The 228,296-nt window shown below is 69.6% G+C and carries 210 protein-coding genes, 1 tRNA gene, 3 pseudogenes and 1 riboswitch (2 of these 215 running past the window's edge); of the genes and pseudogenes, 98 read left to right on the forward strand and 116 right to left on the reverse strand.

The genetic code is table 11. The features are described from left to right. Positions 1-3, reverse strand: the 5' portion of a protein-coding gene (thpR, locus tag OHA11_RS19800; protein WP_266498170.1) for an RNA 2',3'-cyclic phosphodiesterase. 573 nt of this gene lie to the left of the window's left edge; the window shows 3 of its 576 coding nt (coding positions 1-3); it begins with the start codon at positions 1-3; its stop codon lies beyond the left edge, outside the window. 113 nt (positions 4-116) lie between these two features. Here thpR and OHA11_RS19805 point away from each other — a divergent pair, with 113 nt between their 5' ends. Continuing rightward, positions 117-704 (forward strand): Uma2 family endonuclease, encoded by a 588-nt coding sequence (locus tag OHA11_RS19805; RefSeq protein ID WP_266498173.1) that lies wholly within the window; start codon positions 117-119, stop codon positions 702-704. A 48-nt stretch (positions 705-752) separates the two neighbouring features. On the opposite strand, the gene OHA11_RS19810 is transcribed toward OHA11_RS19805, so the two are convergent. Together OHA11_RS19810 and OHA11_RS19815 are read right to left on the reverse strand one after the other, a co-directional pair. Further along, complete coding sequence (locus OHA11_RS19810) at positions 753-2,102, reverse strand: MFS transporter (protein WP_323186594.1); 1,350 nt, start codon at positions 2,100-2,102, stop codon at positions 753-755. Between the two features lie 101 nt (positions 2,103-2,203). Then, positions 2,204-2,641 (reverse strand): MarR family winged helix-turn-helix transcriptional regulator, encoded by a 438-nt coding sequence (locus OHA11_RS19815; protein WP_266498174.1) that lies wholly within the window; start codon positions 2,639-2,641, stop codon positions 2,204-2,206. Positions 2,642-2,796: 155 nt separating this feature from the next. Between OHA11_RS19815 and OHA11_RS19820 the strand changes: the two genes are divergently transcribed. Next, positions 2,797-2,979, forward strand: coding sequence for a hypothetical protein (locus OHA11_RS19820; protein ID WP_055616674.1), 183 nt, complete (start codon positions 2,797-2,799; stop codon positions 2,977-2,979). A 94-nt stretch (positions 2,980-3,073) separates the two neighbouring features. Here the strand turns inward: OHA11_RS19820 and OHA11_RS19825 are convergent, their stop codons facing one another. After that, positions 3,074-3,868 (reverse strand): SDR family NAD(P)-dependent oxidoreductase, encoded by a 795-nt coding sequence (locus tag OHA11_RS19825; protein WP_266498177.1) that lies wholly within the window; start codon positions 3,866-3,868, stop codon positions 3,074-3,076. Between the two features lie 338 nt (positions 3,869-4,206). Here OHA11_RS19825 and OHA11_RS19830 point away from each other — a divergent pair, with 338 nt between their 5' ends. Together OHA11_RS19830 and OHA11_RS19835 are read left to right on the forward strand one after the other, a co-directional pair. Beyond that, positions 4,207-4,455: a DUF2530 domain-containing protein gene (locus OHA11_RS19830; RefSeq protein WP_266498178.1), complete on the forward strand. Its 249-nt coding sequence runs from the start codon at positions 4,207-4,209 to the stop codon at positions 4,453-4,455. A 174-nt stretch (positions 4,456-4,629) separates the two neighbouring features. After that, positions 4,630-7,038 carry a cation-translocating P-type ATPase gene (locus OHA11_RS19835; protein WP_266498180.1) on the forward strand — a complete coding sequence of 803 codons (2,409 nt, stop codon included), beginning with the start codon at positions 4,630-4,632 and terminating at the stop codon, positions 7,036-7,038. A gap of 164 nt (positions 7,039-7,202) precedes the next feature. Here OHA11_RS19835 and OHA11_RS19840 read toward each other — a convergent pair whose 3' ends face one another. The 3 genes from OHA11_RS19840 to OHA11_RS19850 form a co-directional block, all read right to left on the reverse strand. Further along, positions 7,203-7,982, reverse strand: a complete 780-nt coding sequence (locus OHA11_RS19840) for a DUF5707 domain-containing protein (RefSeq protein WP_266498182.1) — start codon at positions 7,980-7,982, stop codon at positions 7,203-7,205. A 222-nt stretch (positions 7,983-8,204) separates the two neighbouring features. After that, positions 8,205-11,372: a sacsin N-terminal ATP-binding-like domain-containing protein gene (locus OHA11_RS19845; RefSeq protein WP_266498184.1), complete on the reverse strand. Its 3,168-nt coding sequence runs from the start codon at positions 11,370-11,372 to the stop codon at positions 8,205-8,207. Positions 11,373-11,748: 376 nt separating this feature from the next. Next, positions 11,749-12,672: a DUF3027 domain-containing protein gene (locus OHA11_RS19850; RefSeq protein WP_266498186.1), complete on the reverse strand. Its 924-nt coding sequence runs from the start codon at positions 12,670-12,672 to the stop codon at positions 11,749-11,751. A 377-nt stretch (positions 12,673-13,049) separates the two neighbouring features. Here OHA11_RS19850 and OHA11_RS19855 point away from each other — a divergent pair, with 377 nt between their 5' ends. The 4 genes from OHA11_RS19855 to OHA11_RS19870 all read left to right on the forward strand — a co-directional run bounded on the left by OHA11_RS19855 (position 13,050) and on the right by OHA11_RS19870 (position 16,865). Further along, positions 13,050-14,471 carry an MFS transporter gene (locus tag OHA11_RS19855; protein WP_266498189.1) on the forward strand — a complete coding sequence of 474 codons (1,422 nt, stop codon included), beginning with the start codon at positions 13,050-13,052 and terminating at the stop codon, positions 14,469-14,471. A gap of 208 nt (positions 14,472-14,679) precedes the next feature. Then, positions 14,680-15,168 carry a hypothetical protein gene (locus tag OHA11_RS19860; protein WP_266498191.1) on the forward strand — a complete coding sequence of 163 codons (489 nt, stop codon included), beginning with the start codon at positions 14,680-14,682 and terminating at the stop codon, positions 15,166-15,168. Between the two features lie 19 nt (positions 15,169-15,187). Further along, positions 15,188-15,985, forward strand: coding sequence for a futalosine hydrolase (locus OHA11_RS19865; protein WP_266498193.1), 798 nt, complete (start codon positions 15,188-15,190; stop codon positions 15,983-15,985). After that, positions 15,969-16,865 (forward strand): 1,4-dihydroxy-6-naphthoate synthase, encoded by an 897-nt coding sequence (locus tag OHA11_RS19870; RefSeq protein WP_266498195.1) that lies wholly within the window; start codon positions 15,969-15,971, stop codon positions 16,863-16,865. Before OHA11_RS19865 ends, OHA11_RS19870 begins: the two co-directional genes overlap by 17 nt. A gap of 46 nt (positions 16,866-16,911) precedes the next feature. On the opposite strand, the gene OHA11_RS48365 is transcribed toward OHA11_RS19870, so the two are convergent. Then, positions 16,912-17,295: a cold-shock protein gene (locus OHA11_RS48365; RefSeq protein ID WP_323186595.1), complete on the reverse strand. Its 384-nt coding sequence runs from the start codon at positions 17,293-17,295 to the stop codon at positions 16,912-16,914. Positions 17,296-17,927: 632 nt separating this feature from the next. Between OHA11_RS48365 and OHA11_RS19880 the strand changes: the two genes are divergently transcribed. Both OHA11_RS19880 and OHA11_RS19885 read left to right on the forward strand, forming a co-directional pair. Continuing rightward, the gene (locus OHA11_RS19880; protein ID WP_266498198.1) at positions 17,928-19,751 is read left to right on the forward strand and encodes a zinc ribbon domain-containing protein; all 1,824 of its coding nucleotides are present in this window, start codon (positions 17,928-17,930) and stop codon (positions 19,749-19,751) included. Between the two features lie 79 nt (positions 19,752-19,830). Next, positions 19,831-20,079: a hypothetical protein gene (locus OHA11_RS19885; protein ID WP_266498199.1), complete on the forward strand. Its 249-nt coding sequence runs from the start codon at positions 19,831-19,833 to the stop codon at positions 20,077-20,079. On the opposite strand, the gene OHA11_RS19890 is transcribed toward OHA11_RS19885, so the two are convergent. From OHA11_RS19890 to OHA11_RS19900, 3 genes are all read right to left on the reverse strand, one after another. Further along, on the reverse strand, positions 20,076-20,708 hold the full coding sequence (locus OHA11_RS19890; RefSeq protein WP_266498200.1) for an HAD family hydrolase: 633 nt from the start codon (positions 20,706-20,708) through the stop codon (positions 20,076-20,078). The two genes, OHA11_RS19885 and OHA11_RS19890, sit on opposite strands and share 4 nt — an antisense overlap. 114 nt (positions 20,709-20,822) lie before the next feature. Further along, on the reverse strand, positions 20,823-21,893 hold the full coding sequence (locus tag OHA11_RS19895) for a hypothetical protein (RefSeq protein ID WP_266498202.1): 1,071 nt from the start codon (positions 21,891-21,893) through the stop codon (positions 20,823-20,825). Between the two features lie 171 nt (positions 21,894-22,064). Then, entirely contained in the window at positions 22,065-22,199 is a 135-nt protein-coding gene (locus tag OHA11_RS19900) for a hypothetical protein (RefSeq protein WP_266498203.1), read from the reverse strand. Positions 22,200-22,553: 354 nt separating this feature from the next. Between OHA11_RS19900 and OHA11_RS19905 the strand changes: the two genes are divergently transcribed. Further along, positions 22,554-25,148, forward strand: a complete 2,595-nt coding sequence (locus OHA11_RS19905; protein ID WP_266498204.1) for a helicase-associated domain-containing protein — start codon at positions 22,554-22,556, stop codon at positions 25,146-25,148. A 530-nt stretch (positions 25,149-25,678) separates the two neighbouring features. Continuing rightward, positions 25,679-25,933: a hypothetical protein gene (locus OHA11_RS19910; RefSeq protein ID WP_266498207.1), complete on the forward strand. Its 255-nt coding sequence runs from the start codon at positions 25,679-25,681 to the stop codon at positions 25,931-25,933. A 56-nt stretch (positions 25,934-25,989) separates the two neighbouring features. Here the strand turns inward: OHA11_RS19910 and OHA11_RS19915 are convergent. Then, positions 25,990-27,214 (reverse strand): annotated as a pseudogene (locus tag OHA11_RS19915) (RNA-guided endonuclease InsQ/TnpB family protein). A 204-nt stretch (positions 27,215-27,418) separates the two neighbouring features. After that, positions 27,419-28,780, reverse strand: a complete 1,362-nt coding sequence (gene istB, locus OHA11_RS19920; RefSeq protein WP_266507310.1) for an IS21-like element helper ATPase IstB — start codon at positions 28,778-28,780, stop codon at positions 27,419-27,421. A 318-nt stretch (positions 28,781-29,098) separates the two neighbouring features. Between istB and OHA11_RS19925 the strand changes: the two genes are divergently transcribed. Continuing rightward, positions 29,099-30,742, forward strand: a complete 1,644-nt coding sequence (locus tag OHA11_RS19925) for a DNA repair helicase XPB (protein ID WP_266498209.1) — start codon at positions 29,099-29,101, stop codon at positions 30,740-30,742. Between the two features lie 103 nt (positions 30,743-30,845). Here the strand turns inward: OHA11_RS19925 and OHA11_RS19930 are convergent, their stop codons facing one another. After that, entirely contained in the window at positions 30,846-31,034 is a 189-nt protein-coding gene (locus OHA11_RS19930) for a hypothetical protein (protein ID WP_266498211.1), read from the reverse strand. A gap of 529 nt (positions 31,035-31,563) precedes the next feature. Here OHA11_RS19930 and OHA11_RS19935 point away from each other — a divergent pair. Continuing rightward, positions 31,564-33,549: an AAA family ATPase gene (locus OHA11_RS19935; protein WP_266507312.1), complete on the forward strand. Its 1,986-nt coding sequence runs from the start codon at positions 31,564-31,566 to the stop codon at positions 33,547-33,549. 82 nt (positions 33,550-33,631) lie between these two features. Here OHA11_RS19935 and OHA11_RS19940 read toward each other — a convergent pair whose 3' ends face one another. Then, a complete protein-coding gene (locus tag OHA11_RS19940) occupies positions 33,632-34,321 on the reverse strand; it encodes a copper homeostasis protein CutC (RefSeq protein ID WP_266498213.1) in 690 nt (229 codons plus the stop codon). A 192-nt stretch (positions 34,322-34,513) separates the two neighbouring features. Between OHA11_RS19940 and OHA11_RS19945 the strand changes: the two genes are divergently transcribed. Together OHA11_RS19945 and OHA11_RS19950 are read left to right on the forward strand one after the other, a co-directional pair. Next, complete coding sequence (locus OHA11_RS19945) at positions 34,514-35,377, forward strand: helix-turn-helix transcriptional regulator (protein WP_266498215.1); 864 nt, start codon at positions 34,514-34,516, stop codon at positions 35,375-35,377. After that, entirely contained in the window at positions 35,337-35,621 is a 285-nt protein-coding gene (locus OHA11_RS19950) for a DUF397 domain-containing protein (protein ID WP_266498216.1), read from the forward strand. Before OHA11_RS19945 ends, OHA11_RS19950 begins: the two co-directional genes overlap by 41 nt. Before the next feature lie 28 nt (positions 35,622-35,649). Here OHA11_RS19950 and OHA11_RS19955 read toward each other — a convergent pair whose 3' ends face one another. Beyond that, positions 35,650-36,321, reverse strand: coding sequence for a maleylpyruvate isomerase family mycothiol-dependent enzyme (locus OHA11_RS19955; RefSeq protein WP_266498219.1), 672 nt, complete (start codon positions 36,319-36,321; stop codon positions 35,650-35,652). A 339-nt stretch (positions 36,322-36,660) separates the two neighbouring features. Between OHA11_RS19955 and OHA11_RS19960 the strand changes: the two genes are divergently transcribed. After that, positions 36,661-37,044: a hypothetical protein gene (locus OHA11_RS19960; protein ID WP_266498221.1), complete on the forward strand. Its 384-nt coding sequence runs from the start codon at positions 36,661-36,663 to the stop codon at positions 37,042-37,044. 226 nt (positions 37,045-37,270) lie between these two features. On the opposite strand, the gene OHA11_RS19965 is transcribed toward OHA11_RS19960, so the two are convergent. Continuing rightward, a complete protein-coding gene (locus OHA11_RS19965; RefSeq protein ID WP_266498223.1) occupies positions 37,271-38,383 on the reverse strand; it encodes a substrate-binding domain-containing protein in 1,113 nt (370 codons plus the stop codon). 500 nt (positions 38,384-38,883) lie between these two features. Between OHA11_RS19965 and OHA11_RS19970 the strand changes: the two genes are divergently transcribed. Then, positions 38,884-40,026: an ROK family protein gene (locus tag OHA11_RS19970; protein ID WP_266498224.1), complete on the forward strand. Its 1,143-nt coding sequence runs from the start codon at positions 38,884-38,886 to the stop codon at positions 40,024-40,026. Between the two features lie 60 nt (positions 40,027-40,086). Here OHA11_RS19970 and OHA11_RS19975 read toward each other — a convergent pair whose 3' ends face one another. Beyond that, a complete protein-coding gene (locus OHA11_RS19975) occupies positions 40,087-40,590 on the reverse strand; it encodes a MarR family winged helix-turn-helix transcriptional regulator (protein ID WP_266498225.1) in 504 nt (167 codons plus the stop codon). Positions 40,591-40,942: 352 nt separating this feature from the next. On the opposite strand from OHA11_RS19975, the gene OHA11_RS19980 reads away from it, so the two are divergent. Continuing rightward, positions 40,943-41,290 (forward strand): hypothetical protein, encoded by a 348-nt coding sequence (locus OHA11_RS19980; protein ID WP_266498227.1) that lies wholly within the window; start codon positions 40,943-40,945, stop codon positions 41,288-41,290. Between the two features lie 166 nt (positions 41,291-41,456). Here the strand turns inward: OHA11_RS19980 and OHA11_RS19985 are convergent, their stop codons facing one another. Then, a complete protein-coding gene (locus OHA11_RS19985) occupies positions 41,457-42,680 on the reverse strand; it encodes an ROK family transcriptional regulator (protein ID WP_266498228.1) in 1,224 nt (407 codons plus the stop codon). A 119-nt stretch (positions 42,681-42,799) separates the two neighbouring features. Continuing rightward, positions 42,800-43,789 carry a helix-turn-helix transcriptional regulator gene (locus OHA11_RS19990; protein WP_266498230.1) on the reverse strand — a complete coding sequence of 330 codons (990 nt, stop codon included), beginning with the start codon at positions 43,787-43,789 and terminating at the stop codon, positions 42,800-42,802. Between the two features lie 142 nt (positions 43,790-43,931). Between OHA11_RS19990 and OHA11_RS19995 the strand changes: the two genes are divergently transcribed. The 8 genes from OHA11_RS19995 to OHA11_RS20030 all read left to right on the forward strand — a co-directional run bounded on the left by OHA11_RS19995 (position 43,932) and on the right by OHA11_RS20030 (position 54,351). Then, positions 43,932-44,375 (forward strand): peptidase inhibitor family I36 protein, encoded by a 444-nt coding sequence (locus OHA11_RS19995; RefSeq protein WP_266498231.1) that lies wholly within the window; start codon positions 43,932-43,934, stop codon positions 44,373-44,375. A 243-nt stretch (positions 44,376-44,618) separates the two neighbouring features. Beyond that, complete coding sequence (locus tag OHA11_RS20000) at positions 44,619-45,476, forward strand: hypothetical protein (protein ID WP_266498233.1); 858 nt, start codon at positions 44,619-44,621, stop codon at positions 45,474-45,476. A gap of 142 nt (positions 45,477-45,618) precedes the next feature. Next, positions 45,619-46,551, forward strand: a complete 933-nt coding sequence (locus tag OHA11_RS20005; protein ID WP_266498235.1) for a transporter substrate-binding domain-containing protein — start codon at positions 45,619-45,621, stop codon at positions 46,549-46,551. A 43-nt stretch (positions 46,552-46,594) separates the two neighbouring features. Further along, positions 46,595-47,386: a hypothetical protein gene (locus tag OHA11_RS20010; RefSeq protein WP_266498237.1), complete on the forward strand. Its 792-nt coding sequence runs from the start codon at positions 46,595-46,597 to the stop codon at positions 47,384-47,386. Between the two features lie 162 nt (positions 47,387-47,548). Further along, a complete protein-coding gene (locus OHA11_RS20015; protein ID WP_266498239.1) occupies positions 47,549-47,881 on the forward strand; it encodes a hypothetical protein in 333 nt (110 codons plus the stop codon). 13 nt (positions 47,882-47,894) lie between these two features. Next, the gene (locus OHA11_RS20020) at positions 47,895-52,619 is read left to right on the forward strand and encodes a caspase family protein (protein WP_266498241.1); all 4,725 of its coding nucleotides are present in this window, start codon (positions 47,895-47,897) and stop codon (positions 52,617-52,619) included. 78 nt (positions 52,620-52,697) lie between these two features. Beyond that, positions 52,698-53,786 carry a GNAT family N-acetyltransferase gene (locus tag OHA11_RS20025; RefSeq protein WP_266498243.1) on the forward strand — a complete coding sequence of 363 codons (1,089 nt, stop codon included), beginning with the start codon at positions 52,698-52,700 and terminating at the stop codon, positions 53,784-53,786. Then, positions 53,740-54,351: a caspase family protein gene (locus OHA11_RS20030; RefSeq protein ID WP_266498244.1), complete on the forward strand. Its 612-nt coding sequence runs from the start codon at positions 53,740-53,742 to the stop codon at positions 54,349-54,351. Before OHA11_RS20025 ends, OHA11_RS20030 begins: the two co-directional genes overlap by 47 nt. Here the strand turns inward: OHA11_RS20030 and OHA11_RS20035 are convergent. Beyond that, positions 54,293-54,574, reverse strand: coding sequence for a DUF4031 domain-containing protein (locus OHA11_RS20035; protein WP_266498257.1), 282 nt, complete (start codon positions 54,572-54,574; stop codon positions 54,293-54,295). The two genes, OHA11_RS20030 and OHA11_RS20035, sit on opposite strands and share 59 nt — an antisense overlap. After that, complete coding sequence (locus tag OHA11_RS20040; RefSeq protein WP_266498259.1) at positions 54,571-55,050, reverse strand: hypothetical protein; 480 nt, start codon at positions 55,048-55,050, stop codon at positions 54,571-54,573. The genes OHA11_RS20035 and OHA11_RS20040 overlap by 4 nt, the downstream gene beginning before the upstream one ends. A gap of 178 nt (positions 55,051-55,228) precedes the next feature. Between OHA11_RS20040 and OHA11_RS20045 the strand changes: the two genes are divergently transcribed. From OHA11_RS20045 to OHA11_RS20060, 4 genes are all read left to right on the forward strand, one after another. Continuing rightward, on the forward strand, positions 55,229-56,146 hold the full coding sequence (locus OHA11_RS20045; RefSeq protein WP_266498261.1) for a MurR/RpiR family transcriptional regulator: 918 nt from the start codon (positions 55,229-55,231) through the stop codon (positions 56,144-56,146). Between the two features lie 252 nt (positions 56,147-56,398). Further along, positions 56,399-57,382, forward strand: coding sequence for an N-acetylmuramic acid 6-phosphate etherase (gene murQ, locus OHA11_RS20050; RefSeq protein ID WP_266498262.1), 984 nt, complete (start codon positions 56,399-56,401; stop codon positions 57,380-57,382). Between the two features lie 79 nt (positions 57,383-57,461). Then, entirely contained in the window at positions 57,462-57,953 is a 492-nt protein-coding gene (locus tag OHA11_RS20055) for an HIT family protein (protein ID WP_266498265.1), read from the forward strand. 102 nt (positions 57,954-58,055) lie between these two features. Continuing rightward, a complete protein-coding gene (locus OHA11_RS20060; protein WP_266498267.1) occupies positions 58,056-58,643 on the forward strand; it encodes a hypothetical protein in 588 nt (195 codons plus the stop codon). A 52-nt stretch (positions 58,644-58,695) separates the two neighbouring features. Here OHA11_RS20060 and OHA11_RS20065 read toward each other — a convergent pair whose 3' ends face one another. The 8 genes from OHA11_RS20065 to OHA11_RS20100 form a co-directional block, all read right to left on the reverse strand. After that, positions 58,696-60,213, reverse strand: coding sequence for a subtype B tannase (locus tag OHA11_RS20065; protein WP_266498269.1), 1,518 nt, complete (start codon positions 60,211-60,213; stop codon positions 58,696-58,698). A gap of 305 nt (positions 60,214-60,518) precedes the next feature. After that, complete coding sequence (locus OHA11_RS20070) at positions 60,519-60,896, reverse strand: hypothetical protein (protein WP_266498272.1); 378 nt, start codon at positions 60,894-60,896, stop codon at positions 60,519-60,521. A 31-nt stretch (positions 60,897-60,927) separates the two neighbouring features. Beyond that, complete coding sequence (locus OHA11_RS20075; RefSeq protein WP_266507313.1) at positions 60,928-61,452, reverse strand: SigE family RNA polymerase sigma factor; 525 nt, start codon at positions 61,450-61,452, stop codon at positions 60,928-60,930. A 167-nt stretch (positions 61,453-61,619) separates the two neighbouring features. Then, on the reverse strand, positions 61,620-62,000 hold the full coding sequence (locus OHA11_RS20080; protein WP_266498274.1) for a hypothetical protein: 381 nt from the start codon (positions 61,998-62,000) through the stop codon (positions 61,620-61,622). Between the two features lie 224 nt (positions 62,001-62,224). Beyond that, positions 62,225-62,878: a hypothetical protein gene (locus OHA11_RS20085; protein ID WP_266498275.1), complete on the reverse strand. Its 654-nt coding sequence runs from the start codon at positions 62,876-62,878 to the stop codon at positions 62,225-62,227. Positions 62,879-62,891: 13 nt separating this feature from the next. Then, positions 62,892-64,361, reverse strand: coding sequence for an alpha/beta hydrolase (locus OHA11_RS20090; RefSeq protein ID WP_266507316.1), 1,470 nt, complete (start codon positions 64,359-64,361; stop codon positions 62,892-62,894). Positions 64,362-64,519: 158 nt separating this feature from the next. Then, positions 64,520-64,720: a hypothetical protein gene (locus OHA11_RS20095; RefSeq protein WP_266507885.1), complete on the reverse strand. Its 201-nt coding sequence runs from the start codon at positions 64,718-64,720 to the stop codon at positions 64,520-64,522. Then, positions 64,717-64,938 (reverse strand): hypothetical protein, encoded by a 222-nt coding sequence (locus OHA11_RS20100; protein WP_266498278.1) that lies wholly within the window; start codon positions 64,936-64,938, stop codon positions 64,717-64,719. Before OHA11_RS20100 ends, OHA11_RS20095 begins: the two co-directional genes overlap by 4 nt. Positions 64,939-65,053: 115 nt before the next feature. Here OHA11_RS20100 and OHA11_RS20105 point away from each other — a divergent pair, with 115 nt between their 5' ends. The 4 genes from OHA11_RS20105 to OHA11_RS20120 all read left to right on the forward strand — a co-directional run bounded on the left by OHA11_RS20105 (position 65,054) and on the right by OHA11_RS20120 (position 67,965). Continuing rightward, complete coding sequence (locus tag OHA11_RS20105) at positions 65,054-65,896, forward strand: helix-turn-helix transcriptional regulator (RefSeq protein ID WP_266498279.1); 843 nt, start codon at positions 65,054-65,056, stop codon at positions 65,894-65,896. Then, positions 65,877-66,086, forward strand: a complete 210-nt coding sequence (locus tag OHA11_RS20110; RefSeq protein ID WP_266498282.1) for a DUF397 domain-containing protein — start codon at positions 65,877-65,879, stop codon at positions 66,084-66,086. The genes OHA11_RS20105 and OHA11_RS20110 overlap by 20 nt, the downstream gene beginning before the upstream one ends. 284 nt (positions 66,087-66,370) lie before the next feature. Further along, a complete protein-coding gene (locus OHA11_RS20115; protein ID WP_266507319.1) occupies positions 66,371-67,228 on the forward strand; it encodes a hypothetical protein in 858 nt (285 codons plus the stop codon). A gap of 62 nt (positions 67,229-67,290) precedes the next feature. Further along, positions 67,291-67,965 carry a Uma2 family endonuclease gene (locus tag OHA11_RS20120; protein ID WP_266498284.1) on the forward strand — a complete coding sequence of 225 codons (675 nt, stop codon included), beginning with the start codon at positions 67,291-67,293 and terminating at the stop codon, positions 67,963-67,965. A 382-nt stretch (positions 67,966-68,347) separates the two neighbouring features. Here OHA11_RS20120 and OHA11_RS20125 read toward each other — a convergent pair. The 6 genes and pseudogenes from OHA11_RS20125 to thrC all read right to left on the reverse strand — a co-directional run. Further along, positions 68,348-68,593: pseudogene (locus OHA11_RS20125) on the reverse strand (12-oxophytodienoate reductase); the annotation flags it as partial. A gap of 163 nt (positions 68,594-68,756) precedes the next feature. Next, positions 68,757-69,680 (reverse strand): annotated as a pseudogene (locus OHA11_RS20130) (12-oxophytodienoate reductase); the annotation flags it as partial. A gap of 152 nt (positions 69,681-69,832) precedes the next feature. Further along, on the reverse strand, positions 69,833-71,461 hold the full coding sequence (gene groL, locus OHA11_RS20135; protein WP_266498286.1) for a chaperonin GroEL: 1,629 nt from the start codon (positions 71,459-71,461) through the stop codon (positions 69,833-69,835). Positions 71,462-71,841: 380 nt separating this feature from the next. After that, the gene (locus OHA11_RS20140; RefSeq protein WP_007493268.1) at positions 71,842-72,048 is read right to left on the reverse strand and encodes a cold-shock protein; all 207 of its coding nucleotides are present in this window, start codon (positions 72,046-72,048) and stop codon (positions 71,842-71,844) included. Positions 72,049-72,504: 456 nt separating this feature from the next. Next, the gene (locus OHA11_RS20145) at positions 72,505-72,780 is read right to left on the reverse strand and encodes a MoaD/ThiS family protein (protein WP_266498288.1); all 276 of its coding nucleotides are present in this window, start codon (positions 72,778-72,780) and stop codon (positions 72,505-72,507) included. A 122-nt stretch (positions 72,781-72,902) separates the two neighbouring features. After that, entirely contained in the window at positions 72,903-74,207 is a 1,305-nt protein-coding gene (thrC, locus tag OHA11_RS20150) for a threonine synthase (RefSeq protein WP_200396698.1), read from the reverse strand. A gap of 17 nt (positions 74,208-74,224) precedes the next feature. Then, positions 74,225-74,382: riboswitch (SAM riboswitch) on the reverse strand. A 202-nt stretch (positions 74,383-74,584) separates the two neighbouring features. On the opposite strand from thrC, the gene OHA11_RS20155 reads away from it, so the two are divergent. Both OHA11_RS20155 and OHA11_RS20160 read left to right on the forward strand, forming a co-directional pair. Then, positions 74,585-75,532 carry a glucosyl-3-phosphoglycerate synthase gene (locus OHA11_RS20155; RefSeq protein ID WP_266498293.1) on the forward strand — a complete coding sequence of 316 codons (948 nt, stop codon included), beginning with the start codon at positions 74,585-74,587 and terminating at the stop codon, positions 75,530-75,532. A 146-nt stretch (positions 75,533-75,678) separates the two neighbouring features. Beyond that, positions 75,679-77,088: a trehalose-6-phosphate synthase gene (locus OHA11_RS20160; RefSeq protein ID WP_266498295.1), complete on the forward strand. Its 1,410-nt coding sequence runs from the start codon at positions 75,679-75,681 to the stop codon at positions 77,086-77,088. A gap of 101 nt (positions 77,089-77,189) precedes the next feature. Here OHA11_RS20160 and otsB read toward each other — a convergent pair whose 3' ends face one another. Further along, positions 77,190-78,044, reverse strand: coding sequence for a trehalose-phosphatase (gene otsB, locus OHA11_RS20165; RefSeq protein WP_266498297.1), 855 nt, complete (start codon positions 78,042-78,044; stop codon positions 77,190-77,192). 52 nt (positions 78,045-78,096) lie between these two features. Then, positions 78,097-78,336: a DUF3263 domain-containing protein gene (locus tag OHA11_RS20170; protein ID WP_266498302.1), complete on the reverse strand. Its 240-nt coding sequence runs from the start codon at positions 78,334-78,336 to the stop codon at positions 78,097-78,099. A gap of 287 nt (positions 78,337-78,623) precedes the next feature. Between OHA11_RS20170 and OHA11_RS20175 the strand changes: the two genes are divergently transcribed. Both OHA11_RS20175 and OHA11_RS20180 read left to right on the forward strand, forming a co-directional pair. Beyond that, the gene (locus OHA11_RS20175; protein WP_266498303.1) at positions 78,624-81,113 is read left to right on the forward strand and encodes a tetratricopeptide repeat protein; all 2,490 of its coding nucleotides are present in this window, start codon (positions 78,624-78,626) and stop codon (positions 81,111-81,113) included. Then, entirely contained in the window at positions 81,110-81,634 is a 525-nt protein-coding gene (locus OHA11_RS20180; RefSeq protein WP_266498304.1) for a hypothetical protein, read from the forward strand. Before OHA11_RS20175 ends, OHA11_RS20180 begins: the two co-directional genes overlap by 4 nt. Here the strand turns inward: OHA11_RS20180 and OHA11_RS20185 are convergent. Then, positions 81,542-83,878 (reverse strand): tetratricopeptide repeat protein, encoded by a 2,337-nt coding sequence (locus OHA11_RS20185; RefSeq protein WP_266498305.1) that lies wholly within the window; start codon positions 83,876-83,878, stop codon positions 81,542-81,544. The genes OHA11_RS20180 and OHA11_RS20185 overlap by 93 nt on opposite strands. Before the next feature lie 200 nt (positions 83,879-84,078). Continuing rightward, entirely contained in the window at positions 84,079-85,344 is a 1,266-nt protein-coding gene (locus OHA11_RS20190) for an ABC transporter substrate-binding protein (RefSeq protein WP_266507320.1), read from the reverse strand. A gap of 184 nt (positions 85,345-85,528) precedes the next feature. On the opposite strand from OHA11_RS20190, the gene OHA11_RS20195 reads away from it, so the two are divergent. From OHA11_RS20195 to OHA11_RS20205, 3 genes are all read left to right on the forward strand, one after another. Next, the gene (locus tag OHA11_RS20195; RefSeq protein WP_266498306.1) at positions 85,529-86,521 is read left to right on the forward strand and encodes an ROK family protein; all 993 of its coding nucleotides are present in this window, start codon (positions 85,529-85,531) and stop codon (positions 86,519-86,521) included. Then, positions 86,521-87,759: an N-acetylglucosamine-6-phosphate deacetylase gene (nagA, locus tag OHA11_RS20200; protein WP_266498309.1), complete on the forward strand. Its 1,239-nt coding sequence runs from the start codon at positions 86,521-86,523 to the stop codon at positions 87,757-87,759. Before OHA11_RS20195 ends, nagA begins: the two co-directional genes overlap by 1 nt. A 194-nt stretch (positions 87,760-87,953) precedes the next feature. Beyond that, positions 87,954-88,883 (forward strand): 1-phosphofructokinase family hexose kinase, encoded by a 930-nt coding sequence (locus OHA11_RS20205; protein ID WP_266498310.1) that lies wholly within the window; start codon positions 87,954-87,956, stop codon positions 88,881-88,883. 194 nt (positions 88,884-89,077) lie between these two features. Here OHA11_RS20205 and OHA11_RS20210 read toward each other — a convergent pair whose 3' ends face one another. After that, the gene (locus tag OHA11_RS20210; protein ID WP_266498311.1) at positions 89,078-90,049 is read right to left on the reverse strand and encodes a carbohydrate-binding protein; all 972 of its coding nucleotides are present in this window, start codon (positions 90,047-90,049) and stop codon (positions 89,078-89,080) included. 154 nt (positions 90,050-90,203) lie between these two features. Next, complete coding sequence (gene cdgB / locus OHA11_RS20215) at positions 90,204-91,895, reverse strand: diguanylate cyclase CdgB (RefSeq protein ID WP_266498314.1); 1,692 nt, start codon at positions 91,893-91,895, stop codon at positions 90,204-90,206. Positions 91,896-92,323: 428 nt separating this feature from the next. Here cdgB and OHA11_RS20220 point away from each other — a divergent pair, with 428 nt between their 5' ends. Continuing rightward, positions 92,324-92,887 carry a flavin reductase family protein gene (locus tag OHA11_RS20220; protein ID WP_266498315.1) on the forward strand — a complete coding sequence of 188 codons (564 nt, stop codon included), beginning with the start codon at positions 92,324-92,326 and terminating at the stop codon, positions 92,885-92,887. Positions 92,888-92,965: 78 nt separating this feature from the next. On the opposite strand, the gene OHA11_RS20225 is transcribed toward OHA11_RS20220, so the two are convergent. Both OHA11_RS20225 and arfB read right to left on the reverse strand, forming a co-directional pair. After that, the gene (locus OHA11_RS20225; RefSeq protein ID WP_266498317.1) at positions 92,966-93,886 is read right to left on the reverse strand and encodes a sigma-70 family RNA polymerase sigma factor; all 921 of its coding nucleotides are present in this window, start codon (positions 93,884-93,886) and stop codon (positions 92,966-92,968) included. A 342-nt stretch (positions 93,887-94,228) separates the two neighbouring features. Next, complete coding sequence (gene arfB / locus OHA11_RS20230; RefSeq protein WP_266498319.1) at positions 94,229-94,657, reverse strand: alternative ribosome rescue aminoacyl-tRNA hydrolase ArfB; 429 nt, start codon at positions 94,655-94,657, stop codon at positions 94,229-94,231. A 318-nt stretch (positions 94,658-94,975) separates the two neighbouring features. On the opposite strand from arfB, the gene OHA11_RS20235 reads away from it, so the two are divergent. Further along, positions 94,976-95,551: a TerD family protein gene (locus OHA11_RS20235; protein ID WP_266498322.1), complete on the forward strand. Its 576-nt coding sequence runs from the start codon at positions 94,976-94,978 to the stop codon at positions 95,549-95,551. A gap of 71 nt (positions 95,552-95,622) precedes the next feature. Here the strand turns inward: OHA11_RS20235 and OHA11_RS20240 are convergent, their stop codons facing one another. From OHA11_RS20240 to OHA11_RS20255, 4 genes are all read right to left on the reverse strand, one after another. Further along, entirely contained in the window at positions 95,623-95,955 is a 333-nt protein-coding gene (locus tag OHA11_RS20240) for a hypothetical protein (RefSeq protein ID WP_266498323.1), read from the reverse strand. 109 nt (positions 95,956-96,064) lie between these two features. After that, positions 96,065-96,874 carry a DUF5753 domain-containing protein gene (locus tag OHA11_RS20245; protein WP_266498325.1) on the reverse strand — a complete coding sequence of 270 codons (810 nt, stop codon included), beginning with the start codon at positions 96,872-96,874 and terminating at the stop codon, positions 96,065-96,067. Positions 96,875-96,948: 74 nt separating this feature from the next. Continuing rightward, positions 96,949-97,476 carry a DUF6879 family protein gene (locus tag OHA11_RS20250; protein ID WP_266498327.1) on the reverse strand — a complete coding sequence of 176 codons (528 nt, stop codon included), beginning with the start codon at positions 97,474-97,476 and terminating at the stop codon, positions 96,949-96,951. After that, positions 97,454-97,681 (reverse strand): hypothetical protein, encoded by a 228-nt coding sequence (locus OHA11_RS20255; protein ID WP_266498328.1) that lies wholly within the window; start codon positions 97,679-97,681, stop codon positions 97,454-97,456. The genes OHA11_RS20250 and OHA11_RS20255 overlap by 23 nt, the downstream gene beginning before the upstream one ends. Positions 97,682-97,819: 138 nt before the next feature. On the opposite strand from OHA11_RS20255, the gene OHA11_RS20260 reads away from it, so the two are divergent. After that, on the forward strand, positions 97,820-98,449 hold the full coding sequence (locus OHA11_RS20260; RefSeq protein ID WP_266498330.1) for a DUF5753 domain-containing protein: 630 nt from the start codon (positions 97,820-97,822) through the stop codon (positions 98,447-98,449). Between the two features lie 9 nt (positions 98,450-98,458). Here the strand turns inward: OHA11_RS20260 and OHA11_RS20265 are convergent, their stop codons facing one another. Beyond that, positions 98,459-98,635 (reverse strand): DUF397 domain-containing protein, encoded by a 177-nt coding sequence (locus OHA11_RS20265; protein ID WP_266498335.1) that lies wholly within the window; start codon positions 98,633-98,635, stop codon positions 98,459-98,461. Positions 98,636-98,646: 11 nt separating this feature from the next. Next, positions 98,647-99,498 carry a helix-turn-helix transcriptional regulator gene (locus OHA11_RS20270; protein ID WP_266498336.1) on the reverse strand — a complete coding sequence of 284 codons (852 nt, stop codon included), beginning with the start codon at positions 99,496-99,498 and terminating at the stop codon, positions 98,647-98,649. 227 nt (positions 99,499-99,725) lie between these two features. On the opposite strand from OHA11_RS20270, the gene OHA11_RS20275 reads away from it, so the two are divergent. Together OHA11_RS20275 and OHA11_RS20280 are read left to right on the forward strand one after the other, a co-directional pair. Beyond that, positions 99,726-100,157: an ATP-binding protein gene (locus tag OHA11_RS20275; RefSeq protein ID WP_266498339.1), complete on the forward strand. Its 432-nt coding sequence runs from the start codon at positions 99,726-99,728 to the stop codon at positions 100,155-100,157. A gap of 10 nt (positions 100,158-100,167) precedes the next feature. Continuing rightward, positions 100,168-100,683, forward strand: a complete 516-nt coding sequence (locus tag OHA11_RS20280; RefSeq protein WP_266498341.1) for an N-acetyltransferase — start codon at positions 100,168-100,170, stop codon at positions 100,681-100,683. A gap of 25 nt (positions 100,684-100,708) precedes the next feature. On the opposite strand, the gene OHA11_RS20285 is transcribed toward OHA11_RS20280, so the two are convergent. Next, the gene (locus OHA11_RS20285; protein WP_266498344.1) at positions 100,709-102,130 is read right to left on the reverse strand and encodes a M1 family metallopeptidase; all 1,422 of its coding nucleotides are present in this window, start codon (positions 102,128-102,130) and stop codon (positions 100,709-100,711) included. Between the two features lie 36 nt (positions 102,131-102,166). Here OHA11_RS20285 and OHA11_RS20290 point away from each other — a divergent pair, with 36 nt between their 5' ends. Continuing rightward, entirely contained in the window at positions 102,167-102,667 is a 501-nt protein-coding gene (locus OHA11_RS20290) for a hypothetical protein (RefSeq protein ID WP_266498347.1), read from the forward strand. A 431-nt stretch (positions 102,668-103,098) separates the two neighbouring features. On the opposite strand, the gene OHA11_RS20295 is transcribed toward OHA11_RS20290, so the two are convergent. Continuing rightward, a complete protein-coding gene (locus OHA11_RS20295; RefSeq protein ID WP_266498349.1) occupies positions 103,099-103,806 on the reverse strand; it encodes a pentapeptide repeat-containing protein in 708 nt (235 codons plus the stop codon). Positions 103,807-103,946: 140 nt separating this feature from the next. Here OHA11_RS20295 and OHA11_RS20300 point away from each other — a divergent pair, with 140 nt between their 5' ends. Continuing rightward, the gene (locus OHA11_RS20300; protein ID WP_266498350.1) at positions 103,947-105,176 is read left to right on the forward strand and encodes an FAD-dependent oxidoreductase; all 1,230 of its coding nucleotides are present in this window, start codon (positions 103,947-103,949) and stop codon (positions 105,174-105,176) included. Between the two features lie 320 nt (positions 105,177-105,496). Here OHA11_RS20300 and OHA11_RS20305 read toward each other — a convergent pair whose 3' ends face one another. Both OHA11_RS20305 and OHA11_RS20310 read right to left on the reverse strand, forming a co-directional pair. Beyond that, the gene (locus OHA11_RS20305) at positions 105,497-106,012 is read right to left on the reverse strand and encodes a GNAT family N-acetyltransferase (protein WP_266498353.1); all 516 of its coding nucleotides are present in this window, start codon (positions 106,010-106,012) and stop codon (positions 105,497-105,499) included. 130 nt (positions 106,013-106,142) lie between these two features. Then, a complete protein-coding gene (locus OHA11_RS20310; RefSeq protein ID WP_266498355.1) occupies positions 106,143-106,988 on the reverse strand; it encodes an aminoglycoside phosphotransferase family protein in 846 nt (281 codons plus the stop codon). A gap of 184 nt (positions 106,989-107,172) precedes the next feature. Between OHA11_RS20310 and OHA11_RS20315 the strand changes: the two genes are divergently transcribed. Both OHA11_RS20315 and OHA11_RS20320 read left to right on the forward strand, forming a co-directional pair. Continuing rightward, positions 107,173-108,573, forward strand: coding sequence for an FAD-binding oxidoreductase (locus tag OHA11_RS20315; protein WP_266507321.1), 1,401 nt, complete (start codon positions 107,173-107,175; stop codon positions 108,571-108,573). Between the two features lie 15 nt (positions 108,574-108,588). Continuing rightward, complete coding sequence (locus OHA11_RS20320; protein WP_266498357.1) at positions 108,589-109,317, forward strand: alpha/beta hydrolase; 729 nt, start codon at positions 108,589-108,591, stop codon at positions 109,315-109,317. 256 nt (positions 109,318-109,573) lie between these two features. Here OHA11_RS20320 and OHA11_RS20325 read toward each other — a convergent pair. Next, a tRNA-Thr gene (locus tag OHA11_RS20325) sits at positions 109,574-109,651 on the reverse strand. 358 nt (positions 109,652-110,009) lie between these two features. Between OHA11_RS20325 and OHA11_RS20330 the strand changes: the two genes are divergently transcribed. From OHA11_RS20330 to OHA11_RS20340, 3 genes are all read left to right on the forward strand, one after another. Then, positions 110,010-111,146, forward strand: a complete 1,137-nt coding sequence (locus tag OHA11_RS20330) for an ABC transporter ATP-binding protein (protein ID WP_266498359.1) — start codon at positions 110,010-110,012, stop codon at positions 111,144-111,146. Positions 111,147-111,336: 190 nt separating this feature from the next. After that, a complete protein-coding gene (locus tag OHA11_RS20335; protein WP_266498361.1) occupies positions 111,337-111,819 on the forward strand; it encodes a hypothetical protein in 483 nt (160 codons plus the stop codon). 174 nt (positions 111,820-111,993) lie between these two features. Continuing rightward, positions 111,994-112,725: a nucleotidyltransferase family protein gene (locus OHA11_RS20340; protein ID WP_266498363.1), complete on the forward strand. Its 732-nt coding sequence runs from the start codon at positions 111,994-111,996 to the stop codon at positions 112,723-112,725. A 220-nt stretch (positions 112,726-112,945) separates the two neighbouring features. On the opposite strand, the gene OHA11_RS20345 is transcribed toward OHA11_RS20340, so the two are convergent. From OHA11_RS20345 to OHA11_RS20370, 6 genes are all read right to left on the reverse strand, one after another. Next, positions 112,946-114,628, reverse strand: coding sequence for a DoxX family protein (locus OHA11_RS20345; protein WP_266498364.1), 1,683 nt, complete (start codon positions 114,626-114,628; stop codon positions 112,946-112,948). 148 nt (positions 114,629-114,776) lie between these two features. Beyond that, positions 114,777-115,733, reverse strand: a complete 957-nt coding sequence (rlmB, locus tag OHA11_RS20350; RefSeq protein WP_266498365.1) for a 23S rRNA (guanosine(2251)-2'-O)-methyltransferase RlmB — start codon at positions 115,731-115,733, stop codon at positions 114,777-114,779. Positions 115,734-115,875: 142 nt separating this feature from the next. Beyond that, a complete protein-coding gene (gene cysS, locus OHA11_RS20355) occupies positions 115,876-117,276 on the reverse strand; it encodes a cysteine--tRNA ligase (protein ID WP_266498367.1) in 1,401 nt (466 codons plus the stop codon). 291 nt (positions 117,277-117,567) lie between these two features. Further along, positions 117,568-118,098, reverse strand: a complete 531-nt coding sequence (gene ispF, locus OHA11_RS20360; protein ID WP_266498368.1) for a 2-C-methyl-D-erythritol 2,4-cyclodiphosphate synthase — start codon at positions 118,096-118,098, stop codon at positions 117,568-117,570. Continuing rightward, on the reverse strand, positions 118,088-118,840 hold the full coding sequence (ispD, locus tag OHA11_RS20365; RefSeq protein ID WP_266498371.1) for a 2-C-methyl-D-erythritol 4-phosphate cytidylyltransferase: 753 nt from the start codon (positions 118,838-118,840) through the stop codon (positions 118,088-118,090). The genes ispF and ispD overlap by 11 nt, the downstream gene beginning before the upstream one ends. A 362-nt stretch (positions 118,841-119,202) precedes the next feature. Further along, a complete protein-coding gene (locus OHA11_RS20370; RefSeq protein WP_003953493.1) occupies positions 119,203-119,685 on the reverse strand; it encodes a CarD family transcriptional regulator in 483 nt (160 codons plus the stop codon). 855 nt (positions 119,686-120,540) lie between these two features. Here OHA11_RS20370 and OHA11_RS20375 point away from each other — a divergent pair. Continuing rightward, complete coding sequence (locus OHA11_RS20375) at positions 120,541-121,236, forward strand: DUF461 domain-containing protein (RefSeq protein ID WP_266498372.1); 696 nt, start codon at positions 120,541-120,543, stop codon at positions 121,234-121,236. 143 nt (positions 121,237-121,379) lie between these two features. Here OHA11_RS20375 and OHA11_RS20380 read toward each other — a convergent pair whose 3' ends face one another. Both OHA11_RS20380 and OHA11_RS20385 read right to left on the reverse strand, forming a co-directional pair. Further along, entirely contained in the window at positions 121,380-122,060 is a 681-nt protein-coding gene (locus OHA11_RS20380) for a response regulator transcription factor (RefSeq protein ID WP_033322296.1), read from the reverse strand. Then, the gene (locus tag OHA11_RS20385) at positions 122,057-123,334 is read right to left on the reverse strand and encodes a cell wall metabolism sensor histidine kinase WalK (RefSeq protein WP_266498375.1); all 1,278 of its coding nucleotides are present in this window, start codon (positions 123,332-123,334) and stop codon (positions 122,057-122,059) included. Before OHA11_RS20385 ends, OHA11_RS20380 begins: the two co-directional genes overlap by 4 nt. A 288-nt stretch (positions 123,335-123,622) precedes the next feature. Between OHA11_RS20385 and phoU the strand changes: the two genes are divergently transcribed. Then, complete coding sequence (phoU, locus tag OHA11_RS20390) at positions 123,623-124,300, forward strand: phosphate signaling complex protein PhoU (protein ID WP_266498377.1); 678 nt, start codon at positions 123,623-123,625, stop codon at positions 124,298-124,300. A 310-nt stretch (positions 124,301-124,610) separates the two neighbouring features. Further along, positions 124,611-124,763, forward strand: coding sequence for a hypothetical protein (locus OHA11_RS20395; RefSeq protein WP_266498378.1), 153 nt, complete (start codon positions 124,611-124,613; stop codon positions 124,761-124,763). 474 nt (positions 124,764-125,237) lie between these two features. On the opposite strand, the gene OHA11_RS20400 is transcribed toward OHA11_RS20395, so the two are convergent. Further along, on the reverse strand, positions 125,238-125,999 hold the full coding sequence (locus tag OHA11_RS20400; RefSeq protein WP_266498380.1) for a phosphoglyceromutase: 762 nt from the start codon (positions 125,997-125,999) through the stop codon (positions 125,238-125,240). 244 nt (positions 126,000-126,243) lie between these two features. On the opposite strand from OHA11_RS20400, the gene OHA11_RS20405 reads away from it, so the two are divergent. After that, positions 126,244-127,614 carry an MFS transporter gene (locus OHA11_RS20405; protein ID WP_266498382.1) on the forward strand — a complete coding sequence of 457 codons (1,371 nt, stop codon included), beginning with the start codon at positions 126,244-126,246 and terminating at the stop codon, positions 127,612-127,614. On the opposite strand, the gene OHA11_RS20410 is transcribed toward OHA11_RS20405, so the two are convergent. Next, positions 127,589-128,044 carry a DUF2000 domain-containing protein gene (locus tag OHA11_RS20410; protein WP_266498385.1) on the reverse strand — a complete coding sequence of 152 codons (456 nt, stop codon included), beginning with the start codon at positions 128,042-128,044 and terminating at the stop codon, positions 127,589-127,591. The genes OHA11_RS20405 and OHA11_RS20410 overlap by 26 nt on opposite strands. A gap of 49 nt (positions 128,045-128,093) precedes the next feature. Between OHA11_RS20410 and OHA11_RS20415 the strand changes: the two genes are divergently transcribed. The 3 genes from OHA11_RS20415 (at position 128,094) to OHA11_RS20425 (ending at position 131,634) form a co-directional block, all read left to right on the forward strand. Next, a complete protein-coding gene (locus tag OHA11_RS20415) occupies positions 128,094-129,002 on the forward strand; it encodes an AraC family transcriptional regulator (protein ID WP_266498386.1) in 909 nt (302 codons plus the stop codon). Between the two features lie 91 nt (positions 129,003-129,093). After that, complete coding sequence (locus OHA11_RS20420) at positions 129,094-130,215, forward strand: IS630 family transposase (protein ID WP_266498388.1); 1,122 nt, start codon at positions 129,094-129,096, stop codon at positions 130,213-130,215. Positions 130,216-130,401: 186 nt separating this feature from the next. After that, positions 130,402-131,634, forward strand: a complete 1,233-nt coding sequence (locus OHA11_RS20425) for a GNAT family N-acetyltransferase (protein WP_266498389.1) — start codon at positions 130,402-130,404, stop codon at positions 131,632-131,634. Positions 131,635-131,965: 331 nt separating this feature from the next. On the opposite strand, the gene OHA11_RS20430 is transcribed toward OHA11_RS20425, so the two are convergent. Both OHA11_RS20430 and mshA read right to left on the reverse strand, forming a co-directional pair. After that, a complete protein-coding gene (locus OHA11_RS20430) occupies positions 131,966-132,469 on the reverse strand; it encodes a YbjN domain-containing protein (RefSeq protein WP_266498390.1) in 504 nt (167 codons plus the stop codon). Next, complete coding sequence (gene mshA, locus OHA11_RS20435; RefSeq protein WP_266498391.1) at positions 132,462-133,799, reverse strand: D-inositol-3-phosphate glycosyltransferase; 1,338 nt, start codon at positions 133,797-133,799, stop codon at positions 132,462-132,464. The genes OHA11_RS20430 and mshA overlap by 8 nt, the downstream gene beginning before the upstream one ends. Before the next feature lie 618 nt (positions 133,800-134,417). On the opposite strand from mshA, the gene OHA11_RS20440 reads away from it, so the two are divergent. From OHA11_RS20440 to OHA11_RS20450, 3 genes are all read left to right on the forward strand, one after another. Further along, a complete protein-coding gene (locus OHA11_RS20440) occupies positions 134,418-135,227 on the forward strand; it encodes a class I SAM-dependent methyltransferase (protein ID WP_266498393.1) in 810 nt (269 codons plus the stop codon). A gap of 259 nt (positions 135,228-135,486) precedes the next feature. Beyond that, positions 135,487-136,566, forward strand: a complete 1,080-nt coding sequence (locus OHA11_RS20445; RefSeq protein ID WP_266498394.1) for an NlpC/P60 family protein — start codon at positions 135,487-135,489, stop codon at positions 136,564-136,566. Positions 136,567-136,860: 294 nt separating this feature from the next. Beyond that, positions 136,861-138,393, forward strand: coding sequence for a PP2C family protein-serine/threonine phosphatase (locus tag OHA11_RS20450; protein WP_266498396.1), 1,533 nt, complete (start codon positions 136,861-136,863; stop codon positions 138,391-138,393). A gap of 148 nt (positions 138,394-138,541) precedes the next feature. On the opposite strand, the gene OHA11_RS20455 is transcribed toward OHA11_RS20450, so the two are convergent. From OHA11_RS20455 to OHA11_RS20470, 4 genes are all read right to left on the reverse strand, one after another. Further along, complete coding sequence (locus OHA11_RS20455) at positions 138,542-138,883, reverse strand: DUF2516 family protein (protein WP_266498402.1); 342 nt, start codon at positions 138,881-138,883, stop codon at positions 138,542-138,544. 156 nt (positions 138,884-139,039) lie between these two features. Continuing rightward, on the reverse strand, positions 139,040-139,642 hold the full coding sequence (locus OHA11_RS20460; RefSeq protein ID WP_266498403.1) for a hypothetical protein: 603 nt from the start codon (positions 139,640-139,642) through the stop codon (positions 139,040-139,042). Positions 139,643-139,743: 101 nt separating this feature from the next. Next, positions 139,744-140,298, reverse strand: coding sequence for a helix-turn-helix domain-containing protein (locus tag OHA11_RS20465; RefSeq protein ID WP_266498406.1), 555 nt, complete (start codon positions 140,296-140,298; stop codon positions 139,744-139,746). Positions 140,299-140,436: 138 nt separating this feature from the next. Further along, positions 140,437-140,679: an Lrp/AsnC ligand binding domain-containing protein gene (locus OHA11_RS20470; protein WP_323186772.1), complete on the reverse strand. Its 243-nt coding sequence runs from the start codon at positions 140,677-140,679 to the stop codon at positions 140,437-140,439. 734 nt (positions 140,680-141,413) lie between these two features. Between OHA11_RS20470 and OHA11_RS20475 the strand changes: the two genes are divergently transcribed. Next, on the forward strand, positions 141,414-142,532 hold the full coding sequence (locus OHA11_RS20475; RefSeq protein WP_266493617.1) for an IS630 family transposase: 1,119 nt from the start codon (positions 141,414-141,416) through the stop codon (positions 142,530-142,532). A 146-nt stretch (positions 142,533-142,678) separates the two neighbouring features. On the opposite strand, the gene OHA11_RS20480 is transcribed toward OHA11_RS20475, so the two are convergent. Together OHA11_RS20480 and OHA11_RS20485 are read right to left on the reverse strand one after the other, a co-directional pair. Beyond that, entirely contained in the window at positions 142,679-143,944 is a 1,266-nt protein-coding gene (locus tag OHA11_RS20480) for an IS701 family transposase (protein WP_266493618.1), read from the reverse strand. Positions 143,945-144,044: 100 nt separating this feature from the next. Continuing rightward, positions 144,045-145,163, reverse strand: coding sequence for an IS630 family transposase (locus OHA11_RS20485; protein ID WP_266493617.1), 1,119 nt, complete (start codon positions 145,161-145,163; stop codon positions 144,045-144,047). Positions 145,164-145,454: 291 nt separating this feature from the next. Between OHA11_RS20485 and OHA11_RS20490 the strand changes: the two genes are divergently transcribed. Together OHA11_RS20490 and OHA11_RS20495 are read left to right on the forward strand one after the other, a co-directional pair. Beyond that, complete coding sequence (locus tag OHA11_RS20490; RefSeq protein WP_266491913.1) at positions 145,455-146,369, forward strand: IS982 family transposase; 915 nt, start codon at positions 145,455-145,457, stop codon at positions 146,367-146,369. Then, positions 146,279-147,586 (forward strand): TniQ family protein, encoded by a 1,308-nt coding sequence (locus OHA11_RS20495; protein ID WP_266498408.1) that lies wholly within the window; start codon positions 146,279-146,281, stop codon positions 147,584-147,586. Before OHA11_RS20490 ends, OHA11_RS20495 begins: the two co-directional genes overlap by 91 nt. Before the next feature lie 284 nt (positions 147,587-147,870). Here OHA11_RS20495 and OHA11_RS20500 read toward each other — a convergent pair whose 3' ends face one another. Beyond that, a complete protein-coding gene (locus tag OHA11_RS20500) occupies positions 147,871-148,170 on the reverse strand; it encodes a hypothetical protein (RefSeq protein ID WP_266498410.1) in 300 nt (99 codons plus the stop codon). Here OHA11_RS20500 and OHA11_RS20505 point away from each other — a divergent pair. From OHA11_RS20505 to OHA11_RS20525, 5 genes are read left to right on the forward strand one after another with little or no spacing between them, the layout of a single operon-like run. Next, positions 148,159-150,867, forward strand: a complete 2,709-nt coding sequence (locus OHA11_RS20505; protein ID WP_266498411.1) for a DEAD/DEAH box helicase family protein — start codon at positions 148,159-148,161, stop codon at positions 150,865-150,867. The two genes, OHA11_RS20500 and OHA11_RS20505, sit on opposite strands and share 12 nt — an antisense overlap. Further along, positions 150,867-152,216, forward strand: a complete 1,350-nt coding sequence (locus tag OHA11_RS20510) for a hypothetical protein (RefSeq protein ID WP_266498413.1) — start codon at positions 150,867-150,869, stop codon at positions 152,214-152,216. The genes OHA11_RS20505 and OHA11_RS20510 overlap by 1 nt, the downstream gene beginning before the upstream one ends. Continuing rightward, positions 152,213-153,712 (forward strand): class I SAM-dependent DNA methyltransferase, encoded by a 1,500-nt coding sequence (locus OHA11_RS20515; RefSeq protein WP_266498415.1) that lies wholly within the window; start codon positions 152,213-152,215, stop codon positions 153,710-153,712. Before OHA11_RS20510 ends, OHA11_RS20515 begins: the two co-directional genes overlap by 4 nt. Beyond that, positions 153,696-155,387: an AAA family ATPase gene (locus OHA11_RS20520; RefSeq protein ID WP_266498416.1), complete on the forward strand. Its 1,692-nt coding sequence runs from the start codon at positions 153,696-153,698 to the stop codon at positions 155,385-155,387. The genes OHA11_RS20515 and OHA11_RS20520 overlap by 17 nt, the downstream gene beginning before the upstream one ends. Positions 155,388-155,392: 5 nt before the next feature. After that, entirely contained in the window at positions 155,393-156,517 is a 1,125-nt protein-coding gene (locus OHA11_RS20525; RefSeq protein WP_266498419.1) for an HNH endonuclease, read from the forward strand. A gap of 102 nt (positions 156,518-156,619) precedes the next feature. Here the strand turns inward: OHA11_RS20525 and OHA11_RS20530 are convergent, their stop codons facing one another. Together OHA11_RS20530 and OHA11_RS20535 are read right to left on the reverse strand one after the other, a co-directional pair. Continuing rightward, positions 156,620-160,219, reverse strand: a complete 3,600-nt coding sequence (locus tag OHA11_RS20530; protein WP_266498421.1) for a hypothetical protein — start codon at positions 160,217-160,219, stop codon at positions 156,620-156,622. Between the two features lie 290 nt (positions 160,220-160,509). After that, the gene (locus OHA11_RS20535) at positions 160,510-160,956 is read right to left on the reverse strand and encodes a hypothetical protein (RefSeq protein ID WP_266498423.1); all 447 of its coding nucleotides are present in this window, start codon (positions 160,954-160,956) and stop codon (positions 160,510-160,512) included. A gap of 163 nt (positions 160,957-161,119) precedes the next feature. Here OHA11_RS20535 and OHA11_RS20540 point away from each other — a divergent pair, with 163 nt between their 5' ends. Then, on the forward strand, positions 161,120-161,383 hold the full coding sequence (locus OHA11_RS20540; protein WP_266498424.1) for a helix-turn-helix transcriptional regulator: 264 nt from the start codon (positions 161,120-161,122) through the stop codon (positions 161,381-161,383). 218 nt (positions 161,384-161,601) lie between these two features. On the opposite strand, the gene OHA11_RS20545 is transcribed toward OHA11_RS20540, so the two are convergent. The 5 genes from OHA11_RS20545 to OHA11_RS20565 form a co-directional block, all read right to left on the reverse strand. Continuing rightward, a complete protein-coding gene (locus tag OHA11_RS20545) occupies positions 161,602-164,277 on the reverse strand; it encodes a serine protease (protein WP_266498425.1) in 2,676 nt (891 codons plus the stop codon). Between the two features lie 5 nt (positions 164,278-164,282). After that, positions 164,283-164,618, reverse strand: coding sequence for a trypco2 family protein (locus tag OHA11_RS20550; RefSeq protein WP_266498427.1), 336 nt, complete (start codon positions 164,616-164,618; stop codon positions 164,283-164,285). A 207-nt stretch (positions 164,619-164,825) separates the two neighbouring features. Beyond that, complete coding sequence (locus OHA11_RS20555; RefSeq protein ID WP_266498430.1) at positions 164,826-166,256, reverse strand: hypothetical protein; 1,431 nt, start codon at positions 166,254-166,256, stop codon at positions 164,826-164,828. Between the two features lie 640 nt (positions 166,257-166,896). Then, on the reverse strand, positions 166,897-168,231 hold the full coding sequence (locus OHA11_RS20560; RefSeq protein WP_266498432.1) for a cyclic GMP-AMP synthase DncV-like nucleotidyltransferase: 1,335 nt from the start codon (positions 168,229-168,231) through the stop codon (positions 166,897-166,899). Then, positions 168,228-169,379, reverse strand: a complete 1,152-nt coding sequence (locus OHA11_RS20565) for an HNH endonuclease (protein WP_266498433.1) — start codon at positions 169,377-169,379, stop codon at positions 168,228-168,230. The genes OHA11_RS20560 and OHA11_RS20565 overlap by 4 nt, the downstream gene beginning before the upstream one ends. Positions 169,380-169,570: 191 nt before the next feature. Between OHA11_RS20565 and OHA11_RS20570 the strand changes: the two genes are divergently transcribed. Further along, the gene (locus OHA11_RS20570; protein ID WP_266493618.1) at positions 169,571-170,836 is read left to right on the forward strand and encodes an IS701 family transposase; all 1,266 of its coding nucleotides are present in this window, start codon (positions 169,571-169,573) and stop codon (positions 170,834-170,836) included. 195 nt (positions 170,837-171,031) lie between these two features. Here the strand turns inward: OHA11_RS20570 and OHA11_RS20575 are convergent, their stop codons facing one another. Genes OHA11_RS20575 through OHA11_RS20590 form a run of 4 tightly spaced genes read right to left on the reverse strand, consistent with a single transcriptional unit; the run spans position 171,032 to position 176,769 of the window. Continuing rightward, positions 171,032-172,198 carry a TniQ family protein gene (locus OHA11_RS20575; protein ID WP_266498435.1) on the reverse strand — a complete coding sequence of 389 codons (1,167 nt, stop codon included), beginning with the start codon at positions 172,196-172,198 and terminating at the stop codon, positions 171,032-171,034. 50 nt (positions 172,199-172,248) lie between these two features. Next, positions 172,249-173,562, reverse strand: a complete 1,314-nt coding sequence (locus tag OHA11_RS20580; protein ID WP_266498436.1) for a TniB family NTP-binding protein — start codon at positions 173,560-173,562, stop codon at positions 172,249-172,251. Next, complete coding sequence (locus OHA11_RS20585) at positions 173,555-175,906, reverse strand: transposase (protein WP_266498438.1); 2,352 nt, start codon at positions 175,904-175,906, stop codon at positions 173,555-173,557. Before OHA11_RS20585 ends, OHA11_RS20580 begins: the two co-directional genes overlap by 8 nt. Beyond that, complete coding sequence (locus OHA11_RS20590) at positions 175,903-176,769, reverse strand: TnsA-like heteromeric transposase endonuclease subunit (RefSeq protein ID WP_323186597.1); 867 nt, start codon at positions 176,767-176,769, stop codon at positions 175,903-175,905. The genes OHA11_RS20585 and OHA11_RS20590 overlap by 4 nt, the downstream gene beginning before the upstream one ends. A 384-nt stretch (positions 176,770-177,153) precedes the next feature. On the opposite strand from OHA11_RS20590, the gene OHA11_RS20595 reads away from it, so the two are divergent. The 3 genes from OHA11_RS20595 (at position 177,154) to OHA11_RS20605 (ending at position 179,410) form a co-directional block, all read left to right on the forward strand. Beyond that, entirely contained in the window at positions 177,154-178,014 is an 861-nt protein-coding gene (locus OHA11_RS20595; protein WP_266498439.1) for a TnsA-like heteromeric transposase endonuclease subunit, read from the forward strand. A gap of 31 nt (positions 178,015-178,045) precedes the next feature. Next, on the forward strand, positions 178,046-178,744 hold the full coding sequence (locus tag OHA11_RS20600; RefSeq protein ID WP_266498441.1) for a Clp protease N-terminal domain-containing protein: 699 nt from the start codon (positions 178,046-178,048) through the stop codon (positions 178,742-178,744). Positions 178,745-179,059: 315 nt separating this feature from the next. Continuing rightward, a complete protein-coding gene (locus OHA11_RS20605) occupies positions 179,060-179,410 on the forward strand; it encodes a hypothetical protein (RefSeq protein ID WP_266498443.1) in 351 nt (116 codons plus the stop codon). Positions 179,411-179,872: 462 nt separating this feature from the next. Here OHA11_RS20605 and OHA11_RS20610 read toward each other — a convergent pair whose 3' ends face one another. Next, a complete protein-coding gene (locus tag OHA11_RS20610) occupies positions 179,873-180,520 on the reverse strand; it encodes a TetR/AcrR family transcriptional regulator (protein WP_266498444.1) in 648 nt (215 codons plus the stop codon). Positions 180,521-180,750: 230 nt separating this feature from the next. Here OHA11_RS20610 and OHA11_RS20615 point away from each other — a divergent pair, with 230 nt between their 5' ends. The 5 genes from OHA11_RS20615 (at position 180,751) to OHA11_RS20635 (ending at position 186,145) form a co-directional block, all read left to right on the forward strand. After that, a complete protein-coding gene (locus tag OHA11_RS20615) occupies positions 180,751-182,151 on the forward strand; it encodes an MFS transporter (RefSeq protein WP_266498446.1) in 1,401 nt (466 codons plus the stop codon). Positions 182,152-182,195: 44 nt separating this feature from the next. Next, positions 182,196-183,494 carry an FAD-dependent monooxygenase gene (locus OHA11_RS20620; RefSeq protein ID WP_266507326.1) on the forward strand — a complete coding sequence of 433 codons (1,299 nt, stop codon included), beginning with the start codon at positions 182,196-182,198 and terminating at the stop codon, positions 183,492-183,494. A gap of 323 nt (positions 183,495-183,817) precedes the next feature. Further along, positions 183,818-184,582, forward strand: a complete 765-nt coding sequence (locus tag OHA11_RS20625; protein ID WP_266498447.1) for a VOC family protein — start codon at positions 183,818-183,820, stop codon at positions 184,580-184,582. 154 nt (positions 184,583-184,736) lie between these two features. Beyond that, entirely contained in the window at positions 184,737-185,687 is a 951-nt protein-coding gene (locus tag OHA11_RS20630) for a GNAT family N-acetyltransferase (RefSeq protein ID WP_266498449.1), read from the forward strand. A 41-nt stretch (positions 185,688-185,728) separates the two neighbouring features. Continuing rightward, positions 185,729-186,145 (forward strand): VOC family protein, encoded by a 417-nt coding sequence (locus OHA11_RS20635; protein ID WP_266498450.1) that lies wholly within the window; start codon positions 185,729-185,731, stop codon positions 186,143-186,145. 107 nt (positions 186,146-186,252) lie between these two features. On the opposite strand, the gene OHA11_RS20640 is transcribed toward OHA11_RS20635, so the two are convergent. Next, entirely contained in the window at positions 186,253-186,678 is a 426-nt protein-coding gene (locus OHA11_RS20640) for a hypothetical protein (RefSeq protein ID WP_266498451.1), read from the reverse strand. A gap of 647 nt (positions 186,679-187,325) precedes the next feature. Here OHA11_RS20640 and OHA11_RS20645 point away from each other — a divergent pair. After that, positions 187,326-188,180 (forward strand): nitroreductase/quinone reductase family protein, encoded by an 855-nt coding sequence (locus OHA11_RS20645; protein ID WP_266498453.1) that lies wholly within the window; start codon positions 187,326-187,328, stop codon positions 188,178-188,180. A 139-nt stretch (positions 188,181-188,319) separates the two neighbouring features. Here OHA11_RS20645 and OHA11_RS20650 read toward each other — a convergent pair whose 3' ends face one another. Together OHA11_RS20650 and OHA11_RS20655 are read right to left on the reverse strand one after the other, a co-directional pair. Beyond that, a complete protein-coding gene (locus OHA11_RS20650; RefSeq protein WP_266498454.1) occupies positions 188,320-189,543 on the reverse strand; it encodes an MFS transporter in 1,224 nt (407 codons plus the stop codon). 34 nt (positions 189,544-189,577) lie between these two features. Beyond that, positions 189,578-189,733, reverse strand: a complete 156-nt coding sequence (locus OHA11_RS20655) for a hypothetical protein (RefSeq protein ID WP_266498456.1) — start codon at positions 189,731-189,733, stop codon at positions 189,578-189,580. An 18-nt stretch (positions 189,734-189,751) separates the two neighbouring features. On the opposite strand from OHA11_RS20655, the gene OHA11_RS20660 reads away from it, so the two are divergent. Further along, on the forward strand, positions 189,752-190,759 hold the full coding sequence (locus OHA11_RS20660; protein ID WP_266498458.1) for a helix-turn-helix transcriptional regulator: 1,008 nt from the start codon (positions 189,752-189,754) through the stop codon (positions 190,757-190,759). A gap of 57 nt (positions 190,760-190,816) precedes the next feature. On the opposite strand, the gene OHA11_RS20665 is transcribed toward OHA11_RS20660, so the two are convergent. The 6 genes from OHA11_RS20665 to OHA11_RS20690 form a co-directional block, all read right to left on the reverse strand. Continuing rightward, a complete protein-coding gene (locus OHA11_RS20665; protein WP_266498460.1) occupies positions 190,817-193,012 on the reverse strand; it encodes an AAA family ATPase in 2,196 nt (731 codons plus the stop codon). 186 nt (positions 193,013-193,198) lie between these two features. Then, entirely contained in the window at positions 193,199-193,813 is a 615-nt protein-coding gene (locus tag OHA11_RS20670) for a TetR/AcrR family transcriptional regulator (protein ID WP_266507328.1), read from the reverse strand. Between the two features lie 242 nt (positions 193,814-194,055). Then, complete coding sequence (locus tag OHA11_RS20675) at positions 194,056-194,427, reverse strand: DUF6193 family natural product biosynthesis protein (protein ID WP_266498462.1); 372 nt, start codon at positions 194,425-194,427, stop codon at positions 194,056-194,058. Between the two features lie 62 nt (positions 194,428-194,489). Then, the gene (locus OHA11_RS20680; protein ID WP_266498464.1) at positions 194,490-195,377 is read right to left on the reverse strand and encodes a hypothetical protein; all 888 of its coding nucleotides are present in this window, start codon (positions 195,375-195,377) and stop codon (positions 194,490-194,492) included. A gap of 39 nt (positions 195,378-195,416) precedes the next feature. Further along, a complete protein-coding gene (locus OHA11_RS20685; protein WP_323186773.1) occupies positions 195,417-197,519 on the reverse strand; it encodes an aminoglycoside phosphotransferase family protein in 2,103 nt (700 codons plus the stop codon). A 302-nt stretch (positions 197,520-197,821) separates the two neighbouring features. Further along, positions 197,822-198,781, reverse strand: coding sequence for a GntR family transcriptional regulator (locus tag OHA11_RS20690; RefSeq protein ID WP_266498468.1), 960 nt, complete (start codon positions 198,779-198,781; stop codon positions 197,822-197,824). A 194-nt stretch (positions 198,782-198,975) separates the two neighbouring features. Here OHA11_RS20690 and OHA11_RS20695 point away from each other — a divergent pair, with 194 nt between their 5' ends. After that, positions 198,976-199,164, forward strand: coding sequence for a hypothetical protein (locus OHA11_RS20695; protein WP_266498471.1), 189 nt, complete (start codon positions 198,976-198,978; stop codon positions 199,162-199,164). On the opposite strand, the gene OHA11_RS20700 is transcribed toward OHA11_RS20695, so the two are convergent. Both OHA11_RS20700 and OHA11_RS20705 read right to left on the reverse strand, forming a co-directional pair. Beyond that, positions 199,155-199,892, reverse strand: a complete 738-nt coding sequence (locus OHA11_RS20700) for an HAD family hydrolase (RefSeq protein ID WP_266498472.1) — start codon at positions 199,890-199,892, stop codon at positions 199,155-199,157. The two genes, OHA11_RS20695 and OHA11_RS20700, sit on opposite strands and share 10 nt — an antisense overlap. Next, positions 199,892-200,776 (reverse strand): winged helix-turn-helix domain-containing protein, encoded by an 885-nt coding sequence (locus tag OHA11_RS20705; protein ID WP_266498474.1) that lies wholly within the window; start codon positions 200,774-200,776, stop codon positions 199,892-199,894. The genes OHA11_RS20700 and OHA11_RS20705 overlap by 1 nt, the downstream gene beginning before the upstream one ends. 263 nt (positions 200,777-201,039) lie before the next feature. Between OHA11_RS20705 and OHA11_RS20710 the strand changes: the two genes are divergently transcribed. After that, positions 201,040-201,228, forward strand: coding sequence for a hypothetical protein (locus OHA11_RS20710; RefSeq protein ID WP_266498475.1), 189 nt, complete (start codon positions 201,040-201,042; stop codon positions 201,226-201,228). Between the two features lie 169 nt (positions 201,229-201,397). Here OHA11_RS20710 and OHA11_RS20715 read toward each other — a convergent pair whose 3' ends face one another. Continuing rightward, on the reverse strand, positions 201,398-202,306 hold the full coding sequence (locus OHA11_RS20715; RefSeq protein ID WP_266498478.1) for a winged helix-turn-helix domain-containing protein: 909 nt from the start codon (positions 202,304-202,306) through the stop codon (positions 201,398-201,400). Between the two features lie 204 nt (positions 202,307-202,510). Between OHA11_RS20715 and OHA11_RS20720 the strand changes: the two genes are divergently transcribed. After that, entirely contained in the window at positions 202,511-202,696 is a 186-nt protein-coding gene (locus OHA11_RS20720; protein ID WP_266498479.1) for a hypothetical protein, read from the forward strand. Between the two features lie 257 nt (positions 202,697-202,953). Here the strand turns inward: OHA11_RS20720 and OHA11_RS20725 are convergent, their stop codons facing one another. Further along, the gene (locus OHA11_RS20725; protein WP_266498480.1) at positions 202,954-204,210 is read right to left on the reverse strand and encodes a GNAT family N-acetyltransferase; all 1,257 of its coding nucleotides are present in this window, start codon (positions 204,208-204,210) and stop codon (positions 202,954-202,956) included. 335 nt (positions 204,211-204,545) lie between these two features. Beyond that, positions 204,546-205,124, reverse strand: a complete 579-nt coding sequence (locus tag OHA11_RS20730; RefSeq protein WP_266498482.1) for a hypothetical protein — start codon at positions 205,122-205,124, stop codon at positions 204,546-204,548. 378 nt (positions 205,125-205,502) lie between these two features. Here OHA11_RS20730 and dtd point away from each other — a divergent pair, with 378 nt between their 5' ends. After that, on the forward strand, positions 205,503-205,928 hold the full coding sequence (gene dtd / locus OHA11_RS20735; RefSeq protein WP_266498484.1) for a D-aminoacyl-tRNA deacylase: 426 nt from the start codon (positions 205,503-205,505) through the stop codon (positions 205,926-205,928). 89 nt (positions 205,929-206,017) lie between these two features. On the opposite strand, the gene OHA11_RS20740 is transcribed toward dtd, so the two are convergent. The 3 genes from OHA11_RS20740 to OHA11_RS20750 form a co-directional block, all read right to left on the reverse strand. Further along, entirely contained in the window at positions 206,018-206,992 is a 975-nt protein-coding gene (locus OHA11_RS20740; RefSeq protein ID WP_266498485.1) for a folate-binding protein YgfZ, read from the reverse strand. A gap of 62 nt (positions 206,993-207,054) precedes the next feature. After that, the gene (locus OHA11_RS20745; RefSeq protein ID WP_266498486.1) at positions 207,055-207,528 is read right to left on the reverse strand and encodes a Fur family transcriptional regulator; all 474 of its coding nucleotides are present in this window, start codon (positions 207,526-207,528) and stop codon (positions 207,055-207,057) included. A gap of 42 nt (positions 207,529-207,570) precedes the next feature. Beyond that, positions 207,571-208,146, reverse strand: coding sequence for an FABP family protein (locus tag OHA11_RS20750; protein WP_266498487.1), 576 nt, complete (start codon positions 208,144-208,146; stop codon positions 207,571-207,573). Between the two features lie 234 nt (positions 208,147-208,380). Between OHA11_RS20750 and OHA11_RS20755 the strand changes: the two genes are divergently transcribed. After that, a complete protein-coding gene (locus tag OHA11_RS20755; RefSeq protein ID WP_067020456.1) occupies positions 208,381-208,743 on the forward strand; it encodes a DsrE family protein in 363 nt (120 codons plus the stop codon). Between the two features lie 94 nt (positions 208,744-208,837). On the opposite strand, the gene OHA11_RS20760 is transcribed toward OHA11_RS20755, so the two are convergent. From OHA11_RS20760 to OHA11_RS20790, 8 genes are all read right to left on the reverse strand, one after another. Beyond that, a complete protein-coding gene (locus OHA11_RS20760; protein ID WP_266498489.1) occupies positions 208,838-209,098 on the reverse strand; it encodes a DUF3099 domain-containing protein in 261 nt (86 codons plus the stop codon). Positions 209,099-209,291: 193 nt separating this feature from the next. Continuing rightward, positions 209,292-209,579 carry a DUF1416 domain-containing protein gene (locus tag OHA11_RS20765; protein WP_093780197.1) on the reverse strand — a complete coding sequence of 96 codons (288 nt, stop codon included), beginning with the start codon at positions 209,577-209,579 and terminating at the stop codon, positions 209,292-209,294. Positions 209,580-209,615: 36 nt separating this feature from the next. Next, positions 209,616-210,455, reverse strand: coding sequence for a sulfurtransferase (locus tag OHA11_RS20770; RefSeq protein WP_266498491.1), 840 nt, complete (start codon positions 210,453-210,455; stop codon positions 209,616-209,618). Between the two features lie 159 nt (positions 210,456-210,614). Beyond that, on the reverse strand, positions 210,615-210,722 hold the full coding sequence (locus OHA11_RS48535; RefSeq protein ID WP_353962954.1) for a putative leader peptide: 108 nt from the start codon (positions 210,720-210,722) through the stop codon (positions 210,615-210,617). A 360-nt stretch (positions 210,723-211,082) separates the two neighbouring features. Beyond that, positions 211,083-211,853, reverse strand: a complete 771-nt coding sequence (locus OHA11_RS20775; protein WP_266498492.1) for a DUF2993 domain-containing protein — start codon at positions 211,851-211,853, stop codon at positions 211,083-211,085. Between the two features lie 129 nt (positions 211,854-211,982). Further along, positions 211,983-213,437 (reverse strand): hypothetical protein, encoded by a 1,455-nt coding sequence (locus tag OHA11_RS20780; protein ID WP_266498494.1) that lies wholly within the window; start codon positions 213,435-213,437, stop codon positions 211,983-211,985. A gap of 7 nt (positions 213,438-213,444) precedes the next feature. After that, entirely contained in the window at positions 213,445-213,699 is a 255-nt protein-coding gene (locus OHA11_RS20785; RefSeq protein WP_266498496.1) for a MoaD/ThiS family protein, read from the reverse strand. Positions 213,700-213,763: 64 nt separating this feature from the next. Next, on the reverse strand, positions 213,764-214,681 hold the full coding sequence (locus OHA11_RS20790; RefSeq protein WP_266498498.1) for an alpha/beta hydrolase: 918 nt from the start codon (positions 214,679-214,681) through the stop codon (positions 213,764-213,766). Between the two features lie 276 nt (positions 214,682-214,957). On the opposite strand from OHA11_RS20790, the gene OHA11_RS20795 reads away from it, so the two are divergent. After that, positions 214,958-215,782: a response regulator transcription factor gene (locus OHA11_RS20795; protein ID WP_266498500.1), complete on the forward strand. Its 825-nt coding sequence runs from the start codon at positions 214,958-214,960 to the stop codon at positions 215,780-215,782. A gap of 23 nt (positions 215,783-215,805) precedes the next feature. Further along, on the forward strand, positions 215,806-216,828 hold the full coding sequence (locus OHA11_RS20800) for a LacI family DNA-binding transcriptional regulator (protein ID WP_266498502.1): 1,023 nt from the start codon (positions 215,806-215,808) through the stop codon (positions 216,826-216,828). A 40-nt stretch (positions 216,829-216,868) separates the two neighbouring features. On the opposite strand, the gene OHA11_RS20805 is transcribed toward OHA11_RS20800, so the two are convergent. Then, a complete protein-coding gene (locus tag OHA11_RS20805) occupies positions 216,869-217,528 on the reverse strand; it encodes a TetR/AcrR family transcriptional regulator (protein ID WP_266498504.1) in 660 nt (219 codons plus the stop codon). Positions 217,529-217,697: 169 nt separating this feature from the next. Between OHA11_RS20805 and OHA11_RS20810 the strand changes: the two genes are divergently transcribed. Beyond that, complete coding sequence (locus OHA11_RS20810) at positions 217,698-218,708, forward strand: hypothetical protein (RefSeq protein WP_266507329.1); 1,011 nt, start codon at positions 217,698-217,700, stop codon at positions 218,706-218,708. A gap of 169 nt (positions 218,709-218,877) precedes the next feature. Here OHA11_RS20810 and OHA11_RS20815 read toward each other — a convergent pair whose 3' ends face one another. Further along, positions 218,878-220,635: a trypsin-like serine protease gene (locus tag OHA11_RS20815; protein WP_266498506.1), complete on the reverse strand. Its 1,758-nt coding sequence runs from the start codon at positions 220,633-220,635 to the stop codon at positions 218,878-218,880. A gap of 284 nt (positions 220,636-220,919) precedes the next feature. Here OHA11_RS20815 and OHA11_RS20820 point away from each other — a divergent pair, with 284 nt between their 5' ends. The 4 genes from OHA11_RS20820 (at position 220,920) to OHA11_RS20835 (ending at position 224,711) form a co-directional block, all read left to right on the forward strand. Then, a complete protein-coding gene (locus OHA11_RS20820) occupies positions 220,920-222,131 on the forward strand; it encodes a trypsin-like peptidase domain-containing protein (protein WP_266498508.1) in 1,212 nt (403 codons plus the stop codon). A 79-nt stretch (positions 222,132-222,210) separates the two neighbouring features. Continuing rightward, the gene (locus tag OHA11_RS20825; RefSeq protein ID WP_266507330.1) at positions 222,211-222,399 is read left to right on the forward strand and encodes a hypothetical protein; all 189 of its coding nucleotides are present in this window, start codon (positions 222,211-222,213) and stop codon (positions 222,397-222,399) included. A gap of 123 nt (positions 222,400-222,522) precedes the next feature. Then, positions 222,523-223,254 carry a response regulator transcription factor gene (locus OHA11_RS20830; protein WP_266498510.1) on the forward strand — a complete coding sequence of 244 codons (732 nt, stop codon included), beginning with the start codon at positions 222,523-222,525 and terminating at the stop codon, positions 223,252-223,254. Next, entirely contained in the window at positions 223,251-224,711 is a 1,461-nt protein-coding gene (locus tag OHA11_RS20835; RefSeq protein WP_266498512.1) for a HAMP domain-containing sensor histidine kinase, read from the forward strand. The genes OHA11_RS20830 and OHA11_RS20835 overlap by 4 nt, the downstream gene beginning before the upstream one ends. 171 nt (positions 224,712-224,882) lie before the next feature. Here the strand turns inward: OHA11_RS20835 and OHA11_RS20840 are convergent, their stop codons facing one another. Together OHA11_RS20840 and OHA11_RS20845 are read right to left on the reverse strand one after the other, a co-directional pair. Further along, a complete protein-coding gene (locus OHA11_RS20840) occupies positions 224,883-226,001 on the reverse strand; it encodes a CU044_5270 family protein (RefSeq protein ID WP_266498514.1) in 1,119 nt (372 codons plus the stop codon). Continuing rightward, complete coding sequence (locus tag OHA11_RS20845) at positions 225,998-226,675, reverse strand: RNA polymerase sigma factor (RefSeq protein ID WP_266507332.1); 678 nt, start codon at positions 226,673-226,675, stop codon at positions 225,998-226,000. Before OHA11_RS20845 ends, OHA11_RS20840 begins: the two co-directional genes overlap by 4 nt. Before the next feature lie 48 nt (positions 226,676-226,723). Here OHA11_RS20845 and OHA11_RS20850 point away from each other — a divergent pair, with 48 nt between their 5' ends. Together OHA11_RS20850 and OHA11_RS20855 are read left to right on the forward strand one after the other, a co-directional pair. Next, on the forward strand, positions 226,724-226,897 hold the full coding sequence (locus OHA11_RS20850) for a hypothetical protein (protein WP_266498516.1): 174 nt from the start codon (positions 226,724-226,726) through the stop codon (positions 226,895-226,897). Between the two features lie 196 nt (positions 226,898-227,093). After that, positions 227,094-228,284 carry a class I SAM-dependent methyltransferase gene (locus tag OHA11_RS20855; RefSeq protein ID WP_266507334.1) on the forward strand — a complete coding sequence of 397 codons (1,191 nt, stop codon included), beginning with the start codon at positions 227,094-227,096 and terminating at the stop codon, positions 228,282-228,284. Here OHA11_RS20855 and OHA11_RS20860 read toward each other — a convergent pair. Next, positions 228,271-228,296, reverse strand: the final stretch of a protein-coding gene (locus OHA11_RS20860; protein WP_266498517.1) for a DUF397 domain-containing protein. The gene runs 181 nt beyond the window's last position; the window shows 26 of its 207 coding nt (coding positions 182-207); its start codon lies off the right edge, out of view; it ends in the stop codon at positions 228,271-228,273. The two genes, OHA11_RS20855 and OHA11_RS20860, sit on opposite strands and share 14 nt — an antisense overlap.

The following is a 228,296-nucleotide window of genomic DNA, read 5'->3' on the forward strand; positions in this document are numbered from 1 at the left end:
CATGGCGTCAGTCTCCCCGTCGTGTGCCTTCGCCCCGAGCGTGCCCTGATGACCGTGCGTATCGTTGTACTGCGCGGCTGCGCTCGAACGAGTCGTAGCCGGGGAGGAGCGCCACGATGACCGTCCTTGAAGACAGGATCGAGATGGCCGAGAGCAGCGGCGAACTCACGCTCGACGCGATGTTCGAGTGGCTGGAGAAGATGCCCGTCCCCGAGGGAATCAAGGTTGAGATCGTCGGGGGGAACATCTTCATGTCGCCGCAGCGCCGCACGCACTGGCAGATCATTTTCAACATCCTCGACCAGCTGTGTGCCCGGTATCCGATGCAGCGCCTGATGTCCGACGTTCGCATCGACTTCCCCGGGCACCTCAACGGGTTCGCGACTGACGTGGCGGCCCTCGCGGAGGGCTTCGAGCCGGACGACAAGGACCGCTTGCGGTATCAGGACGTCGAGTTCGTCGCCGAGGTGATCTCCAAGGGCACCGCACGGAACGACTACGAGCCGAAGAAGGCCGCGTACGCCGCCGCCGGGGTGCCGGCGTACCTGATCGTGAACCCGTACACCGGCCGCTGGCACCTGCACACGCAGCCGAAGGGCGGCGAGTACCACTGCGAGGTCAGCTTCGGCTTCGGCGACGAGGTCGACCTGACCGGGACGCCCGTCGACCTCGTCCTCAAGACCGACGAGTTCCCCCGCGACTGAACAGCCGAGGCGACCGAACAGCCGAGACTCCGGTCCTACGCTGCGGTCCTACGCCGCGGTCGCCAGCGCCCGTTCCCTCGGGACGAAGCGGACCCGCGGGTGGCCGTGGTGCCAGCCCACCGACAGGCGCAGGCCGCCCACGCGGGCCAGGGCCAGGCCGACGGTGACCGCGGCCAGGGCCGAGATCACTCCGCCGACGGCGAAGCCGACCCGGGGGCCGTAGGCGTCCGTGATCCAGCCGACCACGGGCGCCCCCAGCGGCGTACCGCCCATGAAGACCATCATGAACAGGGCCATGACGCGGCCGCGCATGGCCGGGTCGGTGCCCATCTGGACCGTCGTGTTCGCCGTGACGTTGACGGTCAGGCCGGCGATTCCGATGGGGACCATGAGGAAGGCGAACAGCCAGTAGGACGGGGCCAGGGCCGCCACGATCTCCAGGACGCCGAAGGCGACGGCCGCCGCGACCAGCACGCGTGCCCGGGCCGTACCACGCCGGGCGGCGAGCAGCGCGCCCGCGAGCGACCCCACGGCCATCAGCGTGTTGAAGAGGCTGTACGCGCCCGCGCCGGCGTGGAAGACGTCGTCCGCGTAGGCCGAGAGCCAGACCGGGAAGTTGAAGCCGAAGGTGCCGATGAATCCGACGAGGATGATCGGCCACAGCAGGTCGGGGCGGCCCGCGACATAGCGCAGGCCCTCGCGGAGCTGGCCCTTTCCGCGCGGGGTGCGCTCGACCTGGTTCAGCTCACGGGAGCGCATCAGGAGCAGACCGGCGATGGGCGCGACGAACGACAGGCCGTTGAGCAGGAACGCCCAGCCCGTGCCCACGCTCGTGATGAGCAGGCCCGCGACGGCGGGGCCGACGAGGCGGGCGGACTGGAAGTTGGCGGAGTTGAGACTGACCGCGTTCTGCAGCTGGCCGGGACCGACCATCTCGGCGACGAAGGACTGCCGGGCCGGGTTGTCGATCACCGTGGCGAGGCCGACGGCGAAGGCGGCGACGTAGACGTGCCAGACGTGGACCTGGCCGGAGAGGGTCAGGAAGGCGAGCGCGAGGCCCGTGAGGCCCATGGCTGCCTGGGTGGCCAGCAGCGCCGGGCGCTTCGGCAGGCGGTCCACGAGGACACCGCCGTACAGGCCGAAGAGCAGCATCGGCAGGAACTGCAGCGCCGTGGTGATACCGACGGCGGCCGAGGAGCCGGTCAGGCTCAGCACCAGCCAGTCCTGGGCGATGCGCTGCATCCAGGTGCCGGTGTTGGAGACGACCTGGCCGGTGAAGAACAGGCGGTAGTTCCTGATCTTCAGCGAGCTGAACATCGAGGAGCGGGTCTTGGGAGCGGACGGGGAGTTGTGGTCGGCAGGTGCGGGGGCGGAGTCTGCTCCGGGTCCCGTACTCAACGGCGTTCGCCTCCTTGGACGAGGGTGGGGGACGGGAAGTGGGGGACGGGAAGTGGGGGACGGGGTGGGTTCGGTGCGCGCGACGTACCGGTGCGCGCGCGTTACAGGTGCGCGAGTTTCTCCAGGACGGGGGCGGCCTCGCGGAGCTTCGCCCAGTCGTCCTCGTCCAGGCCGTCGACCAGGGAGGCCAGCCACGCGTTCCGCTTGCGGCGGCTCTCGTCGAGCATGGCCTCGGCCCGCTCGGTCTGCGTGACGACCTTCTGGCGCCGGTCCTCGGGGTGCGGCTCCAGCTTGACCAGGCCCTTGGCTTCGAGGAGCGCCACGATGCGGGTCATCGAGGGCGGCTGCACATGCTCCTTGCGGGCGAGCTCGCCCGGGGTGGCCGTGCCGCAGCGGGCGAGGGTGCCGAGCACCGACATTTCGGTCGGGCTCAGCGACTCGTCGACCCGTTGGTGCTTGAGTCGACGCGACAGGCGCATCACGGCTGATCGCAGGGAGTTCACGGCGGCAACGTCGTCGCCATGGGTCAGGTCAGGCATGTTCATTAGAGTAACTCATTACTCTCCCTAAAGACCACCGGGACACACTCCGGATCACCGTGAAACGGGCCACCCACACCTCTCATCACTCATACGAGTGAGAATGCTCCGGAAAGTGACCCAAGGCACGGCGGGGTACGGCAACCCTCGACCTCATGGGGACCAGTGTGCTCAGCCTGCGGATAGACGGGGAGCTGCTCGATCGGCTCCGGCATCATGCGGCCAAAAGGGGGATGAGCGTCCAGGACTACGTGGTCCGGACGCTCGTACGCGACGACTTCGACGAGCGGTTCCAGACCGCGGTCGAGGAGACGGAAAAGTTCTACGGGGTCACGTGAGCCCACAGGGGGACGACGGGTCACGTGAGCCCACGCGATGGGGCCGGGTCGCGTGAGCCCGCGGTGAGCTGCGCCGGGCGCCGGGCCCGCGTCGTCAGGGCAGGATCGAGTCGACGTATCCACCGTCGACCCGCAGGGCTCCGCCCGTCGTGGCCGACGCCTGGTCGGAGCTGAGGTAGACGACCATGTGGGCGATCTCCTCGGGCTCGATCAGCCGTTGCAGGAGCGACTGCGGCCGGTGCCTGCGCATGAACTCGCGCTGGGCCTCGTCCCAGGGCAGATCACGGTCGACGAGTTCGTAGACGAAGTCCTCGACGCCGCCGGTGTGGGTAGGGCCGGCGATGACCGAGTTGACCGTCACCCCCGTGCCCGCCGCCTGCTTCGCGAAGCCGCGGCCGACCGCGAGGAGCGCCGTCTTGGACATGCCGTAGTGGATCATCTCGGCCGGGATGACGATCGCCGAGTCACTGGCGATGTTCAGGATCCGGCCCCAGCCGCGCTCGGTCATGCCCGGCAGGTACATGCGGGTCAGCCGTACCGCGGCCAGCACGTTCACCTCGAAGTAGCGCCGCCACTCCTCGTCGCTGATGTCGAGGGGGTCGGCGGAGCCGAAGATGCCGAGGTTGTTGACGAGGATGTCCACCTCCGGCAGCACCTCCAGGACGCGCTGGGCACCCTCCTCGTTCGCCACGTCGGCGGCCACGGGTACGAAGGAGCCCCCGGGCACTTCCTCCGTCAGCCGCGCCACGGCCTCCGCGACCCGCTTCTCGTCTCGGCCGTTCACCCCGACACGGGCGCCGGAGCGGGCGAGTCCGGCGGCGATCGCCGCGCCGATGCCCTGCGTCGAGCCCGTCACCAGGGCGGTGCGTCCCGCCAGGTCGATCTGCATGTGGAACCAGTCTCCTCGTGCGTCTGTCCGCCCCGCGTACCTGTCCGTCCTACCGTTCTACGTGCCCCTCCGTCCTGCGTGCCGGTACGTCCGCCGTCAGCCTGGCGGCTGGGCGATCGGCTCGCCGTTTCGGCCGATACCGACGGGCACGGCCTCGGCTGCGTATGCCCGATCGGCGACGGGTGACACGCGGGTCGGGCTCCGAGGCACGTCGCGGTCTGCCATCACACCCTGGTCTACGGGCTGGTTCACGGGCTGGTTCACGCCCTGGTTCACGCCCTGGTTCACGGCCTGGTTCACGGGCGCGCAGGGTTCTGATCACCTCGTAAGCTGTCCCCATGGCGAAGTGGACGCAACGGCACGAGGCACCGGAACCCCTGGAGGGCCCGGTGGTCGCCACCGTCACCGGTGGCGCGATCCTCTGGTTCGTCCTCTTCCTGGTGCAGCTGCCCTTCTACGGCTGGCTCGACGACCACGGCCACCTGTGGTGGCTGTGGACCTGCCTGGCCGGCGCGGGCCTCGGCCTGATCGGCATCTGGTACGTACGGGGCCGCGAGGCGGCGATCAAGCGCGACGCGGCCTCGTAAGGGGCGCAGCCCCGCTTTCAGGGGCGCGGCCAACCCCCACCCACCCGCAGATGAACAAAGCGTGACCCGGCGGAGCGCCCGCATACAACCACAGCACCATCCGGGTCCTCCCCTGGTCGGATCTTTGGTGCACTCGGCGGGTGAAGCCGTATATCCCCCCGTACCGTCGGATGCATGTCGCACACCGACGCGGGTGCCGAACTCGACCCTGTGCATCCCACACCCATACGCACCCCCACGCCCAAGGCGGTGGGCCTCACCGCGGCCGAGGTCGCCGAGCGCGTGGCGCGGGGCGAGGTCAACGACGTACCCGTGCGCAGCAGTCGCTCCACGGTCGAGATCGTCCGGGCGAACGTCTTCACCCGCTTCAACGCGATCATCGGTGTGCTCTGGCTGATCATGATGTTCGTCGCGCCGTTCCAGGACAGCCTGTTCGGCTATGTGATCCTCGCGAACACCGGGATCGGCATCATCCAGGAGCTGCGCGCGAAGAAGACCCTGGACTCGCTGGCGGTGATCGGCGAGGCGCGGCCGACCGTCCGCAGGGACGGGGTCGCCGCCGAGGTCGGCACCTCGGAGATCGTGCTCGGGGATCTCATCGAGATCGGGCCCGGCGACAAGATCGTCGTGGACGGCGAGTGCGCCGAGGCCGACGGTCTGGAGATCGACGAGTCGCTGCTCACCGGTGAGGCGGACCCGGTCGTCAAACAGCCCGGCGACCAGGTCATGTCGGGCAGCTTCGTGGTGGCGGGCGGCGGTGCGTTCACCGCGACGAAGGTGGGGCGCGAGGCGTACGCGGCGCAGCTCGCCGAGGAGGCGAGCCGCTTCACCCTCGTCCACTCCGAGCTGCGGACCGGTATCTCCACGATCCTCAAGTACGTGACGTGGATGATGGTCCCGGCCGCGATCGGCCTGGCCATCACCCAGCTCGTCGTCAAGAACGACGACTTCAAGGACTCGATCGCGCGGGCCGTCGGTGGCATCGTGCCCATGGTTCCGGAGGGGCTGGTCCTCCTCACCTCCGTCGCCTTCGCGATCGGGGTCATCAGACTTGGCCGGAAACAGTGCCTCGTCCAGGAACTTCCCGCCATCGAGGGCCTCGCCCGCGTCGACACGGTCTGCCTCGACAAGACGGGCACGCTCACCGAGGGCGGCATGGACGTCACGGAGGTACGGCCGCTGGGCGGCAGCGACGAGTCGTACGTACGGAAGGTGCTGGGCGCCCTCGGTGAGTCGGACCCGCGGCCGAACGCCTCGCTCCAGGCGATCATCGACGCCTACCCGGACGGCGAGAACTGGCGCTGCGTCCAGGCCCTGCCTTTTTCCTCCGCGCGCAAGTACAGCGGGGCGTCCTTCAGCGAGGGCGACGGCCAGTCGAGTACGTGGCTGCTGGGCGCCCCGGATGTGCTGTTGCCGTCCGAGGACCCGGCGCTCGCCGAGACCGAGCAGCTCAACGAGCAGGGGCTGCGCGTGCTGCTGCTCGCTCGGGCCGTGAAGGGCCTGGACGACCCGCGGGTTCAGGAGGAGGCCCGGCCGACCGCGCTCGTCGTCCTGGAGCAGCGGCTGCGGCCCGACGCGGCGGACACCCTGCGGTACTTCGAGGAGCAGGACGTACGGGCCAAGGTGCTCTCCGGCGACAACGCGGTGTCGGTCGGCGCGGTCGCCGCCAAGCTCGGTCTGGCCGGGGCCGCCGCCACGGTCGACGCGCGGCGGCTGCCCACCGAGAAGGCGGAGATGGCCAAGGCGCTGGACGAGGGGACGGTGTTCGGACGGGTCACGCCGCAGCAGAAGCGGGACATGGTGGGGGCGCTCCAGTCACACGGCCACACGGTCGCGATGACGGGTGACGGGGTCAACGACGTGCTCGCCCTGAAGGACGCCGACATCGGGGTCGCGATGGGGTCGGGGTCGGAGGCGACCCGGGCCGTCGCGCAGATCGTGCTGCTGAACAACAGCTTCGCGACGTTGCCGTCCGTCGTCGCCGAGGGGCGGCGGGTCATCGGGAACATCACGCGGGTCGCGACGTTGTTCCTCGTCAAGACGGTGTACTCGGTGCTGCTCGCGGTGCTGGTGGTGTGCTCGCAGGTGGAGTACCCGTTCCTGCCGCGGCACTTGACGCTGTTGTCGACGCTGACGATCGGTGTGCCGGCGTTCTTCCTGGCCCTGGCGCCCAACAAGGAACGGGCTCGGCCGCACTTCGTACGGCGGGTGATGCGGTACTCGATTCCGGGCGGGGTCGTCGCGGCGGTCGCCACGTTCGCCACGTATCTGATCGCTCGTCACTACTACACCGGGGAAGGGTCTCTGGACGCGGAGACGAGTGCGGCGACGCTGACGTTGTTCCTGATCACGATGTGGGTACTGGCGATCGTCGCGCGGCCGTATACGTGGTGGCGGGTGGGGCTGGTTGCTGCGATGGGGATGGGGTTCGTGGTCGTGCTGGTGGTGCCGTGGCTTCAGGACTTCTTCGCGCTGAAACTGGTGGGGACGACCATGCCGTGGACGGCGGTGGGGATTGCGGTGGTGGCTTCGGCATCGTTGGAGCTGGTGTGGAAGGTGGTTGACCGTCGATTTCCCGTGTAGGGCGCGGGCGCGTAGGGGGTGGGTGGATCGGTCGGATTGCGGGGTGCGGGTGGGTGGGGGCTGGTCGCAGATCAGCCCCCACCCACGCCAAGCCCCTCCACACCACACACCACCGGCCCCACACCCGGGCTGGGCGTGGGGCCGGTCGGCGGCAAGTCGGACGGTTACTGCACGTCGATGAAGTCGCCCGCGGCCTTGACCGCCGGAGTCGTCGTCGTGCCCGCGAAGTTGTAGCGGTAGTAGCCGTCGACCGAGGCCGTGACCGTCGTCCTCAGGGCACCGGCCGAACCGGACGTGACCGTCTTGACGTCCCCGTAGGTCGTCGTGCCCTTCTTCTTGAACTGGAGCTTCACCGACTGGGCGGTGTACCCCGCGTACCTGCCCGTGTCCCAGTTGGCACGGGTCAGGCTGCCGGTGACCGTGATGGTCTTGCCCTTCTTCACGGGCTCCGGGGAGGCGTTGACGGTCAGCTTCGAGGCGCGCTGGACCTTGAAGCCCTTGACGTTGTCCTTCTGGACATAGTCCGCGTCGGTGGCCGCGGCGAGCGCCCAGACCTTCCAGCCGCCGGCCGCCCCGTTGAAGAGGTTGTCGCCCGCCGCGACGGTGAAGCTCGACTTGCAGGTCGAGGTCGTGGCGTTGACCGCGGTGCAGGTGGCCCGGAGGTCGCTGCTGTTGGCGACGGCGCCGGTGTCGGACGATTCGATGTCCGAGCCGTGGAACAGGATCGCCTGGGCCCAGTCGATGCCCGAGTCGTCCGTGGCGGTGAAGCTGACCGTGAACGTCTTCTGCCCGGTCGCGCCGGCGACGACGGCCTTGCCGCCGTTGACCACGACGTTCGAGATCTTGGTGTCGCCCACGACGTCGTCGGCCTGGGCGGCCGGCACGGCGAGGGCGGAGAGGGCCAGGGCACCGGTGACGACGCCCAGGATGGCACGCATGCGCATGTGTTCCCCACGTGGAGAGGGACCTCGCGGCAAAGCCATGTCCGCGAGGTCCGAATCATTGAGTTCACGGAGCCCGGAGGGCTCGCGGTGATCAGATCCACGAGGGGAACGAATAGTTGTACGGCCGGTGAATTTCTGGCGCAAATGTTGCCCAGATCACATCACCGGCCCCGGCTTCCCCGGCCGACCCAACCGCACCTGAGCCCCCGAGCCCCGAGCCCCTCAGTCGAACCAGCGGTCCCGCTCCAGTTCCTCCGTCCTGGACGGGTCCTCCAGGAGTGCGGCGACCTCGAAGCGGCGTGGCCACTGGCCGGCCGACCAGGCCAGGCCCGCGGCGACGCCCTCCAGGGTGGCGGCGTGCAGCACGCCGTCGCGGGTGCGGCGCCAGTCGAGTTCGGTGGCGTCGACGAAGAGCTCCTCGTGCTCGACGTACGTCGTGGGGGTGGCCGGGCCCAGCAGGACCCGTACGGACTCCGGGACGTCGTGCTCGGTGCCCTCGCTCGTCACCTCGCCGGTGACCGAGTCGCTCAGGCGCCGCACCTGGAACAGTTCGGCGAGGTCGGCGGCGTGGGACGGGCGGACGGGGAGCAGCGGGGTGCCGGTGGTGAAGGGCAGCAGGTCGGGCGAGTCGACGACCACGGCGTCGGCCGCGTCCACAACCGTCACCCGGCCGTCCACCACGGCTCGCAGCTCGTCCGGCAGGGTGACCTGCTCGGGGTCGAGGTCCGCCAACGCGCTGTAGAGGGCGTGCAGTTGGGCTGCCGTGACCTCGCGGTCGGGGTCGGCCAGGCGGTCGAGGAGCTCGGCGGCTCCTCCCGGTTCGGAGAGGAGGGCGGCGACGGACGTGCGGACGCCGAGCGCCCGCAGGACCTGCTCGTCGTCGAAGCCGGTGGCGTCGGCGGGGTCGTACAGGCCGTGCAGAAGCGGGTCGCCGCCCTCGGCGCGCAGGCCGGCCGGGCGGCGGCCGCCGAGGACCGGGTGCCCGCGCAGCCACCAGGCGGTGTAGGAGCGGACGATCTCGTGCGTTCCGTCGGGCAGCAGCATGCGGACCGGCTGGGTGAGGGCGTCCCGCAGCGGCGGCCGGGAGAGCAGGGCGAGGGCCTGCGGCCAGCGGTCGTCGTCGACCAGGTCGAGATCCCGTACGGCGATGATCTCGGTGGCGACGGGCGGTACCGGCAGGTCCGGCAGCCGGTCGAGGACGTCCTCGCACCACACGTCCACCGCGTCGAGCAGACCCGCGTCGTCGGGCTCGGCGAACTCCCCTTCCCGCGGCTCCAGTTCGTCCGGGTCGAGGACCACGTCCGTAGCGCGTACGAGGGCGAAGTCGGCCAGCACACCACAGGCGGCGAGCGGCTGCTCGCCCCAGCGCTCGGCCAACTCGGCGTCCACGGAGGCGAGTTCGTCCTCGCGCATCACCTGGGCGAACGGGCTGCCGGGGAGCACGAGTTCACCGGCCGGGGCGAGTTCGCCCTCCTCGTCGGGGAGGGCGAGGGCGCCGAGCCAGGGTTCGTCGCCGGGTTCGAGGCGCGCGTCGCGGACGAGCGCGAGGACGGTGTCGGCCAGTTCCTCGGCGTCCGGTGCGTCCTCGTCCCAGGCGCCGCCGTCGTCGTCGAGGGAGGCGGCGACGGCCGCGCGGACCTGCGGGGTGGTGAGGACGGCGCGCGGGGTGGCGGGCAGGGCGCCCAGCTTCTCCAGGAGCGGATGGGCGGCGTCCGGGTGGGCGACCTTGAGCCCGAGGCGGGCCAGGCGGACCAGGGCCTCCGGGGCCGCCCGCTCACCGTCGTCGGCGGGCAGCAGGACCTGCCGGGGCCCGATCGTCGTACGCCCGTCGGCCAAGGGCACGGGAAGTCCGGTGAGCCGGTCCGGGTCGACGCCGGCGAGGCTGTCGTACAGCCGCCGCCACCACTCCGGGTCCTTCTCCAGCCCGGCCAGCCGGTCGATCGCCTCGGTCAGCGGCACACGCGCGACGCCCAACGTCCGCAGCTCCACCCGCCGTTCGAGCCCGGCGGGCAGCAGGCTCGGCAGCACCTCGGCGAGGACGCGTACGGTCTCGGCGCCCGCCCCCTCCACCACCTCGGCGTCGCGGGGCCGCAGGGCCTCCGGAAGGTCGGAGTCGTCGTCCTCGTCGCCGTCGCCGTCCTCGTCGCCGGTCGGCTCGACGGCGGGCGGCAGGAAGGCGGTACGCGGCAGCCGGTCGAGGATCGCCTGGCGCAGGGCCCCGTCCAGCTCGCCCTGACCGAGCGCGCCCGGTACGAGGCCGATGATCCCGGTGGTCACCGGCCGCCAGCCGGCGAGCAGTTCGGTGTACGCGTCCGCCGCGCGCTGCACCAGGAAGTCCGTCAGCGGGCCGGGGGCGGCGTGCCGCCGGGTGGTGTCGAGCGGGAGCGAGGCAATGAGCAGCGCGGGCACGCCGAGGGGTTCGTCGCTGGGTGTGGGCGCGTGCACGACGGGGCTGGTGCGGGGCTTGGCCGGAGTGCCGTCGGCGTCGACCGGGACGGCCCAGGTGACCGACCAGTGGGGGCGCAGCCGCTCCTCGACGGGCCGGTCGGCGAGCAGCACGGGCTCCAGCGCACCGTGCGCGGAGACGGTACGCCAGCGGGTCGTACCGTCACGGGAGTCCTCGACGACCACATCGCCGTCGGTGTCCGCGTCGGGGCGGCGCCGGATGGTCCGTACGCTCCCGTCCCGCGCCTCGACGACGACTTCCTCAAGGCCGGGCAGGGCCAGCAGCAGCGCGTCGTCGACGCCGTCGAGGAGCCGCTCGGCGAGGTCCTCGGCCGTCGCGTCGCGCAGCGGCAGGATCACGGCGCTGTCGTACGGGTCCGGGGCGGTGCCCTCGGCCGCGAACGGCAGCCGGAGCAGCGGCACATGACCGTCACGGCGCCGCAGTTCGTCACCGAGCCCGGGGCTGTGGCGGGCGGTGTCGGTGGCGAGTTCGCGGGCCTCGGCGAGCGACCAGCGCACGCCGCCGTGCCGGCCCACGAGGGCGGGTTCGTCGGTCACGGCGAGCACGGCCGCGAAGCCGACACCGAACCGGCCGACCGCGCTGTCGTGGTCGTCGCGCTTGGCGGAGGCGCGCAGCGTGGAGAGCGACTCGACGCCCGTCGCGTCCAGCGGGGCGCCGGTGTTGGCGGCGACGAGGACGCCGCCGCGGAGGGTGAGCCTGAGCCGGCCGGGCACTCCGGCCCGGGCGGCGGCGTCGGCGGCGTTCTGCGCGAGCTCGACCACCAGCCGGTCCCGGTAGCCGCCGAGGACCAGGTCCTCCTCGGCGTTGGCGTCCTCACGGAACCGGGCCGGGCTCGTCGCCCAGGCGTCCAGCACGCCGCGCCGAAGCCGCGCCGTCCCGAACGGGTCCGCGCCCTCGGCAGCCGGCCGCACGAACTTGCTCACGGTTCACTCTCCCTCTCACGTTGTGCGGCCGCACACGGTGGCTCGGTCGCGGCAAGAAGGTACCGCGGGTTCCCTTGCAGGGGGCTCCGCGGGAAGGGCGGTCCTGGCCTGCGGGCCGGTGGGGGTTGCTCGCGCAGTTCCCCGCGCCCCTAAAAGACAAGGCCCGGGCCGTACCGCCTGCTTTTCAGGGGCGCGGGGCTGTGACATTTGCGGCTCCGCCGCGATGGGGGTCCCCCCGCTCATGGGGGTCCCCCCGCTCATGGGGGTCCCCCCGCTCGAGCGAAGCCGAGAGTGGGGGAGAAGCCGAGAGTGGGGGAGCGACCAGCCCCCACCGGCCCGCAGGTCACAAACAAGCCGGCGGCAGCCAAGTGGCAGCCTAGGAGTGACCGAACTCCGATGACGGTTCGTCCGGGCCCACCGACACCGACCCCGAGTCCGGCGACGGACGAAGTGGGAACGGGTCCACCCGGGTCTCGTCGATCACCGGCGGAGCGGGACGGGCCGGTTTGGGCATGACCGCGGCCTCCGAGTGGCCGCCACACCCGTACGACAGCGACACCACACGCCCGTCCGCCGGCGAGAACTCATTCGCGCACACACCGAACGCCTGTCCGAGCGAGCCCCCGATGGGGTTCAGGAAGCCACAGCTGAGGCACGTCGCGGGAGCGGCCTGGGCCATCGCGGTCTTGGGCCCGTACGACTCCTCCCAGCGGTCCGCGGCGACATGCAGCCCGTACCGCGACAGCACCCGCGCCCGCCGCATCCCGAGCTCCTCGGCGACGGAGGCGATCGATCCGCGGGTCGGCACGGCCGGCAGCGCGGCCGGCGTCCCGGCCGTGACCTCGGCGTCCTCCGCCTCCACGAGCTCGGCCATCTCCTCGGAGATCGGCGAGTTCGGCGCGGGCTCGTCCTCGCCGGAGAACCCCGCCTCCAGGCGCAGATCCTCCGCGTCCGTGGGCAGCAGGTCCCCCGGGCCCATGTCGCCGGGCCGGAGCCGCTCGCTCCACGGCACCCACTCGGGCGCCTGCAACGCGTCCGGGCCGGGCAGCAGCACCGTCTCGTCGAGGGTGACGACCTTCGCCCGCGAGGCCCGGGCCACGGTCACGGCCCAGCGCCACCCGCGGTAGCCCATCTCCTTGCACTCGAAAAAGTGCGTGACGACACGATCCCCTTCGCCGACCGTCCCCGCGTGCTCCCCTACGACGCCGGGCGCGGCGGCCTCCTCGGCAGCGGCCCGGGCGAGGTCGACGGCCTCTGCACAAAGACGGTCGGGGGTTCGGCTTCGCGTTGTCGCGCTCACTGGTATCGCTTCTCTCCTACGCCGTCTCACGAGTGCGCCGTCCCTCGACGGGGGTGCGGACGGAGCGGACCGGAGGGCCGCGTCGACGTCCGCGCCCGATCGCACTCGGGCGCACCTACGTCATCCATTCTGCGGGATGGCCGAGAGGCGCGCGGCCGAGAACTACCACCGCGGGCGCGCTACGCACGCTACCCTCTCACCGGCGCTTGGCCTACACCGGCGGTCTCTTCACCGCTTCGCGGCGTGGCCTTTGTCCACTCCACGGCCCGCTCCACGGCCGAATCCTGCCGCACCGCGACAGAACTCACAGCGTCCACCCAGCCCCTATACGCGCGGTAACCGCGCTACACACCCCGTTCTCGGGGCACTATTGCGGGGTGGCAGCCGCGAGGTCGCCCCAAGGTGCGACCGGGATCGGTGGCGCCGGGGCGGGACGGACAGGCGGATCGGGCCCGGTTCGCGGGGCCGTCCGTTCCGTCGGGCGTGCCCTGCACCTGCCGTTCACGGGAACGGCGAAGGGCATCAGAAAGGCGACCCACGCGCACGGCGCGGGTGAGTCGGGCCTCGGCAAACTGATCGAACTGCACGGGGTGAACGGCGCCGGCGACATGCTGATCACCGTCGCCCTCGCCTCCACGGTCTTCTTCTCGGTCCCGACGGACGAGGCCCGCGGCCGGGTGGCGCTCTACCTCGCGATCACGATGGCGCCGTTCGCACTCCTCGCCCCGGTCATCGGGCCGCTCCTGGACCGCCTCCCGCACGGCCGCCGGGCCGCGATGGCGGGCGCGTTCATCGCCCGCGCGTTCATGGCCCTGCTGCTGTCGAGCGCGGTCGTCACGGGCAGCATCGAGCTGTATCCGGCGGCACTCGGGGTCCTGGTGGCGTCGAAGGCGTACGGCGTGGTCAGAAGCGCCGTGGTGCCCCGGCTCCTGCCGCCCGGGTTCTCCCTGGTCAAGGCGAACTCGCGGGTCACGCTTGGCGGCCTCCTCGCCACCGGTGTGGCCGCCCCGATCGGGGCGGGGCTCCAGGCACTCGGACCGCGCTATCCGCTCTACGGCGCCTTCCTGATCTTCGTGGCGGGTACGTTCCTGTCGTTCCAGCTCCCGCACAAGGTCGACTCGGCCAAGGGCGAGGACAAGGCCCTGCTCGCCGCGGACGAGCAGCACCTGCACGGGCCGCACCTGAAACCGCCGAAGCGGCCGGGCCTGCGTACGGTCGGCACGGCGGTCACGCACGCGCTCGTCGCGAACGCGTCGCTGCGCTGCCTCTCCGGGTTCCTGATCTTCTTCCTCGCGTTCCTGCTGCGCGAGCATCCGCTGGCCGGTGCGAGCGCGGCGGTTTCCCTGGCCATGGTGGGCATCGCGGCGGGCGTGGGCAACGCGCTCGGTACGGCGGTCGGGGCGGCGCTGCGGACCCGGGCTCCGGAGCTGATCATCGTGACGGTGATCGCGGTGGTGCTGGCGGTCGCGATCACTGCGGCGGTGTTCTTCGGGGTGATCCTGGTGGCGATACTCGCCGCGTTCGCCGGGTTCGCGCAGGCGCTGTCCAAGCTGTCGCTGGACGCGCTGATCCAGCGGGATGTGCCGGAACTGGTCCGGACGTCGGCGTTCGCGCGTTCGGAGACCATCCTGCAGATGGCGTGGGTGGTCGGCGGGGCGATCGGTATCGCGCTGCCGCTCAACGGCACGCTGGGGCTGTCGGTGGCCGCCGGGATCGTCGCGGCCGGCTGGCTCACCACGGTCCGCGGGCTGCTGACCACGGCCCGCCGCGGGGGGCGGCAGCACGCGCGGGTGGCGTGACCCGGCGCCGCGGACAACGGCCTTTTTTCGCCCCCGCCGCCCCTACCCATTCCCGTCCCTTACTCGGGGGCCAGCCCCCGAACCCCCGCTCCTCAAACGCCGGAGGGGCTGAAATACCCGGCCCGTCCAACGCTTGAGGACGGGTGCGGCACGCCGCGTACCCCACCCGCGTAGCCCGGGGGCCGAGGCCTCCCGATAGCCTTTGTCCATGAGCTCCCAGCGTCCCCTCGCGCGCCGTCGCCGCGCCGTCGCCGCCGTCGGCGCCGTTTCCGCCGGACTTCTCGTCCTGTCCGCCTGTGACAAGCCGACGCCGATGGCCACCGTCACGATCGGCAACGACTCGGTCAGCACCGAGGCCGAGTGCTACAAGGACGGCGAGAACATCGGCCGCGCGGAGGTCGCCAAGTGCGCCCTCAAGAAGGCCTCCGACACGATCAGCGTCCCGCAGGGCGAGACCCTGCGCATCGGTGTCGACCCGGAGATCGCGGACGAGGGCTGGGCCCTGTGGATCAACGGACAGCGGGTCACCGAGCCGTTCAAGAAGACGTACTACGCCTTCGAGGGCGTCGACCTCTTCGCCGGCCAGCAGGGCCAGGCCGCCCCCAAGACGCTGAACATCAGCATCGTCCAGCAGGACAAGGCCGACTCGAAGTTCGCGGGCGTCTGGAACTTCAAGCTCGAAAACGCCGACGCTTGAGCCGCCTGATCCGCCGCGCATGCGTGTCCTCGTAGCCACCGCGGTCCTCGTCGAACGGGACGCGGTGGCCGCGGCGTTCGCGCCCTCGACGGCCAAGGAGTACGCGATTCCGGGGGCGAGCCTGGCCCGGGTGACGCCCTCCGCGGGCTCCTCCGTCCCCGTCCCCGTCTTCGATCTGCTCGCCGCGGGCGTGGGTCCGGCTGCCGCCGCCGCGGCGACCGCCGCCGCGCTCACCGCGGCCGCTCTGACCGAAGAACCGCACGGGCCGCATGGATCACACGACCCGCACAAGCCGTACGGGCCGTACGGGCCGTACGACCTCGTCGTCTCCACCGGTATCGGGGGCGGCTTCCAGCCCCACGCGCCCGTCGGATCGCTCGTCCTCGCCGACGAGATCACCGCGGCGGACCTCGGCGCCGAGACCGCGGAGGGGTTCGTCCCGGTCACCGAACTGGGCTTCGGGGCCGTCACCCACCGCCCGCCGGAATCACTCGTACGAGAGGTCGCGGCCCGGACGGAAGCGCTTACCGGAGCCGTCCTCACCGTCAACACCGTGACCGGCAGCGCCGGACGCGCCGCCGAGCTGCGCCGGCGTCATCCGCGGGCGCTCGCCGAGGCGATGGAGGGGTTCGGGGTCGCGGAGGCCGCCGCCGCACACGGCGTACCCGTGCTGGAACTCCGTGCCGTGTCCAACCCCGTGGGCCCCCGCGACCGCGCCGCCTGGCGGATCGGAGACGCGCTCGCGGCGCTCACCGGGGCGTTCGGGAAGCTCGCGCCCGCACTGGAGAGTTGGAACCCACATGACCGCACACAATGAGACCGACACCGGGATCGGTCCCGGGACTGGGACCGGCGCCGAGCCGCTGAAGATCGCGTACTCGCCCTGTCCGAACGACACCTTCGTCTTCGACGCCTGGGCGCACGGCCGGATCCCGGGCGCGCCCGCGCTGGACGTGACCTTCGCGGACATCGACATCACCAACGGCATGGCGGAACGCGGTGAGTTCGACGTCCTGAAGGTGTCGTACGCCGTCCTGCCGTACGTCCTGGACGAATGGGCGCTGCTGCCCTGCGGAGGCGCGCTGGGGCGGGGCTGCGGGCCGCTGGTGCTGACCCGGGAGCCCGGCGTGGACCTCACCGGGCGCACGGTCGCCGTGCCGAGCGAGAGGTCGACCGCGTACCTGCTGTTCCGCCTGTGGACCGCGGACATCGTGCCCGACGGGGTCGGCGAGATCGTGGTCATGCCGTTCCACGAGATCATGCCCGCGGTACGGGACGGCAAGGTGGACGCGGGTCTGGTGATCCACGAAGCGCGCTTCACGTACCAGAACTACGGGCTGCACAAGCTCGCGGACATGGGCGAGCACTGGGAGTCGACGACGGGGCTGCCGATCCCGCTCGGCGCGATCATCGCCAAGCGGTCGCTGGGCGAGGACACACTGCGGCTGCTCGCCGAATCCGCGCGAGCGTCCGTACGGGAGGCCTGGGACGATCCCGAGGCGTCACGGCCGTATGTGATGGAGCACGCCCAGGAGATGGACGTCTCCGTCGCGAACCAGCACATCGGCCTGTACGTCAACGAGTTCACGGCCGACCTCGGCGAGGACGGCTACGCGGCGGTCCGCGGGCTGCTCACGCGCGCGGCGGCCGAGGGGCTGGTTCCGCCCCTCGGACCGGACGCGCTCGCGTTCCCGTAGAAGTACAAGTAGAACCTGACGGGACCAGGGACCAGGGACCAGGGCCCTAGACGTCCAACTGGTCCGCCACCGCGCGGAGCAGGCCCGCGATCTTCGCGCCGGAGGCCTTGTCGGGGTAGCGGCCCCTCTCCAGCATGGGCGTGATGTTTTCGAGGAGGGTCGTCAAGTCCTGCACGATGGACGCGAGTTCGTCCGGCTTGCGGCGCTGGGCAGCCGCGACCGATGGGGTGGGGTCCAGGATCGTCACCGAAAGCGCCTGGTCACCGCGCTGCCCGGCGACCACGCCGAACTCCACGCGCTGACCCGGCTTGAGAACATCGACTCCGGAGGGCAGGACCGAGGAATGAACGAAGACGTCGCCGCCGTCGTCGCGGGAGAGAAAGCCGAAGCCCTTCTCACTGTTGAACCACTTGACCTTGCCAGTCGGCAAAGCACACACTCCCTCGATCACTCCCGGACGGACCCGGACGCCGGTTGAACTGCCGCGACGAACCACCTTACCGGGGGTCTCTCCAACCCAACACGCCTTAAAACGAGACTGAGCCCCCGCCTGTGGCGGCAGAGGCTCAAAGTAGTGGGGAAAGTGTGAGGGGCTACCCGACGTGCGGGTAGAGGGTGGCGACCATCACCGTAAAAGAGAACTTGCCCTCCCCACACGCAAAGGGCTTTCCCTCCCTCATGCAGTCAAGAGCGGAGAGGAGACCAGGACGCTTACAGCGCTACAGCAGGGCATCGGACCCGCCAGTACCAAGGCCCACTTATTTCCTTCGGGATCCGTAGTGGTTGTGCCATCCGTTGCCGTCGTGCCGGGTGCCCGTCGTATGTGGGTGCGCAGATCGAATGCGTGACCTTTTCGTGGAGGTGTCGTTGATCGGATGACAGCACTGCGGGTGTGAGGGGGTGCCGGTGAACAGGCGACTGCCGCTTAGCGAGGGTGAGGCGTCCCGTACCGCGTGTGCCCGTGGCCTGTTGCGTACCGGGGTGGATGAGAGGAGCGGGGAGGTCCTCACTGCGCCAGTGTTGGCGGAGCGGGTGGGGTGGGCTGCCGGTCTGGTGTCCGGCATGGTCACCGACCTGCTGGCCGAGCACTGGAATGCCGCCGATGTGGACGTGCTGGCCGCGGGTGAGGATGCCGGGGGGCGGGTGCTGCCGTCGAACGCGTGGATGGCGCTGCGCCGTCTGGGCTGGACCACCGCACCGGCCGAGGGGGTCCGTGTCAACGACCGCATCGTGCGCATGGCCCAGGAACAGGCCGGGCGCACTCTGCGGTCGGTGAAATGGCGGGCCGATCTGGCCGCCGGAGTCATGAAGACATGGCCTGTCGAACCGGGCAAGCGCACCCCTCAGGAGTGGGATGCCGTCCGCGAGGCGATCCCTGGCGGGCCACATCTGCCGTCCAGCGTCATCACGTCCCGCACGCGGCAGGTCGTCGCCTTTCAGCGCAGGCACGGCCGGTTACCTGCCAGCGTGTTCGAGCTGGAGAGAGCGCCTCATGGCGCGCGGATGCTGTTGTTGTCCGCGTGCGACAGCCAACAGGCCACGATCGCGCGGGGTGAGGATCCCGGCCGGGCGCTGCTGCGACTGCAGTTGCCCACCCGCCCCGATCCGCGCTCCTACCGGGACTGGACGTGGGTGGCGTGCCCGATCACGCTGCCGCCGACGGTCCCGCCCGACGCGCTGCTGCACCTGCCCACCCTGCGACTCCACCACGGCACGGTGAGGGCCGATCTGGCCTACACCCACACCGTGCCGAAAGCCCGGCACGCCGGGCACGCAGTTGCGCTCGGCGTGGACTGGGGGCTGAACACGCTGCTCAGCGCGGGAGCGGTCCGCCAGAATGACGACGGCAGGATCAGCCTTCTCGGGACCGGAGGCATGTTCCGGGCGGCCGGTGTCCTGGCCAAACAGCACCGGCTGCGCCGCGAGGGCGAGCACCTGCACGCCAAGAAGGACCAGTATGAGCGGCTCATCGCCGGAGCCGACACGCACCCGTTGACCGGCAAGCACACTGTCCTGGCCGACGAGATCCGGCACATCTCGGCCCGGCGGTCGAACCTCAACGACGCGCTCGCCTGGTCCGCCGCCCGCTGGGTGGTCGACCAGGGCATCGCCGCCGACGCGACTGCGATCTACGTCGAGGACCTCCGGTCGATGGAGGCGCGGGGCATGGGCCGCTCCCTGAACACCCGGCTCTCCCAGGCCGTGCGCGGGCAGATCGTCGAACGGATGCGGCACCTGGCCGCCGAGGTGGGCATCGCCGTCGTGACGGTCCCGGCCCGCAACACCTCCCGGCACTGTCCCCGGTGCCTCACCCCGCTGCGCCACCGCAAGGCCCCCGACCGGCCCACCACACCGGGCTGGAAATGGGCCGCGTGCCCCGACTCCGGGTGCGGTTGGCAGGGCGACCGCGACACCGGGGCCTGGCAGCGCATCGCCGCACGCGGCCTGACCCACCAGTCCAAGACCGTGGTGGATCGCACCAGCGGCATCCTGGTTGTCCGCAGCGTGGTCGACCGGCTCGAAGCCACCGCCGTGGTCACCCCGGACACCGCCGAGACCCGCCGGAAGGACCGGTCCAAGACCGGCCCCACCCGGCGCAGGAAACCACGCCCCGCGCCCAGGCGACGCAGGGCACCCTCCCCCACCGGCCCATGCGGTCCGGCGGGCAAGCGTCCGGAGGGACACGCACCAACGGACCGGACTCGGCTGCCCCGCGCAGCCCACCGGCACCAGGGCGTGACAACGATCAGCACACCCACCATCGGCTCTCACCGGCCACGGGGAGCGGCACTGGGCGCGGGATTCCACCTGCACGCTCACGCCACTGCCCCACGATGGGAAATCCCGTTGCCAGACACCACGTCCTGCATGGGATCGCTTAGCTGATCAGAGACGCTAATGCTCCGGCGGCTGCTGACAAGACGTCGCCGGATTGTTCCTCCGCGCTGGGAACTACCCTGGTCGGGTGCGTGACAAAACCCAAACGAATTCCGCCGCGACCGGAGACGGACTGATCCGTGCCGGGGCCATCGTGTTCTTCGTCGGTGCGGTGGCCACGTTGGTCACTGTGGCCCCGTTGCTGCTTGGTACGACGCCCTTTCCTACGTACATGTTCGGGTTGAGCATGTTGATGGGGGTTGGGTTCCTGATTGCGGGAGCGGGGGTGTTTCAGTCGATTGCCAGTGGGCGGCGGCAGGCGCGCGAAGGTCCCTAAAGGGGCGCGCCCTGGTGGCCCGCGAGCCAACTCGGGAACTCCGTCAAGTCCGTGAGCACCACGTCCGCGCCCGCCTCCCGTAGTTCCTCCGCGCCGCACGGGCCCGTGGCCACCGCTACCGCGAGGGCGTTCGCGGTGTGGGCTCCGCGTACGTCGCCGGTGTGGTCGCCGACGTAGATGCCCGCGTCGTACTCGCGCAGCGCTTCCGCCTTGCGTTCGGCCCACAGGTCTCCGATGACGGCGTCGGGCTCGATGCCGAGGTGGCTGAGATGCAGCTTGGCATTCGGCTCGTACTTGGCGGTGACGACGATCGCCCGGCCCCCGGCCGCCCGCACCGCCGCTATCGCCTCGCGGGCGCCGGCCATCGCGGGCGTCGCGGCGATGGCGTGCGTGGGATACATCGCGCGGTAGACGTCCGCCACGGCCTCGACCTGGTCGGCCGGGAACCAGTTGACCAGCTCTTCCGCGAGCGGCGGCCCGAGCCTCGTGATGGCCAGGTCGGCGTCGATGTACGTCCCCGTCCGCGCGGAAAGCGCCTGGTAGCAGGCGTGGATACCGGGCCGGGAGTCGATGAGGGTCATGTCGAGGTCGAAGCCGACGGTCAGCGCGCGAGAAGTCATATGGGTCATTGTGCCCAGCGAAGATGGCCCACTTGTGATGCTCCGGTGAGCAACAGCGCCCCCGCCCGTCCCGCACCACACCGGCTCGGCCCGTCCCGCACCCTCCCCAAGGGGGCGTACCCCTTACGACCTCGGGCGCTGTGATCTCCACACCAGGTACAGCGCCGAGGCGAAAGCCGCGACCCGCAGGACCCATGGCCAGGTCTCGGCGACCGCGGCGCTCATGTGGCCGTCCGCGATGGGTGCGCCCCAGCGGCGTTCCGTACGGCCCCAGATCCAGACCAGGCCCGCGGTGACGGCCAGGCCGGGGAGGCCGAGGACGGCCAGTTTCGACTCGCTGGGGCTGAGGCGGCGCGAGAGGTAGGCGATGAGCCAGCCGAGGCCGAGCATGACGAGGTTGCCGATGACGGCGCCGGCGACCAGCAGGGCGGCGGCGAGCAGGAGGAGGGGGTTCGTCCAGCCGCCGCCGATCGGGCGCAGGCGGGGGACGAAACGGCGGGTCTTCGTGTCGGCCGTGCCGGCCGCCGCGTCCGCCTCCGCCGCCTCGACGGGAGCCTTGGGTACGGCGCCCGGTACCGCCGACTTCGGGTTCCGCTCGTCCTTCCCACCGGGATCCTCGGGATCCGCGGGCTTCTCGGGCCCCTCGGGCTTCTCGGACGGTGGCTTGAGCAGGTCGGGGATCTCGATGCCGCCGGTGAACCCCGGCACGCTGTCCATCGCCCCGAACGGGCTGCCGCCGCCCACCCGCCACCAGTCGGGCTGCCCGGAGCCGAGTTCCTCCGCGCTCGCGAGGTGCGGCGGGGAGGGCGCGGAGTCGGCCGGCTCGGGGACGTCGGGCTCGGCGGGGCGCGGCCGGGGGACGACTCGGCGCAGGCGCTTCGACCGCGACTCGGGCTCCTGGGCGCGCTGGACGGGGACGGCCGCCCGGGGCTCCGCCCGGCCCCCTGAACCGCCGCCCTCGCCGCCACCGGCGTTCGCGGCGGAGACCACCGACTCGGGGCTGCCGAGCCGTTCGAGGATGCGGCGGACCGCGGCCGGACTGTCGACGGTCGCCTTGGCCCGGCGCCGGTCGATCTCGTTCCGCAGCTCGGACACCAGGCGCATGCGGGTGCCCGACGGCAGCTGCCGTTGCTGAGCCACGTCACCGACACGGCTCAGATACTCGTAGACGACCTGGTCGCTCTCGATACCCACGAAGTCCCCTCCGGGGCGGGTGCGTCGAATACCCCGTGGGACGACGTTAGCGCAGGGTGGTGGGCGCGCGGTGGGCGCGGACGCGGGTCAGGACCCGGGTCAGGTCGCGGGTCAGGACCCGGGTCAGGACCCGGGTCAGGTCGCGGATCGGGGCACGGGTCGGGGCACGGGTCAGTCGCCGGTCGGGCCGCGGGTCGGGTCGCCGGTCGGATCGCGGGTCAGGTCGCCGGTCGGATCGCGGGTCAGGTCGCCGGTCGGATCGCGGGTCAGGTCGCCGGTCGGATCGCGGGTCAGGTCGGCTCGCACAGCCGTGGGTTCTCCACTTCCGAGCAGAGGCGGTTGCCGTACTCGCGCAGGACGTCCCTGCCGCCCTGTTCGGTGAGGTAGGTCAGGAAGGCCGCGGCTATGGAGCCCGCGGGCGGTTCGCCGTAGGTGCCGCCCTCGGATCCCCCAATCCCCTTGATCGATAAAGCAGTTGGCCGGGAGCCCAGGGTGACGACCGCGGGTGGAGTGTTGCCAGGGGTGCCGTGTTCCTCCTGAGGAAGTTCATCCCGTGGCCATCTGGGAAACGTTCCGTTCGCCCGATGTCCGCCCGGGGCGCAGGCCGCGGGCCCTCGTACACCGCCGCCGCCCGGCCCGCCACCCGCTACCGTTGACCGGATGAGCAGCGATGAGAAGCAGGTGGCCCCGCGGTCCCTCGCGGAGGCGCTCCGCGTGAAGGACGACGGTTCCCTGGCCGCGCTCCTGCGCGCCCGCCCCGACCTCATCACGCCCGTACCGACCGACCTCACGCAGCTCGCGACCCGCGCCGGCACCCGTGCCTCGGTGATCCGCGCCCTGGAGCGCCTGGACCGGTTCGCGCTCCAGACGGCTCAGGCGCTGGCCGTGGCCCCGGAGCCGGCCGAGTACGGGACGCTCCTGGCGCTGCTGGCCGGTGACGAGGACGACCCCGCGGTCGTCGGCGCGTTCCCGCACGCCCTGGCCGCGCTGCGCGATCAGGCCCTGGTGTGGGGTACGGACGACCGGCTCCGCCTGGTCCGCACGGCCCGCGAACTGCTCGCGCCGTCGCCGCAGCACCCGTCGCCGACGGGCCTCGGCCCCACGGTCGCGGAGGCCACGACGGGCATGTCCCCGGGCCGTATCCAGGAGCTCCTCACGACGGCGGAGCTGCCCACGACGCACGACGCGGTGTCGGCCGTGGCGTCCCTGACCGCCCTCTTCACCGACCGCGCCCGGATGGCGGCCCTGCTCGCCACGGCCCCGCCCGACTCCCTGGACGTCCTCTCCCGGCTGGTCTGGGGCCCGCCGTACGGCCAGGTGACCGCCGAACCGGCCGCGCACCTGCGGTGGCTCCTGGACCGCGGACTGCTCCTGCCGACGGCTCCCGGCACGGTCGTCCTGCCCCGCGAGGTCGCCCTCCACCTGCGCGCGGGCCGCGCGCACCGGAACACCGAGCCGCTGCCGCCCGCCGTCGAGCCCGCCGCCACGCACCGTCCACAGGTTGTGGACACGACGGCGGCCGGCCAGGCGTACACCGCGCTCGCGACCGTCGAGGAACTGCTGAAGGACTGGGACGAGGGCGGCCCGGCCGTCCTGCGCGCGGGCGGCCTGAGCGTACGGGACCTCAAGCGCACCGCGGTGGCCCTGGACGTACCGGAGCCGGTCGCCGCCTTCTGGGTCGAACTCGCCTACGCGGCGGGCCTGTTGGCGTCGGACGGCGGTGGGGGCACCTCCCACGCCCTTAAGGCAGTGGGGGACGAGGAGCGGTACGCGGCGACCCCGGCGTACGACGAGTGGCTGGAACTCCCGGCGGCCGAGCGCTGGACGCGGCTGGCCACGGCGTGGCTGTCGGCAACCCGCACGGCGGGCGTGATCGGCGGCCGGGACGCCAAGGAGCGCACCCTGTCGGCCCTGGGTCCCGGCCTCGACCGCTCGGCCGCCCCCGAGGTCCGCCACCGCGTCCTGGCGCTCCTCGCCGCGCTCCCCGAGGGCGCCTCCGCGTCCCCCGACGCCCTCGTCGCCCGCCTCCACTGGGAGCGCGCGCTGCGCGGGACCGCCGCCTCGGACGACCTGCGCGCCCGGCTCGCCCGGTGGACGCTGACCGAGGCGGAGTCACTGGGGATCACCGGGCGGGGGGCGCTGTCGGCGCACGGGCGGGCGCTGCTCGGGGCCGAACCGAGCGCACCGGCTCCGCGGCAGCCGTCCGGCCCCGGCGACAAGCTCCCCGTCCACCACCACACGCACCACCGTCCGGCGCTCCCGCCGGAACCCCGCTCGCCCGCGGAACTGGCCTCCGCCGCCGCCCGCGCCCGCCGCCTCCTCACGCCCCTCCTGCCCGAGCCCCTCGACCACGTCCTCCTCCAGGCGGACCTGACGGCGGTGGCCCCCGGCCCGCTGGAACGCCCCCTCGCGGACATGCTGGACGTCCTCGCGGACGTGGAGTCGAAGGGCGGGGCGACGGTGTACCGCTTCACGCCGGGCTCCGTCCGCCGTGCCCTGGACGCGGGCCGCTCGGCCTCCGACCTGCACGCCTTCCTCACCGCGCACTCCCGTACGCCGATTCCGCAGCCGCTCACCTACCTCATCGACGACGTGGCGCGCAGGCACGGCCACCTGCGGATCGGCGCGGCATCGGCGTACGTCCGCTGCGACGACGACGCCGTACTGAACGAGATCCTCGCCGACAAGCGCTCCCAGGGGCTGCGGCTGCGCCGCCTCGCGCCCACGGTGCTGGCCACCCAGGCCGACCCGGCCACGCTGCTCGACGGGCTGCGCGCGATGGGCTTCGCACCGGCCGCCGAGTCCGCCGAGGGCGACGTACTGATCACCCGCGCGCACGCCCACCGCACGCCCCCGCGCACGGCGCCCGAGCCGGTACCCGACGGTCCGCCGTCCCCCGACACCACCCTGCTGAGCGCCGCGATCCGGGCCATCCGCGCGGGCGACCTGGCCTCCACGACCCCGCACAAGCCCTCCGCCTCCGCCACTGCCACCGCCGTTCCCGGCCGCAACGGCACGCTCCCGCGCACCACCTCCGCCGAGACGCTCGCCACCATGCAGGCCGCCGTCCTCACCGGCGACACCCTCTGGATCGGCTACGTCAACGCCGAGGGCTCCGCCAGCCAGCGCGTCATCGCCCCGATCCGGGTGGAGGGCGGCTTCGTCACGGCGTACGACCACACCGCGGACGAGGTCCGCACGTACCCGCTGCACCGCGTGACGGGCGTGGCGGAACTGGCGGACGAGCAGGCCTGAGGCGGGCCATAGGCGGACCTGAGGCAGGCGCGGGCAGGGGCGGGCGGCGGGCGGGGGCGGGGACCTGAGGCAGGCCCGGGCAGGCCCGGGCGGGGGCGGAGGGCTGGTCCCGCCTCCCTCCTCCGGTCACTCGTCCGGGTGTACGCGGCGGTTCATGCACGCCACGCCGGACGGTTCCCACCCATGAGCGACCTTCGAGGACCTCCCGCATCGTCGCGCGAGTCGTGGGGCAGCCACTGGTCGTCCTGATCACGCACCCGCCTGATCACACACCGGCCTGATCACCCAACCAGGAGGTAGTCCCATGCGCACTGCTCGTCGTGTCGCCACCGTTCTGATCGGTACCGCCGCGCTGCTCGGCGCACTCGCGTCCCAGGCCGCGGCGATCGGCATCGATCTCGGCGGGGGCCTGACCCTCTGAGGCGGCCCCCGCACGCCCCGCGGGCCGGACTCGGCATCCCGAGTCCGGCCCGTCCCCTCCGTGGGCCCCCACCCACGCTCAGCAGCGTTCGAAAGGCTTCAGAAACCCCATGCGTCCCACGCTCCCGACCCGTACGGCGACTCCGGCCGCGACCCGTACGGCGATCCGTACCGCCGCCATCGCCACCCTGTTCGCCTCGGTCGCGCTGATCGGCGTGCTCGCTCCGCAGGCCGCCGCCGCCCCGCTCGCCCAGCCCGCCCTGCCGCTGCCCATCCCGATCGCCGCCGCCGAACCGCTCGTCACGGAGGGGGTCACGGTCGAGGGGCCGCTGGTCAACAACATCACTCTGCCCACGCTGAATTGACTTGCTCCTCGGGCTGAAGCCCGAGGATTCCGGCCTTCTCGTCCGTTGCTGTGCCGCTACGCGGCACAGGTTTCGGGCGGGAGTCCATGGCTTCCTGCTTCGTCGCGCTGTGCCAGGACGAGTCCTGGTCCTACCTGCGCTCGACAGGCTGTTACCGCCAGTCCGGCGGCCTTTTTCACGTTCTTCGCGGCGTTGTGATCCCGGTCATGGACCGTGCCGCACGCAGGGCAGGTCCACTCCCTGATGTGGAGAGGTTCGGGGCCGTCCTTGACGCCACAGGCGGAACAGGTCTGGGAGGTCGGCTCGAACCTGCCGATCTTCACCAGGGTGCGTCCGTACCTGGCTGCCTTGTACTCCAGCATGGCCACGAACTGTGCCCAGCCCGCCTCATGCACGCTCTTGGCCATTCTGGTGCGCGCCAGAGCCTTGACCGCCAGGTCCTCCACACCGATCGCTTGGTTCTCGCGGATCAGCTTCGTGGAGAGCTGGTGGTGGAACTCGCGGCGCGCATCGGCCACTTGTGCGTGGGCGCGGGCGACCTTGAGGCGGGCCTTCTCCCGGTTCTTCGACCCCTTCTGCTTACGGGACAGCTCCCGCTGGGCCTTCTTCAGTTTCTTCTCCGCCCGGCGCAGAAACCGCGGGGATTCGATCTTCGTACCGTCGGACAGGACAGCGAAGTGGGTCAGGCCCAGATCGATGCCAACCGTGTGGGTCGGCGTCGGGCATCCGGGCAGCGTCGGCGGCCGGGTCGGTGTCGATCACGAAGGAGGCGAAATACCGTCCGGCCGCGTCCTTGATCACGGTGACCGAGGAGGGCCGTGCGGGCAGCACTCGTGACCACTTCACCTTCACCGCGCCGACCTTGGGAAGGTTCAACCGCCCGGAACCGGTGATCGACCAGCGGGCATTGGCCGTGAAGCGGATCGACTGCCGGTTGTCCTTGCGGGACTTGAACCGGGGCGCACCGACCTGCGTGCCCTTACGGGTCCCCTTGAGGGAGGCGAAGAAGTTGCGGTATGCGGCCTCCGCGTCGCGGAGGGACTGCTGGAGGATGACCGCGGAGACCTCGCCCAGCCAGGACCGCTCGGGTGTCTGCCTGGCCTCGATGATCAGCTTCCGGGACAGCACACCCGCCGTGGGGAAGGCCTCGCCCGCCGTACGGGCGTCCTCGCGGGCGCGCACGGCATCGTTGTACACGACGCGGGCGCACCCGAACGCTCTGGCCAGCGCCGTGCGTTGGCTCGGTTCCGGGTACAGCCTGAAGGCGTACCGAAGCCGCATGCGGTGATCGTACGAACGAGCGCCACCCCCTACCAGAGGGAACGTATGAACGGTCGGTACTCCCTTGAACCGGGAGGAGCGGAACGGGCCGAACGAGGGAGGCGTTGCCCGGCTTCGCCGGATCGGCCCCCCTGACGCTCCGCGTCGGCCGTGGTGATGCCTGCGCCCTCCTGCTCCGCAGGACAGCGTCCGTGACGCTCCGCGTCACAATGACAGATTCGCTTCACCACCGGCCTGAAGGCCGATGCACTGCGAATGAATCCCGGTAGCCCGGCGCATCCGGTAGCTGTCCCCTTCGAGGCGGACGATCTCCGCGTGGTGAGCGAGGCGGTCGACCATCGCGGGAGCGGCGCCGCCGAAGATCTCGTCCCAGCGGCCGAGCGGGCGGTCGCCGGCCACGATCACCGAGGCCCGCTCGTAGCGGTGCGCGACGAGCTGGAAGAAGAGGTGGGCGGTGTCCGCGTCGAACGGGGTGTAGCCGACCTCGTCGATGATCAGCAGCGCGTGGGCGTCCAGCGCGGCCAGCTCCTCGGCGAGCCGCCCCGCCGCCCGGGCGTCGGTCAGCCGGGCGGCCCACTCCGCGGCGGTCGCGAACAGCACCTGGTGCCCCGCCTGGCAGGCCCGCACGCCGAGGCCGACGGCGAGATGCGTCTTGCCGGTACCGGGCGGGCCGACGAAGACCACGTTCCGCCGCGCGGCGACGAAGTCCAGCTTGCCGAGCCGGGCCAGCACCTCCCGGTCGAAGTCCCGGGGATGCTCCTGGTCGAACTCCTCCAGCTGCTTCCGGGAGGGAAAACGCGCGGCACGGATCCGGGCCTCGGCGCCCGTTTCGTAGCCGTCGTAGGAGGAGGGGTTCCGCTTCTCGTACGGCGAGGAGTGCTCGTACGAGGAGGTGTACGAGGCGGTCGCCTGGGCGGGAATCGGGACCGGGGCCCGCGTGGCCACCGCCGAGGTCGAGAACTCGGCGGGGACGTTCGAGCCGTGCCCCCCACCGGCGTCTCCGTGCCCGTGCCCCGGCCCGTGTCCCGATCTCTGTCCCTTGTGCGAACGGTCTCCGTGGTCCGCCATCGGCCCCGACATGTACGCCAGGATCGCCGCCGAGGCGATGAAGGCCATGTGGATCACCGTGCCCCACAGCAGCGAGTGGTGGGAGGTGTGGTGCACGTCCACGAACATCTGGAGCAGATGGACGGAGGAGATGCCCACGATGGCGGTGGCGAGCTTCACCTTCAGCACGTTGGAGTTGACGTGCGAGAGCCATTCCGGCTGGTCACGGTGGCCCTGCAGACCGATGCGCGAGACGAAGGTCTCGTAGCCGCCGACGATCACCATGATCAGCAGGTTGGCGATCATGACGACGTCGACCAGCTTCAGCACGGCGAGCATGACGTAGGTCTCGTTCGCCTGCCCGGTCACGCACCGAAGAATTAAATTCCACAGTTCGTTGAAGAACTTGTAGACGTACACGCCCTGCGCGGCCACCAGCCCGAAGTAGAGCGGGGCCTGGAGCCAGCGGGTGGCGAAGAGGGCGTACCCGAGCGTCGTGGTCGGGGACGCGACGGGCAGCGGAACGGGTGGTGAGACAGACGGAGGCGCGGGCGGCGGGGCATGACTGTGACTCTGACCGGGTCCGGACAACGGTGGCTTCTCCCTGGGCGGTGACCTGGGGCAGTGACCTGCGGGGATCGCCATTCTTCGGGGATGCGGCGGTAAATCTGAATTCCCACCACTCATTGGAATGAATAGACATCCAGTAGGACAGGACGAGACGTCACCCAGGACGGGACGGGGCGTCACCCGGTTCACGGCGTACCGCGTGGACGATCAGGCACACTGGACGTTTGGCCGTGCACACCGCACAGCTGTGCAGAAGGGGACGCACGCGTGAATGGTCCACTCATCGTCCAGTCCGACAAGACGCTGCTCCTGGAGGTCGACCACGAGCTGGCGGGCGAGTGCCGCCGTGTCATCGCGCCCTTCGCGGAGCTGGAGCGCGCGCCGGAGCACATCCACACCTACCGGGTGACGCCGCTCGGGCTGTGGAACGCGCGCGCGGCCGGGCACGACGCCGAGCAGGTCGTGGACGCCCTCGTGCAGTACAGCCGCTATCCGGTGCCGCACGCGCTGCTGGTCGACATCGCCGAGACGATGGACCGCTACGGACGGCTGACGCTGTCCAAGCACCCGGCCCACGGTCTGGTGCTCACGACCACCGACCGGCCCGTGCTGGAGGAGATCCTGCGCTCGAAGCGGATCATCCCGCTGGTCGGCGCCCGGCTCGACCCGGACACGGTCGCCGTGCACCCCTCCGAGCGAGGCCAGATCAAGCAGACGCTGCTGAAGCTGGGCTGGCCGGCCGAGGACCTCGCCGGGTACGTGGACGGTGAGGCGCACTCCATCGAACTGGCCGAGGACGGCTGGGCGCTGCGGCCGTACCAGAAGCAGGCGGTGGAGAACTTCTGGCACGGCGGGTCCGGAGTGGTCGTCCTCCCCTGTGGTGCGGGCAAGACGCTGGTCGGCGCCGGAGCCATGGCCCAGGCGAAGGCGACGACCCTGATCCTCGTCACGAACACGGTCTCGGCGCGGCAGTGGAAGCACGAGCTGGTGAAGCGGACCTCGCTGACCGAGGACGAGATCGGCGAGTACAGCGGTACGAGGAAGGAGATCCGCCCCGTCACCATCGCGACCTACCAGGTCCTGACGACGAAGCGGAAGGGCGTCTATCCGCACCTGGAGCTGTTCGACTCGCGCGACTGGGGCCTGATCGTCTACGACGAGGTGCATCTGCTGCCCGCGCCGGTCTTCAAGTTCACGGCGGATCTGCAAGCGCGCCGGCGCCTGGGCCTGACGGCCACGCTGGTCCGGGAGGACGGCCGCGAGTCGGACGTGTTCTCGCTGATCGGCCCGAAGCGGTTTGACGCTCCTTGGAAGGAGATCGAGGCGCAGGGGTACATCGCGCCCGCGGACTGCGTGGAGGTCCGCGTCAACCTCACGGACGCGGAGCGGCTCGCGTACGCGACCGCCGAGACGGAGGAGAAGTACCGCTTCTGCGCGACGACGGCGACGAAGCGCAAGGTGACGGAGGCGCTGGTGCGGCGGTTCGCCGGGCAGCAGATCCTGGTCATCGGGCAGTACATCGACCAACTCGACGAGCTGGGCGAGCACTTGGACGCGCCGGTCATCAAGGGTGAGACGTCGAACGCCCAGCGCGAGAAGCTCTTCGAGGCGTTCCGGCAGGGCGAGATCAGTGTGCTCGTGGTGTCGAAGGTGGCGAACTTCTCGATCGATCTGCCGGAGGCGACGGTCGCGATTCAGGTGTCGGGGACGTTCGGCTCGCGTCAGGAGGAGGCGCAGCGGCTCGGGCGGGTGCTGCGGCCCAAGGCCGACGGGCACCAGGCTCACTTCTACTCGGTGGTGGCTCGGGACACGATCGATCAGGACTTCGCCGCGCATCGGCAGCGGTTCTTGGCTGAGCAGGGGTATGCGTATCGGATTGTGGATGCGGATGAGTTGCTCGCGGACAGTTGAGCAGGGGGTTCGTGGGAGGGTGCGGGCCGGTGGGGGCTGGTCGCGCCCCGCGGCGGAGCCGCAAGTGTCACCGCCCCGCGCCCCTAAAGGGGCGCCGGTGCGCTTACCGGCGGCGTACGCCTGCTTCCTCTTCGTATTCGCCCAGGAGCACCACGCTCAGGGTCGCGGTCGCGAAGACCTTGACGGCGCGGAGGGCGTCGCCGAGGCGGTGGCGGTGGCTGCCCTGGAGGGCGGTGGCTCCCGGGGGTGCGCCGGGACTGACGGGGCCTGGGGTGAAGGTCGCTGCGCTCATGTATCCATAGTGGAATTTCCGCCCTCCGCTTACATCGGCCTGTGGACCGAACCTCCGCCGCCTCCTCGTACGCCTCCGGAGTGACCCGTCCCCCGTAGGGAGGGGGACCCCGTCCCCTAGGGGACGGCAGATTCCGTACGGAGCCCACGAGCCCACGCAGGAAAACGGTTGGCACCCGCCACGCCCTCTCGCCTAAAATCTCCGCTCTTGCCCGCCTCCCCAGCGGAGTGCCGCCGACCGGACGGAAACCGGTCGGTCCTCAGAGCCTGTCGGGTGACCGCCGGCCTGGCGAACGGAGGTCACCCGACAGGCTCTCAGCCCGGCCGTACCCCGGTCGGGCACACCCACGCAGCAGGCTCCAGGCCCCGGAGGCACCCCCGTGTCCACCCCGTCCGACTCCGCCATGTCGGTCCCCGATTCGTCCGACGACTACTCACCCCACGGCTATTCGTCCGACGGCTATTCGTCCGACGACCCGCTCTCCCGCGAGCGGGCCCACCTCACCCACTCCCGCGCCGCCCTCCGCTCGATGCGCGAGGACGTCGAGTCGCTCGACATCCGGGACGTCACCGCGAACTGGGTCAACGCGGAAGCCCTGGCCCACCAGATCGACGCGCGCGTCAAAGCCCTCGCGGACCTCTCGCACACCCCGCTCTTCTTCGGCCGCCTCGACTATCTGCACTCCCCGGGCGCCGACCGGGCGGAGGGCGCCGAGGGCGAGCAGTTCTACATCGGGCGCCGGCATGTGCACGACGCCGACGGGGACCCGATGGTGATCGACTGGCGCGCCCCGGTGTCCCAGCCCTTCTACCGGGCCTCCAAGAAGAACCCGCTGGACATCGCGCTGCGCCGCCGCTTCGGGTACACGGGCGGCGACCTCACCGCGTACGAGGACGAGCACCTGTCCGACCCGTCCGAGGCGGCGGCCACCAGCAAGCTGCTCCAGCAGGAGATCGAGCGCCCGCGCGTCGGCCCGATGCGCGACATCGTGGCGACGATCCAGCCCGAGCAGGACGAGATCGTACGGTCCGGTCTCGGCGGCTCGGTCTGCGTGCAGGGCGGTCCGGGCACCGGAAAGACGGCGGTCGGTCTGCACCGGGTCGCCTATCTCCTCTACGCCCACCGCGACCGGCTCGCCCGCACCGGCACCCTGGTCATCGGGCCGAACGCGTCCTTCCTCCACTACATCGAGCAAGTGCTGCCCGCACTGGGCGAGTTGGAGGTCAAGCAGGCGACGGTCGACGACCTGGTCGCCCATGTGGAGGTGCGGAGTACGGACGAGGCGGCGGCAGCGGTGGTCAAGGGCGACGCGCGGATGGCCCAGGTACTGCGCCGGGCCGTCCGCTCGCACGTGACCATGCCCGTCGAACCGGTCATGGTGGTGCGCGGTTCGCGACGCTGGCGGGTCCCGGCGTACGAACTGGAGGACATCGTCCGGGAGTTGCTCGACCGGGACATCCGTTACGGCGCCGCCCGCGAGGCCTTGCCGCAGCGCATCGCGCACGCCGTGCTGGTGCAGATGGAGCGGTCGGGCGAGGCCCCTGACGACCGCGTGCAGGACGCCGTGGCCCGCAACACCGCGGTGAAGGCGGCGGTGAAGACCCTCTGGCCGCCGGTCGATCCCGCGAAGCTGGTCCTCCGCCTCCTCTCCGACGCCGACTTCCTGGCCACCCACGCCGAGGGCATCCTCACCGAGGACGAGCAGAAGACGATCCTGTGGGCCAGGCCCGTACGGTCGGTGAAGTCCGCCAAGTGGGCAGCCGCGGACGCCGTGTTGATCGACGAGGCCACCGATCTCGTCCAGCGCACGCACTCCCTCGGGCACGTGGTGCTCGACGAGGCGCAGGACCTGTCCCCCATGCAGTACCGGGCGGTGGGGCGGCGCTGCACGACCGGTTCGGCGACCGTGCTCGGGGACCTGGCGCAGGGCACCACGCCCTGGGCGACCCGGAGTTGGGACGAGGCGCTGGCCCACCTCGGCAAGCGGGAGGCGGTCGTGGAGGAACTGACGGCCGGTTTCCGTGTACCGACGGACGTCATCACGTACGCGTCCCGGCTCCTCCCCCACATCGCGCCGGGCCTGACCCCGGTGGCGTCGGTCCGCGAGAACCCCGGCTTCTTCGAGGTCCGCCCGGCCACCGCCGACGCCGCGGACACCGAAGTGGTCGCCGCCTGCGAGGAGTTGCTCCGCAACGAGGGCTCGGTCGGCCTGATCGCGGCCGACGCGCGCGTACCGGCGCTGGCCGAGGCGCTGACGGCGGCCGGGCTCCCGTACCTGGGGCCCGGCGAGGAGACGACCCTCACCACCCGCCTCACCCTGGTCCCGGCCTCGCTCGCCAAGGGCCTGGAGTACGACTACGTGGTCCTGGACGAACCCCGGGCCGTGGTCGATGGCGAACCGGACGAACGCACCGGCCTGCGCCGCCTGTACGTCTCCCTGACCCGAGCGGTCTCGGGCCTGATCGTGACGCACGGGGCGCCGCTGCCGCCTCAGCTGTCGGAGTCGGAGAGCTGACGGGCCCGAGCTGCTCTGCGGGTGCGGCACGGTGTCCCGTAAGGGGCGCGGCACTGTGAAGTACCGCACCCCAGTGGAGCGCTCACGCGTCGAGCGCGGTTCGCCACTCCCGTACCGCCTCCGCCGAGACCGGTGACTCCCAGCCACCGGGCCGGGCCGCGCCGCCGATGTGGAAGGCGTCGATGCCTGCGGCCCGCAGGTGCGGGAGGTGGTCGAGGCGGAGGCCGCCGCCGACCATGAGCCGCGGCTCGTAGCCCTGTTCGCCACGGCGGGCCGCCTCCGCGAGGAGCGTGGGCAGGCCCTCGTCCACGCCGTCGGCCGACCCGGCCGTGAGGTAGGCGTCCAGACCGGGCAGGTCGGCGAGGCTCTTGCGCAGCGCGTCGCGGTCGGCGGCGCGGTCGATCGCCCGGTGGAACGTCCAACGGCAGCCGTCCAGTTCGGCGAGCACCGCCTCCAGCGCGGGCAGGTCCGGCTGCGCGGCCTCGTCCAGGAACCCGAGCACGAACTCCTCCGCCCCGGCGGCCCGCAGCTCCCGCGCCGCCCGTACGAGTCCCCGTACGTCCCCGGCCTCGAAACCGTCGGCCAGGCGCAGCATCACGCGCAGCGAGATGCCGACGGCGGCCCTGATCCCCGCGAAGATCGCGACCGGCGGGGTCAGCCCGTCGGCGGCGATGTCGGTGACCAGCTCCAGCCGGTCCGCGCCTCCGGCCTCGGCGGCGACCGCGTCCTCGACGCCGAGGGCGATCACCTCCAGGACTGCACGCTCACTCATAGGACCTCTTCCCTCGGGCGGCTACGACTACGACTACAACATCGACAACAGGTCTAGTCCAATAGTCACCCTACGCGCCCGCCACCAGAGATCAACGGATATCACCATTCGCACAGCAACTGTCACTGTCTGCAACTACTCTCGATGTGGCGCCCGTCCAACAACGCCGACCGCGCGAAAGGGAGTTGCCCGATGCCTCAGCCAAAGCGACTCGATCCGTCCCAGTCCCCCCGAGCCCTGTACGGCGCGGAGCTGCGCCACCAGCGCGAGGCGGCCGGCCTCTCCCAGGACGAACTGGGCGCGCTCATGTTCGTCAGCGGCTCGTTCATCGGGCAGCTGGAGGCCGGGATCCGGCGCATGCAACCGGAGTACGCGAAGATGGCCGACGAGATCCTGAAGACGGACGGGTTCTTCGTACGGAACCTTGAGGCGGCGATGAAGTCGCCCTACGAGCATCACTTCGCGGATGTGGTGGAGTTCGAGGGGTTGGCGCAGGGGATCAAGGACTGGGCGCCGGACCTGGTTCCCGGCCTGCTCCAGACTGCGGGGTACACACGTGCGGTGGTCCGGGCGTACGACCCGGTCCTGGCGGAGGACGTCGTCGAGGAACGAGTGGCTTCCCGGCTGGCTCGCGCCCGTGTCTTCGACAATCCGGCGATGCCCCGCTACTGGGTGATCCTGGACGAGATCGTGGTACGACGCCAAGTGGGCGGCCCGAAGGCCATGGCCGAGCAGCTCCGCCACATCGCCACACTGGCCAACCGCAACCGGATCATCGTCCAGGTGCTGCCTCTCTCGGAGGGTGCGCATGCCGGGTTGGACGGCCTCTTCAAGATGATGACCTTCGACGACGCCCCGCCCCTCGTATATGTCCAAGGCGTCCAAACCGGCCGCCTGTTGGACGATCCGGCTGTGGTGACCCGCTGCACGCTGACCTACGATCTGCTGGGGGCCGTGGCCTTGTCGCCTACCGCGTCCCTCGCCCTGATCGAGCAGGCGGCCGAGGAGTACGAGGATGCGCACCGCACCCGATCTGAGGACCGCGACCTGGCGTAAGAGCAGCTACAGCGGCGGCACGGCCAACGAGTGCGTGGAGATTGGCGGCGACTTCGCCGGAGCGGCCCTGTCATGGCGCAAGTCCACGCACAGTGGCGGCAGCGGCGACGACTGCATCGAAGTCTCCGACGACCTCCCCGGCATCGTCCCCGTCCGCGACAGCAAGCACCCCGCCCAGGGGACGCTGATATTCGGGGCGGCCGCCTGGTCGTCCTTCGTCGCGGCGGCGGCCGCCGGGCGGTAGCAGAGGTGAAGGCGGAGGCCGCCGGGCCTCAGCCGTACAGGTTGAGCTCGGCCTCCGTCGCCCCCGCCAGCTCGTACCGCGTGCCGGTCAGCGGGCGCCCCGCGTAGAGCCGTACGAGGGTGGTCGCGTCGCCGAGGTAACGGGCGGGCGGGCGTTCGCCGGACGGCGCGCCGAGGAGCAGCGGCTCGTCCACGTCGTCGAGGTCGGCGTGCAGGGCGAGGAGCCCCCGTTCGCGGCTGATCCACGCCAACAGGTCGAGCGCGAGGCCGACTTGGGCCCCGCCGTACGCTCCGGGTTCGCCCCAGGCCTCCCGTACGTCGCCCGCGTGCACCCACTCGCCGAGCCCGACCCCGTCCAGTGCGCCACCCGACTTGGCGATCACCGGGCCCGCGTCAGTCATGCCCCGCTCCAGTTCGTCGATGACCTCCGCGACGGACCAGTCGGCCCGCTCGGCGATGTCCCGGTCGTTCGTCTCGGGGCTGAACACCCCCTCCTCGTACCGGCCTTCCACCACCCGCGACAACGCGGTCGAGCAGTGCGCGAGCACATGCCGCACGGTCCACCCCGGACAACAGGTCCTGACCGCGAAGTCCTTCTCGGGCCGCCCCCGTAGTAGGGGGATCAGCACATCCCGCTCGGCGGCCAGCAGCCGCCCGGGCAGTTCCGGGTCCCGTACGCCGTGCGCATCAGCAGTAGTCATGAGGCCAACGCTAGGGCTTGTCCGGCAATTCGCGTCGTCGCCCGGCCTCCAGCAGAAGAGCCTGGACCGCTACCCACTCGCCCACGAACCCCGCACACGACGGCGAAGTGCCGTAAGAACCGTGTCATCAGCCGCAAATAGGGCTCGGAACCTGTCCGGGACAGGCTCGGACGTGTCCGGGACAGGGCCTGATCTGGCTTTTGGCAGTCATCTGGGCCGAGGCTTGGACCGCACCGGCGGTGTGGGCCCGCTCACGACCGGCCCGTGCTCGTGCGGTTGTGCGGAGCGCCGATCTGCCATTGCCTCCGCCCCTTTCGTCCAATCCTCCAAGGAGAAGAAATGAAGCGTAAATTCGCCGTCGGTACGGCGACTGTCGCCCTCGCCTTCGCGGGCTTTGCGGCCCCGGTGGCCAGTGCTCACCCCCAGATCTCGTCAGCGGAGTTCGGCCCCTTAGCTGGATGCGGCGCCGTGAAGAACGTGTCCCTTCGTGGTGCCGAGGCGCATTGGACGGTTATTTGCAGCTCCGGCAACAAGGTGTCGATCAACGGCTGGGTGAAGGACACCAACGGCTCCGCTGACGGTCAGTGTGCTCAGGTGTATGCGACCTTCCCCTACAGCGGCGTCAACAAGTCCACTCCCCTGGCATGCGGCAATGGCCAGCGGCTGGACTTCATATGGTCGAGTTCCGGCAACAGCGTGGACGCGTGGCTGCGCGAGGTGTGAGCACCTACCCAGCTTGCAGATGGGGTAGGTGTGAGCACCTACCCACCTGCAAGCTCCTGATCAGCCGGGCCCTGATTGCCTGTCACGACCAGGACTGACCAGCACAGTGACACGCGGTGGGCCGCAGGCATCCCTCGCTGCGGCCCACTCGCCCACCCTCTCGACGCCCGCCCCGCTGGAGTCCTTCCGGGACCGTCCCAAGCACTTCGCCACGCCGGACGGCTGGCTACTTCAGGCCCAGCTTGTCGCACGCCGCCTTGTACTTCGCGGTGCAGATCTGCTGGACGGTGAAGATGCCGTCCTTGAGCACCGTGTCCTTGATGTTGTTCTTGGTCAGTGACACGGACGGGACGAGATGGGTGGGGATGCCCTTGGCGGTGGCGCTGTCGACCTTGGTGCCGGCGATGGAGTCGAGCTTCTCGCCCTTGGCGAGAGCGACGGCCATGTCCACGGCGGCGGCGGTCTCCGGCGCGTAGGGGAGGTAGACGCTCATGAACTGCTCACCGGCGACGATGCGCTGCACGGCGGCGAGTTCGGCGTCCTGGCCGGTGACCGGCGGCAGCGGGGAGACGCCCGCGGCCTTCAGGGCGGTGATGATGCCGCCCGCCATACCGTCGTTGGCGGAGTAGACGCCGACGATCTTGTCCTTGCCGATCGCGGTGATCGCGGCCGCCATGTTGGCGTTGGCGTTCGCCGGCTTCCACTCCTTCGTGTCGTACTCCTTGCCGATGGTGACCTTGCCGTCCAGTTCGGCGTGGGCGCCCTTCTTGTACTGGCCCGCGCTGGGGTCGGTGACCGCGCCGTTCATCATGACGATCTTGCCGTCCTTGGCCTTGGCACCCAGGGCCTCCAGCAGGGCCTTGCCCTGGACGCGGCCGACCTCCTCGTTGTCGAAGGAGGTGTACGCGTCGATCGGGCCCTCGGCGAGGCGGTCGAAGGCGACGACCGGGATACCGGCATCCTTCACCTTCTTCACGCTTCCGGCGATCGCCTTGGCGTCGACGGCGTCCAGGATGAGCACGTCGACCTTGTTGGTGATCATGGTGTCGACCTGCTGCGTCTGCAGTGTGGCGTCCTGCTTGGCGTTGGCGTAGATGAGCTTGCCCTTGCCGCCGGTGACCTCATTGAGCCTTTTCTCGATCAGCGGCTTGTCGAACGACTCGTAGCGCGCGGTCTGGTTCTCCGGCAGCAGCAGACCGACGGTGAGGTCGTCACCCTTCTTCGCCGAAGGCTCCTTGGCCTTGTCGCTGGACTCCTTGGCACTGCCACAGGCAGCGAGCGACACGGCCATCGCGGTGACGGCGGCAGCGACGACGGCACGACGCAAACGTGTGTTCATGCTGAACCTCCCTGGTGAGCCGCGTCGTCGCGGCGCTGGAACGAACCATCCGATGAAGTGCCGCGGCCACCCACTGGCCGACTGCGGCACGAAGAGCGAAGAGAGAAGAGAGCGAAGAGCGAGTACATGTGATGCCGCGAACGAAGCGATATCCGTACACGTAGAGCGATGTCCGTGCACGCGGAGCGACATCCGTGCGCGCGGCGCGATCGGCAACGGCGGGCCCGAACTGAACCAAGTCAGCCACCCGACGCCATGCCATCGGATGCCCCGAACGGGGTCGGCAGCGCCAGGGAACACCGTCGGTTTCCCTCTTGTCAATGCTTCCCGGGCAACTCTCACAAAGGCTTGACCAGTAAAGTTAAGTTCCCTAACTTGAATAGGTCGCCAGTCACCGACCGATCCCGACGGTGGGCGCCGCACGGATCACTCACCACGGCCGGGGACGGCGCAGCACGCTCGAACTCCCCCCGGAGCCGTCACCACGGAGGGCCATCCTCATGCTCGACTCCGCCGCGTCCAGGGGGCGTGTCCTCGACTCCACCGTCATCGACTCGACCGTCATCGGCATCGACTTCGGGGGGACCAAGACCGCGGTCGCACTCGCTGACGCGCGAGGCAACCTTCTGCGGCAGCTGCGTATACCCACCCGTGCCGAGCAGGGGCCCGACCAGATACTCGCCCGCGCCTGTGCGGCCGCCCTCGAACTGGCCGGGCAGGCCCGGTCCCACCACGGCGCGCCGGTCGGCGCGTACGCAGCGGTCGCTCCCGGCGTGATCCGGCCCGACCGCATCCTGCTCTCGCCGAACCTCCCGGGCTGGGAGGACCTGGCCCTGGCCGAGCGCCTGCAACGGGAGTTGGGGGTGGACGTCGTTCCGGTCACCAACGACGTACGCGCGGGAGCCCTCGCCGAGGCGCGTTCCGGTGCCTTGCGCGATGCCGATCCCGGCATCTACATCAGCCTCGGCACCGGCATCGCCGCCGCGCTGACCATCGGCGGCAAGGTGCTCAACGGGGCGCACCAGGCTGCCGGAGAGATCGCCTATCTCGAACCGGGACCGGGCGTCCACGAAGGCGGCGTCCACGACGGCGGCGAGTACGACGGCGGCGAGTACGGAGCGGGGCGGGCGCCGCTGCCGAGCGGCCGAGAGCTGATGGGCGCGGGCGCATCAGCGGGAGAGCGCGGCTGCGCGCATGGATCGATCACCGAGTCCCTCGCGAGCACCGAGCCCGTCGCGCGCGCCGAGCCAGTCGACCTTCGGGCGCCGCTGGAGGAGTTGGTCGGCGGCAAGGGGCTCGGAGCACGCGCCAGTGCTCTGCTGGGCAGGGAGGTGTCAGCGACGGACCTGTTCGGCCGGGACGACCCGGCGTCGCAGCGGCTGGCCCGCCAAGCGCTCGGCGCGCTGGCCGTCGCGGTGGCGAACATCGCGGTTCTGGTGGACCCGGCGCGCATCGCGGTGGGCGGCGGGATGATGGCCGCCGCGGAGCACATCCTTCCGGCCCTCTCCGCCCACCTCTCCCGTACCGTCCCCTTCCCGCCGGACGTGGTGCCGGCCCACTTCCTTGAGGACGCCTCGCTGCACGGTGCCGTCGCCCTGGCGGTTGACCACCTGGCGGTTGAGCACTTGGCGCCTGGCACCTAGGGCACACCTGGGGCTCACCTGGGGCGCGTATCGAGTCGTGATCAACGGTCGTGGCTCCGCTCACGGGGGCCAACTGCCGCCTGGGTCGATTCTGGCGACTACACGCTGCCCGATGTCCGCGAGTTGCAGCAGTTGGTCCGGGGACACCGCATCGATGAGCACGTGACGCACCATGGCCACGTGGGCCGGCGCTGCGCGGACGACGAGGTCGTATCCCGCCTCGGTGAGGAACGCATCGGTATAGCGCCCGTCTTCAGGGTCCGGGTGCCGCTCCATATAGCCCCGCGTCGACAGCCTTCGCACCGTGTGCGACAACCGTGACCGTGAGCCGTTCACCAGCGTCGCCAGGTCACTCATCCGCATTCTCCGGGACGGGTGCTCCGACAGCCTGGCCATCACGATGTACTCGAACAGGTTGACGCCGACGGCCTGCTGGAGCTGACCGTCGAGGGCCGTGGGGAGCTTCAGGATCAGGGCGGCGACCCCGAGCCACGCGTCGCGCTCCTGCTCATCGAGCCAGCCGCCGCGAGGCGTGTCTGGCTGATGGTGATCCGTCGCGTCCATGAGGTTCATCTTAGCCGAAGAGTTGACCGTTCAATCACTGTCGTTTAACTTTAAATTGAAGCTTCAATCGTCCGCCCGTTTCCCGTCGGCGACAGATCGTCCGAGGAGCACAAGATGGACATCGCTGGTTCTCAGGCCCCCATGAGTCCCGGAGGGACTCATAAGGCCGCTTCATCCCGCCGCGGTGTGTTGAAGGGCCGCGCCGCCGGTGGCGCCGGTATGGCCATTGGCACACTGCTCACTGGACGCGCTTCGGCCGAAGCGGGCTCCCTTTCTGCGGATGCGAGCTCCCTCTCGGCTGGACAGCAGGCATCGGGTCCGGACATCGGCCAAGCGAGTCTGGACATCAGCCATGCAAGCCCGGCCCTGGTTGCGCTGGTCACCGCGGGCAGCCGATGCCGTCTTCGAAGACCTGGCGCTGCACACGGAGTTGATCGGGCACAAGGCGATCGCCGCTCACCTGAAGCGCGCGCTGCCGCTGCTGCCGTACGGGCAGTCGGCATCCGTCCGCCATGTCGTCGGCAGCACACAGGGCGGCGGCTATGAGTGGGCCTCCCCACACAATCCGGTGAGCAGGGGCGTTGTCGCTCTGGAACTCGGCCGGCATGCCCGCATCACTCGCCTGACCACGACCTGGGACGGCTCGTTGCTCGACTCGGCGGCGCTTTCCTCGCTGCTCGCCACCACGATCGAGGAGTAGTCGAGGAGCAGTCGGGCCTGTCCGGCCGACGGTGCGGGTGGCGCTCGCGAAGATCTTGGTGGGGATCGGCTGTCGTGACTTCGGTGTCAGTCAGTCATGAGATGGCAGTCGGTCATGCGGTGTCAGTCAGTCGTGCGATGTCAGTCGGTCATGCGATGTCAGTCGGTCATGCGATGGCCGCGGAACGGCGTCCGAACACCTCCGGCCGGGCCGTCTCCAGAGCCGTCGCCACCGCTCCGAGAAGTACGGCCTCCTCGCCGAGACGGCTTCGGACGAGCCGCGGGTGTACCGGCGAGAACTTCTTGAGGGCCTGGTCGAGCGGGCCGAGCAGCAGGTCGGCGCTGAGTCCCACCCCGCCACCGACGACAACGGTGTCGGGGTCGAGGACGGCGGACACCACCGCCACCGCGTACGCCAGAAGCTCCGCCTCACGGAGCACCGCGGCCTCGGCTGCCGGTACCCCGGCGCGGGCCGCGTCGAACACCTCGCGGGCCGTCAACGGACCGGTCATCCCGTGGGCAAGGGCCGAGCGGACCACCGCGTCGGCCGAGACCGCGTCCTCCAACGTCGCACGGGGCGCATCATCGGCTCCTCCGGACAGCGTGGCGGGCAGAGGAAGCGGGAGGAAGCCGATTTCGCCGGCGGCGCCATGCGCACCCGGCAACAGTTCGCCGTCCTTGACCACGCCCACGCCGAGCCCGGTCCCGATCAGGAGGTAGGCCAGGACCTGGCTGCCTTCGCCGGCACCGAAGGAGTACTCCCCCAAGGCGGCGAGGTTGGCGTCGTTGCCGACGGTGATCGCGGTTTCGAGCCCCTCGGCGATCCGGTCGAGCAACCCGGGCCGGCTCCACCCCGGCAGCTTCGGCGCGTACCGCACACTGCGCCGCTGCTCGTCCCAGACTCCCGGCGTTCCGATCACCGTATGGACGATCTCCGAGGGGATCAGCCCGGCCTCGGCGACGGCCCCTCGGGCGGCCTCTACGACGGCATCGGCGACGGCGTTGGCGGTCCTGCCCCGATTGGGCACATCCCGACGGGCAACGACGCGCCCGGAAAGATCGGCCACCGCCACGCGCAGCCGGGCTCGTCCGATGTCGACCCCGAGCACATGGCCTGCGGACGGGTCCGCCTCGTACAGAACCGAGATCCGTCCGCGCTCAGGAATGAACTGGCCGGCCTCGCAGACCAGGCCGGCCTGTTCGAGCGCGGCCAGCGCGGCGGACACGGTCGGCTTGGAAAGCCCGGTCTCACGGGCCAGCTGGGCGCGGGAGAGCGGTCCGGCGGTACGGATCCGCTCCAGCAACAGCCATTCGTTGTTGCTGCGCAACCGTTGCCGGTTCCAGCCATGACCCACCCCTGGACCGGCTCCGGCCACAGACTGGTCACCCATCGCTTCCCCCAGTCCGCTCAGTCGGCTCCGACCACCTCGTCCGTTCGCCATCCTAAGCGGGCCTCCGGGGGTCGGCCCTGGGCCGGGGAAGTCACGCTGCCGCCGCCCGCTGCACGAGGTCAGCCGCCCCCCGGCCCCGTTCGCAGCAGGGCCGCTCCGAGGGGGGTCAGGGTGTGCAGGACCGTGTTGGCGTGGCGGTGGCTGGTGATCAGGCCGGCGTCGCGCAGTACGGCGGTGTGATGGCTTGCCGTCGTGGGGGTCACGCCGGCCCGGCGGGCGGCCTCGGTGGTGGTGGAGCCGGTCGCGCTGGCTCTCAGGATGGCGGCACGGGTGGAGCCGAGCAGCACGTTCAGCGGTGGGGAGTCGGCGTGCGGGGTCGTCGCCGTTGGCGGTAGGTGATGGAGGGGGTAGAGCAGGACGGGCGGGAGCCCGGGGTCGGCCAGGGCGATGGGCGCGTGCCAGCAGAAGTAGGAGGGGATCAGGAGCAGCCCCCGCCCGTCGAGGTGGACGTCGCGGTGGTCCGGATACGGGTCGATCTCCAGGACCGGTGGCCGCCAGTGGATCGTGGGGCCCAGTCCGGTGAGCATGCCCTCGGTCCCGGTGTGGAACAGCGTGTGGGCGTGCCGGGCCCGCTCGGCGTGCAGACGTTCCTGGATGCACTCCTCGTGCGGGGCGATCACGGCACGGTGGTAGGCGCGCAGGGCGCCCACGAGCTGTCCACGCATGTCCCGCTCGGTGAGCCGGCGTGCCCAGGCCGGAGCACCGACGGCCCGGGTGAGCACGTCGACCTCGCTCACGACCCGCTCGTACGGCGTCGCCAGAACGGCCTCCAGCCCGGCGTCCAGACCTTGGGTGCCCTCCGGCGGCGTCAGAAAGTCGGGGAAGTAGCTGGCACGCGGGAAGAGCGGCAACAGGAGGGTCTTCACCGTCCGTTCGAGCCCCGCCCGGCGCAAGGACGTACGCGCGGTACGGAACCAGGGCGCGTAGGCCCAGCGGCCTTCGCGGGTCTGGAGCCGGTGCAGACTGACCGCGATCTCCCAGAGGACATGCGGCTCGGTCGCCACTGTGACCTTGGTGAGGTCCTCGGGCGTGAAATGAAATCGGAGCATCCTGTTCTCCGTGGGCCCCCGTTGCCGACCTGCGAAGTGTCAGCGCACTCGCATGAGCATGACAGTGGCATGCATGGCCGGAAATATGAATTCCCGCCAGCTGTAGGCCCGTTGGCACCATTCACACCAGAAAGGGCACGGGATGTCCTCGTACGAGCAGGAGCACGACCGGAAGTCCAGCCGCACACCACGCCGAGGCCGCAGGGCCCTCGTCGCCGCGTCACTCACCTTCGCCACGGCCGCCCTGGGCCTGATCGCACCCAGTTCCGCGAGTGCCACGGCGCAGGCGTGGGAGTGCAGCAGCGGCAATGTATGCATCTACACCGGCGCCTACGGCACGGGCAGCAGGTGCTCGTGGAGCAACGCCGACCCGGACTGGTACAGCGGTTCCGTCCAGTGTTCGTGGTCCGACACGCAGAACGTCGGGTCGGCCTACAACCGTGGCACGTCGTCCGCGTACGGCTACGTCGTCCTCTACACCGGCGCCAACTACACCGGTTCCGGCTACTGCATCGCGCAGAACGGCGACTACTGGGCAAACCTCAACGTCAGGTTCCGCTCCCACCGCTGGGAGGCTTCCTGCTGAGCTGCCGATCCGCCGAACCGCCGACCTCCTGATCCGCGGATGACCGGATGACCGGATGACTGTCGGCGGGCCCCGGAGTGCCGGGGCCCGCCGATGCGCGCTGTTCGCCTCGGGGGCCGAACCCAGCCCGCTCCCCGATCGGCCCCGCTTCACCCCTCCTCCACTTCCACCCCCTCCCCCGCATCGTCAACAACCGCTTACCATCGGGAACTTGACGACTTCACTGGCATGTACACGAAATGCGTGAGCGGGACATATCGGGGGAACGGGATGGAGTCCGAGAGCGGAGGCGTCCGCAACGACCTGGGCGGAAAGGTGCGCGGCCCCGTCTTCCAGGGCGGCAGGTTCGAGAAGATCGTCATCGGCGGGAAGGTCCGGCGCGTCAACCTCGGCGCGCTGCTCCTCGTCGTCGAACTCATCATGCTCGTCGGGGCGCTCGCGTTGTGGCCGGACGGCCCGTGGACTCAGTACATCGGGTTCTACGTGTGCTGCGGCGCCGCGTTCTCCGCCGCCGTCGCGTTCGTGATCGTGAGCACGGGCTCGGGCACGGGCACGGGCACGGGCACAGGCATCGGTGCGAGTACGGGTGCGGGTGCGGGTGCGGGCTCGGAACGAAAGGCCGTGCCCTGGGTGATGAAGGGCTGGGTGCGCGCCCTGCGGGTCGCGGCGCTCCCCGCTCTGGCCGCCGTGTCCGTCCTGTCCTGCGTCGCCGGGCTGGTGGTCTTCCTCGATGTCGTCGACACCGGCGAGATCCCCGCCCAGATCAGCGTCAAGGGCGACCGGCTGCTGACCGGCTCGAACCCCGCGCTCCTCACCCTCGAAATGGCCGCTCCGGAGCATCCCCGCAAACGGCTCCGGCTCGCGCTGTCGATCGTGGACGACGACTCGGCCACCGGTACCTGCGTGCACAAGACCAAGGCCACGATCGAGCCGGTCACACAGAACGTCACACCGGAGCACAAGGTGGCGGCCGACAGCACCGTCGACTTCGACCTCGGCGGCAGACAGGACACGGTCCAGTTCCTCCTCACCGTGACCACGGACGCGAACTCGCGCTGCCGCATGCGCCTGGAGAAGGCGTTGGGGACGCTCCACGGCTGACATTCAACGACTCACAACTCAACGGCTCACAACTCAACGCTGACAACTCAACGGCCGACAACTCACCACTGTGGCAACGGAAAACCTCGGCAACTGACAGGCAACTGACAACTGGCAGAGAACGGGCAGGAGTACAGAGCGCGTGGGCAGAAGCGAATCGGGAAATCGAGTACGCGCCGGAGCACCGGGTCCGCGGCCGACCGCCACCGCGGCGATCGCGGCGGCCGTGCTGCTCGTGCTGGCGACGGGCTGTTCCTCGTCACCGTCGTCGATCACCGACGACGGAAGGGTCGAGGTCGGCGCGAAGAGCGACCAGCCCGGCACCAGCTTCTCGCCGCACGACGGCGAGTACAACGGCTTCGACATCACCGTGGTCCGGGAGCTGCTGAGAACCATGGGCATCGACGAACCGGACTTCGAGGGCGTGCTGTCCAAGAACCGCGACGTAGATCTCCGGAGCGGGGACCTGGAGCTGGTGGCAGCCACGTTCTCCATCACGGCGGACCGGATGAAACCCGAGGACGAGGGGGGCAAGGACCTCGACTTCGCGGGCCCGTACGCGTCCACCCACCAGGGCATCCTCGTACGGGCGGCGGACTACGGCCGCTACGGCAACCTCAGCGACCTCAAGGGCAAGCAGGTCTGCGTCTGGGAGAGCACGACGTCCGCCGACGAGCTGAAGAGCGAGGCGTACGACGGAATCAGCGTCCGCACGGAGACGGACGCCAACTACTGCGTCAAGGCGCTGCGGGAGGGGGAAGTGGACGCCGTCTCCACCGACCGGTTGATCCTCTTCGGGTTCATGGCGGCGGAGCCCGGCCTCAAGGTCGTACCGGGCATCAAGTTCGGCACGCCCAACGACTACGGCATCGCCATGGCCAAGGGCCATCGCAAGGACTGCGAGAAGCTCCGCGACGCCCTCAAGAAGTACGTGACCGGCAACGACTGGGCACGCGACTTCGCGCTCAACCTGCCCGAGGTCCCCAAGGCCGAACGGGACGAGGCCCAGCCGACCACCGCCGACATCGAGGCCCTTTCCTGCCGCGACAAACCGGCGAACGCGACCGCCGACTGACACCACCGTGCGAGGAGAAGGCACCACCGGGAGAATGACGCCCATGCCCGACCCCGACGCCTTCGATGCCCCCGGCGCGCGCGGCGCTCTCCCCGCCCCTGACGCACGCGGCGCCCTCCCCGACCCCGACGCGCTCGACGCCCTGCGCGCCCGCTGGGTCCGCGCCCTGGAAGGGGCCCGGACCGGCTCCCGGCGGGACTCCCGGACAGACTCCCGGCCGGACCCCGTCCCCTACGCCGACAACCTCCTCGCCCGCTGGTCGGAGCCGCAGCGCCGCTACCACACGCTCGCCCACCTGACGGCGGTCCTGGACCACATCGACGTACTGGAGACCTACGAGAGAACCGAGACAACCGAGAGAACCGAGGGGGCCGAGAAATACACGGCCGACGCGGATCTCGTCCGGCTGGCCGCGTGGTTCCACGACGCGGTCTATCTCCCCGACCGTTCCGAGAACGAGGAGCGGTCGGCCCGGCTCGCCGAGCGTGCGCTCCCCGAGGCCGGCGTCTCCGAGGCCGCCACGGCGGAAGTCGCCCGCCTGGTCCGCCTCACCGTCACCCACGCCCCGGCCGACGACGACCGCAACGGCCAGGTCCTCTGCGACGCCGACCTCGCCATCCTGGCGGCGCCCCCGGCCGCGTACGCCGCCTACACGGCCGCCGTCCGCGAGGAGTACGCCTTCGTCCCGCCGGAGGCCTTCCGGGAGGGCCGCGCGGCAATCCTGCGCCAACTGCTGGAGCTGCCCCGCCTCTTCCATACGCCGTACGGAGCAAGGGAATGGGAGACCACGGCCCGCTGGAACATCCGTGGCGAGCTGGACCTCCTCGGCAGCTGATCGTCAGCTGGTTCGGCAGCTGATTCGCGGGCTGATTCGGCAGCTGAACCCGGTTCGGCCGGCCACCTCGTCCCCGACCCGCCCGTACCCCCTCAAACGGCTCCTCAACTGTCCTTCCGCACCCTAAGGTTGGGCCAGCCGCACCCGGGGGAAGGACCAGAAATGGACGACACGAACGAGCTCTCCGACCAGACCCTGCCGTTCTGGGTCACCGTCTCGGAGGACGGCGACGACGACGCGATGGGAATGTTCGGGCGGAGCAGCGAACCGGCCCTGCGCGCCGTTCCCCTCGGCCCGCTGCGCAAGAACCTCGCCGAGACCGTCGACGCGCTGCAGCAGCTGTTCGCCGACGCCGAGGCCCGGGGCGGCACGCTCCCCCTCGCCGAGGCCCAGCTGTCCTTCCAGGTGACCGCGAGCGGCGGCGTCCAGCTCATCGGCACCGGTCAGATGCAGGGCACGCGAGGACTGACGCTCGTCTTCAAGCGCCCCTCCTGAGGCCGGTGCCCGATTGTCCCGTCACAGGGCCCTGCTCATCGGGGTCGCCCAGTACGAAGCTCCCGGCATCAGCGCGCTTCCGTTCGTGCCGCAGGACCTGGAGCGGATGGCCGCCGCCCTCACAGCGCGCGGTTTCCACCAGGTGCGCCTCGCGCGCGCCCCGTGGTTCACCCCGAACGTGATCAACGGCGAGGTGGCCGGTTTCCTCGCCGGCGCCGAACCCGGTGACCGGCTGCTCATCGTGCTCAGCGGGCACGGCGTGCACTCGGCGGGCAAGGACTATCTCGTCCCCGAGGACATCCGCCCGGAACTCGCCGCGTTCACCGACGGCTGCGTGAAGATCGACTGGCAGGACGAACTGGAGAGCAGCCCGGCCGCCCAGATCGTCTTCCTGATCGACGCCTGCCGCGAGGGCATCCAGCGCGACACCATGGGCGACGCGATGGGCACCGCCGCGTGGACGAACCGCAAGGTGGCCGCCACCCTGCGGCGCAAGGTCGCGTACGTCTACGCGTGCTCGAAGGCGCAGGTGGCCCGCTTCGTGCGGGAGAAGGACACCGTGCGGGACGGCCACGACGTGGGCACCGAGCCCGGCGAGTCCTTCAGCCTCTTCTCCCGGACCGTCACGGAGCTGCTCGGCGGCCCGGCCCAGGTGAGCAGTCTGCGGGAGTTCAGGCCCGTGGCCCAGCAACGTATCGACGCGCTGCACACCGCGTACGGCAAACCGGGTGCCGCCCAGACGATCCGCGTCCTCACCGAGGACGACCACGCCGATTTCGTCCTGTTCCCGCTGCTGGAGCAGGACGAGGTCGCCCGGGGCACGGAACGGACCTGGACCGAGGCGGTGGCCGGACACCTGGCCTGGAAACTCACCGGGGAAACGGACGTCGAGGCCCTCAAGGACGTCTGCGGCCGGCTCGCCGGACGGTTCGCCCGCGCCTGCGCCGAGGCCGAGACCGTACTCGCCCAAGATCCCTGGTACGACCGGGAGTTGGCGGAACGCACCACGGAACGGGTCGGTTTCCTGCTGCTGCGGCTCGCCGAGGGAACCCGGCTCTCACCGACCGAGGCGGCCCTGCTGACCGTCCTGCCCTTCGCGGCCCAGGCCCACTGGGCACGGCACGCGGCCCGCCGGAAGCTGCCCGAGGACGAACTGAGCACGTTTCTGCAGGCCTTTCCGCGCCTGCGCCGGCGATTGCGCACCTTGGGCGAGTCCGAGGCCGAGCCGAATTCCGGGGCCGGGGCCAAGTCCGAGTCCGATCCTCCGTCCCAGGCCCCCTCCCAGCCCTCGTCCCAACTCCCCTCCCAACCCCCGTCACTGTCCGGGACAGCCGTGCGGGACATCCGCTGGTGGGGTGTGCACCGGTGGCTCGTCCAGCACCCGGAGGCCTTTACGTCCGACCTCGTCGCCTGTGACGCCGCCGACGTCCCGGCCGGAGCGGGCTGGATTCGTACGGAGCTCTCGACCGCCCGGCTGCTCCGGTACGTCAAGGAGCAGCGCATCGCGCCCGCCGCAGCACCCGGCACCACCCGCAGCACGGCCCTCGGGGAGGAACGCCAGGTCGCACCCAGCACCCCGCACGAACACACGGTCCGTGAACGGCTGGTCTCCGCCCTCCTCAAGGCGGCCCACGCCTTCGCGATCGACCCCGCCGACCTCCCCGAGGTCCTGGTCGAGCACCTCGGCATCTCGGACAGCGTCTCCCTCGACGCGCTGCACGCCACGCTCCGCCAGTCGCACTGGCTGGCCTCCGGCACGGGACGTTCGCTGAGCGCGCTGTGCGAGCACCCCGCCGTGGAACTGGCCCTCAAACGGCACGCCGAGACGGTCGACACCCTGCTGCGCGACATCAACAAGGAGTCGGCGAAGAAGGGCAGTTCCCTCACCCCGCTGAACTCGCTGCCCGCCTACGCCGACGGCCAGCAGGTGAAGGCCAGCGGCGCCACCCCGGCCAAGCTCTCCACCGGCATCCGGTTCCGCCTCGCCGACGACCGCGTCCAGGAACTCCTGATGGGCGAACAGCTCTACGGCGACCGGGCGTTGGCCATCCGCGAGCTGTACCAGAACGCACTGGACGCGCTGCGCTACCGCACGGCTCGTACGGAGTACCTGCGGCGTACGGGAGTACACGCCCCGCCGTGGCAGGGAAAGGTCCTCTTCACTGAGGGGACGGACGAACACGGCCGCCCCTATCTGGAGTGCGCGGACAACGGCGTCGGCATGGGCGTCACGGAACTGAGCCGCGCCTTCTCCCGGGGCGGGTCCCGCTTCGTCGACCTGCCCGAGTACCTGGAGGAGGGCGCGCTGTGGGCGGCCCTCGACCCGCCGGTGGAGATGCACCCGGTGAGCCGCTTCGGGCTCGGGGTGCTCAGCTACTTCATGATCGCGGACGAACTGTCCGTACTGACCTGCCGGTTGGACCGGACGGGTCGACCGGGGCACCTGCTCAAGGTGACGATCGCGGGGCCTGGAAACCTGTTCCGGGTGGAGGACCTGGGGCCCGGGAAGGAAGCCGGGACCGCCGTGCGGCTCATCGGGGCGCCCGGGCGGAACATCCCGTCCAGCGGGGAAGAGCTGGGGAAGTGCCTTTGGGTGTCACCGTACGAAGTGCGGGCCGGTAAAGGGGAGAAGGCCCGACTGTGGGAGCCCGGGAAATTGGTGACCGATCCAAATGCCCCACGCCGCGGACAGGTATACCGGGCCCCCGAGATCGACTCCCGCGACCCTTTCGGTCTGTCTTCCGATGCCAGCCCCTACACGTGGTACGCGGAGGGCAACGAACAACTATTTGGCAGCTACCGGTCCTTCCCGAGCCAAGAGCGGCCCTCGACCGCAGCGCCTTCCGGACAGTACGGCCTGTGGTGGACGGACGGCAGGGGCTCGGTGCTCGTGGACGGAATCGCCATCGACACGGGGCTGTTCGGGAGGGTCGCCAATCTGCACGGAGCGGGCCAGGCGACCCTGTCCGTCGACCGCAAGAAGATCCAGTGGCATGACGAACTGCTGGTGCGCGAGCGGTCCCTCACGGGTATCGACGACCTTCTGGAGACACCCGGCATTCCCTCCCCGTCCTGGCTGCTCTCCCTGCACAAGGACGATCCCGTACTCGCCGAGGCGATCGCGGTCCGCGCGGCGGACAAGGGTGTCTCCTGGAAGACGTACGACTGGACGCTCGACATCGGCCGAACCGGGTTCTTCCCACCTGACCTGCTGCTCCTCCCGGCCGTCACCGGCACCTATCCCTGGCCCGTCTCCCACCACGATGCCGTAGCCGCCCTGCTGGTCCTCTGCATGCCGGAACCAGTGCTCCGCTGGCGGCTGCGCGCCCTGCACACGGACCTGCCACAGGAATTCGTACCGGCCGCCCGACCGTCCGACCTGGACCTGCTCTGCGCGATCGGAGGTCCCACGAACCAGGAGTGGGCCCGGTTCGTTGCCGAGATCAGCGAGAGCTTCGCCCGGGTCCGAGGGGGGCATCAGACACCCTCTCTCCTCGTCAGGTCGTCGTTGTCCAACGAGCGCGACCTGAACGACGCGAGTCTGCTGAGGAAGCTCTTTCCCTGGCGACCGGCCCAGTCCCCCGTGTCACCGGAGGAAGCGGCCACCGCCACGTACGGTACGCAGTTCACCGCCGGTCAAATCGCCCGGCGACTGGTGGAGTTGGGCTACGACGTGGCTCCGCTCGGCGCACTCTCCGCCTTGACCGCCGACGACTTGCCGCTGCTGTTGATCCGGAATGTGGGGGACCGGGTGGAGCGCCGCTCGTGGAACTCCTTCGACGCCGGGCAGGCACGAGTTCGCGAACTGGCGCCCGAGGATCTTCTCCCCGCCTATTCGTGTGTGCATCTCGCTTATCTGTACGTCCAGCGGGATCCCGCTAAGGCGGCCCGGCGGCTCGCTGAGCTCGGCTACACGCTTCCCGACCGGTTCTCCGACCGCCTCGTCAGTCCCTCCAGTCTGGACATCGAGGACCGCCGGACCATCCGGGCATTGCTCGGTCATCCCGACGCCGTGGCTGCCTCGTCGACGCAGGCGGCGACCGTTACCCGTGGGCAGCTCCTGTACGTGAGCGCACAAGGGGGAAAGGAACCGCAGACCGTCGCGACGCGCCTGGCCGAGCTTGGCTTCACCGTGCCCGAGGCCGACAGCCTCGTGGTGCTGACCGAGCTGCACTCCTGGGTGGCCTCCCAGTGGCCAGTCGGCCGGCGTCGCACGGTGAGCGCCGCCGACGTGACGCGCAACCGATACCGTTCGCCGGGCGCGAGCGACAACGAGATCCGCTCGGTGCTCGCCGACTTCGGCTACGTGGTCGACGACGCCGCCAAAGATTCGCCGTCGCGCGAAATCCCCCGGTACGTCCGAGGAGGGGCGTTGAGCCGTCAGCACCTGCGGGCCGTCGCCAACCCGACGTACCTGAGAGTCGCGGCCGCGATCGCCAACGGCTCGGCCGAAGAGCTCAAAAGCAGGCTCCTGACCGAACTCGGACCCGAGGACATCGACATTCCAAGTCGGCTCCCGGATGACCCCGCCCACGACCAAACCCTGATCCGCTGCTTCGAGAAACCCGAGACCCTGACCCGCCTCCGCCGCCCCAACGGCAAGGGCCAACACATCCACCTCGCCGAGATCGCCTCCGCGGCGATCATGGTGCGGCGGCCCTTCTGGGAGGTGGCCGCGATGGCGACAAGAATCGGCTTCCGCCACGACGCCGAGGACTGGTTCGGCAGCCCGACCTGACCTCAGCAACCCGGCCCGCCGCCCAACCAGCCAATTAATCACTCTCGTTCAGCGAACAGATCACCTATCCTCACCGCCATGCGGGACATGGGCGGGGACCAGATAGAAGAAGCCGTCGCAGGCGCGGTGGCAACGCTCCGGCAGGCGGCCGACCGGGACTGGAGCGTCAAGGCGGGCCGCCTCGACTGGAGTTGCCGCGAGACCGGGGAGCACCTCGCGGCTGCCCTCATCGGGTACGCGGGCCAGCTCGCGGGCCTCCCCGCCGACCGCTACGTACCCTTCGACATCACCTTCGAGGAGTGCGAGAGCGCCGAGGACATCCTCCAGGTCGTCGAGGCGACCGGCGCCCTGCTCACCGCCGCCATCCGCGCCGCCCCGCGCGAGGCCCGGGCCTTCCACCCGTACCCCTTCCGCAGCGCGAACCGTGAGGGCTTCGCCGCGATGGGCGTCACCGAGGTGCTGGTGCACACGTACGACATCGCCGAGGGTCTCGGCCTGGCGTACGAGCCCCCGGGCGCGCTCTGCGAGGACGTACTGACGCGGATCTTCCCGCAGGTCCGGCCCGACCCGGGCTCGGCCCCCTGGCGGATCCTCCTGTGGGCCACAGGCCGCGGCGATCTGCCCGGCCGCGCGCCCCTCACCGGCTGGCGCTGGAGCAACAACCTCGTCGTCCCCGCCGACCGCCTCACCCTCCAGGGCGTCACCCCCGCTGCCGCCGCCGACCTGCGCGCGGGCGGCACCGGCGGCTTCGAGTGGATCGAGGGCGGCCCCTTCGAGGGCACGCGGGACGCCGCCGGGATGCTGACGAAGGCGTACGAGGCCGGGGTGCACCGACCGGAGTGGGGCGTCTTCGTCCTCGTACGCCGTGCGGACGGCCGGGCGGTCGGCGGCATGGGCTTCCACGGTGCCCCGGACGAGGACGGCCGCGTCGAGGTCGGCTACGACCTGGTCGAGTCGGCCCGCGGCCACGGCTACGCCACCGAAGCCCTGCGCGCTCTGGCCGCCTGGGCCCTCTCCCGCGACGGCGTCACGTCCCTGTTCGCCACGGTGGACCGCGCCAACTCCCCTTCCCAGGACGTCCTGACCCGCGCGGGCTTCACCCAAGTAACCACGGAACACATTGAGGGCCCGGACTCGGAACAGTACGCATACGAGCTACGCCCCTGATCCCGAGTACGACGATCCGCGCATCCAGGATCTGCCCTTCGTCCGCGACGATCTCCAGCGCGTCCGGGACATCCTGCTCAACCGCGGTTTCCAGTCCGCCGAGATCGTCGAGAGCAAACGCGGGATCACCCCGAACACCGTGAACGGCCGGATCCGCGGCTTCCTGCGCGGGGCCGGGCCGGGAGACACCCTGTTCGTGCTGCTCAGCGGGCATGGGCAGCACTTCGAGGGCAAGGACTATCTGATCCCGGAGGACGCCACCTTCGACGTCCAGGTGTTCGCCGACAGCTGCATCGAGATCGGCTGGGAGCAGGAGCTGGAGGACTCCCCCGCAGGCCATGTCGTCTTCCTGGTCGACGCCTGCCGTGAAGGGATCGACCGGGACAGCATGGCGGCGCCGCCCGGCGTACAGCCCTGGTCCCGGCGCAAGGTCGCCAACGCGCTGCGCCGCGAGGTCGCCTCGACGGCGACGGCGATGGGCATCCGCCACGAACTGGAGACCTGGTTCACCCAGCCCCACCCTGAACCCGCCGATGCTTCGGCCGCCGCAGCCCCGCCTGCGTGAGCCGCCGCACCAGCTCCTTCGACCCGATCTGCACCGCTCCGGCCGCCACCGCGTCCTCGTACCGGTGCGAGGGAATGTCGTAGTGATCGCGTTCGAAGGCCCGGGCCGGGGCGCCCAACCGGCGGGCGAAGTCGTGGAGTTCGTCGTACGAGACATCGCTGACGAGGTGGGACCACAGGCGGCCGTGCCCCGGCCAGTCCGGGGGATCGATGTAGACCGTCACGGGGATACCGTCCCCCCGCCGTTCCCGTCCTCGTTCCCGCCCCCGGTGCCTCTCCCGTTCCCGGTGCCGTTCCCGGTGCCGTTCCCGGTGCCTCCGCCCGTCGCGCCGAGCGCGCCCACCGCCGAGACCTTCACCCCCGCCTGGTGGCACACCCAGTGCGGGTCGGGCCCCAACTCCGGTTCCACTTCCAGGGCATGGGGATCACCGGCACCGCAGACGGGGCACAACGGCCACCGCCCGTACCGCTCCAGCAGCGCGTCCTGTACGTCCTGGGCGACGAGCCCCGCCACGTAGTCGACGCCCTCCGGCCACTGTTCCACCCACCACCGCCGCTGCACCACCGACTCCTCGACGAGCGAGACGACGTCCGGCTCGGCGACCTCCCCCGCGGCGAGATCGGCGAGCACGAGCGCCCGCGCCGCGTGCAGCGCCTGCTCCAAGGGGCTGATGGGATGAGGAGAGGGCGGAGAATCCATACGTCCATTGTGCGTCACCCGAACGTGGCGGGGCCGGGCCCCGTAAGGGGCGCGGGGCAGCGAGCTGTGCGGCTGCGCCGCAGGGGGCGTGACCGGCTCGCACCGGCCCGCGGACACGACCGGGCCGCACACCACCTCGCCCTTGACCCCTCCCCCGCGGCGAAAATATCTTTCATATGTGACCCACGAAGTGAAGGAAATTTTCGCGGGCGAAACCCCGCCGGCGCCGGCGGCCCTGGCCGCCAAGGTCCGCACCCTCGCCCCGTCGATGACCCGTTCCATGCAGCGCGTCGCCGAGGCCGTGGCCGGCGACCCCGCGGGCTGCGCGGCCCTCACGGTCACCGGCCTCGCGGAACTGACCGGCACCAGCGAGGCCACGGTCGTCCGTACGGCCCGTCTCCTCGGCTACCCCGGCTACCGCGACCTGCGTCTGGCCCTCGCCGGACTCGCCGCCCAGCAGCAGTCGGGCCGCGCGCCCGCCATGACGGCCGACATCGCGGTCGACGACCCGCTCGCTGACGTCGTCGCCAAGCTCGCGTACGACGAACAGCAGACGCTCGCCGACACGGCGGCCGGACTGGACATGGTCCAGCTCGGTGCGGCGGTCGGCGCCCTCGCGGCAGCCCGCCGTATCGACGTGTACGGCGTCGGGGCGTCCGGGCTCGTCGCCCAGGACCTCGTGCAGAAGCTGCTGCGGATCGGGCTCATGGCCCATGCGCACAGCGACCCCCACCTCGCGGTGACCAACGCCGTGCAGTTGCGGGCCAAGGACGTGGCGATCTCGATCACGCACTCCGGGTCGACGGGGGATGTCATCGAGCCGTTGCGGGTCGCGTTCGAGCACGGGGCCACGACGGTCGCGATCACCGGGCGTCCGGACGGTCCCGTCACTCAGTACGCGGATCACATCCTCACGACGTCCACGGCTCGGGAGAGCGAGCTGCGGCCCGCGGCGATGTCCTCGCGGACGAGTCAACTGCTGGTGGTGGACTGCCTGTTCATCGGGGTCGCGCAGAGGACGTATGAGACTGCGGCGCCCGCGTTGTCGGCTTCGTACGAGGCGTTGGCGCATCGCCATCGGAGCGCTACGCGATAGCCGCAGTCCGGGCCGGTGGGTAGCTGCGGGTGCGTGGGGGCTGGTCGCTCCCCCACTCTCTGCTTCTCCCCCACTCTCGGCTTCGCTCGAGCGGGGGGACCCCCATGAGCGGGGGGACCCCCATCGCGGCGGAGCCGCACATGTCACAGCCCCGCGCCCCTAAAAGACAAAGACCAGGCGCCCCCGGCACTCTGAAGCCCGCGAACGAAACTTCTGCACCAGAACACCCAGCACCAGAAAGAGCCGTCGCACATGACCTCCAGCGCCGATGCCACCGACGCCCCCTCGCACTCGAATCACTCCTCTCACCCCTCCGACCACCGCGATGTGCGGGCCGAGTTGGAGAGTCTGACCACCGAGGCCTTCCGGCCCGAGTTGTCCGAGATCGACCAGTTGCCCACGCTGGACATCGCGAAGCTGATGAACGGGGAGGACGCGACCGTGCCGGGCGCGATCGCCCCGCAGTTGCCGGGCATCGCGGCGGCGATCGACGCCATCGCGGAGCGGATGGGCCGGGGCGGGCGGCTCGTCTACGCCGGGGCGGGGACCGCCGGCCGGCTCGGCGTGCTGGACGCGTCCGAGTGTCCGCCCACCTTCAACACCGACCCCGCCGAGGTCGTCGGGCTGGTCGCGGGCGGTCCGGCCGCGATGACGACGTCGATCGAGGGCGCGGAGGACTCGGCGGAACTGGCCGTGGAGGACCTGTCCGCCCTGAACCTCACGGCGGACGACGTGGTCGTCGGCGTCTCCGCCTCCGGCCGCACCCCGTACGCGATCGGCGCGGTGGAGCACGCCCGCTCGCTCGGCGCCCTCACGGTCGGGCTGTCCTGCAACGCGGACAGCGCCCTGGCCGCGGCGGCCGACCACGGCATCGAGGTCGTCGTGGGCCCGGAACTGCTCACGGGCTCCACCCGCCTGAAGGCCGGCACGGCCCAGAAACTCGTCCTCAACATGTTCTCGACGATCACGATGATCCGCCTGGGCAAGACGTACGGGAACCTGATGGTCGACGTACGCGCCTCGAACGAGAAGCTCCGCGCCCGTTCCCGCCGGATCGTCGCACTCGCCACCGGCGCCTCCGACGAGGAGATCGAGACGGCCCTCGCGGAGACCGACGGCGAGGTCAAGAACGCCATTCTCACCATCCTGGGCAACGTGGACGGCCCGACCGCGGCCCGCCTCCTGGAGGAAAGCAACGGCCACCTGCGAGCGGCACTGGCGGCGGCGCCCGACTGACCAGCGCGCTCCCTTGCCGTCGGAGCCCCCTCCCTTGCCGTCAGAGCCCGCTTCCCTTCCGTCAGAAGGAGCAACGCCCGTGACCGAGAAGCCGGGAACCGGCCGTACGACCTGTATGGCCTGCCGACTCGCCTCCGGCGCCGAACACCTCCCGGGCGGGACGATCCACCGCACCGACCTGTGGGTCGTCGAGCACTGCGTCGGCCCCCTCGGCCTCGGCACGCTCATCGTCAAGCCGCTCCGCCACGTCCTCCACGTGGCCGACCTGACGCCGCCCGAATCCGCCGAACTCGGCCCGCTCCTGCGCCGCGTCACCGCCGCCGTCACGGCGGTGACCCGTCCCGAACAGGTCTACGTCTGCCTCTGGTCCCACGCCGGCGCCGTCCCGGGCCACATCCACTTCGTGGTGCAGCCCGTCCTGAAGAGCGACATCGACCGGTACGGGGTCCACGGGCCCGCCCTGCAGATGGCCATGTTCGACGCGGGCGTCGTACCGGACGAGGCAGCGGTGGCGGAGGTATGCGAGCGGATGCGGGCGGAACTGGACTGTCAGTGGGGCGTGGGAGTCTAGGTACGCCGGACAGGAAGCAGATCAGGAAGCAGATCAGGTAACCGAACCGGAAGCCGAACCGGAAGCCGAACGGGAAGCCGAACAGGAAGGGGTACGAGGACCGTGAACCACGCGCAATTGACCTCTCTGGGCCGCGCCTTGCGCGTGCTCGGGGAGCACGGGGACGCGTTGTCCTCCGAGATGCCCGACGCGAAGCTGCACGAGGTCAAGGCCGATCTGAAGCGCGCCCTTGACCTGCTGGAGGAGACCGTCACGACGGCGGCGCCCACCACGCGCTGCCCCGAGCACCCCACAGGGCCGGTCGACAAGGACGCCCCCGACCTGTGTCTGCTCTGCGAGACCCGTCGCCGCCTCGCCCGCCGTTCGAAGGTCAACGACTCGTTCCCGCAGGGCCGTCCGACCGCCCCGGACGAGATCGTGGAGCGTACGAAGTCCCGTTACGGCGTACGGGGCGACCGGCCCCAGCCCCAGCAGCGCTGGCTCCCCGAGCTGTGGACCGGCCAGACCTGGCAGCTGTGCGGCACGCCCCGCCGCGACAAGCAGGAAGCGGAGCTGTATCTCGCCGCGCAGCGCCGGGGGCCCCGGCCGAGCATGGCCTACCGACTCGTGCACGAGTTCACGGACTACGAGGTGCTACGGATCTGGGGCACCCCGGTGAAGGTCGACATCGAGCCGATGGGAAACCTCTAGAACCTCTGGAACCTCTAACCCGACGCCTCGGCCCTAGCCTGACACCTCGGCCCTAGCCCGACACCTCCGCCATCCACTTGATGAAGTCGCCCGGGTCCTCGTCGGCGCCATGACCGGCGTCCCAGTAGTACGCGGTGTCGACGTCGTCGCCCAGGCTCGTCAGGCGGGCGGAGAGGTTGCCCGCGACCGAGAGCGACGTGTCGGTGTCCTTGGTGCCGAGGCGGATCCACCAGTGCTTCGACCGGTTCCCGTTCACGTCCTCGACGAGGTGGTACATCGGGTTCATCAGGTCGAGCTTCGCGGGGATGTCGGCGTCGAGACGCGCGCTGCTGCCGTTCTCGTGCCGCAGGCTGTAGAGCGTGAAGTGGCGTGCCTTCGTGGTCCCCGTCCCGAACAGGTTGTTCTCGCCGGTGGCCAGGTCGAAGCCGTCGAACGACGGCGCGTTCTTCTTCCGGGCGCCCACGTGGGTGAGGAAGTCGGCCCAGGAGAAGGTCGCTTTGCCGCCGGACCAGGTGATGAACGTGTTCGCGGCCAGGTAGGTCGCACGGTCCGCGTCCGACAGCGCGGCGAGGTACCGGGTGGCCGACGGCTCCAGGTGGGTCTTCACCAGGTACTCGTCGAGGTTGCGCGCGGTGAGCCTGCCGAAGCCGTTCGCGCGCAGCCCGAGGGAGGCCAGGTAGTCGCCGTACGAGGCCTTCAGTTCCTTGGAGATCGTCTGGTCGACCTGCGCGCCACTGGCGAGCGGGTTGCCGCCCCAGCACCACTCGTACGCCATGTCGGAGTGTTCGAGATCGGTGATCGGGCACCAGGCGCCGACGGCGAAGATCGCGTCGCTCGCGTCGGCCGCGCCGATCGCCTTCAGGTACGGGGCGTACAGCGGGCTGTCGCCCGACGCGCCGAGCAGTGAGGACAGGGCCCCGCCGGCGCTGACGCCGGAGGAGACGATCCGCCGCACGTTGCCCGGGATGCGGCCCTTGTTGAACTTCACGTACCGGACGGCGGCCTTCAGGTCCACGATGGCGGCGGGGGCGGTGCCGTAGTACGTCCCCGCGGAGTCGACGAGGGTACGGCCGCGGGCGCCCGGCTCCACGACGACGTACCCGGCGGCGAGCGCCAGCGCCTGGCGGCTGGTCCCGCCGCCCATCCCGGAGCCGGAGATCCCGGTGTTGTTCGCCACGGACGACGGCATGTAACCGCCGATGGCGTTGGCGAGGAGGATGGGCGCGTCGGTGGCGTCGACGACCTTGCCGTCGATCTTCACCGGGACGCTGACGTTCAGGGACTGGTACGTCGCGTCGACCGGCTTCGCCACGTACGAGGCGCCCTTGTAGAAGCGGTAGACGACCTCGTGGGAGACGCCGTCGGTGTCCTTGATGGTGATGGCCGGCTCGGTGTAGGCGTCGGGGTCGAAGACCAGGGAGGAGCCCGAGGCCGCCGAAGAAGCCCCGCTCCCAGCCTGCCCAGCCTGCCCAGCCTGCGTGGCCTGCGCGGCCCGCGCACCGGAGGCGAACCCGACCGTCGGCACCGCCGCGGCCGCCGTGAGTCCCATGACCACTGCTCTGCGCTTCACGCCCGTCTCCTGTCTTCACGGCTCAAACGGTCAACAACCGTTTGCCAACGCCAGTTGGGCGTCGACACACCTCAGTGCACCAGCCGTTCCTTGGGACTTCCTGTGCCCCACCAGTGACGGCACCAGGAACCGGCCACGGGCCCCGACACGGCTTCCTGCCTGGTCCGCCGCCATACCGAGCGAATCGCCCACAAAATTGTCAGCAGTTTTGGCGCATTCTCGTACGGAGATCACGTCGCGCCAATGGGGAGCAGGCGCCGTGCCTGCTCCCCTCCTTGGTCAAGGAGTGTGCTTCTCGCCCTTGGTCAAGGAGTCTGCTTCTCGGCAGGAACCCAATCCTCGTCAGGAAACAGCTCGCCAGGATCCAGCTCGAGGTCGACCGTGTCCGTGTACTCGGGGGTGGGCGGCGCCGTCGGGACGTTCGTGGGATGGACCGGCGTCTCCCGTTCCCAGCGCGCCGCCACGAACAGGAGACCGGCCACCACTGCGGCCAGGACGAACAGCCCGACGGCGCGGCAGGCAGGAAAGGTACCGGGCAGCCGGAACCGGGCCTGCCAGGACGGCGGGGCAGCGGGCCGCAGATCGGACCGGCCGACCGCCTCGGTCCGGGCCCGCAAGGCATCACGCAACCGCTGTTCCAGAGGATCCGGGCACAGCCCGGAGCCGGGGTCCTGGTCAATCATCGCGGCGCCTCCGGGATCACACATGGCTTCATCAGGAAGCCTCCAACTGCCGCCGCAGGGCCGCCAGCGCCCGGCTCGCGGTCGACTTGACCGCCCCACGGGACAGCCCCAACGTATCGGCGATCTGCGCCTCACTCAGGTGGGACCAGTACCGCAGCACCAGCACCTCACGCTGCCGCCGCGTCAGACAGTGCAACGCGGCGATCACTTCTCCGTGCTCCTCGTTGAGCAGCACCGGCTCCTCCGCCGACGGCGCATGCCCCTCACGCTCGGGGACATGCGCCCGCACCGTACGGCGCCGACGCAGCACCGAGCGCGAGGTGTTGACCACACTCGTCCGCAGGTACGCGTCCGGATTGTCCAGCCCGGACAGCCGCTCCCCATAACGGCGGTACAGCGCAGCGAACACGTCCTGCACCACGTCCTCCGCCGTCGGAAGGTCATCCACCAACAGCAGCGCCAACCGCACCAGTTGCAGACGCCGGTGGGCGTACAACTCGTCAATCCCGGGCCGCTCATCACCGGCACCGGCGAAGACATCCGGTGGGCCCGGCACCGACGGGCCCACCGGAATGTCCTCTCTCCTGTACGACACCCCACGCACCAGATGCCGCACCAGGCCCCACACCCGGTGCGGCTCATCCACCCAGGCACCCGCAGGGGGACGTACAGATCTGGCCCCGCCCTCAGCCACCCCCCAGACCGGGGCCAGACCGCTCAACGTCAGCGCTTGGAGGGAGCGATCTCGGCATCCCTGACGGAGCCGGGCTTCGCGACGTCGTCGCTGTCACCCGGCACCGCCTCAACCGGGTCCCCGACCGGCTCCGGCTCCGCGCACTGGTCATCACCGGGGACCGCGTCGACGGGGCCCTCGTCGACGAACTCGTAGTCCTTGTAGGAGTCGGGCTTCGGGAGGTCCTCGCCCTTATCCCGCACCGCCTCGACCACGTCGTCAGACGGCTCCGACTCCCAGCAGTCATCGGTGAACTTCACGTTCTTGACCGACTCCTTCAGGGCGGGCCCGGAGTCGCTGGCCTGAGCGGTGATAGCGCCACCGAGGCCGAGCATGGCGGCGGCAGCGGTAACTCCCACAGCGATACGCACTCGACGCGAACGGAGGCCGCCCCGTCCAGTCTGACCTGCAAACATGTGGTTCCTCGAATCGTCGATGGTGACTGTGTCGGTCGGGCCACCGCCACAGGTGGTTTCCCGTGGCGAAGGCCTTGGCTTGGAGGCGCCTCCACCCGGACAGACGTTCCGACCGCACCGAGGTTGCAGGTCCGGAGAGACTTTTCTGGCCCGCATCCCGCACCGGCCAAACGTGCAGCTCAGCCCGCCCCACCGTCGAGCAGCCAGTTGTAGCGCAGCCGCAGCGCCCGCTCCGTGCTGGCCGCCACAGTGGCGAGCCCGAGCACGACGTTGCCCCACGCCGGTAGATCAATGGGCGAGGCGAAGGTCCCGACATACTGGGCGACGCCCTCCGGCGCCCGGGTGACCTGTTCGGCGAGCTGAAGGATCAGGAGAACCAGGCCGATGACGAGCACGATCACCGAGAGGAAACCGATCCAGCGGCTCAGCGCGGGGTGCCCGCGGTCGAGGCGCGCGCGGCGCCCCTCGGCGGAGGCGGCGTCCGGGACGAGCGGGAACTCGACGCCCTCGGCGGTGACATAGTGGCAGCGCTTGAGCCCGAAGCTACTCGCCCTTACTTCGACGGTGCCGCCCTGGACGGGGAAGACGGCAGGGACTCTGGACTCGGCGTGATGCCTGCCATCGAGGTACAGGTGAGCCTTGACGTGGCCCTCCGACTGGTTCTGATGCCTGACGTCGACGGCGTAGACCATCTGTCGGCCGTCGTCGTTCATCAGCCGAAGATGGAACAGTGCGCGGGAAAGCGACTGCCACCAGCGGAAACGCTTCAACGGTCGCCCGTCCCCAGGCTTGACCCGCTGCGCGGCCCGGCGATGCCGCCACTCCTTGAACATGTCTCCGCTCCCGTTACTCGCTCGGCTCCGCCGCGCAGGCGAGATCCCGCGACGGGCGCTGCCCGGTGGTCAGGAACGCCGTCACCGTGTCGTTCGCGCACGTGTTGCGGCCGAACGGATAGACGCCGTGCCCGCCCTGATCGGCCGTCACCATCGTGGCCCGCTTCCCGAACGCCCGCCGCAGCTCCTGGGCGCCAGCCAGCGGCGTCGCCGGGTCGCGCTCGTTCTGCGCCATGAGTACGTTCGACGGTCCCCGGTCACCGATGCGCACCGGCGGCTCGACCCGCTCGTCCGGCCAGAACGCGCACGGTCCTATGCCGGCCGTGGACGCGCCCAGCATCGGGTACTTCAGCCGGTCGACCGCGACATTGCGCTGATACTCCCGGACCGTCCCCGGCCAGCGCGTATCACCGCATACGACAGAGAAACGGGCGGACATGAAGTTGTCCATGTCTCCCGTCGGCGGGTCGATCGGCAGCGGCCGGCCCGTGTCGAGCGCCTGCCAGGTCTCGGCCAGCCGAGGCAAGAGGGAGTCGTCGTAGAGGTCCCCGAACGTGAGCCCGCGGAACAGCGTCCCGTCGATACCGTGGACCGGCTTCGCCTCCAACCGCTCCGCCAGGTCGAAGAACTTCGCGGTCACCTGCTCCGGCGTGGCGCCAAGACCGTACTCGGGGTGCGCGGCCGCGTACGCCGCGAAGTCCGGGAACCGGTCCTCCATTCCCCGGCCGAACAACCGCATGGCCGTGGCGTCGTAGCCGCCGGGGCCCAGGTTGCTGTCGAGCACGATCCGGTCGCCGCGCTCCGGGAACATCGTCGTGTACACCGCGCCGAGGTAGGAGCCGTAGGAGGCACCGAGGTACGAGAGCTTCGGCTCGCCCAGCGCCACCCGGATCCGGTCCATGTCGCGCGCGGTGTTCGCGGTGGTGGTGTGCGGCAGCATCCACGCCGTCCGCGAGTCGGCGCACTGCCCGGCGACGGTCCGCGCCTTCCCCGCCTCCCGCGCGACATCGGCCGCGGTGTGCGCGTACGTCGGGAAGTTGCCGCGTGCCTGCTGCTCCGGCGTCAGATCGCAGGTCACCGGCGTACTGCGGGCGACGCCACGCGGATCGAAGCCGATCACGTCGTAGGAGTCCAACACCTCTTTCGGCAGCCCCGATTCGGCGAGCACGGCCGGCCAGCCGAGTGCCGTGATTCCCGGGCCGCCCGGATTGGTCAGCAGCACGCCACGCCGCCGCGACGGTTCCTCACTCACCAGCCGGGAGATCGCGATCTCGATCTGCCGCCCGTCCGGATCCCGGTAGTCCAGCGGGACTTCGAGCGTCGAGCACTCAAGACGAGGTGCGGCGACCTTCTCCGGGCACGGCCCCCACCGCACGGTGTCCGGCACCGCCGCCGCCGACACCCCCGAATTCACGGTCACGGCCACCACGGCGGTGACGGTGAGGGCGAGAGCGAGGGACAGGGCTCTACGCGTCCGACGCATCCGCTGCGTCAGACGCATCAGACTTTCAGGGTCGATGACGGGTTGGGTGACGGGTGTTGAGGTCATGTATCCACCTCAGCCGCCCTCGCACGCCATTCGCAGGGCGCGGTGTCACCACTTCACCGTGACATTCGTCAGGCCAGAACCCTGACGCGGCGTCATGGCAACCGCCCGTCCTGGTTGATCTGCCGCACCCGAGCCCGCAGCACCTCCCCCACCGTGGCCTCGCCCACCGCCTCCGGCGGACAGTCCCACTCCCGCCCACCACCCACGGGCCGCAACTGTACGTAACCGCCGACGCGCCCCATGACCTGCCCGACCCGCCCGTCGCGTACGTCGACCGCGTACTCCCCGCTCACGCGTCCCCGCCCGCCCCGCGCAGCGCGTCGGCCAGCCGAACCGCCGTACGTACGTTGCACCGCCCCAACTCCACCAGTGCGTACGGTTCGCCGGTCGCCGCCGTGACCTGGTCAACGCCCAGCGAGGGCAGCGCGACGCCCGCCTCCTCCAGGGCCGCCCGAAGGCACTCCACCGCCTCCTCAGTCGACCGCACCCGCTCACCAGACGTCGTCTCCATCGCGCCCTGCCTCCACTCTGAGTGTTCCCGTTCACCACACAGCGTGGCCAACAGCGCTCTAACCTGGCCAGAGACGGCGCCCCAACAACCCCTCCTGTGTAACAGGGAGTTGCGCATGCCAGGACCGAAGAAACTCGACCCGTCCTCCTCACCTCGCGCCCTGATCGGCGCCGAGTTGCGTCTCGCCCGCGAGAGGAAGGGCCTCAGCCAGACCGAACTGGGCGAGCTGTTGTTCGTCAGCGGCTCGTTCATCGGCCAGTTGGAGGCCGGGACACGACGCCTCCACCTCGAATACGCCGTCCAGTTAGACGAGATCCTCGGCACGAACGACTTCTTCGAGCGGAATTGCAAGGCTCTCGCCAAGTCCAAGTACCCCAACCACTTCGCGGAGGCGGCGGAGGCCGAGGCAGTTGCTACGGCGATCAGGCACTACCTCCCGCTACTGATCCCCGGCCTGTTGCAGACCCCGGCGTACGCGGCAGCGCTGTTCCGCTCCTACCGGCCGATGGTCTCGGACGCCGAGATCGAAGAGCTGGTGGCGACCCGAATGGAACGTGCCCACCTCCTCAGCGATCCAACAACCCCGCTGTTTTGGGTGATCCTCGACGAGGCCGCGCTCCGGCGACCGGTCGGCGGAGCGGCAGTGATGGCAGAGGCCCTACGCCATGTGGCAGACCTGGCGCGTCGCCACCGGATCATCATGCAGGTACTGCCGTTTGCCGCCGGAGTACATGCCGGAATGGGCGGCCCCTTGAAACTGATGGAGTTCGCAGACGCCCCGCCGCTCTGTTTCGTCGAGGGGCTGGACATGGGCAAACTGCTGGACGACCCCGCCACGGTCGCCCGGCACGCCCTCACGTTCAATCTCCTCCAGGCGGCAGCACTTCTACCTCAGGGTTCACTGGCCCTGATGGAGTCAGTGGCGCAGGATTACGAGCATGAAGTCCAGCACCCGTGAGTACGACCTGCCCTCCAGCACCTGGTTCAAGTCCAGCTACAGCGCCGGTGACGGCGGCGACTGCCTGGAAGTCGCCGACGGCCACGCCACCTTCATCCCGGTCCGCGACTCCAAGACCCCCCTCGGCCCGAAGCTCAAGTTCCGGGCCGAGGCGTGGTCAGCGTTCGTCGAAAACCTCAAGCAGAACTAACCGGCAGCCGCCCCGAAGCTCAAGCGCCGAGCTCCGAGCCCTGCTTCTGAGGATTGGGTGGTGGGTTTCAACCCACCCACCCTCCCTGTGAGTTGACTCGACGCAACCGGTTTGCCACAGACAGTCACATGGGCTTAGCGTGCCCAAATAGCAAACAGCCCCCGCTCGGTGCATGAGAGGCACCTGCGGGGGCTTGACCAACAAGATCGAATGAGAGTCGATCCGTGGCTGACGCCAAGCCTAGTCCTGCCTTCCTGCCCGCGCACGCGACCCCGCCGCACCCGATGGCCAATCCGGGTTACGGAAAACGCGACGCCCCGGACCAACTCCCTCGCACGGCCCACGACTTCGCCCACCTCCCACCCCGCGAAGCCGCAGTCGCCGCATACATCGACCGGCTCCCCGGCGGCGCCGACATCTCCGTAAAGACGCTGGCCAAGACGCTCCCGTACGGCCAGTGCGCCCTCCGCACGGCCCTCAACAACCTCCAGCGGGCAGGCCACTTGCGCCGGGGCCGCGAACACCTGGCCGACTCGGGCAGCGCCCGCTGGATCACCCGAACGTGGTTCTCGCGAACGGCACGGGACGACGACTGGTGGGCGGCGTTCACGAGGGGCGACGTACCGAAGGAGTCACCGGAACCGGAAACTCCTGTCAGGCAGGGCGGCCCGACCCGCTCCCGCGCGTACATCCTGCTCGCGGCGCTCGGCCGTACGGCCCCGGCGCTCTCCCTGTCCGCCAGGGCGTGCGAGGACCTCGCCCCGCTCGTCACGGAGTGGTTCGCGAGGGGCGCGAGCGACGAACACGTACTCCAGTCCCTGACGGCAGGCCTCCCGACCCCGGTCCACAGCCCGACGGCCCTCGTCCGCCGCCGCCTGACCACCAAGCTCCCACCGGAACCGGAACCGGAATCGGAACCGGTACAAGAGCCCGCCCCACGCCCACCCCTCCGCGTACTGGAGTGCGCGAAGTGCGGCACACCGGGCCGCCCGGAGGCCCTGCCGGGCGGCATCTGCGGGCTGTGCCGGGGCGAGGCCGGGCCCGCCCGGCACTCCACCCCGCTGACATCCACCGCAGTCCACGCCCACGCCGCCGCAGCCCGCGCGGCGATGGTCGACCGACGAGAAAGGCCACGCGTATGACCGCTCCAACAGTCCGAAGGCACCAAGCCGGGGCACCATGGTGGGAAGGAGGCGACACCACCATGACCTTTGGCACCAGGCGCCCGCAGATGTCCATGGAGGACTTCGAAGAGCTGGCCAGTAAGGCTCCGGAAAACGTGCGGCTCGAATTCCTCGATGGACGGCTGTACGTCAAGGGCGACCACATCGAGGTCGAGGACTTCGAAGAGCTCGCCCGCAGGGCCCCAGAGGGCGTCAAGCTCGAACTCATCGACGGGAAGCTAGAGGTCAAGCCGTTGCCGGACAATCGTCACAGGGCCATCGTGATGTGGCTCATCCGGCTGTTCCTGCAACTGCGCCCTGAGCTGGCCCTGTACCCCGAACAGGACCTCAAGATCGGTACCTATCGCAAAGGGAACGCCACTGCGGACGCCGCGTTGGCGCCACTGGATCACTTCATCGCCCAGGAAGACGACTGGGCCGACCCGAAGGGCATCCTCATGGTCGTCGAAGTCACCTCCCACGACCGCGACACCAACCGGCGCGACCGCATCGACAAGGTCCGCGGCTACGCGGAAGCAGGCATCCCCATCTACCTCCTCATCGACCGGGACAACGACACCCTCGTCGTTTACAACGATGTGAGGAACGGGACGTACCAGCAGAGCCCCTCGTACCCGTACGGAGCCGTCGTCGAGCTTCCCGCCCCCGTCGGCATCACCCTGGAAACCGAGAAGCTCATGGACTACGCGGACTGACAGCCGACGCATCAGCGGAAGAGCAGCCAAGTGAACCAACCGCGCACACCCGCCGGTGAGTACGGCAAGCCCGCCGCCGCACCCATCCCAACAAGCGAACCGGAAGAGCCGCAGCGGTTGCGGGACGACGCGGACATCGCCGAAGCGCGGGCCCGTGAGGCGGCTCCGGCCGGGGCAGCCATGTCCCACGACGAGTTCATGGCCCGGCTGGAGGAAGAGGACCGCCGGGAGACCGCCGCATCGGCGCCTGGCGGGCGTCGCCACCGTCCATGTGCTGAAGGTCGGCCGCAGCGCGTGGCCCACCCCCGCAACGCCCGAGGGCGACACCCCCGCAATTGAGGCTGCCGCCCTCGGCGTACAACAGCGGTCAGTGGTGGTCGGCTCAGCTCAGTGACCCCAGCGCCGTAGCGTCAAACGCCCCCAGCTCACCGAACCGCCCGCCCAGGACCTTCGCGGCCCGCTGCGGGTCCTGGAGCAGTGCGCGGCCGACCGCGATCAGGTCGAACTCCTCGGCCTCCAGGCGGTCGAGGAGGTCGTCGATGCCCTTGACCGGGGCGCCCTCGCCCTGGAAACCCTTGAGGAAGTCGCCGTCCAGGCCGACCGAGCCGACGGTGATCGCGGGCTTGCCGGGTCTTCGAAGTTGAGCGGTGCGCAGCGGCGAGGCCGCCCGCCCAGGGCGACGTTTGGAAGGTTCGGGACAGTTCTGACGGCTGCCACCAGGCCTTACGGAGGCCGCGAGTGTCCCAAATCTTCCAGTTACCTGACGGGCCCACCGCTCAACTTCGAAGACCCGGCTTGCCGGTGAGCTTCTTCGTCCAGCCCGCGAGGTTCAGGTCGGAGCCGTCGAACTCCGGCAGCCAGTAGCGGCGCGTCGACGCGTGGAAGGCGTCCACGCCCGCCGAGGCGAGCGGGGCCAGCAGGGCCTCCAGCTCCTCCGGCGTCTCCGCCAGGCGCGCCTTGTACACGTCCTGCTTCCACTGCGAGTAGCGGAAGAGGACAGGGAAGGTCGGCGAGACCGCCGCCCGCACCGCGGCCACGATCTCGGCGGCGAACTTCGTCCGGGCGACGAGATTCCCCCCGTACGCGTCCGTACGGCGGTTCGTGCCCGACCACAGGAACTGGTCGATCAAGTAGCCGTGCGCGCCGTGCAGTTCGACCCCGTCGAAGCCGATCCGTTCGGCGGCGGCCGCGGCCTCGGCGAAGGCCCGGATGACGTCGTCCAGGTCGGCCTGGGTCATGGCCGTGCCCTGGCCCTCGGTGCCGTCGAGGCGCAGGCCGGACGGGTCGACCGCGGGCGCGTCCGCGAACGGCGGCTGCCCGGCGGACCGCACCATGCCGATGTGCCAGAGCTACGGCACGATCCTGCCGCCCGCCGCGTGCACCGCCTCGGCGACCTTCGCCCACCCCGCGAGCTGCTCCTCCCCGTGGAACCGCGGAATCCGGTCACTCTGCCCGGCCGACTCATGACCCACGTACGTGCCCTCGGTGACGATCAGGCCGACCCCGGCGGCGGCACGGCGCGCGTAGTACGACGCCACGTCCTCCCCCGGAACACCGCCCGGCGAGAACTGCCGGGTCATCGGCGCCATCATGATCCGGTTCGGCACGGTCAGGCCGTTTAGGGCAACGGGCAGGGAGAGGATCTCGGCCGCGCGGGAGGCGGAGGCGGAGGCGGAAACGGAGGTAGACGCGGGAGCAGAGGCGGCGACAGCCACGTCCCGGTCACGTCCATGACCCCGGACACGCCCGAGGGCGGCACCCCTGGAGTGAGGTACCGCCCTCGTTCACGTACTGGTACTGCCTGGTACTGCGATGTACTACCGGGAACTGCCGAGAACTACCGAGCCTGGGCTGCTTGCGCCTGGGCTCAGAAGTCCATGTCGCCGCCCGGCATGCCGCCACCGGCGCCTGCGCCGGCGCTGGCCTTCTCCGGCTTGTCGGCGATGACGGCCTCGGTGGTGAGGAACAGCGCGGCGATGGACGCGGCGTTCTGCAGGGCAGAGCGCGTGACCTTCGCCGGGTCGATGATGCCTTCGGCGATCATGTCGACGTACTCACCGGTCGCGGCGTTCAGGCCGTGGCCGACGGGAAGGTTGCGCACCTTCTCGACGATGACGCCACCCTCAAGGCCACCGTTGACGGCGATCTGCTTGAGCGGGGCCTCCAGGGCGAGCTTCACGGCGTTGGCGCCGGTCGCCTCGTCACCCTCCAGGTCCAGCTTCTCGAAGACCGAGGAGGCCTGGAGCAGGGCCACGCCGCCACCGGCGACGATGCCCTCCTCGACGGCCGCCTTCGCGTTGCGAACGGCGTCCTCGATGCGGTGCTTGCGCTCCTTGAGCTCGACCTCGGTGGCGGCACCGGCCTTGATGACGGCCACGCCGCCGGCCAGCTTCGCCAGGCGCTCCTGGAGCTTCTCGCGGTCGTAGTCCGAGTCGGAGTTCTCGATCTCGGCACGGATCTGGTTGACGCGACCGGCAACCTGGTCCGCCGAGCCCGAGCCGTCGACGATCGTCGTCTCGTCCTTGGTGATGACGACCTTGCGGGCCCGACCCAGCAGCTCCAGGCCCGTGTTCTCCAGCTTGAGGCCGACCTCCTCGGAGATGACCTCGCCGCCCGTGAGGATGGCGATGTCGTTCAGCATCGCCTTGCGGCGGTCACCGAAGCCCGGAGCCTTGACGGCGACGGACTTGAAGGTGCCACGGATCTTGTTGACGACGAGGGTCGACAGCGCCTCGCCCTCGACGTCCTCGGCGATGATCAGCAGCGGCTTGCCGGACTGCATGACCTTCTCGAGAAGGGGCAGCAGGTCCTTGACGTTGCCGATCTTGGAGTTGGCGATGAGGATGTACGGGTCGTCGAGCGACGCCTCCATCCGCTCCATGTCGGTGGCGAAGTACGCCGAGATGTAGCCCTTGTCGAAGCGCATACCCTCGGTGAGCTCCAGCTCCAGACCGAAGGTCTGGGACTCCTCGACGGTGATGACGCCTTCCTTGCCGACCTTGTCCATCGCCTCGGCGATGAGCTCGCCGATCTGGGTGTCGGCGGCGGAGATGGAGGCCGTCGAAGCGATCTGCTCCTTGGTCTCGACATCCTTGGCCTGCTCAAGGAGAGCACCGGAGACGGCCTCGACGGCCTTCTCGATACCGCGCTTGAGAGCCATCGGGTTGGCACCCGCGGCCACGTTGCGCAGGCCCTCGCGGACGAGCGCCTGGGCGAGAACGGTCGCAGTGGTCGTACCGTCACCGGCGACGTCGTCCGTCTTCTTGGCGACTTCCTTGACCAGCTCGGCGCCGATCTTCTCGTACGGGTCCTCGAGCTCGATCTCCTTGGCGATGGACACACCATCGTTGGTGATCGTGGGGGCGCCCCACTTCTTCTCGAGGACGACGTTGCGACCCTTGGGACCGAGGGTGACCTTTACGGCGTCGGCGAGCTGGTTCATCCCGCGCTCGAGACCGCGCCGTGCCTCCTCGTCGAACGCGATGATCTTGGCCATGTGAAGTGGTCCTCCCGGACTGGGGTGGAATCTCCAGGACCGCGCCCGCGCCCGCGACGGACGGCCTGCCGACCTCGTGGTTCCTTGCCCCACCCGGCCTGCGGGCCTCACCGACCCGGTCCTCGTTATCACTCTCACCTTCAGAGTGCTAACGCCAATGATTAGCACTCGACCCATGCGAGTGCAAGCGGCTCAGGATGATCCGCAGGTGAGAGCCGGTGGGGGGAGAGGGCAGGAGGAGGACGGGAGGGGGCAGGAGGTGGGGAGGAGAGGGGGAGCCTGCCGCCGTGAGGGCGTCACGCGGACATACCGAAGGGCCCGCACCCGGAGGTACGAGCCCTTCGAAAGAAGAACGTCGCTGCAGTAAGTCGGCGCGTGCTTCAGCCGGTCGCCAGTCGGACCATGTCCGCCTGCGGCCCCTTCTGGCCTTGCGAGATCTCAAAATCGACCCGCTGACCCTCTTCCAGGGTGCGGTAGCCGTCCATCTGAATCGCGCTGTAGTGGACGAAAACATCCGCACCACCGTCGACCGCGATGAAGCCGTACCCCTTCTCCGCGTTGAACCATTTGACGGTGCCCTGAGCCATGCCTAACTCCCCTATTACTGGCCCTTGCACAGACCCGCACTTCGCGGATCCGGGTCAGACCTCACCCCCCAACGGTTGGGGGTGTGCGCCGGAACGCGTCGACCGCGGCCGAATGTATCCGTCCAACTGCCCTCTGCAACAGGTCAATCCGACGAGAATTCCGGGCGTGACCGATCGGGAATATGCGAAGAATTCACGAAGATTCAGGGCAAGTCGGGCCCCATAAATGCCATAAACGGCTCAAAAAGGCGGGGCACTTTGGCTACTTCTTGTCGGGCTTCGGGCGGGAACTTATATGCGCCTGGCATGCGGATCGAAGCAGCTTCCCCAACTGTACCCCGCTCAACCATACAGAATTGCCCCTTCCGCTTCTCTTACGGAGGGGGCAATTCGGTGAACTCTCAGTAATCACAGTTACCGACGGTAATGATCAGTCATCGGCACCGCGCCCGCTGGTCAGCCGCCGGCGACGGCGGGGATGATCGACACCCCGACCCCGTCCGGCGTGGCCGTCTCCAGCCCCTGCTCGAAGCGGACGTCGTCGTCGTTCACGTACACGTTGACGAACCGCCGCAGCTGCCCCTGGTCGTCCAGAACCCGGGCCGCGATCCCGGCGTGGTTCTTCTCCAGATCGGCGATGACCGCGCCGAGAGTCCCACCCTCGGCAGAAACCTCGGCCTTGCCGCCCGTGTAGGTACGCAGAATGGTGGGGATACGAACGTTGACGCTCATGGGGTTAGACCTCCGTCGGAGTGGGTGGCCCCTTCAGGGGCGCGGGGAACTGCGCAGTCTTTTTTGGGGGCGCGGGGAACTGCGCGACCAGCCCCCACGCGCCCGCAGCGAAGGAACAACGACTAGCCGAGCCCAGCTTCACGGAAGGAATCCAGGTTCGGCCGGATCGTCGCGGTCAGCCCCGTGTCGGAAGCGACCGCGTCCAAGGTCTTCAGACCATCCCCGGTATTGAGGACGACAGTCGTCAGACTCGGATCCAGCAGCCCATTCTCGATCAGCTTCTTCGCCACCCCCACCGTCACACCACCAGCGGTCTCCGCAAAGATCCCCTCGGTCCGCGCCAGCAACTTGATCGCGTCGACCACCTGCTCGTCGTTCACGTCCTCGACGGCCCCACCCGTACGCCGGGCGATATCGAGAACGTAAGGACCATCCGCCGGGTTTCCGATCGCGAGCGACTTCGCGATCGTGTTCGGCTTCTGCGGCCGTACGACGTCGTGCCCGGCCTTGTACGCCACGGACACCGGCGAGCAGCCCTCGGCCTGCGCACCGAAGATCTTGTACGGCTTGTCCTCGACGAGCCCGAGCTTGATCAGCTCCTGGAGCCCCTTGTCGATCTTCGTGAGCTGCGAGCCGGAGGCGATCGGCACGACCAGCTGGTCCGGCAGCTGCCAGCCGAGCTGCTCACAGATCTCGTACGCCAGGGTCTTGGACCCCTCCGCGTAGTACGGCCGCAGGTTGACGTTGACGAAGCCCCAGCCCTCGCCGGCCGGGTCGCCGATCAGCTCGGAGCAGAAACGGTTCACGTCGTCGTAGTTGCCCTCGATGCCGACGAGCTCGCCGCCGTAGACCGCGGCCATGACGACCTTGCCCTGCTCCAGGTCGTGCGGGATGAACACGCAGGACCGGAAACCGGCGCGCGCGGCGGCGGCGCCCACCGCGCCGGCGAGGTTGCCGGTGGAGGAGCAGGAGAGGGTGGTGAAGCCGAAGGCACGCGCGGCCTCCAGCGCCTGGGCGACGACCCGGTCCTTGAAGGAGTGCGTCGGGTTGCCGGAGTCGTCCTTGACGAAGAGCTTGCCGGCCTCGACACCCAGCTCGCGCGCCAGGTTGTCGGCCTGGACGAGCTTGGTCCAGCCGGGGTTGATGTTGGGCTTGTCGGCCACGTCCGCGGGGACGGGCAGCAGCGGCGCGTACCGCCAGATGTTCGCGGGTCCCGCTTCGATCCGCTTGCGGAGCTCCTCGGTGTCGTACGCCGAGAAGTCGTACGCGATCTCCAGCGGGCCGAAACACTCCTCGCAGGCGAAGACCGGACCGAGCGGCACGCGGTGGCCGCATTCGCGGCAGGAAAGCGCGGCAGCCGGGCCCAGGTCGACGGAGTTCGCGGCGGGGGTGGAGTTCGTGGTGCTTGCAACTGTCTGCGCAGCCATGGAGGCGAGGCCCTTTCTCCTCATCTTCCTCACGACGCACTTCGCCGTGAGACGGATTTGGCACCTTCCCTAGCCGGGAGCCTCGCTGCGCTGATCGACGATGATCAGGACGAGACCGGCTGGAGGGTTGCCGGGGCTTCAACGGGCCGTATCCCTCTGCCCCTCTGGATGAGCGGTATTCAGTTGTGGTTCTGGCTCTGGTTTTGGTTGTGCACGCAACGACCCCCGACATGCGATGGTCATCAGCGTTGTTCAAGACTGTAACCGAAGGCCTGGATGGTGGAGAGAGCCGTCCGAACCGCGAGATGACAGTGACGCACCCGACAGTGCCTCGCGCCGGGCACACGCATCCCAAAGAACGCAAGGGAGAGCCGCACGTGCTGGAAGACGTCGAGCGCTGGCTGAGCACGCGCTCCTGGTCCGTCGAGGACCGCCCGCTCAAGCAACTCATCGCCGCGAAGCGTGCCAATGGCTCCACGGTGAGTGTCGTACTGCCCGCGCTCAACGAGGAGGAGACCGTCGGCGAGATCGTCGCGATCATCCGCCGTGAGCTGATGACCAGGAAGGTGCCGCTCGTCGACGAGATCGTGGTGATCGACTCGGGCTCGACGGACCGTACCTCCGAGGTCGCCGCCGACGCGGGTGCCCGTGTCGTGCACCGGGACGAGATCCTGCCCCGGCTGCCGGCCGTCCCCGGCAAGGGCGAGGTGCTGTGGCGCTCGCTCCTCGTCACCAGCGGGGACATCGTCGCCTTCGTCGACGCGGACCTGAAGGAGTTCTCGGCCGACTTCGTCTCCGGGATCGTCGGCCCGCTGCTGACCGACCCGGGCGTGGACCTCGTCAAGGCGATGTACGACCGACCGCTGGGCTCCGCCGCAGGTCAGGGGGGTCGGGTGACGGAACTCATGGCCCGTCCGATCCTGAACATGCACTGGCCGCAGCTGGCCGGCTTCGTCCAGCCGCTGGGCGGGGAGTACGCGGCCCGCCGCTCCCTCCTCGAACAGCTCCCGTTCCCCGTCGGATACGGCGTGGAGCTGGGCATGCTGGTCGACGCGCTGCACCTGGTGGGCCTGGACGCCCTGGCCCAGGTCGACGTCGGCGTCCGCAAACACCGCCACCAGGACGGCCAGGCCCTGGGCCGCATGTCCGCCGCGATCTACCGCACGGCCCAGCTCCGCCTGGCCCGCGGCCACATGATCCGCCCGTCCCTGACCCAGTTCGAACGCGGCGAGCACGGCTTCGAGCCGCGCACGTACTCGGTGGACATGGAGGAGAGGCCGCCGATGGCGGAGATCGAGGAGTACGTGGAACGGAAGGCGGCGTAGGCCTTTTCGGGGGCGCGGGGCTGTGACATTCACCGCTCCGCCGCGGGGCGGGACCGGCTCCCACCGGCGGTCGGGCGGCGTACAGCCTCCCGTATACGGCGGGTGGGAACGTTTGAGCGTTTCCGCCGGGGGCTAGATTTCGAGGCATGGTCTCCACCCGCGGCACCCACACCATCCTGGTCGCCTCCAATCGCGGCCCGGTCTCGTACACCCAGGACGAGACCGGGGCGCTCACCGCCAAGCGCGGCGGCGGCGGCCTCGTGTCCGGTCTCTCCGCGATCGGCCCGGACGCGGGCGCCCTGTGGGTGTGCTCGGCCCTCGGCGACGGCGACCGCGAGGCGGTACGACGCGGGGTGGGCGAAGACGGCGTACGCATGCTCGACATCGACGCCGACACGCATGCCGCCGCGTACAACGGCATCGCCAACTCCGCGCTGTGGTTCGTCCACCACATGCTCTACCAGACCCCCCTGGAGCCGGTCTTCGACGCCGAGTTCCGGCGGCAGTGGGCGGCGTTCGAGACGTACAACCACGCCTTCGCCGAAGCGCTCGCCGAGGAGGCGGCGGAGGGCGCGGCCGTCCTCGTACAGGACTACCACCTGACCCTCGTCCCGCGGATGCTCCGCGAACTCCGCCCCGACCTGCGGATCGGGCACTTCTCGCACACGCCGTGGGCGCCACCGGAGTACTTCCGGCTGCTGCCGGACGACATCGCGGCGAAGGTACTCGGCGGGATCCTCGGGGCCGACCGGGCCGCGTTCCTCACCCAGCGGTGGGCGGACGCGTTCACGGACTGCTGTCACGCCGTACTGGGTCCGGGGATTCCGTCCGGGACCCGCATCGGGGTGCACGGCCTCGGGGTCGACGCGGACTTCCTGCGCGAGCGCTCGCACCGGCCCGACGTGGACGAGCGGATGGCGACCCTGCGGGAGCAGATCGGCACGGACCCCGACGGCCGCGCCCGCCGGACGATCGTGCGGGTGGACCGGACCGAGCTGTCCAAGAACATCGTGCGCGGGCTGCTGGCGTACCGGGAACTGCTGGCGGACCGGCCGGAGTTGCGCGAGCGCGTGGTGCATGTCGCCTTCGCGTACCCGTCGCGCCAGGACCTGGCGGTCTACCGCGACTACATGGCCGAGGTGCAGCGCGTCACCGACGAGATCAACTCCCAGTACGGGACGCCGGGTTGGACCCCGGTCCTGCTGAACCTCAAGGACGACTTCGCCCGCTCCCTCGCGGCCTACCGGCTGGCGGACGTGGCCCTGGTGAACCCCATCCGGGACGGCATGAACCTCGTCGCCAAGGAGATGCCGCTCGTGTCGGACGACGGGTGCGTGCTGGTGCTGTCCCGGGAGGCGGGGGCGTACGAGGAACTGGGCGAGGACGCGATCGTGGTGAACCCGTACGACGTGTCGGGCACGGCGGACGCGTTGTACGCGGCGCTGGCCATGCCGGTGAGTGAGCGGGCCGAGAGGGCGAAGCGGTTGGCTGTCGCCGGGACGGCTTTGCCTCCGGCGCAGTGGTTCTTGGACCAGCTTCAGGCGCTGGAGGCGTAGCGCTGCGCTGCCGCGGGTTGCTCGGACCGTGCGGGTCCGTTGTGGCTGGTCGCGCCCCGCGGCGGAGCCGCAAATGTCACAGCCCCGCGCCCCTCAAAAGCTCACGGGGCCAGCTTCGTCGCCAGTGCCGCCAGTAGGCGTACCACCCCCTCCGGGCCGTCCACCACCAAGTCCGCTCGGTCGGACAGTTCCGTCACCTCGTTGCTGCCGCTGCATACGAGGACGCCCGGTACGCCCTCGGTGCGGAGTTTTTCGACGGCGGCGAAGGCGGGGAGGTCGCCGAGGTCGTCGCCGCAGTACATGACCGACTCGGCGCCGACGTCCCGTACGTACTCGCTGAGGGCGACGCCCTTGTCCATGCCGGGCGGGCGCAGTTCCAGCACCATTCTCCCCGGCTCGACGATCAGACCGTGGCGGGTGGCGAGCTCGGCGAGGGGTTCGCGGAGGGCCTCGAACGCGGCCTGGGGGTCCTGGGCGCGGCGCGTGTGAACGGCGACGGCCCGGCCCTTCTCCTCGATCCACGTGCCCTGCCAGGCGCCGATGGCGTCGAGGAATCCGGGGAGTTCGGCGCGGGCTTCGGCGACGCCGGGGTGGGGGGCGGGGGCCTGGACGGTGCCGGTGACGGCGTCCCAGCGTTCGGCCCCGTAGTGGCCGAGTACGACGAGGTGTTCCAGGCCGGGGACTCCGTCGAAGCCGCCGTGGCGGACGGCGACGGCGGCGGGCCTGCCGGTGACGACGGCGACCGAGGCGACCCTCGGGGCGAGGGCCGCGAGGGCGGGTACGGCGTCCGGGTGGGCGCGGGCCTGTTCCGGGTCGGGGACGATCGGGGCGAGGGTGCCGTCGAAGTCGAAGGCGAGTACGGCCCTGGCGGGCCGCGCGATGATGGCGTCGAGTCCGTCTCGGCCCGCCGGGGTCACGGGGATCGGCATCGACGATGAGTCGGGGTGACTGGCCATGCTGTGACCCTATCCGCGGGGGCGAGAAAAACCTCCCCCTCGTCCCTCCCCCTCACCCCTCCCTCTCAGCCCGCCGTACATCCCTCACCCGCCGCAACCGGTTGACCGTGACGGGATCGTGGGCAAGGGCCCGCGGCGCGTCCAGGAGGGCGTTGAGCAGCTGGTAGTAGCGAACCGGGGCCAGCCCCAGTTCCTCCCGTATCGCCCGCTCCTTGGCCCCCGGCGTGGACCACCCCCGCCGCTCCAGCGCAAGCACCGCATGCTCCTGCGCGGTCAGCTCCTCGTCGTCCATGCCCGGCACGGTAGCGGAGTCCGGCCGGGGCACCCCCTGCACGCCGAGCGTGGGTGCACGAGCTTGCCAGGAAGGCCGTCGTCACTTTCCGAGCAAACGGGAACCTGATCAGTCCTGTTTCGCTCATTTTTCGCTCGCTTTTCGCTCGTTTCAGTGATCAACGCTCTCGCGGTCTTGTGACGGCGCCCGGATTCCGATGGGATGCGTCCAGCCCGCTGGGGGTGGGTGTCCGGGGACGCGGCGTGATGGTGCCCCGGCAGCCGTCGCGATGAGCCCGAGGACCCCAAGTGACCGAGCACCGAGGTGGCGCTGTTCCAGGCCCGGATTCCCTGTACGACGTCTTCATCTGCTACACGTGGGCGGACGGCAAGGAATGGGCCGACGCCATGTACGCGGCCCTGAGCGCCAGGGGACTGGTGGTCTTCCAGGACGACCTGTCGGTGCCCGAGTGGGACGACGACGAAATGCTGCCGTCGGTGAAGGCGGCCCTCCTCGGCTCACGGGTTCTCCTTCCCCTGCTCACCCCGTGCTTCGACGAAAGCGACCACTGCTGGTCCGAATTGCACCTCGCCCTGTCCTGCGCGAAGGCTCTGGGCGGGACCGCGATGCGCCGGATCATGCCGCTGACCTGGAAGGTGCCGCCCGCGAAGGTCAGGCCCAAGGCGGTCAAGCGGCGCAAGCTCACCCGGGAGGGCCGCTCGGTCGAGGAACTGGCGGACCATGTCGCAGGTGTGGTCCGCGAGGTGGCGGAAGCCGACGGCCGGCGCTTCGGCGACGCGATGACCGACAGGCCGAGCTGGATCGTCGATGAACTGATCGGCGAGTCCGGATTCGTCGGACGGCGCAAGGAACTCTGGGCCCTGCACGACGCACTGCAGGAGCGCGGCGGAACACTCGACAGCGGTGCACCCATCGTTTCCGTACGAGGACTGGGAGGCTCGGGCAAGACCACCCTGGCCAGGCAGTACGGCCGTTGGGCGGCCCAGGACCATCCCGGCGGCGTCTTCGTCGTCGAGCTGTCCGGCAGTGACCCCCTGGGCCGGGACGACTCCGGCGCCGTCCAGGCCGGCTTCGACACGGCGATGCGGCGTATCGCGACAGGTCTCTCCATCCCCGATCTCTCGCTGCCCGATCTCTCCCTGCCCGAACGCGCGGGCACCAGCGAAGAGTTACGGCATGCAGTCGGCCGCCATCTGAGAGATCTGCCGTCCTATCTCTGGATCGTCGACGACCTCCCCGCCTCCGTGAGCCTGCGCGAGCACCCGTACCTGCTCGCCCCCAGCCCCAACGGCAGGACACTCGTCACCACCCGCGGCACTGTCCGCGGCACGAGCCGCACCGACATCGTTCTGTCCCGCCTGGGCCCGAGACCAGGACTGAGTCTGCTGACCGCACACCGCAGGCCGGTCCGGGAGGACATCGACGAACGCAACGCCGCTCGCGGCATCGTGGCGGACCTGCGGGAGCACCCCCTCGCTCTGCGGATCACCGCCGGGCTGACGACTACAGAGGGATTCACCGGCTACCGCTCCCTCCTCGCGGACCTGCGCGAGGATCCCAAGCCCGTGCTCGAACTCGCGGAACACCTGGGCCACGACCTGCCCGCGGAGACCGCCCGCCCGCTCAGCGGAGTCCTGCTGCGCGCGTTCGACGCCCTGCCCGCCCCTGCTTCCCGCCTGCTCGCCGGCGCGAGCGTACTCGCCGCAGCGCCCATCCCTCACGACCTCCTGGCGGGCGCACTCCGCGGTACGGACGAGGACCCGGACGCCGCCGAGACAGCGGTGACGGACGGCATCCGCGCTCTTGAGGGCCGAGGACTCGTCGAGGCGGCCCAGGATGTCTCCGGCGCCACCTACTTCGTCCACGCGCTGGTCGGTCGCGCGGCACGCGTCCTGCTGCGCGACGCGACGCGGCGGCAGGTCTCCCACCGGGCGGTGCGCACGCTGGCCGACCTCCTCGACCGGACGGAAGTCGACGCCGCGTCGAGGCTCCGTACGCTCGGCCTGCTGGCACACGTCCAGGCCGCGGCGAATCTGGCGGCCCCGGAAGGCTGGGGCGTCGACAACGGCCAGTGGTCCCTCGTCGCGCAGTCCGGGCGTCTTCGCTCGCAGCTGGGCGACAGCGCGGGCGCCGTCGACGACTTCCAGGCCCTGTACGCCTCGTGCCGTGCTTCGCCGCTCTGCGACCCGTACACCACGCTGTGCGCGCTGGTCGGACTCGGAGCCGTGCTCCAGGAGAACGGAGCACTCACACAAGCGCGCGAACTCCAGGAGCGGGCCGTCGAGGAACTCGACGCACTGCACGGCCGCGACGGGTTCGGCCGCCCCCATCCCGACACCCTGTGGGCGATGAACAATCTCGCCAACACCCACCAGGCGCTCGGCGACCACCGGACGGCCCGCACGCTGCTGCGGGAGACCTACCGTGGCTGGCACGGACGCCTCGGCCCGTCCGCTCCGCAAACCCTGACGGCCCTCAACAACCTGGCGATAGCGATCGGCCGAGGACCCGGCCGTTACGCGGCGCCCACCGCGCTGCGCATCGCCGCCTTCGCCCACGAACGATGGGCCAACACGGCCGGACGCGACGCCCGGGGCACGGTGGACAGCCTGTTCAGCATCGGCGCCAACCACCTCCGCCTCGGTGACGCCGCGACGGCGCTCACCGCGTTCGAGGAGGTCTGGCGGCGACGCCGGGCCCACCTGGGCGACGACCACCCCGACACCCTCGACGCTCGCGAGAACATCATCACCGCACGCAGGAGGACCGCCTCGTGACCACTGCTCCCGACGACTGGAGCCACTACGCCCTCTACGCGGACCGGCTGCGGGTGCAGGGGCCCGAGCATCTCGCCACCGTGACGACCCTCTGGGCCCTGCTGCACGGAGGTCTCACGGACTTTCCGCTGCCGGAGGGCGCCGGCATTACCGTCGGCGAGCCGAGCGATCTGCCCGACGGCGTCGGCCCCGAAGACGTCCATCTGGAAGGCGACCACGACGAACTGCTCTCCGAACTCCTGGTCGCCGCGGTCGATTTCCAGGAACGGCAGGTCGCACGGCACGGCCCGGACGCCCCCGAGACACTGCGCGCGACCCTGGGCCTCGCCCACGCGATGGCCGCGGCCAATCAGTACGAAGGGCAGCGCGACCACGCCCTGATCCTGGCGCAGGACGCCCGGGAGGGCATCGACGACTGGGCGGCACGGTCACCCGAGGCCGTCGGTGCCAGGGACCAGGAGGTTGCCCGGACCCTGCACCACTGGGTCCTCGACCGGCTGGGCGAGGACCCCACCTACTGAGCCGGGCCGCCCGTCACCGAGGTCCCCGCCTACTGAGCCGGGCCGCCCGTCACCGAGGTCCCCGCCTACTGAGCCGGGCCGCCCGTCACCGAGGTCCGCCAACCGCGCGGCCACCGCATCGGCATCCGACGCGCCCAGCGACGTGAACAGCTCCAGCGCCGCCTGCCACCGGTCACGGGCCGCGTCGACATGCCCCGCGGTGGCGTACACGGAGCCGAGCTGCCGCAGGGCCCGTGCCTCCTCGTATCGGCTTCCGGCTCCGCGGGCGAACTCGATGGCCTGTTCATAGGCCCGGGCGGCGGACACACCGTCGCCGTCCCGCTCCAGGGCCATACCGAGCGTGTACGCGGACTGGGCGACGTCGAGGCCGAGGCCCAGCGCGGAGAACAGGGTCATCGCCTCGGTGGCGTGGCCCGTCGCGTCGGCGGTGCGGCCCAGCGCGGTCTCGGCCTTGGCCATGCTGCGCAGAGTGATGCCGACCTTCCGCATCGCCCCGGTCCTGCGATAGACGTCCAGGGCACGCTGCTGAAGGTCCAGCGCCTCGGCGTACGCGCCCTGCCGCCGACGGACGGAGGCGAGGTTGGCCAGGGCGTCACTGAGGCCGTGCCCGTCGTCGAGTTCCGCGAACCGGTCGTGCGCCAGCCGGTACTGGCGGGCCGCCTCCTCCACGCTGCCCGCTTCCAGCAGAGCGCGCCCGAGGTTGTTGCGCGTCATGGCCTCGGCACGGCGGTCGCCCAGGCGTTCACATCCGGCCAATGCCAGGTAGTGGCTCTCCGACCAGCCGTCCAGGTGCTTGGCCAGGTAGAAGTAGTCGCGCAGGGTGTAGGCCAGTTGCCAACGGCGCACGTCGAAGACGGGGTCGTCCAGTCGGCAGAGCGCCACCAGGGTGCGCCACTCGGCGTCCATCCAGCACAGTGCGTCGGCCCTGCTCGCCATCGGCGGCTCGACCGCGATCGGACGCCCTCCGGTCGCCAGGGCGAAGCGGTAGCGGTACGGCATGATGACGCGTCCGGCCCGGTCCGCCATGGACAGGTAGTAGTCGTACAGGCCGTCGAGCGGGTGCGGGTCGTGCGGGTGCGGGTCGTGCGCCGACGTGCCGACGGCCGTGTGCAGTTCGCGCCCGTAGGCGCGCATCAGATCGTGCATCGCGAACCGGTCGCCCCTGTCGTCCACGAGGTGCGAGTCGGACAGCCGGCGCAGCAGACGGACCGCCTCGTCGCCCGGCGTTCCGAGCAGCGCCGCGGCCGAGGGGAGGTCGAACGTGTCGCCGGGGTGCAGCGCGAGGAGTACGAAGGCTTCGCGTACGGCCGTCGGCAGGCTTCGGTAGGACCAGGAGAACACACTGCGCAGGGTGGAACGGGTGTCGTCGTCCGCGTCGAAGTCGAAGAGGTCGAGCCCGGTGCCGATGCCGTTCAGCTCGCTGACGAGCGAGGCGATGCTGCGTGTGGGACGTACGGCGACTTTCTGCGCCGCGATGCGCAGGGCCAGCGGAAGGCCGGCGCAGTGGGCGGCGAGTCGGCCGACGCTCTTCTTCTCGGCGGCCGCCCGCTCCCCGATCGCGGCATTGAGCAGCGTGATGCTCTCGGCACCGCCGAGGACGCCGAGCGCCACGGTCCGTACCGCGTGGTGCACACTCAGTCCGCTCAGCTTCCGTCGACTGGTGACCACCACGGCGCAGGTGTCCGAGCCCGGCAGGAGGGGGCGGATCTGGTCGGTGGAGGAGGCGTTGTCGAGGAGGACGAGCACCCGGCGACCGCTCAGCGCCGTACGGAAGGTGGCCGCCCGTTCCTCCAGTGGCCCGCTCTCGGCGGCGAGCGACCGCCCCAGGGCGCGCAGAAAGCCGCTGAGAACGGTGAGCGGCGACAGCGGTTCCTCCGGACCGAAACCCCTCAGGTCCACGTAGAGCTGGCCGTCCGGGAAGTGGGGGGCGGCCCGGTGTCCCCAGAATGCGGCCAGTGCCGTCTTACCCGTGGCGGCGGCGCCGGAGAGCAGCACGATTCTCGGTTGCCCGGCCGTGGGCGGCTGGAGCAGACTTCCCAGTTCCTCCAGTTCCGCGGCGCGCCCCACGAACAGGCCCCCGCTCACCGGAAGCTGACGCGGTATCTCGGTTCCCGGCGCGCCGCCGGTCACCTGGATCCCACCGTCGATCCGGCCCGCCTGAACCACCACACCGGCCGAGGCGTTGACCGCGTTGGTGATCTCGTGATCTCGGAGGCGGACGGGACGGTGCAGGTGATCGGCCATGCGGTTCCCCCTCGGCACACACACGCGCGCGTATCGCCTCTTTCCCGAGAGTAGCCACCACCGGCCGCCACGGACACCGTGCCTCGACCGCGACGAGCCGGTGGAACGGCCTTGAGAGCGCGGGACCGTGTCGACGCACGGCTCCGCCACGTGGGGGCGACAAGCCCCCGCGACCGGCACCCGACACACCACCGACAGCGCTACGACGCGCTCTCCTCCGCGACAGCGGTCCGCTGGAGCCGGCCCAGGATTGCCGACGGGTTGCCCTTCGGGCTCACGGCCTTGCCTATGCGCTGCTTGATGGCCGCGCTCACCGACGCCCAGGACGTCTTCGCCGCGGGGTACAGCTCGGCATTGGGCAACTCGCCGAGGAAGTCGACGAGATCCGCGTCGGACCTGTCCGCCGCCATCGTCTCGGACGCCGACGTGGTCACCGGCAGCAGGTCGTACTCGCGCGAGAACGCGAGCACGTTCTTGTCGCTGTACACGTAGTCGAGGAAGTCCCCGACCTGCTCGGCGTGCCCGGGCTTCCTGAACGCCGTCATCCAGTCGGCGACGCCCATCGTGGCCTTGGACCGCCCGTTGATGCCGGGCACCGGCACCATGCCGAACTCCACGCCCTTCGCCGCGGCGGCCTTCATCAGCGTGGGGTGGCCGTTCAGCATGCCGACCTCGCCGCGTGTGAACGCCTCGAAGGCCTGTGCGCGGTTGAGATTCGCGGGCGCGACGGGTCCGGTGAGTCCCTTCTCGACCAGTTCCTCCTTCAGCCAGGTGAAGGTCTCGACGTTCTGGTCGGAGTCGATGCCGTACGACCCGACCGTGTCGGTGTAGCCGTCACCGCCGCTCAGCAGCCACATCATCGTCTCGGCCTGCGCCTCCTCGGGCCCCAGCGGCAGCGCGTACGGGTACGTGACGCCACGCGACTTGAGGACCTGGGCGTCGGCGGCGAGCCGGCTCCAGCTCCGCGGCGGGGTGAGGCCCGCGTCGGCGAAGAGCTTCTTGTTGTAGAAGAGCAGCCGCGTCGAGGAGGCGAACGGCATGCCGTACTGGGTCCGGTCCAGCTCCCCCGCCTCGGTGAGCCGGCCCACGAAGTCGGCCTGGGTGTCGATGGAGAGCAGGTCGTCGGCCTCGTAGAGCTGCCCCTTCGCGGCGTAGTCGGCGTACGCGCCGATCTGTGCCATGTCGGGCGCGTGACCGTCGGCGACCATTTTCTTGACCTTGGCGTCGACGTCGTTCCAGGAGTAGACGCTCACCTCGACCTTGACCCCGGGGTTCTTCGCCTCGTACGCCTTGGTCAGTCGGTCCCAGTACTTCTGGGAGCTGTTCGCCTCGGAGTCGCCGTAGTCGGCCGCGACCAGCCTCAGCGTGACGCCCCCGGACCCGGACGCGCCCCCTTCTCCATCCCCGTCCCCGGACAAACTGGCGCAGCCTCCGATGACCGCCGTCATGCCCAGCGCGGACACCATCGCGATCAGACCTGTCACTCGCCGCTGCACTGCTGTCGCCCCACTCTTGACTCGTCCGCACGGCCGATCGAAACGGCCGATTCACACGTGCGATCCAATTTATTTCGATTCGCAATTTCGCCCTAAGGTCTACACCACGTGAGTGGACTAGACCTCTCACGGGGTAAGGGGCGACACTGTCCTCGTGAGACATGTCATCGCCCTCGACGTGGGCGGCACCGGGATGAAGGCCGCCCTCGTGGGGGCGGCCGATGCCATGCGCTCCGAGGGGTCACCCCCGGCGCCACCCCCCGTGCTGCACCAGGCCCGCCGCGCCACCGGCCGCGAGCACGGGCCGGACGCCGTGGTCGAGTCGATCCTCGCCTTCGCGGCCGACCTGCGCGCGTACGGCGAGCGCCACCTCGGCGAGCCCGCGGCGGCCGTCGGCGTCGCCGTACCCGGCATCGTGGACGCCGACCGCGGCATCGCCGCCTACTCGGCCAACCTCGGCTGGCGCGACGTACCCCTGCGGGACCTGCTCAGCGAGCGGCTGGACGGGATCCCGGTCGCCCTCGGCCACGACGTGCGCACCGGCGGACTCGCGGAGGGCCGGATCGGCGCGGGCCAGGGGGCCGACCGCTTTCTGTTCGTGCCGCTGGGCACCGGCATCGCGGGCGCGATCGGCATCGACGGCCGGGTGGAGGCGGGCGCGCACGGCTTCGCGGGCGAGATCGGCCACATCGTCGTACGCCCCGGTGGCGCCCCCTGTCCGTGCGGCCAGCGCGGCTGTCTGGAACGGTTCGCGTCCGCGGCGGCGGTCAGCGAGGCCTGGGCCGAGGCGTCCGGCGACCCGGAGGCGGACGCGGCGGACTGCGCGAAGGCCGTCGAGTCCGGGGACCCCCGGGCACGGGTGGTCTGGCAGGAAGCCGTGGACGCCCTCGCCGACGGACTCGTCACGGCGCTCACCCTGCTGGACCCGCGCACCCTGATCATCGGTGGCGGTCTCGCCGAGGCAGGGGAAACCTTGTTCACACCGCTACGGGCCGCGGTCGAGCAACGCGTCACGTTCCAGAAGCTGCCCGCCATCGTCCCCGCGGCACTGGGGGACACGGCCGGCTGCCTGGGCGCGGGCCTCCTGGCCTGGGACCTGCTGGGTACCCCTTCCCCTTCCAACCCCGCTTCGGAGGTAACCCCCTGATGACCATGAACCGGGTGCACGACAGCGCCCCGCAAGGGGCGCGGGGCGAGACATCACGCGGCTCCGCCGCGTGGGCGCGACCAGCCCCCACCGACCCGCACATCGTGGTCCTCTCAGGTGCCGACGTCGTACTCCCCACCGGGACGGTGAACGGCGGCCGCGTAATCGTCGAGGGCACGCGCATCGCCGGAAGCGCTCCCGCGGGCGCACCCACGGTGGACCTGCGCAACCACTGGGTGGTCCCGGGCTTCGTCGACATGCACAACCACGGCGGCGGCGGAGCCTCCTTCACCTCCGGCACGGTCGAGGAGATCCTCAAGGGCATCCACACCCACCGCCTGCACGGCACGACGACCCTCGTCGCCTCCACCGTCACCGGTGACATGGACGGCCTCGCCCAGCGCGCCGGACTGCTCTCCGAGCTGGCCGAGCAGGACGACATCGCGGGCATCCACTTCGAGGGCCCGTTCATCTCCCCGTGCCGCAAGGGCGCCCACTCCGAGGAGCTGCTGCGCGACCCGGACCCGGCGGAGGTCCGCAAGCTGATCGACGCGGCCCGCGGCCGGGCCACCATGGTCACGCTCGCCACCGAACTGCCGGGCGGCATCGACTCCGTACGCCTCCTCGCCGAACACGGCGTCATCGCGGCGATCGGGCACACGGACGCGACGTACGAGCAGACGGTGGAGGCCATCGACGCGGGCGCGACCGTGGCGACGCACCTCTACAACGCGATGCCCACGCTCGGGCACCGCTCCCCCGGTCCGATCGCCGCCCTCCTGGAGGACGAGCGGATCACGGTCGAGCTGATCAACGACGGCGTGCATCTGCACCCGGCCTCGCTCCAGCTGGCGTTCCATCACGCGGGCGGCGACCGGGTGGCGTTCATCACGGACGCGATGGACGCGGCGGGCTTCGGCGACGGGCGCTACATGCTCGGCCCGCTGGAGGTCGAGGTCAGTGAGGGTGTGGCGCGGCTGGTGGAGGGCGGTTCGATCGCGGGCTCGACGCTCACGCTGGACCGGGCGTTCAGGCGGGCGGTGACCGTGGACCGGCTGCCGGTCGAGGACGTCGTCGCGGCCATCTCGGCCAATCCGGCCAGGCTGCTCGGCCTGTACGACCGGGTGGGCTCGCTGGAGCCGGGCAAGGACGCGGACCTGGTGGTGCTGGACTCCGACTTCGAGGTCAAGGGCGTGATGCGCCGGGGCGCATGGGTGGTGGAACCGCGGCTGGGGTGACGCAATCCCCTGTTGCCGTACGGCGGTTGGCCCGCAGGACTGGGCCGACCGCCGTTCCCTTTGACATGATCGGGTCTCCGGGACGGCCGGCAAGCGCGTTCTGGGTGTCCGCTTGATGAATCTCTTTGACGAACGTCTTTGACGAACGTCCTTGAATCTCTTTGATCAATCTCTTCGAGGGAGGCCGGGCCCAGGTGATCCTCACGGTCACGCTGAACACCGCTCTCGACATCACCTATCGCGTACGGGGGCTGCGCCCGCACACCTCGCACCGCGTCACCGAGGTGACCGAACGGCCCGGCGGCAAGGGCCTGAACGTGGCCCGGGTGCTCGCCGCCCTCGGCCACGAGGTGACGGCGACGGGCTTCGCGGGCGGGGCGACCGGGCGGGCCGTCCAGGAGCAACTCACGTACACACCAGGTGTCGTGGACGCGCTGGTCCCGGTGGCGGGCGCGACCCGTCGCACGATCGCGGTGGCCGACACGACGACCGGTGACACGACTCAACTCAACGAGCCTGGCCCGTCGATCACTTCGGCCGAGTGGTCCGCCTTCAAGGAGGCGTACGAGCATCTGCTGCGGTCCTCCTCGGCGGTGGCGCTGTGCGGCAGTCTGCCGCCCGGGGTGCCGGTGGGGGCGTACGCCCAACTCGTCCGCGCGGCAAGGGCGTTGGCGGTGCCGGTGCTGCTCGACACCAGCGGGGAGCCGCTGCGGCGCGGGGTGGCCGCGCGCCCCGACGTCGTGAAGCCGAACGCCGACGAACTGGCCGAACTCACCGGCGCGCACGAGCCGTCGCAGGCGACGCGGGATGCGCGTCGGCGTGGCGCGCACGCGGTGGTGGCCTCGCTGGGCGCGGAGGGCCTCCTGGCCCGTACGCCCGACGGCGACTGGCGGGCCGTCCCGCCCGGGCCGGTCCGCGGGAACCCGACGGGCGCGGGTGACTCCGTGGTCGCGGGCCTGCTATCGGGGCTGGTCGAACACTTACCGTGGCCGGACCGCCTGGCCCGGGCGGTGGCGCTGTCCGCGGCGACCGTACTGACCCCGGTGGCGGGGGAGTTCGACCGGTCGGCGTACGAGGAGTTGGTGGGGCGGGTGACTGTGACGGGGGAGGTGACCGCGGCGTGAGCGCCCCGCTTGGCCGCGGAAGCGCTCCGCTTGGCTGCGGAATGTTCGGCTGCGGGTGGGTGGGGGTTGCTCGCGCAGTTCCCCGCGCCCCTTATGAGGCAGAGTGTCGGCTGCGGGTGGGTGGGGGCTGGTCGCGCCGTTCCCCGCGCCCCTAAAAGACTGCGCCGTTCCCCGCGCCCCCAAAAAAACCTGCCCTAGCGCTTGACCTGGCCCGCCTTCAGGCTCAGTTGGTCCAGGAGTACGTCGCACTTGTCGCCGGTCTGGCAGGAGAGGGAGATCGTGTTGGTGCCCTTGTTGAGGGTCGGCCACGCGTAGGTCTGCGTCCAGCCCTTCTCGAACTCGCCCGCCCCGGCCTTCGCGAAGTTGCCGAGGTTCAGCTTGTTGCCGAACGGCTTGCCGTTGACGGTGAGGGTCATCTCCTGGTCGTCGCCGGCGGCGCTGTATACCGCGAAGAGGGTGTAGACACCGCCCTCAGGGATCCCGCTGACGGACCAGGTGACCTCGGAGCCGACCGTGTTGAGGCCCGTCACATAGATCCCGCCCGCGGAGCTCGCGCCGTCGACGTCCGACGCCGTCGTCACGCCGGAGCCCAGTTTCAGGGCCTTCGCGTCGATCGTCGGGAGGTCGGCCGGGGCCTCGCTCTCCTTCGTCGGCTCCGCGCTCGGCTCGACGCTCTGGCCGGGCGGCGGGGTCGAGCCCGTCGCGTCGCCGCCCTTGTCGTCGTCCGAGTCGCCGCCGAGCATCGCGATGCCGATGCCGATCACGACGGCGGCCACGACGGCGACGGCACCGATCAGCAGACCCTTGGTGTTGGGACCGCGGCCCCGGCCGCCACCGCCACCGCTACCGGCGTAGTCGGGCAGCGGCTCGTACGTGGTGGGCGCGCCGCCGGGGAAGGCCTCGGGCGCCGAGTAGTTCGCGTTCGGCTGGCCGTACGTCCCCTGCTGCGGGGGCACCTGCCCGTACTGCGCGGTGGGGGCTGTCGGCGCGGCGGGCTGGCCGTACTGGCGTTCACCGACCGGCCGCGACCTGTTGACCGAGCCGGGGTAGCCGTAGCCACCGCCGCCGCTCGGCGGCTGGGCTCCGGCGGCCTGACCGTCGGCGTACAGATAGCCGAACGGGTCGTCGTCCTCGGGCGTGCTCGCGCCGTTGTTGCCGGGCGTCATCCCTAGGTCTCCTAGCGGGTGCGGTTCAGATGCGGTACGGGGGATCGAAAGGCGAGCCTACCCTCCCCCAGTCTCGGATTCACTCGACCGGGGGGACCCCCATCCGGTGCCCCAAACGGGTGACTCGGCTCGCCTCGCATCGCTGACCTGCGGATCAGCCCGCACGCCTGTGCGCTTTGGGACGAGACCGTTTCTCTACGTACATCCGCTCGTCGGCGGACTGCAGGACCTCGTCCGCCGTCATGCCGCAGTGTGCCCACCCGATACCGAAGCTGGCACCGACCCGCACGGCCCGGCCGTCGACCCTGATGGGCTGGATGATCTCGTTCCGCAGCCGTACCGCGAGGTCCTGCGCGTCGGCGCGGCCGAGGCCGTCGGCGAGCACCACGAACTCGTCGCCGCCGAGCCGCGCGACCGTGTCCCCGTCGCGCACCGCGCCGCCGAGGCGCCGGGCCACCTCGATCAGCACCGCGTCGCCGGCGTTGTGCCCGAACCGGTCGTTGATCGACTTGAAGCCGTCGAGGTCGCAGAAGAGCACCGCGAGCCCCTTCGTCCCGTCGTCCACGTCGCCCTCCGGGGCGACGGTGTGCACATGGTGGTCGTAGGCGGCGAACCCGTCGTGGCCCGGCCGGTAGTCGAAGCCGTGCCCGTTCGCGTCGTACACGCCGACCGCACCGGCCGTGTCGTGCTCGGCCGGCGGGTGCCCGTACGCCGCGTCGATCGTGTCGACCACGCCGGGCTCCGTCGCCGCGGGCTTCGCGCACAGCCGGGAGCCGAGCCGGGCGCGCAGTTCGGCCGAGTTGGGCAGGCCGGTGAGCGAGTCGTGCGAGGCGCGGTGGGCGAGCTGCAACTCGCGGCGCTTGCGCTCCTCGATGTCCTCGACGTGGGTGAGCAGGAACCGCGGCCCGTCGGCGGCGTCCGCGACCACGCTGTTGCGCAGCGACACCCACAGGTACGTACCGTCGCGGCGACAGAGTCTGAGTTCGGCCCGCCCGCCCTCGGCGGAGGTCCGCAGCAGCGTGCCGATGTCCTCGGGGTGGACGAGGTCGGAGAAGGAGTAGCGGCGCATCGAGGAGGCGGGCCGGCCCAGGAGGCGGCACAGGGCGTCGTTCGTACGCAGGATCCGGCCGTGCTCTTCGCCGCCCATCTCGGCGATGGCCATGCCGGACGGGGCGTACTCGAAGGCCTGCCGAAAGCTCTCTTCGCTGGCGCGCAGCGCCTGTTGCTCCCGCTCCAGGCGGACCAGCGCGCGCTGCATATTGGCACGTAGACGCGCGTTGCTGATGGCGATGGCGGCCTGGAACGCGTACATCTGCAGGGCCTCGCGGCCCCAGGCGCCGGGGTGCCGTCCGTTGCGCGGGCGGTCCACGGACAGCACGCCGATCAGTTCGCCGCGGGAGCCGCCAGGGACTCCCGGGGTGTACATGGGCGCGAAGAGCCGGTCCGCGGGGTGCCACTCGTCCTCGAAGCGCGGAGCGGGCCCGTCGGTGTACCACTGCGGGACGTCGTCCTCGTCGAGGACCCAGCCCTCCGTGTGCGGTATGAAGCGCAGATCGCCCCACGACTCGCCCATGGTGAGCCGACGGTCCCAGGAGGCGCGGGAGCCGGCCCGTCCGGCGATGAGCGCCTCGGCGGCGGAGTTCCCGGCGAGGGCGGCGACCACGAGGTCGCCGTCGGGGCGTACGAGGTTGACGCAGGCAAGTTCGTAGCCGAGGCCGGTCACGACTCCGTCGGCGACGGTCTGCAGCGTGTCGGCCAGGCTGCGGGCCGTGTTCATGTCCGCCATGACCTGATGCAGCTGCCGCAGGGTCGCAAGACGGACGTACGGCTCCGACTCGGTCTCCATGCTCGCTCTCCCCGAGACCTCGACAGCAACTCCAGAGTTATCCAGGCTTCTCGTCTGTACTCATCGCCTACTGATCGCCAACTGATCATCCACCGGCCACTCGACCCACTCAACGGCCGGTCCCACTGATCGCCTACTGCTCACAGCGTCCCCGCCACTGAATCACAGCGCGCTGCCCACTCGGTACACAGGGTCAACAAAATATGGCACCTGTGACTCAAGTCACAGATTAAGATGAACAATTGAGTAGAGTTTCTGTGTTTTCGCGGTGCGTTTACTGACCGCAAATTTGTGGGATGTGTGCGCGCTCCAGATAGGAGGCACAAGTCACACTCCTCTCCCCGACCGCAAGCCAGTCGCAAGACCTAGGACTCGACTCGGCCCTTGGCCCGATGTGCCGCACGGACGCCGGAGAATAGCGTCTTTCCGTGCTGAACACTCCCTCTGCCGCTCCGCCCGCCCCGCCCGTGCATGCTGAGGGGGTGAGCAACGACGAGTTCCGCGCCGCCATGTCCCGGCTGGCCGCGGGCGTGGTCCTGGTGACCGCGCACGAGCCGCAGCCGGACCCGGACGGCCCGAGCGGCGAAGACGTCGGCATGACGGCGACCTCGTTCATGTCCGTGTCCCTGGACCCGCCCCTCGTCCTCCTCAGCCTGCGCGAGGGCTCCCGCATGGACGACCTGCTCGACGAACAGCCCCTGTGGGCGGTCTCCGTCCTCACCGAGACCCAGCGTCAGATCGCGGGCCGCTTCGCCATGAAGGGCCGCATCTCGGACCGCCTCCTCTTCGAGGACATCTCGTGGGTACGCGGCGAGGCGTCCGGCGCCCCGCTGGTCGGCGGGGCGCTCGCGACCCTGGAGTGCCGGACCGAACAGCGGGTGACGGCGGGCGATCACACGCTGGTCATCGGCCGGGTCCTGACGTCGTCGGTACCGAACACGGAGAGCGGCCCGCTGACGCACTTCCGGGGCCGGTACCGGCCGTTGGGGTAGGTGACGTACTCCGCCGGGGCCGGGAGCGGGGGCAGCGGGGGCAGTTGACGACAGTCGGGGTGGTGGCGGCGATCCGCCTCACCGATCCAGGTAAGTGATGTCGAGGCAGGTGGTGTCGAGCCCGGCCCCGACTGGCCACTCCGCCTCCCGGACGATGTCGATCACCGCGATCCGGCCGCGTACGAAGGTGAAGGTCAGCACGCTGACCAGGCGTCCCTCCATGAAGCCCACGATGCCCGTGGCTCCGTTGACGAGGGCGGGCCGCCCGGCGCCGGCGAGCCGCCCGAACGTGATCGCGCCGGACGCCACGGCCGCCGCGCCGGTCGTGACAGCGGCCCCGGACCGTGCGACCACATCGGGATCGAGCACCGCGACGAGCCCGTCGAAGTCCCCGTCCCGCGCGGCGGCCAGGAAGGCGCCGACGACCTCCCGCTGCCGTTCGAGATCGGCATCGGACGTCGGAGTACCTCCCTGGACCCGGCGCCGGGCTCGGCTGGCGAGCTGACGGGCCGCGGCCGGCGTACGCCCCACGACGGTCGCGACCTCCTCGAAGGGCACGGCGAACAGGTCGTGCAGCACGAAGGCGAGCCGCTCGGCCGGACTCAGCGTCTCCAGGACGACGAGCAGGGCGAGGCCGACGGAGTCGGCGAGCAGCGCCTCCTCCTCGGGATCGGCTCCGGCGCCGGCCCCGAGGACAGCGTCCGGCACCCGCCCGCCCGGCGCACCCACCCCACCGGGCCTGCTGTCCGGCTCGCCCAGGGGCTCCTCGCGGCGCGTCCGGCGGGAGCGCAGCATGTCGAGACAGACCCGGCCAACGACAGTCGTGAGCCAGCCGCCCAGGTTCTCGACCGCGCCGACGTCGGACCGGCTGAGCCGGAGCCAGGCCTCCTGAACGGCGTCGTCGGCCTCGGTGAGCGAGCCGAGCATGCGGTGGGCGACGGCATGCAGATGGGCGCGGTGCGCTTCGAATCGCAGGGCGAGCGTTTCCACGTCGAGCACGTTCTCGCGCCCGCGCGGACGACGATCCTCACGACCGTCCCAAGAGCCGTTCCGACGATCGCCCTCACGACTGTTTTCTTTGTTTTCCGGCCCGCTCTCCGACTTTTCTTCGGCCTTTTCTTCCGACGAAAGGAATTCGTCCCCGCTCATGCGCGCAGCATCTCCTCAGCCACCCATCGACCACACCTCGGCCACCCTCGGCCGCTGCTCCACCGCTTTCTTCCGCGTTCTTCCGCGGTCCGTCGGTAAGTTGACGTACCGGGGCGGCCGAATGTGACAGGGGCCGAATGTGACGAGGGACGAATGTGACGGGGGACGAATGTGACGGGAGGACGCGGCCCCTCAGGTCCAGTCGCGACCGGAGCGCCCGCGCTTCATATCTCCGCGCTGCTTCTTCTCGCGCAGCCGACGCTCGTTGATCCCGCGGGGAATCCGGGTGGCGCGACGGGGCCTCGGCGGCGGGGCGCTGGCCTCGGCGAGCAGCGAGGCGAGCCGGACGGCCGCGGTCTCGCGGTTGCGCCACTGGGAACGGTGCTCGGAGGCGCGCACGCTGACGACGCCGTCGACGAGCCGCCCGGCCAGCTTGGCGAGGGCCCGCTCCTTCCACACCGGCGGCAGCGCCTCCGTCTTCGCCAGGTCGAAGCGCAGCTCGACCTGTGAGTCGGACGTGTTGACGTGCTGCCCGCCCGGCCCGGAGGAGCGCGAGAAACGCCACATGAGCTCGGCCTCGGGCAGCGAGACGGAGCCACGGATGACATAGGGACCGGACATAGCCCCCATGGTCCCCTGCCTGTCCGGTCCACGTCACGCGCTTTTCGACACGCCGGTCCCACCCCTCCGGGACGGGCGCCACCCCACCCCTCCGGGACGGGCGCCACCCCACCCTCCTCGACGACAGGTAAAGAAAGTAAAGAGGGGTGGAACCCTGGGGACCCCCTTCGGCGTTCTTAGGGGTGCCGGTAGCTTCGTCCCGTACGAACCGTACGAAGCCCGGCGCGCAGGACAGCACCACCGCACCACCGCAGGACCGCAGGGCCGCAGGACCCGCAGGACCCGTACGTACGTCAAACGAGGGAAGGACTCCCAACAATGGCTGTAAGCCTGTCCAAGGGTGGCAACGTCTCGCTCACCAAGGAGGCTCCGGGCCTGACCGCCGTCACCGTGGGCCTCGGCTGGGACGTCCGCAGCACCACGGGTACCGACTTCGACCTGGACGCCTCGGCCATCGCGGTCAACCCCGCGGGCAAGGTCTACTCGGACGCCCACTTCGTCTTCTTCAACAACAAGCAGACCCCGGACCAGACGATCGTCCACACGGGCGACAACCGCACGGGCGAGGGCGCCGGCGACGACGAGGCGATCAACGTCAACCTGGCCGGCCTCCCGGCCGACGTCGACAAGATCGTCTTCCCGGTCTCCATCTACGACGCGGAGACCCGCTCGCAGAACTTCGGCCAGGTCCGCAACGCGTACATCCGCATCGTCAACCAGGCCGGCGGCACGGAGATCGCCCGCTACGACCTCTCGGAGGACGCGGCCACGGAGACGGCCATGGTCTTCGGCGAGCTGTACCGCAACGGCGCGGAGTGGAAGTTCCGCGCGGTGGGCCAAGGCTACGCCTCCGGCCTGACGGGCATCGCCCAGGACTTCGGCGTCAACGTCTGACAGCCAAGTCCCGCCTGAACGGCAATGACAGGGAGCCCCTGGTCCGGCACAGCCGGCCCAGGGGCTCCCTGTCATCGCCCCGCCAACCCGGCGGGACACAACAACTCTGGCGACGCGCGATTGGGTGAGCAGGTGACCAGGGCGAGGGACAGGAACAGCGGATGGCCGAGGTAGAAGCCCAGCGACACGTCGCAGCCCCCGGTCAATCTCTCCGCGGCCGACGTGACCGTGTCCGCGATCCAAGCTGCGGACTGCTGGCGTCGGCCGCTGAACCGAGGTGCGTATTCGACGAGCCGCACCCCCAGCCACGCCGATGCGCCCTGGGGATTCCGCCACGTGCCCCGGATGTGCCCGGCCGGTTTCAACAGCCAGTGCGCGGTCTCGATCGGCGGCACTTCGGACACCGCGAACTCCGCGGCAGCGTGCCGGTGTCGTCGGACGCTGCTGACGATGCACAAAGCGTCAGGCCGGACGGCACAGCAGGCCAACGAACTTCTACACACTTGCGCCGGTTCACTCAAGCGCGTCGATGGCAGACGTGATCAGCTTCCGCGCCTGGGCTCCGTCGACCGCGATCCCCGCCAACTCGGCGAACGTCCGCACGTACTCGACAATCCCGACCGGTTGACGCACGTTGAGGTGCGCACTGACCAGCTCCACGCCGACCTGGTCGTCATCGAAGATCGAGAACGACTCGGTCGGCCAGGCACGCCCGCGAGGAACACCCATCGGAATGACGCCGAGACTTACCGAGGGAAATGAAGCGGTAGTAATGAGCCGACCCAGCTGAGCCGCCATGGTCTCGCTATTACCGATGACGGTACGAAGAACCCACTCTTCAACGAGGAATGCGAACCTACGACCGGCAGAGTGGAGAATGTGCTGGCGTGCCATCCTCGCGGCCACGGCATCAGCAACGTCCCCTGGAGCCTCACGAAGAGAAGCGACGGTCTCCAGGACCGAGCAGGTGTAGCCCGGCGTCTGCAACAACCCGGGGACGACCCACGACTGGTAGAAGCGGAACCGGTGCGTGCGCTCATAGAGCGGTAGAACGGACTCCTGCACATGCCTCAGGCCCGCACGCTCCAGGCGCCGCCAGTCGACATACATTTCCTCTATGCCGCGAGCCGTGGCGATCAGCTCTGGGACCTGATCCTCCGCACAGCACACTTCGGCCCAGACACGAATGTCGGTTTCTGAGGGGAGAGTTACTCCGTTCTCGATGCGCGAGGACTTGGACTCATGCCAGCCGGCACGGGCAGCGAGCGCCCGTGCCGTGGTGAATCCTGCCGCTTGGCGGATCTCCCGAAGCCGCTTGCCCAAAGTCCTGCGTGCTTCTTGGACGGCCGAGGACGCTGAAGAAGTCACTTGGAGTACTCGCCGCCACACTCAGTCAGTCAGGACAACCGGTATTCGTCATGCGGAACAGCGCGCTCCCAGACGGCTTCGAAGGCCTCGGCACACAGCCTGACCACGGCCTCATCCGACGTCCGTTCTTCATCACCCTCAGGTGAGAGTTCTCCGTCACCCGTGAAGTGCAGGAAGACGACGAGGCTGTCGTCGAACAGCCAGAAGTCGTTCCCCGGCAGCGCCAGATCCGAGGCCCGTCGCCGAGGAAGCCAGCGAACCTGTTCTCCCGCCTCGATGTTTCCAGCCGTCACGTGATGCTCGAAGCGAATGTAGTCAGTGACCGGCTCCGAGACGATCCGAGATCGTCGCACCACCACTCCTCGACCGGTGATCTCGCGCATCAGTGCAAGCCAGGAACTGGTCTCCTGATCGAGATAGCGGGACTTTTCGCGGGCCCCCTCGCGCCAGGCGACGTACTCCGGATCCGACTGCATGTAGCCGTCCCGCATCTCAAGATGCACCGCAGACCGCTTGGCCAGCCGGAAAAGCTCGTCAAACGTGGGCTCCTCCGCCACCGTTCACCTCCGGGAAGAACTGCATCATGCGTTTGGGGATCTCGACAACGGTCTCGTGATCCGGCAGGTCGAGCTGCGTCAGCCGCTCGCCGTCCAGGACCTTCCAGCCCTGGACCAGATAGTTGTCGGTCGCGTCGTCGTAGTACACCGTCGGGGACTTACCCTCCGGCGATTCAGGATCCTTGCCCAGCAGGTGCAGAGCCATGGCTTCCTCCATGCTTGTGGGCCAACGATCTACGGATCCGAGCTTGCACGCAATTCTCCGATGCACGCACTGAACTTGCGGGCACTTGCACCGATTTAAGGTTCCCTCCGCCCTCGGTCATGGGCAGGCTTCCTGCCCATGACGAAGCCAAGGCAGCCGCACGGCAAGTGGGACGAACTGCTCCACGAGGGAACCGGGCCGGTGCAGGACGAGTTCCTGGAACTGGTCCGCAGGACACAGGACTCCCGTCACTACTGCGCCAACATCGTTTGGGGCAACCTCCAGACCGCCGACTACGCCCGAGCCGTATTCCAGCGGGTCATCGATTTCCACGGGACCCCCGACGACGTCGAGGCCGGTGTGGCACGCCGGACGGCCCGCGCCCAGTTCATCGGGCAGGACGGCCGCACATACCGCACCCTGCTCGGCGAACAGGCTCTGCGTACGAACCTCGGCGGTACGGACGTGATGCGGGGCCAGCTCACCCACCTCCTGGAGGACCTCGAAATGCCGGGCCTGAAGCTGGGCGTCATCCCAGCACGGGCAGAAATCGACCTCTACCCAGGGAACTCGTTCTCGATCTTCGACGGAATCCAGGTGGAGGTCGAGACGTTCTCAGCCGGTCTCACCATCACGGACAAGGACGAGGTGGCCGTCTACGAGAAGGCGTTCGGCTTGCTTGAACGGTCGGCGGTCTATGGGCAGGAGGCTCGCAACACACCGCAAACAAGGGCCCTGATCGAGACGGAGTTGAGCTCCCTCTCCTGACGGGCCTCTCTACCGCTCGGCCTTCAAGGCCCCGAGCAGGGCTTGGAGTCGGGCCGGTATGGCGGTGATGACCTTGTCCGGGGCGTCACTCTCGCGTATCAGGATCTGGCCCTCGTGATGGGCGAGCTCGACGCAATCTTCGGCGTCGATTCCCGAGAAGGAGGACTTCTGCCACTGGAGCGACATACCGGTACCCCTCACAGCTCTCGTGCGATGTGGTGGATGAGTTGCCGGGACTCACCTTCGCTCAGTGCCGCGCCTTCGGCGAAGTCAAGCATCCCACCGAACCTGTTGAGACCGGCAGTGTCGGTGATGGGGACGCCGCCCACAGGGCTGTCCAGATGAACCGTGTCGAGCTGCGGCACAACTCCTACCGCGTACAACAGGGAGTGGGCTGCCTCGATGAAGTCCTCACAGGTGAACGGGATGACCCGCAATGTCACCGTCGGCCACTCGGACGCTTCCAGCAGGAATTCCAGTTGCCCCTTCGCCACCTTGCGTCCGCCGTACCGCATGCGCAGGGCTGCTTCGTGCACAAGGGCCACGAAAGGTGTGGGCGCAGCACACTCGAAGATGCTCCTCCGCTTCATCCGGAACTCCACACGTGCATCCAACTCGTCAGCGGGGAGTTCGGGAACGTAACTACTGTGAATCGCCCGTACGTACTCCTCGCTCTGAAGGATTCCGGGCACGTTCACGATCTGGACACTGCGCAAGCAGGTGGCGTGTTGCTCCATCTCGGCGAGGTCCAGAAACCCAGGACGCAGGACACCTCGGTAGTCCTCCCACCACCTTTTGCCCCGCTCCTCCGCCATGGCGCACAACGCCTCGACCAACTTCTCGTCAGAGGCTGAGTACAAGGTGGCCAACCGCCTCACACGATCCGCGCTGACGCCCCAACGTCCCGCCTCGATATGGCTGATCTGCGCCTGGTTGCCGCCGAGGAAGGCCCCCACCTCGCGGGCCGGCATGCCTGCCACCTCCCGGAGCTTGCGCAATTCCGCGCCGAGCCGAGCCTGGCGTGCGGTGGGTTTACTCCTGGGCGGCATCCGTTCCTCTTCCTGGTCGAGCGATCCAAGTCTGCCGCGCACTCGTACGGCGGGTCCACTCGCACGGGTGCATTTTCGGCACATCCATGAGACGGCACATAGATGTGCCCTACTGCCTTACTCGCACCACACACCAATAACCCCACAGTGCAGCCAGGCCAGTTGGCGTGGCCGAGCCATGGCGGTGTGCAGCGCGAACCATCACGTACCGAACAGGGAGAGTCCGCATGCCCTTCGCAGTACTCACCGAGGACCGCTCACACACCTACCGCCTCCGCGCCCCGAACGCTTCCTCCAGCCCAAAGGTCTGCCGAGACACGATCGCCCTCCTCCTCCAAACCACCGGCCACCCCGAACTCGCGGAAACGGCCCGCCTGCTGGTGTCCGAAGCCGTGACGAACGTCAACCTCCACACCACCGCATCCGCCGTCCATCTCGAAGCGGTGGTCCGCCACGACCGCGTACTCGTCTCCGTGCACGACGACGATCCGAGCGCCGGCCGTCCCCACCTGCGAGCCGCGGACGGTCAGTCCGAGAACGGCCGCGGTTTAGCACTCCTCGCCGGACTCGCCCACGACTGGGGAGTGACCTGGACCGACGGCTACCACACCACCGGCAAACGCGTCTGGTTCGAACTGCGAAGCAACACCGGCGGCTAACCTGCCCCGAGTGATCATCGAACCCCTAGCCCTCACACCCGACCACGACCTCCCGGGCCCCCTCCTCACCGAACTCACCGCGCTGTACGCGTCGAACCACGAGTTCTACGCCCTGAGCGGCGACTTCCCGGACCCCCACGACATCCGCCCGGACCAAGTGGCGACGGCACTGGCCGACGAGCTGGCCAACCCGGACGTGGACGTCTTACTGGCGCGCGGTGCCGGGCGCCTCGTCGCCGTCGCGATCACCCTCACGCACCACCCCGACCCGGCCGACCCGGACCCGTGGATCGGCCTGCTGCTGGTGGACGCGGAACAGCAGGGCAAGGGGTACGGCCGGCGGCTGGCGACCCACATCGAGGAACGCTTCCGCGGTGCGGGCCGGGACGCGGTACGCCTCGCCGCCCTCGACAACAACCCCCAGGCCCTCGCCTTCTGGACGACCATCGGCTACGAGATCATCGGCCACCGCAAGGACCGCCAACTGGGCCGCCCCTGCGCGGTATTGCGCAAGATCCTCCGATAGCCCAGCCCTTGCCCCTCCCCTGGCCTCAGGGCCTGTCCGGCTTTCCGTCCCCGTACAGCCAGTCCTTCCAGATCCCCGAGAAGTCCACGCCCGGCGCCTTCTTCTCCACGTATGCCGTGAAGTCGGCCGTGTCCGCGTTGCCGTGCCGATGAGCGGCGGCCCAGCCCTGAACGATGTCGTAGAAGGTGTCATCGCCGACCGACTGGCGGATCTTGTGCAGCACCATCCCGCCCCGCTGGTACACGGGACTGTCGGAGATACGAGCCGCACTCGGCGGCTTCGCGGGCGGAAAGGCCCAGACGGCGTCACTGGCTTCCCTGGTGTCGTAGTAGGCGTCCCTGTAGAGGGCGTCGAAGACGTCCTGGGCCGAGTCACCGCCGTGGTCCTCCGCCCACAGCCACTCGGCGTACGTCGCGAAGCCCTCGTTCAGCCACATGTCCCGCCACGTCTTAGGGGTGACGGAGTTCCCGTACCACTGGTGGGCCAGTTCATGGACCAACAGCTCGACACTCGGGGCACCCGGAAAGACGGGCCGGTTCTGCGTCTCCAGCGCATACCCCGCATCGTCCTCCCGCTCGACGATCGCCCCCACCGACGAGAACGGATACGGCCCGAAATTCAACTCGGCCCACTTCATCACCTCGGGAATGCGAGCGAGCACCGAGCGGCTCTCCTTCACCTGACTCGGATCGACGGCCGTGTACACCGGCGGCACACCCTCGCCCTTCGACCGACGCACCTCGTACTCCCCCACCGCGACCGTCGCCACGTACGACGCCATCGGCTCCCCCACATGCCAGGCGAACGAAGTCCGCCCCCGCTTCGTCACTTCACTCCGCAACTCCCCGTTCGACACGGCCCTCAGCCCCTCGGGCACGGTGACCGTGATGTCGTACGTCGCCTTGTCGCTCGGGTGGTGGTTCCCGGGGAACCAGGCCATCGACCCGGTCGGCTCGCCCAGCCCGAGAGCCCCGTCCGCGGTCCGCAGCCAGCCCTCCTCCGAACCGTCCGGATCGGTGATCGTCTCCGGGGACCCGGAGTAGCGAACCACCGCGGTGAACACAGCACCCTCATCAAGATCGTCACGAGGCCGGACGGTCAGTTCCTGCCCCTCCTGCCCCCCACCGCGACTGAATCGCGCGGCCTCCCCCGCCACCTCCACCGACTCGACGTCCATCCCCTTGAGATCGAGATTGAACGCACTCAGATCCCGCTCCGCCCGCGCCGTGATCTCCGCCTCCCCCGACAGCCGACGCGCTTCGGGGTCATAACCAACCGTCAGCCCATAGTGCGTAACGTCGTATCCCCCGTTCCCCGCCTTCGGAAAGTACGGATCCCGCACACCAGCGGCACCCGCCACACCCCGCCGTACCTCGCCGTCACAAGCGGCGAGAGCGAGCACGAGGAGCACGGCGACAGCGCGGGCAACCGGCACAGATCGGGGCACGACGGTGATCCTAAGACGACATGACACCATCACCACGTGCTCGACATCGGCTACGCCCTCTCCGCCCGCTTCCCGGACCCCCCGCAGACCGACTACCGCCGCGCGGACGTCCACACCCTCCGCCACGACCTGTTCTGCGGAGACGTCTACCTCGCCGACACGAAGGAAGACCGCGAGCTGTCCACAGCCTGGGGATGGGTGCCCGTACTCGACTTCGCCTGGGCCCTGTGCGACATCGTCGAGCAACTCGACCAGGACCCCCTCGGCAGCCGCGCCGCCCGCCCCCAGCACGCCGAACTCGACTTCACCGAGTCCACCGACCGCATGCTCTTCGAGCGCCGCTTCGGCTGGGTCGACATCGAGTCCGACTGGATGCCCGGCGACGAGCCCCCGCTCACCTTCTCCCACGCGGAACTGCGCCGCGAGGCCCGCGACTTCCTCCACGACCTCCTGGCGGACCTGACCGACCTCCACGAAGCGCTCCGCGAAAACCCGGCCATCTGGAGCCTTGAGGCCCGCTTTCCCCGCCTCCCCTGAGCCAGCGCAACCGCCCGGGGGACTCCGCCCCCAGACCCCCGCATCGGCCTGAACGGCCTCGTCCTCAAAGGCCGGACGGGCTGAATAGACCAGCCACACCCGAACGCGCCGGACGGGCTGAATAGACCGGCCACGCCGGAACACGCCGGACGGGCTGAATGGAACCATCCGCGCCCCGAACGCGCCGGACAGGTGAGTGAGCCCAACCACGCCACCCCCAAGCCGAGTCGGCGGACGAGAACGCACCCGCAGACGCCAGACCCACGGGAGCGGGCCGTGCCGGTACGTCGAAGCCCGCCGCGTAGGGCTCCTCCAGAACACAGCACCCTCAAAACCGCAGCCGTATACCCGGAAAGCGGCGGGCTCGACGTACCGGCACGGCCCGCGCCCCCACCCACCAGCAGGCGCCCAACGCGGCACGGCCCCCACCCTCACACGTCCACCCCCACCACCCGAACCCCCAGCTCCGCCGCGAACACCCCCGCCAGATCCACCAACTGAGCCGGACTGATCACGGCCCCCGCCAGCCGATCAACCCCCCGCGTGAACCCCACCTCAGCCGCCCGCCGCAGATCGACATCCACCAGCGACACCCCGCTGAAGTCCGCCCCCTTCAGCACACAGTCCACAAACTCAACCCGCTCCAGCCGAGCACCCCCGAAGTCCGGCTCCACGAGCACACACCCCTCGAACACGACATCCCGAAGCCGAGCCTCCCGCAGATTCAGGTAGTCGATCTTCCCCCCACGCACCACCACCCGCTCCAGCACAGCCCCGTGCAACTGAACCCCACCCAGCCGAGCATCAACAACCTCCACGTCCCGAAAGGTCGAAGATCCAAGATCCGTACCCACCCCCCGAATCCCGCTCAGCACGGAGTCCAGCACCCGCGCCCCATGCAGCCGCGTCTCATCCACCGCACACCCCGTCAGCGCACAGTCCATGAACCGCGCACCCCCACCGTCCTGCCCCCCGAAGTCCACATCACTGAACCGCAGCCCGTCATAGTCCCCGTCCGGCTCCAGCCCCCCACCCCCATACGACTCAAGCGGCGGCAACCGCACCTCAGGCCGCCGAGCCCCCTTGACCGCCGCCCCCGCCCCTGCCCGCACGCCCGCCTTCACCACTTTCCTCGCCATGCCCCCATCCTGCACCCACCCACTGACAACACCTCTGACCAGCCAAAACTCCCCCGATGTCACATTCCGAGCCCCCCAGAGAGTCATACAGGAGACGCGCACCGGACCACAGGCCCCGGACCAGAGGGAGACCCAAGCCCATGCACCGCATCACCATCATCGGCGGCGGCTTCGCCGGCCTCATCGCGGCCATCACCGCCGCGGAGGCAGGCGCCAAGGTCACCGTGTACGAAGCCCACCACACCCTCGGCGGCCGAGCCCGCACCGCCGAAGGCCCCTACCGCACGAACGAGGGCCCCCACGCCCTCTACAAGGGCGGCCCCCACTGGACCTGGCTCAGGCAGCGCGACCTGATCGGCGAACTCGCCCCACTGCCACCCCTCGAAGCCGCCCGACTCCGCCTCCGCCACAAGGGCGCCCTCCGCCGCACCCCACCGTTCGCGATGCTCAAACTCCTCCGCCGTACGGCCGAACAGGCCCCCGTGGACCAGGATTTCAAGACCTGGGCCACGAACATCGCAGGCGAGGAAGGCGCGACCGCGGCAGCCCACTACTCCGCGGTCGCCCTGTTCCACCACGACCCGGGCACCCTCTCCGCCGCTTTCGTACAGGAACGCCTGCGCCGCGCGACGAAACTGCCCCCCGAGGCGCACTACCCGCGCGGCGGCTGGGCGAGGGTGATCGACAGGATGGCGGCCCGCGCCTGGAACCTGGGCGTACGCGTAGAAACCCTCACCCGCGTCTACGCACTCCCCAACCTCCCCTCCAGCATCCCCTCCGGCGCCCCCGCCGACCTCCCCTCCAGCCTCCCCACCGACCGCGGCCCCGTCATCGTCGCCACCTCCCTCGACGCGGCCCGCACCCTCCTCAGAGACAGCTCCCTGACCTGGACGAGCGGCCGCACGGCCCTGCTCGACCTGGCGCTCCGCACACGCAGGGGCGACGCGTTCGCCGTCTCCGACCTGGACGCGCCGGGCTGGATCGAACGGTTCACGGCCCAGGACCGCACACTCGCCCCGGCCGGCGAACAACTCCTCCAGGGCCAGATCCCGATCGCACCGCACGAGTCGCGCGCGGACGGCATCACCCGTGCCGAGGAACTCCTCGACCTGGCCTTCCCGGCCTGGCGGGACCGCGTGACGTACCGCCGCGAGGCGCTCGCCAACGGCCGGACCGGCGCGGTGGACCTCCCCGGGACGAGCTGGCGCGACCGCCCGCGCATCGACCGGGGCGACGGCGTGTATCTGGCGGGCGACCAGGTCGCGGCACCGGGCGTGCTCTCCGAGGTGTCGTTCAACAGCGCGCTGGAAGCGGTGTCGCTGGCACTGGGCACGCGAACCAGGCAGAGCGTCGACCTGAAGCACGCGTGAGCCGCGCTCAGCGCCCGAACATGGACCACATGCCCACCCCCGAACCAACGGCGGCGGTAACGGCCGTGACAAGCCGAGCGGGAAAGTGATCGGCGGTCACTCGAAACCCACCGATACGGAGTTCGAAGTACGGACGTGACTCGGAATGCGGACGTGACGGCTTGGGCACGGAGATCCCCCGGCTCGTGTGTCAGTGAGTGAGCACGGATCACTCTGCCGCGATGCCCACCCCCGCCAAAGCACCGAAAGCGGGCCAAGTCAGTTATAGGACGAACGGCTTGTCCTCGCCACAACGCTCGACATAGCGCTCAACGTCAACGCTAGCCGACCGAGCCCACGCGATCCCCCAGACCGCCCAGGCCGCCCAGGCCGCCCAGGTCCCTCAACGCATCATCCGTGAGCCGATACACCGTCCACTCATCCTGCGGCCGAGCCCCCAACGCCTCGTAGAAGTCGATCGACGGCTTGTTCCAGTCGAGCACGGACCACTCCAGCCGCTCGTACCCCCGCTCCACGCAGATCCGGGCCAGCTCCCCGAGCAGCGCCTTCCCGTGGCCGCCACCGCGCGCCTGCGGCCGTACGTACAGGTCCTCCAGGTAGATCCCGTGCACCCCGCGCCACGTCGAGAAGTTGAGGAACCACAGCGCGAACCCGACCGGCTCACCCTCCGCCGACTCCGCGATGTGCGCGAACGCCGCCGGCCGTGCCCCGAAGAGCGCCTCGCGCAGCTGCTCCTCGGTGGCCCTGGCCTCCTCCAACGCTTTCTCGTACTCGGCCAGTTCACGAACCATGGAGTGGATCACGGGCACATCTGCGGGAGTAGCCATACGAATCATGCGGGCAGGCTACGACAGCGTTGAGGCACCCCAGGATCAAGCCCAAGCCACCTGCCACGGGCCACCAGCCACCAGCCACCAGCCACCAGCCACCAGCCACCAGCCACCAGCCACCAGCCACCAGCCACCGTCAACGCCCAAGCAGCCACCGAGCAATGGCCATCTGCTCGGCATCCAGCGCCTCCCCGTCCCCACCCCCCTCCTCCACCCGCCACAAGGAGTTCTGCAACACCCGCCCGAGCGTCCAGGCCCGCGCCCGCTCGCGCTCCAACCCCACAACCCCCGTCAGCAGATCGAAGCGCCGCGCCAACCGCCCCTCCTCGAACCGGTTCCACAGCGCCGGCAGCAGCTCGAACCCCGGGTCTCCCCCGAGCGGCTTCGGATCGATGACCAGCCACGGTTCGCGCTCGGCCGCGAGGACGTTCTCGAAGTGCAGGTCCCAGTGGAGCAGCCGGTCCCCCGGCTCCCCCGCGACCTCCCCCACCGCGGCGGCGCAGTCCTTCAGCAGCCGCCGGTCCGCCTCGTCGGCGCCCTCCTCCTCAAGCGACTTGAGGACAGCCGGCAGCCGCTCGAACATGCCCACGACGACCCCGTCCAGCCGCCGCAACCCCTCCGGCGCCGGCACCGCCGTCAGCCGCGCCAGCAACCCGGCGAGGATCCGGGTGGCCTCGATCACATCCTCCACGACCGCCAACGGCCGCGCCTCGTCGAGCCGTTCGAGCAGCAACGTGCCCGTCTCCGCGTCCTCGGCCAGCAGCCGTACGACCCCGTCGCCGCCCCAGGTCCGCAGCGCGAGCCCCTCGCCGACGGTCTCCTCGTCGACGTCCTGGAGCTTCAGCGCGGCCCGCGTCCCGTCCCCGCACACCACCGGGAGCACAACCGAGACCCGCCCGCTCATGGGCGCCCCGTCCTGCCGCAGCCCCCACCGCTCCAGGAACTCCTCGCCCCGCTTCAGCAGCCGTGCGTACCGAACCATGACCATCACCTCACGAAACCATGGAATCCGAAGGAGACACCCGCCACCCCGAGAAGCTAACGTCCCGCGCATGAGCAGCACGGAGAACGCGGACCGCGCGGCCGACGCGCCCCGCGAGACCGCAGCGACCCCCACGGCCCCAGCAGCCGCAGTGGCCCCCGAGGCCCCCACACCCGCAGCAGCCATGGCGGCGCCACGCACCGTAATCAACGGCGGCATATCGTTCTGGTACGCCCAGGACGGCCTCCCCGCGCCCCGCGAACCCCTCCCCGGGGACGCGAGCGCCGACGTGGTGATCGTGGGCGGCGGCTACACCGGCCTGTGGACCGCGTACTACCTCAAGAAGGCCGCGCCCTTCCTGCGGGTCACCGTCCTGGAGCAGAAGTTCTGCGGCTACGGAGCCTCCGGCCGCAACGGCGGCTGGCTCTACAACGGCATCGCGGGCCGCGACCGCTACGCGCGCCTGCACGGCCACGAGGCCGCCGTACGCCTCCAGGAGGCCATGAACGCCACGGTCGCCGAGGTCGTACGGGTCGCCGGAGAAGAGCACATCGACGCGGACATCCACCAGGGCGGCGTACTCGAAGTCGCCTACACCCCGGCCCAACTGGCCCGCCTCAAGGCCTTCCACGCGACGGAACTCTCGTACGGCGAAAAGGACCGCGAGCTGTACGGCGCGCGCGAGACCGCCGACCGTATCCGGGTCGCGGACGCCGTCGGCTCGTCCTGGACCCCGCACGGCGCCCGCCTGCACCCCGTCAAGCTGCTCAAGGGCCTGGCCGCCGCCGTCGAGGCGCTCGGCGTCACGATCCACGAGTCGACACCCGTCACCGAGATCAGACCCCAGCACGCCGTCACCCCGTACGGCACGGTCCGCGCCCCCTACGTCCTGCGCTGCACGGAAGGCTTCACCGCCTCCCTCAAGGGCCAGAAGCGAACCTGGCTCCCCATGAACTCCTCCATGATCGCCACCGAGCCCCTCACCCCCGAGCAGTGGGCCTCGGTCGGCTGGGAGGGCCGCGAGACCCTCGGCGACATGGCGCACGCCTACATGTACGCCCAGCGCACCGCCGACGACCGCATCGCACTCGGCGGCCGCGGCATCCCGTACCGCTTCGGCTCACGCACGGACAACGACGGCCGTACGCAGGCGTCGACGGTCCTCGCGCTGCGAGAGGTCCTCGTCCGGTTCTTCCCCCAGCTCGCCTCCGTCGCCGTGGCCCACGCCTGGTCGGGTGTCCTCGGCGTCCCGCGCGACTGGTGCGCCACGGTCACCCTCGACCGCACCACGGGCCTCGGCTGGGCCGGCGGCTACGTGGGCTCCGGCGTCGCCACCGCCAACCTCGCCGCCCGCACCCTCCGGGACCTCGTACAGCGGGATTCCGGCCAATCGGGAGCCACCGACCTCACCGCCCTCCCCTGGGTCGAACACAAGGTCCGCAAGTGGGAACCCGAGCCTTTCCGCTGGCTCGGGGTACACGGCATGTACGCGACGTATCGAGCCGCCGACCGCCGCGAACTCACCACCCATGCCGCACAGTCGTCCCGGATCGCGCGTATCGCCGACCGGGTCGCGGGCCGCTGAGACAAGGGGAACCCCATGAGCACCGCAGTCATGGACACGGTCCGTTACTCCTCCGACGGTCAACTCCTCGACATCCATCGCGCCGCCGCCCCGGACGCCCCGACGGTCCTGCTCTGGCACGGGCGCGGCCCGGCCGAGCGGGACGTCCTGGGCGCCCTGGCCGCGGAAGTGGCCCGCCTCGGCGCCACCGTCATAGTCCCCGACTGGCACCCGGACGCCGCCGACGGCGGCCGCCCGCACCTCGAAGCGTCCCTCCGCTTCACCTGGGACTTCGTACGGGACCCGGCCCAGGTCGTCCTCGTCGGCTGGTCGCTCGGCGGCCGGGCCGCGATGGCCACCGCCCTGCGCCCCGACCCGCCGGAGGGCTGGCGCCCCGCCGCCGTGGTCGGCATCGCCGCCCGCTACAACCAGCCAGAGCCACTGCTGGGCCTGCCCTCCCCCATGGCCGTCTGCGCCACCGCCCCGCCGCTGCCCATCCACCTGGTGCACGGCACGGCGGACCGAGTCTGCGACTTCGCCAACGCCCACGCCTTCCAGGCGGTCCTGGCCGCCTGCGGCCGCCCCGCACCGCTCACCGTGCTCTCCACGGACCACTCGGGCGCGGTCATGGCCGAGTACGCCGCCGAACTGGGCCGCTGCCGCCCCGCCCACTCCGGATCCGCCCACCGCGAGGGCCTGCGCACGGCCCGCGTCATCGCGGAGGCGGCGGGCCTGCCCATGGAAAAGGCCCAAGTCAACGGCTGACATGAGCTTCTCGGCCCTTCGCCTGTAGCCCTTCCGAAGCCTAGAGCCTCTGCCGGATTCGAACCGACGACCTTCGCTTTACAGGTCTTCCTGACACCCTTGAGAGGGGGCGCCTGCTGACGCACCACGGTGCCGTGGCCGCGCGATGAGATCTCCAGCCCGTGAGCTTCCAGCGGCACGCGCCTGACGCCGTCGCCGCCTCCGCTGAACCAAAAAACCCAGCTCAGACACTGTCTGGGCTGGGCTGGGCTTGGAGTGGAGCCCCCTGTCGGATTCGAACCGACGACCTACGCATTACAAGTGCGGCGCTCTGGCCGAGCTGAGCTAAGGGGGCATCGCGCACTACAACGCCGTACGCGAAGGCGGGTCCACTGTACACAGACCCCCTCATCCCAAACCACGCGGTTGCCCTGACAGCGGACTCGGGGTAGCCCGTTGTCCGTCGGCAGCGGCCGTGAAGCGGGAAGCCTCGGCAAGGTCAAAAGTGATCTGTTCTTCCACGATCGCAAATTTCCTCGAACTTCATCGCCCACGGAGTACTGACAGAACGTGTGAACGCGGGGTAGCGTCCTGACCCAGTTCGCTCACGTGGACTACACCAGTACGCCGCTACGGAATGTTTTGTAGCGGCACACCACCTTCCACTACGGATCGTCCGGCACGTTCCTGCCGGTGAAGGGGGCCTACGACCCATGGCCACTGTCTCGTTCAACAAGGCGACCCGCATCTACCCGGGTGGCGACAAGCCCGCCGTCGACCAGTTGGAGCTCGACGTCGCGGACGGCGAGTTCCTCGTCCTCGTCGGTCCCTCCGGCTGCGGAAAGTCCACCTCCCTGCGCATGCTCGCGGGTCTCGAGGACGTCAACGGCGGCTCGATCCACATCGGTGACCGCGACGTCACGCACCTGCCGCCCAAGGACCGGGACATCGCCATGGTGTTCCAGAACTACGCGCTGTACCCGCACATGACGGTCGCCGACAACATGGGCTTCGCGCTCAAGATCGCCGGCGTCAACAAGGCCGAGATCCGCCAGAAGGTGGAGGACGCGGCGAAGATCCTCGACCTCACCGACTACCTGGCCCGCAAGCCGAAGGCCCTCTCCGGCGGTCAGCGCCAGCGTGTCGCGATGGGTCGCGCCATCGTGCGTGAGCCCCAGGTCTTCCTCATGGACGAGCCGCTGTCGAACCTCGACGCCAAGCTCCGCGTCTCGACCCGTACGCAGATCGCGAGCCTCCAGCGCCGCCTCGGGATCACCACCGTGTACGTCACCCACGACCAGGTCGAGGCCATGACCATGGGCGACCGCGTGGCCGTACTGAAGGACGGCCTGCTCCAGCAGGTCGACTCGCCGCGCAACATGTACGACCGCCCCAAGAACCTCTTCGTGGCCGGCTTCATCGGCTCCCCGGCCATGAACCTGATCGAGGTCCCGATCACCGACGGCGGCGTGAAGTTCGGCAACAGCGTGGTGCCCGTCAACCGCGATGCCCTCAAGGCCGCTTCCGACAAGGGTGACACCACGGTGACCGTCGGTGTCCGCCCGGAGCACTTCGACATCGTCGAGCAGAACGGCGGCGCCGCGAGCTCCCTCTCGAAGGAGTCCGAGGACGCCCCGGCGGGTCTCGCCGTATCGGTGAACGTCGTCGAGGAGCTCGGCGCCGACGGCTACGTCTACGGCAGTGCCAAGGTCGGCGACGAGCACAAGGACCTGGTTGTCCGCGTCAGCGGCCGCGCCGTGCCCGATAAGGGCGCCACGCTGCACGTCGTACCGCGTGCGGGCGAGACCCACGTGTTCTCGACGTCCACCGGCGAGCGCCTCACCGACTGATTCCACCCGGGTTGACGAAGAAGGCCCCGCAGGCTGCTGCGGGGCCTTCTTCGTTGTCGACAAATACCCCGGCAGACCGGTCATTTCGATACCCGTACGTCAACATCAAACTCGAAAACGACGGTTTACCCGTCCCCCGAACTGATTACTAAATGTCTCCAAATCATCACCCCGCGCTACCCTCACTCGCGTGAAGCACTCCACTAACCACTCGACGCGACATGGCCGTGGTCCCGCCGGCCGACCGACCTCGCACGGCCGCGGTCCGGCCCACCGGATCGGCCGCACTCTCGCCCTCGTTCTGCCCGTCGTCCTGGTGCTCTCCGGGACGCTGGCGGTCACCCGAGTCAACTGGTCGGGAAACAGTTCCTCGACATCGGTGCTCGCCGCATCCGCCGAGGACGTCTCCCGGCGTGCCACGTACCGCGCCCCGCAGGAGGTGCTGCGCGACAAGCTCCTGCTCGAACTCCAGGAGAAGAACCCCGGCGTGGCCCTCACCCACCTCCAGGAGACAGTGAACGCCCGTCCGTCGCTCGCCAAGCACTGCGCGTCCATCGCCCGCGCCCTGGGTCGCGCCGCGGTCCGCGCGTACGGCCCGGCCCGCGCCCAGTCGTTCGCCCGCCCGGTCTGCGACACGTCCTTCGCCACGGGCGTGGCAGCCCAGCACACCTGAGCCGCCAGGAGGGCCCCTCGGGCCCTCTGAAGGACAAAAGCCGGGGCGCAGCCCCGCTTTCAGGGGCGCGGGGAACTGCGCGACCAGCGCCCACGGACCCGCAGCTCCCCACCCCGCGCAGCCCCGCAGACGCCCACCCGCAAAACCCGCGGGGCGCCACGTACAGTTCGGGTCATGACCGATCCGAACGCCGCGTCGCGCCCCGTTCAAGCCGTCGTCCTGGCCGGCGGCCAGGGCTCCCGGCTGCGTCCCTACACCGACGACCGTCCCAAGCCGATGGTCGAGATTCCCGGCACCGGGACCCCGATCATCGGCCACCAGCTGGCCTGGCTCGCCGAGGAGGGCGTCACCGACGTCGTCGTCTCGTGCGGCCATCTCGCCGAGGTGCTCCAGGAGTGGCTGGACTCGGCCGAGCTGCCCGTCTCCGTGACGACCGTGGTCGAGACGGAGCCCCTGGGCCGCGGTGGCGGCCTCAAGTTCGCCGCCAAGCACCTGCCCCACCCGGACCGCCCCTGGTATGCGACGAACGGCGACATCTGGACGCGTTTCTCGCTGCGTGAGATGGCGGACTTCCACACCGAGCGCGACGCGGTGGCCACTCTCGCGCTGGCCCGCCCCCGCATCCCGTGGGGCGCCGTCGAGACCGACGACTTCGGCCACATCACGGACTTCATCGAGTCCCCGCCGACCGCGTACGGCATCAACGCGGGTGTGTACGTCTTCTCCCCCGACTTCGCCGCTCTGCTGCCCGACCTCGGTGACCACGAGCGCTCCACGTTCCCCCGCCTGGCCCGTGAGCGCCGCCTGGCCGGCTATCCGATCCCGCAGGGCGCGTACTGGCGCGCCATCGACACCGCGAAGGACCTCACGGAGGCCGCCAAGGAACTGGCGGCCTTGGGACGTTGAGGAAGCGTTGACGGACTTACCCCGCCCCACACAGACAACAGACAGAAGCAGTACGCACAAGCAACACGCAGCACGCAGCACGCAGCACGCAGCACGCAGCAGCAGTACGTACGTCGATGGGGCCCGGCACCTGAGTTGGTGCGGGCCCCATCGTCGTACGGTCTTGGCGCCGCCGTAAGTGGCTTGGCCTGGCCGCCCCTGTCGGCGGCGGCGGGCGGTCTCAGCCCAGCAGGCCGCCCACGAGTCCGGAGCTGCCGCCGGAACCGCTGCCACCGCCGTTGCCACCGCCGCCCGTGCTTCCGCCGGAGCCGGTGGTGCCGCCGGAGCCGCCGCCCGAGCCCGTGCCGCCGGTGGTGCCGCCCGAGGAGGACGGCCCGGCGCTGGTGCTGGGGGCCTGCGGTGCGGCGGACTGCTGGGGCGGGGCCTGACCGGTGCCCTGCGTCTGGCTGGGCTGGCCGGCAGTGGCGCCGGCGGTCTCGCGGGTCGCGCCCGGGGTGGTCGCGGCGGCCTCGCCCGAGGGGCTCGCCGAAGTGGCGCCCTGGGTGGGCGAGTTGGACGCCGAGGGGCTTTCCTTGTGACGGCGGCGCTCGCCGGGTTCCTTCGGGAGAGGGGAGCCGGGCAGTTCGTTGCGCGGGGCCTCGCCGGGGCCGGGGACGACCACCCGGTCGGCGTCCCGGACGGCACCGCCGAGCAACGAGCCGATGAGCAGGGTGAGTCCGACGACGATGGTCGAGACGATCGCGCCCCGGCGCAGGACGCGGCTGCGCAGTTCCCAGATGTCGGCGCGCGGCCCGAGCCTGCGCCAGGCTTCTCCGGCGAGGCGGCTGTCGATGGAGTAGACGGGGGCGCCCGCGATGATCAGCGGGGACCAGGCGGCGAGGTAGATGATGTCCGGCGCGTCGTAGGCGGGGACGGACTTCCAGCTGACGGTGAGGAGCAGCGCCGCCGACAGCAGCGCGCCGACGACCGCGGCGACCCGCTGCCACAGGCCCAGCACGGTGAGGACGCCGACGATCACCTGGAAGAAGGCGATGAGGAGTCCGGCACCGACGGGGTGTTCGAGCGCGAACTGGCGCAGTGGCTCGGCGAGTTCCCAGGGATGCAGGGAGTTCAGCCACTTGACCATGGAGCCGCGTTTGCCGCCGTCGAAGTAGACGGGGTCGCAGAGCTTGCCCATGCCGGCGTAGATGGAGATGAAGCCGAGGAAGACGCGCAGCGGGAGCAGGACGACGCCGAGGTTCATCCGGCGGCCGGGGTAGTACCCGTGCCGTACGGGAGTGGCGCCGTGCCGCCTGAGCTCGCCGTCCTCGTCCCGGTACTCGTCGGCATCGGTGTCGGCGTCCGCGTCGTACGCGTCGTCTCCGAACTCGCCCTCCGCGTACGGGCGTTCGTCGATTTCGTCGTACGCGCTGCCCGCGCTGCGCATCTGGGGCAGAAGGGGGGTCTCGGGGCGGACGGCCGGTGCCTCGACGGTGGCGTCGATGTCGAGGCCGGCGGTGCGGCCCTCGCCGACGCGCGGGATGACCTGGGTGGAGCCGTCGGCCGCCGGGGCGCCGGCGCCGTGCCTCAGACTCGTGCTCCGCACCGCCTGCAACAGCCGGGTGGCGCCGGTGTCGTCGGGGGCGGACTTCCCGCTCCAGACGACGGGCGCGCGGCGGCGGGTGCCCGAGGTGGTTCCGACGACGGGGATGCGCGCGGTGTCCTCGCCCGAGCTCAAGTGCCGCGCGGTGCGCGGGGACTGGGCCCGCGGGGCGGTGTTCAGCAGCACGCGGAAACTCGCATGATTGACGATGACCTGCGCCGGATCGCTCGGCACCTTCACCATGCTCAGCGCGGGAGCGTCGTCGAATCCCAACGAGCGGTCCCCCGTGGGTGTGCGGGGTGTTCTGGTGTCCACACTCATCTAACCGAGTGACGTGCCGTTAGGACACTGCTTTGACCGGCCCGATCTGTCCGGACCGCGTCAAGATCAACGAGCCCGCTCGAATCGCCCTACGGGGACGGCGTTTCCGACCGCCCCCGCCCCCGCCCCCGCCCCCGCCGAAAGCCCCTCAGACCCGTCGCCGCGAGGCCTCGTACAGCACAACTCCCGCGGCCACACCGGCATTCAGCGACTCGGTGCCGCCGGGCATGGGGATCCGTACCCGGAAGTCGCAGGTCTCGCCGACGAGTCGCGACAGCCCCTTGCCCTCGCTGCCGACGACGATGACGACGGGGCCGCCGAGGGCCTCCAGTTCGCCGACCTCGGCCTCGCCGTCCGCGGCGAGGCCGACCACGATGAGGCCCGCCTTTTTGTAGGCCTCAAGGGCCCGCGTCAGGTTGGACGCACGGGCAACCGGCGTACGCGCCGCGGCACCCGCGGACGTCTTCCACGCACCGGCGGTCATCCCGGCCGCGCGGCGCTCGGGCACGACCACACCGTGACCGCCGAACGCGGAGACGGACCGGACGACGGCACCGAGGTTGCGCGGGTCGGTCACGCCGTCGAGCGCGACGATCAGCGGGTCCACACCCTCGTCGTACGCGGCGCCCGCGAGGTCCTCCGGATGCGCGTACTCGTACGGCGGGACCTGGAGGACGAGCCCCTGGTGGTTGAGGCCGTTGGTCATGCGGTCGAGCTCGGGGCGGGGGGCTTCCATGAGGTGGATGCCGCCGCGGTCCGCGGCGAGCTGGAGCGCCTCGCGCACCCGCTCGTCGTTGTCGATGAACTGCTGTACGTAGAGCATCGACGCCGGGACGCCCTCGCGCAGCGCCTCGACGACGGAGTTGCGGCCGACGACCATCTCGGACGTGCCCTTGCCGCCCCGGCCGCCGCGCGGCGAGGGCCGACGCACGGTCTGCTTCGCATTCGTCCTGGCGTTGGCGTTGGCGATGCGGTTCTTCTTGTGCCCCTTGCGCGCTTCGGCGGGCGGGGTCGGTCCCTTGCCTTCCAGGCCCCGGCGTCGCTGGCCGCCACTGCCGACCTGCGCGCCCTTCTTGCCGGACATGCGGCGGTTGTTAGCGGCCATGACCTACCTGTCTGTCTGTGTGAGGGCGCACGTCCGTACGCCTCTGCGAAGTGTCGTCGTCTATGAGTGTGCCGCCCGGAGACCCGAGCGGCACAATCGATCAAGGAAACAGAAAACGTTCAGCCAAGGAAACAGGAAACGTTCAGCGCGGTCCGAGCGTCCAGCGCGGCCCCTGCGGGCCGTCCTCGATCACGAGCCCGGACTGGTTGAGCTGGTCCCGGATGGCGTCGGCGGTGGCCCAGTCCTTACGGACCCGGGCGGACTCGCGCTGCTGCAGCACCAGCCGTACGAGCGTGTCGACGACCCCGTGCAGGTCCTCGCCGCGGTCGGTCTCGCCCGCCCAGTGCGGGTCGAGCGGGTCGAGGCCGAGGACGCCGAGCATGGCCCGCACCTCGGCGAGCCGCGCGACCGCCGCTTCCTTGTCGTCGGCGGCCAGTGCGCTGTTGCCCTGCCGGACCGTGGTGTGCACGACGGCGAGGGCCTGCGGGACGCCCAGGTCGTCGTCCATCGCGTCGGCGAACGTCGGCGGCACCTCGGCCGCGGGCTCGACGACTCCCCCGGCCTTCTCCACCACGCGCTGTACGAAGCCCTCGATCCGCGCGAACGCGGACTCGGCCTCGCGCAGTGCCTCTTCGCTGTACTCGATGGTGGAGCGGTAGTGCGGGGTACCGAGGTAGTAGCGCAGCACGATGGGCCGCCAGGCCTTGACCATCTCGCTCACGAGCACGGAGTTGCCGAGCGACTTGGACATCTTCTCGCCGCTCATGGTGACCCACGAGTTGTGCACCCAGTAGTGCGCGAACTCGTCGCCGAAGCCCCTGGCCTGGGCGATCTCGTTCTCGTGGTGCGGGAAGATCAGGTCGATCCCGCCGCCGTGGATGTCGAAGGCGGAGCCCAGGTACTTGTGGGCCATGGCACTGCACTCCAGGTGCCAGCCGGGCCGCCCCCGGCCCCAGGGCGTCTCCCAGCTCGGCTCACCGGGCTTGACGGCCTTCCACATGGCGAAGTCCCGGGGGTCCCGCTTCCCGGTCTCGCCGTCCTCGGCCGGCTGCCGCAGATCGTCGAGGTCCTGGTTCGACAGCGACAGATACCCGGGCAGGGAGCGCACGTCGAAGTACACGTTCCCCTCGGCCTCGTACGCGTGCCCGCGCTCGATGAGCGTGCGCATCATCTCGACCATCTCGGTGACATGGCCGGTCGCGCGCGGCTCGTACGTCGGCGGCAGGCAGCCCAGTGACGTGTAGCCGTCGTTGAACGCCCGCTCGTTCTCGTAACCGATCGACCACCACGGCCTGTTCTGTTCGGCGGCCTTCCTGATGATCTTGTCGTCGATGTCGGTGACATTCCGGATGAACGTCACGTCATAGCCGCGGTGCTCGAACCAGCGGCGCATGATGTCGAAGTTGAGCCCGGACCGGATGTGCCCGATGTGCGGGGCCGCCTGCACGGTGGCGCCACAGAGGTAGATCGAGACACAACCCGGCGTGATCGGGATGAAGTCACGGATCTGCCGGGCGCTGGTGTCGTACAGGCGAATAGTCACCACTCCAGGGTAGTGGGCGGCAGCCAGTGCCCCGAGACCCTTCCGACACATGACTCACGATTCGTGACATCCACGCGGGGCGGGCGCGGGACCGGGGCTTTCGCCCGGGGGCCGGCCCCCGAACCCCCGCTCCTCAAACGCCGGAGAGGCTGAGATATCTAGGGGGCGAGATACCCAAGGGGCGCGGGGAACTGCGCGACAAGCCACAGCGGGCCCGCACCCAACAACGGGGTCTGGGGCGGAGCCCCAGAAGGATGGGACGGGTAGGGGCGGCGGGGGCGAGAGAAACCCTCACCCCACCCGAGCCACCAACGCCGTGGCCACCGCCATCAACCCCTCACCCCGCCCGGGAAAGCCCAGCCCATCCGTCGTGGCACCGGACACCGAAACCGGCGCCCCCACCGCCTCCGACAGAATCTTCTGCGCCTCGTCACGCCGCTTGCCGATCTTCGGACGAGGACCCACCACCTGCACGGCCACGTTGCCGATGGTGAAACCGCCGGCGCGAACGATCCGCGCAGCCTCCGTCAGCAGCACAACCCCCGAGGCCCCGGCCCACTCGGCCCGCCCCGTACCGAAGTGCTGCCCCAGGTCACCCATCCCGGCCGCGGAGAAGAGCGCGTTGCACGCGGCATGCGCGACAACATCGGCATCGGAGTGCCCAGCCAGCCCAGGCCCCTCCCTCTCCCACTTCAACCCCGCACACCACAACTCACGCCCTTCCTCGAAGGCGTGAATGTCGGTACCAATACCAACGAGCGGCAGCACAAGCCCTCCAGAAGCCCCCGCCCCCTCAAACCCCTCAGGCCCCTCAGAACCCATCGTTCAACCTCCGCCGCGCCAAAACGGCCTCCGCCAGCACCAGGTCCAAGGGACGCGTCACCTTGAACGCCTCCTCGTGCCCGGGCACAACCACCACCCGAAGCCCGAGCTGCTCGACCATGCTCGCGTCATCGGTGACGTTCTCGGTGACGGTCTCGTGGGCGCGTACGAGCGTGTCGCGGTCGAACCCCTGCGGAGTCTGCACGGCCCGAAGCCGCGCCCGCTCCGGCGTGGCGACGACCGGCTCGGGCTCCCCGGCCACCCCCGCGGGCTCGACCTGCTTGACGGTGTCCGCGAGCGGCAGCGCGGGCACGACGGCGGGAGCCCCGTCCCGCACGGCCTCGATCACGGCATCGACCGTGTCGACGGGCACCAGCGGACGCGCCGCGTCGTGCACGAGCACGATGTCGATCCCGGGCGGCAGCGCGTCCAGTCCTATCCGTACGGACTCCTGCCGGCTGTCTCCCCCGGGTACGACGAGGAAGTCGGTGCGCTCGGGCAGGGCGTGCGCGTCGAGAAGCGTCTTCACCTCGGCCGCCCCGTCGGGCGGCGCCACGACGACGACCAGGGAGACGGCACGGGACGCGGCCATGGCGCGTACCGCGTGGATGAGCATGGGGGTGCCATTCAGCGCGCGAAGTGCTTTGGGGGCACCCGGACCAAGGCGTACGCCCCGGCCGGCGGCCGGAATCACGGCCGCTGTACGGGCCCCCGAAGGCGAAGGGCGCGAATCGTCAGACATCGGTTCCTGTCAGGTTTGTGTGCTCGGCCGACATGGGTATGGCCACAGCGTGCCGGGCGCGACGCCTTGACCGGGGACCCTTCCGTGACATCTGGTCGAGCCAGCTGCCCGGGCCCGGCACGCCAAGTATCGGACCCGTGAATTCTTGGGGTCACCGACCGCGGGGTGGCGGCACGGCATCCGGGTGCGAACATGCCGCAGCGCCCGGCGACAATGGATACGTCATCGGGCACCGCGGCATTTCATTGCGCCGAACCGCTCGTTTCGCCTCTGGCCAGAAAGCGATCTGGTCCAGAAAATCCGGTCAGAAGAACTGGTCGGAAAGCAGAACTGGTCAGAAAACGATCAGAGCGTGACGGGCGTCAGGACGCGAGGACCTCGTCGAGCAGGGCCTCGGCCTTGTCCTCGTTCGTGTTCTCCGCGAGGGCGAGCTCGCTCACCAGGATCTGGCGGGCCTTGGCGAGCATGCGCTTCTCGCCGGCGGAGAGTCCACGCTCGCGCTCACGACGCCACAGGTCACGGACCACTTCCGCGACCTTGATGACATCGCCGGAGGCGAGCTTCTCCAGATTTGCCTTGTAACGACGCGACCAGTTCGTGGGCTCCTCGGCATACGGCGCGCGCAGCACCTCGAAGACCCGGTCCAGTCCGTCCTGACCGACCACATCACGCACGCCGACGAACTCCGCATTGTCCGCTGGCACACGCACCGTCAGGTCGCCCTGAGCGACCTTCAGCACCAAGTAGGTCTTGTCCACGCCTTTGATCTGGCGAGTTTCGATGGCCTCGATCAGCGCGGCCCCGTGATGGGGATAGACCACGGTGTCGCCAACCTTGAACGTCATGTGACAGGTACCCCTTCCGTGGCTATCCAGGGTAACACGGAAACCGCGTGTTCTGAATGGCGTTTTCGCAGGTCAGGGCGCATCTCGGGGCTTGACAATCGCAACAGGAACGTGCTGCGACGGGCGAGCGGAGGAGGGTATTCGCAGGTCGGAGCGGCTCTCCGGGCGAGGAGAAACGCGCACGTTACAACACCCGGAGACCCCGCCCACACGCCTGAACGTCCGTATTTGTCGGGTTCCGAGGGCCCATGTTTCGCTACTCCGTTCGGTGACCGGAGTCGAGTACGAGGCGAATCCGGAATTGATCACGGCGACCGTAGCCCGGTCGAAGATCAGCAGCCGATCCGCTGCGGATCCGCAGCGGATCCTCAATGGACCAGAAGAAGGCCGACGGAAGGCAGGCGGAAGACCAATGGAACATCGACCGAAGATCACCAGAAGGCGAGCAGAAGATCAGGAGAAGCTCGGCAGAAGATCGACGGAAGATCGATTTCCGGGATCTCCCTGCATTCCCCGCACGAAATCCGCAAGACCCGGCCGGGTGACTTACTGAGGCTTCCCGAGGCTTCTTATGTGAATGGCGGACCAGTGTGCGCCGCGCCCAATGGAACACCGAGTGCAGTTGAGCGGCGGACGACCGGGGGACGGCGAGCGACCGAGCGACCGAGTGACCGAGGGGAGGCCTCGACCGGGGCGGCCTCGACCGGAGCCGGAAAGCACCCACCAGCCCCAAGAGGCGGGTCGGGTGCGAAGGCGCGGGAACGTCTCGGTAACCTAAGGCGCCTGACTGATCCTTAGGGCGGCTTTACACAGGAGCCGTCCTGCTTCGCCCACGTTCAAGGAGTTGCCGCCGCCGTGAGCAGCAGCCTTCGACGCGGCGCCCTCGCCGCCGCCGCCATCGCGTTCTCGGTCGCCTCGCTCGCCGCGTGCGGTGCCGGCAACAAGGCCCAGACGCTGGAGATCAAGCCGGACAACGCCGCCACCAGCGTCGGCGACATCAAGATCCAGAATGCTGTCGTCGTCACCCAGCCCGAGCTGGAGTCGACGGGCCCCGCCGTGGTCTCCGCGACCTTGTTCAACGAGGGCGGCACCGCCCAGACGCTGGACTCGATCACCGTGGAGGGCATCAGCGAGCCCGCCGAGCTCAAGCCCGCGAAGGGCTCGGGGGCGCTGACCATCCCCGCGGGCGGTTCGGTGATCATCGGCGGCAAGGGCAACGCCTCCGCCGTACTGGAGAGCAGCCGTGAGGCCTTCAAGGACGGCGACGCCCAGCCGGTCACCTTCGCCTTCAGCAAGACCGGTGACGTGACGCTGGACGCGTTCGTCGTACCCGCCGAGAGCTATTTCTCCGAGTGGGGTCCGACCGAGGTCCCGACGCCCACGGAGCCCTCCCCGTCGGAGTCGGCGACCGGCTCGGCGACCGGGTTGCCCTCGGGCTCGCCGTCCGGGACCGCGACGGGTGAGGCCGGTGCGGCGGGCTCCGAGCCCAGCGACACCGCGGCCTCGGCGAGCGCGACGTCCTCGGCATCAGGCGAGGCAGAGGGCCACTGAGGCCCACCCACGCCCACGACGAAAGGGCGGGCCCCCTCTTGGAGGGGGCCCGCCCTTTCGTCGCACTCGTACGCGAACCGCGAACTCGTACCCGTACGGGTACTCGGACTCGTACGCGAACTCTCCGTACCCAGGTACCCGGTTTACGGCTCGAACTTGTAGCCGAGCCCGCGGACCGTGACCAGGTAGCGAGGGGCACCCGGGTCCGGCTCGATCTTCGCGCGGAGGCGCTTGACGTGGACGTCCAGGGTTTTGGTGTCGCCCACGTAGTCGGCGCCCCATACCCGGTCGATGAGCTGCATACGCGTCAGAACGCGGCCCGCGTTGCGGAGCAGCATCTCCAGCAGGTCGAACTCCTTGAGGGGGAGGTCGACCTTGGAGCCGGAGACGGTGACCACGTGGCGGTCGACGTCCATACGGACCGGGCCAGCTTCCAGAGCCGCCGGGGTGACTTCCTCGGGCTCGCCGCGGCGGCGCAGGACGGCCCGGATACGGGCGACCAGTTCGCGGGACGAGAAGGGCTTGGTGACATAGTCATCGGCTCCTATTTCGAGCCCCACGACCTTGTCGATCTCGCTGTCCTTGGCGGTGACCATGATCACCGGGACGTTCGATCGGCTGCGCAGCTGGCGGCACACCTCGGTGCCGGGCAGTCCGGGCAGCATCAGGTCGAGGAGGACGAGGTCGGCGCCGTTGCGCTCGAACTCGTCGAGTCCGTCGGGCCCGGTGGTCGCGATGGCGACCTCGAAACCCTCTTTGCGGAGCATGTAGGACAGAGCGTCGCTGAAGGACTCCTCGTCCTCGACGACGAGCACTCGGGTCACGGAAGGACCTCCGGGGCAGAAAAGGGTTCGTACGGGGATGAGACGGTGGTCGTCCCGTCGGTCTCACCGGTCTCGTCGTCTTCGTCGAGGCCGGGTGTCTGGTCGTCGGTCGCGCGGTCGCGGGCCGCGCCCGCCTCCGGCAGCCTCAGGGTGAAGGTGGAGCCCTGACCCTCGGAGCTCCACACCGTGACCTCCCCGCTGTGCGAGGCGGCCACGTGCTTGACGATCGCGAGCCCGAGTCCCGTACCGCCTGTGGCGCGGGAGCGGGCCGGATCCACACGATAGAAGCGCTCGAAGACGCGCTCCTTGTCCTTGTCGGAGATGCCGATGCCCTGGTCGGTCACGGCGATCTCGATGAGGTCTCCGCCGGGCGCGGTGACCCGGCGCGCGGCTATGCCCACCCGAGTGCGGGCGGGCGAGTAGTTGACGGCGTTCTCCACGAGGTTGCCCAGCGCGGCGGCCAGCTGACCCCGGTTGCCCCAGATACTCAGGTCGGCGGTACCGCCGGCGGCCATGGTGATCTGCTTCGTACCGGCCTGGTGGCGGCAGCGGTCGATCGCCTCGGCGACCAGTTCGTCGACGCCAACGGGCTCGGCGTCCTCCAGGGGATCGTCGTTCTGGACCCGGGAGAGGTCGATGAGCTCCTGGACGAGGTTGGTGAGGCGGGTGGCCTCTATCTGCATCCGCCCGGCGAAGCGTTCCACCGCTTCCGGGTCGTCGGAGGCGCCCATGACGGCCTCGGAGAGGAGCGAGAGCGCGCCGACGGGGGTCTTGAGCTCATGGCTGACGTTGGCGACGAAGTCGCGTCGTACGGCCTCGATCCGGCGGGCCTCGGTGAGGTCCTCGACGAGGAGCAGTACGAGCCGGGAGCCGAGCGGCGCCACCCGGGCGGACACGGCGAGTGCCTCGCCACGGCCGGTGCCCCGCCGGGGCAGGTCCAGCTCGACCTGCCGTATCTCCCCGTCCCTGCGCGTGTCGCGAGCCATCTGGAGCATCGGCTCGACGGCCAGTTTTCCACCCCGGACGAGACCGAGGGCGTACGCTGCCGAGCTCGCCTTGACCACGGCGTCGGCCTCGTCGAGGACGACCGCGGAGGAGCGGAGCACGGACAGGACCGTGTCCACGCCCGGCGGAAGCACCGGGTCCGTGTGCAGGGAGGTGCGGGTGGGGCGTTTCTGTTCCCGCTCGCTCCAGCGGAACGCCAGCATGGCGATGACACCGGTGAGCACACCGGCGATCGCTGCCGCTGCGGCGACCGCCGCGTTCACGTCCATGGCCCCAGGTTAGGCACGCTGTACGCCCGGGTCACAGCCGTCCGAGGGTGGACTCGAACACTCGTCGCTCAGAGTTCACTCTGGAGACCGTGTCGGTTCACTTCGTACGAACGGGAGACGCGAGCCTTCCACCAGCGAGAAGAGGCGGTGTCGCCCAGAATTAACCTGGGTGCCGGTGACGGTTCATTTGAGGGGGCGGAAACCGACGCGTTCAGGCCGGACCGTGGGAGCGTGGGGTTCTAGAGCCCCCTGAACCCCCCGATTGCAGACGTAGAGAGGGACATCCTGATGCGGGACGCGTACCACGAGGAACTTGACTCGATCGGCGAGGGCCTGGTTGAGATGGCCCGTCTCGTCGGCTCGGCGATCGGTCGCGCGACGACGGCGATCCTCGACTCCGATCTGAAGCTGGCGGAGAGCGTGATCGCGGGCGACCAGAAGGTCGACGATCTCCAGCACGACCTCGAAGCACGGGCGATAGCACTGCTGGCCCGGCAGCAGCCCGTGGCCACCGACCTGCGGATCGTCGTCACCTCGCTCCGTATGTCCGCCGACCTGGAGCGCTCCGGCGACCTCGCCCAGCATGTGGCGAAGCTCGCCCGGCTCCGCTTCCCGGAGCGCGCGATCCCGCACGACCTGCACGCCACGATCCTGGAGATGGGCCAGCTCGCGCAGCGCCTGATGGCGAAGGCCGCGGAGGTCATCATCACCAACGACGTCGACCTCGCGCTGCAGCTGGAGCAGGACGACGACGCGATGGACCTCCTCCACCGCACGCTCTTCCAGCACCTGCTGGACGACCGCTGGAAGCACGGCATCGAGACGGCGGTGGACGTCACGCTGCTCGGCCGCTACTACGAACGCTTCGCCGACCACGCGGTGTCCGTGGCGAACCGGGTGGTGTACCTGGTGACGGGCGAACACGCGGACGAACTGCAGGCGGCGCCGCAGGTGGAAGGGGCGTAAGCCCGCCCACGGTGGCGGGCTGCTCCCTGGGCATTTGGGCTTGCGCGGGCGTGTGGGCTTGCGCGGGCGTGTGGGCTGCGCGGGCGTGTGGGCTGCGCGGGCAGGTGGGCTGCGCGGGCAGGTGAGCTCGCATGGGCAGGTGAGCTCGCATGGGCAGGTGAGCTCGCATGGGCAGGTGAGCTGGCATGGGCTGGGCGCATCGATTCGTTGTGGTCGTTGTGGGAGCGCGCGAGCCTCTGTGCGCCGTTGATGCGCCCGACCGGGTGGGCGTGCAATGGGTGTAGGCACACAAGCCTTCGAGGAGGGACCCATGGCCGAATCCCCCACCACGCCCAACCCGACCCAGGACCGCGAGACCGAGCAGCCCACCGAGATCAAGAGCCTGCCGCTCATCGCCGCCTGCGGCTGCGGCTCGGGCTGCGGCTGCGGGTGCCAGTCCGGCAATCCGTGCCAGTGCGGTTGATGCACCTGGCGGCTGATCGCGCCGGGGCGGTTTGTTCACTCCGGGGCGATTGAGACTCCGGGGCGGATGACGCGCCGGCGCGGATGATAAGTCGACCCGGTTGACCATCGACTCTGTCGGCGCGCCTGCGCTCCTGATCACGTACGACCTAGGACTGCGGACGGGCCCCACTTCAGGTGTGGGGCCCTTTCGTACGTACGGTCGTCGCCCAGGTCAGCACCAGTTCACTACGGCGACGCGAAACGGGCGGCAGCGGCTGTGCAGGCAAACGGCGGCCGTCTGCCTGCCGATATGCCATGGCTCCAGGTCTGGCAGGCTCGTTCTTCGCGCCTGGTCAGTGGGCCGCGCACCCCAACTGACCTGCGGTCGGGCGGTCGTTGTCGGTTCCGCCTGGGAGGGCCCAGAGTGGGCCCAGGGCAAACAAAGACCCCTGATCTGCTCCGTAGGTACAGATCAGGGGCATGGTCGCCAAACCTACTTCTTCTTGCCCTGGTTCTTGACAGCCTCGATCGCCGCCGCAGCCGCGTCCGGGTCCAGGTAAGTTCCGCCCGGGTTCAGCGGCTTGAAGGCCTCGTCCAGTTCGTATGCGAGTGGGATGCCCGTTGGGATGTTCAGGCCCGCGATGTCCGCGTCCGAGATGTTGTCGAGGTGCTTGACCAGGGCCCGGAGGCTGTTGCCGTGGGCCGCGACCAGGACCGTGCGGCCTGCCAGGAGGTCGGGGACGATGCCGTCGTACCAGTACGGGAGCATGCGGATGACGACGTCCTTCAGGCACTCCGTGCGCGGGCGGAGTTCCGGCGGGATCGTCGCGTAGCGCGGGTCGGCGGACTGGGAGAACTCCGTGCCGTCCTCCAGCGGGGGCGGCGGTGTGTCGTACGAGCGGCGCCACAGCATGAACTGCTCCTCGCCGAACTCCGCGAGGGTCTGCGCCTTGTCCTTGCCCTGGAGGGCGCCGTAGTGGCGCTCGTTCAGGCGCCAGCTGCGCTGGACCGGGATCCAGTGGCGGTCCGCGGATTCGAGGGCCAGTTGGGCCGTGCGGATCGCACGCTTCTGGAGGGACGTGTGGACCACGTCGGGGAGAAGGTCGGCGTCCTTCAGGAGCTCGCCGCCGCGGACTGCCTCCTTCTCGCCCTTCTCGTTGAGGTTGACGTCCACCCAGCCGGTGAACAGGTTCTTGGCGTTCCATTCGCTCTCGCCGTGGCGGAGGAGGATCAGCTTGTACGGTGCGTCGGCCATGGCCCCGAGCGTAATCGAACCCCCGGATCGCCCGCTGCCCCGCCCGGAACCCGGACAGGGGAGGGCAGACGGGAGGCAAGCGGCACAGCCGGCGGCAGGGCGAACCGCGGGCGCGTGGCCGAGAGTTGGCGGCTTCTGCCAGCGGCTTCCGTTAATTGAGTGGACCCCGCCCGCTGCGTACTCGTAAGTTGCGCTCATTGCCTGAGCCGCTTACACGTCGCCCATGCGCACCCGGGGGTCATCGATGCCACTCACGTCCCTGAGACGTGTCGCCCGCGAGACCGTGTCCGGGCTCCCCCGCGAGTTCTGGTGGCTGTGGACCAGCACGCTCGTCAACCGGCTCGGCGCGTTCGTCGCCGCCTTCATGGCGCTCTATCTCACCCTCGACCGCGGCTACTCCGCCTCGTACGCCGGACTCGTCGCCGCGCTCCACGGGCTCGGCGGTGTCATCTCCTCCCTCGGCGCGGGCGTCCTCACGGACCGGCTCGGGCGGCGGCCCACCCTCCTCATCGCCCAGTCGTCGACCGCCGTCTGCGTCGCGCTGCTCGGCTTCGTGCACCACCCGATCACGATCGCCGCCGTCGCCTTCCTGGTGGGCATGGCCAGCAATGCATCCCGGCCCGCCGTGCAGGCGATGATCGCCGACATCGTCCGGCCGGAAGACCGCGTGCGGGCCTTCTCCCTCAACTACTGGGCGATCAACCTCGGGTTCGCCATCTCCTCCGCGGCGGCCGGGTTCATCGCCGAGTACAGCTATCTCGCCGGGTTCCTTCTTGAGGCCGGGATGACGCTGGCCTGCGCGGTCGTCGTCTTCGCGAAGCTGCCCGAGTCACGGCCCGAGCGGGCGGCGAAGGAGGTCGGCGAACCCGAGGTCGGGCTCGGGACGGTGCTCCGCGACCGGCGTTTCATGGGCGTCGTCGGGCTGTCCTTCCTCATCGCGCTGATCATCCAGCAGGCGTTCGTGGGACTGCCCGTGGCGATGGGCCGGGCCGGGTTCACGCCCGCCGACTACGGCATGGCGATCGCCGTCAACGGCGTCCTCATCGTCGTCCTCCAGATCCCGGTCACCCGTTTCATCGAGCACCGCGATCCGCGACGCCTGCTCGTCGTCTCCTCGCTCCTCGTCGGGTACGGATTCGGCCTCACCGCCTTCGCCGGCTCGGTCGGCGTCTTCGCCCTCACGGTCTGCGTCTGGACCCTCGGCGAGATCGTGAACGCGCCCACCCAGACGAGCCTCGTCGTTCGCCTGTCCCCGACGCATGGCCGCGGCCGGTACCAGGGCATGTACACCATGTCCTGGTCCGCGGCCGCCCTCGTCGCGCCCCTGATGTCCGGTCTCGTCATCGACCGGTACGGGGCGGAGTGGCTGTGGGCCGCGTGCGCGGTCGTCGGCACGGTGGCCGGTGTGGGGTATGGGGCGCTCATGCGGCAACTGCCGGAGCCGGATGCCCCGGACACCGTGAACGCTCCGGACACCCTGAACGCCCCGAACATCCCGAACATCCCGGCCGCCGCGGCCGTCCCGGAGGAGCCGGAGGAGCCGGAGGGCAAGGCCCCGGACGCCGCCGAGGCGTGTACTCCCGTACGTCTCAGGGATGCATCCTCGCCCCCTTGAGCACCTTGTCCACCGCGTTGCGCGGTCCGTACACCGCGAGGCCCACCAGATCCAGTTCCGCGGTCCGTACGGCCCGTACCGCCGCGCGGTTGTCTCGGTCATGGCCGGTGGTGAACAGGTCGGAGGTGAAGAGCGCGCGGGGCAGCGCCCGGGACAGCACGCGCGCGTGGGCCGCCGTCAGTGTCTCCTTCGTACCCTCGAAGACCAGGACCGGCTGCCGGAACATCGGCAGGTAGCCGATACCGTCCGCGTCCTCGTACGGCTCTCCGATCACCTCGGGTACGGACGCCCCGATCCCGCTCACGAGGAACGCGGTCACGTTCAGCCGCTGCCACGGCTCCAGGTCCTCCCGCAGCAGGACGGCGATCTTTGTGTCGAAGCGGACGGGTTCGGCGCGGACAGGTTCCGTGGGGAGAGGTTCGGCGTTCATGCACTGAGACTGCCGAGCTCCGTACGCGCCCGTCTTGTACGTTCCTTGCATGGTGCCCCAGCGTGAAGTCTCCGCCTGGCGCCCGCGCGTACCGGGTGTCGTGGAGGTTTTCCACGCCCACTTCACTGAGTACGCGTATCCGATGCACGTCCATGACGCGTGGACGCTGCTGATCGTCGACGCCGGGGCCGTGCGGTACGACCTCGACCGGCACGAGCACGGCACCCCGCACGACTCGGTCTCGCTGCTCCCGCCGCACGTCCCGCACAACGGGTCGCCGGTCACGCCGTACGGCTTCCGCAAGCGTGTGCTGTACCTGGACCTCAGCCGGCTCGACGAGACCTACATCGGTCCGGCGGTCGACACCCCGGACCTCGTCGACCCCGTACTGCGCCGGCGCGTCGGGCAGTTGCACACCGCCCTCGCCCACCCGGGCGACGAACTGGAGGCAGAGAGCAGGCTGACCCTGATCGGGGAGCGGCTGCGCGGCCATCTGCGGCCCGGGGCCCGGGCAGGAAAGGGGTCGGGGAAGGGGGCGGGGAAGGGGACGGGGACTAGGACTAGGACTAGGACGGGGGACGATCTCTCGCATCGCTCCTACCAGGCCGCCGACCGGCCCCTCGCCCACCGTCTGCGCGAACTCCTCGACGAGCGGCTCGTCCAGGGTGTGAACCTGGAGGAGGCCGCGCGGCTGTTGCACGCCCACCCCGCCCACCTGGTACGGGCGTTCAGCGGCGCCTTCGGGATCGCCCCGCACCAGTATCTGATGGCCCGCCGCGTCGACCTCGCCCGCCGCCTTCTCCTGGATGGCCGCGTGCCGGGCGAGGTGGCGGCGGAGACCGGCTTCTACGACCAGTCGCATCTGACCCGCCACTTCAAACGGCTGGTCGGGGTGGCTCCGGGGCGCTACCGCGTCAGCGCAGGCATGGCCCGCAGAGGCCGCAGAGGCCGCAGCTAGTGCTCTGACCGGAAACGATCACCGGATTGGTGCCGACTGGCCTTGCGCCGGTTGGATGTGACGACACGTCCGATCGGCGCGGGGAGGCGCGGTGGCAGAGCCGGTCAGGGTTCGCAGGCTGACCGAGCAGGAGGGGCAGAAGCTGCAGCGGATCGTGAGGCGAGGCACCACCAGCACGGTGCGCTTCCGCCGGGCGATGATGCTGCTGGCCTCGGCGGGCGGGAACACCGTGCCGGTGATCGCGAATTTGGTCCAGGCGGACGAGGACACCGTTCGTGACATGATCCACCGCTTCAACGAGATCGGGCTGGCCTGCCTGGACCCTCGGTGGGCGGGAGGCCGTCCCCGCCTCCTCAGCGATGACGACGAGGAGTTCGTTATCCAGACAGCCGCCACCCGCCCCACCAAGCTTGGCAAACCCTTCACCCGCTGGTCGATCCGCAAGCTCGCCGACCATCTGCGGCGCAACGTCGCCCGACCGATACGCATCGGCCGCGAGGCCCTGCGCTGCCTGCTTGCGCGCCGCGGCGTGACGTTCCAGCGGACCAAGACCTGGAAGGAATCCAGCGACCCGGACTTCGACGCCAAACTGGAGCGGATCGAGTACGCGCTGACCGAACGGCCCGACCGGACCTTCGCCTTCGCCGAGTTCGGACCGCTCGGCATCCGCCCGACCTCCGGGTCCTGCTGGGCCAGGAAGGGTCGCACCGACCGGCTGCCGGCGACCTTCCACCGCACCCATGGGGTGACGTACTTCCACGGCTGCTACTCGGTCGGCGACGACACCCTGTGGGGCATCAACCGGCGCCGCAAAGGCATCGGGCCCACCTGGGCCGCGCTCAGGTCGATCCGTGCGGCACGCCCCGACGGTGCCCCGATCTACGTGATCCTGGACAACCTCTCCGCCCACAAGAACGCGCACATCCTGCGCTGGGCAGTCAGGAACAAGGTCGAGCTGTGCTTCACCCCGACGAACGCATCTTGGGCGAACCCGATCGAGGCGCACTTCGGCCCTCTGCGGCAGTTCACCATCGCCAACTCCAACCACCGCAACCACACCACACAGACCCGAGCACTCCACGCCTACCTGCGTTGGCGCAACGCCAACGCCCGACACCCCGACGTACTGGCCGCCCAACGCCGCGAGCGCGCCCGCATCCGCAGCGAGAAGGGCATCCGCTGGGGCGGACGCTCACTGCCCGTCACAGCCTGACGCCTCGCTCACGACCGCCGCCGAGCCGACCACCGCACTCACCCCCGGCGCCGGGCTGGGACCGGGCTGTGCAGTGACCGGCCGCGGGCTGAGCCGTAATTCGTTTGACCGGGCCACGGGTCAACGCTGCACTGTGGCGGGACACCACGAGTCGTGGTGCCGGTACCCGAGGAGGCAGCGGCAGCAATGGAGATCCGTTCCACGACCGACAAGGATCTCGACGTCTTCGTCGACACAGTCCATGCCGCGTTCGGGCGCTTCCCGGAAACCCCGGTCGAGGGCGGCGGGCTGTGGTGGTCGGCGCTCGAAATGGACCGCTGCCTGCTCGCCCTGACGGCGGACGGGCGGCCCGTCGGCACCGCCGCCGCGCATCCTTTCGAACTCACTCTGCCCGGTGAGATCCTCGTCCCGGCCTCCGGGGTGACCGCCGTCGGCGTCCTGCCCTCCCACCGGCGCCAAGGCGTGCTCAGTACGATGATGCGGCACCAGCTCACCGAGTTGCGGGCCCGAGGAGAGTTCCTCTCCGTGCTGCTGGCCTCCGAGGCCCCGATCTACGGCAGGTTCGGCTACGGACCGGCGACCTACACGGCGCGGCTGACGGTGCCACGCCACCGGGCCGCTCTCGTCGTTCCCCGGGCCCGCACCGTGGCGGGCGCCCCAGCGGCCGGCTCGGACAACGGCTCGGTCGAGGTGCTGCGTCGGGCCGAGTGCGGCGAGATTCTGGAAGAGGTCTACGACCGGTATCGCCGTGCCCAGCCCGGCGCGCTGTCCCGGCCGCACCGCTGGTGGGCCTTGCGCGCGGGGCAGCCCCCGATCTCGCCGGCGCCGCGCTACGTCGCCGTTCACCGGGACGCCGACGGCGTCCCGGACGGGTACGCCAGCTACTCGATCGGCGAACCCAACACCTTGACAGTCGACGAGACCATCGCCACCGACGACGCCGTCTTCATGGCCCTGGCCCGGTACGTACTCGGACACGACCTGGTCACTCAGGTCGTGTTCCAGCATGTCCCGCCCGGGCACCCACTGCGCTGGCAGCTCGCGGACTTCCGCGCTGGCGAGGTGAGCGGCGACATGGACTGGCTCTACGTACGGCTCCTTGACATCCCGCATGCGCTGACCGCACGTGGCTGGTTCACGGACGGCGAACTCGTCCTCGACGTCGACGACCCGTTCCTCGGCGAACACGGCAGCTACCTGCTGACTGTCCAGGAAGGCAAGGCCGACTGCATCCCGACAGACCGGGAGCCCGACCTGTCCCTGGACATACGCGACCTGGGCTCGATCTACCTCGGCGGCACCGCCCCGAGCACGCTCGTGCGTGCCGGACACATCCGGGCCCACCACCCGAGCGCGGCCACCCTCGCCGACGCCCTCTTCCGCGCCGACCGTCCCCCGCACTGCCTGCACTGGTTCTGACCGCGCGCTCGCCGACCCTGTAGAAGTCCCGTTAGCCCATAGTCACCCGCTGGGGCGGATGCTCCCGACGCGCGAAGGGGTGAGTGGGCGTGGCCGGGAGCGGGGGGCGGCGGCGACGGCCGGGCTGGAACAGGCGCGCCGTCACGAACGGCCGGACAACCTGGCCTCCCTGCGGCGGCTCGACGAGGAACTGCCCGCCATGCTGACTCGTCCACGGGCGGGCGGTCCGGGAATGAATCGCTGACCTGGGCATGCTGCCACGCCATGCCGGTGAACCTATGCGGTCACAGCACTAGACCCGGCGTCGGCAGGGCATTGCAGGGCGGCGGCGCTAACCGTCGGTCGAACTCCGCGTCAGATGACCGAACGCGTCCAAGTTGCGCGTGGACTCGCCGCGCGACACCCGCCAGGCGTACTCCTTGCGGATCGCGGAGGCGAAACCGAGCTCCAGGAGGGTGTTGAAGCTGCCGTCGGCGGCCTCCAGGACCGAGCCGAGGAGCCGGTCGACCTCGTCGGCGGTGACCGCGGCGAGCGGGAGCTTGCCCGCCACATAAATGTCGCCGAGGCGGTCGACCGCGTAACTCACTCCGTAGAGCTTGAGGTTGCGCTCCAGGAGCCAGCGGTGGACGCCGGCCTCGTTCTCGTCCGGGTGCCGGATCACGAAGGCGTTGAGCGACAGGGAGTGCTTGCCGACGATCAGTGAGACGGTCGTCGACAACTTGCGGGTGCCGGGGAGCTTCACCACGAAATGGCCGGGCTCAGGACACTCCCACTCGATGTCGGCGTCCTTCAGGACCCCCTCGATGGTCCCCGCCGCGCGCTCTACGTCAGCCATGGTGGGAGCGTACGTGACGGCGGTGATCGTGCATGGCCGCCGTGTAGACGTCCGCCGTGGCGGCGGCCGCCGTGTCCCAGCCGAAGGACTTGGCGTGCCAGGCGGCAGCCGCGCCCATCCGGTCGGGGAGTGCCCGGTTGTCGGCGAAATCGCGCAGCACGCGCGCGTAGTCGACGGGATTGTGCCCCGGTACCAAAAAGCCCGTCTCCTTGTGGCGCACCGCGACGGGCAGACCGCCCACGGCAGCCGCGAGGACGGGAGTGCCGGCCGCCTGTGCCTCTATGGCGACGAGCCCGAAGGACTCACTGTAGGAGGGCATCACGAGGACGGACGCGGCCCGGAACCAGTCGGCGAGCTGCTCCTGACCGACCGGCGGCCGGAACCGTACGACATCGGCGATACCGAGCCGGGCGGCGAGTTTCTGCAGGCCCTCGGGCTTGGCGAGGCCGCTGCCGCTCGGACCGCCCACTACGGGGACGACGATGTTCGAGCGGAGGTCGGGCCGCTCGTCCAGGAGGACGGCCACCGCGCGCAGCAGCACGTCGGGCGCCTTGAGGGGCTGGATGCGACCGGCGAAGAGCGGTATCAGGGCGTCCTGCGGGAGGCCGAGCCGGGCGCGGGCGGCGGCGCGGCCGTCGGCCGGGCGGAAGCGGTCGAGGTTCACGCCCGGGTGGACGACCGCGACCTTGCCGGGCTCGGCGTCGTAGTGGCGTACGAGTTCGTCGGCCTCTTCGGAGGTGTTGGCGATGAGGCGGTCGGCGGCGCGCACGATCTGTGTCTCGCCGATGACCCGGGCGGCGGGCTCGGGGGTGTCGCCGTCGGCCAGGGCGGCGTTCTTGACCTTCGCCATGGTGTGCATCGCGTGCACCAGGGGCGCGCCCCAGCGCTCGGCGGCGAGCCAGCCGACGTGGCCGGAGAGCCAGTAGTGCGAGTGCACCAGGTCGTAGTGGCCGGGGCGGTGACCGGCCCAGGCCTGCATCACCCCGTGCGTGAACGCGCAGAGCTGGGCGGGCAGGTCCTCCTTGGCGAGGCCTTCGTACGGGCCGGCGTCCACGTGGCGTACGAGGACACCGGGCGCGAGTTCCACCTTCGGTGGGAGGGCGCCGGTCGTCGCGCGCGTGAAGATCTCGACCTCGATGTTGATCGCGGCGAGGCGCTGGGCCAGCTCCACGATGTAGACGTTCATGCCGCCGGCGTCGCCCGTACCGGGCTGGTGCAGTGGTGAGGTGTGTACGGAGAGCATCGCGACGCGGCGTGGCCGGCGGTGCAGCCTGAGCCTCGAAGAGGCCGCCGGGGAGCGGCGTCCGAGCCTGCTCACGTACTGGCTCACGTGGCGTTCCTCCTTGCTGCGGACGTGCTCTGACCGTGGTGTGGACGGGCTCTGAACTGTGGTGCGGGCACGTGTGGCCGTGGTGCGGGCATGCCTGACGGAGGACGTGGAGCGCCCTCCAGGTGCTTGAACGCCGGAGGGCCCCGCCCTCATTTCCTCTTTGCCGAATCATTACCGCCTATCGCTCAACTGTTCGGGGGTGTGGTGCGTGGTGGAGGTGGGGCTCGCCCCGGGGATCTTTCTCGCCCCCGCCGCCCCTACCCATTCCCGTCCCTTACTCGGGGGCTCCGCCCCCGAACCCCCGCTCCTCAAACGCCGGAGGGGCTGAAAGAAATGCCTCAGGCGCTAGAGAAACCCCAGGGCCGAGATGCTTAGGGGCGCGGGGCCCTGACATTTGCGGCTCCGCCGCGGGGCGCGACCAGCCACGACGAACCCGCACCTCTCGACACGAACGAGCACACCCCTAAGCCCGTCCGGCGCTTGAGGACGAGGCCGTCCAGGCCGACAGCGGGGGCCTGGGGGCGGCAGCCCCCAGCAAGGCCCACACGAGCACCGCCCACACCAGCAAGGCCCACACCAGCGAGCCTCACCACAAAGGCACCGCATACCCTTACCCCCATGACAGCCCGCGCAGCGACCCCCGTGGGGACGGTCACGCGCGGCACCACCAACCCGAACCGCCTCCGCCGCATGGACCGCTGGATCGCGGCCACCCACGGCACCGAACTCCGCAGGTCGGACACCCCCGTGGCCGTCGACCTCGGATACGGCGCGGCCCCCTGGACGGCGGTGGAGCTGCTCCAACGCCTCCGTACCGTCGCTCCACGCGCGCGCGTGGTGGGCGTGGAGATCGACCCGGCCCGGGTCGCGTCCGCCAAGCCGTGCGAACGCGAGGGGCTGGCCTTCCGGCACGGCGGCTTCGAGATCCCCCTGCCGGAACGGCCCGCCCTGATCCGCGCGGCGAACGTACTGCGGCAGTACGAGGAGGCGGAGGTCGCCGCGGTCTGGGCGCGGCTGTGCGCCCGCCTCGCTCCGGCGTGCGCCGACTCGCGGGGCGGGCTCCTCGTCGAGGGCACGTGTGACGAGATCGGCCGCCGGCACGTGTGGGTCGCGCTCGGCCCCGAGGGCCCGCGGACGGTCACGTTCGCCACCCGCCTCGGCTCCCTGGACCGCCCGTCCGACCTGGCCGAACGCCTCCCCAAGGCACTGATCCACCGCAATGTCCCGGGCGAACCGGTGCACGCCTTCCTCCGCGATTTCGACCGCGCGTGGGCAGCCGCGGCGCCGTACGCCTCGTACGGCGCCCGACAGCGCTGGATCCGGGCCGTACGAGATCTGGCGGCGGACTGGCCGGTCACGGACGGGGCGGCGCGCTGGCGGCAGGGCGAAGTGACCGTGCGCTGGGAGGCGTTGGCGCCCGCCTCGTAAGATCCGCACCTCTCTCACGGGGGCGGGCGGCGGCGGAAGCGATCTCGGTGTGACATGACGGGAACGATCTCGATGAGTCGTTCGTCACACTGGCGGGGAACGTGCGGGAGATCATCGTCGAGTGGGCAGTGAGGGGTGGGGAACGGGTGGGTGTAGGCAGTGGAGTTCCTGCCCACCTCTGTCACTTTGCGCGTCGACATGGCACGATCCCCGAGGCCTTCGTAAGTTACTGACGGTAAATCAACTTGGGGGTTCGTCCATGGGATCCGGCAAGCGGAGCCTGACCACTACGGCCATGGCCCTGGCCTGCGCGGCAACCATCCTGTCCGCGCCGGGAGTGGCGTTCGCGGCCCCGACGCCCACGCCCACTCCCACGCCGACCCCGAGCGCAACGCCCCCGAGCACCAAGGACCTTGAAGCGGTCCGCATCAAGCTGGACACGCTCTACCACGACGCGGCGGTCGCCACGGACGCGTACAACCTCGCGGAGGAGCGGACCGAGCAGCAGTCGGCGCAGATCGTCGGGCTGGCCCGCGAGATCGTCGAGGGGCAGGCGCGGCTTGACCGGCTGAAGGACCGCGCGGGCGCCGCGGCCCGGGCCCAGTACCGCAGCGGCGGACTGCCGGACGAGGCCCAGTTGATGCTCAGCGACGACCCGCAGGAGTTCCTGGACGGCGCGGGCCGGATCCGCGAGGGCGCGCAGGCGACCAAGGGCCTGCTCGCCGAAATGAAGCGCACCCAGGACGACTTGGAGCAGTACGCGCGCGACGCGGCGGCCCAGTGGAAGAAGCTGGAGGCCAACCGCGAGGCGAAGGCCAAGGCCAAGAAGAAGATCAAGGAGCAGATCGCCGCCGCGAAGAAGGTCGAATCACAGCTGGAGAAGGAAGAGAAGCGGCGCCTGGCGAAGCTGGAGCAGCAGGCGGCGTACAAGGCACAGTCGGCCTGGCTGAGCTCCGTCGCCCTCGACAAGATCAGCGGCGAGGCGTCGGCCCAGGGCGAGAAGGCCGTGGAGTACGCGACGAAGCAGATCGGCAAGGCGTACGAATGGGGCGCCGAGGGGCCCGACACGTTCGACTGCTCGGGCCTGACCTCGCAGGCGTGGGCGGCCGCCGGGCAGGGCATTCCGCGCACCTCCCAGGAGCAGTGGAAGCAGCTCGACCACATCGCCGTCGAGGACATGCGCCCCGGCGACCTCATCATCTACAACTCCGACGCCAGCCACGTCGCGATGTACATAGGCGACGGCGCGATCGTGCACTCCCCCCGTCCGGGACGGACGGTGACGATCGCGGGGGCGGGATCGATGCCGATACTCGGCGTCGTACGCCCCAATCAGTGACGCCCGACATGTGGCGGTTCACCGTATTGATGCCGTCAGTGGCGTGACGTGTCGCACGTGATGGGCGGCACTTTCCGGCCAGTCGCGCAACCTCGGTGGCGTGATGTACGTCATCCCGGACAAGCTGCGTCCTGCCCAATTGTGGTAGGGGATGCGGCATATGACGGTGGCCGCTTTCGGTGTGCCGGGCCTTCCGCCATTCCTTTGTGGCGGCGGCTGACGCTATGGTCCCCGTCGGTGGGTCGAGACCCCTCGGCCCACCATGCCCTCGGGGGGAGGGAAGGAACCAAGACGATGCCCGCACCCGTACCGCGGCAGAGAGCGATCCCCGCCGTGGAAGGTGGTCAGGCTCGCGCCGCGTCTTCAACCGGCGGTCCGGCTCAGGCCGCGCCCGCACCCGGCGCCCTGCCCGGCCAGGCGCCGCCCTCGACGAGCCGTGACACCGGCGTCGGCACCGGTGTAGACGCCGACCGTGGAAGCGACGCCCACCACAACGGCGTCCACGACGACGGCGTCCACGACGGCACAGCCCACGCCCACGTGAGCGGTGCCGCGCACGGCAATGCCCACAACGGCATGGCCCCGCTGACGCTGCTCGTGATCGAGGACGACCCGGCCGGCTCGCTGAACGTGCCCTCGCTCCTGGACTCGGGCGGCAAACCGATCCGTATCCGTACCGCCCGCAACCTCACCGAGGCCGAGCGGCTGCTGACCGACGACGTCCAGTGCATCCTGCTCGACCTCGCGCTGACGGCCGGCGGCCGACCGGTCGCCGGGGCCGAGGCGGACGACGAGCTGGCCATGCTCAAACACGTACTGCGGCTCGCGCCGCGGCACGCCGTCCTGGCGCTCACCGCGTCCGAGGACGCCGAGCGCGGCGCCGAGGCGGTACGCGTCGGCGCCCAGGACTACCTCTTCCGCGACGAGCTGGACGGCCGCCTGCTGAGCCGCGCGATCCGCTACGCGGTGGAGCGAAAGCGTTCCGACACGGCCGAGCGACGGCTCACCGAGTCCAAGCTGCGCGCGCAGGAGAACGCGCGTCTTGAGCGCGGCCTGCTGCCCACGCCTCTCCTGGAGGGTTCGTCGCTGCGGTTCGCCGCGCGCTACCGGCCCGGCCGTTCGCGCGCGCTGCTCGGCGGCGACTTCTACGACACGGTCCGCACCCCCGACGGCACCGTGCACGCCATGATCGGCGACGTCTGCGGTCACGGCCCCGACGAGGCGGCGCTCGGCGTGGAGCTGCGGATCGCCTGGCGCGCGCTGACGCTGGCGGGCCTGTGCGGCGACGAACTGCTCTCCACGCTCCAGCAGGTCCTGGAGCACGAGCGCGACAACGACGAGATCTTCGCGACGCTCTGCACGGTGGACATCGCCCCGGACGGCCGCCGCGCGGGCCTGTGCCTGGCCGGCCACCCGGCCCCGCTCATCTCGCGCCCGGCCCTGGCCCCCGCCCGCTCGCGCGCGGTCATCGGCACGGACGACGTCGGGACCCCTCCCCTTCTCCCTCCGGTGGCCGAGCTGCTCCCGTACGAGAACGGCGGCCCGGCGCTGGGCCTGCTGCCGAACGCCCGCTGGCCGCGCCGGCAGGTGGAGCTGGGCGGCGAGTGGAGTCTGATGCTCTACACGGACGGCCTGATAGAGGGCCGGACCGGCGAGGGCCGGGAGCGGCTGGGCCAGGACGGGATGGTGGACATGGTCCGCCGCCAGCTCGCGCAGGGACTGCGCGGCGAGGACCTGCTGCGAGCGGCGGTGAACGAGGCGCGGGACCTCAATGGCGGGGAGCTGACGGACGACGTGGCGGTACTGCTGCTGGACCGAGTGGCTTAGCAGCGACGCGCCCGCGCTCGTGCTCCGCTGGGTGCCGCCGTTTCCTGGCTGCCGGCCGTCCGTGGCTGGTCGCGCAGTTCCCCGCGCCCCCAAGAAGCCCGCGCCCCTAAGAAGGGGGCGCGAGTGTGCCGGGGCCGGAAAGGAGAGCTCAGCGTCCGCCGTTGTACGGCCCGTACGGACCGTCGCTGCTGCTTCCGCCTCGGCGGCCGCCTCCGCCGCCGCCCGAAACCTGCCTGATGGCGGGCCGGACGTCCACGAAGAAGACGATCGTGGCGATGAGTCCGGCGATCTGCAGGAAGACCATCGGCACCAGCAGGTTCACGGCCACCGTGACGCCGAGGATGATCAGCCAGAACATCTTGGTCTGCTTGTTCGCGGCGCGATACGCGTCCTCGCGGGCCAGGCCGGCCATCACCAGCGCCACCACCGCGAGCACCAGCATGCCGAGGAAGATCAGCGACATGAAGCCGCCGAACGCGGTCAACAGCACTTGGCCCACCTACCCGATTCGAGTCCTCGTCCCTACGCGGTCACCGTACCCGCAGAACGGGTCGGGGACTCCGGTAGTGCCCGGAGTCCCCGACCCGTTCGCGTGACACCTGCCGCCTCTGACCCGGCGGCGCCACGCCTGCTTCGCCTACTTCGCCTACTTCGCGGGCGGCGTCGTCTTCTTCGCGGTGGTCTTACGGGCGGCCGGGGCCTTCTTGGCCGCGGTCTTCTTCGCCGGGGCGGGCTCGGCCTTGGCCTCGGCGGGCGTCTCGGCCTTGACCTCGACGGGCTCCGACTTCGGCTTCGGCTTCGGCTCGACGGCGACGGCCAGTTCCTCGATCTCCTCGGCGGCCTCGCCGCGCCAGGTCTTCACGGTCTGCTCACCGTGCTCGGCGACCTTCTCGTACGTCTCGCGCGCCTTCACGGCGTACTCGGCGGCCACGCCGACACCGCGGAGGGCGAAGTCCTGAGCCGTCTCACCGATCTTCTTCAGGTCGGTGTCCAGGGTGCCGATGAACTCGCTCACCTTGGTCTGAATGGTCTCCTGCGCCTCCTTGGCGCGGGCGGTGGCCTTCCCCTGAACCTCGTTCGGGTCGATGCCGCGTACGGCGTCGATACGGGCCGGCGCCTCGACACGCAGCTGCTCGACGATGCCGGGTACCTTCTTGGCCTGCTGAATGGCCAGGTCGGCGGTGCCGGCGGCGAAGTAGAGCGGGGTCGGGTCGCTGAAGGTCTTGCGCAGGTCGTCGGTGATGGCCATGGCGATGGTCCTCCGGGAATCGCTATCAGTTGAAGCGTGAGGGTTTTGAGTACTTTGAGGGTTTTGTCGTTCGTTACTCCGCGGCCGGCCGAGCCATACCGTCAGCCCGCGGAGGACTGCTGCTGGTCGTGAGGGTCGTTCGTGTCATGCGGGCGGTGCGGGTCATGCGGGTCGTTCTCCCCGGCATCGCTGCCGTCACCCGCACGAACCCTGTCAACGACGGCGCCCGGACCATCCGTCACGCCTGTTGCGCCAGTCGTGGCGGTCACGTCCCCGACCGCCTTGATCTCGGCCTCGATGTCGATCTCGAACCCGTTCTCCTTGCGGAAGGACTCGTAGATCTGGAGCAGCACCTGCTTCTGCCGCTCGTTGAGCGTCGGGTCGGCGAGGATGACCGCACGCGTCTCCACCTCGTCCCGGTCACGCTCGGCGTCGAGGATCCCGGCACGGACGTACAGCGTCTCGGCGGAGATCCGCAGGGCCTTGGCGACCTGCTGCAACACCTCCGCGCTCGGCTTGCGCAGCCCGCGCTCGATCTGGCTCAGATACGGATTGGACACCCCGGCGGCGTCGGCGAGCTGCCGCAGGCTCAGATGCGCGTTGCGCCGCTGCTCCCGCAGGTACTCCCCGAGATTGCCGACGTTGAGTGATGCCATGCCTCCACCCTGCCCGCTCGCGCTAACTATTGCAAGCACCTGCTTGCAAAAGTGCGCTACGCCACTGCGGGTGAGTGCTTGAGACTGAGCACGATAGGTGTCGTATTTGCAGGGCAACTGTCGTGCCACCATTGCCGGTCAGCTGTCTGCCTTGATCTTCTTCATGGTGAGGTGGGATTCGAGGCACCGTACGCCGGTCAAGCCGCTCAACTTGCCTGTGAGGAAGGCTTCACAGGCGGCGTGGTCGCCGACGGCGACGCGAAGGAAGTAGTCGGGGCGGCCGTACATGCGTCGGCACTCGATGACCTCGTCGAAGGCGGCCACGGCGGACTCGAACTCCTCGAAGCTCTTGCGGTCCTGGGAGTAGATCTCGACGTCGATTAGGCCCTCGAGGCCGCGGCCGAGGGCTTCCGGGTCGAGGACGCCTGCCTGCGCGGCTCAAACGCCTGGAAGAGGCCGACGTCATCGCCGGGTACCGGGCTCGTTGAGGGTTCTGCGCGCCGAGTGAACCGTTGCCTATCCGCCTGACGGAAGCGTCGATCAAGGCCACTGCGTGTACGAACGGGGACCGCAGTGGGCTGTCCGCGTCCTCGATGACCAGCAGCTGTCCGGTCTCTGTGATGTCCGGGCAGTCTCGGAGATCTCCGGGCAGGTGAGCTGATGTCTCAGTCATCTCCGGGTACGTCGCTGTGACTGTGTCCACGGTCGTCGTGGCTGGTAGGCGTCGTTCCGGAGGCCTGGATGGATGCGTGTGAGGTGTCGGCGGAGGACGTCGATCTGGAGTACGTCAACGCGGGCGGGGTCCGTGAGCGCGGGGCGCTGGAGTGTCTGTGGTCGGTCCGGTTCGAGTCGGTACGGCCCGAGCGCCGGTTGCCGGCTTTCCGAGGGCGGGGCAACCGGTACGGCTGGTGCTGGTCAGCGACGTGTGGCGGGCATGTGGGCTACGAGTCGTGGCTGGACCGCGATCGCCTGATGCTGCTCGACTGCGACCCGCTAGTGCGTTGGCCACGAACGTTCGCCGGGTCTGGTGATACGCCGGTCGATGTCCGGGGTGCCTGGGTCTGTCAGTCTCACTCTCGATAGCGACGTGGTTGTCGTGGGGAGTGAGGTCATGCATGGCAGAGCCGGTCAGAGCACGGCGGTTGACTGATCAAGAGGGCCAGAGACTGCAGCAGATCGTCCGGCGGGGCCGCCATGAGTCCGTACGGGTCCGTCGGGCACTGATCATCATGGCGTCGGCGTCGGGCACTCCCGTGGCGGCGATCGCACGGCTGGCCGCCGCGCACGAGGACACCGTCCGGGACGTGATCCATGCGTTCAACGAGAAGGGCCTGGCCGCGCTGGACCCTCGGTGGGCGGGAGGCCGTCCCCGCCTGATCAGCGATGACGAACGCGAGTTCATCATCGCGACGGCCAGGACCCGCCCAGTCACGCTGGGACGCCCGTTCACGCACTGGAGCCTTCGCAAGCTCACCGAGTACCTGGCCCGCAACCGGGTCCGGACGGTGAAGGTCGGCCGGGAACGACTGCGGCAGATCCTGCGCGAGCACGGGATCTCGTTTCAGCGGACCCGCACCTGGAAGGAGTCCAGGGATCCCGACAAGGACGCCAAACTCGACCGCATCGAGCACGTGACCAGCCGTTTCCTGGACCGGTGCTTCGCGTTCGACCAGTTCGGTCCGCTGTCGATCCGGCCCTGCCACGGCTCCGGCTGGGCCGGGGAGAAGAAACCGGACCGGCTGCCGGCCACCTATCACCGCACTCACGGTATCCGGTACTTCCACGGCTGCTATTCCCTCGGCGATGACCAGTTGTGGGGCGTGACCCGCCGCCGCAAAGGCGGTGACCACAGCCTCTCGGCGCTGAAGTCGATCCGGGCCGCCCGCCCCGACGGCGCCCCCGTCTACGTGATCATGGACAATTTGTCGGCGAACAAGACCCCGGCCATCCGGACCTGGGCCAGGAAGAACAAGGTCGAGTTGTGCCTGACGCCGACGAGCGCGTCGTGGGCCAACCCGATCGAGGCTCAGTTCGGGCCCCTGCGCAACTTCGTCATGGGCAACTCCAACCACCCCAACCACACCGTCCTGTCCTGGAAGCTTCAGGACTACCTGCGCTGGCGCAACGCCAACGCCCGTCACCCCGACGTCCTGGCCGCCCAGCGCCGCGAACGCGCCAAGGTCCGCAGCGAACGCCAGCAACGCTGGGGCCGACCACGACCCAAAGCCGCCTGATCAAACCCGGCGAACGTTCGTGGCCAACGCACTAGTAGGGCTTGGTCAGATTCGTATCGGTGTGGGCATGTTGCGGTGGCAGGTGGGGCAGGCACCGGTCCAGAGGGCGAGGAGTGTCTGTAGCTCGCGGACGACTTGGTAGAGGCTCAGGCCGGTGCTGGGTCTTTTGGGGCCCGGGCCAGTCGTTGCAGGGTGCAGAAGGCGTGCGCGACGGAGACGAGGGTGACGTGGTGGTGCCAGCCGCCCCAGGTCCGGCCCTCGAAGTGGGCAAGTCCCAGGGCCTGCTTCATCTCCCGGTAGTCGTGCTCGATGCGCCAGCGGAGTTTGGCGAGGCGGACCAGCGTGGTCAGAGGCATGCCGGAGGGCAGGTCGGACAGCCAGAACTGCACCGGCTCGTTCTCACCGGCGGGCCATTCGGCCAGCAGCCAGCACACGGGCAGTTCCGGGCCGTCGGTGGCCTGGCGGACCTCGCGTCCGGCAGGCCGGATGCGCAAGGCCACGAAGCGGGAGTACATCCGCTTACGGCCAAAGCGGCCGGTGCCGGGCCGGGAGCCCTCTCGCCACTGCACCGGCCGGGCAGCCTTCCGGCCCGCCGCGATGACCAGCTCCTTCACCGACCGCGGCTTGTCGGGATACTTGGCCAGCGGCGGGCGTCCCGTCCCGCAGTACGGCCCGGCCACCGGCACCGCGTCGGCGGGCTGGGCCGACAGTGTGGTGGAGATCCCCACCACGTAGTTCAGGCCGCGGGCCTGCAGTCCGTGCCGGAACGCGGCAGCGTCGCCGTATCCGGCGTCCGCGACGGCCAGCGGCACCTCGATCCCCCACGAGCGGGTCTCGTCGAGCATGTCCAGGGCCAGCTGCCACTTCTCCACATGCCCGACATCGTCCGGGATGCCGCAGGCGGTGCGGCGGGCGACCTTGTCCGCATCGGCCTCCGGTGAGGCGGGATCCCATGTCCGGGGCAGGAACAGCCGCCAGTTGACCGCCGCCGAGGCGTGGTCGGACGCGAGGTGGAGTGAGACGCCGACCTGGCAGTTGGTGACCTTGCCCGCGGTGCCGGTGTACTGCCGCGACACGCATGCCGAGGCCATCCCGTCCTTGAGGAACCCGGTGTCGTCGAAGATGAGGGCCTTGGGCCCGATCGTCTCCTCCATCCGCCAGGCGAGCTGGGCCCGGATGTGCGCCGGGTCCCAGGGGCTGGTGGTGATGAAGTTGGCCAGTGCCTGACGATTGCCGTCCTCCCCGAGCCGGGCGGCCATCGGCTCGACCGACTTACGCTGCCCGTCGGTCAGCAGCCCCCGCACATAAACCTGCCCCCACCGGCGCTGATCCTTGCGCGCGAACGGCTCGAACACCTCCGCCGCGAACGTCTCCAACTCACCACGCACCACAGCAATCTCGTCCGGAGTCACACACTCTCAACGCCACACCGGGCCCGCAGGACACGCACCACAACAACCGACCTGACCAAGCCCTACTAGTGCGTTGGCCACGAACGTTCGCCGGGTTTGATCAGGCGGCTTTGGGTCGTGGTCGGCCCCAGCGTTGCTGGCGTTCGCTGCGGACCTTGGCGCGTTCGCGGCGCTGGGCGGCCAGGACGTCGGGGTGACGGGCGTTGGCGTTGCGCCAGCGCAGGTAGTCCTGAAGCTTCCAGGACAGGACGGTGTGGTTGGGGTGGTTGGAGTTGCCCATGACGAAGTTGCGCAGGGGCCCGAACTGAGCCTCGATCGGGTTGGCCCACGACGCGCTCGTCGGCGTCAGGCACAACTCGACCTTGTTCTTCCTGGCCCAGGTCCGGATGGCCGGGGTCTTGTTCGCCGACAAATTGTCCATGATCACGTAGACGGGGGCGCCGTCGGGGCGGGCGGCCCGGATCGACTTCAGCGCCGAGAGGCTGTGGTCACCGCCTTTGCGGCGGCGGGTCACGCCCCACAACTGGTCATCGCCGAGGGAATAGCAGCCGTGGAAGTACCGGATACCGTGAGTGCGGTGATAGGTGGCCGGCAGCCGGTCCGGTTTCTTCTCCCCGGCCCAGCCGGAGCCGTGGCAGGGCCGGATCGACAGCGGACCGAACTGGTCGAACGCGAAGCACCGGTCCAGGAAACGGCTGGTCACGTGCTCGATGCGGTCGAGTTTGGCGTCCTTGTCGGGATCCCTGGACTCCTTCCAGGTGCGGGTCCGCTGAAACGAGATCCCGTGCTCGCGCAGGATCTGCCGCAGTCGTTCCCGGCCGACCTTCACCGTCCGGACCCGGTTGCGGGCCAGGTACTCGGTGAGCTTGCGAAGGCTCCAGTGCGTGAACGGGCGTCCCAGCGTGACTGGGCGGGTCCTGGCCGTCGCGATGATGAACTCGCGTTCGTCATCGCTGATCAGGCGGGGACGGCCTCCCGCCCACCGAGGGTCCAGCGCGGCCAGGCCCTTCTCGTTGAACGCATGGATCACGTCCCGGACGGTGTCCTCGTGCGCGGCGGCCAGCCGTGCGATCGCCGCCACGGGAGTGCCCGACGCCGACGCCATGATGATCAGTGCCCGACGGACCCGTACGGACTCATGGCGGCCCCGCCGGACGATCTGCTGCAGTCTCTGGCCCTCTTGATCAGTCAACCGCCGTGCTCTGACCGGCTCTGCCATGCATGACCTCACTCCCCACGACAACCACGTCGCTATCGAGAGTGAGACTGACAGACCCAGGCACCCCGGACATCGACCGGCGTATCACCAGACCCGGCGAACGTTCGTGGCCAACGCACTAGCCCACAGGCTCGGCACGACACCCGCAGAGGTCTCCGTCCGCACCGGCCTGGTACCCCGCACCCGCCCGGGCCTGCCCACCCGGCTGCCGCTGGGGCTCCTGTACCACCTAGATGAATGAGTCCAAGGGATGGCCTGCGGACATGAGACGAGGGCGTCCAATGTCAGTGTGTGAAGACAGACCTGGACACCCTCGCAACGGCACTCTATGCCCGGATCGACGACGAGTTGAAGGCTTCGCCGTGGCTGGCCCCGTACCGGCCCGCCGTCGGGATCGCGCCCACGCTCAGTGACGCCGAACTGGTCACCCTCGCAGTCACGTCGGCGCTGCTCGGTTACACCTCCGAGCGGCGCTGGCTGCGCCGCGTCGGGCGGGACTTCGGCCACCTCTTCCCCTACGTGCCCCAGCAGTCCGGCTACAACAAGCGGCTGCGTGCCGCGTCCTCGCTGCTCACCAGCATGATCCGGATCCTGGCCCGGGACACCTCGCTGTGGAGCGACGATGTGTGGCTGGTCGACTCCACCCCGGTCGGCTGCGGCTGCTCCCGCGAGACGGCGAAACGCTCGGACCTGGCAGGCTGGGCCGAGTACGGTTACTGCGCGTCGCACTCACGGTACTTCTGGGGGCTGCGGCTGCACCTGGTGTGCACACTCGGCGGGCTGCCGGTCCTGTTCGCCCTCACCGGCGCGAAGGCCGACGAGCGCGAGACGCTGCGCGACATGCTCGACACCGCACCCGATGCCGCAGCCGCCCGCCCCGGCCAGACGATCATCGGGGACAAGAACTACTACGGCCGCGAGTTCGAGCATGATCTTGCCGAGCGTCACCTTCAGTTGCTGCGGCCGGCCCGCAAGGGAGAGGCCGAGCGGGCCGGGTCACACCTGTTCAAGCCCCTGCGGCAGGTCATCGAGTCGGTCAACCAGACCCTCAAGGGACAGCTCGACCTGGAACGACACGGCGGCAAGAGCCCGGCGGGGGTAGCGGCCCGCGTCCTGTGCCGGATCCTCGCGCTCACCGCCGCGATCTGGCACAACGACAAGACCGGACAACCGATCAAGCGATCACTGACCGCCTACGATCACTGACCGCAACGACACCCCTCGGACTCATTCATCTAGACGACGAACACATAGCAGGCTTCGCCCGAGCCACCCGCCTGGCGCCCGGCGAGGTCAGCGGCATGCTCCTCGCCCCGCTCGGAGAGCGATACGGGCCACTGAACCCCGCCTTCACGCCACGCACTACCCCAACGCGGATGATCTACGACAACCCGTGGGTGCTGACCCGCTCCTCGCGCTACTGCCCCTTCTGCCTCACCGGGCACGGCGATGCGATCCAGGACCGCCACGGAGGCGCATGGCAGCGGCTGTGGCGTCTACCCGTGATTTTCCTCTGTCTCCGGCACCGACGACTCCTGTCGCACCGATGCACCAGGTGCGGAACACTCGCGCAATTCGTCCGCACGGCAAACAGCATTGCGCGCCTGTCCGACGACTCGCTCCACCCAACACAGTGCCGCTTCACCGCACGATCGGCCTCGCACCGGCAGCCCACGGGGGCCTGTGGAGCCGACCTTGCCCGGCCAGATATCTCGCCCGGGCCTGATCCCGTCACCATGAACGTGCTGCTCCACGTCCAGCGCGAACTGGGGCACCTACTCGCGGCAGGAGGGCCAGCGACCACCATGAGCGCCGGGGCACCGGTCCCCGTTGCCCACTACTTCGCCGACCTGAGAGCTATCGTTGCCATGATCTTCCGGTCCTGGCCGGAAGCCCGCCCCTACGCCAGCACCCCCGTGCTGGTCGCCGCGCTCGACGCGGAACATGCCGCCCGCGCCGCGCAGGCTGAGCCCCTGCTAAACAGCGCAGGCAAGAAGAAGACCTCCAAGCCCTACACCGTGCCGCCCGACGACTCCCTGGTCACGGGCGCGGTCCTGGACATCGCGGCGCAATTCCTTGGAACCCCGGACCGGCACGAAGCACGAGAGCGCCTGGCCCCGTTGGTGCTGCGCCTACGTGCCGCCGACCGGGCACTCAGTACCTATTTGCGGCGCCCAGGCTGGATCTCGAAGCAGTTGCGGTCTGCCGTCGAGGACGAGTGGAAAGGTGCCAGTCGCCGAAGTAAGCCGTCGACATCCTCGCCCGCGTCCAGTCCAGCCGAGCCAAGGACTACGTGGCCGACTTCAACATGGCCCTGGCCCCCTGGCGGCGCGAGCCGGCTGTCCGCGACTCCATCCACCGCACACGCCAAGAACTCGGCGTCGCCGCCTGAAGCACCACCGTGCCTCGGCGGCGCACCGTGACAGCGGAGCCCCCCTCGCCGAGGCTGGCCGGCAGGACGACCAGGCCGCTCGGATCGACCGGGAGCTTCGGCTTCGCACCTCAGGCCCCTTCTGCCCGTCGGATGAGATAAAGGGCAGACGGCCTGAATCGGGGCAAAGCGTCTGTGTTGTGGGCAGGGGCCGGACGGTAGGGTGAGAGCCGTTCTGTAGCGGATTCCGCGGCGCCGCAGTGCAGGTAGGGGAGGGTCGGCGTGGCTCTGGAGCCGAGCGTGCTCGAAAGCCGGTTCACGGACCTGGCTCTGGCGTCAGCCAATTTCGGATTCCTGCTTCCCCACGAACCGCTTCTTGTTCTTCACGGCGCATCCTGTGAGGCCCGCGCGGCTATCGCGCCCGCTGAAGCAGTGGTGGCGGCACGCCAGTTCGGTGAGGTTCTCGCCGCTGAGCTCGGCCACCGGGCCAGGGTGCGCCTGCCTACGGGCGATCAGCAGGCCCGTCTGGACCTCCTGTCCCGAGCCGGGATGCTTCCCGGGCCGGTTCTGGACGCGTTCAACGACCTTCACCGCCTCGACGGCGGCGCGCATGATGAGCGGGAGGTGGCCGCGCATCTGGTCGGGCGCTGCTTCGCGCTGGCCGTTTGGCTCTTCCGCGCCCTGACCGGCGACCCGGAACCGATGACCTTCGTCCACGCCTCAGCATCCGATCTGCAGGTTCTGGCGCAGCGGGTCGCTGCGCTGGAAGAGGACCTGCCCCGCCTGCGCCGCGAATTCGACCAGCGCGTCGCTCCCGCGCCCCTGGCGGTCGCCGAACGTGAACAGCTGATCGTCAGCGCACGCGATGCCGCCTATGAACCGCTGCGCGAAGCCGATATTTCCGCGGAAGTGCAGCGCAGGCTCGCCAAGGCGGGATGGGACGTCCTCGGCGCTGGCGAGGAGTCTCAGCTCAACCGCTCCCTGGGCTGCGTTCTGGTGCCCCGCCTGGGCGGAGGACTCCGCGCCGACATGCTGCTGACGGTCGGCGGACAGGTGGTCGGGATCGTCGAGTGCAAGCGGGACGGCATCGATCTCGCCGAGGCCATGGAGCAGACGGGCGCACTGGCGAAGGCCCCGGAGGGCTCCCTGCCGTGGCCTGTGTGGCGCTCGCCGCTGCCGTACCGGTATGTGAGCGATGGCCGCCGTCTTCTGTTCTGCGACGCAAATGACCCCGAATCCCACGCGCGCCTAGTCAGCGGCTTCCATCAGCCTCGCACGCTGGCCCGCTGGCAGCGCGAAGCGGAGGCGGACGGTGTGGCGCCGACCTACCGGGCCCGCCAGGCCGCCTACCTGCAGCTGCAGGACGAGGGGTTCGACCAGCTGCGCATTGCCCAGCGCGGGGCGGTGCGGGCCATCGAGCAGGCCCTCGCGGCCGGTCAGCGGCGCGCACTGGTGCAGATGGCCACCGGCTCCGGGGCGAGCTTCACCGGGGTATTCACCGCCTACCGGCAGCTCCACTACGCGCGCGCGGGCCGGATCCTGTTCGTGACCGACCGCAAGCTCACCGTGCACCAACTGATCGCTCAGCTGCGCCAGTTCAGCATGCCGGACGGAGGGCGCCCTCTCGATGACGTGTACCACGTCCAGGAACTGACCGCGCACGGCCTGGCCCCGTCGGCTTCCGTGGCCGTGGCCACGGTGCAGCGTCTGTCGGCCATGCTCGCCGGCACGCCAGCACCCGAGGACGGATCCGAGAGCGTGGCGGCGTACGAGACCGCCGAACGGCAGGCGCATTCCGATGCCACGCCCCTGGAAGTGTCCTACTGCGAGGCGCTGCCGCCCGACGCGTTCGATCTCATCATCGTCGACGACTGCCACCGCGCGCTGTACGGACAGCGACGTGCCCTTCTTGAATACTTCGACGCTCCCGTCGTCGGATTCAGCGCGACGCCGACCGCTACCGTGCTGGGATTCTTCAAGGGCAACCTGGTCGAGTCCTACAGCTATGAACAGGCCGTCGCCGACGGCGTCGCCGTGGACTACTCCGTCTACCAGATCCAGGTCGACGGCGACCGGCAGCCGGCGTTTGCCACCCCCGTCGACGCGGTCGGTGTGCAAGCCCGCAGCTCGCGCCGCGCCCGTTACGAGGACCTGGACGAGGAGCTGGCCTTCACCGTAGGGCAGGGTCCGGCAAGGGCTGTCCCCTCTGAGCGCCTGGCCAAGGTGGTGACGGCTTTCCGTAACGCGCTGCCGACCCTGTTCCCCGGCCGAATGCAGCACGGCGGCGGGCTCCTCGCGGTTCCCAAGACCGTGGTGCTGGCGCAGGACGGACTGCATGCGGACGAGGTCGTGGAGCGCGTCCGCGACGTGTTCGGCGCCGGGGACGTCTTCTGCCGGCGGATCACGCCGCGCGACGCTTATGCGGCGGAGCTGCTGCGGGAGTTCCGCACGACACCGCAGTTCCGGATCGCGGTCGTGACGGATCTGATCTCTGGGAACAGTGACATGCGGGTGATGGAGTGCCTGCTGATCCTGCGCGAGGTGCGCTCCGCCGCCTACTACGAGCAGCTGCTGGCCATGGGAACGCAGACCATCTCGTCCGCGGAGTTGCGCGCCGTCACCCCGGGAGCGGATGCCAAGGCGCAGCTCGTGGTCGTCGACGCGGCGGGCGCTTCGCGTCACCTCCAGCCGCTGGTGAACGTGACGGATGCATCCGGGCAGAGGGGACGGGCCGCCTTGGAGCGCCTGCTGCACCGAGCCACTGACGGCCGGGCGACGCCGCAGGAGACAGCCGAACTCGCCATCCGGCTCGCCCGGCTTATCCCCGCGCTCAGTGACGCCGACGGCGCCGAGATCCGCAAGCTGGCGGGCCGGCCTCTGCAGGAGCTGGTGACCCGTCTCCTCGACTCGGTCGACTCGGATCACCTGGCATCGCTGCGCCGGGCGGGAGGCAAGAGAGCCGTCGAGGACGAGCGGCGGGAGGCCCTCTACCCGCTCACCGAGGACCTCCAACTCCAAGAGGTGCTGCTCGACCTGTACGACCGGCCGGCCCTTGCTCGGGGAACGACATCCGGCAGCCGGGGTCGCCGCCAAGACAAGACAGTGGGCCGGCGTCTGGCCGAGTTCGTCGAGCGGTCCGGACCCTTTAACTCCGCCCAGCTGTGGTGGATCGAGAAGATCGCGGATGTGGTGGCCACCGAGACGCGCTTCGACCCGGCGTATCTCGACAGCATCCCCTTCTCGGCGCGCGGCGGCACGGACGGCTTCCTTGACGCCTTCGGGCCCGACGCCGCGATCGACCTCCTGGACGAACTGCGCAGGGCCCTAGCGTGATGAATGAGGTGCCTGCCGGCTGGAGGATCGTCCGGCTGGCCGACGTGCTGAGTGAACCGTTGGTCAACGGCCGGTCCCCGCGCCCCGGCGAGGGCGGATTGCCCGTACTGCGCATGCCGGCGCTGCGGGCAGTCACCGTGGACTTCACCCAGTCCAAGAGCAGCAACCCGCGGGACAACGGCCACGCGATACTGCTGGCCGACCACGGGGATGTGCTGGTCGGCCGGGTCAACGGCTCACATTCCTTGGTCGGCGAGGGCGCGCTGGTGGACGGCCCCCCGGCCCCGACGGCCATCCCTGACACCATGATCCGAGTACGCGTACGCCCCGATGTCCTCGATCCGCGCTACCTCGCACACCTGTGGAAGTCGCCGGTCATGCGGCGCCAGATCGAGGCACGCGCCCGCCAGGGCGGCGCAGCGATCTGGCGGATCAACCAGCGTGATCTGGCCGCCGTCCTGCTGCCGCTGCCCCCTGTGGGGGAACAGCGCCGGATCGTCGGCCTGTTGGAGGACCACCTCGCCCGCATCGACGCCACCACGATCCGCGCCCACAGCGCTCTCGACCAGGCCGACGTCCTTAGCCGCGCCCTGACCGCGCGGGCAGGGCGCGGCGCTCTCACCGATACCGCTCGGGTTCCCGCGGACCTGCCCCGGGTTGCCGGCGCAGGGGACGGGACACTGCCCGACCTGCCCGAACGCTGGCGGTGGACCCGCCTGCACGATGTCGCCGAGGTCACCCGCGGTATCACCCCACCCGGCACGCAGGAGTGGAATCCCGCCGATACGGACGTCTCCTGCCTGCGAGTCGCCAACGTGCAGCGCGGCCGCCTGGACCTGAACGACGTCCGCACGATCCGGCTGCTCCCGTCACGGGCCGAGGCAGCCCGACTGCGGGCGGGTGATGTGCTGCTGACCGGCGGCGGATCGATCGACAGTCTGGGCCGCGGCTGGATCTGGGAGGACCAGCTGCCCCACTGCGTCCCCCACAGCCACGTCTTCCGTGTCCGGATCACCACCCATCAGCTCCACCCCGTCCTGCTGGCCTGGCACGCCAACGGCCTCGGCCGCCAGTGGTGCCACCGCAACGCCACCCAGAGTGCGGGGCTGGCATCCATCAGCCTGGCCAGGATCCGGCTCATGCCGGTGCCGGTTGCTCCCGTAGACGAGCAGCACCATCTGGTCGCGGTGGTCCAGGCACACACCGCGGCCCTGAACGCGGCCTGCGCTGCAGCCGAACGCGCTCTCGAGGTGGCCGGACGGCTACGGCGTAACCTCCTGGAACGCGCCTTCACCGGTCACCTGTCCCCTCCGCTCTCCCCGTCCGGGCGACAGGAGTATGTGCTGTGAACCCCACCGTCTCCTCCCGCCCCGGACACGACCAGGCCCTGGTGGACCGGCTGTGGAACTACGCCAACGTGCTGCGCGACAACGGCACCTCGGGCCTGGAGCTCATCGAGCAGCTCTCCAGCCTGATCGTCCTCAAGCGCGCCCATGAACAACGCCAACGCCCCCTCAACGGGCAGGACATCCTCGGCTTCGACGCATGGGAGCAGCTCACCTCGACCGAGCGCGACTACCTCATCCCGGCGTACGAGCAGATCCTGGGCCAGCTCGCCGCCCGGCCCGGAACGCTCGGGCTGCTCTTCCGGCGGGCACAAAACCGCATCCCGGACCCTGCCCTCCTGCACCGCTTGATCGTCGACGTGGTGGACCGCTACCAGTGGTCCTCAGCCGACATCGGCGCTGTCTTCGAGGCGCTGCTGGCCCGCATGAGCACAGACACGAAGACCGGCGCCGGCCAGTACTTCACGCCCCGGCCGCTGATCGAGGCGATCGTGCAGTGCATGCAGCCCGGCATCGACGACACGGTCTCCGACCCGGCCTGCGGCACCGGTGGTTTCCTGATCAAAGCCTTCGACTACATGGTCGACCACTTTCCTTCAGGTGTCACCGCGGCTCAGCGCAAGCGGCTCGGCCAGGGGGCCTTCTTCGGCACCGAACTCGTCGACGCCACCGCGCGGCTGGCCACGACGAACCTCGTCCTGCACGGCGTCACCCGGGCCGACGAGACCCACCCGTGCATCACCGTCGGGGACGCGCTGGCCCGCCCACCGGCGCGGCGGGCGACGCTGGTGCTCACCAACCCTCCGTTCGGGCGCCGCTCCACCAGCGAGGAGCCCTACCGGGAGGACTTCTGGACCCTCACCACCAGCCGGCAGCTCAACTTCCTCCAGCACATCCACAGCCTGCTGGAGACCGACGGCCGCGCCGCTGTCGTGGTGCCCGACAGTGTGCTGTTCGAAGGCGGGCCGGGTGAGTTGATCCGGCAGCGACTGCTGTCCGCGTGCGACGTCCACACCCTGCTGCGGCTTCCCACGGGCATCTTCTACGCGGGCGGTCTCAAGGCCAGCGTCCTGTTCTTCGACAAGCCCGAACCGCGCCCCGATGGCAGCCCGTCCACGACACGGTTGTGGGTGTACGACCTGCGCTCCCCGCACACGACGACGGCCAAGCCCATGACACCAGCCGGTCCCGACTACAGCGACTTCGTGTCCGCCTACCGGCCCGGCCGACCCCGCAGCGAACGAGTCGAGATTCCCCGCTTTCGCTCCTTCGCCGTCCAGGACCTGCTCGCCCGGCCCGGCGTCAACCTGGACGTTCACGTCGCCGAACCCCCGCCCGGGCCCTTCGCACTGGAAGAGCCCGAGGCCGACCTGTACCGCATGGCCCAGGAGATCACCGCTGAACTGGGCGCCGCCCTGGCCGAGTTCGCCTCCCTGACTGAAGCACTGCGCCCCTACGGTGTGCACGCGGACGGCCCGGATCGTGAGGCGGAGCGGTGACGGCGACCAGGAGCACCTTGACCGGGGGGATGCCGTGCGGCTGCTGCGACTGAGACTTCCCTCCTACCGGGGCCTGCGTCACTTCGAGCTGGACCTCACCGGCGCCCTCGATGGCGGCCATGCCATTGCCACCCTGATCGGCCCCAACGGCGGCGGAAAGTCCCGGGCCCTGCACGCGCTCGCCGAGATCTTCGGCGCCCTGCACCGGCCGGGCCGCCGTGCGGCCTTCGCCTTCGAACTCGACTACGAGGTCCACGACAGGACGGTCCGGGTCGTTCAGACCTCCCCCGACACCTCACCCGAGCTGACCGTGGACACCTCCCTGGGCCGGCCGATACGCGCGGCCCGCGCAGTGTGGACGCAGCATCTGCCCGATCACGTCTTCGGCTACCAGGCGCACGCCCAGGCTCCCTGGACCAGCGAGTTCGACCAGCACCGCCGCTTCGCCGCCCGCCGCGTCGGCCAATGGCGCCGGCAGTGGATGACGGACTTCGACCAGTGGCGCGCACACCACGCCCCGAACGAAGGCGAGCTGTGGACCGAGCAGCTCACCCTGCCCATCAACTGCCCCCTGTACACACCGGTGTTCCTGTGTACGCCCGCGCATCTGCCGCTGCTGCTCCTCGCGCAGACCACTCACTGGGCCGACTCGTTCGGCACCTACCTGCGCCGCCATTCCTACCTGCAGCGGGTGGCCTCCGCGGTCCTGCGGATCCGAGCGCCACGCACCGCACGCGCCCCGCACCTGGCTGCCCTCCCGTACTGGGGCCTGGGCGGGCCTGCCCGCACCCTGTTCGCGGCCGCCGCCGAATCGGGGCGGTTCGGTCTCATCCCCGACGCAGACCCGGTGGACGGGGCCGGTAGCCCGGCCGACGGGTTCCAGATTGTCCTGGGCACCGCGGAGGACGTCCGCGCCTTCCGTAACCTCTTCGACAGTGACCTGTCGATGTTCGGCCTGCTGGCCACCCTGCTGGATGCCGGCTACCTCACCGTCGACGTCCGCCTGGACAAACCCGGCGCGCTCACCGTCGGCCTGGACGATCTGAGCTCGGGGGAGCAGCAGCTCCTGACCATTTTGGGCCTGCTGAGACTACAGCGGGCGCATGAGTCGCTGTTCCTTCTGGATGAACCCGACTCCCACTTCCACCCCGAGTGGAGCCGACGCTGGTACTCCTCCGTGCGCAGCGTGCTGGGACCGCATCAGCACTCGCAGTTCCTCACCGCCACCCACGAACCGCTCCTGGTGTCCAACATGACCCGCGAGCAGATCCGCGTCGTCACCACCGACGCGGAGGGCCAGGCCAGCGCGGTGATACCCCGGGCCAACCCGCGCGGACAAGGCGCCGGCGGCCTGCTGACCACCGACCTGTTCGGCCTGCCCACCCAACTCGATGAGCACACCCAGGAACTGATCGACCGCCAGTACGCGCTGCTTCCCGAGGCGGCTGGCGACCCGGTCAAACAGGCTGCACTGCGCGATGTCACCGCCCAGCTGGAGACCATGGACTTTCCCAACTCCGACCGTGATCCGCTCGTGGCGGCCTTCCTCGCCGAGCTCCACCGCAGACGCCTCGCGCTCCTCGAGGCCGCCCACGGCCCCAATCCGCCCTCGCCCGAACGACTGCAGGCCTTGGTCGCCGAGCTGTTCCACGAGCGCTTCTCGTCGGTGATCTGACGCCGATGAGACACGTCAACATGCAAGGGCTCACCGCCCCGCCGGCCTGGGCAGCCAAGGCCAAACGCACCCTCGACGCGGTCAGGGCCGCCGTCGCTGCCGGCACGGAGCGTGAATTCAATTCGCACTGGGCCGAGGACGCCGTACGCGACTTGCTCCTCGGTCTCGTCGGCGTCAAGTGCTGGTACTGCGAGACCCTCATCGTGCGCGCGGACATCACCGTCGACCACTTCCGGCCGAAATCCGAAGTACTCGACGTGCCTGGCCACCCGGGCTACTGGTGGCTGGCTTACGAGGTGTCGAACTACCGCATCGCCTGCAAGCATTGCAACAGCGGCGGAGCCCGCTACAACGGTGTCCGGGAAGGCCGCGCCAAGGGCAGCCAGTTCCCGCTCATAGGCGGAACCCGCGCCCGCACATCAGTCGACGACCTGAACAACGAACAGCCGCTGCTCCTGGACCCGGCTCGCCCCAGCGACCCCGACCTGCTCGGCTTCGACTTCGCTGGCTACGCCCGGCGCAGCAGCACCCCTTACTCGCCGGCCGAAACGAACCGCGGTCTGTGCCGCGCCGACGAAACCATACGGATTCTGGCGCTCAACGACTCCCACCTCGTCCCGCTCCGCGGCCGCCTCATGCGGGAGGTCACCGTACTCGCCCGCTACGGGGACAAGACCGACATCCAGCAGCTGATCGACGACAAGGTGGGACCCAAGGCGCCCTACAGTTCGGCAGCCTCCATGGCCCTGGCCCTGCAGCGCGCCGTCGACCAGCCGGCCGCCGCGCCCGCCCCGGCCGCAACGACGGCCGGCGCCGCGCCCACCATCGACCCGGCACGCTCCCGAGTCGACCTGCACGACCTGCTGCAACATCTGGACCCGGACGACCTGAAGGCCGGTATCACCCTCACCGGCCGGCACGAGAAGAAGGTCCACCGGGCAGTCCTGAACCACGAGGGCCAGATCGACGTCGGGGGCCGCCCCTGGCGCACCCCGACCACCGCCGCCCGAGTCGCCACCGGCAGCAACAAGATCGACGGCTGGGATTTCTGGTGGCTGACCATCGCCGGGGTGGGGCAGACCCTCGCTGAGTTCCGCGCCACGCACCACCCGCCCACCGCACCGACGTGAGACACGGGTACGGCGGTGAGGACGATGACGCGGTCCGGCCGGTATCTACGCTCTGTCCGGTAGCCGGCGTGGCTCAGCAGTGCTGGCAGGTGACGGGCCTTGTCACCGCTTGCGCGGCTTGCGGCCCTGCTGGCGGCGGGTGCGCTTCGGAGGACGGGCACCGTCCAATGCCACAAATGCGGCGGTCAGCAGTCCGGAGGACGCGGCGGTGTGGAAATGCTCCGCGAAGGCCTGCGGCGAAGCGAACGCGGGGCGCCGCTCGGCAGGTTCCTGGAGCATGAACCCGAACCCGTAGAGCACCAGGACGCGTTTGCTGGTGGCGGCCGCCTGAAGCCAGCGCGGCGGCAGGCTGGTCTGGGCGCGGGCCCAGACGGTCCCCTTCTGGTCGCGCAGTTCCATGCGGTTGCCGCGCTGGTACAGCCGCCAGTCAAGAAGGGCGGGGATGGACATGGCCTCGGGGATGATGCGTCGAAAGCCTGCGCCGCTGATGCGGTGGACCTGGTACTCCATGGCGGGCGCCCCGGTCAGGGGCATGGCGGTGAGCATGTAACGCGGCTCCATCAGCACGATCGGTGTCCTGGGGGGCCGCTCGCCGTCCTTGCTGTCACCGTCGGTGTGTGGATTACGGATGATGCCGACCGACTGGAATGGGGGCTGGCCGCTGAGGGTGCAATGGACATCGGCCAGCGCCGCCTCGGCGGTCTGGCGGAGGTAGGTGCTCTGCTCGGGGAGCATGCGCTCCAGGTCGAAAACCTCCTCGCCCCTGGCGTGAACATGGTCGTGGATCTGCTTGCTGGTTATGGTCTTGACCCGTTCCAGCAGGGCCCGAAACACCTGCTCCCACGGCGCGGCCGCATCGATGCCGCCGGCATCGAAGCACTGGTCGCGGAGTTCGACGATCAGAGTGACGAAGTCGTCCGTGTCATGGTGCGCGGCGGCGTCGACCGCCTTGAGGAGCGTGAACCGGGCCCGCTCGTGCTCGCGCAGTGCGGCATCGAGATGCTCGATGCCGCACTCCGTCAGCACCCGGCGCAGGAGCGCTGCGGCGGTCTCGTCGGTGGACTCGATCCACACCAGGGCGCAGGCGAGACCGACGTTGTGGACGAAGTCCTGGACGGAGGAGCGATACAGCGACCGCGGTCCGGTGTAGGGGAGGAACGTCTCGAACTCCGCTTCGGCCTCCTGCCAGCGGCGCTGGTAGACGAGCGCCTCGATGAGGTGGCGTGTGACCTCCGCGGCGTGGAAGGAGCGTGCGTGGCTGTGATGGGTGTGGGGAAGCTGGCTGCGGGCGAGGTGCTCGACGCCCTGCAGATCGCCGTCGCCGAACAGGTGGGCGACCTGTTCGGCCTCGAGCCGCTCGGCGACCGCCGCGGTCTTCGGCAGCCGGTCGGCCAGCGTGGTGAACGCTTCGAGCGCGGGGCGCAGGCGCGGATCGTCGGGGTGGGTGCTGGCAAGGTTGCGCAGGACGATGAGCGCCTGCGTGGCCAGGAGCGCCGCGGCCGGCTCGCCATCCGGTTCACCAGGCAGCTGCTCGATGTACTCCACCAGCGGCGACAGCAGATTCACGGCCTGCTCCACCGGATCGGAGGTGTCATGGTGCGCGTACATCTGGGCCAGTGAGATGCGGGTCTGCGCGATTAGCAGCGTGTTGGGGTCGGCCAGGTCCTGAAGCCATTCCAGTTCCAGGTGCAGCAGCCGCATCGCCTGGTCCAGCTGCCCCTGGATGTACTCGAATCCGGCGAGGTTGCCGATCAGGAGCGCGGTGTCGTTGTCCTTGACCTCGCTGGCTTGGATATGGCTCGCCAGGGCCGCCGCGTGCGGGGCGATCTCCCAGGCCAGGTCGCCGTCGCCGAATTCGAGGGCCGCGCCCAGCCAGCGCGCGGTGTGGAAGGCGCTGCGTGAGAGCGCCGTTTCCACCTGGCCTCCCTGGGTGAGGCGCTGGCGCAGCAGATGCTGCAGGACGGTGTTCATCGACACGGTGTCGTCGCTGTCGGCGAACCCAGAGATGCGGGAGGTGAGCGGCTCGTCGTAGCGGACGAAGGACACCTGGATCAGTGCCCGGATGATCTCCCGTACCGGCACGGTGGTTTCGTCCAGAACGACGGCTTCCTTGCCTGCGGGCACGATGCCCGGCGGGATGAGCGCGCAGGCCATCGCCAGGTGCACCGGAATGCGCTGGGCGGCGAAGTTGCACAGGAATCCGAGGACTTCGTGTACCTGGTTCGGTAACTCGCCGTCGTCGGCGGTGTTGTGGGCCAGGCGTTCCAGGCTCAGTTCGACGGTGGCGGCCAGGGTCCGCGGATAGCCGGAGGGTTTGGATCTCTTGTCGGCCAGGGCCCGATCGAGCAGAAGGGTACGGAATTGCTTCAGACGCTCGACAGGGATCCGGCAGGTACGCATGTATCCGCAGGCCAGCTCGATGGCCAGGGGCCATCCCTCCAGTGTTTCGGCCAGAGCGTCCAGGTCTTCCCGCCAGGTGGCCGTCGCCTTCTCGTCCAGGTCGAGGCGGCGGGTGAGGAGTTCCACGGCCTGGGCGTGGTCCATCCGGGACAGGACGACGCAGGGCATGGCGTGCCAGCCGGCGCTGTCGATGGACGTGAACAACACATCGCCGCGGCCCAGCCGAGGGATCCACGCATCGACGTCGGCTGGGGCGGCGTCGTCGAAGACGAGCAGCCAGCGTCCGGGCAGCGCCGCGAGCAGTTCGTGGACTTGTTCGCGAAGGTAGGGCGTGCTCGCGGAGGCCGGGCTGTCGTGCGTGTGCCCGTTCAGGTGCCCCCAGATGCGCCTAAAGGAGCCGGCCAGGGCCTCATCGGTGGCCGCCTCAGCCCACAGGACGAGGTCGTAGCGGTCGGCGTGTGCGGCGACGTACGCGGCGGCCGTGCTCGATTTCCCGATCCCCGACAGTCCGGACAGAACACAGGAGTTGACCGACCGATCGCGCGGGTCGGCCGGGGCCAGGGCCTTGGTGATATCTGCGAGCAGGCCCGGCCGGGGGATGTCGGGCACGGGCGCGAGCGGGCCGAACACACTGCCCCAGTCCTGGCGTCCCAACGCGCGCACCAGCACGTCGTCCTCCACCAGCGCGGCGTCGGTGAAGTCGGCGATGGTCCAGTACGCCTGGTGGGGGTCGGACGCGCGACGCATGATCTCGGCGACCAGGTGCCCCGTGATCAGCCCCGCCGAGCGGCTGCCGAGACCGGCACGATGGTGGGCCCTGCGCTCTCGCAGTCGCTCGTGCAGGTTGTGGCGAATGTCCTCCACGTCCCGGGCGTCGACTACTACCCGGGCGCGGGCGAGGCGTTCCAGGTCCTGCTCGGACAGGGCCGTCAGGCGGGCCGTGGCGGAGGAGGCCCGCTGCAGCAGCTGCGCCAGCTGCGACCTGAGCTGACCGGGGTCGGCGGGCGGGGCGTTGAGGATCGTGGCCAGAGTCCGGCAGTTGCGGTCGGGCATTGCAGCTGTGATCAGCTCGTACCGTTCGGCCTCGACCTTGCAGACCAGCTCGGCAAGGATGGTGAACGCGTCCGGGGCGCTGACCTGTCGGCCCGGCGAAGCGCTCTTGACCTGTGCGGCGAGCAGACAGTCGCCTTCCCTGTCGACAAGGTCGAAGTCGACCACGTCGACCGCCGCGGTCGAGGTCGTGTCGGTGGGCCCCTCGATCCGGCAGCCGTGGATCCGTTCCTGATCCGATGCGGTCAACATCGCTTCGAGCGTGCGCAGGTACTGGTATTGAAACCCGCGGGCTGCTATCCGGCCGCCGTCCATCCGCACCATCGAACCCCCAGTTCGTCCAACGCCGCTCAGATCAAAGGAGGTTAGCGACTGCGTCTGACAATCACCCCTGTCGTCGCGGGCGCGCACAACGCGGCCGGTCGGCACAGGGTCCGACACCCCGATGATGCCTTTTAACCCCCGCTACGGCAGCGTAAGCGGGTCGGCCGCGCTGGAACCCGCCCATGCAGATCCCTGTCACGGCCGCGATGCGGCGGTGCTCACAGCGATTCGGTCCACTCGCCGGGCTCTTCGAGCACATACGAGGCGTCGGTCGCCGGCGAGTCGCGCGCTGTCCGGCCGTGCGGCGCAGGGGGCTCCGGGACGGTCGCCGCCTGCGGAATCGCGACGGCGCAGGCGGCGCAGACGTCGGCGAGGTGCCAGGTCCGGCCCTGGTCCGCCCGGATCAGCACCAGCCGCAGGGCGCCGTTGCACGGGCCCTGGCGCTGGTGCCAGACGCAGGACCGCTCGCGGCACTGACACGTACGTAGATGCGGCTCCAGGCCGGATTCCCGTACGTGGCGCGCCAGATGCCGCCGCATCTCCTCCCCTCGCGGGACACCCGCGGCAGGGCCCGGTCCGGGGCAGGCGCTGCACATCAGCAGGGGCCGCCCGGCCGGACTGCTGATGGTGACCGTCCAGGCGCGCGAAGGCAGGGCGGTGGTCATCGGATCCCTCCAAGCCGTCATCAGATCGTCGCTGGCCTTCGACCCGGGCGACGCTCGGAGAGGGTAGTGCAGACCTCTGCCCTCACGGGGCGTCTCGGTATCGCCACAAATAGGGCAGAGGTCTGCACTGTCAGGGCAGGGGTCTGCACCGTCCGATGGTGAGGTGACGATCTTTCCGCCGCCGGACCCCGACCCGACGGCGCTCCGGCAGGCCCTCGCCCGGCACCGTGCCGAGCGGGGCTGGAGCTATGACGAGCTCGCCGCCCGCAGCGGCCTGTCGCGCCGCACCCTCATCGAGGTCGAACAGGGCCGCACCATCGGATCACTCGGTACCTGGCACGCCCTCGCCCACGCCTTCGGTATTCCGCTGGGCGAGCTCCTGGATCCCCTGTGTACGGGGCACGAGCCTCCGGGATCCGAGCGCTGACCTGAGGGAGGCAAGGCCCACCCGAAGGGGACGCGGCGTTCGGGCGCTCGTGCCCAATTCGAGTATCTGATCCTTTCCTGTCACTGCGCAGAGGCAAGATGGCGCAGCCCGTCGGTGGGCACGTGTGCGCGCCCGGCATGGCGTGCCGTCAGGCGGCTCCCACCCGACCGCCTGGCAGTGCGGCACGTGGTACCGCAGCCGGATACGCCGGGAGGCCACTACCAGGGCACATTGCGGAGCGAGGGAGTGTCGCCTTGCGCGGGCGTCAGGGGCTGGAGCTGGCCGAACCAGATGCGCCAGGTGAAGAGGAGGCACGCCAGACCCGGGACGCAGAACATGAGCCACACCAGCCACGCTGGAGGGAAGTAGGCCGGCAGAGGCCAGGCGTCATGGAACAGCGCGCCCATGCACACGTCCATGAGCACGACGAGTGGCGGACCGATCCAAGTCGCCCCGGCCGTCCAGTCCAGCCGGCCGCTGCCCCAGTACGCGGCAAAGGTCATGCTGAAGCCGACGTGTGCCGGGATGTAGAGCCAGCCAGCCCACCCTTCTCCCAGCCCGTTGGAGTAGGCGACGCCGACCGTGGAGGCGGTGATGGCCAGCAGGTAGACCATGCTGACCGTGGTGAGCAGCAGCCGGACGTGCCACTTCACGACCTGCTTGACCAGGACGTAGTCGCGGCGCCCTGCGGGTGCGCGGCTGGTTGGTGACCAGCTGCCGCCCGACGGCTCGCCTTCCCCGGTGCCCGTGTGGTCGAGGAGGGTGGTGAGGCTGGTCCCGGCGGCCACGCAGTCCTCGGCCCGCTGCACCAGGTCGGCCGCCCGCTCGTAGACGGCGGTGTCCGCGCCAGGCTGAGCTGCGCGGACGCTGACCGCCTGCCGGGTTCCGTTCAGCCAGTGGGCGGCATCGTCGGTATCCAGCTCGGCGGCGGCCTGGACGGCCAGGGGCAGCAGCTCGTCGGGGGCCGCGGCCACGGCCCGGTGGGCGCCCTCGGCAAGCGCGGGATCCTCCGCGCTGACACGGGCGACAACGTGGAGGGTCTGGGTGCGCTGCGCGGGCTTGAGGGTTTCGTGCTGCAGGAACTGCTCGACGAATTCGTGCCCGCTGTCGGTCTCGACCTCGGTGAGCAGGGCTGCGGCCAGCGGCTCGCCGACCGCGCCCCAGTGGGCGCCGTCGGTGCTGGGGTAGGCCGCGGTGAGGATGTCATCCAGCGCGGCGAGGACTCGCTGGTCGGGCGGAGCCGAGGGGCCGTAGCCGCTGTGATGGGAGTCGTACCCGGCGCGGATAACGGCCTGCCCGTCGCGGATGGTGGCCGCCCCGGCGAGGAACTGGGCGGTGATCAGACTGCGGATCAGCTTGGTGTCCACCGCACCCTGCGGAAGACGGGCCTCGGCGATCTTGCGGACGTAGTTCTCCTCATGTGCCAGGAGCACGTCCATGGGATGGTCACGGTCGGCGAAGTCCGGGTTGGCGTGGACCAGGACGTCGGCGAGGGCCGCGATGTGGTGGTAGATGACCGGATGCGGCCCCGAGTTCGCGATGCGGGCGCCGTACGCGGCCGGCGCATCCGCGAGAGCGCCCTCGCGCCAGCTCTCGTCCGCGTGTCCGGCGAGGCGGAGCTGTTCGATCCGGTGCGCGAAGGCCGTCTTGGCGCATCGGTAGATGTCCGTGCCGGGCTGGCCACCGTAGGCGTCGTCGGGGGTGACGGCGAAGGTGTGGGCGACGGGGCCCGCGTGCAGGGCGCGCAGTTCGCGCTGTTTGGACGGCCACCAGCCGTCCCGGCGGCGGGCCAGGAGCAGGACGCGCACCGTGTGGCCGTCGTGCTGTGAGGCCAGGGCCGCCATCAGGTCGGCGAGTTGACCATCCCGGCTCTCGGCCAGGTCCACGATCACCAGCAGCGGGTAGCGGGAGGAGGCGAGCAGGCCGTAACCGGCGTGGGGCGGTCGGTCGGTGAGGAAGCCGCCGCTCCATGGACGCCGGTCCGCGTCCTGGGGAAGCGGGACGGCCAGGCGCTGCAACACCTCGGCGAGCAGGCGGGTTTTGCCGGTGCCGCCCAACCCGGTCAGCGCGGCGACGTCCACCCGGTGTGCCGTACGGCACCAGGTCACGATCTCGTCGATCAGGTGGGACATGCCAGTGAGGGCGACGGTGCGCGCATGCGGATCGAGCAAGTAGGAGGAGGACAGCACCGGTTCGGGCGGGCCGTGCAGTAGGGGTTGCAGGTCGGCCGCCTGCAGCTGGGGCAGCAGGCCCGTGTGCTTTGCCACGGCGCGGCAGAAGCCGTCGGCTGCCATCAGCTGGGAGGCTGGCAGGGCCATCAGACTGCGATCCCACTGCTTGTCGACCGTGCGCACCAGCCCGACCAGCAGCCCCTGGCAGGTGACCCCCGCCCCGGACAGTCCCTTCCAGTTCTCGTAGAAGCGGGGCAGCGCCCCCAACACCTCGAACCCGTACAGCATCGAGCGTGAACCGGTGTGCGGTGCGATCGTTCCGTCCACCGTTTTCAGGTCGTCGACGAAACGCTCCGGATCCGCACCGGCTTTGCGGCGCATGGCCTTGGGAAAGCCCGACATGGTGCACTGCGGGCGATGGCCGGGATCGCTGCACACCAGCTCGCCGAACCGCACTGTGGTCATCCCCGCGCCGACGGCATCACGGTCCGCCTCCAACAGCGCCGCATCAAGGCGAGGATCGCTCCACACCACGCGGGCTGGGGTGAACTTGGTGTTCTGCAGGTCCCGGACCGCCACGTCGCGGGGCGTGGGCTGGGCGACGTGCAAGGCGGTCAGGATCAAGCCGGGGGCGATGAGGTAGCCGGTGCCGTAGGATTCCTCGCCGCTGCTTGTGCCTTGTACTTCTACGGTGCGCCGTTCCGATCCCCCGATCATCGGCATGGCCGCTAGTCCAGGCCCAGTCCGGCCAGGGACCCGCCGCGGCCACCCGCCGTGTCCCCGATCTCAAGGTCGTTTCCGTCCGCGTCGGGGGCGACGCTGAGGGTGACCGTCATGCGGTGGGTGGCGGTCCGTGACCGCTCCCCTTTCGCGTCAGCGGAGACGACGAACGCCTTCACACCTCCGCCCGCCGACGCGGTGTGCCGCAGTTCGATCCCCAGGTCGAGGACGACGTCCTTGACGGTGAACCGGATCGGCGAGCCCGCCCCATCACGCTGGGCTGCGGCCAGCCCGTCGCGCACCGCTTTGATCGCATCCGACAGCTCAGCCGGCTCCAACTCCATATATCCCCCTTGATCGTTGACGTGCTGCGCCAGTGTGCCCCCGCAGAAGGTGCTGCGGAAGTGCGCCGCCAGCCGAATACCCGCCCACCAACGACGCGATACCGCCGCGGCCCCGAATCCTGCCCGGCCCGAGCTCCGTCGGCCGCGGCGGGCCACAGGAGCGGGGACCGGGCCGCGATGCGGCTACCCGCGCGGCATCGCGTCAGCTCACCGCCGCACGGTCACACCGGCCGGCGTCCGCACCGCCGCGCGGTCGAGTTCCTCGAAGATCTGCTCGCGCAGCCGGGTGCGCGAGCCGGGGGTCTGCAGGCGCCCATAGCGCGTCTCGAACCCTGCCAGGTGCGCACGGATACGCTGGTAGAGATCCGGGTGGCGGCGTACGAGCTCGTCGTAGGCCTGGTCGCCGGCTTGCTTCAGCAGTGCATGGCTGGGATCGCCGCGCTCGGCGATGGACAGCCCATCGTTGAGCGTGGTGATCAGACGTACGGCCTCGGCGCGGCGCTGCAGCAGCGCCGCGAACAGCCGCCGCCGGGCCTGGAGTTGCTTCAGCTGCGCGGTGGTGCGGGGAGTCGGCGTGCGGGTCAGATCGGTCAGATGCTTGGTGTGTGGGTTGTCCGCGCCCGGGGCGACGGCACGCAAGCTCTCGTTGAGCTGATCGCGCCAGCGGTTGAGTACCAGGGGATGACACAGCACGTCATCGCGTTCGTCCTGGCGGCCGGCGTCGGTGAGCAGCCGCTTTCGAAACGCCGACTCGTCGAGTGCGAGGACGGAGCGGACGGCGTCGTTGAGCGGTGCGATGAGCCACCCGTTGTCGATGCAGCGGGTGATCTTCTCCTGAATGCAGCGGATCGGTGCGGCTGCCGCGGCGGGCACCCCTGCCGCGGTCGCGAACTCCAGGACCAGGGCGTCCTTCTCGGCGCTGAGGTAGCGGCCCAGCCAGGCGCGTGCCACGCGCCGGGAGTCATCGGTGGCGGGCGGGAACGGGAGCACTCCCGCGGTGGTGAGCTCCTCGACGCGCTGGGCCTTCAAGCGCCGCTCCGCTTCCCGCAACTGCTGCCATACCGCCTGCTGCTGAGCCTTGAGATTCCGGGCCGTCTCATCACACTGGCCGGACAGGATCCGGATCTCGCGTCTGATCTGCCGGTCGTACAGCGCGTAGGTGAGGGCGTCGATGCTGTGCTCGATACGGTCCGGGCCGTACAGCAGCTCGTCGAGACCCGTGCGGCGCACCCCGCACGCCTGCGCGGTCACCACTTTGGCCAGGTCGAGGAAGCTGACGCTGATCAAGTCCGACAGTTGGGGCAGGGGCAGTCGCCACGGCTGCGGGTGCGGCATCCGCACGGCGCGCAGGCCCGCCGCGTCAAGGCCGAGGCCGCTGCGTCGCTGCACGCTGCGGTGATGGGGTTCGCGCAGGTCGAGGGCGAAGCGGACGTTGAGATAGCGGAGGGTGCGGCCACGGTGCAGCGCCGTGGTCGGACGGTCCCGCAAGGTCCGGCAGGGGGCGTACTGCGACGCCCCGCAGGTCGGGCACGCGATCGTCGCGATGTCCGACGAGGTCACGTTCCACAGGGCCCGGCGCACCGGCCCCGAGGACCACGTCTGCTCGTCGAAAGCTGCGTCACTCAGTCGGGTAGGCATGCGCCGCAACCTGCCAGCCACCCCGCGGGCGCGCAGGCGCACGCATCCCGCACGTCCCACGCACGGGTCACGCGTCGCGTACGAACGTTCCCTTCCGGGCTGTGTGTTCGGCGGCTCCGGTGGGGGCGCAAACCCGATGCCTGCTGATGGACGCGACAGCCGCAGTGCTGGGCCCGGCGGGCGCCTTCACCGCGTTCACCTACCTCCACGCCGTACCCCTGACCCCCGCCAGCCGGTTCCGCGGACTACTGGCCGACCGCTTAGAGGAGGTCGTGCCCAGCCGGACCGTCTGGCGCAACACCCCCCGCCTTCGTCCTGCACGCACGCAGACCCCGCGTGACAGGGCATCAAAGCACCGAGCCTGCTGACTCATCGTCGGAGCAGAGTTGAAAGTCCTGGGAGCCTTGCTGAAGAAGCGACGGGCCGGGCAAGCGCGCCTCGCGTGGAACACACCGCACCTGGCCGCGCCGGACACACTGACCCTCACCAGCCCCGCGTTCGGACACGAAGGCGCGATTGGGAATCGGGCTCGGTCCGAAAGCCGCAGCCGCACAGTAGGAAGGACGAATGGGGCCCAGCGCGAGGTTCTCGCTCAACTCTGCCCGGCGCTACGACCACGAAGAGTCACCTTATCCTGGGCTCAGCTGATGATGACGTCGTGGTGATCAGTGGCTAGGACACGGCCGTTTTTAACGATGTAGACCTCCACATAGTGTTGTCCTTTCCAAGATGTTGACTCCTCGCGGGTTCTGCTTCGGTCCTCATCGAGAACGATCGCGCCTCGGAGTTGATCGCGCGCAGCGGCTTCGGGGCCGCGATTCCTGACCTTCCAATAGAGGTCGTACGGCTCTGGAACATCGGTGGTGATTGTGAAGCGCAGGCTCTGAAGGACGCTCACTCGACGGAGACGGCGTAGGGGGCCGTTCCGAAAACCACTCTTCGGGAGAACCTGAGCGTTGATCCGTACTTTGTACCCTCCTCGCCAGCTGAAGCCAAACTCTTCGATGTACTGCTCGTGCGGGGCACGAGCTTCGCGGGTCGGTTGAATATCCGAGGATGCCGTCAGAGACTTCTGAACCGAGCTCGGTTGCTGGAACGAGTCGCCAAAGACGCGCTGCCATGCTGCAAGGCTCAGCGCTTTGCCCTCCTCATCATAGGCCTCGGTTACCCATGAGCTATACAGCTTGATCTTCTTTCGGAAGTTCTCGTATTGCTCCTGGTTCCAGCGGTGGTTGAACGTTGTCTCCGGACAGCTTGGGTCGGCGAGGGTCGGCATGAGCGGGTACAGGTCTAGCCAAGCGCTCAGATCGGCCAGAATTACCTTTAGAGCTGTGGGAGTGTCGCTGTAGCGCGTAGCTTCGTGCCAGGTTTGGATTCGTTCGCCAAGCAGAGTCGTGAGAATTACGGACGGTACGCTGAAGGTCTGCTTGTAGTCTCGTACATATTTCATCAGCCTGATGACGCGCCGCAGTTGGCCGTTGGCCAGACTATCCTTCTCCTTCATCCAGTCCGTAAATCCCTGAGGGTTGGTATCTTCGAAATCATTCTCGGCGTAGTTGACGATAACCTCGCGGCCGTCCGCCAGAGTGATGTAGGGCACCACGTCGACGTGGCAGTCACCCGCGTAGACGATGCGGCAGCACCGGTTCTTCTTGGTTACCTTCGACTTGTAGGTGGCGGATCGCTTGAACGCAGCCCGGACCTCCCGCAAGTAGTCTTTTGGCTTCCAGTCCTCCACCTCATCCAGATGTAGGAGGAAGTCTGCGTCAAACTCGTGATTGTTGAATGGCCTGATGATTGTGCGGTGAGCCCAGGACCCCTGCGGAATGTGCGTCCTGTAGAGGCTGCCGATTTGACTGTCAGCCTTCAGAGTTGATGTAATTGCGGCCACGCGATCGTCGAGTTTATCTAGGCGTGTCTGGTTGAGATTTACAGTGTCCGTAAGGAATGCGCTGAAGTAAGCCAGCAGTTTCATGAAATCTCCAGCGCGACTGTGTAGCGCCCGTCGGTTCGGTCGTAGATGGCCATCTTCGGGTGCACATGAGAGTCGTGAACCCGTCCCAACGCCACGGCTGCCGAAACCGGGGCTGCGGCTAGAACGTGCAGGATTCGCATGTGCTTGTGCTGGGCTTCCATGCTGGAGAGCATTGAGCGCAGCGAGTTTGTGAATTCGCTCAGCGTTTCCAGTGAGTCGATTACATCGACGGAGGGCACCGTGCCAGCAGGGTTGATCACCCAGCGTGGTAGTTCCCGGAGATTCTCGGGAAGTTCGTCAGCCTGGATTGAGCCGGAGATGTTGAGTACCAGGACTCCCTCCTCGGCGTCCTGCGGGGGGTTCTGCGGTGAGGTGGTGGTGAAGCTCGTGCTGGGCGCCGGGTTGTCGGGCCAGTTCCAGGCTTCTGTACTGCGGTGCCGTTGGTAGATAGTGACGGCAAAGGTGTCGTCGAGGCGCGAGCCGAAGTAGACGAGCAACGGCAGACGCGCGAAGCCGAAGGCGCTGACGTGTTGCACGGTGTCCTCGCGCAGTGCTTCGGCGAGCCGACGTTCAAGAATCCGATCGATGTGCCGCTTGCACTGTTCCCAGTAGGCCGACTCGGACTCCTCCTCTCCGATCACGTTACGGAGGTCGATCTCGAAGCCGTCGCCGTGCAGGCTCAATGGGAAATCGGGGAACCGCCCTTCTGAGCGGATCACCGCCTCGGCGGCCGTCGGCTTGGTCAGCTCAACTTCGTAGCCCCGCACCGGCCCGATCAACCGGATCACCGCGGTTCCGTTTTGGGGGCTGAGGCCAGTCATGCGTCGAATCCATGCCTCGCGCTTGCGCTTGATCGTCCGCAAGCGCTCCACCGTCATGAGGTTGAGTGACCCCTTGCGGTCGATCTCGTTGTGCTCACCTCGACACAGAAGCATCAGGTTGTCAGCGAGGTCGCGCTTGTCTTCCGGGAGCGGGTCCATGCCCCGTGGAGAGCCAGGTGCTACGTCACGGCCCACGATGTGGGCCAGTTCCCCGAGGGTGAAGTCCTTGTAGGTGAGCTTGCCTTCGAGCAGGTAGTTGCCGCAGAACTCGCACCGTCCCCCGGCTCGGACCCAAGCCTTCAAGCGTTCTGTGTCAGAGATGGCCATATGCCCTCTTCTCGCGCATCTTCCCATCGAAGACGGAAGTGCATACAGAGAAGCACGCGCCACTGACAGTCGGTGGCCCTCGGCACAGGACAGCCGGAACGGCTGTGAGGACATGCTTGTCACTAGTAGGGCTTGGTCAGGTCGGTTGTTGTGGTGCGTGTCCTGCGGGCCCGGTGTGGCGTTGAGAGTGTGTGACTCCGGACGAGATTGCTGTGGTGCGTGGTGAGTTGGAGACGTTCGCGGCGGAGGTGTTCGAGCCGTTCGCGCGCAAGGATCAGCGCCGGTGGGGGCAGGTTTATGTGCGGGGGCTGCTGACCGACGGGCAGCGTAAGTCGGTCGAGCCGATGGCCGCCCGGCTCGGGGAGGACGGCAATCGTCAGGCACTGGCCAACTTCATCACCACCAGCCCCTGGGACCCGGCGCACATCCGGGCCCAGCTCGCCTGGCGGATGGAGGAGACGATCGGGCCCAAGGCCCTCATCTTCGACGACACCGGGTTCCTCAAGGACGGGATGGCCTCGGCATGCGTGTCGCGGCAGTACACCGGCACCGCGGGCAAGGTCACCAACTGCCAGGTCGGCGTCTCACTCCACCTCGCGTCCGACCACGCCTCGGCGGCGGTCAACTGGCGGCTGTTCCTGCCCCGGACATGGGATCCCGCCTCACCGGAGGCCGATGCGGACAAGGTCGCCCGCCGCACCGCCTGCGGCATCCCGGACGATGTCGGGCATGTGGAGAAGTGGCAGCTGGCCCTGGACATGCTCGACGAGACCCGCTCGTGGGGGATCGAGGTGCCGCTGGCCGTCGCGGACGCCGGATACGGCGACGCTGCCGCGTTCCGGCACGGACTGCAGGCCCGCGGCCTGAACTACGTGGTGGGGATCTCCACCACACTGTCGGCCCAGCCCGCCGACGCGGTGCCGGTGGCCGGGCCGTACTGCGGGACGGGACGCCCGCCGCTGGCCAAGTATCCCGACAAGCCGCGGTCGGTGAAGGAGCTGGTCATCGCGGCGGGCCGGAAGGCTGCCCGGCCGGTGCAGTGGCGAGAGGGCTCCCGGCCCGGCACCGGCCGCTTTGGCCGTAAGCGGATGTACTCCCGCTTCGTGGCCTTGCGCATCCGGCCTGCCGGACGCGAGGTCCGCCAGGCCACCGACGGCCCGGAACTGCCCGTGTGCTGGCTGCTGGCCGAATGGCCCGCCGGTGAGAACGAGCCGGTGCAGTTCTGGCTGTCCGACCTGCCCTCCGGCATGCCTCTGACCACGCTGGTCCGCCTCGCCAAACTCCGCTGGCGCATCGAGCACGACTACCGGGAGATGAAGCAGGCCCTGGGACTTGCCCACTTCGAGGGCCGGACCTGGGGCGGCTGGCACCACCACGTCACCCTCGTCTCCGTCGCGCACGCCTTCTGCACCCTGCAACGACTGGCCCGGGCCCCAAAAGACCCAGCACCGGCCTGAGCCTCTACCAAGTCGTCCGCGAGCTACAGACACTCCTCGCCCTCTGGACCGGTGCCTGCCCCACCTGCCACCGCAACATGCCCACACCGATACGAATCTGACCAAGCCCTACTAGGCGCAGTACGAATCCGGTAAGGGCCTCGTCGGGTAGCGGATCAAGGCTGCGGGGCAGGGGACGCACGTCGCACGTCATTCTCACCCCGCTTCCGCTGCCGGCGTCTGCGAAGCGCCGCGGGTAGCAGCCCTGCGCGGCCGCGGAGCCAGGCCGAGAATACGGCTCAGGGGTGGGGATACCCCGAGATCTTTCACGTGCCTGGAGCCGAGCGCGTGGCATTCCTCGACTTCACGCCGGTAGAGGGCAACGAGCTCGGTTCGTTCCTCAGAGCTGTCCGTCGCTCTGAGGAGTCGGTCCGCGATCCCCAGAATGGCACCGGTCGCGAGTGCCGTGGCGGGAGGCGCGAGGAAGTAGTCGCGGGCCGGAGCTCCCATGACCCGACTGCGAAGGCCCCGGGAACTTCGGTGGCGACCTGCAGCGTCGCGCTCAATGGCCCTGGCCAGCACCTCCGTTGCCGCCAGAGGGCGCGCCTGAGGCCAGGACGCGTAGATCAACGCGGTGACGGCCCGCAGGTCCATGAAGTACTGCGCCACAGAGACAAGTTCCCCACAGCTCAGGGTCTCGGCCGGACCGTCGGGAGAAAGCAGTGCATCAATACGCCTCTGGACACCGATGCTCTCCTCTCGTGTCGCACGGTCCTTCGCCACGATGCGGCCGCGCGATCTGTCGGTCATGTAAGCGCCGCACACAGCCCTTTCCCTGAAGTCGGTCTGGAAGATGGACGGTGCGCGACACTGGATGGGGTGCAATCCTTCATAGGTGGCATGAGCGATGAGTCCCTGCCGGGTGGCGTGGGCGGGACGCCCACAGGAGGGGCAGCAGCGTCGGAGCGTGCGGCGGTGCTCGACGCAGACGAAGACCACCGGCAGGTGCCAGTGCCTCTTCCACGAGCCACCGAGTTCGGCACCTAGAGGGTTGTCCTTTCCGGCCAAGCAGCGCTCGCAGAACTGCGTGCTACGCAGGTTGACCCATCGCCGGGGGTTAGTGAGGAGTTGAGGCCCGTACCACGGAGCGTGCGCTTGGCTCAGTGGTCCATAGCGCTCGCCGAGGGGAGCCAGCAAGAGGTTCTCCATCTCGGATAGCGACAGGCCCGCCACATGCGCAGCTTCGGCGAGCCGTTGCGGAGGGAGGGCAAGAATCGATCCCGCCGGCACATGGATTCCCACCCTGTCCGTGAGGCCCATGCGCGTGGCGATGACCGCGGGTGAACTCCCCGTGTGCTGGGCCAGGCGCAGAATCAGTCCCACGAGCGATTCGTCCTCGAGGGGCGCGAGAGTACGGGGCAGGGGTCGTGGGGTCATGCCTCGGCCGCCGGAGGAGTGCCGCGGTCGTCCAAGACCGTGTTCCGCCTCTTCCGGGGCTTCACGCTCTTCGTCTCCACCTTCCGCTCCGGCCCCTGCTCCGGTTCCGGGGAAGTGTGAACGTCGGGGATCTCACCGGATTCGGCGTCCCGTACGCCGTACTGGCCGGGGATGTTGCCCAGGTTGATGGTGATCTCGTCGAGGAGGCTGGTGGTCAGGTCCTCCAGACCGCTCTCCATGGCCTTGGTTAGTCCGTCCTCGATCAGCCGCCGTAGGAGGCCGACGATGCCGTGGGTCCGGCGGCGGAGGTACTCGGGCATCGCCCCTTCAGACAGCGTGCCCGGTCCGGCGTTGAAAAGCCGGATCTGGTTCTCCGTGGCTTCGAGGTGATCGACGAATGCTGCGGTCCCGGCGTCCGTGGTGAAGTCGAACGGGTCGAGGTTGACCAGGTCGAAGCGGCGTTCGGTCTGGGTGGAGGCGTCGGGGTTGTAGCTCTTGCCCTTCTTCAGCGGCTCGTAGACCCACTGCTTGGTGCGCGGGTCGTGCCAGCCTTCCCTCAGCAGGCCGGAGCGGGGGATGTTGACGCCGATGAGGACGAGCGTGACGTCCAGGTCCATCAGGCCCCGGATGAGGTCGAGGGTGTCCTGGTCGTCCTCCCTGTGCATTTTCAGACGGGTGATGTCGTCGACGATCAGGACGGTGGTGGCGTGCGCCTTGATCGATGCGCGGACGTTGCGGATCATGCCGCGCAGGTTCTTTCCGTAGGGGGCGCCGTAGTAGTCGAGGATCGCCTCGCACAGGCCGATCGGGGTGGCCTTGACCGGGGTCTGGCAGTAGGCGACCGGCGCGATGATGTCCCGAGTGCCGGGCATCGGGTCGAAGTAGTAGGCGCGGTTCTGCTCGAACAGGAGGCGCACGGTGTCCTCGAATTCGACGGCGGTTCGGCAGGCGGTCTCGGTCTTGCCTTGGTAGCCGCCGCCGTTGATCATCAGTCCGTCGAGGGTGCTCGGACCGATGCGCATCGCATTGTTCTGGATCCGGGCGCGCATGAGCGTGGTGACCACCGCGCTCATCGGGGTCTCCTCCATCCGCATGTTGACGTGCGTGGCGGCCCGGTGCAGGTCGTACAACGACTTCTTGCGCGGGCTCATCAGCCTGTATTCGGCCACGGAGATCTTCTTGACCGGCACGAACAGTTCGCGGGTCCTGCGGAACTCCTGCCAACCCTCATGGGTCGTTCGGTCCGGTCGGGGCCCGAGGCGCAGGAACGGTACGGGCTTCTCCGTCTCCTCCCAGGTGTGGTCACTCATCTCGCTCCTCGTCCGTCGCTTGCGCATCCAGGCTTTGCTGGTCTGTGGCTGGTGCGTCGGGTGGGGTGTCGTCGTCCGCGATGACGAAGAGGTTGCGGCCACGACGGCTGGAACCCAGCGGGGCCGACTCCGACAGCTTTCGTGGCCCGGCCGCCTCGCGCCTCCTGCGCCGGTGGGCATCCAGGCTCTCGGTGGCCTCCCGCGCCCTCTCCCGCCACGGCGGTTCCGTTTCACGCGCACCGACAGCGGCCAGACGTGGAGGTGCGTCCGTCGCCTGCGACGGCTTCGGCCGGTCCGCGGCCGCCGCCCGAGCTTGGGTGATTTCCCGTGCGTGCTGGGTGCGCTGGGACTTGGTCAGCTGGGACGGCCAGTTCGCGACCGGGTCGACCGCGCCCAGCATCTCCAGGAGGACCGGGACGAGGTCACTGTCGGAGCGCGGCTTCAGCCCCGCTTCCCGTACGCGCGTGAGGAGTTCCTCGACCCGTGCGTCCCCGAAGGCCGGCATCTCGCCCTCCGGAGGCAGGCCCGTCCAGCGCAGCTCATGCCACTCGTGCGTATCGGGATCATGGAAGAACACCATCCGCCGGTCCCGCGGTTCGCGGTGGATGACCCACTGCTTCTTGTACCGGCCGCCCCTGGCGGATTGCAGGTCGGGCTGGTGCAGCAACTCCGCGTCGTACCAGAGCCCTTTGACCTTCACACCCCGCCGGTAGATCCTCTTCACGTGGTGCTTGGGCAGGAAGCGGTAGTACGTCTCCGGTGACGGGATGTCCAGGTCGAAGCCTTCCTGTGCGAAGGAAGCGGCGAACAGGGTGTTGGGGCTGTGGTCGCCACCCGGATCCCAGCACGGGGCGAACTCACCGAGCCTGCGGTTCTGCCAGATACCCACGACCCAGGTGGCGATGAAGTTTTCCATCTGGCTGAGGGTCAGCACAGCGTCGCCCTCCGGGTCGGCACCGCGGTCGGCGACGTCGACTCCCGTGTAGCCGGGCAACTTCTCGAACACCAGCGAGCGGATACCACCGAAAGTGCGTTCCACCGCGGCCTTGTCCTGGGGGCGTAGGACGCGAGCCGGCAGGATCCGGCAGCCCATCGCCTCCTGGACGTCCACAAGATGGTGGTTACGGTAGACGGAGCCGTGGTCGGAGGTGATGGTCTCGGGGTTGAAGAACGGCAGGGCGGCCACCTTGTGACCGGCGAACTCGGCGACCACGGCGGCCGGCAGCCCTGGGTAAGGCCACTCCATGTCCTCACCCCACTCCTCGCGCATGGGCAGCGGCAGCATGACGTCGCGCAGCATCATCGCGACATCCACTGAGGAGTCCGACACCAGCGTGAGCCGGAAGGCGCAGATGGAGTGGGTGTAGACGTCCAGCGCCAGGGTGAAGTGGACGGTGACCGGATCTCCGAAGACGTTCTCGCGGACCATCACCGGCAGGATCGTCGTGTCCAGCGCGACGACCTGCCCGGGGCGGGTCACGAGCACGTGCCCGTTCTTGGTGGGGAGTTCGGCCGAGCGCTCGTACTTCGGTCGGGCCCCGCCCGGTCCGAACCATTCCTTCCACACTCGCAGCAGCGTGTGATAGCTCGGGACCTTGATCTCCCGCCCCTTGCTGCCCTCCTCGTTCTCCTCCTGGTCCTCGGCCTCGTTTGCGTCCTCGAAGGTCTCCCGCACATAGCGCCGGATCATGATCTCGCGGGTCCGTGCACTCACGCGGGACCGGTGCTGCTGCGTCTCCTGCCGTACCGCGAAGATCGCCTCACGGACCTCCTCGCTGATACTCGGATGTCCCCCACTCGACCGCAGCCACCGATGATCGGCGCAGCCCACGATCCCGTACTTTCTGCGCCGTTTCTCCCAGCGCTCAAGGGTGCGCGCCCCGACATGGGCGACGCCCAGGAGCAGCTTCGCCTCGTCGGGCCGCAACGCCGACAACTCGGCGGCCTTCGCCTCCCGCCGCTCGGTCAGCGTCGTACGGTCCGAGTCGTACTCGGGACGCGGCTCTCCCGGTTCGGGACGGAACGGATCACCCCTCCGGAAACCGCAGTTGATCTCCATCAGATGAGCGAAGCGCTGTTCCATCAGGGGACGCTTCTCCGGCTTCACATCGCTCCACGAAGCCAGCTGACGCCCGCGGTTCGCCCCCTCCGCCGCCGTACGCGACGACGGCCTGCACCGCGGGTGATTGACCAGGAAGCGGAAGCTCACCCGCTGGCGCTCACCGTCCGCCCGCACCAGCTGGACCCGCCCCAGATGCGCCTCCTGCCGCTCGACCAGCCACTCCACATCGTCGAGCACCACGCCTGCTCCGGGCGAGAGATCCAGCGCGGCAGCCCCGTTCATGAGACGCCTCCCGCCAGCACCACCCGCGTCCGGTCGGTCAACGGCTGCGAGAGGTCGATCCCGAGCCTGCGGTGCCACAGCAAGTGCAGCAGCTGGGCACGCGCCACCGGCCAGTACGTCTGCGCGGCCGCCAACTCCCCGAACGTCACGCCACCCTCGGCCTGAGCCAGCAGGTCAGCCTGGACACCGAACACGTCACGCGTCGGACGGCGCTTTCCGTACAACGCGTCGAGCGTGGACCGCACATGCGGCCGCCACTCGGCTGCAACCACGTAATGCCACCCGCAGGCCACCGCCACTTCATCAGCCGCCGCAAAGGACTCCAGGTCTTCGGGCTCGATCAGATGCCGGGGCCGGACATCGATCAGCCATGTCCCTGCGCGCGTGACCGCGAGAAAGTCGGGCGTGTGTCTGCGCCACTTCTCCGCCGTACGAAACCGAATACGCAGGGGCTGCGCCAGCACCTCGACCAAATCGCCGGCAAAGTCCAGGGCGACCAAGAACTGGTCCTCTTCGAGGCTCTCGAACCCATGCAGCCGCCCGGTCGCCATCAAAGACTCCAGACCGGGCCGGTGCCTCTGCTCCCGCCGCCAGGTAAACCCTCGCATCGGCCCACGACCCGCCACCGGTACCTGCCCCAGGTGCCGGACCGGTCCCGTCACCTCGTCCCCCGCGTACTTCCAGGTCGCGGTCCACCGGTCCGCCCAGCCGACGGACAGATCCAGGTCACCCCGGCCCGCATCCAGCGAGACCGGCACCAGCAGATCCGTCCACAGACACCGGTGGGACCACAGGGGCCCAGCCGCATGCGGCGACGTGTCCGGGCGGGTCCCCGGCCCTCCGCCAGCCTGCATGTCACTCATGACCCCAGGTAAGCGCTGCACCTCGCCGTGGGCGGCCAGTCTTCAGGGTTGGCGACAACTTGCCCGCAAAGAGCAGGGGACACGTCAAGAAGGATGCGAATCTGGCGACAGTTGTCCTGCTCAGCCCCTCAAGAAGCGCCAGGTCGACGCATCGAGTTCACGACACCTACCGTGCTCAGTCTCACTCGTGACGCCAACTGTCCGTTCCCAGTAAACGTGTCCTGTCTCTGTGATGTCCGGGCAGTCTCGGAGATCTCCGGGCAAGTGAGCTGACGTCTCGGTCGCCTCCGGGCATTTGGTGGGGCGTCTCGGTCTTCTCCGGTTACGCGGCCTCTGTGCTGACTACGGCCGTCGTGGCTGGTCGGCGTCGTACCGGAGGTCCGGATGGATGCGCGCGAGGTGTCGGCGGAGGACGTCGAGCTGGAGTACGTCAGCGCGTCCGGGGCGCGTGAGCGGGGACCTCTGTGCCATTTGTGGCCGGTCCGGTTCGAGTCGGTACGGCCCGAGCGCCGGTTTCCGGCTTTTCGAGGTCAAGGCAACTGGTGCGGCTGGTACTGGTCGGCGACGTGTGGCGGGCATGTGGGCTACGAGTCGTGGCTGGAGCGTGATCGCCTGATGCTGCTCGACTTCGACCCGCTGGTGGCGGGCATGTCCTCCCAGCCGTTCCAGCTGTCCTGGGCCGGGCCGGACGGGAAGCGGGTGCGGCATCCGCCACAAACTCTGGATCGGCAAGAACGTCAGCACGCCGGAACACCAGCTCGACGTGTCCGCAGGCCCCGACATCGTCCGCGCCCAGAATCGCTACTGGCGCCTTCGCCGACGCCGCGGCCCGCCGTTACCGACATCTGCGAGGACGCCACCGCCCGTCTCTGGCGCGGCCTGGCCCAGCACCACTACCGGCTTTCCCGCCGAGCCGAACTCCTGAATCTGGCCCCCACCATGTCGACAACGGACCCGGACCGGGCAGCACCCTGGCTACTCGCCGCCGGCTATCCCGAACGTGTCGCACTGATCAGCCTGTTCGCCTCCGCCCCATGGAGACAGCTGGCCGCCAGCGATGATCTCATCCTCTTCACCGACGCCATCGCCGAATTCGACCGGAGCTTCCCCACTGAGGCGCGGCTTCGCGGCACCAGCCGCACCTGGCTCGGCAAGTCCATCGCCGCCACGGCCAAGCAGATCGAAACCCTCCTGTCCGCTGCCGAGAGCACACCCCCACACCCAACAGAGGCAAGTACGCCTTGACAATCCTGAACTGTCAAGACGTACTTGCCTCATGTCTCTTCCAGACCTGGACGATCTCATCGCGGAAGTCGACCGGAGATGCGACACCGCGCACCGCCCCGGCGGACAAGAACAGCCCGACTGGCTCGCTCTGCTCACGGTCGCCGCCCAACTCGCAGGCCAACTACAGGTGCTGGCAGACGACCTAGTCGAGGACTACGTCGAGCACTGCCGGATGCACGGCAACTCATGGACAGACATCGGCACCGCTCTGGGCGTGACCCGTCAGGCGGTCCAGCAACGCTTCCAGGCTCCTCACAAGCGCTACAGCCCCGAGACGATGACCCATGACCTCCGCCAGGCGATGGTCCACGTCAAGCAGGCGGCGGTGCACCACCGCAACAACTACATCGGCACCGAGCACCTGCTCTGGGGGCTGACCGCGGAGGACAACAGCGCCACCCGGCTCCTGCAGACCGCCGGCGTCTCACCGGAGACGGTCCACCAGTCCGTCGGAACCCGGCTGAGCATGGGGGCTTCCCAGGCGGCCGAACGGATCGCCTGGACCCCCTACTCCCGCAAGGCCATCGACATCGCGGAGGCACGGTCCGAGCAGCACGGATCCGACCGCATCGACTGCGAGGACCTGCTGATCAGTCTTGCCCGGGTCGGCCGCGGAGTGGCCGCCGCTGTCCTGACCGACGCCGGCTTCGACCCGGCAGCGCTCGACCCCGCGCCTGCCGAAACCTGAGTTCAGCAACAGCCCAGGGACAACAACCCGGACTGCGTGAGCGAGGCCCACCTGCCCGGCTGCCGACTCACACAGTCCGTGCTGGCCACTTGGGCTCGGATCAGTCCTTCGACCCAATGTCACCCATCTCGAAAAGTTGCATCTGCTCGGTAGCCTTCGGCTCCATGGGTGATGTGAAGATCATTGTTGAACGCCGATGCGCCCCCGACCCGATCGACTACGAGCGCCTCGTCTCGCTGATCGAGTCCACCGGCGAACGTGTCGTGCTCACTGAGGCCGACGTGCCGGTGAGTGTCCTGTTCCCGGCAGGGGGTGGTGGCCGAGTTGGAGCACTGGGCCCGTGCCGAGTACTCCGCTCCCTCACCGATATCGCAGGAAGGGGAAGAGCAGGACGCGGACGAGCCGACCTGGGACGTTGGCCGGCTCCAGGTCGAGCCGTTGGCCGGCCCGAAGGAGTACGGACCCTACATCCGGTACGTACGCTCAGATGGCAGTCGCGTGAGCTTCGCCCGGAGCGGGGTGGTGGTGGCGGTGCAGCTGACTGCCGACGAGGCGGCGTGGCTTGAGGACAGTGCCATGCACACGCGCCAGGGATACATGGGCCCCAAGCAGGCAGCGGCATTCGAAGAATTCCTGGCCCGACAGCCACCGGCCGGCGAGCAGTGACGCAGTCCAGAGACCCACGCGAGTCTGGCTGACCCCGTCGCCACGGGGACAGCACCCCGGGTCCCCATCGCCGCCTCCGGGCAAGCCGAAGCACGAGCCGAACCGCGAGCCGAACCGCGAGCCGATCCACAACGATCCCCGGTTCCGCTGGGCCGGCCCTCGTCGTCGCGTCAGCCTCACAAGCACTATCGCGAGAATGCCTCTACGCGGACCCGCACCCGGCTCTGCCACCAGGTGAATCCCTGCACCGGTGCCATGACTACCTACGGACGGAGTTCAGTTCCGGAACGGAGTCCGGTTCCGGCACCGGACGACGGGGCCACACCGTCGCACCAGTCGACTCGCCTCTGCAGCGCCAACTCGCATGTACTCCGGCCCGCCCTCATCACATCTAGGTGATCCCCAAGCCGAACTCGGGCGCCGTTCATCAGGCTGCCCGCGAGCACTGGCGCCACCCCAGCCCTACACCGTCCGGTACGCCCGGAGAAAGGTCCGTACCCCCTCGACGACGAGTGGCCGGACGCGGGCGTCCTCCGTGGCGTTCGCGGAGCCGAGTCTGTCCAGCGCGACGCCGAAGGTCAGGGCGATGAACTGGTCGGCCGCGAGGCGGGGGTCGGGGACGTCGAGCAGGCCGGCCTCGGCGAAGGCGGCGAGCCGCTCGGCGAGTGCCTCGTCGGGGGTGTCGGCCATGGAGTTGTAGCCCTGGTGCGGCAGGTGGCCGGATTCGGCCCGGACCAGTCGTTGCAGCGTTGCGTACTCCGCCGAGCCGAGCATGTCGGTCGCGATGCGCATCGAGAACGCGACCAGGGCGTCCTCCAGGTCGGCGGCCTCGGTGCGGTCGGTGAGGGTGTCGTCGAGGGTGCGCCTGATCGTGGCAATCAGCGACTGGCCGACGGAGTCGACAACGGCTCGAAGCAGCGTCTGCTTGTCACCGAAGTAGTCGTAGACCGTCCGCTTGGACACCTCGGCCCGGGCGGCGACCGCGTCGACGCTGGACCGGTCGAAGCCGTCGGCAAGGAACAGCTCTCGGGCCGCCGAGAGGATGGCGGCCCTCTTCCGCGCGGACCCCTCGCGCAGCGTCTTCGTGGTCGGTGTCTTCGTGGTCGACATGGGCACATCCTAGCCGTTCTACACTGCACGGTGTAGTGTAATTCTGCCTCACGACGCCTGCCTCACGACGCCTGCCTCACGACGCCTGCCTCACGACGCGTACCGACTCGTACGCCCGCACCGCCCGGCGGAGCCGTGCATGCGCCAACTCGGGTACCGCTTCCCCGGATTCACCCGCCGGACGACCCCAGACCCGTCCGCAAAGCACCGCAATGATGGAAAGGACGTCCATGACCGCGACTCTCGCTCCCCCGGTCCGTATCAGTAAGGCCGCTGTCTGGGCCTTCGGCATGCTGGCGGTCGCGACCGGTGCCCTGGAGTCGGTGGTGACGCCGACGCTGCCGCTCCTGCAACGCGAGCTGGATATGAGTCCCGCCGAAGGGGCGTTACTCAGCATCACGCTCCTCATCACCGGCGCGCTCGTCACACCGCTCGCGGGCAAGTTCGGCGACCGCTACGGCGGAAAACGGGTCCTGATCCGGCTGATGGCCGTGGTCTCGGCCGGTGGTTTTGTGTCCGCCCTCGCGCCGAACCTGCCCGTGCTGCTGCTCGGTCAGGTGCTGCAAGGGGCGATGGTGGGCGCGCTGCCCCTGACGTTCATCCTGGTGCGCGAACACCTCCCCGCGGAAGAGTCGAAGGTGGCCATCGGAGTGGTCAGCGGGCTGTTCGTCGGGGGCGGGATGGCGGGCACGCTGTCGGCCGGGCCCGTCGCGGAAGGGCTGTCCCGGCACTGGATGTTCGCGCTGCCGACGATCGCCGTCATCGGGGCCACCCTGCTGGTGAACAGGCTGATGCCGCACGATCCGCCGAGCCGGTCGGACGGCGCCGGGGTCGACTGGCCCGGCCTGGTCCTCCTCAGCGGGACGCTCGTCACGCTCATGCTCGTACTCAAGCTGGCGCCCGACATCGGCGGCTCGCAGCCACTCGTGCTCGGAGCCCTCGTCGTGATTCTGGCCGCCTTCGGGACCGGATGGGCGGCAGTCGAGCGACGCGCGGCCTCGCCGATGGTCGATCTGCGCATGCTGGCGCGGCCGACGGTGTGGAGGTCGTGCGTACTGACGTTCATGATCTGCGTCGGTACCTCGGCGGCGGTCCATCTCGTCCCGCAGTTGTTCGCGGTGTCCGGCGACGAGTACGGGTTCGGGGCCGGCGCCACCGAGATCGGCTTCTTCCTGCTGCCCGGCGCCGTCGCCGCGTCGCTGGCCGGGCCGATCGGTGGGATCGGGGCCCGGCGCTTCGGCTCGCGTGCCGTGGTCACCGTCGGGATCGTCATCATGGCCGTCGCCCTGATCGCCCTGGCGGCCGTGCACTCCGAGGTCTGGCACCTCGTCATCGGCAAGGCGGTGATCGCGCTCGCCAACGGCCTGTGCGTTACGGCGCTGGTGACCAGCACCGCCACCTCCGTCGATCACGGTGACACCGGCATCGCCACCAGCCTGGTCCTCGTAACTCGCGTGATCGGCTTCGCCGTTGGTGTGCAGGTCAGCGGTGCGATCCTCACCGCCGGAACCCCTTCCGGGTCGAAGGTCCCGGCCGAATCCTCCTTCGTCACCGGCTTCGTCATAGCCGGCGTCGTCACGGCACTGTCCCTGCTTGTCGCCCGCACCATGAGCAAAGGAGTCAAGGAATGACCCGCAGTGAGCTGTCGAGGGGCATCCGCACAAGGGATATCCGTATGCGGGACATCCATACGACGCCGAGGCGCACGGTCCTGATATCCGGGGCCAGTGTCGCGGGGCCCGCCCTCGCGTTCTGGCTGAACCGTTACGGATTCGCGGTCACGGTGGTCGAGAAAGCGGGCGCGCTTCGCTCCGGCGGTTACCCCATCGACGTACGCGGCACCGCACTCGAGGTCGTCCGGAAGATGGGAATCCTGCCGCGACTGCGGGACGCGCACATCGACCTGCGGCGGCTGACCTTCCTCGAAGGGGACGGCGGCGAGGTGGCCTCGGTCAACCCGCACACCGTCACCGGCGGTGTCGCGGGACGGGACCTGGAAGTGCGGCGCGGGGATCTGACCGACGCTCTCTACGCGGCGGTCCGTGACGACGTGGAGTTCTTGTTCGACGACTCCATCGAGACCCTCGACCAGTCCGACCAGCGCGGCCCGTCCAGCCCGTCCAGCCCGTCCGGCCACGGAGTCGACGTCTCCTTCCGCGGGGGCGGCAGGCGTATGTACGACATGGTGTTCGGCGCGGACGGTCTGCACTCTCGTACCCGCGAGTTGTTGTTCGGCCCCGAAGAGCAGTTCCACCGGTATCTCGGCTACTGCTTCGCCGGGTTCACCATGCGCAACACCTTCGGGCTCTCCCACGAGACCGTGATGTGGAACAGCCCGGGCAGGGCCGCGGCACTCTACGCCGTGGGCGACAACGACGACGTGCACGCCTTCCTCAACTTCGCCCACCCTGAACCGCCGTACGACGCGTTCCGGAATCCGGAAGCCCAACGGGACCTGGTCGCCGCGGTCTTCGCCGACGCCGGGTGGGAGGTCCCGGGCATGCTGGCCGCCATGCGCGACGCGGATGACCTGTTCTTCGACGCGGTCAGCCAGATCCGTATGCCCCGCTGGTCCAGCGGCAGGGCCGCGCTGGTGGGCGACGCCGCGTACGCGCCCTCGTTCCTCACCGGACAGGGCTCCAGCCTCGCGCTCGTCGGCGCGTACATGCTCGCCGGTTCCCTGGCCGACCACCGGGACCACACCGCGGGCTTCGCCGCCTACGAACACCGCACCCGTGAGTTCGTGACCGTGAACCAGGATCTGGTCGGCGAAGGCGATGCCACACTCTTCCCGACCACGGCTCGGGCCCTGGAACAGCGCAACGACATGCTGCGCAAGCTCAGCGCCATGCCCTCCGGGGAAGGACGAGCGGAGGGACGCACGGAGGGACGCACGGAGGGCCGAGCGGAAGGCCGACCGGCCCATTCGGCCCTCACGCTGCCCGAATTCATGCCCATGGCTTCATGCCCATGACGTGACCCCGGGCACGTACGCCGATGACGGGCTCTCCTCAATCCTCGCTCCCTGGCCCCGTCGGCGTGGGCAGTTGTCAGTCGACGGACGCCATGAAGCTCAGCATCCTGCGGTCGATCTCCGCGTGGTCGATCTGCGGTCCGTGGCCCGTGACCGCGCCTGGTCCCCGGCGCCTCGCGAACGGCCGTTCTGATCATTGTGCGCAGTTCCGGCACGGTGATGCGGCTGGTTGACGGGGGCTGCCTCGCCGCGGGCCGCGCTGTTGGGAGCTGCCCGCCGCTTGGGCGCCGCTCTCGGCGGGGCGGGTGCATAGGATCGTTGGCATGGCACTGCGACCTGTTCAGGTGAACATCAAGGCTGTTGACGGCTTGGCGGTCGGCCGGTTCTGGGCGGAGGCGCTCGGCTGGAGGGCTTACAGCCCCGGCGTGACCACTTACGTCGGACCCGCCGGCGGTCCAGTCGACGGCCCAGCCGACAGCCCCGTCTGGCCGGACCCGGTCGCCGTCTGCATCGACGTCGTTCCCGTCCCGGAGCCCAAGACGGCGACGAAGAACCGTACGCACCTCGATCTCGCCACCACCTCAGCGGCGCATCAGACGGAGTTGGTCGCGCGGCTCCGGGCGCTCGGTGCGACGCCCGCCGACGTGGGCCAGGGAGAGGTGCCGTGGACGGTCCTCGCCGACCCGGAGGGCAACGAGTTCTGCGTGCTGGAGCCTCGGGATGTCTACCGGGACACCGGGCCGATCGCCGCGGTGGTGGTCGACTGCGTGGATCCGCGGGCCATGGCCCGGTTCTGGGGCGAGGCGATGGACTGGACCCTGCACGAGGTGGCCGACGATCATGCGACGCTGCGCTCCGCCAAGGGGGTCGGCCCGTATCTCGAGTTCCTCCGCAAGCCCGGTGCGAAGACCGTGCCGGACCGCGTCCATCTCGACCTGCTGCCGTACCCCGGTGACGACAAGGAAGCGGAGGTGGCCCGGCTGCGGGCCCTCGGCGCCACCGACCTCGACCTCGGCCAGGGCGACGTCCCGTGGACGTGCCTGACCGATCCGGAGGGCCACGACTTCTGCGTCCTCGCCCTGCCCTGAGGCGGAGCCTCTACGACAGCGACAGCGACAGCGACAGCGACAGCCGCATCGGCTGCGACTGCGGCTGCGACTGCGTCGCTCTCGGTCGAAACCCTGCTGCCCCGCCCTGGCGGAAAACCGCGGGGCGTACCCACAGCCTGGGGAATCATGAAGCATGCGCCCTGATGACTGGCACCTCACCCAAGACGTCGACGACTTTCTCGCCCGAGCCGGAGACTTCCTGCGCTCCCGGCCCGGCTTGCACGTCATGCCGCTGACGTGGGCCGCGAGGCTGAAAGCACGCGGAGCGGACGCGTTCGGCGCCGAAGCCCCCGTCTTCGGCGTACTGGAGCAAGCGGGTGAGGTCCATGCCACCTTCTACCGCCTCCCGCCTCGCGCCCTGTGCCCCACCCCGCTCACACCAGAGCAGGCCGACATCCTTGCCGCCCACCTGGCCGCCCTCGGGCACTCCCTCCCCGCCGTCAGCGCGGACCACAGCAGCGCCACCGCTTTCGCCGAGGCCTGGCAGCGGCACACCGGGGCGACGCCGGAAATCCGCGACACACGGCTCTGTCTGTACCGCCTCGGCACGCTCACCCCACCGGATCCGCACCCGGCAGGCCGGGGCCGCGTCCTGGGCGAGCAGGACCTTGAGCAGGTCATGTTCTGGTGCGGCGAGTTCGCCAAGGCCGTTGGGGAGGACGTCTCCATCGACGCCGACTCCTGGGCCGACACGCGCTTCGCCGACAAGCGCTACACGCTCTGGGAGACCCCGGACGGCACTCCCGTCTCCATCGCCGGCATGAACCCGATGATCGGCGGCCAGGTCCAGGTGGACATCGTCTACACCCCGGCCGGCCTACGCGGTCGCGGCTACGCGGGCGCCGTTGCGGCGGAGGTGAGCCGGGCTGCACTGGCTGCCGGCGCGAGGGACGTCGTCCTGTTCGCGGACTTGGCGAACCCCACCAGCAACGCCCTGTACCAGCGCCTGGGCTACCGCCCGCTCACCAACTGGGCGACGTACGACTTCTCGGCCGACTTCTCAAGTGCCGCACCGGAAGTCGGTCAGGAACAGCGGGTCCTGGCCGACCGCCTGCCAGAGACACCGGTCGGGACCGGTCAGTAACAAAGAAGCCAACGCCGCCGCCGGTCCGTAGCGTGATGAGTATGGATATCAAGCTTGCACAGTGCTTCATCGCCGTCGACGACCACGACAAGGCGCTCGCCTTCTACCGCGATGTGCTCGGTCTCGAAGTGCGCAACGACGTCGGATTCGAGGGGATGCGCTGGGTGACCGTCGGCTCGCCGTCGCAGCCGGACGTCGAAATCGTCCTGGAACCGCCGCTCGCGGACCCGAACGCCACGGACACCGATCGCCAGGCGGTCGCCGAGCTGATGGCCAAGGGCCTGCTGCGCGGCGTCATCTTCCGGACCGGCGACTGCGACGCCACGTTCGAACGGATCCGCGCCGCGGGCGGCGATGTGCTGCAGGAACCGATGGACCAGCCGTACGGCGTACGCGACTGCGCCTTCCGCGACCCGGCCGGGAACCTGCTGCGGTTCATCCAGCCGCGCGGCAAATAGCGGAGCACCAAAAGAGCCGGCGGGCAGGAGTGCTCGGTGACCGTGAGGGAAGCGGTCGCCGCGCTGCCTGCTGTGCCCGGCCGCTGTGGCCACCGTGACCAATACGGCTACCAGATGATGACCCCGCCGCCGACTCCCAACGCCCGGCGAGCCGCGTTCACGATGTTGTCCAGGCGGCGGCTCACGTCGTCAGCGTGCTCGGCGTGGGACTTTCGTGACGCCGTTCTCGCCTCCGCGGATCCCGCCTCCGCCGATCCCGCCTCCGCCGTCATGTGATCGGCGATCCGCGCGAGATGGGTGCGGATCAGGTCGCACTCGGCGAGGAAGTCGGACACCTCGTCCGGCGCCACGGCCAGGTCCTCGACGGCCAGCCGCGGAAAGAACCGAGCGCCCAGCGCACGAACGGCCTCCGACCCCCACACCTCCGTACGCCACCGCTCCCAGCCGGCCACGTCGGAGCACCCGGGCGGAACGTCCAGCACTTCGATGCCGCCCTCCGCTCTGGGCACGTACACATCGACCGACAGACTCATGGCAGGGAGTCGACCACGGACGGGCCCCGCCGGTCCACCGCATCCGGTCCACGCGCCCCGCCCGTCCTCGCCCCGGAACGGTGAGGCCCGAACAAGGTCTGGAAACAGCGCATTGCCTGACCGCTCCCTTTCCCTTACCCTTTTCCCCGTGACTGCCGGGTCGGCCATGGGCCATCAGCGAGTAGGGTTCCCGGCCTCCGAGTGAGGCCCGGGCGGGCCAGAGGGCCGCCCTTTCTGATTTCGCGCACTGAGCGCTCGTACGGAGTTCTTGTACGGAGTTCTTGTACGGGGTTCTTGTACGGGGTTCTTGCACGAGTGCCCCGCCATGCCGTGCGTTGCCGTGCACTGCCATGCCATGCCATGCCGCGCCGAGCCATGCCGCAGCACGTCGCGGCGCAGCATCGCCCCGCATGCCGTTGTGCACGCCGTTGTGCATGCCATTGCGCGTACCTGCACGTCTCCCCGCCGGTCTACCGGTCTGCCGGTGTCGCCCGTCGACACATGCCCTGCCGGTGCCCCGCCGGGAATTCGTGCGCCTTCGTCTCTTCACCACCATGCCGTTACCACGGGCGTACCTGAATTCGCCCCGTGGCGATTCGCCATGCCTCAATCCAGAACTAACCCAGTCAACGAGAAGAAAGAAGAGAATGCCCAACGACTTCAATGTGCCGGTCATCGAGGAGTTCCGCGCCAATGCGGGTCAGGTCGGCGGCTATTTCGAAGGAGCCCGGCTGATCCTGCTGACCACGACGGGAGCACGCTCGGGGAAGCCGCACACCACCCCGGTCGGCTACTACCCCGACGGCGGCGAGAGCGTGCTGGTCATCGCCTCGGCCGGCGGCGCGCCGACGCACCCGGCCTGGTTCCACAACCTGGTCGCGCACCCTCAAGTCACCGTGGAGACCGGGGTGTTCACGTACGAGGCGAAGGCGGAGGTGCTCTCGGGCGCCGCCCGGGACAAGGCCTTCGCCCGCGCGGTCGAGGCCGACGCCGGCTGGGCGGAGTACCAGGCGAAGACCACTCGGGTGATACCGGTGGTCGCCCTCCACGAGATCGCCGTCGACGGCCCGCCGAACGTCAACGCCTCCTCGATGGGCGAGGCGCTCAAGGCCATCCATGACGCGTTCCGCCGTGAACTCGCCCTGATCCGCAAGGAGTTCACCACCGCCGGCGCCACCCTCGGTGCTCAGCTCCGCGTCAACTGCCTGACCCTCTGCGCGGGCCTGCACAACCACCACACCGGCGAGGAACACGGCATCTTCAAGTTCCTCGCCGACAGCCACCCCCAACTCGCCCCCGCCCTGGACCGCCTGCGCGAGGAACACGGGCGCATCGCCGCCCTGACCGCGGAGTTGAAGCGGATCGTCGGCGACGGCTCCGCGGATCCCCAGCACGCACGCCGGGAGGTCGAGCGCCTCACCGCCGAGCTGGAGGCCCATCTGACGTACGAGGAGGAGCAGTTGATCCCCGCACTCGACGCGCTGGCCGGGCTGACCCACTAGTTCGGTCTGCGCGGCAACGGCTGGGCGACCCCGCGGACGTCCAGCCGCTCACCGGCACACCGAACGACATCAAAGAGGAGGGCGGCCCGATCCGCCGGCCGCCCCCTCACCAGAACCAGAACCAGAACCTAACGAAGCACTACCAGTCCGTGGCGGCGGGTTCCGGCAGGACGCCCGGGCGCGTACCGGGGACGGCCGGCTGTCGTTTGTCGTGCCTGCCCAGCGCCGCGAGGGTCAGGGTCACGGTGACCGATGCGACCGCCATCAGTGTCATCGCCGTTGCCGGGGAGGTCAGTTGGGCGAGTGCGCCCGCGATGACGGCACCGACGCCCTGCATGGCGGCCATGCCGGTGGCGTGCAGGCCGAGAGCCTGGCCCGCGAGGTCGTCGGGGGTGAGGGACATCAGGCGTTCCTGCAGGACCAGGCTCGCGGCGAAGCCGACGGAGGCGACGGTGACGGCCACGGCCGACAGCGTCACTCCGGGCCGCAGGACGAAGAACAGGTAGGGAACCGCAAGCAGCAGACGCAGCGGGGTCGCGAGACGGGAGCGCAACGCGGGCGGTACCAGGCGCCCCACCGCCATGTCGCCCGCGAACATGCCCAGCGCCCCGAACGCGTAGAGCATGCCGGCCGCTTCGGGAGCGTAGGAGACATAGAGCGAATCGCCGCCGACTATCAGGCCGTTGGGGACCCACAGGCCCAGGTAGACGAGGCGACGGGGGCGTGAGGACCACAGGAGGGCGTTGGTGCGCCAGGTCGCCGAGACGGACGGGCGGCCGGATGCGCGCGGTGGGCGGGCCGTGAGGCCGAGGCGGGTGACGAGGGCCGACAGCACGTACAGCGCTGCTGCAAGGAGCAGGCACGTCCTCGGGGACAGGATCACCAGCAGTGCGCCGCCCGTCGCGAACCCGGCCATCTGCACCAGGCCCCAGAGCATGTTGTAAACCGAACGCCCCAGGACATAGCCGTCCTTGGTCAGGATCTCGTTCAGCAGTCCCCCGCGTACGCCCCCGCCCAGCGACGCGACCAGGCCCTGCAGGAGTACGACGGCGAAGACCCCCCAGACCGGCAGTCCGGGCAGCGCCAGCACCGCTGTGCCGACCGCAAAGGCGAGGGTGAGGGCGGTCAGGATCGCGCGCGGGGGCAGGCGGTCGGCGCCCGAGAGCAGGACCGCGCCGCCCAGCAACTGCGCCAACTGCGGGGCGAACATGCTCACCGCCGACAGGAGCGGGGAGCCGGTGGCCCGGAAGACCAGCGTGCCGAGGGCCAGGCCACCGATCGTCTGGGCGGCGGCGAAAGCACCGAAGGAGAGCAGGAACGGGGTGAACTCCGGGGTGCGGAACAAGGAGCGGTAGCTGCGCATGGGCCGAAGTCTCGGAGCAACTCAGGGGCCCTGTTTACTGTTTCGCCGACACGCGAAACGTCGCACGCATGGGCTTGAGGAACGCCGTACGCATGGGCTTGAGGAACGTCGTACGCATGGGCTTGAGGAACGTCGCACGCATGGGCTTGAGGAACGTCGCACACATGGGCTTGAGGAACGTCGCACACATGGGCTTAAGGTCGTGCGCATGGGCTTGTGGCAGATCGGCACCGACACCCTCGCCCGCAGCCGCTTCGTGCTCTCGCCGTTCGCCGAGACCTTCGCGAGCCTGAGACTGCTGCACGCGGGGACCGGTGCCCATCCGGGCGAGGAGGCCTGGCTGCGCGAGCATCTGCCCTGCTACCGCGCCCGTCTCACGGCCGATCCGGTGGCCGCGCTGGTCGTGCGGGTGGCGTTCGGCACGTCCTGGATCGCCGACTTCTTCTGCCCCACCTCGTGCGCCGGGGAGAGCTTCGAGGAGACCGTGGCGCGGGTGCGGGCGACCGGGGCCGAGGAGGCGCGGGCCAACCTCCGGGTGTGCCTCCGGGGCAGCCCGCTTCCCGCCGCCCTGGAGCGGGACGACCTGCCCGAGCGGGCGACCGCGCTCCTGACCTACGTCTGGGAGGAGACCGTGCGGCCGTACTGGGAACGCCGGCGGCGCGTCCTGGAGGCCGACATGATCGCGCGGACCGCACGCGTGAGCCAGGGAGGCTGGGCCGCCGTGCTGGACTCGCTGAAGCCCGGGACGCGGTGGCTCGGCGAAAGCGGGTTCCAGGTCAACCCGAACGCGTATCCGCCGCGGGAGATCGCCGCCGGGGCTGAGCTGCTGTTCATGCCGGTCACACCGAAGACCAGTTGGGTGTCGTGGGAGGGACGGGAGCGGTACGCCGTCGTCTACCCGTGCCTCGGAGTGCTCGCCGAGGACCACCACCGGCGCCCCGTCCCGGCCGGACTCGGGGCGCTCGTCGGAACCGCACGGGCCGGAGTGCTGGCGCTGCTCGGAACTCCCATGAGCACGACCCAGCTCGTCGCCGTGACCGGGCAGGGGCTGGGTTCGGTGGGCCGGCATCTGCGGGTGCTGCTGGACGCGGGACTGGTGGAGCGGCGGCGGGCCGGTCAGTCGGTGCTGTACGTCCGGACGCCGGCCGGGCAGGTCCTCATGGAGGCGTCGGGGGCCGGTACCGGCGACAGGGAGCCGGAACCGGGGATCCACTAGGTCCTGTCCGACGGACCAGGGCGGCCCCGGACGGCCCCCGGCGCCCCCCGAAGGTCCTCACTCGAACGGCAACGGCCGCGCATGCACCACGTCCAGCCGCGAAACGGCCCGCGTGAGCACCACGTACAGCCGATGCAGCCCCCGGGCCTCCCCCTCCGCGATCGCCGCCGGCTCCACGGCGACGACATGGTCGTACTCCAGGCCTTTCGCGACACCGGCCCCCAACACCGTGACGCGCGCGCCCAGTTGGTCCGCCCCGGCCACGTCGATACCGGCCCCGCCCAGCGTCTCCCGCACCCATCCGACATCCGAGTCGGCCGCGATGACGCCCACCGACCCCTCGTACGAGAGGGCACGCCGCACGGCCTCGACGGTCTCCCGGGGCACGTCGTCCGTGCGGCGCACCCTCAACTCGCCGTCCCTCCGCAGGGATTGGGCTGCCGCGACTCCCACGTCCAGCCGTGCCAGTACCCGGTTCGCCAGTTCGACCACCGACTCCGGTACGCGGAAACCGGTGGTCAGCGGCACGACCACCGCCTCCGGTTTGCCCAGATGGCCGAGGAGTTCGCCCCACTCCCGCGCGGCCCACGGCGTGGTCCCCTGCGCGAGATCGCCGAGCACGGTGACCGACCCGAAGGCCGCCCGCCGCCCGATCGCCCGGCACTCCATCGGCGACAGGTCCTGCGCCTCGTCGATGACCAAGTGCCCGTATCCTTCCGGGTGTTCGACGAGTCCGGCGACCTCGTCGAGGAGCACGAGATCGGCCGCCGACCACTTGGCGGACTTCCACGACCGGGGCGGCCGCGCCCACAGCAGCGCCTTCTGTTCGTCCGCGTCCAGCACCCCGTCCGCCGCCGCGGCCAACGCGTCCGGATCGGTGAGCAGTTCGGCGACCACCTCCTCCGGCCGTGCCCTGGGCCACACGGCGTCGACGTACGCGCTGATGGGCCGCGCCCGCGAGATCTTCTGCACCCAGGCGTTGGTCTGCGGTCCGGCACGCAACTCGGCCCGCGCCTGCACGTACCGCACGACCCGGGTCCGTACGCGCTCACGTCCGACCGCGTACGGCGGTTCCTCGGCCCGCACGCCCGCCACGATCCGCACGAGTTCACCGCCCGGCACCCGCCACCGGTACGAACCGTCGGGCACCGCAAGGCCGTTGCCCCCCAACACCCCCTCCGCCCCCTCCTCTCCATCCGCCCCGTCCGCCCCGTCCGCACGCACTCGGGAGTAGAGGGCACGCCGCAGGACCTCCGCCATGCGGGGGTCGTGCTTGACGGCCGCGGTGGCCTCGGCGTCCTCGCCCGTGACCGGCTGCCGCCCGATCTCCTCACCGACTGTGGACTGCCGTACACCGGTCTCGCCGAGCGCGGGCAGCACCTCCGAGATGTAGGAGAGGAAGGTGCGGTTCGGCCCCAGGATCAGCAGTCCGCCACGCTGGACGCGCTGCGGGAACGTGTAGAGCAGGTACGCGGCCCGGTGCAGCCCGACCGCCGTCTTCCCGGTGCCTGGCGCGCCCTGCACGCAGACGGAGACGGTGAAGTCCGCCCGTACGAGATCGTCCTGTTCGGGCTGGATGGTCGCGGCGATGTCGCGCATCGGGCCGACGCGGGGCCGCTCGATCTCGCTCGCGAGAATGCGACTGCTCACTCCCGGCGAACCGGGGAGGCGCCCTTCAACTTGGCGCTCCTGTGCGAGCCGCTCGTCCTCCCGGTGCTCGTAGGCGAGCCGCTCGTCCTCCAGGCCCGTGAGGTCGGCCGAGTCGCCGCGGCTTCCCGGCGCCCAGCCGAACCGGCGCCGCACATGCACACCCTGTGGATGACGGGCGCTCGCCTGGTAGAAGGCGCGCGAGACGGGAGCGCGCCAGTCGACGACGAGGGGCGGCGCGGAGGGGTGCTCGGTGATCCTGCGCCGCCCGATGTGATAGCTCTGCCCGGCGTGATCACCCGCATGCCCACCCGCATGCTCACCAGCGGGATCAGCGGCGCGATCACCGGCCGTTCCGCGGTCCGCCGCGAAGTCCAACCGCCCGAAGAACAAAGGCCCTTCGGGCAGTTCCCGCATCTCCTTCGCCCGACTGCGAAGCCGGTACCCGAGTACTTCGGCGTCGGCGCCGGACGCGGATACGTCCTCTCCGGTGACGACGTGTTCCTGCGCTCCGTCGACCATCGCGGCGAGGGCGGTCCGGCAGGTGTCGTGGTAGACGCGTTCCTGGGTGAGGGAGGTGGTGAGAGCGGGGTCGGGTGACGTCATTCGAGCGAGGATAGCCGAATAGCGTGACTCGGTTAACTTTTTTACTTGGCTATGGGGTGGGGCGTATCCAGCGCCGGGGCGTCACACGCATCAAGGCGTCTGCGTTTCGGGACGCCGGGCGTCACGCGCATCGAGGCGTCTGGCGTTTCAGGACGCCAGGCGTCACACGCATCTCGGCGCCAGGCGTCACACGCATCGCGGCAATCCCGCCTCAAGTCGCGCGAACGCGCCCTCCGCGGCGACGACGGCATCCCGCCGCACCACCACGACCGACTCGCCCCTCGCGATCCGCCGCCAGTTCTCCTGCGCGAGGATCCGCTGCACGGCGATGATCTGGCCGGCGGCGAGCCTGTCCTCAAGGCCGCCGCCGAGCGCCTCGGCGAGGGCGGCCTCGGACCGCTGCAGGTACTCGTACAGCCGCGCGACCAGCGAAGGGGTCCCGTAGAGCAGCCGGTGAAAGGCGAGGATGTGCGGGTGTTCATTGACCCCGGTAATGGGGTCGCTCCGCTCGATCCCCGCCAGGAAGTGCCGCCGCAGCACATCGATGGCGGACTCCCCCGGCGCCCGCGCGGCGACCACCCGCGCGGCCTCGGTCTCGTGATCGGCGAACCGGTGCAGAACCAGGTCCTCCTTCGACGGGAAGTAGCGGAAGAGGGTCGGCTTCGAGATCTGGGCGGCGGCGGCCACCTCCGCGACGGAAACCCGCTCGAACCCCTTCTCCAGGAAGAGCGAGATGGCGACATCCGACACGTCCTGGTACATCCGCAGCTTCTTGCGCTCACGCAGCCCCATGGCACTCACCACATCCGCAGTACCCACCGCATCCGCAGTACCCACCGCACCTGCCGCACCTGCCGCACCTGCCGCACCTGCCGAGTCCGCCGTACTCACTGCGCCCACCGGCCCCATTGGCCCCATTGGCCCCACGGCGCTCACCCCGCTCACGCCGCCCACAGCACCCGTCTCGCCCATGCCCCGAGGGTACGCACCTTCCGGACTCCCGCCCTCCCCTTGACCACGACCAAAGTTGAGGCCGAAGACTGTCAGCCGTCGCTCTCCTCGGTGGCGAGGGCGTCCCGGTCGACGACGGCAGGGCCGCAGCCCGGCGGCAAGCGCTCGACGACCATCGCCACGGCCGCCTCGACGCTGTGGACCTCTCCCACGAACTCGGTCCTGGACGGCCCTTCCACACGGAACCGACCGCCCGGCTGTGGGCGTATGTAGGGGACATCCCACGTCCAGGGATTTTCGATGCAGCGGCTGAAGTGCAGTTCCCCATGACCGCTCCAGGGGAAGAGCTGCCGAAGCCGAGGCTCGGCATAGGCGGCTCGCACCAACTCGCTGTCCACGTACTGCGCACCGAACAGCGTCTTCCATTCAGCCTCTGTTCTGGCTGCGGCGTCCTGAACTGCCATGGTCGGGATCCTTCCACACGGCCGCGGCGGGACGGCTGCGGCCAGTCGTCGGTGAGGTGTTCTCAGGGCGGCGTTCCGCCACGCCAACTCGGTACCGACGCCAGGCTCCACAGGTCGTCCAGATGCTTGTTCCATGTGGCGACAACGGCCTTGGAGTCGTCGCTGCCCTTCGGGGACCAGACGTTGAGATCGGTGCGGTAACCCTTGGGGTCGTAGAACTCCGGATCCGAACTGCGCAGCACAGTCCGTGCCATCACGTCGTAGAGACCGTGCAGCACCTGATCCCGGTTGAAGATGCAGATCTTGTCCCTCGGTATGCCGGGGTAGAGGCGGTACTCGCACTCTGCCGTGACCCGCCCCAGCCCGGTGAGCCGTTCCGCGAGGCCCGAGAGCGTCTGGTCGTACTCCTGGCACTTGCGCTCCAGTCGCTTCCGGAAGTCGGGATCGTCCAGGGGCGCCCCTCCCGGACCCACCCTCGACGGAACGGTCATCGGCTGCCCGAAGTCCGGAATCAGCACTCTGACGGAGACGTGCCTGGTCGGTCCTGGATCGTCGAGCAGTCCCTCCAGGCGGTGGTAGAGCTCGTTGTAGAGCGTCTCGCCCGTGTAGCCGAGGAAACTGATCTCCACCATCCGAGCGTCGAACGCCTCACTAACGAAGCTGCCCAGCTCCCTCGACTGGACCTGCCCGCGCGTCGGCAGGCGAAGCGAGGCAGCGAGGTCCTTCAGCGTGTCGTACAGCACGTAGCCGACCAGACTGAGCAGCGCGCCGCCCAGGAATACCTTGTCCTGTAAGGCGTCCCCGACCGGCTTCACGAACTGGGCCGTCACTCCGATGACGAAGATCGCCATCAGCAGGATTCGCGTGACCGCCGGCTCATAGCGGGCCTGGAACCGCCTGAGCCGTTCGCCCATGCCACCGTCGGCCGGCCTGCTTCCCCCACCGGACATGCGCAGCCCCTCCCCCGTGCCGAAGCGCCCGGCGGCAGGTCAGACGTCCGCGGAGAAACCAGCCGTCCGTAGGTCTCCATGGTGTCCGTGCGGCAGTGCACGGGCAAGATAGGGGTTCGCCACAGATCTGTCTGGCAGTCCCAGCCCGGCCATGGCTCCGGCCAGGGTCATGGCATAGGAGTCCACCGCCCGTCGGACGTTCGGGGTATCCAGGCTGTCGCCGGTCACGAGGCGGTCGAGGTCCACGTAGGCGGAGCGGATGACTTCCATCCACCGGTACACACGCCAGTCCTCGAGCCAGCCCTTGGTGCAGTCCTCCGGCAGCAGACGGACCCAGCGGGAGAACAGACGTCCACGGATCTCGGGGCGCGTCGGGGTGAGATGTATGTGGCGGACCAGGTCGTACAGCGGATCACCGACCATCGCCATCTCCCAGTCGATGAGGGTCAGACCACCGTTCTCACGGCGTACGAGGTTCCACGGGTTGAGGTCGCCGTGCAGGAGCACGGGCCGTCGCGGGACCAAGGTGTGGCGGTCGAGGATCTCACCCAGTCGGTGGCTGCTGGGGAGGCCCAGCTCTCGCGCCAAATTCCGGGTGGACTTGGGAAGTTCGGTCACCATGCGGACCAGTTCGCCACTCCGTCCCGAGTAGAAGTGCAGGCCTTCCAACTCGGGATCGAGCTGTTCGCAGTCGACGAGGGCCAGAGCGCGGAGCTGGTCGACGAGGTCATCGGCCTCGTACGGCAGGAGCCCGTCCGCGGGGTGGTCCGGCGGACGGATGCCGTCCGCCGGACCCTCGTAGGAGTGGATGGTGAACTCGTCCCGAAGACCGCTGGAGCCCAGGGCCAGCACCCTCGGGGCTCTCACCGCAGCCCCCGACTCCTCGATCGTCCTCAGAACGACGTGTTCGTTGAGCACTCGGCGTTCCAGCGGTTTCGCCGAGCCCACCTTTCGGCGGACCATGACCGGGAACGGCACCCCCGACACCCGGACCGCCGTGCTGAGATGCGCGGTTCCCTTGAACACCCGGTCCGAGGAGGCCGCCCCCTCCTCGAACAGCGCCTCCTGCACCGCCGATGCCCGGAACTCGGGGTGCTCCGGGACCCGCGGATCACGTTGCCAGGGGATCTGGGAAACAGATCTGTCGCGGCTGTGCCGGCCCCCGTGGGACTCGTTCCACCGGAAGAGGATGCGCTCGATCGCCGTCTTGTCCGGCACGCTCTTGAGCCGCAGGGGTTCCTCGGCAGCCTTCAGGGCTTGGTACACCGCTCCTGTCGCGGAGTCCAGGTCCCGCTGGTCGAACGAGTCGCCGAGCCCGGTGGCAGCGCGCATGACATCCGGGTACACCGACTGGGCGCGCTCGAAGGCCACGTATTGCTTCAGATCCCGGTCGAGGCCGTTGACGGCTTTGCTGCGCCGCTCGCCCATGGCCATGGCCCACGCCTCGATGACCTCGGGCCACTGGTAGTCGGGGTACTGCATCCGCACCAAATGGGTGGCGAGATCATGCAGCGGGTCGCCATAGGTCGCGAGCTCCCAGTCGACACAGATCAGGGGCGGATCACCCTGGAAGGAGACGATGACGTTGTCCCGGTGCAGGTCCGTGTGGAGCAGGCTGAACGGACGCCTGATGAGCGTCGGCACCCGTTCCGCGAACCGCACCATCGCGTCGTCGGGGATCCCCAGCATCGCGAACAGCCCGCCGAAATCGGCCCAGTTGCGCTGTCTGATCTGCTCCTCGACCGCGAACGCCAGCGCCCGCAGAAAGGCTCGGCTGTCCCGGCTGGAGCGGGGCCAGGAGGCGGGCAGCGGAGGAAGATGCTGCCTGCGCACCTGCGTCATGTCCGCGAGGAGACCCACGAGGGCGGCGATCAGTCCACCGTCCACCGGCTTACCGTTGGGGCAGATGCTGGAGAGAGGCACGCCCTCCACATAGCTGAGGATGATCACGTCCCGGCGCTTGACCAGACACCGCGGAACATGCGGAAGGACACCGGAGATCGTGTTGAGGATCTCCGCCTCGTCCTGCCAGGTCCTGATGACCACGGGCAGCGCCGCCCGGATCCGCTCCCGCACCGTGACCGCTTCACCGTCGTCGCAGGCCACGAGGCGCGAGTCGTCCTCCGTGGGCGGCCGCACCATGTAGTTCAGGTTGTGGTGTCCGCGGCCGAACGATCCGTGCTCTTTGGCATAGTGCACGAACTTGCCATACGCGTCGTCCGCCGCTCTTTCCAGAGCGAGTACGGCGGGTGCTGGCACGGGCGGACTGCCCACGGTCACTCCTGAATAGCTGTGCGTTACCACTGATCTTTATGCGCTGCAAGTGGAAAAACGACACAGTAGTGGCAAGCACCACGGCGATGACCGAACTCCGCCGGATCGATACGAACTTGAGCGGAGACACCACCTCTTCAGCCTTACGCCGACCGAGTCCTGCGGAAGTCCTACGGATTCAGAGGCGGTTCTGCCGGTTCCGGCGATTCCGGCGGGCCTTCGGCCAGGAGGTTCCAGCAGGAGTCGAACCAGGACTGCATACTCTCGATGAACATGGATCCCGGAGCGTTCGAGTCGCCTTCGTCATTGACGTGACGGGTCAGCTTCGATTCGAGGCCGAGCACATCCAGGGCGTCGACGGTATCGCCACCCAGCAGGATGGGGCGCTCCACCACCTCGTATGGTCCGAACAGCACCTCGGCGTCCCGGCGCAGATACAGCTTGCTCGACGGGGCCAGCGGTACGTGCCTGATCTCCACTTCCACCGACGGCACCTTGTGCTGCGTCTTCAGGTCGATCAGGGCATCGTGCAACGACTCGGTGTGCCTGCGGGTGATGGCGTGGAGCCGCTCCTGAAGCTGCTCCTGCAACCGGTCCAATTCATCGGGTGCCCGCCGCACGTCCGCATCCCCGACCGTCTCCCTGGCGCGGGGATACGGAAGCTCCAGAGATTCCGAAGGCAGCAGCATGCGCAACTCGATGCGCTCGGGCGGAACCACCTCGCCGAGCCGGATGCGCTCCGCCTGCACGCGGATGTGGGTGTCCAGGGACTCGGACGTGAGGGTGAACACGTCCAACCGCACGACCGGCTGGGCGAAGGCCCGAGCGATGAAGGGCCCCAGGGCCGCACGCACCCGGGGCGTCTCCGGCTGCCGTATCCGTGAGTGGATCGGGCTGTGGTGGACGACCGTTGTCCCGCTGCCTTGGCGGGACTTGACCCATCCGTCGGCGCTCAGCTCCCGCAACACCCGCTGGACCGTGTCACGCGAGACCTCGAACTCCTCGGCGAGCTCCCGCTGCGGGGGCAGCTGGGACTTCAGCGCGTACGTGCCGTCGGCGATACGAGTACGCAGCGCGTCCAGGACACGCTCGAACTCCTTGCCGCCTCCGTCGCCGCGTTCTGTGCTCACACCGCGACCGTACCTCGCCCACCCCACGAGCAAACCGCTTCCAGTCACATTGGCGGCCCGGCACTACACCCAACCAATCCAAAATTGACTGACAGTTAAGGGATCAAGCAGTCAGGGAACATTCAACTCAACACAGAATCAGCCCAACTGGACCGCAAGTTGATCGATCCGCTGAACTGGACGGGGTGGGGAACATGGTCTTCTTCCAACTAGTGGGCGTCGGCATCGAATTCGCGATAGCCCAGCTGGTCCAATCGACGCTCGGGTACGCGGGCCTGGTCCTGCTGACCCTCGCACTGGTGGGGGCCCGAGGGGGCCACCCCCGATTGGCCTGCTGGTCGGCAGGCCTCTTCTTTCTGCTGACCCTTCAACTTCAGGCCTGACTCCGCAGCACCCGCAGCACCGGTTCCAGCGAGCCCACCACGGCCTCGGCCCCCGCGTCGCGCAGTTCCTTCTCCTTGTCGCCGTTACGCGCGTAGCCAAGGAAGGGAACACCGGCGCGCTGAGCGGCTTCGTAGTCCGAAGGGGCGTCGCCGATCATCAGCGCGGACTGCGGGGCGGCGCCGAGGGCGTTCAGGGCCCGGTTGAGGCAGTGCGGGTCCGGCTTGAGCTGGTGCAGGTCCTGGGTGCGCCCGTAGATGTTGGGGGTGAAGCAGTCGGCGAGACCACGGTTCTCCAGGTAACTGACCGCGGTCCGCGGCGAGTTGTTGGTCGCCACGGCCAGCCGGGCGCCGACCGCGCTCCAGGTCCGTATCAGCGGATCCGCGAACTCGGTGGGCCAGGCGGAGGGCACCGCCTTCAGTTCCTGCTGGGTGAGCCGTTCCTCCAGCTCGACCACCAGATCGCTGTGCGGATGACGCCGGTTGACCGCGTACAGGACCGCCATCGGGTCGGGGTGGACACGCTCGTCCTCGGTCAGCAGTCCGCGCAGCCCCTGCCGCGCCAGCCACTCCACCAGATCCTTCGCCACGTCCTCCGCCGAGTGCCCCGCGAAGAGCCGACAGATCGGCCCGTCGAAGTCGAAGAGCACGAAGCGGGCGCGCTTGATCACTTCCTGGAGGTTCTCTGTCTCTGCTGCCACCGGACCAGTCTGCTTCGTATCAGGAGTCACTAGGAGAGTGTCAGGTCCGTCGTAATGGTTTCCCAGAGGGCGTCGAACCACTTTTGGGACTGCTCGACGAAGGCGGCGTCGCGTTGGCCGACCCTTTGCTCGAAGGAGAACAAGAGGGAGGCGGAGCCCAGGGCGTCGTACATGTCGAGCGTGCCGCTGTCCCCGGCCTCCTCCCGCCGCGTGATCATGTAGTACGCGATGAGGGCCTGGACACCGTTGAGCAGGTACAGCTTCACCGGCGGGGTGAACGGGAGCGCCCGGAACCGCACGTTGACGTCGATGCCGTGCGAGGAGCGCAGGGCCTTGAGGTTGTGGCGCAGGACGTGGCCCTGGGCGTTGCGCATCTCCAGCCAGCGCTGGTGGACCGGATCCCGGTCTCCGTCTCCCTGCGCTTCGACGGAGACGGGGAAGGCGAGGTTGATGTCCCGGGAGGGCAGCAGGATGCGGACGTCGATCGACTCCGGGCGGAGCCTGCCCTCGTGGATCAGGCGAACCGGTTCGCCGAGGGCCAGCATCAGGGTCTCGGCGGTGAGGCACGCGGCGTCCACCCGTACGTGCGGCGCGGCGAACGCCTCGGCCAACTGCGGCGCCAACCCCACCATCGTCGGCTGAGGCTCGCCCTGCGGAGGAGTCACGTCCGCGATGCGCGGCGGGCTCCCCTTGCTGACGTTGCTCAGCCGGCCTTCGTCCTGAAGTGCCCGCAGGGCCTGGCGGATCGTGCCGCGCTCCACGCCGAACTCCTCGGCCAGCTCGGCCTGGGTGGGCAGGCGGTCGCCGGCGCGCAGGTCACCCGCGCGGATGCGGTCCCGCAGGATGTCGGCGATCTCCTGCGGCGAGAGCCTTCTGGTGCCGTCCACTGCCACGTTCTCCTGGGTCACGACCAAACGCTACAACTTCACCCCATCTTAGGGGAGTTGTTTGAAAGTTGTTTTGAAGTAGAGACCAACTGGGGATAACTTAACCATAGTTGGCAACCAACTCAAGAAAGATGGCGGAATCCATGCCTCCTCTCACAAGTACTTGGCAGCTGATAAGTGTCCGCACCTCCCCAGCATCGTCCCGCACCTCAGCACCACAGGCCCCACCGCCCCACCCCGCTCCACCCTCGCCCCGAAAGACCTCGAAGGACCCCGAAGGAGGATCCACCATGCCAGCCATAGCCTTCCTCTCCGCCGTCTTCGTCGTCGGCTTCGAGCAGTTCGTCGGATGGCAGTACGGCCCCGGCGGCGTCGTCGGGCTGCTGCTGCTCACGGTCGGCATCAAGGCGAAGAGCCCGACGTGCAGCTCGATAGGCGCCGTCGTCCTCGCCCTGATGTTCTCCGGCCCGGCCCTGTGACCCGCACAACCCGTACGGCCCGTATATCGCGTACGGCCCGTACAGCCCGTCTGGCCCGTATGACCTGCGAGGACGATCCACCCGAAGATCCGGTACGGATACCGGTTTCCGTACCGGTACGGATACGTGGGATACCGGTTTCCGTACCGGTACGGATACGTGGGAGACCTCAGCCCGTGAGCACCAGCTCGGAGCTGATGGTCTCCCACAGTGCGTTGAACCACAGATGGGACTGCTCCACGAACGTCGTGTCCCGCATGCCGTCCCCCTGCTCGAAGGGGAACAGCATGGACTGGGTCCCCTCCGCGTCGTACATCTCCAGGTACTCGTGGTCGATCTCCTCGCCGCGCCGCGACAGCGTGTAGTACGCGAAGAGCGCCTCCGACCCGTTGAGCAGATACAGCTTCACGGGTGGAGTGAACGGCAGGGCCCGGAACGTGATGTGTACGTCGATGCCGTGCGTGGCCCGTAACGCCAGCAGGTTGTGCTTGAGGACCTGGCCCTGGGCGTTGCGGTGGGCCAGCCAGCGGCGCTGCAGCCGGTCGTCGACCGTGTCGTCCACGGGTGCCGGGAAGGCGAGGTCGATATCGCTGGACGGCAGGAGCACCCGGACGTCGACCCTGGCCGGTTTTAGTCGCCCCTCGTGGATGAGACGCAACGGCTCACCCATCGCGAGAGTGAGGGAGACCGCCGTCAGGCACAGGGCGTCGATCTCCACATGAGGGGCCGAGAAGGCGTCCGTGATCCGTGACGCGAGCGCCACCATGGTGGGCTGCGGCGGAGCTCCGGGCCCGGTCAGAGCCGGTCCCACGTCCTGGGCGACCGTCGCCGGGCTCCCTTTGGACACGTTGGACAGCAGGTGTTCCGACTGCAGGATGCGCAGGGCCTGCCGCACCGCCCCGCGCTCGACGCCGAACTCGTCGGCCAACTGGGCCTGTGTGGGCATGCGCTGGCCAGGCCGCAGCTCACCGGACCTGATCCGGGTGCGCAGCTCCTCGGCCACCTCGCGGTGTGACCTCTGTGGCCGTTGTGACCTCTTCCGCCCATTGACGGCGACGTGTTCCGGGTCCACAACCAAACCCTACAACTTCGCGCCATCTTTGGGCAGTTATTGAGAAGGTGGTTATGAGACGCATCCAAACGGAGATAAGTTCAGTGAAGTTGGTTACCAACTTGAGCAACATGGTCAAGCTTCCCAGGGGTTGGCCGCCAGAGTCGAAGCCCTCGACCAGGCGAACGGTCCCAGCGGGGGTCCGCCTCCCCGTCCCGAAGGAGGGACCGCATGCCGCTCATCGCCATCATCGTCGCTGCCCTCGCCGTCGGTTTCGAGCAGCTTCTCCAGCTGAAGTTCGGCGCGTTGGGCGTCATCGCCTTCGTCGCCCTCGCCGTCGGCATCAAAGCCAAGAATTCCATGATCGGCGGCATCGGGGCCGTGATCCTCGTGATGCTGCTCGCCCAGTCCGGCTGACCGGACGCCACCGTCCGCCAGTCCGGCTGACCGGGCTCCCTTCCGGAGGGGAGCCGGGAGCCTGGTCAGTCAGCACGACCGCGGATCGCTCCAAGACCCGCGGCAAACAACTGAATCGCAGGAAAACACAACTGAACAGCTACGGATCACAACTGAATACCCATCAACGGAGGAGAACCCGCCGACACAGAACGGAGCACCAGGACCAGGGACCGGGAGAATCAGAAGAAGTCGGAAGAAGTCGGAAGAAGATCGAATCAGAAGATGTCCGGGCACCACGGTCGCCTGGACGTGCGCAGCAGGGCGTCGGCCAAGGAGGCGGCGCCCGCTCGTGCTTCCCGCACCCGCCCCAACGCCGCGAGCCGCACCGCGGACTCGTCCCCGAGCCACAACGCCCCCAACTCACTCACACCCAGAGTGAGTTCGGCATCGGCGGTGGTCCGCTCACAACTCCCGCCCGCCTCAGAGGCGTCCAGCCGATACCGCCCCCCGCACAGCCCTCCCCGGTCTTCGACCTCCAGGACGAGCGAGCCGGTCGCCCCGTACGTACGCGCCTCCAATGCGGCCCCGACATCCAGGATCCGCACCCACACCAGGTCGGCCTGGGTGGTGATGCGCGCCGCACGCGGATCCGGCAGCAGATGCGGCAGCAGGTCGTCCGGCGCCCGCATCCCCGTCCTGACCTTCGTGACCCAGTCGACCGAGCACAGGTACCGCCACAGGGCACGCTCCGCGGCCGGCGTGACCGCGATCATGTCCTTGACCTTCGCCGTCTCCAGCGGCTGCTTCACGTCCCCCCAGTGGTCGTCCACGGTGTACGTGAGCAGCCCCTCGACCTCTCCGCCCGCGTTGCGGTACACGGCCTGGAACGGCTCGATCCACGATGCCGGGTCCAGCACCAGCCCGCCCGTACGGACCTGCCACCACCGCTCATCTCGCCCGACCACGCCGGGCTTCACGCGCCTGAGCCGCTCATGGAGCTCCGGACCGATTTTCCGTACGCCGTCGCCGTCCACGAGGTCGATACGCCCGCCGTCCTCCGGACCCGACCAGCGCGGGTCGAGTCCCGCCCTCGGCACGTCGATCGTCCACTCGACGCCCGTCGTGGCCGCGCCGAATCCGTACCGTCCGTAGATCGGGTACTCCGCGGCGATGAGCGTCGCCACGGTGTCGCCCCGCTCCTTCGCGGCGGCCAGGTCCCGGGCCATCATCCGGGTGAGGATGCCCCGGCGGCGGTGGGTGGCGGTGACGGTCACATTCGTGACGGCGTCGGCCGCGACGGGGGTTCCGCCCACCGCGGTGATCTCCTGCGCGAACGAACGGAACGTGCCCACGCATCGGCCGCCGTCGAAGGCTCCCAGGGTGCGCTCGGGCACGAAATGGGTGCTGCGGTCCCTGACCTCCGCGTCCGACACGGACGGGGGTTGCTGGAACCCTGTTTTCATCGCGCGGATCCACTCACGGATCTCGTCCTCGCGGATGGGGCGTATGTCGATGTCCTGACGCGAACTCATGCGGCCACGCTAGGCATACGTGCCGAGGGGTGTCGCGGGGTTTTCTCCCTCCCCAACCCCACCCCTTCCCGAAACTGGGTGCTCCGCCCCCAGACCCCCGTCGCTTGTACGTCGCCCGCGGACCGCCCTGGGCTTGTCGCGCAGTTCCCCGCGCCCCTAAAAAGACGGGGGCGTTCCCGCCGTCGCCGTGTACCGACCGTCGTCGGTTGCTCGCGCCGTTCCCCGCGCCCCTGCCGGGGTCCGGGTGGTCCCCTGCCGGAGGGGGCGCGGGGCTGTGACATTTGCGGCTCCGCCGCGGGGCGCGACCAGCCACAACGCACCCGCGGCCGAACACGTCACATCAGCAAGTCATCCACCTGCGCCTCGCCCTCGCGATAGCGACGGGCGATCTCAGCGCTGCAGTCGTCAGCCGTCCGCTGCAACTCCTGCCGCCGCCGCGAAACCTCCTGCTCGTACCCCACGAGCCGCCCCATCGCCGCGTTCAACTCCAGATCCGTACGCGCCTCCAGGTCGGACAGCTCGACCTCGGCGAGCATGTCCGCGGCCAGCCGCCGGTACTCCTCGCTGTGGGGCGTACCCACAGTGACGTGCCGCGCGGACGACCGCTGCCGCGCCGGCGCATCCGTCAGGATCTCCGACAGCCGCTCCACAACGGACGCGTCGTCGGCGATCCGCGCCTCACGCCCCTGCCCCTGCCCCCGCCGCGGCGCACCCCGCCGCCCCAACTCGGCCCGCAGGATGTCGATCCGCCCCTGCAACAACCGACGCACATAACTCAGATCGGCCTCGTCCCGCTGCGCATCCCTCCGCAGGGTGCGCAGTTCGGGCAACCGCAGACGGCCCAACTCGGACTCAGGCTGGGGCTGGGGCTGGGGTTGGGACTCGGGCTGGGGCCCGGACGCCGCCTCAGGCATGGGACTGTCCGTGCGCTGGGTGGGCGGACGCGCCGCGACCGGACGCACTGACGACGACGCCAGCGGCGGCGAAGACCGCGGTGGCAATGACGGCGGCGGCGAAGACGGCGATGGCGATGACGGCGGCTCCCCCCGAATCAGCGAAACGACCCCGGGTGACTGCCCCGTACTCGGTGTGCTCATGTGCCTCAACCGTCCCCTCGACCGGCGCGTGTGAGCATCGTGCCACCCCAAGTGGCCGCTATGTGACCGAGTGCCCCCGATCGGCCCCAGATGGGGGGTAAGCATCAATAAGAAAGCCCTCGTACGGAGGCCGACGCCGAGGCAGCGACGAGACCGGACACCGAGGTCAACCCGACGCACGGCATGATGGCCCGTATGCGTGCGGTGGTGCAGAGAGTGGACGGCGCGAGTGTCGTCGTCGAGGGTGAGACCGTCGGGGAGATCGACGGCGAGGGACTGTGCGTCCTCGTCGGGGTGACCCACGAGGACACCAAGGAGAAGGCGGCCCAACTGGCCCGCAAACTCTGGTCGGTCCGCATGCTGACCGACGAGAAGTCGTGCTCGGACATCGACGCCCCGCTGCTCGTGATCAGCCAGTTCACACTCTACGGAGACGCCCGCAAGGGCCGCCGCCCGACCTGGAACGCGGCCGCCCCCGGCGACGTGGCGGAGCCGCTCGTGGACGAGGTCGTGGCCCAGCTCCGCTCACTCGGCGCAACGGTGGCGACGGGCCGCTTCGGCGCGCAGATGCGCGTCTCACTGACGAACGACGGCCCGTTCACCGTGCTGCTGGAGATGTAACCACCAGTACCGGGCGGACCGAGATGTAACCACCAGTACCGGGCGGACCCTCCACACCACAGATCCAGCCCAACGTCCCCAACGTCCCCCTACGGCTCGACCACGACCTCCTGCGCCGCGGCCGTCGTATCGGCCACCAGCCGCGCGTCCAGCGGTACGTTCCGCTTGACGAGGCCGAGGGCGATCGGCCCGAGCTCGTGATGGCGTACGGAGGTCGTGACGAAGCCGATCTTGCGCCCGTCGGGCCCGTCGTCCGCGAGCCGGAGCTCCGCGCCGTGCGGCGGCAGATGGACCTCGCTGCCGTCCAGGTGCAGGAAGACGAGCCGACGCGGGGGCTTGCCCAGGTTCTGGACGCGGGCGACGGTCTCCTGGCCGCGATAGCACCCCTTCTGCAGATGCACCGCGCTGCCGATCCAGCCCAGCTCGTGCGGGATGGTCCGGTGGTCGGTCTCGAAACCGAGCCGCGGCTGGTGGTGCTCGACGCGCAGCGCCTCGTACGCGAGCAGCCCGACCGCCGGGCCGTGCTGGTCGACGTCAGAGGCGAACGACTCCAGGTCCGTACGCGGCAGGAACAGATCACGCCCGTACGGCGTCTCGCGGACGACGACGCCCTCCGGGACCTCGGCGATGGAGCCGGCCGGCAGGTGGACGACCGCGAAATCACCGGTCCGGTCGGCGACGTCGACGCGGTAGAAGAACTTCATCGACTCCAGGTACGCGATCAACGCGTCCTGGCTGTCGGGCTCCACGTGGGCCCAGGTGGTCGTCCCGTCGTCGACGAGATACAGCGCGTGCTCGATGTGGCCGTGCGCGGAGAGGACCAGCGCCTCGGTGGCGCGGCCCGCCGGGAGGTCGCTGACGTGCTGGGTGAGCAGCAGGTGCAGCCAGCTGAGCCGGTCGTCACCGGTGACGGTGACCACGCCGCGGTGCGAGAGGTCCACGAATCCGGTGCCGTCGGCGAAGGCGCGCTGTTCTCGGAACAGGTCTCCGTAGTGGGCGGCGACACCTTCGTCCACACCCTCGGCGGGAACGGCACCGGGCAGGGACAACAGAGGGCTCTTCATATCCACACAGCCTACGACCGAGTGGGCGCGCTTTTTATTTCCCCCGGGAGCCGCTTCGCGGCCTACTCCGCCTTCGCGGCCTTCTTCGCCGCGCTCGCCGTGCAGTCCTCGCAGCGGCCGAAGATCGCGAAGTGCTTCATGTCGGTGGAGAAGCCGAAGGTCTCGCGGAGCTTGGCCGTGAAGTCGGCGGCGACCTCGACGTCCGCCTCGATGACGTTCGTGCAGTCGCGGCAGACCAGGTGGAGATGGTGGTGCCGGTCCGCGAGGTGGTACGTGGGCGCGCCGTGCCCGAGGTGCGCGTGGGAGACGAGCGCGAGCTCCTCCAGGAGCTCCAGGGTCCGGTACACCGTGGAAATGTTGACCCCCGACGCCGTCTTCCTCACCTCGATGAGGATGTCGTCGGGGGTCGCGTGCTCCAGGGTGTCCACGGCTTCGAGCACAAGTTGCCGCTGCGGGGTCAGCCGGTAGCCGCGCTGCCGCAGATCGCTCTTCCAGTCGGTGCCTTCGGTACCTTCGGTGCTACTTCCAGTGCTCACCACACCGAAAGTCTAGGACTACTCGGAGAACTGCTCGGAGAACTACTTGAAGAAGGCGATCCCGTCGTCCGGCATGTCGTCGGGCAGGGCCTTGGCCCAGCGCTCGACGTCCTCCGGGCTGACGACCTTCTTGAGCTGGGCCGACATGTACGGGCGGAGCGGAACCTCGGGGGTCTGCTTCTCGCCGACCCACATGAGATCGCTCTTCACATAGCCGTACAGACGCTTGCCACCGTTGTACGGGCCCGAGGCGGCCGTGCGGGCGACCGCGTCCGTGACCAGGTCGATCTGGGGCTTCTTGGCGGCCAGCTCGCCGTACCAGACCTCGACGACACCGTCGTCGCGGACCATGACGACCTCGACCTTGCGGTCCTGGTCGATCCGCCAGTAGCCGGACTCGGACTCCAGCGGCCGCACCTTGTTGCCCTCGGAGTCGAGGACCCAGGTGTGCGAGTGGTACTCCAGGAAGTCCCGCCCGTCGTGGGTGAAGCTGACTTCCTGGCCGAAGTTGCACTTCTCGTCGCCGGGGAAGTCGTGGACGCCCGCGCCGGTCCAGTTGCCCAGGAGAAAGACAAGGGGGACGAGGTCCTTGTGCAGGTCGGACGGGATCTCGATCATGAGGTCGGCAGTTCCTTGATGGGGGTCAGCGCTGGCCCTGGTACAGCTTCTTCACGGCCAGCCCGGTGAAGGCGAGAACACCGACACAGACCAGGACCAGCAGGGCTTCGAAGAAGTACTCAAGCACGGGGTGCTCCTCGGGGGTGACACGGTGGTTTGGCGTTGCAGAGCCGCCCCCACTCTAGTCGGGCGGGGACCGGGGCTCTCCCTGAGGTAGGCCCTACCATTCGCCCCATGGCGAAGAAGCTCGTGATCAAGGTGACGGCGGGGGCGGACGCTCCCGAACGCTGCTCTCAGGCGTTCACGGTGGCCGCGGTCGCCGTGGCCAGTGGCGTGGACGTGTCGCTCTGGCTGACCGGCGAGTCCGCGTGGTTCGCGCTGCCGGGCCGGGCCGCCGAGTTCGAGCTGCCGCACGCGGCCCCGCTCCCCGATCTGCTCGACTCGATCCTGGCCGGGGGCCGCCTCACCCTCTGCACGCAGTGCGCTGCCCGCCGCGACATCACGGAGAAGGACGTCATCGAGGGCGTACGGATCGCGGGCGCACAGGTCTTCGTCCAGGAGGCGCTGGGGGACGAGACCCAGGCACTCGTCTACTGACCGAGGACCGGGAGCACCGGAGACACCGGGAAGCACCGGGGAGTACAGGGAGCGCCGGGGAGTACGGGAGTGGGGACAGAGGGGCCGGGACGGGTCACTGTCGGCGCTTCTTGCCGTCCAGTTCGTCCCACCACTCGTCGGACTTGGGGTCGCCGGACGGGTCGTCCCACCAGCGGTCGTCGGGGCCACGCCGGTTGGCCACCATCGCCGCGAGCGGGGGAATCACCATGGCCACCACGCACATGCCGACGGCCACGGGCACCGACCAGAGCCGCACGACTCCCCAGGCGAGCACGAACAGCCCGATGCACGTGCCCATCATGGCGAAGTAGGCGTGACGCCGTCGCGCGTACATACGTCCAGAGTAGATCCGGGCAAGCCGAAGGGCCGCGCCCCATTACCGGAAAGCGTCCAACTCCCCGGGGCGCGGCCCTTCGGCCGTTTATACGGTGTCTGCCGTCCAGCGGTTCAGACGGTCGGACGGTTCAAGCGCGTCAGACGGTTCAGACAGTTCAGACGGATCAAGCGGATCAAGCGGATCAAGCAGGTCAGACCGCGATGGCCACCTCGGCCAGGCCGCCCGTCTGGGCGACTACCGTGCGGTCGGCCGTGCCGCCGGGGACGAGGGCGCGGACGGTCCAGGTTCCCTCGGCCGCGTAGAAGCGGAACTGTCCGGTCGCCGAGGTCGGGACCTCGGCGGTGAACTCGCCGGTCGAGTCCAGGAGGCGGACGTAGCCCACCACCGGCTCGCCGTCCCTGGTCACCTGACCCTGGATGGTGGTCTCACCGGGCTTGATCGTCGAGGCGTCGGGGCCGCCGGCCTTCGCTCCACACATGTTTCGTTTCCGTCCTTCAGGCCTTGTCTTCGAGGATTACTTGTTGGCGCCGAGCTCGATCGGGACGCCGACCAGGGAGCCGTACTCGGTCCAGGAGCCGTCGTAGTTCTTGACGTTCTCCACGCCGAGCAGCTCGTGCAGCACGAACCAGGTGAGCGCGGAACGCTCACCGATGCGGCAGTACGCGATCGTGTCCTTGGCGAGGTCGACCTGCTCCTCGGCGTAGAGCTCCTTGAGCTCGTCGTCCGACTTGAAGGTGCCGTCGTCGTTGGCGTTCTTCGACCACGGGATGTTGCGCGCGGACGGGACGTGGCCCGGACGCTGCGACTGCTCCTGCGGCAGGTGGGCCGGCGCGAGCAGCTTGCCGCTGAACTCGTCGGGCGACCGGACGTCGACCAGGTTCTGCGAACCGATGGCCGCCACGACGTCGTCACGGAAGGCGCGGATCGCGACGTTCTGAGCCTTGGCCTTGTAGTCGGTCGCGGCGCGCTCGGGCACCTCGACGACCAGGTCGCGGGAGTCGAGCTCCCACTTCTTGCGGCCGCCGTCGAGAAGCTTCACGTTCTCGTGGCCGTACAGCTTGAAGTACCAGTAGGCGTAGGACGCGAACCAGTTGTTGTTGCCGCCGTAGAGGACGACCAGGGTGTCGTTGCCGATGCCCTTCTCCGACAGGAGCTTCTCGAAGCCGGCCTGGTCGACGAAGTCACGGCGGACCGGGTCCTGGAGGTCCTTGGTCCAGTCGATCCGGATCGCGTTGCGGATGTGGTTCTTCTCGTACGCGGACGTGTCCTCGTCGACCTCGACGATGGCCACGCTCGGGTCGTCCAGGTGGTCCTGGACCCAGTCGGCGTCTACCAGGACGTCGCTGCGGCTCATGCTCGTTCTCCTCCGGGGCAGTTGCGGCGGGGCGTTGCGTCAGAAAGGGGTGCTTGGTACGCGCTCGACGGTGACGGCTGCGGCGGCGTACGCGGCGCAGGGGTGGCCCCGACGAGAGAGGTCGAAGGGCCCGGCTCGCGGAAGTACGAACGCTTCCGCTCAGGAAGTGCGACAGAGCATGGCGGCGACGCGGCACAGGTCTACTGCCCGCCGCTTCGTGAGATCCGCCTGTCCCCGCGGCCGGAGGACGCTCAATTTGCACTGCATAGCGTCGATCGTAGGGACGGACAGGCGGGCATGTCACCGGTGTGTCGCATGCTGAGACACGATCGTCCGCGATGTGGGATGGGGAGGGTGGGGGAACACCTTCCCGCCCGGTCTCTCCCGGGTTCCTCCCGGTCTCGTCCGGCTCCGGAGGGGTTGCAGGTCTCGTCGTCTCGCTCGTACATCTGCTGTTCGGACGGGGTCGTCTCGCCTTTCGGACGGCGGATCGGTCCGTCGGACGGCGGATCGTCCGAGCGTTGAGGCTCGTCCCGTCTTCAGCTCTTCCGCGGCGGCTCGCCCCTCGTCCGAGTCGGCGGTGTGTGAAGGCGTCACGGTGTCCGGACGCCCTTGCTCCCTACCCGACTACCCGACGAGGCTGACGTCCGAACCCTTCACCGCGATCTCGACACCCTTCTTCGCCGCCTGGACCTTGTCGAGCTGGATGCCGCCGGGCAGGCCGTCGATCTCCTGCCGGAAGTCGGTGATCAGGCGGATCCGGTCCTCGGCGAGCTGGACACCCAGCTTGGCGAGGGAGTCCGCGCGCACCTCGACGGTGTCGCCCTTGACGCTGACCGAGCTCAGCACGGAGACCGGGCGGGGGAGCTTGTTGCCGAGCACCGTGGCCTCCACGTCGACCTTGATCTTGCCGTTGCCGCCGTCGGAGAGGCCGACGACCTTGGCGGTGACTCCGGTCGCGACGTCCACGGGCTCCGCCTTCGCCGCCTTGAGGAGTTCGTCGTACGAGATCGTCGCCGTGCCCGTCGCCGAGGCGGCCTTCGCGGAGCTGTAGTCGCCGGAGAACGCGACGCCGCGCATCTGGGCGGAGAGGTCGTCGATACGGATCTTGTCGGGGACGTCGACGGCGGACGTGTCGCTCTCTCCGGTCGCGGCGCCGCTGGTGTCGGCCTCGTAGTTCTTGATGCCGACCTCCACCTCGTCCAGTTCGCCGCCGACGACCTGGGTGAGGAAGGGGAAGCCCTTGATCGAGACGCTCGGGGTGGTTGCCAGGCCCTCGTTGGTCTTCAGTCTGTTCGCTGCCTCGTCCTCGGCGTAGGCGACGGCTACGCGGTCGGCGATGACGAACAGTCCGCCGAGGATGACGGTCACGATCAGAAGTATTCGCAGTGCTCGCATGGTTCCGTGTTCCCCCACCTTGGCGGTCTCCTGAGCGAGAGTAACCCTGCGGGGGCCTCCGGCCCGGTGGGCGGGGTGGGTTGTCGATCAGCTGTGACAGGGGAGGGGCGGGGGCGAAGAACGTCCTCGTCAGGACAACGCCCGGCCCAGTACATAGACAGCCGGGGCCGCCGCTGCCAACGGGAGGGCTACTCCCGCGGTGAAGTGGACGAAGCGGGACGGGTAGTCGTAGCTGGCTACTCGGTGGCCGATCAGGGCGCAGACACCTGCCCCCGCGCCCAGGAGCGCGCCGGACGCCGTGCCAAGGTCGGTCACTGCGCCCGCCACACCGCCCACGCCCGCCCCCGCCGCCAACGCCACGGCCACCGACACCACCGTCGGCAGCGGAAGCGCGCGGGCCAGAATCGTTGCCGCGACCGCCAGTCCGCCCACCGTCACCGCGTCCGGCTCCGCGGCCAGGTGTCCCGTCGCGACGATCGCCAGCGCCGCCGAGGCGACCGTGGCCATCAGCCCCTGCATCCGCTCGTCCGGCGACGCGTGGCTGCGGAGCTGGAGGACCAGGGTCAGCAGGACCCAGACGCCGAGGGTGCCCAGGATGGCGGCGGGAGCGTTGTCCCGCCCGTCCGCGAGCACGGCTACGTCGGCGGTGAGCGCCCCCGCGAAGGCGAGCGCGATGCCCTGCCGCGCGGGCCACATCCCGTTCAGCCGGAACCAGCCCGCCGCGGTCACGGCCTGGAGGATCACCAGCGGTACGACCAGCGCGTACTCCCCGACCACCGCCGCCCCTGCGAGCAGCAGCCCGAGTACCGCCGTCAGCGCGGCCGGCTGCACGCCGGGCTCGATGATCGGCGAACGCCCCTCCGCGCGGGCCCGTTGGGCGGCGGTGAGGCGGGAGTTCCCTGTGACGGTGGGCGGGCCGTATCCAGGAGCGGAGGCGTCGCCCGTGGCTGATGTTGGTTCGCCGGGCACTGGCGTAGGTGCGGGCGTGGGCGTGGGCGTGGGTGCGGACGCGGGCGTCTGGTGGCTTCCGTAGGCACCCTGGGGGTGCCCAGCCTGGCTCCAACCCGTCTCCGCCGGCATCGGCTGCCCCACTACGCCGTACTGGCCTCCCTGGCCCCCGTGGCTGCCTTGGCCGTTCTGAACGCCGTACTGACCGCCCTGGCTGCCCCGGCTGTCGTACTGAGCCGCGTACTGATCCTGCACTTGCCCCTGTCCCTGGCTCTGTCCCTGGCCCTGCGGAGCCTGTTGCGGCGGCAGGTATGCCGGGTCCGCGGGCGGGGCAGCGGACTGCGCGGCGGGCGGGATCGTGGGCTGGAACTGGGTCTCCCAGGTCTGGCCCTCCCACTGCTGGGTGTACTGCTGCTCGTCGGCGTCGGCGTCGGCCTCGGGTCCGGCCCCGGCGCCGGACCCCGCTCCGGCCCCGTACTGCTGCTGATGGCCCTGATGGCCCGGCCACTCCGACGGCGGCGGCTGTTGCGGCTGCTGCGGCTGCTGGTACGGGTCGTAGCCCTCGTACGGCCCGGTCCCCTCGTACGAGCCTGTCCCCTCGTACGGGCCCGGCCCCTCGTACGGCTGGTCGCTCATCGTCCCGTCACCCTCCTGCGAACGGCGGGAGCACTTCGACCGTGCCGCCCTCGGCCAGCCGTACCGTCTCATGTCCGCGGGTGCCCACGGGGTCACCGTCGATGAGGAACGAGCATCGCCGCAGGACGCGGACGAGTTCGCCGGGGTGTCGCTCGCGGGCCGCGGCGAGCGCGTCCGCGAGGGTCTCCGCCTCGTACGGCTCGTCGGCGACGCCTGCGGCGGCCTTGGCGGCGGCCCAGTAACGCACCGTGCCCTTTGCCATCTGGTTCCTCGATCACTCGATATATGTGGGTGCCGGTACAGCCGGTGTATGGGTGTCGCCCAGGCTAGCCCGCGTGCGCCGCGGCCCAGTTCCCGATGCGGGTCAGGAGTTCGTCGTCCGCGGCGTTCTCCGCGTGGCCCATTCCCGGCTCCAGCCACAGTTCGGCGTGCCCGTCGGACGCGTCGGCCAGCATCCGCGGGTGGTCCACCGGGAAGTATCCGTCCAGGTCGCCGTGGACGATCAGCAGCGGCGTGGGGGCGATGAGGGGCACCGACTCCACCGGGGAGGAGGGAACGGGGTCCCACTCGCGGTGGTGGATGCGGGTGCGCAGGCCGTAGCGGCCGACGGCACGGCCCACCGGGCGGGTTACCAGCCAGTGCACGCGCCGCATAGGCGCCGTGCCGCGGTAGTACCAGCGAGCGGGTGCACTGACCGAAACCACCGCGTCCGCGTGCGCTCCCGTGCGCCCCTCGTGCTCCTCGCCGCCCGCCGAATTGATGGCCGCGTGCCGGAGCACCACCGACCCGCCCATCGAGAAACCGACCGTGGCCACCCGGGTGTGACCGAGCTCTCGTGCCCACTCCACCGCCGCCGCGAGATCGAGCACCTCGCGGTCGCCGACCGTGGAACGTCCGCCGGAGGCCCCGTGGCCCCGGAAGGAGAACGTGACCACCGCCCCGTACTGCGTGAAGGCGGCCGCCGCCCGCCGCACGTGGAGCCGCTCCAAGTCGCCCGTGAAGCCGTGTGCGACGACGATGGCGAGGTCGGCGGAAGCGTCGACAGAGGCGTCGGCGGAGGTGTCGGCGGAGGTGTCGCCCGTGGTGCCGGACGTGTCGGACGTGCCCCTTCCGGGGTCGTACGCGGCATCGATCGTGACTCCGTCGACGGTGCGCAGAAATCTCCGCCGTGGTGGCCTCAGGGTTGTCTCAAGGTGTGGACGAAGCAAAGATCGCGTCACATGACCTGCCGGACCTAGGTTCATGTGGGCTATTCTGCTCGGCAGAGGACTCGGGCAGCGTAGCCCCCGGGTCCTTTTGCGCTATCTGGAGCGTTGTATACGAACGCTGTATACGAGCCCCGGAGCGAAGTCGCGACACAAAGTGCGACGTGAGAGCGCAGCTGCGGCGCCCCGGGGCGCGGGAAGCCGCAACAGTTCGATGCAGTGCCGCAAACGTCCTCGCAGGGACCGAGGAGGAACCGACGTTATGGCCGAGCGAACCGTGCATGACCGTGACACGACCCAGGCAGGTGGGGCGCGATGAGTTCTCTGCTGCTCCTTACCAATGCTCTCCAGCCGTCGACGGAGGTGCTTCCCGCCCTCGGCCTGCTGCTGCACAACGTGCGCGTGGCTCCGGCGGAGGGACCCGCTCTCGTCGACACCCCTGGTGCCGACGTCATCCTGATCGACGGGCGGCGTGACCTGCCTCAGGTCCGCAGCCTGTGCCAGCTGCTGCGGTCCACCGGGCCCGGCTGCCCCCTCGTCCTCGTCGTCACGGAGGGCGGTCTCGCGGCGGTCACCGCCGACTGGGGCATCGACGACGTCCTGCTCGACACCGCCGGTCCGGCGGAGGTCGAGGCACGGCTGCGGCTGGCCATGGGCCGCCAGCAGATCGTCAACGACGACTCCCCCATGGAGATCCGCAACGGCGACCTGTCGGTCGACGAGGCGACGTACTCCGCCAAGCTCAAGGGCCGGGTCCTCGACCTGACCTTCAAGGAGTTCGAGCTCCTGAAGTACCTGGCCCAGCACCCGGGTCGCGTCTTCACGCGCGCCCAGCTGCTCCAGGAGGTCTGGGGCTACGACTACTTCGGTGGCACGCGGACCGTCGACGTCCACGTACGGCGGCTGCGCGCGAAGCTCGGACCCGAGCACGAGTCGCTGATCGGGACCGTCCGCAACGTCGGCTACCGATTCGTCACGCCGGAGAAGGCGGAGCGCGGCATCACGGACGAGGCGAAGGCCAGGGCGGCCCAGCCGAAGCCGGAGGACGCGGACGCGGACGAGACGGCACACCTGGACGCCACCGAGACCACCGAGGTCACGGTGGAGGAACAGGAACCCGTACGACCTGCACAGAGGTAGTTCCATCCGCGTAGACTCCGCGCGTGGCCAAGGTGACTCGGGATGACGTAGCACGGCTGGCAGGGACGTCGACTGCCGTCGTCAGTTACGTCATCAACAACGGACCCCGGCCGGTTGCCCCGGCCACGCGCGAGCGTGTCCTCGCCGCGATCAAGGAGCTGGGGTATCGGCCGGACCGGGTCGCCCAGGCCATGGCGTCGCGGCGTACGGACCTCATAGGCCTGATCGTGCCGGACGCGCGCCAGGCCTTCTTCGGGGAGATGGCGCACGCGGTCGAACAGGCCGCGTCCGAGCGCGGGAAAATGGTGCTCGTCGGCAACTCCGACTACGTCGGTGAGCGCGAGGTCCACTATCTGCGGGCCTTCCTCGGTATGCGGGTCTCGGGGCTCATCCTCGTCAGCAACGCGCTGAACGACAACGCGGCCGCCGAGATCGAGGCGTGGGACGCCCGGGTGGTGCTGATGCACGCGCGGCCCGAGGCCATCGACGACGTCGCCGTCGTCACGGACGACATAGGCGGCGCGCAGCTCGCCACACGTCATCTTCTGGAGCACGGGTACGAGTACGTCGCCTGTCTGGGCGGCGTCGCGGAGACCCCCACCGTCGGCGACCCCGTCTCCGACCACATCGAGGGCTGGCGGCGCGCGATGCGGGAGGCCGGGCGGTCGACCGAGGGCCGCGTCTTCGAGGCGCCCTACAACCGGTACGACGCGTACAAGGTCGGTCTTGAGCTGCTGGCCGGGCCGGATCGGCCGCCGGCGATCTTCTGTTCCACCGATGACCAGGCGGTCGGGCTGTTGCGGGCCGCGCGCGAGCTTCGGATCGATGTGCCGGGGGAGTTGGCTGTCGCCGGGTTCGACGACATCAAGGAAGCGGCGTTGACCGATCCGCCGCTGACCACGATCGCGAGCGATCGGTCCGGGATGGCTCGGGCGGCTGTCGATCTCGTTCTCGATGACGGGGTGCGGGTCGCCGGCGCTCGGCGGGAGCGGTTGAAGTTGTTCCCGTCGCAGTTGGTTGTGCGGCGGTCTTGCGGGTGTGGGTAGCGGCTCGGGTGGGTGGGTCGCCCCCTAAGCCGGGTTGACCTCACGGGTGGGTGCGGTGTTCGGCGGCGTCGAATGCGGGGGCGAGTGGGGCCAGCGCCGTGCGGAGCTGGTCGGGCAGTGAGCCGGAGGGTACGACCAGTCCTCCGGTGCTGAAGTTTCCGGGCCCCGTGTTCCCGTCCGGGCGGAGCCAGCCTTCCAGCGCGATGCGGACCGCCGCGGCCACGCTCGCCCCGAGAACGCGGGCCGTGTGCGCTCCGGCGTCACCCAGGCGTTCGGCGATCACCGCTGTGAGAGGGGTCTCGATGCCGGCGGTGGTGTCGAGGAACGCGTCGCGCAGCGCGGTCCGCGTGGTGATCAGCAGCAGCGCCTCTTGTTCGCGCTCACCGGTGTTCGTGTACTGCTCGACCACCGCTTCGGTGACGGCGTCGGCCAGGCGCACTCCTGGAGGCCGGGCCGCGACCGCCGCCGCGATCCGCGCCTCCCGGTCCGCGGTGACAGCGGCGACGATCGCCTGCTCGCGGCTGGCGAAGTAGTTGTTGTAGGTGCGCGGCGAGACCCCGGCCGCCTCGGCGATGTCCTCGACCCGCACCTGGTCCGGTCCGCGCTCCACGGCCAGGCGCAGGGCCGCCTCGCGCAGCGCCACGCGCGTGGCCTGCTTCTTCCGCTCCCGCAGCCCCGGCCCCGGTGGTGGTGTCGTCACGGTGTCAGTGTTCCACACGGTTCCACACAGAAGTGCGTGTACGCAAACTTGCGTGCACGCACTTTTCTCTGTCAGCCTCGACCCGACCGAGACCGGCTGACCCGACCGGGACCGACCGGCAGACCCGACGGGGACAGACAGAGAGGACGTCACCATGCGGGCAAGAGGCATGACCTACGACACCGGATTCGTCGTACACGGCCAGATATCGCGCGAGCACTTCGACCCCGCGGTGGTCCGGCGCGAGCTCGCCATCATCCGCGACGACCTGCACTGCAACGCGGTCCAGATCATCGGCGGCGACCCGGACCGGCTGGAGCTGGCCGCCGGCGCCGCCGCCGAACTCGGCCTGGAGGTCTGGTTCTCGCCCTATCCGCTGGAGTTGGACCCGGAGCAGATCCTCACGCTCTTCCGCGACTGCGCCGAGCGGGCGGAACGGCTCCGGCAGCAGGGGGCCACGGTCGTGTTCGTCACGGGAGTCGAGCTGAGCGTGATGAACCGCGGGTTCCTGCCCGGAGAGAACCCCGAGGACCGGGTCGAGCAGCTGATGAGCCGGCCCGAGCGGCGGGCCGAAGCGATGCGCGACCTCGGTGTGCGCATCAACGCGTTCCTCCGCGACGCCACGGCCACGGTCCGCGCGCGCTTCCAGGGCCAACTCACCTACTCGTCCATCCAGTTCGAGCAGGTCGACTGGACCCCCTTCGACTTTGTGACGTTCGAGCTGATCCGCTCCGCCGAGGTCGCCGACCGGTTCCGGGACGCGGTGCGCACCCTGGCCCGGGGCCCGAAGCCGCTCGCCATCACCGGGTTCGGCACCGCGGCCTACCGCGGCGCGGGAGACCGGGGCGGGCGGGTGCTGGAAGTGGTCGAGCACGACCCTCGGACCAGGGCCCCCGTACGGCTGAACGGCGTGTACGAGCGTGACGAGGCAGGCCAGGCCGCGTATCTGAGCGAACTGCTGGAGATCTTCGAGACCGAGGGCGTGGACAGCGCGTTCGTGTTCCTGTTCGCCCTGCCCGGCTACCCGCACCGCCCCGACGGCGACCCCAGGGACGACCTGGACCGGGCCGGCCTGGGCATCGTCAAACTCCTCGAAGGGCACCGGGGGCAGACCTACCCCGACATGGAATGGGAACCCAAGGCCGCCTTCGCGGCGGTGGCAGAACGGTATCGGAGCTGATCGAAGGTGACAGGCCCCGCGCACGGTGACCACTGCTCGGGATCCTGCCGCGAAAGGCAGCGGCCGGCCCTGCGCGTTTCGCGAGGACCGGCCGCATGCTCTTGGGCTCCCAGAACAGGGGCTTCCAGAGCAAGGACTTCTAAATCAAGGACTTCTAAAGCAGGGACTTCTAGAACAGCAAGTTGTACTGGTTGAAGCCCGTTCCCAAGCTGATGCGCGAGGCGAACAGGTCCGTCGAGGCCTTGTTCGTGCCGCGGTAGAGCCAGAGCGTGCCGCCCGAGTCGCGGGCCATGATGTCGGCCACGCCGTCGCCCGTCACGTCGCCGCTGGAGACGTACGAGGTGAAGTTCCAGCCGGTACGGGCCTTGATGCGGGCCGACCAGGGGGTCTTCTCCTTGCCGGTGCCGCGGTAGAGCCAGAGGATGCCGTCCGTGGAGCGGACCAGGAGGTCGGGCTTGCCGTCGCCGGACAGGTCGCCGTGGCCGAAGATCTTCACGTTCTTCCAGGCGCCGCTGATGACCTTGACCTTGGCGTAGAACTGGCCGTTGCCGCGTCCCGGGTAGAGGTAGACCGAGCCGTCGGCGTCCACCGCGAGCAGGTCCGGGCGGGCGTCGCCCGTCATGTCACCGGGGATCGCGTAGGACTTGTAGCCGCCCCAGACCGAACTGATCTGCATCCAGGCCCAGTCGCCGAGGGCGTGGTCCATGTAGCTGCGGTACAGCTTGCCGTCGACCTTGTCGCGGACGATCAGGTCCTGGTAGAAGTCCCGGTCCAGGTCGGCCTGAAGGACCCAGGTGGCGGTCTGCCAGCCGTTGCCCTGGTAGGCGCGCTGCGCCAGCGAGGTGCCGTTGCTGTTCTGCTGGAACAGGCCACCGGACGGCGTGCGGGCGAGCAGGTCCGCGCGGCCGTCGTACGACACGTCGGTGTCGTCGATGCGCGGCTGGGCCGCCCAGGCGTAGGAGCTGACCTTGGTGAAGACCGGGTAGGCGCCCTTGCCGGTGCAGCCCTGGACACCCCAGGAGACGATGCCGACGATCTTGTTGGCGACGACCAGGGGGCCGCCGGAGTCACCGTTGCAGGGGCTGTTCGTGCCCTCGTCAGCGCCGGTCGCGGGCGCGCCCGCGCAGGTCATCGAACCCTCGAAGAACTCGTCGACGCCGAGGACCGCCTGCATGGCGCTGTTGCAGGTCGCGTCGGCGACCAGCGGCAGACTCGCCTTCTTCAGCTTCGTCGAGAGGGTGGCGTCGGCGGCGCCTGAGGTCAGGCCCCAGCCGTAGACGGTGGCCGCCGTGCCGGGCGTGTAGAGCGCGCTGTCGTCGGACGCGGCCAGGCGCAGCCACGGCTGTTCCAGCGGGCGGTCCAGGGTGAGCACCGCGATGTCGTTCTGGGCGGTGGCGTCGTTGTAACGGGGGTGCGTCCACTGGCGGAAGACGCCCGCGGGGGTGCCGGTGGCGTAGTCGTCGAGGTCGGTGGTGCCGGCCAGGACGGCGCCGTTGCTCACCCAGTCGAGGCCCGCGACGCAGTGGGCGGCCGTGAGGACCTTGTTCGGCGCGACGAGGGTGCCGCCGCAGAAGTAGCCGTTGCCGGTGGCCGGGTCGGAGTAGCCGAGCTGGACCATCCACGGGGCACTGGCGATGGTGGTCTCACCGCCGCCGATGATGAACGGTGACTTGCTGGGCGAGGCGTCCGCGGGCGTCTCGCCGGTCGCCTTCGCCGCCTCGACGATCCGGTCGCGCAGCTCCTTGGCGGAGGCGGCCGGCTTCGCGGGTTGCGAAAGGTTCGCGTCGGGCAGACCGCCTGTGGGGTCGTCCGCCGCTGTCGCGGGCTGCGCCGCGAGGACGCCGGCGCAACTCAGCGCCAGCGCGAGAGCGGCCGCGGGGAACGCCGTGGCGGGGCGTCTCCAACGGTCGCGCAGGGCACGTATCACTCAGGGCTCCTGAGGTGGGTGATGTGTCGTGAACCCACCAAGATTGGCCCCCTCAAACCCCTTTGCACACGCCCCTCACAGCGGTCCGACAAGGATCCGACAAGTGTTCGCCCGCAGCTTCCGCCACATCACCGTGCCGCAACCTCCCGTTTCACCGGTCTCAGTGGGACGGGAGTGGCTTCAGCACTGGCCGCGAGCGGCTTTATATCGGGCATACGCGGTTCTGTCGGGCTTCTCAGGGAGCACTCAGGGAGCTCTCATGGTCGCGCGTCAGAGTTTGAGTCATGACCGAGAGCTTCCGCCGCAGCGGCGAGTACCCCCAGGGCGACCAGCAGTCCCCGTACACGCAGAGCGATGCGCAGCAGGACCCGTACGCACAGGGCGACGCGCAGCAGTCCGCGTACCCCGAGCAGTCGTACGCCTCCTCCGCGCACCCCGTGAGCTCCTCCTCGACTCCCTTCCCGAACTCCCCCTCGACCTCCTCCGTGAACCCGGAGTGGCCGCCCCCGCCGGCGTACGAGCCGGCGCAGCAGGGCGCCGCCCCCACGGCACTCCTCACCGAGCCCGTCTCCCCCGCTCCCGGTTCTCCTGGCTCTCCCGCCACCCGCCGCAAGCGCGCCAAGGGTCCTCTCGCCCTGCTGGCCGCCGTGGCGATAGCCGCCGCGGCCGTGGGCGGCGGTACCGCATACGCCTTCCAGGAGCTGACCGGCAACGACACGGTGGCGACTAGCAGCACCAGCACCAGCGTCGTGCCCACCAGTGAGAAGGGCACCGTCGCCGGGGTCGCCAAGGCGGTCAGCCCGAGCATCGTCGAGATCAGCGCCACCTCGAACGCCGGCCAGTCCACCGGTTCCGGCGTGATCATCACGAGCGGCGGCGAGATCATCACCAACAACCACGTGATCTCGGGCGCCTCCGAGATCAAGGTGCAGCTGAGCAACGGCAAGTCGTACACCGCGAAGGTCGTCGGCACCGACAGCAAGAAGGACCTCGCGCTGATCAAGCTGGAGAACGCGCCGTCCGGTCTGACGGTCGCGACGCTCGGCGACTCCACCGGCGTCAAGGTCGGCGACCAGGTCGTGGCGATCGGCTCCCCCGAGGGCCTGACCGGCACTGTCACCAGCGGCATCGTCTCCGCGCTCGACCGTGACGTCACCGTCTCGACGGGCGAGAGCCAGGGCCAGCAGCAGCAACAGCAGGGCGGCGGCAGCGGTCAGTGGCCGTTCGAGTTCGGCGGCCAGGAGTTCAACGGCGACACCGGCTCGTCCACGACGACGTACAAGGCCCTCCAGACCGACGCGTCCCTCAACCCGGGCAACTCCGGCGGCGCGCTGATCGACATGAACGGCAACATCATCGGCATCAACTCCGCGATGTACTCCGCCGCGGACGCCACCTCGTCGACCGCCGGCAGCGTGGGCCTCGGCTTCGCCATCCCGATCAACACCGTCAAGTCCGACCTGGCCACCCTGCGGGCGGGCGGCTCCGACAGCTGACGGTCGTCCAGGTCCACTCACCCACTTCCCATCGCCTTCTTCGAATCGCCTTCCTCGAACCGACCCGGAGGTCGTCATGATGATCAGGAACGTCTCGCACACCGTCGCGGGCGCGGGCGCCGACCCGGCCGCCTTCGCCCTGGCCCTCGAAGTGGCGTACGAGCTCCACGCACCGGCGCCCCGCGCGCCCGAGGTGGTCCCCACCGCGGCTCCGTACAGCGCCCGCCGCGGTGCCGCCGCCCGCACCCGCCGCACCGTACGAGGCTGATCCCTCCCGGGCTCACGGCCCGGCAGGCGCTACGAAAACAGCCCTGGAACGAGAACCGCCCTGAAACGTGCGAGGCTGAAAGCGCCCCGACCACGTCCCACCGCACCCGAGGAACTGACCGCGATGAGCCCCGCCGAAGGCGACCGTGAACCCCAGCGCATCCTGATCGTCGACGACGAGCCGGCCGTACGCGAAGCGCTCCAGCGCAGCCTGGCCTTCGAGGGGTACGACACCGAGGTGGCCGTCGACGGCGCGGACGCGCTGGAGAAGGCCACGGTGTACCAGCCCGACCTGGTCGTCCTCGACATCCAGATGCCGCGGATGGACGGCCTGACCGCCGCCCGCCGGATGCGCGGCGCGGGCACCACGACGCCGATCCTCATGCTGACGGCCCGCGACACGGTCGGCGACCGCGTCACCGGCCTCGACGCCGGCGCCGACGACTACCTGGTCAAGCCCTTCGAACTCGACGAACTCTTCGCCCGCGTACGGGCGTTGCTGCGCCGCAGCTCCTACGCGGCCGCGGCGGTCGGCGCCCCCGCGGACGACGCGCTCACCTTCGGCGACCTGCGCATGGACCTCGCGACGCGCGAGGTCACGCGGGGTGGACGGCCGGTCGAGCTGACCCGCACGGAGTTCACCCTGCTGGAGATGTTCCTCGCCCATCCGCGCCAGGTCCTCACCCGCGAGCAGATCCTGAAGGCGGTGTGGGGCTTCGACTTCGAGCCGTCCTCCAACTCCCTCGATGTGTACGTGATGTACCTCCGCCGGAAGACCGAGGCGGGCGGCGAGCCGCGGCTTGTGCACACGGTGCGGGGTGTGGGGTATGTGCTGCGGTCGGGTGGGGCGGAGTGAGGAAGGTAGTACGCCGGTTCCAGGCATTGCCGATCCGGTCACGGCTGGCGTTGCTCGTCGCCGCAGCGGTGGCGTTCGGAGTGGCCGCGGTTTCGGTGACGTGCTGGTTCATCGTGCAGGGGAAGCTGTACGAGCAGGTCGACTCACGGCTCAACAGCTTCAGCTCGAAGCTGGAGGAGACCCAGGTCAACGCCCTACTCACTGCCTGTCCCAAGGACGTGAACGATACGACCGGTGCCATGCAGCAGCGGACCTTCTACTACATGCAGGTCGTGAAGGCGGACGGTGAGACCTGCGTCTTCACCAACTCCGAAGGCGTTCTGAAGGCGACGAATGCTGACAAGGAGCTGGCGGAGGAGCCCGATCCGAGGATCCGCGTCTCCCACAACACCACCGACAACGACGGCAACAATGTCCGGGTGCTGACCCGCGCCATCGTGGTGGGAAGCCCTGGTCTCGGCCCTCAGGTGTACCCCGAGACCGCCCTGATGATCGGTATCTCGCTCAAGGACACCGAGAAGACCCTCAACGACCTCGCTCTCATCCTCCTCCTCGTCTCCGGCATCGGGGTCTTGGGCGCCGGGGCGGCGGGCCTGGCCGTGGCCCGCGCCGGCCTCCGTCCCGTCGACAAGCTCACCGAAGCCGTCGAGCACGTGGCCCGCACCGAAGACCTCACCATCCGTATCCCGGTCGAGGACGACAGCGAGGACGAGATCGCCCGCCTCTCCCGTTCCTTCAACTCGATGACGGCGTCGCTGGCGACCTCCCGCGAATTGCAACAACAGCTCATCGCCGACGCCGGGCACGAACTGCGTACCCCCCTCACCTCCCTCCGTACGAACATCGAGCTGCTCACCCGGAGCGAGGAGACGGGGCGGCCCATCCCCGAGGCGGACCGGAAGGCGCTGCTCGCCTCCGTGAAGGCCCAGATGACCGAACTGGCCGCGCTGATCGGCGACTTGCAGACGCTTTCGCGGTCGGAGGCAGGCACGCCGGCGGACCGCATCCAGGTGGTCTCGTTGCAGGACACGGTCGAGGCGGCCCTGCGCCGGGCCCGCCTGCGCGGCCCGGAGCTGACGATCGTCGCGGACGTGGCCCCCTGGTTCGTACGGGCGGAGCCCTCCGCGCTGGAGCGGGCGATCGTGAACATCCTCGACAACGCGGTGAAGTTCAGCCCCGAGGGCGGCACGATCGACGTCACCCTCAGGCACGGCCGGCTGACCGTACGGGACCACGGCCCCGGCATCCCCGCCGACGAACTCCCGCACGTCTTCGACCGCTTCTGGCGCTCCCCGAGCGCCCGCGCCCTGCCCGGTTCGGGCCTGGGCCTGTCCATCGTGGCCCGTACGGTCCAACAGGCGGGCGGCGACGTGGCGTTGAGCCCGGCCACGGGCGGCGGCACGGTGGCAACGATCCGGTTGCCAGGCGCCCCGACACCCCCACCCGACCTCCCGTGACCTAGACCACGCCCGAACGACACAGCGATTGGAAGAAATAGGACAGCCGGAAGCCCGGGACAGCCCGGTCACAGGCACCGGCGCTGTCCCATTTCCTCCAATCGTCTCCATCCCTCTTGCGCAGGTCCCGCGGAAGCACCCACCCGTCGGAGCCTGCGCGGTAACCGGGCCTCAGCCCGCTTGGGACGGGACCTGCTTCATCTCGTCGACGATGGCCCGGTTCGTGATGGCGCTGGTGTAGACCACCGTGCCGGGCTTGATCAGCCCGCTGTCGCCGCCGTTCTCGCGCACCTGGACGATGCGCTCGCCGAGGTAGACGTGGGTCTCCTTGTCGAAGATCCATTCCTCGCGCTGGCCGCTGGTCTCGTCCTGCCGGACCACCGCGATGCCGTGCCGGCCGGCCGCGTCCTCCGCGTCGTTGACAACCGCGACCCCGGGGATCTTGCCTGCGGCCTTGAACAGCGCCGAGTAGAGCTCCGCGGGCGGGTAGCTCTCGCTGAGCAGGTCGCCGATGGTATCGAACGCCTGCTGGTCAGGGGTGTTTCCCTGACCCTTGGTGTCCTTGTAGATCTTGGCCAGCAAGGCGTCGGGATCGGTGGGCAGCTTGGCCAGGAAGTCGTACGACGGAGCGCCCATGTGCGCGGTAGGGGTGTTGCCCAGCTCGTCGGGCAGGGCCAGGGTCTCGCCCTCCGGGCCGTCGTTGACGGCGGGGTCGATCAGCCAGCCCTCGACGCCGTCCGCGGACGACCAGACCTGGCGTTTGTGCAGTACGTGACTGGCCAGGGTCGTCTTGTCGTCGACGGTCTTCTCAAAGGTGTCGGCCGACTTGGACTCGATGTAGACGTACTGGCCGGGCTTGACGGTCGGGTGGTCGCCCTCGGCCGCCGCCAGCGAGATCTGGTCGAGCAACTGCGGCACACCCTTCGTGCTCGCCGTACCGACCTCCGTGGTGAGAGCCGGTCCGGTGGCGAGACCGCTCCCCCCGTTCCCGCCCCCGCCGAGTCCGCCGTACGTCACCATCCCGGCGATGGCCGCCACGGACAGGGCCGCCGCCGTCGCGGGCAGCGTGATCGCGAGGCGCGGGAACCGGAATCGCGGCGCCTTCTGCGCCCTCCCCGTCCTCTCCGGCGCTGCCATCGTCGCCGTACGGGAATCCTGCTGGATGTGGGCCATCAGACGCTCCTTGTGGAACTGGTGACGGCCCGACGGCAGGTCGCGCGCCGTCTGGGACAGGAGCTGTGCGTCCTGGTCCCACTCGGCAGGGTCCTGCCGGGGCGTGTTCGCGTTCATCGGTTTCCTTCCTGTGCGGGCCGAATCGCATGTGAGTGATCGCCTCTTGTCTGTCGCGGGAGGCCGGGGCCTTCCCGATTTCCGCAAACTTTCTCCAGTTCGGCGTCGGGGGCCGGATGACCCCGCCCGGCTGCCGGACGGGCGAGTTCGGCCTCGGCGATCTTGCGCAGCTTCTTGCGGGCGCGGGAGAGCCGGGAGGCGACGGTCCCGACGGGAATGCCGAGCGCCTCCGACGCGGCCTCGTAGTCCAGGCCCTCCCCCAGGCAGAGCGTGATGACCTCGCGTTCCGGTCTGCGCAGGCCCGCGAGCGCGGTGAGCGCGGTGGCGAGACGCCGCCGGTCGTCGACGCGGTCGACGACGTCGTCGGCGTGGTCGGGCATCGACAGCTCGGCCGCCGCGGCGGCGTTCGCGGCCCGGCGGTAGCGCCGGTTGCTGCGGTACTGGTTACGCGCCGTGTTCGTGGCGATCCCCAGCAGCCAGGGCCGCAGGGAGCCGCCGTCGGGGTCGACCTTGTCGCGCAGCCGCCATGCCTCCATGAAGGTCGCGGCCATCACGTCCTCGGCGGTCGACCAGTCGGCGGTCAGCCGGTAGGCGTGGTTGTAGACCGCGCGGGAGTAACTGTCGAAGAGTTCAGCGAACGCGCTCGAATCCCCGGCCCGCACCCGGGTTCGCATATGAGTGGTCACATCCATGAGCTGTCCGGCACGACGGGGCGCCTTCCCGTGACCTGCGTCACACGGCGGTCGGGGCTGTTCGCCCACGAGGCGGGGGCAGCCGTGCCAGTCTCGTACATCACCCCTCGTCACACGAAAGGGCTGCTCGTGACGCTCGCCATGGTCCCACTCGGCATGGTCCTGGGCGACTTCTCCTCCCGCGCTTCGACGCGGGAGCGGTAGCCCTTCCTGCCTGACCTACGAGTCCGAGCCCGAGCCCGACCTACGAGCCCGAGCCCGTACCGCGGGCTGGGCCATCTGCCACGCACGGCGGCTCCCCGCTTCCCCGCTCCTCGTCGAAGTGCTCTTCGTGCCCCGCACGTTCGAACACGAGGAGTACGTCGTGTCCACGACGCCCAGCACATCCCCGACACCCACGATCACGTGGGCCGAAGACCGAACCGACGAGACTGACGGATCCGGCGAAACCGGCGGATCCGACCGATCTACCCCTTGGCACTCCGAGAGTGCCGCGCCGCCTCCGCGTCGGGTCGTCGTCGCCGACGACCGAATGAAAGCCGACACCGCCTATCGGCTGGCCTGCGAGGGTACGGCGTTGCTGTGGCGGGGCGACTTCCACAACGCGCGCCAGTTGCTCCAGGCGATGGGCCGCCGCATCGACCGGAAACCGCCCCGGCCCGGTGGCACACCGGCCGAGTCCTTCCATCTGCACCGCCGGGCCCGTGGCCACCGCGCCCGCGTCCTCGGCAGACTCCTCGTGCTGCTGGAGGACGACCACTCCCTGACCCTGCGCCGCGCTCCCGACGTACGCCGGGCATGCACCGACGCGTACGGTCCGTCGCGAGGCGATCGAGCGGTCTCCCTCAAGGAGCTGCTGGGCGTGATCGGGGCGCGGGAGTGGCGCGAGAAGGGGGTGGAGGTACCGGCTCTCGGGGCCCGTATCCACCCCCACTTCGGCGTGTTCTCCCCGGTGAGGGGCGAGTACGTCGACCTGGTCGCACGGGCGGCGCTGCCGACACAGGCGGACCGTGACCATGGCCACGAGGGCTGCCCGACCACGGCATTCGACCTCGGCACGGGAACGGGCGTGCTCGCCGCCGTGCTGGCCCGCCGGGGGTTCGACCGCGTCGTGGCGACCGACATCAACCCGCGCGCCCTGGCCTGCGCCCGCGAGAACGCCCACCGGCTGGGCCTCGCCGACCGCATCGACGTCACCGGCCCCGGCCTCTATCCCGATGGCCATCCCGATGGCCGCGCGGACCTCGTCGTCTGCAACCCGCCCTGGATCCCGGCGAGTCCGACCTCGTCCGTCGAACAGGGCGTCTACGACGCGAACGGCACCATGCTCCACGACTTCCTGTACGGCCTCGCCGCCCACCTCCGGCCAGGAGGCGAGGGCTGGCTTGTCCTGTCCGACCTGGCCGAACACCTCGGCCTCAGAACACGAGCCGAGCTGCTGGCCGACTTCGCCTCGGCGGGCCTACGGGTCGCGGACCGCCTCGACACGAGGCCCCGTCATCCCCGGGCCCGGGACACCATGGACCCGCTCCACCGCGCCCGAGCTGCCGAAGTCACCTCACTGTGGCGCCTGGTCCCTATCCCTGCCTGACGTTCCCCAGGA

It is taken from the genome of Streptomyces sp. NBC_00878, from assembly GCF_026341515.1.
Lineage (GTDB): Bacteria > Actinomycetota > Actinomycetes > Streptomycetales > Streptomycetaceae > Streptomyces.

Coding starts and splice junctions, on each gene's coding strand:
- OHA11_RS19805 (WP_266498173.1), top strand. CDS start 117: ATGACCGTCCTTGAAGACAGGATCGAGATGGCCGAGAGCAGCGGCGAA.
- OHA11_RS19815 (WP_266498174.1), bottom strand. CDS start 2,641: ATGCCTGACCTGACCCATGGCGACGACGTTGCCGCCGTGAACTCCCTG.
- OHA11_RS19820 (WP_055616674.1), top strand. CDS start 2,797: ATGGGGACCAGTGTGCTCAGCCTGCGGATAGACGGGGAGCTGCTCGAT.
- OHA11_RS19825 (WP_266498177.1), bottom strand. CDS start 3,868: ATGCAGATCGACCTGGCGGGACGCACCGCCCTGGTGACGGGCTCGACG.
- OHA11_RS19830 (WP_266498178.1), top strand. CDS start 4,207: ATGGCGAAGTGGACGCAACGGCACGAGGCACCGGAACCCCTGGAGGGC.
- OHA11_RS19835 (WP_266498180.1), top strand. CDS start 4,630: ATGTCGCACACCGACGCGGGTGCCGAACTCGACCCTGTGCATCCCACA.
- OHA11_RS19840 (WP_266498182.1), bottom strand. CDS start 7,982: ATGCGCATGCGTGCCATCCTGGGCGTCGTCACCGGTGCCCTGGCCCTC.
- OHA11_RS19860 (WP_266498191.1), top strand. CDS start 14,680: ATGAGCTCCCAGCGTCCCCTCGCGCGCCGTCGCCGCGCCGTCGCCGCC.
- OHA11_RS19865 (WP_266498193.1), top strand. CDS start 15,188: ATGCGTGTCCTCGTAGCCACCGCGGTCCTCGTCGAACGGGACGCGGTG.
- OHA11_RS19870 (WP_266498195.1), top strand. CDS start 15,969: ATGACCGCACACAATGAGACCGACACCGGGATCGGTCCCGGGACTGGG.
- OHA11_RS19880 (WP_266498198.1), top strand. CDS start 17,928: ATGGTCACCGACCTGCTGGCCGAGCACTGGAATGCCGCCGATGTGGAC.
- OHA11_RS19890 (WP_266498200.1), bottom strand. CDS start 20,708: ATGACCCATATGACTTCTCGCGCGCTGACCGTCGGCTTCGACCTCGAC.
- OHA11_RS19905 (WP_266498204.1), top strand. CDS start 22,554: ATGAGCAGCGATGAGAAGCAGGTGGCCCCGCGGTCCCTCGCGGAGGCG.
- OHA11_RS19910 (WP_266498207.1), top strand. CDS start 25,679: ATGCGTCCCACGCTCCCGACCCGTACGGCGACTCCGGCCGCGACCCGT.
- OHA11_RS19930 (WP_266498211.1), bottom strand. CDS start 31,034: ATGAGCGCAGCGACCTTCACCCCAGGCCCCGTCAGTCCCGGCGCACCC.
- OHA11_RS19935 (WP_266507312.1), top strand. CDS start 31,564: ATGCGCGAGGACGTCGAGTCGCTCGACATCCGGGACGTCACCGCGAAC.
- OHA11_RS19940 (WP_266498213.1), bottom strand. CDS start 34,321: ATGAGTGAGCGTGCAGTCCTGGAGGTGATCGCCCTCGGCGTCGAGGAC.
- OHA11_RS19945 (WP_266498215.1), top strand. CDS start 34,514: ATGCCTCAGCCAAAGCGACTCGATCCGTCCCAGTCCCCCCGAGCCCTG.
- OHA11_RS19950 (WP_266498216.1), top strand. CDS start 35,337: ATGCGCACCGCACCCGATCTGAGGACCGCGACCTGGCGTAAGAGCAGC.
- OHA11_RS19955 (WP_266498219.1), bottom strand. CDS start 36,321: ATGACTACTGCTGATGCGCACGGCGTACGGGACCCGGAACTGCCCGGG.
- OHA11_RS19960 (WP_266498221.1), top strand. CDS start 36,661: ATGAAGCGTAAATTCGCCGTCGGTACGGCGACTGTCGCCCTCGCCTTC.
- OHA11_RS19965 (WP_266498223.1), bottom strand. CDS start 38,383: ATGAACACACGTTTGCGTCGTGCCGTCGTCGCTGCCGCCGTCACCGCG.
- OHA11_RS19970 (WP_266498224.1), top strand. CDS start 38,884: ATGCTCGACTCCGCCGCGTCCAGGGGGCGTGTCCTCGACTCCACCGTC.
- OHA11_RS19975 (WP_266498225.1), bottom strand. CDS start 40,590: ATGGACGCGACGGATCACCATCAGCCAGACACGCCTCGCGGCGGCTGG.
- OHA11_RS19980 (WP_266498227.1), top strand. CDS start 40,943: ATGCAAGCCCGGCCCTGGTTGCGCTGGTCACCGCGGGCAGCCGATGCC.
- OHA11_RS19985 (WP_266498228.1), bottom strand. CDS start 42,680: ATGGGTGACCAGTCTGTGGCCGGAGCCGGTCCAGGGGTGGGTCATGGC.
- OHA11_RS19990 (WP_266498230.1), bottom strand. CDS start 43,789: ATGCTCCGATTTCATTTCACGCCCGAGGACCTCACCAAGGTCACAGTG.
- OHA11_RS19995 (WP_266498231.1), top strand. CDS start 43,932: ATGTCCTCGTACGAGCAGGAGCACGACCGGAAGTCCAGCCGCACACCA.
- OHA11_RS20010 (WP_266498237.1), top strand. CDS start 46,595: ATGCCCGACCCCGACGCCTTCGATGCCCCCGGCGCGCGCGGCGCTCTC.
- OHA11_RS20015 (WP_266498239.1), top strand. CDS start 47,549: ATGGACGACACGAACGAGCTCTCCGACCAGACCCTGCCGTTCTGGGTC.
- OHA11_RS20025 (WP_266498243.1), top strand. CDS start 52,698: ATGCGGGACATGGGCGGGGACCAGATAGAAGAAGCCGTCGCAGGCGCG.
- OHA11_RS20040 (WP_266498259.1), bottom strand. CDS start 55,050: ATGGATTCTCCGCCCTCTCCTCATCCCATCAGCCCCTTGGAGCAGGCG.
- murQ (WP_266498262.1), top strand. CDS start 56,399: ATGACCTCCAGCGCCGATGCCACCGACGCCCCCTCGCACTCGAATCAC.
- OHA11_RS20070 (WP_266498272.1), bottom strand. CDS start 60,896: ATGATTGACCAGGACCCCGGCTCCGGGCTGTGCCCGGATCCTCTGGAA.
- OHA11_RS20085 (WP_266498275.1), bottom strand. CDS start 62,878: ATGTTCAAGGAGTGGCGGCATCGCCGGGCCGCGCAGCGGGTCAAGCCT.
- OHA11_RS20090 (WP_266507316.1), bottom strand. CDS start 64,361: ATGCGTCGGACGCGTAGAGCCCTGTCCCTCGCTCTCGCCCTCACCGTC.
- OHA11_RS20100 (WP_266498278.1), bottom strand. CDS start 64,938: ATGGAGACGACGTCTGGTGAGCGGGTGCGGTCGACTGAGGAGGCGGTG.
- OHA11_RS20105 (WP_266498279.1), top strand. CDS start 65,054: ATGCCAGGACCGAAGAAACTCGACCCGTCCTCCTCACCTCGCGCCCTG.
- OHA11_RS20110 (WP_266498282.1), top strand. CDS start 65,877: ATGAAGTCCAGCACCCGTGAGTACGACCTGCCCTCCAGCACCTGGTTC.
- OHA11_RS20115 (WP_266507319.1), top strand. CDS start 66,371: ATGGCCAATCCGGGTTACGGAAAACGCGACGCCCCGGACCAACTCCCT.
- OHA11_RS20120 (WP_266498284.1), top strand. CDS start 67,291: ATGACCTTTGGCACCAGGCGCCCGCAGATGTCCATGGAGGACTTCGAA.
- groL (WP_266498286.1), bottom strand. CDS start 71,461: ATGGCCAAGATCATCGCGTTCGACGAGGAGGCACGGCGCGGTCTCGAG.
- OHA11_RS20140 (WP_007493268.1), bottom strand. CDS start 72,048: ATGGCTCAGGGCACCGTCAAATGGTTCAACGCGGAGAAGGGGTACGGC.
- OHA11_RS20145 (WP_266498288.1), bottom strand. CDS start 72,780: ATGAGCGTCAACGTTCGTATCCCCACCATTCTGCGTACCTACACGGGC.
- thrC (WP_200396698.1), bottom strand. CDS start 74,207: ATGGCTGCGCAGACAGTTGCAAGCACCACGAACTCCACCCCCGCCGCG.
- OHA11_RS20160 (WP_266498295.1), top strand. CDS start 75,679: ATGGTCTCCACCCGCGGCACCCACACCATCCTGGTCGCCTCCAATCGC.
- otsB (WP_266498297.1), bottom strand. CDS start 78,044: ATGGCCAGTCACCCCGACTCATCGTCGATGCCGATCCCCGTGACCCCG.
- OHA11_RS20170 (WP_266498302.1), bottom strand. CDS start 78,336: ATGGACGACGAGGAGCTGACCGCGCAGGAGCATGCGGTGCTTGCGCTG.
- OHA11_RS20185 (WP_266498305.1), bottom strand. CDS start 83,878: ATGGCCGATCACCTGCACCGTCCCGTCCGCCTCCGAGATCACGAGATC.
- OHA11_RS20190 (WP_266507320.1), bottom strand. CDS start 85,344: ATGGTGTCCGCGCTGGGCATGACGGCGGTCATCGGAGGCTGCGCCAGT.
- nagA (WP_266498309.1), top strand. CDS start 86,521: ATGACCATGAACCGGGTGCACGACAGCGCCCCGCAAGGGGCGCGGGGC.
- OHA11_RS20210 (WP_266498311.1), bottom strand. CDS start 90,049: ATGACGCCCGGCAACAACGGCGCGAGCACGCCCGAGGACGACGACCCG.
- cdgB (WP_266498314.1), bottom strand. CDS start 91,895: ATGGAGACCGAGTCGGAGCCGTACGTCCGTCTTGCGACCCTGCGGCAG.
- arfB (WP_266498319.1), bottom strand. CDS start 94,657: ATGTCCGGTCCCTATGTCATCCGTGGCTCCGTCTCGCTGCCCGAGGCC.
- OHA11_RS20235 (WP_266498322.1), top strand. CDS start 94,976: ATGGCTGTAAGCCTGTCCAAGGGTGGCAACGTCTCGCTCACCAAGGAG.
- OHA11_RS20255 (WP_266498328.1), bottom strand. CDS start 97,681: ATGGCTCTGCACCTGCTGGGCAAGGATCCTGAATCGCCGGAGGGTAAG.
- OHA11_RS20260 (WP_266498330.1), top strand. CDS start 97,820: ATGACGAAGCCAAGGCAGCCGCACGGCAAGTGGGACGAACTGCTCCAC.
- OHA11_RS20265 (WP_266498335.1), bottom strand. CDS start 98,635: ATGTCGCTCCAGTGGCAGAAGTCCTCCTTCTCGGGAATCGACGCCGAA.
- OHA11_RS20270 (WP_266498336.1), bottom strand. CDS start 99,498: ATGCCGCCCAGGAGTAAACCCACCGCACGCCAGGCTCGGCTCGGCGCG.
- OHA11_RS20275 (WP_266498339.1), top strand. CDS start 99,726: ATGCCCTTCGCAGTACTCACCGAGGACCGCTCACACACCTACCGCCTC.
- OHA11_RS20295 (WP_266498349.1), bottom strand. CDS start 103,806: ATGGCGAGGAAAGTGGTGAAGGCGGGCGTGCGGGCAGGGGCGGGGGCG.
- OHA11_RS20300 (WP_266498350.1), top strand. CDS start 103,947: ATGCACCGCATCACCATCATCGGCGGCGGCTTCGCCGGCCTCATCGCG.
- OHA11_RS20305 (WP_266498353.1), bottom strand. CDS start 106,012: ATGATTCGTATGGCTACTCCCGCAGATGTGCCCGTGATCCACTCCATG.
- OHA11_RS20310 (WP_266498355.1), bottom strand. CDS start 106,988: ATGGTTCGGTACGCACGGCTGCTGAAGCGGGGCGAGGAGTTCCTGGAG.
- OHA11_RS20315 (WP_266507321.1), top strand. CDS start 107,173: ATGGCGGCGCCACGCACCGTAATCAACGGCGGCATATCGTTCTGGTAC.
- OHA11_RS20320 (WP_266498357.1), top strand. CDS start 108,589: ATGAGCACCGCAGTCATGGACACGGTCCGTTACTCCTCCGACGGTCAA.
- OHA11_RS20330 (WP_266498359.1), top strand. CDS start 110,010: ATGGCCACTGTCTCGTTCAACAAGGCGACCCGCATCTACCCGGGTGGC.
- OHA11_RS20340 (WP_266498363.1), top strand. CDS start 111,994: ATGACCGATCCGAACGCCGCGTCGCGCCCCGTTCAAGCCGTCGTCCTG.
- OHA11_RS20345 (WP_266498364.1), bottom strand. CDS start 114,628: ATGAGTGTGGACACCAGAACACCCCGCACACCCACGGGGGACCGCTCG.
- rlmB (WP_266498365.1), bottom strand. CDS start 115,733: ATGGCCGCTAACAACCGCCGCATGTCCGGCAAGAAGGGCGCGCAGGTC.
- ispF (WP_266498368.1), bottom strand. CDS start 118,098: ATGGGTTCTGAGGGGCCTGAGGGGTTTGAGGGGGCGGGGGCTTCTGGA.
- ispD (WP_266498371.1), bottom strand. CDS start 118,840: ATGTCTGACGATTCGCGCCCTTCGCCTTCGGGGGCCCGTACAGCGGCC.
- OHA11_RS20370 (WP_003953493.1), bottom strand. CDS start 119,685: ATGACGTTCAAGGTTGGCGACACCGTGGTCTATCCCCATCACGGGGCC.
- OHA11_RS20385 (WP_266498375.1), bottom strand. CDS start 123,334: ATGGACGTGAACGCGGCGGTCGCCGCAGCGGCAGCGATCGCCGGTGTG.
- phoU (WP_266498377.1), top strand. CDS start 123,623: ATGCGGGACGCGTACCACGAGGAACTTGACTCGATCGGCGAGGGCCTG.
- OHA11_RS20395 (WP_266498378.1), top strand. CDS start 124,611: ATGGCCGAATCCCCCACCACGCCCAACCCGACCCAGGACCGCGAGACC.
- OHA11_RS20400 (WP_266498380.1), bottom strand. CDS start 125,999: ATGGCCGACGCACCGTACAAGCTGATCCTCCTCCGCCACGGCGAGAGC.
- OHA11_RS20405 (WP_266498382.1), top strand. CDS start 126,244: ATGCCACTCACGTCCCTGAGACGTGTCGCCCGCGAGACCGTGTCCGGG.
- OHA11_RS20410 (WP_266498385.1), bottom strand. CDS start 128,044: ATGAACGCCGAACCTCTCCCCACGGAACCTGTCCGCGCCGAACCCGTC.
- OHA11_RS20415 (WP_266498386.1), top strand. CDS start 128,094: ATGGTGCCCCAGCGTGAAGTCTCCGCCTGGCGCCCGCGCGTACCGGGT.
- OHA11_RS20425 (WP_266498389.1), top strand. CDS start 130,402: ATGGAGATCCGTTCCACGACCGACAAGGATCTCGACGTCTTCGTCGAC.
- OHA11_RS20430 (WP_266498390.1), bottom strand. CDS start 132,469: ATGGCTGACGTAGAGCGCGCGGCGGGGACCATCGAGGGGGTCCTGAAG.
- OHA11_RS20440 (WP_266498393.1), top strand. CDS start 134,418: ATGACAGCCCGCGCAGCGACCCCCGTGGGGACGGTCACGCGCGGCACC.
- OHA11_RS20445 (WP_266498394.1), top strand. CDS start 135,487: ATGGGATCCGGCAAGCGGAGCCTGACCACTACGGCCATGGCCCTGGCC.
- OHA11_RS20450 (WP_266498396.1), top strand. CDS start 136,861: ATGCCCGCACCCGTACCGCGGCAGAGAGCGATCCCCGCCGTGGAAGGT.
- OHA11_RS20460 (WP_266498403.1), bottom strand. CDS start 139,642: ATGGCCATCACCGACGACCTGCGCAAGACCTTCAGCGACCCGACCCCG.
- OHA11_RS20465 (WP_266498406.1), bottom strand. CDS start 140,298: ATGGCATCACTCAACGTCGGCAATCTCGGGGAGTACCTGCGGGAGCAG.
- OHA11_RS20475 (WP_266493617.1), top strand. CDS start 141,414: ATGGCAGAGCCGGTCAGAGCACGGCGGTTGACTGATCAAGAGGGCCAG.
- OHA11_RS20485 (WP_266493617.1), bottom strand. CDS start 145,163: ATGGCAGAGCCGGTCAGAGCACGGCGGTTGACTGATCAAGAGGGCCAG.
- OHA11_RS20500 (WP_266498410.1), bottom strand. CDS start 148,170: ATGCGCGGCCACCTCCCGCTCATCATGCGCGCCGCCGTCGAGGCGGTG.
- OHA11_RS20510 (WP_266498413.1), top strand. CDS start 150,867: ATGAATGAGGTGCCTGCCGGCTGGAGGATCGTCCGGCTGGCCGACGTG.
- OHA11_RS20525 (WP_266498419.1), top strand. CDS start 155,393: ATGAGACACGTCAACATGCAAGGGCTCACCGCCCCGCCGGCCTGGGCA.
- OHA11_RS20530 (WP_266498421.1), bottom strand. CDS start 160,219: ATGTTGACCGCATCGGATCAGGAACGGATCCACGGCTGCCGGATCGAG.
- OHA11_RS20535 (WP_266498423.1), bottom strand. CDS start 160,956: ATGACCACCGCCCTGCCTTCGCGCGCCTGGACGGTCACCATCAGCAGT.
- OHA11_RS20545 (WP_266498425.1), bottom strand. CDS start 164,277: ATGCCGATGATCGGGGGATCGGAACGGCGCACCGTAGAAGTACAAGGC.
- OHA11_RS20550 (WP_266498427.1), bottom strand. CDS start 164,618: ATGGAGTTGGAGCCGGCTGAGCTGTCGGATGCGATCAAAGCGGTGCGC.
- OHA11_RS20555 (WP_266498430.1), bottom strand. CDS start 166,256: ATGCCTACCCGACTGAGTGACGCAGCTTTCGACGAGCAGACGTGGTCC.
- OHA11_RS20560 (WP_266498432.1), bottom strand. CDS start 168,231: ATGAAACTGCTGGCTTACTTCAGCGCATTCCTTACGGACACTGTAAAT.
- OHA11_RS20565 (WP_266498433.1), bottom strand. CDS start 169,379: ATGGCCATCTCTGACACAGAACGCTTGAAGGCTTGGGTCCGAGCCGGG.
- OHA11_RS20580 (WP_266498436.1), bottom strand. CDS start 173,562: ATGAGTGACCACACCTGGGAGGAGACGGAGAAGCCCGTACCGTTCCTG.
- OHA11_RS20585 (WP_266498438.1), bottom strand. CDS start 175,906: ATGAACGGGGCTGCCGCGCTGGATCTCTCGCCCGGAGCAGGCGTGGTG.
- OHA11_RS20590 (WP_323186597.1), bottom strand. CDS start 176,769: ATGAGTGACATGCAGGCTGGCGGAGGGCCGGGGACCCGCCCGGACACG.
- OHA11_RS20595 (WP_266498439.1), top strand. CDS start 177,154: ATGGATGCGCGCGAGGTGTCGGCGGAGGACGTCGAGCTGGAGTACGTC.
- OHA11_RS20600 (WP_266498441.1), top strand. CDS start 178,046: ATGTCTCTTCCAGACCTGGACGATCTCATCGCGGAAGTCGACCGGAGA.
- OHA11_RS20610 (WP_266498444.1), bottom strand. CDS start 180,520: ATGTCGACCACGAAGACACCGACCACGAAGACGCTGCGCGAGGGGTCC.
- OHA11_RS20615 (WP_266498446.1), top strand. CDS start 180,751: ATGACCGCGACTCTCGCTCCCCCGGTCCGTATCAGTAAGGCCGCTGTC.
- OHA11_RS20620 (WP_266507326.1), top strand. CDS start 182,196: ATGCGGGACATCCATACGACGCCGAGGCGCACGGTCCTGATATCCGGG.
- OHA11_RS20625 (WP_266498447.1), top strand. CDS start 183,818: ATGGCACTGCGACCTGTTCAGGTGAACATCAAGGCTGTTGACGGCTTG.
- OHA11_RS20630 (WP_266498449.1), top strand. CDS start 184,737: ATGCGCCCTGATGACTGGCACCTCACCCAAGACGTCGACGACTTTCTC.
- OHA11_RS20635 (WP_266498450.1), top strand. CDS start 185,729: ATGGATATCAAGCTTGCACAGTGCTTCATCGCCGTCGACGACCACGAC.
- OHA11_RS20640 (WP_266498451.1), bottom strand. CDS start 186,678: ATGAGTCTGTCGGTCGATGTGTACGTGCCCAGAGCGGAGGGCGGCATC.
- OHA11_RS20645 (WP_266498453.1), top strand. CDS start 187,326: ATGCCCAACGACTTCAATGTGCCGGTCATCGAGGAGTTCCGCGCCAAT.
- OHA11_RS20650 (WP_266498454.1), bottom strand. CDS start 189,543: ATGCGCAGCTACCGCTCCTTGTTCCGCACCCCGGAGTTCACCCCGTTC.
- OHA11_RS20655 (WP_266498456.1), bottom strand. CDS start 189,733: ATGTGTGCGACGTTCCTCAAGCCCATGTGTGCGACGTTCCTCAAGCCC.
- OHA11_RS20660 (WP_266498458.1), top strand. CDS start 189,752: ATGGGCTTGTGGCAGATCGGCACCGACACCCTCGCCCGCAGCCGCTTC.
- OHA11_RS20665 (WP_266498460.1), bottom strand. CDS start 193,012: ATGACGTCACCCGACCCCGCTCTCACCACCTCCCTCACCCAGGAACGC.
- OHA11_RS20675 (WP_266498462.1), bottom strand. CDS start 194,427: ATGGCAGTTCAGGACGCCGCAGCCAGAACAGAGGCTGAATGGAAGACG.
- OHA11_RS20680 (WP_266498464.1), bottom strand. CDS start 195,377: ATGTCCGGTGGGGGAAGCAGGCCGGCCGACGGTGGCATGGGCGAACGG.
- OHA11_RS20685 (WP_323186773.1), bottom strand. CDS start 197,519: ATGGTGCGGCCGCCCACGGAGGACGACTCGCGCCTCGTGGCCTGCGAC.
- OHA11_RS20695 (WP_266498471.1), top strand. CDS start 198,976: ATGGTCTTCTTCCAACTAGTGGGCGTCGGCATCGAATTCGCGATAGCC.
- OHA11_RS20710 (WP_266498475.1), top strand. CDS start 201,040: ATGCCAGCCATAGCCTTCCTCTCCGCCGTCTTCGTCGTCGGCTTCGAG.
- OHA11_RS20720 (WP_266498479.1), top strand. CDS start 202,511: ATGCCGCTCATCGCCATCATCGTCGCTGCCCTCGCCGTCGGTTTCGAG.
- OHA11_RS20725 (WP_266498480.1), bottom strand. CDS start 204,210: ATGAGTTCGCGTCAGGACATCGACATACGCCCCATCCGCGAGGACGAG.
- OHA11_RS20730 (WP_266498482.1), bottom strand. CDS start 205,124: ATGCCTGAGGCGGCGTCCGGGCCCCAGCCCGAGTCCCAACCCCAGCCC.
- dtd (WP_266498484.1), top strand. CDS start 205,503: ATGCGTGCGGTGGTGCAGAGAGTGGACGGCGCGAGTGTCGTCGTCGAG.
- OHA11_RS20740 (WP_266498485.1), bottom strand. CDS start 206,992: ATGAAGAGCCCTCTGTTGTCCCTGCCCGGTGCCGTTCCCGCCGAGGGT.
- OHA11_RS20750 (WP_266498487.1), bottom strand. CDS start 208,146: ATGATCGAGATCCCGTCCGACCTGCACAAGGACCTCGTCCCCCTTGTC.
- OHA11_RS20755 (WP_067020456.1), top strand. CDS start 208,381: ATGGCGAAGAAGCTCGTGATCAAGGTGACGGCGGGGGCGGACGCTCCC.
- OHA11_RS20760 (WP_266498489.1), bottom strand. CDS start 209,098: ATGTACGCGCGACGGCGTCACGCCTACTTCGCCATGATGGGCACGTGC.
- OHA11_RS20765 (WP_093780197.1), bottom strand. CDS start 209,579: ATGTGTGGAGCGAAGGCCGGCGGCCCCGACGCCTCGACGATCAAGCCC.
- OHA11_RS20770 (WP_266498491.1), bottom strand. CDS start 210,455: ATGAGCCGCAGCGACGTCCTGGTAGACGCCGACTGGGTCCAGGACCAC.
- OHA11_RS48535 (WP_353962954.1), bottom strand. CDS start 210,722: ATGCAGTGCAAATTGAGCGTCCTCCGGCCGCGGGGACAGGCGGATCTC.
- OHA11_RS20775 (WP_266498492.1), bottom strand. CDS start 211,853: ATGCGAGCACTGCGAATACTTCTGATCGTGACCGTCATCCTCGGCGGA.
- OHA11_RS20780 (WP_266498494.1), bottom strand. CDS start 213,437: ATGAGCGACCAGCCGTACGAGGGGCCGGGCCCGTACGAGGGGACAGGC.
- OHA11_RS20785 (WP_266498496.1), bottom strand. CDS start 213,699: ATGGCAAAGGGCACGGTGCGTTACTGGGCCGCCGCCAAGGCCGCCGCA.
- OHA11_RS20790 (WP_266498498.1), bottom strand. CDS start 214,681: ATGAACCTAGGTCCGGCAGGTCATGTGACGCGATCTTTGCTTCGTCCA.
- OHA11_RS20795 (WP_266498500.1), top strand. CDS start 214,958: ATGAGTTCTCTGCTGCTCCTTACCAATGCTCTCCAGCCGTCGACGGAG.
- OHA11_RS20810 (WP_266507329.1), top strand. CDS start 217,698: ATGACCTACGACACCGGATTCGTCGTACACGGCCAGATATCGCGCGAG.
- OHA11_RS20820 (WP_266498508.1), top strand. CDS start 220,920: ATGACCGAGAGCTTCCGCCGCAGCGGCGAGTACCCCCAGGGCGACCAG.
- OHA11_RS20825 (WP_266507330.1), top strand. CDS start 222,211: ATGATCAGGAACGTCTCGCACACCGTCGCGGGCGCGGGCGCCGACCCG.
- OHA11_RS20830 (WP_266498510.1), top strand. CDS start 222,523: ATGAGCCCCGCCGAAGGCGACCGTGAACCCCAGCGCATCCTGATCGTC.
- OHA11_RS20840 (WP_266498514.1), bottom strand. CDS start 226,001: ATGAACGCGAACACGCCCCGGCAGGACCCTGCCGAGTGGGACCAGGAC.
- OHA11_RS20845 (WP_266507332.1), bottom strand. CDS start 226,675: ATGCGAACCCGGGTGCGGGCCGGGGATTCGAGCGCGTTCGCTGAACTC.